The organism is Pseudomonas sp. LF020 (genome assembly GCF_053456425.1).
The window spans coordinates 368,456-596,801 of sequence record NZ_JBRFIX010000003.1 but is presented as its reverse complement, the minus strand read 5'-3'; the positions used below and the strand labels follow the sequence as shown (position 1 = coordinate 596,801).

Annotated in this window: 204 protein-coding genes, 3 tRNA genes, 1 other RNA gene and 5 pseudogenes (2 of these 213 cut by a window edge); 122 read left to right on the top strand and 91 right to left on the bottom strand. The window is 59.1% G+C overall.

What is annotated here, in order from left to right:
• The 7 genes from rimJ to ACU680_RS10415 all read right to left on the bottom strand — a co-directional run.
• Window positions 1–154: the 5' portion of a ribosomal protein S5-alanine N-acetyltransferase gene (gene rimJ / locus ACU680_RS10445; protein WP_448179388.1), read on the bottom strand. Its footprint begins 434 nt before the window's first position; only the first 154 of its 588 coding nucleotides appear in the window; it begins with the start codon at window positions 152–154; the stop codon falls past the left edge of the window.
• A gap of 220 nt (window positions 155–374) precedes the next feature.
• On the bottom strand, window positions 375–1,781 hold the full coding sequence (locus tag ACU680_RS10440) for a DUF2252 domain-containing protein (protein ID WP_448179387.1): 1,407 nt from the start codon (window positions 1,779–1,781) through the stop codon (window positions 375–377).
• A 76-nt stretch (window positions 1,782–1,857) separates the two neighbouring features.
• Window positions 1,858–2,304, bottom strand: a complete 447-nt coding sequence (locus ACU680_RS10435; RefSeq protein WP_448179386.1) for a hypothetical protein — start codon at window positions 2,302–2,304, stop codon at window positions 1,858–1,860.
• 397 nt (window positions 2,305–2,701) lie between these two features.
• Window positions 2,702–3,340, bottom strand: a complete 639-nt coding sequence (locus tag ACU680_RS10430; RefSeq protein ID WP_448179385.1) for a retron system putative HNH endonuclease — start codon at window positions 3,338–3,340, stop codon at window positions 2,702–2,704.
• A gap of 1 nt (window position 3,341) precedes the next feature.
• Complete coding sequence (locus ACU680_RS10425) at window positions 3,342–4,799, bottom strand: AAA family ATPase (protein WP_448179384.1); 1,458 nt, start codon at window positions 4,797–4,799, stop codon at window positions 3,342–3,344.
• 637 nt (window positions 4,800–5,436) lie between these two features.
• Window positions 5,437–6,045 carry a class I SAM-dependent methyltransferase gene (locus tag ACU680_RS10420; RefSeq protein WP_448179383.1) on the bottom strand — a complete coding sequence of 203 codons (609 nt, stop codon included), beginning with the start codon at window positions 6,043–6,045 and terminating at the stop codon, window positions 5,437–5,439.
• A complete protein-coding gene (locus tag ACU680_RS10415) occupies window positions 6,042–6,554 on the bottom strand; it encodes a hypothetical protein (protein ID WP_448179382.1) in 513 nt (170 codons plus the stop codon). Before ACU680_RS10415 ends, ACU680_RS10420 begins: the two co-directional genes overlap by 4 nt.
• Before the next feature lie 277 nt (window positions 6,555–6,831).
• Between ACU680_RS10415 and ACU680_RS10410 the strand changes: the two genes are divergently transcribed.
• The 6 genes from ACU680_RS10410 to ACU680_RS10385 are packed head-to-tail and all read left to right on the top strand — an operon-like array spanning window position 6,832 to window position 16,546.
• Window positions 6,832–7,038 (top strand): hypothetical protein, encoded by a 207-nt coding sequence (locus tag ACU680_RS10410; protein WP_448179381.1) that lies wholly within the window; start codon window positions 6,832–6,834, stop codon window positions 7,036–7,038.
• Window positions 7,038–7,943, top strand: coding sequence for a DUF4007 family protein (locus tag ACU680_RS10405; RefSeq protein ID WP_448179380.1), 906 nt, complete (start codon window positions 7,038–7,040; stop codon window positions 7,941–7,943). The genes ACU680_RS10410 and ACU680_RS10405 overlap by 1 nt, the downstream gene beginning before the upstream one ends.
• Window positions 7,936–11,394, top strand: a complete 3,459-nt coding sequence (locus tag ACU680_RS10400) for a hypothetical protein (protein WP_448179379.1) — start codon at window positions 7,936–7,938, stop codon at window positions 11,392–11,394. Before ACU680_RS10405 ends, ACU680_RS10400 begins: the two co-directional genes overlap by 8 nt.
• Entirely contained in the window at window positions 11,372–12,199 is an 828-nt protein-coding gene (locus ACU680_RS10395; RefSeq protein WP_448179378.1) for a phosphoadenosine phosphosulfate reductase family protein, read from the top strand. The genes ACU680_RS10400 and ACU680_RS10395 overlap by 23 nt, the downstream gene beginning before the upstream one ends.
• A gap of 15 nt (window positions 12,200–12,214) precedes the next feature.
• Entirely contained in the window at window positions 12,215–14,581 is a 2,367-nt protein-coding gene (locus tag ACU680_RS10390; protein WP_448179377.1) for an ATP-binding protein, read from the top strand.
• Complete coding sequence (locus ACU680_RS10385; RefSeq protein WP_448179376.1) at window positions 14,582–16,546, top strand: hypothetical protein; 1,965 nt, start codon at window positions 14,582–14,584, stop codon at window positions 16,544–16,546.
• Window positions 16,547–16,611: 65 nt separating this feature from the next.
• Here ACU680_RS10385 and ACU680_RS10380 read toward each other — a convergent pair.
• The 8 genes and pseudogenes from ACU680_RS10380 to ACU680_RS10345 form a co-directional block, all read right to left on the bottom strand.
• Window positions 16,612–17,855 (bottom strand): annotated as a pseudogene (locus tag ACU680_RS10380) (integrase domain-containing protein); the annotation flags it as partial.
• A gap of 196 nt (window positions 17,856–18,051) precedes the next feature.
• Window positions 18,052–18,441: a transfer-messenger RNA gene (gene ssrA / locus ACU680_RS10375) on the bottom strand.
• Window positions 18,442–18,537: 96 nt separating this feature from the next.
• A complete protein-coding gene (locus ACU680_RS10370; protein ID WP_007961392.1) occupies window positions 18,538–18,816 on the bottom strand; it encodes a PA2433 domain-containing protein in 279 nt (92 codons plus the stop codon).
• Window positions 18,817–18,945: 129 nt separating this feature from the next.
• Window positions 18,946–21,756, bottom strand: coding sequence for an FAD-binding and (Fe-S)-binding domain-containing protein (locus tag ACU680_RS10365; protein ID WP_448179375.1), 2,811 nt, complete (start codon window positions 21,754–21,756; stop codon window positions 18,946–18,948).
• On the bottom strand, window positions 21,753–22,424 hold the full coding sequence (locus ACU680_RS10360; protein ID WP_448179374.1) for a LutC/YkgG family protein: 672 nt from the start codon (window positions 22,422–22,424) through the stop codon (window positions 21,753–21,755). The genes ACU680_RS10365 and ACU680_RS10360 overlap by 4 nt, the downstream gene beginning before the upstream one ends.
• The gene (locus ACU680_RS10355) at window positions 22,424–23,878 is read right to left on the bottom strand and encodes a LutB/LldF family L-lactate oxidation iron-sulfur protein (protein ID WP_448179373.1); all 1,455 of its coding nucleotides are present in this window, start codon (window positions 23,876–23,878) and stop codon (window positions 22,424–22,426) included. The genes ACU680_RS10360 and ACU680_RS10355 overlap by 1 nt, the downstream gene beginning before the upstream one ends.
• On the bottom strand, window positions 23,875–24,699 hold the full coding sequence (locus tag ACU680_RS10350; protein ID WP_448179372.1) for a (Fe-S)-binding protein: 825 nt from the start codon (window positions 24,697–24,699) through the stop codon (window positions 23,875–23,877). The genes ACU680_RS10355 and ACU680_RS10350 overlap by 4 nt, the downstream gene beginning before the upstream one ends.
• Window positions 24,700–24,860: 161 nt before the next feature.
• Window positions 24,861–26,555 (bottom strand): lactate permease LctP family transporter, encoded by a 1,695-nt coding sequence (locus ACU680_RS10345; protein ID WP_027610771.1) that lies wholly within the window; start codon window positions 26,553–26,555, stop codon window positions 24,861–24,863.
• A gap of 261 nt (window positions 26,556–26,816) precedes the next feature.
• On the opposite strand from ACU680_RS10345, the gene ACU680_RS10340 reads away from it, so the two are divergent.
• Complete coding sequence (locus ACU680_RS10340; protein ID WP_400763176.1) at window positions 26,817–27,584, top strand: GntR family transcriptional regulator; 768 nt, start codon at window positions 26,817–26,819, stop codon at window positions 27,582–27,584.
• 102 nt (window positions 27,585–27,686) lie between these two features.
• On the opposite strand, the gene smpB is transcribed toward ACU680_RS10340, so the two are convergent.
• Entirely contained in the window at window positions 27,687–28,169 is a 483-nt protein-coding gene (gene smpB / locus ACU680_RS10335) for an SsrA-binding protein SmpB (protein ID WP_003221505.1), read from the bottom strand.
• A gap of 119 nt (window positions 28,170–28,288) precedes the next feature.
• Here smpB and ACU680_RS10330 point away from each other — a divergent pair, with 119 nt between their 5' ends.
• From ACU680_RS10330 to ACU680_RS10320, 3 genes are read left to right on the top strand one after another with little or no spacing between them, the layout of a single operon-like run.
• Entirely contained in the window at window positions 28,289–29,692 is a 1,404-nt protein-coding gene (locus tag ACU680_RS10330) for a sodium-dependent transporter (protein ID WP_007961408.1), read from the top strand.
• A gap of 7 nt (window positions 29,693–29,699) precedes the next feature.
• Window positions 29,700–30,134, top strand: coding sequence for a type II toxin-antitoxin system RatA family toxin (locus ACU680_RS10325; RefSeq protein WP_448179371.1), 435 nt, complete (start codon window positions 29,700–29,702; stop codon window positions 30,132–30,134).
• Window positions 30,127–30,441, top strand: coding sequence for an RnfH family protein (locus ACU680_RS10320; RefSeq protein ID WP_448179370.1), 315 nt, complete (start codon window positions 30,127–30,129; stop codon window positions 30,439–30,441). The genes ACU680_RS10325 and ACU680_RS10320 overlap by 8 nt, the downstream gene beginning before the upstream one ends.
• 61 nt (window positions 30,442–30,502) lie before the next feature.
• On the opposite strand, the gene ACU680_RS10315 is transcribed toward ACU680_RS10320, so the two are convergent.
• Window positions 30,503–31,030 carry an outer membrane protein assembly factor BamE gene (locus ACU680_RS10315; RefSeq protein ID WP_007961419.1) on the bottom strand — a complete coding sequence of 176 codons (528 nt, stop codon included), beginning with the start codon at window positions 31,028–31,030 and terminating at the stop codon, window positions 30,503–30,505.
• Window positions 31,031–31,127: 97 nt separating this feature from the next.
• On the opposite strand from ACU680_RS10315, the gene fur reads away from it, so the two are divergent.
• A complete protein-coding gene (fur, locus tag ACU680_RS10310; protein WP_003221515.1) occupies window positions 31,128–31,532 on the top strand; it encodes a ferric iron uptake transcriptional regulator in 405 nt (134 codons plus the stop codon).
• 75 nt (window positions 31,533–31,607) lie between these two features.
• Here fur and recN read toward each other — a convergent pair whose 3' ends face one another.
• Window positions 31,608–33,281, bottom strand: a complete 1,674-nt coding sequence (gene recN / locus ACU680_RS10305; protein ID WP_367083051.1) for a DNA repair protein RecN — start codon at window positions 33,279–33,281, stop codon at window positions 31,608–31,610.
• A 240-nt stretch (window positions 33,282–33,521) separates the two neighbouring features.
• On the opposite strand from recN, the gene grpE reads away from it, so the two are divergent.
• The 8 genes from grpE to ACU680_RS10265 all read left to right on the top strand — a co-directional run bounded on the left by grpE (window position 33,522) and on the right by ACU680_RS10265 (window position 43,993).
• A complete protein-coding gene (gene grpE, locus ACU680_RS10300) occupies window positions 33,522–34,088 on the top strand; it encodes a nucleotide exchange factor GrpE (protein WP_007961425.1) in 567 nt (188 codons plus the stop codon).
• Between the two features lie 102 nt (window positions 34,089–34,190).
• Complete coding sequence (gene dnaK / locus ACU680_RS10295; protein ID WP_003221521.1) at window positions 34,191–36,107, top strand: molecular chaperone DnaK; 1,917 nt, start codon at window positions 34,191–34,193, stop codon at window positions 36,105–36,107.
• A 297-nt stretch (window positions 36,108–36,404) separates the two neighbouring features.
• Window positions 36,405–37,529 (top strand): molecular chaperone DnaJ, encoded by a 1,125-nt coding sequence (dnaJ, locus tag ACU680_RS10290; RefSeq protein WP_448179369.1) that lies wholly within the window; start codon window positions 36,405–36,407, stop codon window positions 37,527–37,529.
• Between the two features lie 9 nt (window positions 37,530–37,538).
• A complete protein-coding gene (gene dapB / locus ACU680_RS10285) occupies window positions 37,539–38,345 on the top strand; it encodes a 4-hydroxy-tetrahydrodipicolinate reductase (RefSeq protein WP_108591473.1) in 807 nt (268 codons plus the stop codon).
• 257 nt (window positions 38,346–38,602) lie between these two features.
• Complete coding sequence (carA, locus tag ACU680_RS10280) at window positions 38,603–39,739, top strand: glutamine-hydrolyzing carbamoyl-phosphate synthase small subunit (RefSeq protein ID WP_367083052.1); 1,137 nt, start codon at window positions 38,603–38,605, stop codon at window positions 39,737–39,739.
• Window positions 39,740–39,865: 126 nt separating this feature from the next.
• A complete protein-coding gene (carB, locus tag ACU680_RS10275; RefSeq protein WP_448179368.1) occupies window positions 39,866–43,087 on the top strand; it encodes a carbamoyl-phosphate synthase large subunit in 3,222 nt (1,073 codons plus the stop codon).
• Window positions 43,084–43,560 (top strand): transcription elongation factor GreA, encoded by a 477-nt coding sequence (greA, locus tag ACU680_RS10270; protein ID WP_003221530.1) that lies wholly within the window; start codon window positions 43,084–43,086, stop codon window positions 43,558–43,560. Before carB ends, greA begins: the two co-directional genes overlap by 4 nt.
• A 28-nt stretch (window positions 43,561–43,588) precedes the next feature.
• A complete protein-coding gene (locus ACU680_RS10265) occupies window positions 43,589–43,993 on the top strand; it encodes an MFS transporter (RefSeq protein ID WP_448179367.1) in 405 nt (134 codons plus the stop codon).
• Between the two features lie 9 nt (window positions 43,994–44,002).
• Here ACU680_RS10265 and ACU680_RS10260 read toward each other — a convergent pair whose 3' ends face one another.
• Entirely contained in the window at window positions 44,003–44,311 is a 309-nt protein-coding gene (locus tag ACU680_RS10260) for a YhbY family RNA-binding protein (protein ID WP_003221534.1), read from the bottom strand.
• A 101-nt stretch (window positions 44,312–44,412) separates the two neighbouring features.
• Between ACU680_RS10260 and rlmE the strand changes: the two genes are divergently transcribed.
• The 16 genes from rlmE to ACU680_RS10180 all read left to right on the top strand — a co-directional run bounded on the left by rlmE (window position 44,413) and on the right by ACU680_RS10180 (window position 60,013).
• Window positions 44,413–45,042: a 23S rRNA (uridine(2552)-2'-O)-methyltransferase RlmE gene (gene rlmE, locus ACU680_RS10255; RefSeq protein ID WP_003221536.1), complete on the top strand. Its 630-nt coding sequence runs from the start codon at window positions 44,413–44,415 to the stop codon at window positions 45,040–45,042.
• A gap of 202 nt (window positions 45,043–45,244) precedes the next feature.
• Window positions 45,245–47,152 (top strand): ATP-dependent zinc metalloprotease FtsH, encoded by a 1,908-nt coding sequence (gene ftsH, locus ACU680_RS10250; protein ID WP_045122149.1) that lies wholly within the window; start codon window positions 45,245–45,247, stop codon window positions 47,150–47,152.
• Between the two features lie 8 nt (window positions 47,153–47,160).
• On the top strand, window positions 47,161–48,012 hold the full coding sequence (gene folP / locus ACU680_RS10245) for a dihydropteroate synthase (protein ID WP_448179366.1): 852 nt from the start codon (window positions 47,161–47,163) through the stop codon (window positions 48,010–48,012).
• 16 nt (window positions 48,013–48,028) lie between these two features.
• A complete protein-coding gene (gene glmM, locus ACU680_RS10240; RefSeq protein WP_448179365.1) occupies window positions 48,029–49,366 on the top strand; it encodes a phosphoglucosamine mutase in 1,338 nt (445 codons plus the stop codon).
• Between the two features lie 65 nt (window positions 49,367–49,431).
• Entirely contained in the window at window positions 49,432–50,187 is a 756-nt protein-coding gene (tpiA, locus tag ACU680_RS10235; protein ID WP_008088336.1) for a triose-phosphate isomerase, read from the top strand.
• A 4-nt stretch (window positions 50,188–50,191) separates the two neighbouring features.
• Window positions 50,192–50,578: a preprotein translocase subunit SecG gene (gene secG, locus ACU680_RS10230; RefSeq protein WP_027610782.1), complete on the top strand. Its 387-nt coding sequence runs from the start codon at window positions 50,192–50,194 to the stop codon at window positions 50,576–50,578.
• Window positions 50,579–50,600: 22 nt separating this feature from the next.
• A tRNA-Leu gene (locus ACU680_RS10225) sits at window positions 50,601–50,686 on the top strand.
• A gap of 97 nt (window positions 50,687–50,783) precedes the next feature.
• A tRNA-Met gene (locus tag ACU680_RS10220) sits at window positions 50,784–50,860 on the top strand.
• A gap of 138 nt (window positions 50,861–50,998) precedes the next feature.
• Entirely contained in the window at window positions 50,999–51,457 is a 459-nt protein-coding gene (gene rimP / locus ACU680_RS10215) for a ribosome maturation factor RimP (protein ID WP_007973115.1), read from the top strand.
• A 47-nt stretch (window positions 51,458–51,504) separates the two neighbouring features.
• Entirely contained in the window at window positions 51,505–52,986 is a 1,482-nt protein-coding gene (nusA, locus tag ACU680_RS10210) for a transcription termination factor NusA (protein ID WP_007961436.1), read from the top strand.
• Window positions 52,987–53,013: 27 nt separating this feature from the next.
• Window positions 53,014–55,530, top strand: a complete 2,517-nt coding sequence (gene infB / locus ACU680_RS10205; protein ID WP_047597927.1) for a translation initiation factor IF-2 — start codon at window positions 53,014–53,016, stop codon at window positions 55,528–55,530.
• Window positions 55,531–55,690: 160 nt separating this feature from the next.
• Complete coding sequence (gene rbfA / locus ACU680_RS10200) at window positions 55,691–56,089, top strand: 30S ribosome-binding factor RbfA (RefSeq protein ID WP_007961438.1); 399 nt, start codon at window positions 55,691–55,693, stop codon at window positions 56,087–56,089.
• A gap of 4 nt (window positions 56,090–56,093) precedes the next feature.
• Window positions 56,094–57,011 (top strand): tRNA pseudouridine(55) synthase TruB, encoded by a 918-nt coding sequence (gene truB, locus ACU680_RS10195; RefSeq protein WP_024011571.1) that lies wholly within the window; start codon window positions 56,094–56,096, stop codon window positions 57,009–57,011.
• A 115-nt stretch (window positions 57,012–57,126) separates the two neighbouring features.
• Entirely contained in the window at window positions 57,127–57,396 is a 270-nt protein-coding gene (gene rpsO / locus ACU680_RS10190) for a 30S ribosomal protein S15 (protein ID WP_003221553.1), read from the top strand.
• Window positions 57,397–57,589: 193 nt separating this feature from the next.
• Window positions 57,590–59,695, top strand: a complete 2,106-nt coding sequence (gene pnp, locus ACU680_RS10185; protein ID WP_007961443.1) for a polyribonucleotide nucleotidyltransferase — start codon at window positions 57,590–57,592, stop codon at window positions 59,693–59,695.
• Window positions 59,696–59,937: 242 nt separating this feature from the next.
• Window positions 59,938–60,013, top strand: a tRNA-Thr gene (locus ACU680_RS10180).
• 6 nt (window positions 60,014–60,019) lie between these two features.
• Here ACU680_RS10180 and ACU680_RS10175 read toward each other — a convergent pair.
• Window positions 60,020–60,514: a hypothetical protein gene (locus tag ACU680_RS10175; RefSeq protein ID WP_007961445.1), complete on the bottom strand. Its 495-nt coding sequence runs from the start codon at window positions 60,512–60,514 to the stop codon at window positions 60,020–60,022.
• A gap of 276 nt (window positions 60,515–60,790) precedes the next feature.
• On the opposite strand from ACU680_RS10175, the gene ACU680_RS10170 reads away from it, so the two are divergent.
• Entirely contained in the window at window positions 60,791–61,090 is a 300-nt protein-coding gene (locus ACU680_RS10170) for a DUF6388 family protein (protein ID WP_007961446.1), read from the top strand.
• Between the two features lie 51 nt (window positions 61,091–61,141).
• Here the strand turns inward: ACU680_RS10170 and nadC are convergent, their stop codons facing one another.
• The gene (gene nadC, locus ACU680_RS10165; protein ID WP_448179364.1) at window positions 61,142–61,990 is read right to left on the bottom strand and encodes a carboxylating nicotinate-nucleotide diphosphorylase; all 849 of its coding nucleotides are present in this window, start codon (window positions 61,988–61,990) and stop codon (window positions 61,142–61,144) included.
• 370 nt (window positions 61,991–62,360) lie between these two features.
• On the opposite strand from nadC, the gene ACU680_RS10160 reads away from it, so the two are divergent.
• The 6 genes and pseudogenes from ACU680_RS10160 (at window position 62,361) to ACU680_RS10135 (ending at window position 69,010) form a co-directional block, all read left to right on the top strand.
• Window positions 62,361–64,547, top strand: a complete 2,187-nt coding sequence (locus tag ACU680_RS10160; RefSeq protein ID WP_448179363.1) for a DUF1631 domain-containing protein — start codon at window positions 62,361–62,363, stop codon at window positions 64,545–64,547.
• 64 nt (window positions 64,548–64,611) lie between these two features.
• Entirely contained in the window at window positions 64,612–65,172 is a 561-nt protein-coding gene (ampD, locus tag ACU680_RS10155; RefSeq protein WP_003221563.1) for a 1,6-anhydro-N-acetylmuramyl-L-alanine amidase AmpD, read from the top strand.
• Window positions 65,169–66,008, top strand: a complete 840-nt coding sequence (gene ampE, locus ACU680_RS10150; protein ID WP_448179362.1) for a regulatory signaling modulator protein AmpE — start codon at window positions 65,169–65,171, stop codon at window positions 66,006–66,008. The genes ampD and ampE overlap by 4 nt, the downstream gene beginning before the upstream one ends.
• Before the next feature lie 321 nt (window positions 66,009–66,329).
• Window positions 66,330–67,421 (top strand): annotated as a pseudogene (locus tag ACU680_RS10145) (methyl-accepting chemotaxis protein); the annotation flags it as partial.
• Window positions 67,398–68,327, top strand: coding sequence for a methyl-accepting chemotaxis protein (locus tag ACU680_RS10140; protein WP_448179418.1), 930 nt, complete (start codon window positions 67,398–67,400; stop codon window positions 68,325–68,327). The pseudogene ACU680_RS10145 and the gene ACU680_RS10140, both read left to right, overlap by 24 nt.
• Before the next feature lie 293 nt (window positions 68,328–68,620).
• Window positions 68,621–69,010 carry a hypothetical protein gene (locus ACU680_RS10135; protein ID WP_448179361.1) on the top strand — a complete coding sequence of 130 codons (390 nt, stop codon included), beginning with the start codon at window positions 68,621–68,623 and terminating at the stop codon, window positions 69,008–69,010.
• A 115-nt stretch (window positions 69,011–69,125) separates the two neighbouring features.
• On the opposite strand, the gene ACU680_RS10130 is transcribed toward ACU680_RS10135, so the two are convergent.
• Window positions 69,126–69,902, bottom strand: a complete 777-nt coding sequence (locus tag ACU680_RS10130) for a TatD family hydrolase (RefSeq protein WP_448179360.1) — start codon at window positions 69,900–69,902, stop codon at window positions 69,126–69,128.
• A gap of 3 nt (window positions 69,903–69,905) precedes the next feature.
• The gene (gene cra, locus ACU680_RS10125; RefSeq protein WP_448179359.1) at window positions 69,906–70,901 is read right to left on the bottom strand and encodes a catabolite repressor/activator; all 996 of its coding nucleotides are present in this window, start codon (window positions 70,899–70,901) and stop codon (window positions 69,906–69,908) included.
• A gap of 306 nt (window positions 70,902–71,207) precedes the next feature.
• On the opposite strand from cra, the gene ptsP reads away from it, so the two are divergent.
• From ptsP to ACU680_RS10105, 4 genes are all read left to right on the top strand, one after another.
• Window positions 71,208–74,069 (top strand): phosphoenolpyruvate--protein phosphotransferase, encoded by a 2,862-nt coding sequence (gene ptsP, locus ACU680_RS10120; RefSeq protein WP_448179358.1) that lies wholly within the window; start codon window positions 71,208–71,210, stop codon window positions 74,067–74,069.
• A complete protein-coding gene (pfkB, locus tag ACU680_RS10115; RefSeq protein ID WP_448179357.1) occupies window positions 74,069–75,010 on the top strand; it encodes a 1-phosphofructokinase in 942 nt (313 codons plus the stop codon). Before ptsP ends, pfkB begins: the two co-directional genes overlap by 1 nt.
• An 11-nt stretch (window positions 75,011–75,021) precedes the next feature.
• Window positions 75,022–76,755, top strand: coding sequence for a PTS fructose-like transporter subunit IIB (locus tag ACU680_RS10110; RefSeq protein ID WP_448179356.1), 1,734 nt, complete (start codon window positions 75,022–75,024; stop codon window positions 76,753–76,755).
• A 185-nt stretch (window positions 76,756–76,940) separates the two neighbouring features.
• Window positions 76,941–78,482, top strand: coding sequence for an alkaline phosphatase D family protein (locus ACU680_RS10105; protein ID WP_448179355.1), 1,542 nt, complete (start codon window positions 76,941–76,943; stop codon window positions 78,480–78,482).
• A gap of 16 nt (window positions 78,483–78,498) precedes the next feature.
• Here ACU680_RS10105 and ACU680_RS10100 read toward each other — a convergent pair whose 3' ends face one another.
• The 3 genes from ACU680_RS10100 to ACU680_RS10090 form a co-directional block, all read right to left on the bottom strand.
• The gene (locus tag ACU680_RS10100) at window positions 78,499–78,900 is read right to left on the bottom strand and encodes an endonuclease domain-containing protein (protein ID WP_367083075.1); all 402 of its coding nucleotides are present in this window, start codon (window positions 78,898–78,900) and stop codon (window positions 78,499–78,501) included.
• 366 nt (window positions 78,901–79,266) lie between these two features.
• Window positions 79,267–81,795, bottom strand: coding sequence for a PepSY domain-containing protein (locus ACU680_RS10095; RefSeq protein WP_448179354.1), 2,529 nt, complete (start codon window positions 81,793–81,795; stop codon window positions 79,267–79,269).
• Window positions 81,796–82,009: 214 nt separating this feature from the next.
• On the bottom strand, window positions 82,010–84,337 hold the full coding sequence (locus tag ACU680_RS10090; protein ID WP_448179353.1) for a TonB-dependent receptor: 2,328 nt from the start codon (window positions 84,335–84,337) through the stop codon (window positions 82,010–82,012).
• A 208-nt stretch (window positions 84,338–84,545) separates the two neighbouring features.
• Here ACU680_RS10090 and ACU680_RS10085 point away from each other — a divergent pair, with 208 nt between their 5' ends.
• Both ACU680_RS10085 and ACU680_RS10080 read left to right on the top strand, forming a co-directional pair.
• Window positions 84,546–85,226 (top strand): Fe2+-dependent dioxygenase, encoded by a 681-nt coding sequence (locus tag ACU680_RS10085; protein ID WP_448179352.1) that lies wholly within the window; start codon window positions 84,546–84,548, stop codon window positions 85,224–85,226.
• Window positions 85,223–85,963 (top strand): tetratricopeptide repeat protein, encoded by a 741-nt coding sequence (locus ACU680_RS10080; RefSeq protein ID WP_448179351.1) that lies wholly within the window; start codon window positions 85,223–85,225, stop codon window positions 85,961–85,963. Before ACU680_RS10085 ends, ACU680_RS10080 begins: the two co-directional genes overlap by 4 nt.
• 84 nt (window positions 85,964–86,047) lie before the next feature.
• On the opposite strand, the gene ACU680_RS10075 is transcribed toward ACU680_RS10080, so the two are convergent.
• The 5 genes from ACU680_RS10075 to ACU680_RS10055 form a co-directional block, all read right to left on the bottom strand.
• A complete protein-coding gene (locus tag ACU680_RS10075) occupies window positions 86,048–87,211 on the bottom strand; it encodes a type III PLP-dependent enzyme (RefSeq protein ID WP_047291221.1) in 1,164 nt (387 codons plus the stop codon).
• Window positions 87,212–87,863: 652 nt separating this feature from the next.
• Window positions 87,864–89,021: an osmoprotectant ABC transporter ATP-binding protein OsmV gene (locus tag ACU680_RS10070; protein ID WP_003221591.1), complete on the bottom strand. Its 1,158-nt coding sequence runs from the start codon at window positions 89,019–89,021 to the stop codon at window positions 87,864–87,866.
• Complete coding sequence (locus ACU680_RS10065; RefSeq protein ID WP_448179350.1) at window positions 89,018–89,671, bottom strand: ABC transporter permease; 654 nt, start codon at window positions 89,669–89,671, stop codon at window positions 89,018–89,020. Before ACU680_RS10065 ends, ACU680_RS10070 begins: the two co-directional genes overlap by 4 nt.
• 12 nt (window positions 89,672–89,683) lie before the next feature.
• Window positions 89,684–90,577: a glycine betaine ABC transporter substrate-binding protein gene (locus ACU680_RS10060; protein ID WP_448179349.1), complete on the bottom strand. Its 894-nt coding sequence runs from the start codon at window positions 90,575–90,577 to the stop codon at window positions 89,684–89,686.
• Window positions 90,578–90,598: 21 nt separating this feature from the next.
• Window positions 90,599–91,288: an ABC transporter permease gene (locus ACU680_RS10055; RefSeq protein ID WP_177409065.1), complete on the bottom strand. Its 690-nt coding sequence runs from the start codon at window positions 91,286–91,288 to the stop codon at window positions 90,599–90,601.
• A gap of 712 nt (window positions 91,289–92,000) precedes the next feature.
• Here ACU680_RS10055 and ACU680_RS10050 point away from each other — a divergent pair.
• The 4 genes and pseudogenes from ACU680_RS10050 (at window position 92,001) to ACU680_RS10035 (ending at window position 93,472) form a co-directional block, all read left to right on the top strand.
• The gene (locus ACU680_RS10050) at window positions 92,001–92,660 is read left to right on the top strand and encodes a tyrosine-type recombinase/integrase (protein ID WP_448179348.1); all 660 of its coding nucleotides are present in this window, start codon (window positions 92,001–92,003) and stop codon (window positions 92,658–92,660) included.
• Window positions 92,661–92,670: 10 nt separating this feature from the next.
• Window positions 92,671–92,904, top strand: a complete 234-nt coding sequence (locus ACU680_RS10045; RefSeq protein ID WP_448179347.1) for a site-specific integrase — start codon at window positions 92,671–92,673, stop codon at window positions 92,902–92,904.
• A 1-nt stretch (window position 92,905) separates the two neighbouring features.
• Window positions 92,906–93,145, top strand: a pseudogene (locus ACU680_RS10040) (antirestriction protein ArdA).
• 48 nt (window positions 93,146–93,193) lie between these two features.
• The gene (locus ACU680_RS10035) at window positions 93,194–93,472 is read left to right on the top strand and encodes a hypothetical protein (RefSeq protein WP_448179346.1); all 279 of its coding nucleotides are present in this window, start codon (window positions 93,194–93,196) and stop codon (window positions 93,470–93,472) included.
• 49 nt (window positions 93,473–93,521) lie between these two features.
• Here the strand turns inward: ACU680_RS10035 and ACU680_RS10030 are convergent, their stop codons facing one another.
• Complete coding sequence (locus ACU680_RS10030) at window positions 93,522–94,718, bottom strand: hypothetical protein (protein ID WP_448179345.1); 1,197 nt, start codon at window positions 94,716–94,718, stop codon at window positions 93,522–93,524.
• 574 nt (window positions 94,719–95,292) lie between these two features.
• On the opposite strand from ACU680_RS10030, the gene ACU680_RS10025 reads away from it, so the two are divergent.
• From ACU680_RS10025 to ACU680_RS10015, 3 genes and pseudogenes are all read left to right on the top strand, one after another.
• Window positions 95,293–95,637 carry a hypothetical protein gene (locus tag ACU680_RS10025; RefSeq protein ID WP_448179344.1) on the top strand — a complete coding sequence of 115 codons (345 nt, stop codon included), beginning with the start codon at window positions 95,293–95,295 and terminating at the stop codon, window positions 95,635–95,637.
• Window positions 95,634–95,768 (top strand): hypothetical protein, encoded by a 135-nt coding sequence (locus ACU680_RS10020; protein WP_448179343.1) that lies wholly within the window; start codon window positions 95,634–95,636, stop codon window positions 95,766–95,768. Before ACU680_RS10025 ends, ACU680_RS10020 begins: the two co-directional genes overlap by 4 nt.
• Window positions 95,769–95,786: 18 nt before the next feature.
• Window positions 95,787–97,223, top strand: a pseudogene (locus ACU680_RS10015) (relaxase/mobilization nuclease domain-containing protein); the annotation flags it as partial.
• A gap of 31 nt (window positions 97,224–97,254) precedes the next feature.
• Here ACU680_RS10015 and ACU680_RS10010 read toward each other — a convergent pair.
• Both ACU680_RS10010 and ACU680_RS10005 read right to left on the bottom strand, forming a co-directional pair.
• Entirely contained in the window at window positions 97,255–98,127 is an 873-nt protein-coding gene (locus tag ACU680_RS10010; protein WP_448179342.1) for a bacteriophage abortive infection AbiH family protein, read from the bottom strand.
• 69 nt (window positions 98,128–98,196) lie between these two features.
• A complete protein-coding gene (locus tag ACU680_RS10005) occupies window positions 98,197–98,835 on the bottom strand; it encodes a hypothetical protein (protein ID WP_448179341.1) in 639 nt (212 codons plus the stop codon).
• Window positions 98,836–99,147: 312 nt separating this feature from the next.
• On the opposite strand from ACU680_RS10005, the gene ACU680_RS10000 reads away from it, so the two are divergent.
• The 3 genes from ACU680_RS10000 (at window position 99,148) to ACU680_RS09990 (ending at window position 103,255) form a co-directional block, all read left to right on the top strand.
• Window positions 99,148–100,737 (top strand): peptide chain release factor 3, encoded by a 1,590-nt coding sequence (locus ACU680_RS10000; protein WP_448179340.1) that lies wholly within the window; start codon window positions 99,148–99,150, stop codon window positions 100,735–100,737.
• An 876-nt stretch (window positions 100,738–101,613) separates the two neighbouring features.
• Entirely contained in the window at window positions 101,614–102,843 is a 1,230-nt protein-coding gene (locus ACU680_RS09995) for an MFS transporter (protein WP_448179339.1), read from the top strand.
• Between the two features lie 157 nt (window positions 102,844–103,000).
• On the top strand, window positions 103,001–103,255 hold the full coding sequence (locus ACU680_RS09990) for a hypothetical protein (RefSeq protein WP_045122146.1): 255 nt from the start codon (window positions 103,001–103,003) through the stop codon (window positions 103,253–103,255).
• Window positions 103,256–103,465: 210 nt separating this feature from the next.
• Here ACU680_RS09990 and ACU680_RS09985 read toward each other — a convergent pair whose 3' ends face one another.
• From ACU680_RS09985 to ACU680_RS09945, 9 genes are all read right to left on the bottom strand, one after another.
• Window positions 103,466–104,446 (bottom strand): peptide ABC transporter ATP-binding protein, encoded by a 981-nt coding sequence (locus ACU680_RS09985; RefSeq protein ID WP_007966705.1) that lies wholly within the window; start codon window positions 104,444–104,446, stop codon window positions 103,466–103,468.
• Window positions 104,446–105,414 carry an ABC transporter ATP-binding protein gene (locus tag ACU680_RS09980; RefSeq protein WP_007966704.1) on the bottom strand — a complete coding sequence of 323 codons (969 nt, stop codon included), beginning with the start codon at window positions 105,412–105,414 and terminating at the stop codon, window positions 104,446–104,448. Before ACU680_RS09980 ends, ACU680_RS09985 begins: the two co-directional genes overlap by 1 nt.
• A 10-nt stretch (window positions 105,415–105,424) precedes the next feature.
• Window positions 105,425–106,351: an ABC transporter permease subunit gene (locus ACU680_RS09975; protein WP_003221608.1), complete on the bottom strand. Its 927-nt coding sequence runs from the start codon at window positions 106,349–106,351 to the stop codon at window positions 105,425–105,427.
• A gap of 11 nt (window positions 106,352–106,362) precedes the next feature.
• The gene (locus tag ACU680_RS09970) at window positions 106,363–107,373 is read right to left on the bottom strand and encodes an ABC transporter permease subunit (protein ID WP_007953665.1); all 1,011 of its coding nucleotides are present in this window, start codon (window positions 107,371–107,373) and stop codon (window positions 106,363–106,365) included.
• A 73-nt stretch (window positions 107,374–107,446) separates the two neighbouring features.
• A complete protein-coding gene (locus ACU680_RS09965) occupies window positions 107,447–109,042 on the bottom strand; it encodes an ABC transporter substrate-binding protein (protein WP_448179338.1) in 1,596 nt (531 codons plus the stop codon).
• Window positions 109,043–109,120: 78 nt separating this feature from the next.
• On the bottom strand, window positions 109,121–110,533 hold the full coding sequence (locus tag ACU680_RS09960; RefSeq protein WP_007966699.1) for an OprD family porin: 1,413 nt from the start codon (window positions 110,531–110,533) through the stop codon (window positions 109,121–109,123).
• 174 nt (window positions 110,534–110,707) lie between these two features.
• The gene (locus ACU680_RS09955; RefSeq protein ID WP_007966697.1) at window positions 110,708–112,306 is read right to left on the bottom strand and encodes an ABC transporter substrate-binding protein; all 1,599 of its coding nucleotides are present in this window, start codon (window positions 112,304–112,306) and stop codon (window positions 110,708–110,710) included.
• Between the two features lie 302 nt (window positions 112,307–112,608).
• Complete coding sequence (locus ACU680_RS09950; RefSeq protein ID WP_007966695.1) at window positions 112,609–114,234, bottom strand: ABC transporter substrate-binding protein; 1,626 nt, start codon at window positions 114,232–114,234, stop codon at window positions 112,609–112,611.
• Window positions 114,235–114,494: 260 nt separating this feature from the next.
• Complete coding sequence (locus ACU680_RS09945) at window positions 114,495–116,096, bottom strand: ABC transporter substrate-binding protein (protein ID WP_448179337.1); 1,602 nt, start codon at window positions 116,094–116,096, stop codon at window positions 114,495–114,497.
• 992 nt (window positions 116,097–117,088) lie between these two features.
• On the opposite strand from ACU680_RS09945, the gene ACU680_RS09940 reads away from it, so the two are divergent.
• Window positions 117,089–117,448, top strand: a complete 360-nt coding sequence (locus tag ACU680_RS09940) for a DUF6124 family protein (RefSeq protein ID WP_007968936.1) — start codon at window positions 117,089–117,091, stop codon at window positions 117,446–117,448.
• A gap of 187 nt (window positions 117,449–117,635) precedes the next feature.
• On the opposite strand, the gene ACU680_RS09935 is transcribed toward ACU680_RS09940, so the two are convergent.
• Entirely contained in the window at window positions 117,636–118,355 is a 720-nt protein-coding gene (locus ACU680_RS09935) for an SIMPL domain-containing protein (RefSeq protein WP_027610819.1), read from the bottom strand.
• 413 nt (window positions 118,356–118,768) lie between these two features.
• Here ACU680_RS09935 and ACU680_RS09930 point away from each other — a divergent pair, with 413 nt between their 5' ends.
• The 4 genes from ACU680_RS09930 (at window position 118,769) to ACU680_RS09915 (ending at window position 123,327) form a co-directional block, all read left to right on the top strand.
• Entirely contained in the window at window positions 118,769–120,031 is a 1,263-nt protein-coding gene (locus ACU680_RS09930; RefSeq protein WP_448179336.1) for an ATP-binding protein, read from the top strand.
• Entirely contained in the window at window positions 120,024–120,584 is a 561-nt protein-coding gene (locus ACU680_RS09925) for a response regulator transcription factor (protein WP_003221630.1), read from the top strand. Before ACU680_RS09930 ends, ACU680_RS09925 begins: the two co-directional genes overlap by 8 nt.
• Window positions 120,585–120,680: 96 nt before the next feature.
• On the top strand, window positions 120,681–122,408 hold the full coding sequence (locus ACU680_RS09920) for an ABC transporter ATP-binding protein/permease (RefSeq protein ID WP_448179335.1): 1,728 nt from the start codon (window positions 120,681–120,683) through the stop codon (window positions 122,406–122,408).
• A 169-nt stretch (window positions 122,409–122,577) separates the two neighbouring features.
• Window positions 122,578–123,327, top strand: coding sequence for a FadR/GntR family transcriptional regulator (locus tag ACU680_RS09915; RefSeq protein ID WP_024164483.1), 750 nt, complete (start codon window positions 122,578–122,580; stop codon window positions 123,325–123,327).
• Window positions 123,328–123,465: 138 nt separating this feature from the next.
• Here the strand turns inward: ACU680_RS09915 and ACU680_RS09910 are convergent, their stop codons facing one another.
• Window positions 123,466–123,654, bottom strand: a complete 189-nt coding sequence (locus tag ACU680_RS09910) for a hypothetical protein (RefSeq protein WP_448179334.1) — start codon at window positions 123,652–123,654, stop codon at window positions 123,466–123,468.
• Window positions 123,655–123,656: 2 nt separating this feature from the next.
• Window positions 123,657–124,970, bottom strand: a complete 1,314-nt coding sequence (locus ACU680_RS09905; RefSeq protein WP_448179333.1) for a phospholipase — start codon at window positions 124,968–124,970, stop codon at window positions 123,657–123,659.
• A 238-nt stretch (window positions 124,971–125,208) separates the two neighbouring features.
• Here ACU680_RS09905 and kdgD point away from each other — a divergent pair, with 238 nt between their 5' ends.
• The 5 genes from kdgD (at window position 125,209) to ACU680_RS09880 (ending at window position 132,180) form a co-directional block, all read left to right on the top strand.
• Window positions 125,209–126,120: a 5-dehydro-4-deoxyglucarate dehydratase gene (gene kdgD, locus ACU680_RS09900; RefSeq protein WP_007966086.1), complete on the top strand. Its 912-nt coding sequence runs from the start codon at window positions 125,209–125,211 to the stop codon at window positions 126,118–126,120.
• 60 nt (window positions 126,121–126,180) lie between these two features.
• Window positions 126,181–127,626 (top strand): aldehyde dehydrogenase family protein, encoded by a 1,446-nt coding sequence (locus ACU680_RS09895; protein WP_448179332.1) that lies wholly within the window; start codon window positions 126,181–126,183, stop codon window positions 127,624–127,626.
• 158 nt (window positions 127,627–127,784) lie between these two features.
• A complete protein-coding gene (locus ACU680_RS09890) occupies window positions 127,785–129,149 on the top strand; it encodes an MFS transporter (RefSeq protein ID WP_007966088.1) in 1,365 nt (454 codons plus the stop codon).
• Between the two features lie 11 nt (window positions 129,150–129,160).
• Window positions 129,161–130,714, top strand: a complete 1,554-nt coding sequence (gene garD / locus ACU680_RS09885) for a galactarate dehydratase (RefSeq protein ID WP_448179331.1) — start codon at window positions 129,161–129,163, stop codon at window positions 130,712–130,714.
• Window positions 130,715–131,238: 524 nt separating this feature from the next.
• Entirely contained in the window at window positions 131,239–132,180 is a 942-nt protein-coding gene (locus ACU680_RS09880) for an AEC family transporter (RefSeq protein WP_448179330.1), read from the top strand.
• Window positions 132,181–132,262: 82 nt separating this feature from the next.
• On the opposite strand, the gene ACU680_RS09875 is transcribed toward ACU680_RS09880, so the two are convergent.
• The 6 genes from ACU680_RS09875 to gatC form a co-directional block, all read right to left on the bottom strand.
• Window positions 132,263–132,640, bottom strand: a complete 378-nt coding sequence (locus ACU680_RS09875; protein ID WP_367083103.1) for a carboxymuconolactone decarboxylase family protein — start codon at window positions 132,638–132,640, stop codon at window positions 132,263–132,265.
• On the bottom strand, window positions 132,637–133,698 hold the full coding sequence (locus ACU680_RS09870) for a calcium/sodium antiporter (protein ID WP_448179329.1): 1,062 nt from the start codon (window positions 133,696–133,698) through the stop codon (window positions 132,637–132,639). Before ACU680_RS09870 ends, ACU680_RS09875 begins: the two co-directional genes overlap by 4 nt.
• A 46-nt stretch (window positions 133,699–133,744) precedes the next feature.
• The gene (locus ACU680_RS09865) at window positions 133,745–134,119 is read right to left on the bottom strand and encodes a septal ring lytic transglycosylase RlpA family protein (protein WP_448179328.1); all 375 of its coding nucleotides are present in this window, start codon (window positions 134,117–134,119) and stop codon (window positions 133,745–133,747) included.
• Between the two features lie 191 nt (window positions 134,120–134,310).
• Window positions 134,311–135,756, bottom strand: coding sequence for an Asp-tRNA(Asn)/Glu-tRNA(Gln) amidotransferase subunit GatB (gene gatB / locus ACU680_RS09860; RefSeq protein WP_003221653.1), 1,446 nt, complete (start codon window positions 135,754–135,756; stop codon window positions 134,311–134,313).
• Window positions 135,757–135,902: 146 nt separating this feature from the next.
• Window positions 135,903–137,354: an Asp-tRNA(Asn)/Glu-tRNA(Gln) amidotransferase subunit GatA gene (gene gatA, locus ACU680_RS09855; protein ID WP_448179327.1), complete on the bottom strand. Its 1,452-nt coding sequence runs from the start codon at window positions 137,352–137,354 to the stop codon at window positions 135,903–135,905.
• Window positions 137,355–137,370: 16 nt separating this feature from the next.
• Window positions 137,371–137,658: an Asp-tRNA(Asn)/Glu-tRNA(Gln) amidotransferase subunit GatC gene (gatC, locus tag ACU680_RS09850; RefSeq protein ID WP_003221657.1), complete on the bottom strand. Its 288-nt coding sequence runs from the start codon at window positions 137,656–137,658 to the stop codon at window positions 137,371–137,373.
• Between the two features lie 211 nt (window positions 137,659–137,869).
• Between gatC and mreB the strand changes: the two genes are divergently transcribed.
• The 8 genes from mreB to tldD all read left to right on the top strand — a co-directional run bounded on the left by mreB (window position 137,870) and on the right by tldD (window position 149,130).
• Window positions 137,870–138,907 (top strand): rod shape-determining protein MreB, encoded by a 1,038-nt coding sequence (gene mreB, locus ACU680_RS09845; protein ID WP_002555108.1) that lies wholly within the window; start codon window positions 137,870–137,872, stop codon window positions 138,905–138,907.
• Window positions 138,908–139,048: 141 nt separating this feature from the next.
• Window positions 139,049–140,158 (top strand): rod shape-determining protein MreC, encoded by a 1,110-nt coding sequence (gene mreC / locus ACU680_RS09840; protein WP_400764731.1) that lies wholly within the window; start codon window positions 139,049–139,051, stop codon window positions 140,156–140,158.
• Window positions 140,158–140,649, top strand: coding sequence for a rod shape-determining protein MreD (gene mreD, locus ACU680_RS09835; protein WP_007961576.1), 492 nt, complete (start codon window positions 140,158–140,160; stop codon window positions 140,647–140,649). The genes mreC and mreD overlap by 1 nt, the downstream gene beginning before the upstream one ends.
• A gap of 44 nt (window positions 140,650–140,693) precedes the next feature.
• Window positions 140,694–141,290 carry a Maf family protein gene (locus tag ACU680_RS09830; RefSeq protein WP_448179326.1) on the top strand — a complete coding sequence of 199 codons (597 nt, stop codon included), beginning with the start codon at window positions 140,694–140,696 and terminating at the stop codon, window positions 141,288–141,290.
• A 58-nt stretch (window positions 141,291–141,348) separates the two neighbouring features.
• A complete protein-coding gene (gene rng / locus ACU680_RS09825; RefSeq protein ID WP_007961585.1) occupies window positions 141,349–142,806 on the top strand; it encodes a ribonuclease G in 1,458 nt (485 codons plus the stop codon).
• 75 nt (window positions 142,807–142,881) lie between these two features.
• Entirely contained in the window at window positions 142,882–146,685 is a 3,804-nt protein-coding gene (locus ACU680_RS09820; RefSeq protein WP_448179325.1) for a YhdP family protein, read from the top strand.
• A 137-nt stretch (window positions 146,686–146,822) separates the two neighbouring features.
• The gene (locus tag ACU680_RS09815; protein ID WP_367083112.1) at window positions 146,823–147,683 is read left to right on the top strand and encodes a carbon-nitrogen hydrolase family protein; all 861 of its coding nucleotides are present in this window, start codon (window positions 146,823–146,825) and stop codon (window positions 147,681–147,683) included.
• Between the two features lie 4 nt (window positions 147,684–147,687).
• Window positions 147,688–149,130, top strand: coding sequence for a metalloprotease TldD (gene tldD / locus ACU680_RS09810; protein WP_007961588.1), 1,443 nt, complete (start codon window positions 147,688–147,690; stop codon window positions 149,128–149,130).
• Between the two features lie 99 nt (window positions 149,131–149,229).
• Here tldD and yjgA read toward each other — a convergent pair whose 3' ends face one another.
• Entirely contained in the window at window positions 149,230–149,754 is a 525-nt protein-coding gene (gene yjgA, locus ACU680_RS09805; RefSeq protein ID WP_007961589.1) for a ribosome biogenesis factor YjgA, read from the bottom strand.
• 108 nt (window positions 149,755–149,862) lie between these two features.
• Between yjgA and pmbA the strand changes: the two genes are divergently transcribed.
• From pmbA to ACU680_RS09775, 6 genes are all read left to right on the top strand, one after another.
• Entirely contained in the window at window positions 149,863–151,209 is a 1,347-nt protein-coding gene (pmbA, locus tag ACU680_RS09800; protein ID WP_007961590.1) for a metalloprotease PmbA, read from the top strand.
• Between the two features lie 214 nt (window positions 151,210–151,423).
• A complete protein-coding gene (locus ACU680_RS09795; RefSeq protein WP_123587254.1) occupies window positions 151,424–151,831 on the top strand; it encodes a FagA protein in 408 nt (135 codons plus the stop codon).
• On the top strand, window positions 151,812–153,188 hold the full coding sequence (locus ACU680_RS09790; protein ID WP_448179324.1) for a class II fumarate hydratase: 1,377 nt from the start codon (window positions 151,812–151,814) through the stop codon (window positions 153,186–153,188). The genes ACU680_RS09795 and ACU680_RS09790 overlap by 20 nt, the downstream gene beginning before the upstream one ends.
• Before the next feature lie 27 nt (window positions 153,189–153,215).
• Window positions 153,216–153,656, top strand: a complete 441-nt coding sequence (locus ACU680_RS09785) for a DUF2753 family protein (protein ID WP_007967199.1) — start codon at window positions 153,216–153,218, stop codon at window positions 153,654–153,656.
• Window position 153,657: 1 nt separating this feature from the next.
• The gene (locus ACU680_RS09780) at window positions 153,658–154,269 is read left to right on the top strand and encodes a superoxide dismutase (protein ID WP_400764723.1); all 612 of its coding nucleotides are present in this window, start codon (window positions 153,658–153,660) and stop codon (window positions 154,267–154,269) included.
• Between the two features lie 30 nt (window positions 154,270–154,299).
• A complete protein-coding gene (locus tag ACU680_RS09775) occupies window positions 154,300–155,193 on the top strand; it encodes a ZIP family metal transporter (protein WP_448179323.1) in 894 nt (297 codons plus the stop codon).
• A gap of 101 nt (window positions 155,194–155,294) precedes the next feature.
• Here the strand turns inward: ACU680_RS09775 and ACU680_RS09770 are convergent, their stop codons facing one another.
• From ACU680_RS09770 to ACU680_RS09725, 10 genes are all read right to left on the bottom strand, one after another.
• The gene (locus ACU680_RS09770; protein ID WP_003221684.1) at window positions 155,295–155,570 is read right to left on the bottom strand and encodes an HPr family phosphocarrier protein; all 276 of its coding nucleotides are present in this window, start codon (window positions 155,568–155,570) and stop codon (window positions 155,295–155,297) included.
• Window positions 155,571–155,585: 15 nt separating this feature from the next.
• Entirely contained in the window at window positions 155,586–156,443 is an 858-nt protein-coding gene (rapZ, locus tag ACU680_RS09765; RefSeq protein WP_007967205.1) for an RNase adapter RapZ, read from the bottom strand.
• A gap of 2 nt (window positions 156,444–156,445) precedes the next feature.
• On the bottom strand, window positions 156,446–156,910 hold the full coding sequence (ptsN, locus tag ACU680_RS09760; protein WP_007967207.1) for a PTS IIA-like nitrogen regulatory protein PtsN: 465 nt from the start codon (window positions 156,908–156,910) through the stop codon (window positions 156,446–156,448).
• 11 nt (window positions 156,911–156,921) lie between these two features.
• Entirely contained in the window at window positions 156,922–157,230 is a 309-nt protein-coding gene (gene hpf / locus ACU680_RS09755; RefSeq protein ID WP_007953578.1) for a ribosome hibernation-promoting factor, HPF/YfiA family, read from the bottom strand.
• A 73-nt stretch (window positions 157,231–157,303) separates the two neighbouring features.
• Window positions 157,304–158,797, bottom strand: a complete 1,494-nt coding sequence (locus ACU680_RS09750) for an RNA polymerase factor sigma-54 (RefSeq protein WP_448179322.1) — start codon at window positions 158,795–158,797, stop codon at window positions 157,304–157,306.
• Between the two features lie 187 nt (window positions 158,798–158,984).
• Window positions 158,985–159,710: an LPS export ABC transporter ATP-binding protein gene (gene lptB / locus ACU680_RS09745; RefSeq protein WP_007967211.1), complete on the bottom strand. Its 726-nt coding sequence runs from the start codon at window positions 159,708–159,710 to the stop codon at window positions 158,985–158,987.
• On the bottom strand, window positions 159,710–160,255 hold the full coding sequence (lptA, locus tag ACU680_RS09740) for a lipopolysaccharide transport periplasmic protein LptA (RefSeq protein WP_007967212.1): 546 nt from the start codon (window positions 160,253–160,255) through the stop codon (window positions 159,710–159,712). The genes lptB and lptA overlap by 1 nt, the downstream gene beginning before the upstream one ends.
• Window positions 160,242–160,814: an LPS export ABC transporter periplasmic protein LptC gene (gene lptC, locus ACU680_RS09735; RefSeq protein ID WP_007967214.1), complete on the bottom strand. Its 573-nt coding sequence runs from the start codon at window positions 160,812–160,814 to the stop codon at window positions 160,242–160,244. Before lptC ends, lptA begins: the two co-directional genes overlap by 14 nt.
• Before the next feature lie 8 nt (window positions 160,815–160,822).
• Window positions 160,823–161,347, bottom strand: a complete 525-nt coding sequence (locus tag ACU680_RS09730) for a KdsC family phosphatase (RefSeq protein WP_007967216.1) — start codon at window positions 161,345–161,347, stop codon at window positions 160,823–160,825.
• Window positions 161,347–162,321 (bottom strand): KpsF/GutQ family sugar-phosphate isomerase, encoded by a 975-nt coding sequence (locus ACU680_RS09725; RefSeq protein WP_027610849.1) that lies wholly within the window; start codon window positions 162,319–162,321, stop codon window positions 161,347–161,349. The genes ACU680_RS09730 and ACU680_RS09725 overlap by 1 nt, the downstream gene beginning before the upstream one ends.
• 275 nt (window positions 162,322–162,596) lie before the next feature.
• Between ACU680_RS09725 and ACU680_RS09720 the strand changes: the two genes are divergently transcribed.
• The 10 genes from ACU680_RS09720 to hisC all read left to right on the top strand — a co-directional run bounded on the left by ACU680_RS09720 (window position 162,597) and on the right by hisC (window position 170,562).
• Window positions 162,597–163,406 (top strand): ATP-binding cassette domain-containing protein, encoded by an 810-nt coding sequence (locus ACU680_RS09720; RefSeq protein WP_448179321.1) that lies wholly within the window; start codon window positions 162,597–162,599, stop codon window positions 163,404–163,406.
• Window positions 163,406–164,203, top strand: coding sequence for a lipid asymmetry maintenance ABC transporter permease subunit MlaE (gene mlaE / locus ACU680_RS09715; protein WP_003221704.1), 798 nt, complete (start codon window positions 163,406–163,408; stop codon window positions 164,201–164,203). The genes ACU680_RS09720 and mlaE overlap by 1 nt, the downstream gene beginning before the upstream one ends.
• A complete protein-coding gene (mlaD, locus tag ACU680_RS09710; protein WP_007967220.1) occupies window positions 164,203–164,670 on the top strand; it encodes an outer membrane lipid asymmetry maintenance protein MlaD in 468 nt (155 codons plus the stop codon). Before mlaE ends, mlaD begins: the two co-directional genes overlap by 1 nt.
• Before the next feature lie 11 nt (window positions 164,671–164,681).
• On the top strand, window positions 164,682–165,335 hold the full coding sequence (locus tag ACU680_RS09705; RefSeq protein WP_448179320.1) for an MlaC/ttg2D family ABC transporter substrate-binding protein: 654 nt from the start codon (window positions 164,682–164,684) through the stop codon (window positions 165,333–165,335).
• Window positions 165,332–165,637 carry an STAS domain-containing protein gene (locus ACU680_RS09700; protein WP_025109450.1) on the top strand — a complete coding sequence of 102 codons (306 nt, stop codon included), beginning with the start codon at window positions 165,332–165,334 and terminating at the stop codon, window positions 165,635–165,637. Before ACU680_RS09705 ends, ACU680_RS09700 begins: the two co-directional genes overlap by 4 nt.
• Window positions 165,638–165,753: 116 nt before the next feature.
• Window positions 165,754–165,993, top strand: coding sequence for a BolA family protein (locus ACU680_RS09695; RefSeq protein WP_008085051.1), 240 nt, complete (start codon window positions 165,754–165,756; stop codon window positions 165,991–165,993).
• 22 nt (window positions 165,994–166,015) lie between these two features.
• Window positions 166,016–167,281, top strand: a complete 1,266-nt coding sequence (gene murA, locus ACU680_RS09690) for a UDP-N-acetylglucosamine 1-carboxyvinyltransferase (RefSeq protein WP_047291321.1) — start codon at window positions 166,016–166,018, stop codon at window positions 167,279–167,281.
• A 127-nt stretch (window positions 167,282–167,408) separates the two neighbouring features.
• Complete coding sequence (gene hisG / locus ACU680_RS09685) at window positions 167,409–168,044, top strand: ATP phosphoribosyltransferase (RefSeq protein WP_007967226.1); 636 nt, start codon at window positions 167,409–167,411, stop codon at window positions 168,042–168,044.
• Window positions 168,045–168,169: 125 nt separating this feature from the next.
• Window positions 168,170–169,507, top strand: a complete 1,338-nt coding sequence (hisD, locus tag ACU680_RS09680) for a histidinol dehydrogenase (protein WP_007967227.1) — start codon at window positions 168,170–168,172, stop codon at window positions 169,505–169,507.
• Window positions 169,508–169,509: 2 nt separating this feature from the next.
• Window positions 169,510–170,562: a histidinol-phosphate transaminase gene (hisC, locus tag ACU680_RS09675; RefSeq protein WP_448179319.1), complete on the top strand. Its 1,053-nt coding sequence runs from the start codon at window positions 169,510–169,512 to the stop codon at window positions 170,560–170,562.
• Window positions 170,563–170,683: 121 nt separating this feature from the next.
• Here the strand turns inward: hisC and algW are convergent, their stop codons facing one another.
• Window positions 170,684–171,838: a Do family serine endopeptidase AlgW gene (algW, locus tag ACU680_RS09670; protein ID WP_367083126.1), complete on the bottom strand. Its 1,155-nt coding sequence runs from the start codon at window positions 171,836–171,838 to the stop codon at window positions 170,684–170,686.
• Between the two features lie 103 nt (window positions 171,839–171,941).
• Between algW and ACU680_RS09665 the strand changes: the two genes are divergently transcribed.
• From ACU680_RS09665 to cysN, 3 genes are all read left to right on the top strand, one after another.
• Window positions 171,942–172,700: a Nif3-like dinuclear metal center hexameric protein gene (locus ACU680_RS09665; RefSeq protein WP_448179318.1), complete on the top strand. Its 759-nt coding sequence runs from the start codon at window positions 171,942–171,944 to the stop codon at window positions 172,698–172,700.
• A 262-nt stretch (window positions 172,701–172,962) separates the two neighbouring features.
• Window positions 172,963–173,880, top strand: a complete 918-nt coding sequence (gene cysD, locus ACU680_RS09660; protein ID WP_003221715.1) for a sulfate adenylyltransferase subunit CysD — start codon at window positions 172,963–172,965, stop codon at window positions 173,878–173,880.
• A gap of 9 nt (window positions 173,881–173,889) precedes the next feature.
• Entirely contained in the window at window positions 173,890–175,788 is a 1,899-nt protein-coding gene (gene cysN, locus ACU680_RS09655; protein WP_448179317.1) for a sulfate adenylyltransferase subunit CysN, read from the top strand.
• Between the two features lie 745 nt (window positions 175,789–176,533).
• Here cysN and yihG read toward each other — a convergent pair.
• The 3 genes from yihG to ACU680_RS09640 are packed head-to-tail and all read right to left on the bottom strand — an operon-like array spanning window position 176,534 to window position 179,926.
• Window positions 176,534–177,439 (bottom strand): 1-acylglycerol-3-phosphate O-acyltransferase, YihG family, encoded by a 906-nt coding sequence (gene yihG, locus ACU680_RS09650; RefSeq protein ID WP_448179316.1) that lies wholly within the window; start codon window positions 177,437–177,439, stop codon window positions 176,534–176,536.
• Window positions 177,440–179,539, bottom strand: a complete 2,100-nt coding sequence (gene pta, locus ACU680_RS09645) for a phosphate acetyltransferase (RefSeq protein WP_448179315.1) — start codon at window positions 179,537–179,539, stop codon at window positions 177,440–177,442.
• Between the two features lie 60 nt (window positions 179,540–179,599).
• Window positions 179,600–179,926, bottom strand: a complete 327-nt coding sequence (locus ACU680_RS09640) for a DUF3565 domain-containing protein (protein WP_448179314.1) — start codon at window positions 179,924–179,926, stop codon at window positions 179,600–179,602.
• Here ACU680_RS09640 and ACU680_RS09635 point away from each other — a divergent pair.
• From ACU680_RS09635 to ACU680_RS09625, 3 genes are all read left to right on the top strand, one after another.
• The gene (locus ACU680_RS09635) at window positions 179,895–180,380 is read left to right on the top strand and encodes an FKBP-type peptidyl-prolyl cis-trans isomerase (RefSeq protein WP_007968032.1); all 486 of its coding nucleotides are present in this window, start codon (window positions 179,895–179,897) and stop codon (window positions 180,378–180,380) included. The genes ACU680_RS09640 and ACU680_RS09635 overlap by 32 nt on opposite strands.
• Window positions 180,381–180,502: 122 nt before the next feature.
• Window positions 180,503–180,985 carry a glutathione peroxidase gene (locus ACU680_RS09630; protein WP_448179313.1) on the top strand — a complete coding sequence of 161 codons (483 nt, stop codon included), beginning with the start codon at window positions 180,503–180,505 and terminating at the stop codon, window positions 180,983–180,985.
• Between the two features lie 141 nt (window positions 180,986–181,126).
• Complete coding sequence (locus ACU680_RS09625; protein ID WP_448179312.1) at window positions 181,127–182,230, top strand: NADH:flavin oxidoreductase; 1,104 nt, start codon at window positions 181,127–181,129, stop codon at window positions 182,228–182,230.
• 135 nt (window positions 182,231–182,365) lie between these two features.
• Here ACU680_RS09625 and ACU680_RS09620 read toward each other — a convergent pair whose 3' ends face one another.
• Entirely contained in the window at window positions 182,366–183,565 is a 1,200-nt protein-coding gene (locus ACU680_RS09620; protein ID WP_448179311.1) for a glycosyltransferase family 4 protein, read from the bottom strand.
• Window positions 183,566–183,619: 54 nt separating this feature from the next.
• Window positions 183,620–184,372, bottom strand: a complete 753-nt coding sequence (gene cysZ / locus ACU680_RS09615) for a sulfate transporter CysZ (protein WP_007968036.1) — start codon at window positions 184,370–184,372, stop codon at window positions 183,620–183,622.
• Window positions 184,373–184,683: 311 nt separating this feature from the next.
• Between cysZ and trxB the strand changes: the two genes are divergently transcribed.
• Window positions 184,684–185,646 carry a thioredoxin-disulfide reductase gene (trxB, locus tag ACU680_RS09610; RefSeq protein ID WP_003221727.1) on the top strand — a complete coding sequence of 321 codons (963 nt, stop codon included), beginning with the start codon at window positions 184,684–184,686 and terminating at the stop codon, window positions 185,644–185,646.
• A gap of 124 nt (window positions 185,647–185,770) precedes the next feature.
• On the opposite strand, the gene ACU680_RS09605 is transcribed toward trxB, so the two are convergent.
• The 6 genes from ACU680_RS09605 to ACU680_RS09580 form a co-directional block, all read right to left on the bottom strand.
• A complete protein-coding gene (locus ACU680_RS09605) occupies window positions 185,771–186,109 on the bottom strand; it encodes a HopJ type III effector protein (protein WP_448179310.1) in 339 nt (112 codons plus the stop codon).
• Window positions 186,102–186,398 carry a DUF1244 domain-containing protein gene (locus tag ACU680_RS09600; protein ID WP_115986687.1) on the bottom strand — a complete coding sequence of 99 codons (297 nt, stop codon included), beginning with the start codon at window positions 186,396–186,398 and terminating at the stop codon, window positions 186,102–186,104. The genes ACU680_RS09605 and ACU680_RS09600 overlap by 8 nt, the downstream gene beginning before the upstream one ends.
• 68 nt (window positions 186,399–186,466) lie before the next feature.
• Window positions 186,467–186,838, bottom strand: a complete 372-nt coding sequence (gene folX, locus ACU680_RS09595; protein ID WP_007968040.1) for a dihydroneopterin triphosphate 2'-epimerase — start codon at window positions 186,836–186,838, stop codon at window positions 186,467–186,469.
• Window positions 186,839–187,399 carry a GTP cyclohydrolase I FolE gene (gene folE, locus ACU680_RS09590; RefSeq protein ID WP_007968043.1) on the bottom strand — a complete coding sequence of 187 codons (561 nt, stop codon included), beginning with the start codon at window positions 187,397–187,399 and terminating at the stop codon, window positions 186,839–186,841.
• A gap of 21 nt (window positions 187,400–187,420) precedes the next feature.
• Window positions 187,421–188,131: a dihydromonapterin reductase gene (gene folM, locus ACU680_RS09585; protein WP_448179309.1), complete on the bottom strand. Its 711-nt coding sequence runs from the start codon at window positions 188,129–188,131 to the stop codon at window positions 187,421–187,423.
• Between the two features lie 129 nt (window positions 188,132–188,260).
• Entirely contained in the window at window positions 188,261–188,830 is a 570-nt protein-coding gene (locus ACU680_RS09580; protein WP_367083143.1) for an antibiotic biosynthesis monooxygenase, read from the bottom strand.
• 212 nt (window positions 188,831–189,042) lie between these two features.
• Here ACU680_RS09580 and ACU680_RS09575 point away from each other — a divergent pair, with 212 nt between their 5' ends.
• Window positions 189,043–190,002: a MerR family transcriptional regulator gene (locus ACU680_RS09575; protein ID WP_448179308.1), complete on the top strand. Its 960-nt coding sequence runs from the start codon at window positions 189,043–189,045 to the stop codon at window positions 190,000–190,002.
• 3 nt (window positions 190,003–190,005) lie between these two features.
• On the opposite strand, the gene ACU680_RS09570 is transcribed toward ACU680_RS09575, so the two are convergent.
• Both ACU680_RS09570 and ACU680_RS09565 read right to left on the bottom strand, forming a co-directional pair.
• Window positions 190,006–190,611 (bottom strand): hypothetical protein, encoded by a 606-nt coding sequence (locus ACU680_RS09570; RefSeq protein ID WP_007968048.1) that lies wholly within the window; start codon window positions 190,609–190,611, stop codon window positions 190,006–190,008.
• 55 nt (window positions 190,612–190,666) lie between these two features.
• Window positions 190,667–191,143: a PAS domain-containing protein gene (locus ACU680_RS09565; RefSeq protein ID WP_007968050.1), complete on the bottom strand. Its 477-nt coding sequence runs from the start codon at window positions 191,141–191,143 to the stop codon at window positions 190,667–190,669.
• Window positions 191,144–191,296: 153 nt separating this feature from the next.
• Here ACU680_RS09565 and ACU680_RS09560 point away from each other — a divergent pair, with 153 nt between their 5' ends.
• Window positions 191,297–191,752 carry a flavodoxin gene (locus tag ACU680_RS09560; RefSeq protein WP_448179307.1) on the top strand — a complete coding sequence of 152 codons (456 nt, stop codon included), beginning with the start codon at window positions 191,297–191,299 and terminating at the stop codon, window positions 191,750–191,752.
• Here ACU680_RS09560 and ACU680_RS09555 read toward each other — a convergent pair.
• Window positions 191,742–192,629 (bottom strand): LysR family transcriptional regulator, encoded by an 888-nt coding sequence (locus ACU680_RS09555; RefSeq protein WP_448179306.1) that lies wholly within the window; start codon window positions 192,627–192,629, stop codon window positions 191,742–191,744. The two genes, ACU680_RS09560 and ACU680_RS09555, sit on opposite strands and share 11 nt — an antisense overlap.
• Before the next feature lie 94 nt (window positions 192,630–192,723).
• On the opposite strand from ACU680_RS09555, the gene ACU680_RS09550 reads away from it, so the two are divergent.
• From ACU680_RS09550 to ACU680_RS09525, 6 genes are all read left to right on the top strand, one after another.
• Window positions 192,724–193,110 (top strand): CidA/LrgA family protein, encoded by a 387-nt coding sequence (locus tag ACU680_RS09550; RefSeq protein WP_007968058.1) that lies wholly within the window; start codon window positions 192,724–192,726, stop codon window positions 193,108–193,110.
• Complete coding sequence (locus tag ACU680_RS09545; RefSeq protein ID WP_007968060.1) at window positions 193,100–193,786, top strand: LrgB family protein; 687 nt, start codon at window positions 193,100–193,102, stop codon at window positions 193,784–193,786. Before ACU680_RS09550 ends, ACU680_RS09545 begins: the two co-directional genes overlap by 11 nt.
• Window positions 193,787–193,917: 131 nt before the next feature.
• The gene (locus ACU680_RS09540) at window positions 193,918–194,700 is read left to right on the top strand and encodes a class II aldolase/adducin family protein (RefSeq protein WP_007968062.1); all 783 of its coding nucleotides are present in this window, start codon (window positions 193,918–193,920) and stop codon (window positions 194,698–194,700) included.
• Window positions 194,700–195,602 carry an alpha/beta fold hydrolase gene (locus ACU680_RS09535; RefSeq protein ID WP_448179305.1) on the top strand — a complete coding sequence of 301 codons (903 nt, stop codon included), beginning with the start codon at window positions 194,700–194,702 and terminating at the stop codon, window positions 195,600–195,602. Before ACU680_RS09540 ends, ACU680_RS09535 begins: the two co-directional genes overlap by 1 nt.
• Window positions 195,603–195,811: 209 nt before the next feature.
• On the top strand, window positions 195,812–196,723 hold the full coding sequence (locus tag ACU680_RS09530) for an SDR family oxidoreductase (protein WP_448179304.1): 912 nt from the start codon (window positions 195,812–195,814) through the stop codon (window positions 196,721–196,723).
• A 602-nt stretch (window positions 196,724–197,325) separates the two neighbouring features.
• Window positions 197,326–200,808 (top strand): dermonecrotic toxin domain-containing protein, encoded by a 3,483-nt coding sequence (locus ACU680_RS09525; protein WP_448179303.1) that lies wholly within the window; start codon window positions 197,326–197,328, stop codon window positions 200,806–200,808.
• 30 nt (window positions 200,809–200,838) lie between these two features.
• Here ACU680_RS09525 and ACU680_RS09520 read toward each other — a convergent pair whose 3' ends face one another.
• A complete protein-coding gene (locus ACU680_RS09520) occupies window positions 200,839–201,624 on the bottom strand; it encodes an IclR family transcriptional regulator (RefSeq protein ID WP_448179302.1) in 786 nt (261 codons plus the stop codon).
• A gap of 165 nt (window positions 201,625–201,789) precedes the next feature.
• Between ACU680_RS09520 and hmgA the strand changes: the two genes are divergently transcribed.
• From hmgA to ACU680_RS09500, 4 genes are all read left to right on the top strand, one after another.
• Window positions 201,790–203,094: a homogentisate 1,2-dioxygenase gene (gene hmgA, locus ACU680_RS09515; RefSeq protein ID WP_448179301.1), complete on the top strand. Its 1,305-nt coding sequence runs from the start codon at window positions 201,790–201,792 to the stop codon at window positions 203,092–203,094.
• Between the two features lie 3 nt (window positions 203,095–203,097).
• On the top strand, window positions 203,098–204,402 hold the full coding sequence (gene fahA, locus ACU680_RS09510; protein ID WP_448179300.1) for a fumarylacetoacetase: 1,305 nt from the start codon (window positions 203,098–203,100) through the stop codon (window positions 204,400–204,402).
• A gap of 12 nt (window positions 204,403–204,414) precedes the next feature.
• Window positions 204,415–205,050 carry a maleylacetoacetate isomerase gene (gene maiA / locus ACU680_RS09505; protein WP_448179299.1) on the top strand — a complete coding sequence of 212 codons (636 nt, stop codon included), beginning with the start codon at window positions 204,415–204,417 and terminating at the stop codon, window positions 205,048–205,050.
• Window positions 205,051–205,208: 158 nt separating this feature from the next.
• On the top strand, window positions 205,209–206,579 hold the full coding sequence (locus ACU680_RS09500; RefSeq protein WP_448179298.1) for an MFS transporter: 1,371 nt from the start codon (window positions 205,209–205,211) through the stop codon (window positions 206,577–206,579).
• 54 nt (window positions 206,580–206,633) lie between these two features.
• Here ACU680_RS09500 and ACU680_RS09495 read toward each other — a convergent pair whose 3' ends face one another.
• Window positions 206,634–207,437 carry a SirB1 family protein gene (locus ACU680_RS09495; RefSeq protein ID WP_448179297.1) on the bottom strand — a complete coding sequence of 268 codons (804 nt, stop codon included), beginning with the start codon at window positions 207,435–207,437 and terminating at the stop codon, window positions 206,634–206,636.
• A 171-nt stretch (window positions 207,438–207,608) separates the two neighbouring features.
• On the opposite strand from ACU680_RS09495, the gene ACU680_RS09490 reads away from it, so the two are divergent.
• Entirely contained in the window at window positions 207,609–208,628 is a 1,020-nt protein-coding gene (locus ACU680_RS09490) for a Glu/Leu/Phe/Val dehydrogenase family protein (protein ID WP_007968076.1), read from the top strand.
• Window positions 208,629–208,809: 181 nt separating this feature from the next.
• On the opposite strand, the pseudogene ACU680_RS09485 reads toward ACU680_RS09490, so the two are convergent.
• From ACU680_RS09485 to ACU680_RS09465, 5 genes and pseudogenes are all read right to left on the bottom strand, one after another.
• A pseudogene (locus tag ACU680_RS09485) lies at window positions 208,810–209,064 on the bottom strand (YebG family protein); the annotation flags it as partial.
• 190 nt (window positions 209,065–209,254) lie between these two features.
• A complete protein-coding gene (locus tag ACU680_RS09480) occupies window positions 209,255–210,025 on the bottom strand; it encodes an SDR family NAD(P)-dependent oxidoreductase (protein WP_448179296.1) in 771 nt (256 codons plus the stop codon).
• 13 nt (window positions 210,026–210,038) lie between these two features.
• A complete protein-coding gene (locus tag ACU680_RS09475; protein WP_448179295.1) occupies window positions 210,039–211,187 on the bottom strand; it encodes an oxidoreductase in 1,149 nt (382 codons plus the stop codon).
• Window positions 211,184–212,428 carry an AfsA-related hotdog domain-containing protein gene (locus ACU680_RS09470; RefSeq protein WP_448179294.1) on the bottom strand — a complete coding sequence of 415 codons (1,245 nt, stop codon included), beginning with the start codon at window positions 212,426–212,428 and terminating at the stop codon, window positions 211,184–211,186. Before ACU680_RS09470 ends, ACU680_RS09475 begins: the two co-directional genes overlap by 4 nt.
• Before the next feature lie 178 nt (window positions 212,429–212,606).
• Entirely contained in the window at window positions 212,607–213,161 is a 555-nt protein-coding gene (locus ACU680_RS09465) for an acyl-homoserine-lactone synthase (RefSeq protein ID WP_448179293.1), read from the bottom strand.
• Window positions 213,162–213,316: 155 nt separating this feature from the next.
• Here ACU680_RS09465 and ACU680_RS09460 point away from each other — a divergent pair, with 155 nt between their 5' ends.
• Window positions 213,317–214,036 (top strand): autoinducer binding domain-containing protein, encoded by a 720-nt coding sequence (locus tag ACU680_RS09460; protein WP_007968082.1) that lies wholly within the window; start codon window positions 213,317–213,319, stop codon window positions 214,034–214,036.
• A gap of 325 nt (window positions 214,037–214,361) precedes the next feature.
• On the top strand, window positions 214,362–214,862 hold the full coding sequence (locus tag ACU680_RS09455; protein ID WP_003221775.1) for a phosphate-starvation-inducible protein PsiE: 501 nt from the start codon (window positions 214,362–214,364) through the stop codon (window positions 214,860–214,862).
• Here the strand turns inward: ACU680_RS09455 and ACU680_RS09450 are convergent.
• The 3 genes from ACU680_RS09450 to ACU680_RS09440 form a co-directional block, all read right to left on the bottom strand.
• Entirely contained in the window at window positions 214,859–215,176 is a 318-nt protein-coding gene (locus tag ACU680_RS09450; protein ID WP_202370141.1) for a DUF3509 domain-containing protein, read from the bottom strand. The two genes, ACU680_RS09455 and ACU680_RS09450, sit on opposite strands and share 4 nt — an antisense overlap.
• A 304-nt stretch (window positions 215,177–215,480) precedes the next feature.
• On the bottom strand, window positions 215,481–216,782 hold the full coding sequence (locus ACU680_RS09445) for an HAAAP family serine/threonine permease (RefSeq protein WP_448179292.1): 1,302 nt from the start codon (window positions 216,780–216,782) through the stop codon (window positions 215,481–215,483).
• An 86-nt stretch (window positions 216,783–216,868) separates the two neighbouring features.
• Window positions 216,869–218,245, bottom strand: coding sequence for an L-serine ammonia-lyase (locus ACU680_RS09440; protein WP_448179291.1), 1,377 nt, complete (start codon window positions 218,243–218,245; stop codon window positions 216,869–216,871).
• Window positions 218,246–218,380: 135 nt separating this feature from the next.
• Here ACU680_RS09440 and ACU680_RS09435 point away from each other — a divergent pair, with 135 nt between their 5' ends.
• Together ACU680_RS09435 and ACU680_RS09430 are read left to right on the top strand one after the other, a co-directional pair.
• Window positions 218,381–219,328, top strand: coding sequence for a LysR substrate-binding domain-containing protein (locus ACU680_RS09435; RefSeq protein ID WP_007914183.1), 948 nt, complete (start codon window positions 218,381–218,383; stop codon window positions 219,326–219,328).
• A gap of 200 nt (window positions 219,329–219,528) precedes the next feature.
• Window positions 219,529–219,933, top strand: coding sequence for an HPF/RaiA family ribosome-associated protein (locus tag ACU680_RS09430; RefSeq protein ID WP_007968091.1), 405 nt, complete (start codon window positions 219,529–219,531; stop codon window positions 219,931–219,933).
• A gap of 201 nt (window positions 219,934–220,134) precedes the next feature.
• On the opposite strand, the gene fecA is transcribed toward ACU680_RS09430, so the two are convergent.
• From fecA to ACU680_RS09415, 3 genes are all read right to left on the bottom strand, one after another.
• Window positions 220,135–222,465 carry a TonB-dependent Fe(3+) dicitrate receptor FecA gene (gene fecA / locus ACU680_RS09425; RefSeq protein WP_448179290.1) on the bottom strand — a complete coding sequence of 777 codons (2,331 nt, stop codon included), beginning with the start codon at window positions 222,463–222,465 and terminating at the stop codon, window positions 220,135–220,137.
• A 208-nt stretch (window positions 222,466–222,673) separates the two neighbouring features.
• Entirely contained in the window at window positions 222,674–223,606 is a 933-nt protein-coding gene (locus ACU680_RS09420; RefSeq protein WP_448179289.1) for a DUF4880 domain-containing protein, read from the bottom strand.
• Window positions 223,603–224,091, bottom strand: coding sequence for a sigma-70 family RNA polymerase sigma factor (locus ACU680_RS09415; protein WP_448179288.1), 489 nt, complete (start codon window positions 224,089–224,091; stop codon window positions 223,603–223,605). Before ACU680_RS09415 ends, ACU680_RS09420 begins: the two co-directional genes overlap by 4 nt.
• Window positions 224,092–224,267: 176 nt before the next feature.
• Here ACU680_RS09415 and ACU680_RS09410 point away from each other — a divergent pair, with 176 nt between their 5' ends.
• From ACU680_RS09410 to ACU680_RS09385, 6 genes are all read left to right on the top strand, one after another.
• Window positions 224,268–224,573 carry a DUF3649 domain-containing protein gene (locus tag ACU680_RS09410; protein ID WP_448179287.1) on the top strand — a complete coding sequence of 102 codons (306 nt, stop codon included), beginning with the start codon at window positions 224,268–224,270 and terminating at the stop codon, window positions 224,571–224,573.
• Window positions 224,570–226,153, top strand: coding sequence for a PepSY-associated TM helix domain-containing protein (locus tag ACU680_RS09405; protein WP_448179286.1), 1,584 nt, complete (start codon window positions 224,570–224,572; stop codon window positions 226,151–226,153). The genes ACU680_RS09410 and ACU680_RS09405 overlap by 4 nt, the downstream gene beginning before the upstream one ends.
• Window positions 226,153–226,479: a DUF3325 domain-containing protein gene (locus tag ACU680_RS09400; protein ID WP_448179285.1), complete on the top strand. Its 327-nt coding sequence runs from the start codon at window positions 226,153–226,155 to the stop codon at window positions 226,477–226,479. Before ACU680_RS09405 ends, ACU680_RS09400 begins: the two co-directional genes overlap by 1 nt.
• A gap of 1 nt (window position 226,480) precedes the next feature.
• On the top strand, window positions 226,481–227,047 hold the full coding sequence (locus ACU680_RS09395; protein ID WP_003221797.1) for an RNA polymerase sigma factor: 567 nt from the start codon (window positions 226,481–226,483) through the stop codon (window positions 227,045–227,047).
• A complete protein-coding gene (locus ACU680_RS09390; protein ID WP_448179284.1) occupies window positions 227,044–228,033 on the top strand; it encodes a FecR family protein in 990 nt (329 codons plus the stop codon). Before ACU680_RS09395 ends, ACU680_RS09390 begins: the two co-directional genes overlap by 4 nt.
• A 199-nt stretch (window positions 228,034–228,232) precedes the next feature.
• Window positions 228,233–228,346 carry the start of a TonB-dependent siderophore receptor gene (locus ACU680_RS09385; RefSeq protein ID WP_448179283.1) on the top strand. The gene runs 2,316 nt beyond the window's last position, so only the first 114 of its 2,430 coding nucleotides appear in the window; the start codon lies at window positions 228,233–228,235; the stop codon falls past the right edge of the window.

Here is a 228,346-nt window from a genome sequence, read left to right as displayed (position 1 = left end):
TCTGTTCGCTGGAAAAGTATTCGGTGGTGCGAATCGGCGACCAGGGGGCGAGATGGCGCTGGTTGCGTGCATAGAAGTCACTTTCCAGCTCGGCCTGTTCCGGAGCGAGGATGGCGAGCGTCAGGCGTTGGCAGGGCAGGCTCAGCAGTGACATCGGGCGCTCCGGTTGGCAGGGTCGAGGGACAGGATTGCCCACGAAATGGAAAAAAACAAACCGGGTGTATCGCTTCGGCAGCAAACGCTAGGCAAAAAAAAGCCCGCGGGAGAGCGCGGGCGAACCGTAGTTTCTTGAATGAGCGAGCGGACTGTACCGTGTTGATCGAACGGGGGCAGTGAAGAAAAATTCATCTCGATAGCGAGCGCTCTGCAACGCATCAAGGCAAGTGATCCGCAGCGAAATCGGCTTCCGAACGTGCCCGCAGCCGGCCCTTGCGACAGGCCTGTTGAAAGCGTTCGAAGTCGCGCTCGTTCTGCGCGGTGTAACTGCGTGCGTATTTGAATAGGGCGTCAGCCAAGGCATCGCCCTTGCCAATGTAGCCGCTGATGACCGCCGCATTGCCCGAGGCCTTGGCGTGGGCGCGGGCCAGTGCGCGGCCACAGACCCGGGCATAGGCGGCGAAGGTTTCGGCGTCGAAGTTTTCCAGCTCGGCGGAGATCTTCATGTCGCGCAATTGCCGGACGTAAAAATGCCGACCACTGGGACCAGTGGTCCAGCCGAGGAACAGGTCGCTCGCCGACTGCATCAAGCGCTGCCCTTCGACCACCCGCTGGCCTTCATGGCGCGTGCGGGACTTGGCCTTCACATAGTCGGCGAGCACTGAGCGCCGGGCCTCCTTGAATTGCAGAAACAACGGAAACTCCTGATCGTCGGTCAGCAGCGCCACCAGACACCGCGTGCCCACACTGCCCACGCCGACCACTTTGAACGCCAGATCCTGCACGTGAAACCGCGAGAGCAATTCCCGTCGGTCAGCCTGCAGCGTGGTGCGATAGTCACGCATGAACGTATCGAACAACGGCCGCCAGTCGGCCAGTCGCAGCCAGTCATCATCGGCGTCGAGCAGCGTGGTGTTCTTGTGCAGGTGGAAAATCTCCGGCAAATCGTCACGAATGACCAGCCGCCCATTCGCGTCGCGCTCGCTGATCTTCGGCAGCAACTCGGCGTGGGTGCGCCGTTCGGCTTTATCAACGGCACGCTGCACATGCTCCAGCGCACTCTTGCGCGCCTGATCGAGCAAGTCTTCGTACTTGATCGATTCGTACCAGGTTTCCAGCGCACTCTGTTCGGCGCACTCCAGCATCGTCGCCTGATAGGCGCCGACCATCTGCCGACACACATCTTCCTCAACCGACTCGCCATGGCGCAAATCCCGCGCCGCCACCACAAAACTCGCCGCCAGCCGCTTCACATCCCATTCCCAAGGCCCGGGATGCGCCTCGTCGAAATCATTCACGCTGAACAGCAGATTGCGCTCCGGCGTGGCAAACCCGCCGAAATTCATCAAATGCGCATCCCCACAGATCGGCCCGACCAGCCCCATGTTCTGGGTGCTCGACAGATCATGCGCCTGCAGCAACGCATTGCCACGGAAGAACGTGAAGGGCGACACCAGCATCCGCCCGTAACGCAGTTCCACCAGTGAGGCGACGCGGCCCTGACTGGAGGCCTTGATCAGCGGGATCGGATCGCGGTTCATTTTACCGGTGGTGGCGTGGGCGCTGCGCGAGCATTTTTTGCGGGCGTCTTTGCCTTGCTTCATGCGGGTTTGGAGGGTGGTCATCAGCGCTCGCTCTGGGAAGGGGCGCTGTGAGTGTAGAAGGGGATTTGGGGTTTATCCGTCGAGCCGTCGCTGCCTTTCAGGGACTTTTTGTTGCCGGTTTTTTCGCGTCCGCCGGGGCGTTGTCGGAAAGCCACAACGACAACGAATAACTGGCCACCGCCTGCCGCCGCGCCGCGTTGCGCATCAGATACACCTGAACCGTGTACTCGCCATTAACAGGCACCGCACCGGCAAAGTGATCGCCCATGATCGAACCGTTGAACAGTGCTTCGTCGGCCCCTTGCGCGGTGATATTGAAATAGGCGGACGTGTTGGATGATTTGAGATCGACAGTCAGCGTCTGACCGGCCTTGGCGACGAGTTTGTATTCGGCGGTTTGATGGCCCTTGATCTTCTGTTTGAACTGCACGCTGCCGACTTCGCTTTTGAACGTGACCTGTTGTACACGGGGGGGAGGGGCGTCTGCGGCGATGGCGGGGAGTGACATCAACGAGGCCAGGGCGGCGGCGATCCAGGTGTTCATGGTGGGTAATCTCCGTGATGTTCAAGCCGTAGGTTGGAGTTTGTGCGCGATTATCTTTCAGTCACTGTGACAGTCCAATTCGGCGGGAGTGCAGCCTGCGCTGGAGGGGGGGGCTCCGTTGCGGAACGCCAGATGCGACAAAGCCCGCACTGGGCGGGCTTTGTCGTTGAGAGTTGGTGGGCCGGGGTAATTTGAACTGAATTCTTAAAATATTGATTTTTATAGATTATTTTTTGTTAGCTTTTTCGTTGGAATACCATTTGGAATACCGTGCGCGGATCTACTTAAATTGCCGCCTTTTGTCGGTCAGAGCTGAATTCCATATCTGTATTTCGGATCTCTATTTTGAGCTCAAGCAATGGCTTCTGAAAGCAAATGGCGGCGCTGGTTCTTACCTTCACGCGCTCTGACGAGTCAGCACATGTCTGATGGCTGTCGCGTACGGCAAATGCGAGGTGTCGCGTACCTCCCGCTCCAACTCCTCAACCCAACTATCATCGTCGGGGTAAGCCTCGGCGTAGTCTGCAAAAATCTCCATGGTCTGAATATAGCCGCAGAGCTGCGCGCGACGAATCTGGTTTAAGGCTCCGTCCAACACAAGAATGCGGATGGTTTCTGTGGCACGAAGATGGTTGTTTGCCGTCAGCCCCGCACGTGGCCGCACGGTGCCGCCGGGCGTGAAGAGCAAGAATACGTCAGGATCTTCGATATCAGGCTTGATCAGTGCTTCTGGGGGATAAGCTCCACACTGGTCCTTGGCCATTCCGCAAGTTCCGGCACGGTTGCAGGAGCCAAACAGATTGCTCCAATCAAACGTACCTTGGGGGTATCTCCAGCGCTGGCGGAAATGTTCGATATGACGATTTCCATCACCCATTGGCCCATCGCAGTAAGCACATCGAGGCCCTTGCATTAAGTCCAGCGACAGCCAGATAGCCATGCGCTCTTCGGGTGTCACAGCACTCCAGGCATCCCGGCCATGCCGGTAACGTCTCAGGCCCGCCGGAGGTTCGTCTTGTCTATTCAGACGCCGCACCTCAACGCTCCCTGTTGCCAAATTCGCGGGGCAGGCGCTGCTTGATTCCCTGTAAACGAACCAGCCGATCAAGTTCGTGCACAACTGGATGTTCAGCCCCGAAATGGGCTTCCAGCTTGTCTCTCAATATACGTCCCTCAGGCTGCTCATGAAGGTTCTGTTGAATCAGTGCCTGGTAATCAGAAACCCAGATGGCCTCAGGCACGTGAGGTACCGGATCGACGCCCATGATACGGGCCAACAGGTCGGAGCTGGCGACGCCGCGGGTTTGCCATTGTGGCTCGCTGACGGTGGTGACCCGGCTGGTGGTCTCGGGATCGATTTCGTTGCGCAGGATTCGCACACTGTTTGATGAGACCGTACTCAACACCTGAGGACTGTGGGTTGTCACGATAAGCTGCATGGCCGGGAACGCCTGGGCCAGGTTGAGCAGCACTACTTGTTGCCATTCCGGATGCAGGTGCATGTCGACTTCGTCGATAAGCAGCAGGCCTGGTGTCTTTTGCGCCGCTTGCGCACCAAGATGGCCGTTGAGTTTGGTTGCGCGAAATGCGATATCGGCCACCATGCCTATCATGTTGCGAATACCGTCGCTGAGCCACTCGACTGGTAGTTCGCCTAATTGCTCATGTCGGGCAACCAGCGTGTCGCGGGTGAAGGAGTACTCGATACCGCTCCAGCCTGCTGGTTGAATGCACACGTTCACGGCTCGACTAACTGACTGGATGTAGGTGTCGAATTCGGTTTTGGCAATGCTGACCCCTGCTTCAAGCGCTTTGAGTTGGGCTTCTTTGGCATTCAGGCTCCAGTAGCGAAACCATTGCACGAACGATTTATAGCTGGATGCCGGATCGAGGCAGTCGGTGTAGCCGACGGTTCTTGAGGTGCGTTGGATGTTCTTCGCATCTGTCAGTTTTTTTTGCTGCCACAGACGTCCAGTGCCGTAGTACGCGATCAGTGGCAGAACGACCTCAGTGTCGGGCGTGCGCGAAGCTTCTTGCATGCGCTTGCCATAGACAACCAATTCCTTGGCGTCTTTGATCGAGGTCTTGGTCTTGGTCGCGCTGGAAAGGTGACGGCGCCAAATAGTGGGCAGCAGATCATCGGACAGCCGATCGAGCAGACTGCCGGGAACGAATCCGGTAGCCTCGAGCCTAGCCCCTCGAGGGGCGTATTCCATTTCGTTTGTAGCGGTTTGTCTGGCACGAAACTGGCGAATATCACTTGGCTCAAAATGCTTGCCCACCGCCTCGTCAAATGCCCCTATATAAGGACCAAAGGCGATGGCGATGGCGTCGAGGATGGACGTTTTACCCGTACCATTGGCCGCAACCAATACTGTCAACTGCGGGTGGAAGTCGATATCGATCGATTCAAAGCAGCGGAAATCACGCAGTCGCAACTGGGAAAGCCGCAGCGAATTTCTTCCGGCACTCGTCATGTTTTCCTGGGTGCCCATGCGAAACTCCAGCCGACACTTAAAACGCTAGTCTACCTGTTGACCTGCTTCCAGCGCAGCCTCTGGGAGGAACTGAAAAAGTCGTCCTGATTTTGACGAAGAGCCTCACGTTCTCCCCCTTCAATTTCTTGTCTGGTGAGAGGGAGGGGGGGCGGCATAAGCATGTGAGAGTATGAGTAAACTAAAAGCTGGCAATACTTCTTGCACGGTGGACCTCGTTGGGCATATGTTTAATCACTCGATGCCTTTGCAAGAGCGTGGTCAATCCGTTGGGGATGAGCATTGCCAGTGCATTCAACGCTTTGCAGAAAGCACCTCGCGAAGTCGTTTTGGGTTTAATAAGAGTGTTTTCACATCCCAAGTGCGACCGGCCGCCGCACCAGACAACTTAATCGTTGAGTTTAGGTGCGCTTGAGAGTCAGGTGCGTTATCTGGTGAATCGCCCCGGTTTCGAATACATTGCCTTAAACTGATTCCAATTAAGGGGGGCAAAAGCACCCCGCACTCCTTAGTATAACTCAAAAAAGTTATTAATTAAGTGGTCGAAAAAAATGGCCTGACGATGATGAGGTCGCATGTTCTGACATGCCAGCTAATAGCCTGTGATCGTGAATGGTGCGCGCTATTGTTGTTGATATTATTTTTTTGCGAATACTATTTTTTTCCAAATGATTTCTTTTCGGCTTAAAGAATCTTTTGTTTCTCTGCTAATATAGATTGGTTTAAGTTTGGATTTATCTGATTGCTTTAAGAGTTCCTCTACGGATACCGGGTACATTATTCTAGTTGTGTCGGGTGTTCCGATTCTTAGCGTGATGGCTAAGTGCTTTCCTGCTTTCAAAAGATCGCTAATTCTTTTTAGTGATATTTCTCTCTCGTAAGGAGCTATGTGCATCCATACGGCGCTCATTAATACAAAGTCGTAGGTGTTGTTGTTTAGTGCTAAAAGATTTGGAAGGCAATCATTTATCCAGGTTATATTTTTGTGATGGTTTTTTTTCTGCGCAAGGGCGAGCATTTTATTACTGGGCTCAACAGCAGTTACCTGATAGCCGCGGCGTGCAAGTGATAGCGCATCACGCCCAGAACCACATCCTATATCCAAAACTTTCGCGTCGGTGTTCGTTGGTAGGAACTTTATGAGTTGTCTGTGGACGTTAGAGAAGTACAGCTTGCTGTAGTCGTCAAAGTATTTGGTACTCTCGGAGTCATAGCTCGCCCATGTCGTGCTATTTTTTGAAATCATTGATTAAATACTTCTATTTTTTGAGGGTAGAGGTAGTTGTTTATGGTGTGAGGTTCCGATTTTTTATTTTCGGTACTGATTTTTTCGATGTTGCTAGCGCCAGCGATACTCAAACATGCAGCTGTCAGTAGAAGGAGAGTCCAGCACGTGATTACAGTGTAGTTTCCTTTACTGTCGTTTTGCTGGTTAAAGGCCAGCTGGAGATTTATATGTTTTTTTATTAATTGTCTAAGGCGAACAATTATGGGAATGGTCAGGATGTTGACCGTCGCTGCAAAAGATAGCGCCAATACCTTTGGCAAATCACCACTGATGGAGGCTGCGCCATACCAGATACCACCAGTGATCGCGATAACCATGCTAGGGACCTGCCATAGCTGTTGATTGAGCGATCTTAAATGGTGGCCTGCCTCAAGGTAGCGAAGTTCCTCTTTTTTGAATTGCCATTTTATCCGCTCAAGCTCTTTGGCGTTTTCATGCTTGATAGCTTCGAAATCCGGGTCGTTCATCAATATTACGGTCTGTCTTGTCATTGGGTGTCTCAGTCTAACTGGAATTCGTGCCGGCGCCGCAATGACGATTGGATGGATCGCGGGCAGCAAGACCTGTTGCCGGATCCAGGTGGGTGGGCGCGCGCGACCCTTGCCTTAGGTCGAGATTAGGCTAATTGACTGAAATGTTGAAAAAATGAACGCCTTTGGACGCCCCGATACCCTGCGTTAGGCCTCTCAATAAAGTATTCTACGAGTATTGATGAAGCCTGCCACGAGGCTTGGAGTACGTAGAATGAAGGTTTTGTTTGACACGCGTAGGATCCAAAAGCTAGGGCGAGTTTCGCTCAGCGAGCAATTGTTGAGGAATGCCGGCCTGCACGAAGGCGATCAGGTAGATCTCTACTTCGATGCCGCAACGAAACGCATCATCATCGAGCCAGCAGCTCAGAACAACGATCAAGTCGCTGCGGAGAAATTAGCTTCAGGGAGGAAGGGGTAATGTCGAGCATGCAACGACGAGATGAACGCTTCTCAGGTCATGAGTCCTTCGTTTGCCGTTACGGGTGGCTGCCAAAGCTACACCAAGCGATTGTCAGCAATCCCCTGGCTCTGAAAGATGAAGCCCAGGCGACGATTACGTTGGGTATCGGCCGCAACATGGTCAAGTCGATTCAGTTTTGGGGCGAAGCTTTTGGGATAGTCAACGGTCGTGATGTCGCTGGCCTGCAATCTGGTCCTATTGGACGCTTGCTGCTGTCGAAATCCGGTTGGGATCCTTATCTCGAGCAGCCTGAGTCGCTCTGGCTACTCCATTGGTGGATGTCTTCTCACGCAGAGATTGCAGTTTGGAATCTGGTCTTCGGGAGCGCGACGTATTCACGTTTTGATCGAAAGGAGCTCATCGCAGGCCTCGAACGTCAAGCGTTAGCCAGTAACAAAAAGCTAGCGGTTTCTACCCTTGAACAACACGCGAGCATTTTCCTGCATTCATATAAGCGCGAAGAGTCAGCGGGGGATGATACCTCGTGGTGCCCCTTGCAGGATCTGGGACTTTTTGAAGAGGTCACGGTTGACGACGGCAAAACTGTTTATCTAGTAGGTAGAAATGCGCCCTTAGGTCTGTCTCCAAGAGTCTTCCTTTTTTCCTTGATTGATTACTTCGAGCGTCAGAATGCCAGCTCCCTCAGTCTCAACCAGATTGTGCATGGTGAATTCAGCCCCGGCAGTGTATTTAGGTTGGATAACTTCCAAGTGAGTAGCTTGATAGAAGGTATAGAAAAAGAATTTGGTGGTGTCGTGCGATTTATTGATACAGCTGATACCCAACAAATAATTTTGGATAAAACCCTATCGCCCGCTTGGGCTGATTGCTTGCTGGGTGCGGGAGAAGAATTGAATGTCTGACCGACTAATAAATCACCTTGAGCTGGATTCCAAATTCTTGCGCTCCATTTCGCTGGCCAGGGATTTGAGGTCACAAGACTCGCTCGATAGTTATCTAATTACTCCTGCTGTCTTGGCAGTGCTCCGCCAGATTGGCGGAGCATTGAAGTCAGGCAGCGCGCAACGGGCCTGGAAAGTCATGGGGCCCTATGGAAGTGGTAAATCGGCGTTAGGTTTGCTGCTCGCCCGTTTGTTAGAAGGGCAAAAAAGCTCTCATGCAATTTACGAACAACTCATTGAGGCTTCTACTGAATTCGTTGAGCTGTTCCCTCAAGCGCAAAACCGCTTTGCACTGGCAATAAGCGGTTCGCGCGTATCGTTGGGTGACGCGTTAGCGCAGTCTGTTCTTGAAGCACTTGAGCATCTCCCAAAAAGCAAACTGGCTACTGAGTTGAAGCGCCAGTTGGATACGAAAGCTCAAACCTATCGTGATATTCCCCTTAACGCAGCAACGAGTACGTTGCTAACTGATTTTGTTTTAATCACCAAGGGTGCTGGGTGTTGCGGTGTCCTATTGCTTATTGACGAGCTTGGTAAATTCATTGAACACGCAGCTCTAAATCCGGAAGCCGGTGATTTGATGTCTTTGCAGCAAATCGCTGAAGTCGCATCGCATCCTACGGATGATGGTCTCTTAGTCATATCAATGCTGCACCAGCATTTTGATGCTTATGCTAAAGGTGTCGGTCGCACCCTCTCCGACGAGTGGCACAAGGTCTCTGCACGTTTCGATGAAGTGCCTTTTGATGAGCCAGTCGAGCGGTATGCCCATTTCGCCCTTCATGCCCTAGGCGCCGATGCAACCATTACTGAGTCAGTTGCCCTGAGAAAAGATGCCCGATGCATCTACAAGCAAGCAATTGATTTCAATTTTTTCCGGGGGACTGGTGAGAGTGAGCTGTTCTCTCAAGCCGAGCGCTTGTATCCATTGCACCCAGCAGCGCTGGCTTGCTTAGCGGTCATCTCTAAGCGATTTGGCCAGAGTGAGCGTTCATTCCACGCATTCATGCGTGGATATGAGTCCGGAGCACTTAGAGACTTCGCAGAGCATAATGTCGTCGATCATTCTTCTTGGTATGGAATGACTGAGCTTTTTGATTACCTCACGACTGGGGTAGGACTTCGCTTCCGTGACCTTGAGGCCGAGCGACGCTGGGACTTCGCTCGCTCTGTAGTCGAGCGTAATGACGCGGAGATGACGGCATTACAGCTTGCCTTGCTCAAGTCGATTGCGGTCATCGAGCTTGTTGCTCAAGTCCTCCATGTTACGTTGTCCGCTGAACTCCTAAAATTTGTTATCGGGGGGGACCTTAAAGCTATCTCCAAAGCTTTGAAGGAGCTAACTGCCAAAGCAATCCTGGTACATCGTCATGCGAGTGATGATTATGGTTTTGCTGTTAGTCATGTTATCAACGTCGAGGCTTTGTACGAGCAAACTATGCGGCGCTCGGCTGATGAACTGATGTTCAATGGCGTTTCACAGGCCCTATCTGAAAGAAGCGTTATTGCAAGTCGTCACTACCAGCAGACGGGAACTATCCGCTCAGTAAGAGTGACTGCGGGTACGTCAGATAAAATTAAGCAGTCAATCGGTACTCATGGTCGCCATGATGGCAGTGTGGGGCTGATATTTGTGGACGCCGAGTCTTCTGCTTTGGTCGATGCGGCTAAAGAGGTGGCTCGCTCTACCAAAGACGTTTTATCGCTCACTGCGATCGTCAAAGTCGGTCCAGATGAGCGTAATGCTCTAATTGAATACTCCCGCTGGTTGATGGTTCATGACCAGGTCAAACGTCGCCATTTGGATCCTTGGACTGAACGCTATGTGGAGTTGAGGTTCAGCACTGCACGTGAATGTGTTAGTCGGCTAGTCTTGGCATTGCTCAACCGGCAAGCCAAAGGCTCATCCGGTATGGAGTATTGGCATGGAGGAAAGGTGATTGCCGATAGTGGTGCAATGAACCTTAGCCAAGCAGCTTCTTGGCTGTTCGATAAGGTTTACAAGGCAGCTCCGGTTATCCATAACGAGTTGATCAACAAAGATAAGCCGTCATCCGCTATCAATGCGGCTCGTCAGCGTCTATTTGATCTGCTGGATAAAGCAGTTGATTCAGAACTGCTCGGTATCGTTGATTTCCCACCCGAGCGATTGCTCTACAGCTCTCTGCTTCAATCCACTGGGCTGCATCGTAAAGGGGTCAGTGACCGTTGGTTTTTAAGTGCGCCGGATGGTAGTTCTTCTGCCGGAATACGTAAAGTTTGGGCAGAGCTTGATAAGCAACTGATGATTGATGGCCAGGTCACTTTTGCTGAGGTCATTTCTAGCCTGGCACTACCACCACTAGGGGTTCGAAATGGGCCGGCCAGCGTGTGGTTCATGGTTTACCTGCTTGTTAACAGGGAATCTTGCGCGATTTTTGAACGAGGAAGTCTGATTCTGGAGTTGACCTCGGATCATCAGCAACGGATGTTCAGGAGCCCTCACACCTTTAGCTTCCGTCGCTTCGACATTGCGGCAGAGCGCAAAGACCTGATCAAAGATTATGCAAAGGCATTTGGGGCGGTAGGTGTACAGTTGGGATTGAATGCATCTTACCTAGATGCTGCGCGGGAGCTGATCCGCTGGTACGGACGTCTTCCGCAGTATTCGCAAGAGACACTGCGACTTACAAACCAAACCAAAGCCCTTCGTGACGTAATCAAAAGAGCAACCGACCCGGTTTCGCTACTCGCTATTGATATCCCACGTGTGGTAATGGCGGGGAAGGGTAAGGAAGGTAATAATTTCCCCGATCTGCTGGCGAAAAGCCTTACTGAGCTAGGTATGGCATATCGACGGTTGCAGGACGAGGTTAGTCTTTCCATGGCTCAGGCTTTTGAAATTACAGGTCCTCTTAAGGCCCTTCGATCGCAGCTCCAGGAGGAATGCGCTGATACTGCGCAGTCACTTGCCGAAGTAGATCTTAAAGCCTTCATCATGCGCTGTTCTGACATCACCTTGACTGATGACAAGTGGATGGATTCCATTGCGAGTGTAGTCGTTCACAGGCCATTAGATATCTGGAAAGACAGCGATGCGCCGATGTTTGCGGAGGCTGTCCTTGAGCTATGCGGCCGCTACAAGCGGTGGCTTAGAGTCGCTATGCGTAAAGGAGAGTTTGAGCGTCAGGCGCGACGCTTCGTCGGGGTGACATTGACACTCCCAAGTGGTGAGGAAGCAGCGATGTTGTTGACCTCCGACCCCGAGACGAAGATCATGGCCAATGGCCTGCTAAAAACTCTCACTAAGCAAGCGGGCGGCAATTTGAATTTAGCCGCTTCAGCCCTTGCTCAAGCTTTGCTGCAATTGCAGCAGGGTTCCACTGAACACGATGAGAAAGAGCTGAGCGATGAGCAACGAACCGCAGGTTAGACACATCCTTAGTCTCTCTGGGGGTAAGGACAGCGCAGCGTTAGCGATTTACATGCGAGATCGTGTGCCCGAGATGGAATACATCTTTAGCGATACCGGTAAAGAGCTGCCAGAGACTTACGACTATTTACAACGCCTTGAAAACTACCTCGGGAAACCGCTGCATCGGCTGAACGCAGACCTTGGCTTCGACCACTGGTATGACATGTATGGAGGGATGATTCCTTCCAATCATCGTCGTTGGTGCACGAAAATGCTCAAGCTGAAGCCGTTTGAGGATTTTTGTGGCGATCAGCCGATCATCAATTATGTCGGGCTCCGTGCTGATGAAAATCGTACGGGCTACATCAGCCATAAGACAAATATCGAAGCTGTTTATCCATTTCAAGAGGATGGATTGATCCTGCGGGATATTGAAGAAATTCTTCGAGTATCCGGAGTAGGTATGCCTCCGTATACAAAGTGGGGACGGACTCGATCAGGTTGCTACTTTTGTTTTTATCAGCAGAAGATCGAATGGGTTAAATTGAAGGAGACACATCCTGACTTGTACGAGAAGGCTAAAGAGTACGAAGTTCCTTTTGAGAAAACGGGCAATTTCTTTACTTGGAGTCAGGGTGAAAGCCTATCAGAACTTGAGCAGCCAGAAAGAATGGCCCAGATTAAGCGTGATCATGCCGTACGAGTCGAGAGGCAAGCGCAGCGTAAGGATAACTCCACACTAATCGCTGTGTTTTCGGACCATGAAGGAACTGAGACTTTGGACGATGATGACGATCAAGGCTGCTTGGTCTGTCAGCTTTGAGGAGATGGAATTCAGATGTCATTTAAAATAACTGCGAGAACAATCTTGCAATTAGGGGCTGAACTTATATCCTCTGATGCAGTGGCACTTTATGAGTTGATTAAAAATGCAATCGACGCCAGATCAAATAATGGTGTTGATATAAAATTTTCAATCGTAATGCTGCTGTCAAAGTATGAAGAGTGTTTGTCGTATATAGATGATGTTGACGATATTGAGGTTTCCAGGTCTTTTATCTACGAGAGTCTGCAGCCCGATGCTGAGCGTGAAGATCTTGAAAGTTTCAGAGGGTTAATCCAAGCAGCGAATAATTCCGATGAGCTACGTGAAGCGTTGGTGCATGCCTATCGAAAAATAAACCGAATAGTTGTTACGGATACCGGTCATGGCATGTCCAAATCTGATCTTGAGGACATCTATCTTACAATAGGTACCTCTAGCAGGGCCAAAGATGTCAATGCGCAGTTGAAGAGCGGTAAAAAAGGTCAGGAGTCAATATACCTCGGTGAGAAAGGTGTGGGCCGATTGTCTGTAATGCGTTTGGGGCGTCGGCTCAGTGTTCAAACCGCTACAATAGATGATAAGAATTACAATATTTTAGACATCGACTGGCGAGAGTTTGAAGAGGCCTATGACCAGTCTCATGATTCGGTAGTAATCAAGGTTAAGCGAGGCGCAATTAAGCCTCAGGGTTACTCTGGGACGAAGATTATTATCTCCGATTTAACTAGCGTCTGGACAACCAACGTCTTGGAGGAGAATATACGCGGGCAAATAGCAAGGTTAACTGATCCCTTCGTTGTCGGGAAGAAAAGACGCTTCCCTATTCGTTTTGAGTATAACGGTTCTGATATTTCTTACGCTGCAAAAATCGAGCAGCTGTTGTTGGATAGTGCTCATGCGATCTGTAAAGCATCCTATAAAGTAATTAATGGGAAAGCACAGCTCAAGGTTGATATTGTTGAAAATATTTATAATGGTGCCACTTACTCAGACACTCATGATGAATTAGACCTCAAGATGATGGTTGGTTTAGAGCGACTTGGTTATCCGCTCTCTACTTTACGTAAAGTAGGCGATTTTGAATTTCAACTATATTGGTATAATCGGCAAAAAATTAAAGCCGTACCAGATCTGGGTAATCGGGCAGAAATCCTTAAGCTTATAGAGCAGTGGGTAGGCGTGATGCTTTTCCGCGACGGTTATCGTGTATTACCATATGGTGATGAGGGTGATGATTGGCTTGGGCTTAACCGCAAAGCACTGTCGGCAAGCGGGTATAAGTTGAATACCAAGCAGTTTATTGGGCGAGTTGCAATTGGTAGAATCAATAATCCCCATCTGGTAGATCAAACTAATAGGCAAGGGTTGCAAGATTGTCCGGAAAAAACTCTGCTAGTAAACTGCCTTCAAAGTGTTATTACTAATCAAATGGCATTCGTTCTAGAGGAGGGTAAGTCTAGTGAGAAAACAGAGCGATTAGCTGGATTCGATGTAGGTCGAACGGACAAGGCGGTCAAAGATCTTGAAAAACGGGCGAGTCAAGCCGTTCGGAAAATCTCACAGCACTACAGTGGGCCAGAACACGTTTTACAACAAGTAAAAGATTCCTTCGCTGAGCTTAAAGATGCTTATAGTCGCGCCGTAGATAAATTGGGTGTTGTTGAAAACGAACGTGAGCGAATGACACACTTGGCTGGGATAGGGTTAACGGTAGAGTTGGTTGCTCATGAGTTAGCTAGGGTCACTGAGTTTACGCAAAAGACATTGAGAGATGTTCCTGAAGAGGAAATAAGCCAAGAGTTGAAAGGTGTTTTCGATGTCTTGGAGTCTCAATTGAAAAGTATACAAAAGCGCTTGGCCATACTCGAGCCACTCAGTGTGTCCGCGCGGCAGCGAAGAGCTATGAGGGACCTTGGTGATATTGTCAATTTTGTCGTAAATGCGCACGACTCACAGTTTAGGCGACACAACGTACGCTTAAAATTAGACCTCGGAAGCCGATCAGTAAAAGCATTTGTGATCGAAGGTTTGGTAGTGCAAATACTTGAAAATCTGATTTCCAACTCCGTATATTGGCTCAAGGCCTATTCCGAAGAGCATGAAAGCTTTCAGCCTGAAATTAACATTATCTTGAGTGGTAGTCCGCCAACCATAACTTATTATGATAATGGACCTGGCATTCCGACCTCACGCAGAGAAGTAGTATTCCAACCGTTTTTCTCGACAAAGGGAACTATAGAGCGACACGGACTAGGCCTTTACATTGCACAAGACTGTGCGGAAATGATGGGCGGCACTCTGGCTCTTCTCGATGAGCCAGTGTTGAGAGAGGGACGTTTGAATACGTTTGTGCTGGAGTTGGCAGAGGAAGCCAAGTAAATGCCTTCGTTAAGTGAATTGTTTAAAGTCTCTGAAATTAAGTATGTCGAGGTGATAGATGACGCCTTTGACGTAAAGCCTAATATCTCCCTGAGCGCTGCGCAAGCGACGGCGTTTATAGATTCACTATCGGCTGATGACTATGCGACGCTTTGTGAGATACTCGAAACTGATGACTTCAGTATTATTATGGAAAGCCTTGTGTCAATTGAAGGCACACTGAAGCTTTTCGCGCGTATTGATGAACTTTCAGATAAGGCACATCGGGCAAAGGTTTTCACTGACTTTTATGAAGATGTCGAGCCGCAGAGAGAGATGCTGCAACCGTTGCTGGATATGCTTGAGGAAACGAAGGTAGTCTGGAAGACTTTTGGATCTGATTACGAGGCTCGAGACGAAGCCCCAGATATCGTGTTTATTGATTTGAAAATTTCGCACAGTACCGTCTTGGATGTGAGTAGAGCGGTATCGATTGTCAGAAAAATTCAAGCGAAGCATCCTCAGGCGATACCTATTATTTTTTTAATGTCCTCTCTAACTGTAGCGCTCAAGGAAAAGCGCGATGAGTTTCGCCAATCTTGCGGTCTTTATGCGAGCCAATTCGAGAAGCTCAATAAGGAAATGTTCAAACGAACACGTGAATTGCAGAGAATGATCGCAGATTATGTGTCCGTTTACCCGGCTATAAAGTCTGTTCGTGGGTATCATGAGGGCTGGGCTAGTGCGATTGAGCGCGCGGGATCTAGGTTCCAGAGCCAGCTCCGAGATTTGGATGTTGCTGACTATGTTGCGCTGAAAGATATCTCGCTAGCACATGAGAAGAGCAGTATTGGCGGATACCTTACAGAGGTACTCATGGAGTACTATCTATACGAGTTACAAGGCTCGCCAGAAGTTCATACCCTGGCGACCGAAATTGATAAGTGGGCGAAAGGCAATATTAGATCGAGGTTTAATATTAATAAGGCTGCGGAAACAGTCTACTTATCAAATATTATATTTAACCCAGAGATGCTTAAGTCTGAAGAGAAGTCAGGGCTAGGTTATAAGAGTGGAAAATTTAATTTGGGTGATGTGTTTTTATATGAGGATCCAAAAACACAAGAATATGTAAAGGCAGCCGTCATCATGAGCCCTGCGTGCGATTTAGCTCGATATGATTATAAAGATAAAAAGGCTCCTCATATTTTACTTTGTGAAGGAGAAGTTAGTAAGTTTGATGGTGCTGTGCATGTTCGTAATATTAAATCCGATTCTCCAGTTGGTCCTCTTATTGTTGACTACGCTGGTAAAGACGGAAGTTCTAAGTATTTGATTAACTGGAACGCAAAGCGCCCGCTCTCTTGGTGTGCCGAAGGTGTGGCAAGTGTTGTAGCTCAGAAAACACCGTGGCGTTTCGCCGCAAGAATGAGAATGCTATACGCTATCCAGCTTCAACGCGCTATGACCAACGACTTAAGCCGCGTTGGGGTTCAGGTGGCACCTTCTATTTATCAACCTCATGGAGTGACGGTTTACTGTCGTGATAACGGTAGCTGGAAGATCCTATGTGACGAATGGGCTGACGACAACACCGCTGCGGCGGTAACTGACGATATTCCGGCAAAAAAGATAATGTTCATGCTACGTGGCGGTGTTTGGGCTCAATTGCTGAATAAACTGGATGTATGGGTGAGTGAAAATGTAGATGAGTACGGTATTGATGATTTGAGGAAATTTCTTGCAGACGAGACTGTTTATTCTGGTCTTCAGCATGTGATCATGAACAGAATCGCAGCCCCAGAAAAAGCTTTGACTTATCGTTATCCTTTAAAAAGCCTCGCTTTTAAGGGGGCAGTAAGTAAAGCAATGCGAGAGGTTCTCGCATTTGCACGAGAACACGATAAATTTGATCCGAAAACACCCGTATTGGAGGATGAAAAAGCCGCAGTGGTTGTTTTGTTCAAGCAGCTTAAAACCGAATGAAGTTTCTCAAAGTTTAGTTTTAATGTGCTTGCGTAAAGTTGCAGGGGGAATGTTCGTATAGCTAGTTATCGCATCGATACTGCTTTTACTCCCCTGATTCCCTGAATGGCTGATACTGATAAGCTTCCAGTGGCGGCCTGTTGGATATGGTCGCTCCACCAATTCATCATTGGCGTCTTCTCTCAATGTAATCCGCTCGATTGTAGGCGCTGCGCACCTCGTCTTTGTCAACATGCCCAAGTGCAACCTCGATCAATTCGGGGGCCCATCCCTCTTCGTTCAGGATGGTACTGGCCATGGAACGCATGCCGTGGCTCACCAATCGACCTTCAAAGCCCATGCGTTTCAAGGCCTTATTCACCGTCTGGCTGTTTCAGTGAGTTCTTTGATCTCTATCTGCTGGAAACACAAACTCTCTATGACCGCTGTAGGGTTTTATTGTCTCAAGCAAAGCTAGCGCGTGTTCGGTCAGGGGGACGACGTGTGCTCGTCGCTTCTTCATCCGCTCCGCTGGGATCGTCCAGGTTTTCTTGTCGAGGTCGATGTCCGCCCAGGAAGTTGTGGCAGCTTCTGCAGGACGGGTCATGGTGTGGAGCTGCCATTCGATCAGGCAGCGCGTTGTTCTCTTTATGCTCGCATTGGCGATGGCGACCATTAGCTCTGACAGCTCTTCGGGACGTAGGGCAGCCATGTTCTGCTTTTTCGGCTTTTTGAATACAGCCCAGATGCCGCTGAGCGGATTGGCAAAGATCATTCCCGAGTTCACGCCGTAGGTCATGATCTCGTTAAGCCGTTGGGTCAGTCGCTTCACTGTCTCCAGGCTACCTTTGGTTTCAAGAGGGCGCAGCAGCTCGATGACCGTCGGAGCGCTGATATGCGAGATAGGTGTTGTCCCTAGCGATGGAAAGACATGCAATGTGAGCGAGCGCCAGATGTCCTCGGCATACGCCTGAGTGACCGAATCTTTTTTCAGTTCAAACCAGGCAGATGCCACGTTCTCGAACGTGTGCTCGGTTGCCTGCCTTTTTGTCTGCTCCAACTCGCTACGTTGTTCTTTCGGATCGATGCCCTGGGCGAGAAGCTCTCTGGCTTCGACCGTCTTCTTCCTGGCTTGCGCGAGTGATAGCTCAGGATAGGTGCCGAGGCCCATATTGATGCGGTTCTTGGTGATCGGCTGCCGATAGTTGAAATTCCAGAGCGTCGAACCATTGACCCTCACGCGCAGCTGTAAACCGTCTCCATCGCTGAGGACGTAGTCTTTGTCTTTCGGCTTTACCGCTTTGAGCTGGCGGTCAGAGAGGCGGGTGGCTTAGGCGCACATGAGGTGTTCCATGACATCAATTGGTATTCCAAAAATTACCACTGAAGGGCTTGGATACCACCTGGAATACCCGATGTCGTGGATTGTGCCGGACGTCCATGGACGCCGGTAGACCCTAAAGCCTTGATTTTGCGAGGTTTCAGGCACAAAAAAAGACGTCCGTGGACGTCTTTAGATGTTGAATTGGTGGAGCCGGGGGGATTTGAACCCCCGTCCGCCAGTGCTCCGCTGTCGGTACTACATGCGTAGCCGTGTCTATTAAGTTAACCCTCAGCGACCCGACGGGCAGGGTGCTTTGGGCGAGTTGTGTAAGTTTTAGCCGCTTCGTCCACAACGTACTGCACGGCGATTCTGTTCTATATGACAATCATTTCGGGTTTACAGACATCCCCTGATGATTGCTGGGCCCGAAGGCACCAGGAGTGCATGTCAGCTGCAATTAAGCAGCGAGAGCAGCACCGTATTGGTCGTCATTGGCAACTATAAGAAGTTGCAACAGTGGATTTACGACTTCTGTTACCAAGTCGGCATGCACCTAAAGTTTCGTCACCGGCGTCGAATCCTAATCGGCCCCGAACTCATTGCCTCGTACATCGGGTAAGGCAACAAGCCTGCGCAGTGTACGCCAAACGGCCCACGAGGCCAACCCGAAGGTTGGCCCGGGCGTGAATCAGTTGTTGGTGCCGGTGGATTTACGCAGTTCTATGATGGTTTGCGAGGTTTCCGCTACGCAGTCATCGATCTTGCCCTGGGCTTTCAGCGCCTGTGCCTTGCTGACACTGGCTTCAGCGCGCTGGCTGAGTTCCGGGTTCGCTGACAACTGCCCCTTGGCATTGTTGATGGTCTGGATATTGGCATCGCACAGGTCGGCAGGCTTGTCGGCGGCGAACGAGGTGGAGGCCATCATCGAGGCAGTAACGAACAGACCTAACAGTACAGAACGTTTCATGTGTATCTCCTTGAACTGAGGGATCCAGACTGCGCTGGCCGTCAGGACGGGCAACCGAGTGGAAGAAAAACCCCGATTTTCGGGGTCTGTTCTGTGGACTACGGTCGCACGCAAGGGTTCTATTTTTCTTCAGCCGGCCTTGGCCCGGGTCACCCGATCCACCAGATAGACCAGTCCGTGATAGTCGATGCCGCCGTGTTGCGTCAGGCCGATCTCACAGGTGCGGCTGGTGGAAATGCCTTCGCTGCAATGCTGCACCGCATCCTTGAGGGTGCGCAGCGAATGGCCGTTCAGCTCCGGGGTAGTGAAGCCCTTGTCGCCGGCAAACCCGCAGCAATGAATGCCTTCCGGAATCACCACGGTCTTGCTGCATTTGCGCGCCAGATCGATCAGCGCCTGGCTTTCGCCAAGATGCTGCGTGCTGCAGGTCACGTGCACCGCAATCGGTGATTCTTGCGGGGTGAACTCCAGTCGATCGAGAAGATGCGTACGAATGAAGCGCACCGGGTCGTACAGATCCAGTCGAACATTTCCCACGTCCTGCACCAGGCGCAAGGTGCACGGGCTAGTGTCGCAATAGATCGGATCGAGTCCACCGCGACTGGCGTGCAGCAACGCGCTGATCAGTTCCTGACGCTTGTGCTCGGCTTGCTCGGCATAACCTTTGGAGGCGAAAGGCTGACCGCAGCAGAGGTTGTCCTGATTGTCCGGGAGCACCACTTGGTAGCCAGCCTTTTCCAACAGGCCACGGGTTTTGTCGTACAGCGACATTTGCTCTTTGTCGCCGGCTGCCGGGCCCATCACCCGCGAAACGCAGGCAGCCAGATACACCACCCGCGGGCGCTCATCGGAGACGCTCGGGCTGAAACGAATGGCTTTTTCCGGCTGCGGCATCGCGTTGGTCCACAGCGGCACCTGACCTTTGGACAAGCGTGTCAGGGTCGCCGAAAGCTTGGCCAGACGCGGTGCGCCGAGCAGCATCCGTGCGCCGTTGGCCACGTGCAGGGTGAAGCGTGCGCCTTGCAGGGTCTTGGCGAAATTCCCCTCGATCCAGTCAGCGGTTTTCTGATGCGTCGCGTGTCGGGCGCGGAGCTTTTTCACCAGTTCGCCGGTATTGATGCCCACAGGGCAACGCTGAGCGCACAAACCGGTCGCGGCGCAGGTTTCGATGCCCTGGTACTCGTAGGCTTTTTCCAGCTCGGTGGTGTCAACGCCGGCGCGTTTTTTCGCCTGAATGTCACGCCAGATCACGATGCGCTGACGCGGGCTGAGGGTCAGGCCTTTCGACGGGCAGACAGGTTCGCAGAAGCCGCATTCGATGCATTTGTCGACGATCTCATCAGCTGCCGGCAGCGGCTTGAGGTGCTTGAGATGGATCTGCGGGTCTTCGCTGAGAACCACGTCCGGGTTGAGGATGCCGTTGGGGTCGAGCAGACGTTTGAGCTGCCACATCAACTGGTAGGCGTCGCTGCCCCATTCCAGCTCAACGAACGGCGCCATGTTGCGCCCGGTGCCGTGTTCGGCTTTGAGCGAGCCGCCGAATTCCACCGCCACCAGTTGCGCCACGTCGTCCATGAACGCCTGATAGCGTGCGACTTCTTCCGGACTGTTGAAGCCTTGGGTGAAGACGAAGTGCAGATTGCCTTCCAGTGCGTGTCCGAAAAGGATCGCTTCATCGTAGGAGTGTTTGTCGAACAGCGCGATCAGACGATTGACGCCGATAGCCAGTTGCTCGACCGGGAAGGTCACGTCTTCGATGATCACCGTGGTGCCGGTTTTACGCACGGCGCCGACGGCGGGGAAGGTGTCTTTGCGGATCGCCCAGAGCTTGGCGTTTTCGGTCGGATCCTCTGTGAAATCGACCTGTTTTTCCACCGGGAAACTGGCCAGCGAAGCCATGATCTGCGCCAGTTGCTCCTGCAGCAACGTGGAAGAAGCCGCGCGGGATTCGATCAGCAGCGCGCAGGCATTGTTCGACAGGTGCTGTACGAAATCCGGCATGCCGGGTTTGTCTTGCACCGAGCGCAGGCTGCGTCGATCCAGCAGTTCTACGGCTGACACCGGTTGGCTTTTCAGCACGGTGACTGCGTTGCAGCAGGTTTCCACATCCGGGAACACGATCAACGCCGAGGCCTTATTCGGGTGGTCGATCACCGTGTCGTAGGTCACCGCGCTGATGAAGCCGAGGGTGCCTTCGGAACCGACCAGCAGGTGGCTCAAGATATCCACAGGCTCGTCGAAATCCACCAGCGCATTGAGTGACAGGCCGGTGGTATTTTTCAGACGGTATTTGTGGCGAATTCTCGCCGCCAGTTCGGCATTGGCGCGGGTTTCGCGGCCCAATGTCGCCAGGCGCTCCAGCAGATCACCGTGGCTGGCGCGAAATGCGGCGACACTGGCGGCGTCTTCGGTGTCGAGGCGGGTGCCGTCAGCCAGCACCAGGCGAATCCCGGCCAGCGTGTGATAGGTATTTTGCGCGGTGCCGCAGCACATGCCGCTGGCGTTGTTGGCGACGATGCCGCCGATCTTGCAGGCGTTGATCGACGCCGGGTCCGGGCCGATCTTGCGCCCGAACGGTGCCAGCCACGCGTTGGCCTGCGCGCCGATCACGCCCGGTTGCAGGCGAATCTGCATGCCCTGGCCGCGAATCTCGCGAGCGTTCCAGTTATCCCCCAGCACAATCAGCACCGAATCACTGATCGCCTGCCCGGACAAACTGGTACCGGCGGCGCGGAAGGTCACCGGGACTTGATCGCGCTGGGCCAGTTTCAGCAGCGCGACCACTTCGTCTTCGGATTCGACGCGGATCACCAGTTTGGGAATCAGCCGATAAAAACTGGCGTCGGTGCCGAAGGCCAAGGTCGACAGTGGATCGTCGAAACGGCGTTCCGCTGGTATCAGTTGCTGCGCATCGCGCAGGAAATTCACCGGAAGCGTCATTGGTCCTCCAGGATCAGTACCACCAGATCTTTCGGGCCGTGGGCGCCGTAGGCCAGCACTTGTTCGATGTCGGCGGTTTTCGACGGGCCGGACACCAGCAGCGCATTGGTCGGCATGCCTTGGGCCCACTCGAATTCCTGCTGCACCTGATAGAAGTTGTCGCGGATTTCACTGGCCTTGAGCAGGGCGAAATGCACCGGCGGCACCAGGCTCATCAGTCGCGGTTCTTCACGGGTGGGCCAGAGGATCAGGCTGCCGGTGGCGGCGATGGCACCGAGGGTGCCAGTAAGGCTGGCCGGGGTGTCGTTGAACAGCTCGGCTTTCCACTCTTCCATCGGCCGGTTGTAGGATTTCAGCGTCGGCAGATCAGGATTGTTCGCCCAGTGCTGTGTGATGCGCTGCCCGTGGGGCGTAGTCGGTGCGATCAGCAGGCTTGGCAGTTGGCGATCACCCAGCAATTGCGCGAGCAGCGCCGGCCAGTCTGCGCCGGTCGTCAGATGGATCTCGGTGTGCACCGCTTCCATCAGTTTGCGCAGTTGCGGAATACGTTGCTCGGCGCTGTAGGTGTAAGGCTGCGTCACCAAATCGACATCGAAGTCGTCGGTAATTGGTGTGGCACCAGTCAGACTTTTCCTTAGCTTGGCGAGGATATTTTGCTTGGCGCTCATCAGCGATCTCCCTGTTTGCCCAGATGCTCGCGGGCCATGTCGTGCAGTGAGCGGGCGGCGGGTTTTGGTGCGCTGTGGTTTTGCGTCCACGGGCCGACGTTGCTTGGCGTGAGCGCACGCAGGCGCGTGGCGAAGAACCCGAACAGCCGATACAGCGTCGGCGAGCTGTTGAGTTTCGCCCAGGCGTTCCAGATGAAGCGTTCCTTGCGCGAATACTTGCTGCCTTGGCCGCGCATCACTTGGTGTGGAGCGTCCGGGGCTTTGACGTTTTCTTCGCGCAGGCGCCGCAGAATTGCCGGGATCGGAATTTTCACCGGGCACACTTCACCGCAGGCACCGCACAACGACGAAGCGCTCGGGTGATCCGGGACTTTTGCCAGACCGACCATGTGCGGCGTGATGATTTTGCCGATCGGTCCCGGGTACACCTCGCCATAGGTGTGACCACCGACGCGGGTGTAAACCGGGCAATGGTTCATGCACGCGCCACAGCGGATGCAGTTGAGGGTCTGGCGCAGTTCGCTGTCGGCGAAGGCCTGGCTGCGACCGTTATCGAGCAGCACCAGATGCACTTCCTGCGGGCCGTCGAGTTCATGTTCCTTGCGCGGGCCGGAGATCATGTTGACGTAAGTGGTGATCGGAATGCCCAGCGCCGAGCGGGTCAGCAGCGACAACAGCGGCACCACGTCGCGCAGGTTTTCCACAACCTTTTCGATACCGGTGACGGCGATGTGCACCGGCGGCACGGTGGTGGTCATGCGCCCGTTGCCTTCGTTTTCCACCAGCAGCAGGGTGCCGGTTTCGGCCACGGCGAAGTTGACGCCGGAAACGCCGATGTCCGCTTCGAAGAATTTCTGCCGCAGGACTCTGCGACCGATCTGAATGAGTTGGTCAACGTCCTTGGTGTACTCCACGCCAAGTTTGTCGTGGAACAAGGACGCGACCTGACCGGCATTCTTGTGGATCGCCGGCATGATTATGTGTGAAGGCTTCTCGTGGTCGAGCTGGACGATGTATTCCCCCATGTCGGACTCCAGGCATTCAACACCTTGAGCCTCGAGGAAATGGTTCATCTCCATCTCTTCGCTGACCATCGATTTGCCCTTGATCACTTGCCGCGCCTCGTGAGCGCGGATGATCGACAAGACGATGCCATTGGCTTCGTCCACCGTTTCCGCCCAGTGCACTGTCACACCGTTGCGGGTCAGGTTCTGTTCCAGTTGCTCGAGCAGGTCGGGCAACTTGGAGAGCGCACGCGCCCTGATCGAGTTGCCCAGGGCGCGCAAATGTTCTCTTTCGTGGGCATCGCTGAAAGCCGCTGCCCGCTTGGTCATCAGTGAATCCATCGCAGTGCGGAAGTTGTTCCGTAACTGCGGATCACCCAGGGCGTTGTGCGCCCGGGTGCGGAAATCTTCTTCTACGGCGACCGTAGGAATAATCGTCGAGGTGCTCATTGCGCACCTCCGGTTCGTTGCCAAAGAAAGCTGGCGAGATGTTGCCCGCGCAGCGCTTCTTTTTGTTTCTCCAATGCGCCGTTGATGTTCATCAAACAGCCACAATCGGCGCTCAACACCTGATGCGCGCCGGACTCCTTCAACGCGCGGGTCTTGTCGGCCACCATCGCGCCGGAAATGTCTGGCATACGGACGCTGAATGTCCCACCGAAGCCACAGCATTCGCTTTCGTGGTCGTGGTTGACCCGTTCGACGTTGCTCAACTGCGCCAACAACTCGCGGCCGTGCAGGTGGGTGTTCATTTCGCGCCGTGCCGAACACGAGGTGTGCAGCGCGACTTTGACCGGCTCGCCGCTGTCCTTGAGCTGCACCTTGCAGACGAACAGCAGGAACTCGGCCAGCTCATAGGTGCGGGCCGCGAGGGCCTGCACCTGTTTCAACGTCGCCGGCTCGTCCTTGAACAAGTCGGCGTAATGCTCACGCAGCATGCCCGCGCAGGAACCCGACGGCACCACCACCGGATAATCCCCGGCAAACAGCGCCAGTTGTGCGCGCGCGACCGTCCGCGCCTGCTCGGTGTAACCCGAGGTGTAGGCCGGTTGCCCGCAGCAGCTCTGCCCTTGCGGGTACTCGACCGTTATCCCTTCACGCTCCAGCAAGTGGATCGCGTCCATCCCGGCTTCGGGGTAGAACAGATCGACCACGCAGGTACCGAACAGATAGACCCGCGACGGTTTCTCGCTGGGGTACTGCCGAGGTTCGGGCAGTGGCGGTGCGACGCGGGTGGCGTTGGGCACAGCGTTGTAAAAAAGCTCGCTCATCAGGCGTGTCTCCGGGTGGGCCCGGTTATCCGTCTGTGGCGGCTGCTGAATATAAAGAGCCTTGCTTTCAGCAGCCTTACAGACCGGGGTGTGAATTGCTGACGCCGGAATCACGAACCGGCGTCGGTTATTTCAATGTCGCTTGTAGTCTTCTTCTTGGTTTAGTGCACCAGCATGCCGGTGAACCAGTAGGCCTGGGCCAGAGTGATCAGGCCGACAATCGTGGCAAAGAATAGGCTGTGCTTGAGGGTGAAGCGGAACAGATCCGATTCCTTGCCCACCAGCCCAGTCGCAGCGCAGGCCACGGCAATCGACTGTGGCGAGATCATCTTGCCGGTCACGCCGCCGCTGGTGTTGGCTGCCACCAGCAAGGTGTCGTTGACGCCGATCTGGTGGGCGGTGGTCGCTTGTAGCGAACTGAACAGGGCGTTCGACGAAGTATCGGAGCCGGTGAGGAACACGCCCAGCCAGCCAAGGAACGGCGAGAAGAACGGGAACGCTGCGCCGGTCGCGGCCAAGACCAGCGCCATGGTCGAAGACATGCCGGAGTAGTTGGTGACGAAGGCGAAGGCCAGCACCATGCCGATCGACAGAATCGGCCAGCGCAGTTCGTAGAAGGTCTCTTTCAAAGTGGTCAGACCAGTTTTGAAGTTGATCTTCAGTACCAGCATCGAAATCAGCGCCGAGAAGAAAATCGCCGTGCCGGTCGCCGAGATCGGGTCGAGTTTGAACACTGCCGGAATTGCAGTCGGGGTGGCGACGATCGGGGCAGTCTTGATCACCAGTTGATCAAGGTGCGGGATGGCAAAGTTGAACACCCAGGCGTACATCGAACCGCCGGCGGCGAACATCGCCTTGAACGGCTTGAGGGTCCAGATGGTGACCAGCACGGTGAGGATCAGAAACGGCGACCAGGCAATGAAAATTTCCCAGAGGCTGTAAGGCGACGCCACGGTGCTGCGCTTCTGGCCGAAACCTCCTGCGCTGGCGGTTACCACCGAGGCCGAAACGGCGCCGGCAATGTGTTGGCCTGCGGCGCGTTTTGGCTGCCAGACTTTGAGGAACAGGGTCAGGGAAATCAGGCTGGCCAGGGCCGAGGTGATGTCCGGCAGTTCCGGGCCGATGAAGTTCGAGGTGAAGTATTGGGTCACGGCGAAGCTCAGGCCTGCAACCAGCGCTGCCGGCCAGGTTTCACGCACGCCACGCAGGCCGTCCATCATGAACACCAGCCAGAACGGCACGAACAGCGACAGCAGTGGCAGTTGGCGGCCGGTCATGGCGCCGATCTTGAACGCGTCGATGCCAGTCACCTGACCAGCCACGATGATCGGAATCCCCAGAGCGCCGAACGCCACCGGCGCGGTGTTGGCAATCAGGCACAGGCCAGCAGCATACAGCGGGTTGAAGCCGAGACCGACCAGCAGCGCGGCGGTAATCGCTACCGGCGCGCCGAAGCCGGCGGCACCTTCCAGAAACGCACCGAAGCAGAAACCGATCAGCAGCACCTGCAGACGCTGGTCGTCAGTGATCGACAGCACCGAACTGCGAATGACCTCGAACTGACCACTCTTGACCGTCAGTTTGTAGAGGAACACCGCCGCGACAATGATCCAGGCAATCGGCCACAGACCATAGGCAAAGCCGTATCCGGCCGCGGCGAAGGCCATGTCCACTGGCATGTGGAAGGCGAAAATCGCCACGGCAATCGACAGGGCCAGCGTGATGCTGCCGGCCACATGCCCCTTGAGGCGGAACACCGCCAGAGCAAGGAAGAAGAAAACGATGGGAATGACGGCCGCAAGTGCGGAGACGCCGAGACTGCCGAGCGGGGTATAGAGCTGTTGCCAGGTTTGCATATGGGGTGGCCCCTAATTGTTGTTGGTCAGGCACTGTCAGCGTTCTTGGTTAATTGGTAATACCAATTTACAATCGCTGTTGGCTAGGGTAAAAGCCTTGATGACGGTGTGTCAATTTGTCGCCCTGAAACTTTTGTCGAACAAGCGGTGCAGAGGGCATCTGATCCGGTCGGGCGAATGTGCGTTGACAGGTGTCGGCGGGGCGCCGATAGGCCAGAATAGAGGGCCCGGCGCGCGGTCGGGATCGTGGAGAAATGAGTTATGGGGTTTGATCAGATTCGTCAGCGCCGTTTGTCTGACGATATTGTCGAGCGACTCGAGGGGATGATCCTCGAGGGCACGCTGAAGTCCGGCGAACGGCTTCCGGCCGAGCGCGCCTTGGCCGAGCAGTTCGGTGTGTCGCGTCCATCGTTACGCGAGGCAATTCAGAAACTGGCGGCCAAAGGCTTGCTGGTCAGTCGCCAGGGCGGCGGCAATTATGTGGTGGAAACGCTCGGCTCGACCTTCAGCGATCCGCTGCTAGTGCTGCTGGAGAGCAATCCCGAGGCGCAGCGTGATCTGCTGGAATTTCGGCATACTCTGGAGGCATCGTGTGCCTATTACGCAGCATTGCGCGCCACGGATGTGGATCGCGAGCGACTCACTGTGGCGTTCAACGAGCTGCAGGATTGCTATACGCGGCATGACGAAGTGAGCCGGGCGGAAGAGGGCGCGGCGGATGCGAAGTTTCATCTGGCAATCGCCGAAGCCAGTCATAACGCGGTGCTGCTGCACACCATTCGCGGTCTGTTCGATCTGCTCAAGCGCAACGTCGTGACCAACATTGGCGGCATGTACAAGCAGCGCACGGAAACCCGCGACATGCTGATCTCTCAGCACCGGGAATTGTATCTGGCGATTATCGAAGGTCGGGCGGAGCAGGCGCGCGAGGTTTCCAGTCGACACATCCTCTATGTGCAGGAAGTGCTGGAGGAGGTGCGGCAGGAAGTTCAGCGCATGGCTCGGGCGGAGCGGCGCAAGGGGATGTAGCTTTTAGAAGCAAAAAGATCGCAGCCTTCGGCAGCTCCTACACAGGAATGTGTTTTTCCCTGTAGGAGCTGCCGCAGGCTGCGATCTTTTAAAGCAGGAAAATTACTCTTCCTTGCCCTTGTTGCGCACGGCGCGCTGCAGCTCTCGACCGGCGTCGCGTTCGCGCTCGGTGTCACGCTTGTCGTATTCCTTCTTGCCCTTGCCCAGAGCGATCTCGCACTTGACCATGTGCTTGCTCCAGTAGAAGGACAGGCACACGCAGGCGTAGCCTTTCTGTTGCACGGCAGCGGCGAGTTTTTCCAGCTCGCGCTTGTTGAGCAGCAGTTTGCGGGTGCGGGTCGGGTCGGCGATGACGTGGGTGCTGGCGGTCATCAACGGTGTGATGTGACTGCCGAGGAGCCAGGCTTCGCCATCCTTGAGCAGCACGTAACTGTCGACCAGTTGCAGCTTGCTTGCCCGCAGACTTTTTACTTCCCAGCCGGCCAGGACCAGACCAGCCTCGAAACGATGTTCGATGAAGTAATCGTGTCGCGCCTTTTTGTTCTGCGCGATGGTCCCTGTTGGGTGTTTCTTCTGTTTAGCCATAGGGGCGGCATTATATGGAGATAAACGGTCCTCGGCTACGGTGATGCTGCGTGCTTGAGCACGTTGAGTGAATCCCGGACAATGCGGCCTCTTTTTCTAACGCTTGGGCGTGATATTCAATGTCGACAGACAAGGTTTCTGTCCACGGCAGTTGGGCTAGCCGCTGGGTTTTCATATTCGCCGCGACCGGTTCGGCCGTGGGACTGGGCAGCATCTGGAAATTCCCCTACATGGTCGGGGTCTACGGTGGCGGCGCCTTCGTGCTGATGTTTCTGGCCTGCATCGCCCTGATCGGAATCCCGGTCATGCTGGCCGAAACCCTGATCGGCCGCCGCGCACGGCAGAGTCCGGCGAACGCCCTGAAGGTGCTGGCACTGGAAGCCGGGCATTCGGGCAAGTGGTCGTGGGGCGCATTTGCCGGGATGATCACGGCGCTGCTGATCCTGTCTTTCTATAGTGTGGTTGGCGGCTGGTCGCTGGATTACATCATCGACATGGGGCGCGGCGACTTCCAGGGCGCTACGGCGGAGCAGGTTGGCGCTTATTTCGGCAATGTCATCTCCGATCCCTGGCGCCTGACACTTTGGCACACAGTTTTCATGCTGTTGTCGGCCGTGGTGATCGCCAAAGGCGTGGTTGCCGGGCTTGAGCGCAGTCTGCGGATCATGATGCCGCTGCTGTTCGTGATGGTGCTGGTGTTGCTGGGTTACAGCATGACCACCGGGCATTTCATGGAAGGCGTGCATTTCATGTTCGATTTCCACCCGGAAAAAGTCCTCGACGGCTTGCTGCCCGCCATGGGCCATGCGTTCTTTTCCCTGAGCGTGGGCGTCGGCTCGATCATGATCTACGGCGCTTACATGACCAAGGAAGCCTCGCTGTCCGGCACGGTGGTCGGTGTGGCACTGCTCGACACGTTCGTGTCGCTGGTGGCCGGTCTGGCATTGTTTCCGATTGTGTTCGCCGGCGGTTTGAACCCTAGCGAAGGTCCGGGTCTGATGTTCGTCAGTCTGCCATTTGCCTTCGGTAACGTGGTTTTCGGTCAGTTGATGGGCGTGGTGTTCTTTGTCCTGGTGGCGATTGCTGCCTGGAGTTCGGCGATTTCCCTGCTCGAGCCGATGGTTGCCTATCTGGTTGAACGCACGAAAATCAGCCGCGGCTGGGTGACTTTCTGGTTGGCGTTCATCTGCTGGTTCGTCGGTCTGGGTACGGTTTTCTCCTTCAATATCTGGAAGGAGGCCAAATTTTTCGTGAACGATGGCGGCCTGTTCCACCTCTACCAATGGGGTGCGGCGGGTGGTCTGGACTTCTTCGGCGTGATCGATTTCTTCACCTCGCGGATCATGTTGCCGCTCGGTGGCCTGTGCTTCGTGCTGTTTGCCGGTTGGGTGATGGGGCGTGAGGCGGTGCGTGACGAGTTGTCGATTCGTAACCCGGCGCTGTTTGCCCTGTCCTTGTTCTTGATGCGCTACGTGGCGCCTATCGGCATTCTTGTAGTGTTTGCCGCTCAGCTCTGGAAGTAACGCTTACATGACGACACATATTCAACGTTCGGCGTTGCTGCCATACCCGGCGCAATTCCTCTACGACCTGGTCAACGACGTCGCGCGTTACCCGGAATTCTTGCCATGGTGCTCGTCCGCCGAGGTGCTGGAGAGTTCGCCCGAGCACATGTGTGCCAGCGTTGGCGTGGCCAAGGGCGGTCTGAGTCAGCACTTCGTCACGCGCAATACGCTGGTGCCGGGGCAATCGATCGAGATGAACCTGGAAGAAGGTCCGTTCAATCAGTTGCATGGTGTCTGGGTGTTCAAGGCATTGAACGAGAAGGCCTGCAAGATCAGTCTCGACCTGTCGTTCGACTACGCCGGCCCGCTGGTGCGCGCGACACTCGGTCCGCTGTTCAATCAGGCGGCGAATACGTTGGTGGATGCGTTCTGCCAGCGTGCCAAGCAGATGCATGGTTGAGCCGGTGATCGAGATTGAGGTGGTGTATGCCGCCGTGGATCGTCAGGTTCTGCGCACTTTGCGCGTCCCTCAGGGGACAACAATGCGTGAGGCGGTGCTCAAGTCAGGTATTGGCGATGAATTTCCGGAGCTGGATCTGAGTGATTGTCCGCTGGGGATTTTCGGCAAGGTGGTGGCTGATCCGCAGATTCGCCTGATTCAGGCAGGGGATCGCATCGAGATCTACCGCCCATTGCTGGCGGATCCGAAAGAGGTTCGACGCTTGCGGGCGGCCAAGGCTGCCGAAGCCAAGGCGCGAAATCAGTAGGCTGAGCAAATCGCAGGCAATAAAAAACCCGGAAATTCCGGGTTTTTTATTGCCTCGCACATTACTGCGGCGAGGTGTCCAGCGGCTCAGGCGTCGGAACCGGAACGGTTTCAACACCGTCCACGTCCTTCTGGATCGAATCCAGCAAGGAGCCTGGTTTGGCAGGTTCTTCCGGCTTCGGCTTCTCGGCGTTTTCAGCAGGGGCGGTCACGCTGGTGCCACTGTCCTTGCCGAGAATGGCTTCGTCACGGCTTACGCCCGGCATGAAGTCACCGGACAGGCTGACAAGCTGGTCGTTGGAGTTGAAGTTAACACTCACGCGCTCCTGCTGGCGTTCACCGCCACCAGGTTGCAGGCTGTACAGATAATCCCAGCGATCGGCATGGAACGTGTCGGTCAGCAGAGGGTTACCCATGATAAACCGTACTTGCCGACGGGTCATTCCCGGGCGTAACTGGTCTATCATGTCCTGCGTGACGACATTGCCCTGCTGGATGTCGATTTTGTAAACCCCGGGGAATGAACAACCGGCGAGTGCGAGCAGTCCCACAAAGGTGAAACTGGTTAGCAAGAGCTTGGTGTTTTGCATCGGTGGGCGACTTCCACTATCTTGGCTGGGACAACGTAAACGCCGATCATACCCGCATTAAGAGAAGCTGCGAAGCAGCATCGCGAGAAAGCTGACCATGGTTGAAAATAGCGAACTACGCAAAGCCGGCCTCAAAGTGACCCTGCCACGGGTCAAGATCCTGCAAATGCTCGACTCTACCGAGCAGCGTCACATGAGTGCCGAAGACGTCTACAAGGCGTTGATGGAAGCGGGCGAGGACGTCGGTCTGGCCACGGTTTACCGTGTTCTGACCCAGTTCGAAGCCGCTGGCCTCGTGGTCCGTCACAACTTCGACGGTGGCCACGCGGTATTCGAACTGGCCGACGGTGGCCACCACGACCACATGGTCAACGTGGAAACCGGTGAAGTCGTCGAATTCGTCAGTCCGGAAATCGAAAAGCTCCAGAAGGCAATTGCCGAGGAGCACGGTGTTGATCTGGTAGATCACAATCTGGTGCTGTACGTACGCAAGAAAAAGTAAGCATGTCGCGCGAATTTCAGGTTCGCGAAACGAACGAAGGCGACCCAAGGGTCGCCTTCGTGCTTTCTGCTGCTCTTAAACTTTTGCGGTGACCACCATTTTTTTCGCGTGAGCCAAAGATTCTTTGGTCAGGTCGATGCCACCCAGCATCCGCGCTACTTCCTCTATACGGTCGTTCTTGCTCAGCTTGGACACGGCGGTGTGAGTCGCCTGATCACCACGCACCTTGTGCACGAACAAATGCTGATGACCCTGCGCCGCCACTTGCGGCAAGTGCGTCACGGTCAGCACCTGCCCGCGATCGCCAAGACGCCGCAACAACTGGCCGACGATTTCGGCGGTCGGTCCGCCGATGCCCACGTCTACTTCGTCGAATACCAGGGTCGGCACCCGTGAGGTCTGCGCGGTGATCACCTGAATCGCAAGGCTGATCCGCGACAGCTCGCCACCGGAGGCCACTTTGGCCAACGCTTTCAATGGTTGACCGGGGTTGGCGCTGACCAGCAATTCGACCTGTTCCAGGCCATTGGGCAGTAACTCGTCGCTGCTGTTTGCGCGCAATTCGATGGTGAAGCGACCACCGGGCATGCCAAGGCGCTGGATTTCCTGCTCCACGGCGCTGGCAAGGCTGCCGGCCGCTTGGTGGCGCAAGTCGCTCAGCTCGCGGGCCTTCTCTTGATAATGGCGCGCGTAGGAAGCCAGTTCTTCACCCAGGCGCTCGATGGATTCGTCATTGGCGTTGAGGGTTTCGATTTCATCCAGCAGCTTTTGCTGCATCTCGGCGACTTCGGTTGGCTGGATCCGGTGTTTGCGGGCCAGGGTATAAATCGCGTCGAGGCGTTCTTCCAGATATTGCAGGCGCGCCGGATCGGCATCGAAGTTGTCGAGGAAGCGATTGAGTTCGCCCACGGCTTCTTCGACCTGGATCTGCGCGCTGGTCAGCAGGCTGCTGGCTTCGCCCAGTGCGCCAACCGAGTTGTTCACGCTCGACAGGCGATTGAGGCTGGCGGTCAGTGCATTCAGTACGTTGCCGGAATCGCTTTCGCTGCACTGCTCGACCACTTGTCGGCAAATGCCGAGCAGGGTTTCGGCGTTGGTCAGGTTCTTGTGTTCTTGCTCAAGCTGTTCCAGCTCGTTTTCGCCGAGGCCGAGGTTTTCCAGTTCTTCGAGCTGGTAGCTGAGCAGTTGGTGACGCGCGCGTTGTTCGTCGCCGGAGTTGGAGAGGCGCTCCAGTTCCTGGCGGGTCTGGCGCCAGCGCTGCGCGGCCAGTTGCACCTGACGGGCCAGATCGGTAGCGCCGGCGTATTCGTCGAGCAGGCGGCGATGGGTATCGGTTTTCAGCAGGGACTGGTGTTCGTGCTGACTGTGGATATCGATCAGCAGTTCGCCGAGAGCCTTGAGATCGCCGAGCGGGCAGGGCGTGCCATTGATATAGCCGCGCGAACGGCCTTCGGCGGTGATCACCCGACGCAGAATGCACGGGCCGTCGTTTTCCAGGTCGCGCTCGGCCAGCCAGGCATGGGCTTCAGGGATGTCGACCAGATCGAAGGTGGCGAGAATGTCGGCCTTGTCGGCGCCCGGGCGGACCACACCGCTGTCGGCGCGATCGCCGAGGGTCAGGCCCAGCGCGTCGAGCATGATCGACTTGCCGGCGCCGGTTTCCCCTGTGATCACGCTCATCCCGCGATCGAGTTCGAGATCGAGATGTTCAACGATGGCGTAGTTGTGTACGGACAGGTGCACCAGCATAAAGGCCGCTCCCAGGCTTTAGGTCTGGTTATTTATACAGTGTTTTGTTTCGGCCTGACAATGCCCTCGCTTAGCTCGATTTGCTTGATCCGATCAAATGCTTAGTCCGAGCGGGAATGACAATGCAGCACTTTTTTGTAGGGTTAATCATTGCAGGCCCTTGAAGCCTGATTTTGCGACCCCATATATCGGGGCAGAAGCGCGAGTACAGCTCGCGGACGTAATTGAAAGGAGAATTCTATGGCTGACGAACAGACAGTAGATACGCAAAATCCAGAAGCCAATCAGGCGCCCGAGACTTCGGGTGACGACCTGGCGACCCGTGTACAAGTGCTCGAAGAGCAGTTGGCCGCCGCGCAGGATCAGTCGCTGCGCGTAGCTGCCGATCTGCAGAACGTCCGCCGCCGTGCCGAGCAGGATGTCGAGAAGGCGCACAAGTTTGCGCTGGAAAAATTCGCCGGTGACCTGCTGCCGATCGTTGACAGCCTGGAGCGCGGCCTCGAGCTGTCGAGCCCGGACGACGAAAGCATCCGCCCGATGCGCGAAGGCATCGAGCTGACCCTGAAAATGTTCCACGACACCCTCAAGCGTTATCAGCTTGAAGCGATCGATCCGCATGGCGAACCGTTCAACGCCGTTCACCATCAGGCGATGGCCATGCAGGAAAGCGCCGACGTCGAACCGAACAGCGTTCTGAAGGTGTTCCAGAAGGGCTATCAGCTCAACGGTCGCCTGTTGCGTCCGGCCATGGTTGTGGTCAGCAAGGCGCCGGCGCCAATTTCGCCTTCGATTGACGAGAAGGCTTGAAATTAGCCGCAAGGCCCCCATTTAGAAGTCAAGCGTTTAAGTATTACCGCAGTTAGCCACCACTGCTGCGGCAACAAAATCCAAAGTTTCGGGAGAGTGAACATGGGCAAAATTATCGGTATCGACCTGGGGACTACCAACTCCTGCGTCTCCGTGCTGGAAAACGGCGTAGCCAAAGTTATCGAAAACGCCGAAGGCGCGCGTACCACGCCGTCGATCATTGCTTACGCCAACGATGGTGAAATCCTCGTTGGTCAGTCGGCCAAGCGTCAGGCAGTGACCAACCCGCACAACACCCTGTACGCGGTGAAGCGTCTGATCGGTCGCAAGTTCGACGAAGAAGTCGTACAGAAAGACATCAAGATGGTCCCGTACAAAATCGCCAAGGCTGACAACGGCGACGCCTGGGTTGAAGTGAACGGCCAGAAAATGGCGCCGCCACAAATCTCGGCTGAAATCCTGAAGAAGATGAAGAAGACCGCCGAAGACTACCTCGGCGAGCCTGTGACCGAAGCGGTAATCACCGTGCCGGCCTACTTCAACGACAGCCAGCGTCAGGCGACCAAAGACGCCGGCCGCATCGCCGGTCTGGACGTTAAACGTATCATCAACGAACCAACCGCAGCGGCTCTGGCTTACGGTATGGACAAGGCCAAGGGCGATCACACCGTGATCGTTTACGACCTGGGTGGCGGTACTTTCGACGTTTCCGTGATCGAGATCGCTGAAGTTGACGGCGAGCACCAGTTCGAAGTGTTGGCCACCAACGGTGACACCTTCCTCGGCGGTGAAGACTTCGACATTCGTCTGATCGACTACCTCGTTGACGAATTCAAGAAAGAAAGCGGCATGAACCTCAAAGGTGACCCGCTGGCCATGCAGCGCCTGAAAGAAGCCGCTGAGAAAGCCAAGATCGAGCTGTCGTCCGCTCAGTCGACCGACGTCAACCTGCCGTACATCACTGCAGACGCTACCGGTCCTAAGCACCTGAACGTGAAAATCTCGCGTGCCAAGCTCGAAGCACTGGTTGAAGACCTGGTTCAGCGCACTATCGAACCTTGCCGCATCGCCATGAAAGACGCCGGTATCGACGTTGGCGCGATCAACGACGTGATCCTGGTCGGCGGTCAGACCCGTATGCCGCTGGTACAGAAGCTGGTTACTGATTTCTTCGGTAAAGAAGCACGTAAAGACGTGAACCCGGACGAAGCGGTTGCCATGGGTGCTGCGATTCAGGGCGCCGTTCTGGCCGGTGACGTGAAAGACGTTCTGCTGCTCGACGTCAGCCCGCTGACCCTGGGTATCGAAACCATGGGTGGCGTGATGACCGCGCTGATCGAGAAAAACACCACGATTCCTACCAAGAAATCGCAAGTGTTCTCGACTGCCGACGACAACCAGGGCGCTGTGACCATTCACGTCCTGCAAGGCGAGCGTAAGCAAGCTGCACAGAACAAATCGCTGGGCAAGTTCGACCTGGCCGACATTCCACCCGCTCCACGTGGCGTGCCGCAGATCGAAGTGACCTTCGACATCGACGCCAACGGCATCCTGCACGTCGGCGCGAAAGACAAGGCGACCGGTAAAGAGCAGAAGATCACCATCAAGGCCAACTCCGGTCTGTCGGATGAAGAAATTCAGAAGATGGTTCGCGATGCCGAGCTGAACGCCGAGGAAGACCGCAAGTTTGCTGAGCTGGCTGAATCCCGTAACAAGGGTGATGCACTGGTTCACTCGACTCGCAAAATGGTTACCGAAGCGGGCGACAAGGTCAGCGCTGAAGAGAAGACCGCGATCGAAGCTGCCGTGGTTGCACTGGAAGCCGCTGTGAAAGGCGACGACAAGGCTGCCATCGAAGCGAAGATCGAAGAGCTGTCGAAAGTCTCGGCTCCGGTTGCTCAGAAGATGTACGCCGAACAGGCTCAGCCTGCTGAAGGCGCGGCACCGCACGACGAGAAAGCTGAAAAGGCTGACGATGTTGTCGATGCCGAGTTCGAAGAAGTCAAAGACCACAAGTAAGTTGTTGGTCGGCCGGTTGACTGCCTTGCGGCGGTGACTGGTAGGATGTCGCCGCGCGGGAGCTTGCTCCCGCGTTGGCGTATCTGGAATACACGAATTTTTACAGCATGCGACAAGGTTCGCCTGCTGCTGGTATGGCCGGGAATGCTCCTGCTTTTCGCGCCGCAAGTACCAAATGAAACAAAGACCAGGATCGTTGAATTGACGTGAGTTGGGTCCGGGCCTGTATTGGGGCTCAACGAGTTTGGCCATCCTCAGGAGGGGTTTGCCGAACGTCCTCAAGAGTGCAAAAGACTTATGGCAAAGCGTGACTATTACGAAGTATTGGGTGTAGAGCGTGGTTCAAGCGATGCAGACCTGAAGAAGGCCTATCGTCGTCTGGCGATGAAGCATCACCCGGACCGTAATCCCGATGACAAAGCGTCGGAAGAACTGTTCAAAGAGGCCAATGAGGCCTACGAGGTATTGTCCGATTCTAGCAAGCGCGCGGCGTACGATCAGTACGGTCATGCTGGCGTCGACCCAAGCATGGGTGGCGGTGGCGCCGGTTTCGGCGGGCAGAATTTCTCGGACATCTTTGGCGATGTCTTCAGTGACTTCTTCGGTGGCGGTCGCGGCGGTTCCCGTGGCGGCGCCCAGCGTGGCAGCGATCTGCGCTACACCCTCGAACTGAATCTGGAAGAAGCGGTGCGCGGTACCACCGTGAATATTCGCGTTCCGACACTGGTCAATTGCAAGCCATGCGATGGTTCCGGCGCGAAGAAAGGCTCGTCGCCATCGACGTGCCCGACCTGCGGCGGCATCGGTCAGGTGCGCATGCAGCAAGGCTTCTTCTCGGTGCAGCAGACCTGCCCGCGCTGCCATGGCCAGGGCAAGATCATTTCCGATCCGTGCGATTCCTGCCACGGCGACGGTCGTGTCGAAGAGTACAAGACCCTGTCGGTGAAAGTGCCGGCTGGCGTTGATACCGGCGACCGCATTCGTCTGTCCGGCGAAGGCGAGGCGGGGACTCAGGGCGGTCCGACGGGCGACCTGTATGTTGTGATCAACGTGCGCGAGCACGACATCTTCCAGCGCGACGGCAAACACCTGTTCTGCGAAGTGCCGATCAGCTTCGTTGATGCGGCGCTCGGCGGCGAACTGGAAATCCCGACACTCGACGGTCGCGTCAAACTGAAAATCCCTGAAGGCACCCAGACCGGCAAGCAGTTCCGCGTACGCGGCAAAGGCGTGGCACCAGTGCGTGGCGGTGGCGCGGGCGACTTGATGTGCCGTGTAGCGGTCGAGACGCCAGTCAATCTGAACCGTCGTCAGCGCGAATTGCTCGAAGAATTCCGCAACTCGCTGGCGGACGACAACAGTCACTCGCCGAAAACCACCGGTTGGTTCGATGGTGTGAAGCGCTTCTTCGGCGATCTGTAAGGAGTCGGCATGCGACGTATAGCTGTGATGGGCGCCGCCGGGCGCATGGGCAAGATTCTGGTCGAGGCCGTGCAGCAGCGCGCGCCGCTGACCGGCCTGACCGCGGCGATCGTTCGTCCCGGCAGTACGCTGATCGGGGTGGATGCCGGTGAGCTGGCTTCGCTGGGTCGCATCGGCGTGCCGTTGTCCGGCAATCTTGAGTCGGTGGCTGAAGAGTTCGATGTGCTGATCGATTTCACCCTGCCGGAAGTGATGCTGAAAAACCTCGCGTTCTGTCGCAAGGCCGGCAAGGCCATGGTCATCGGCACCACCGGGCTCGACGCTGCGCAGAAGCAACTGCTGGCCGAGGCGGGCAAGGATATTCCGATCGTGTTCGCGGCCAACTTCAGTGTCGGGGTCAACCTGTCGTTGAAGCTGCTCGAGATGACCGCCCGGGTGCTGGGCGATGATGCCGACATCGAGATCATCGAAGCGCATCACCGGCACAAGATCGATGCGCCTTCGGGTACTGCGCTGCGCATGGGCGAGGTGATTGCCGATGCGCTGGATCGTGATCTGCAGAAAGTCGCGGTCTATGGTCGTGAAGGCCACACTGGTGCGCGCGAGCGGGAAACCATCGGTTTCGCCACCGTTCGCGGTGGTGATGTGGTCGGCGATCACACCGTGCTGTTCGCCTGCGAAGGCGAGCGTCTGGAGATCACGCATAAGGCTTCCAGTCGCATGACATTCGCCAAGGGTGCGGTGCGTGCGGCGTTGTGGCTGGATGCTCGCGAGCCGGGTCTGTATGACATGCAGGATGTGCTCGACCTGCATTGATTGACTGTTTCACACAGCGCAAACGCCCGGTTTGCGCTGGTTTTTCTACACCGCGCGACGGCCTGTCGCATTCTCCGGCCTTTAAGGCTCTTTAGCGGTGGACCAAAAAAGCCTTTTTCTGTAAGCTACAGCTTTAGTGTGTCCACTAAAAGCGCGCAGAATAATTCAGTGAAGAAGCGGGGTGACGTGTCCATACGTCACTCCGCTTTTTTACAACCTGCGATTGCCCTTTCATGCGTTATTTACGGGAGGTCTTCTTGACTAAGCCAGCCATACTCGCCCTTGCTGATGGCAGCATTTTTCGCGGCGAAGCCATTGGAGCCGACGGTCAAACCGTTGGTGAGGTGGTGTTCAACACCGCAATGACCGGCTATCAGGAAATCCTTACCGATCCTTCCTACGCCCAACAGATCGTTACCCTGACTTATCCGCACATCGGCAACACCGGCACCACGCCGGAAGATGCCGAGTCCGACCGCGTATGGTCCGCTGGTCTGGTTATCCGTGACCTGCCGCTGGTAGCGAGCAACTGGCGTAACACGATGTCCCTGTCCGACTACCTGAAAGCCAACAACGTTGTGGCAATCGCCGGTATCGACACCCGTCGCCTGACCCGCATCCTGCGTGAAAAAGGCGCTCAGAACGGCTGCATCATGGCCGGCGACAACATCTCCGAAGAGGCGGCCATCGCCGCGGCGCAAGGCTTCCCGGGCCTGAAGGGCATGGATCTGGCGAAAGTCGTCAGCACCAAGGAAAAGTACGAGTGGCGCTCCACTGTCTGGGATTTGAAGACCGACAGCCACGCGACCATCGAAGCGTCCGAGCTGCCATATCACGTGGTTGCCTACGACTACGGCGTCAAACTGAACATCCTGCGCATGCTGGTCGAGCGCGGTTGCCGCGTCACCGTGGTGCCGGCGCAAACCCCGGCGGCCGTCGTACTGGCGCTCAAGCCGGACGGCGTGTTCCTGTCCAACGGCCCTGGTGATCCGGAGCCTTGCGACTACGCGATCAAGGCGATCAAGGAAGTGCTGGAAACCGAAATTCCGGTCTTCGGCATCTGCCTCGGTCACCAGCTGCTGGCTCTGGCCTCTGGCGCCAAGACCCTGAAAATGGGCCATGGCCACCACGGTGCCAACCACCCGGTACAGGATCTGGACACTGGCGTCGTGATGATCACCAGCCAGAACCACGGTTTCGCGGTTGACGAAGCGACCCTGCCGGCCAACGTGCGTGCGATCCACAAATCGCTGTTCGACGGCACCCTGCAAGGCATCGAGCGCACTGACAAGAGCGCGTTCAGCTTCCAGGGCCACCCTGAAGCGAGCCCGGGCCCGAACGATGTGGCGCCCCTGTTCGACCGCTTCATCAACGAGATGGCCAAGCGACGCTAAGCGTTCGCCTTGAGACTGTAGCGAGAAGCCCTCGAGGGCGGCCCCGACATCGGTGGCGCCCCTCAGGGCTTCAGAAATCGATCAAGACGGCTTGCCGACTGACCTGCGGATTTGAGTGACAAACCCATGCCAAAACGTACAGACATTAAAAGCATCCTGATTCTCGGCGCTGGCCCGATCGTTATCGGCCAGGCCTGCGAATTCGACTACTCCGGCGCCCAGGCCTGCAAAGCCCTGCGCGAAGAGGGTTACCGCGTCATCCTGGTGAACTCCAACCCGGCCACCATCATGACCGACCCGGACATGGCTGACGCCACGTACATCGAGCCGATCAAGTGGCAGACCGTGGCCAAGATCATCGAAAAAGAGCGTCCGGATGCGGTGCTGCCAACCATGGGCGGCCAGACTGCACTGAACTGCGCCCTGGACCTGGAGCGCGAAGGCGTTCTGGAAAAATTCGGCGTGGAAATGATCGGCGCCAATGCCGACACCATCGACAAGGCTGAAGACCGTTCGCGTTTCGACAAGGCCATGAAGTCCATCGGCCTGGAATGCCCGCGTTCCGGTATCGCCCACAGCATGGAAGAAGCCAATGCCGTCCTCGAGCGTCTGGGCTTCCCGTGCATCATCCGTCCGTCCTTCACCATGGGCGGCACCGGTGGCGGTATCGCGTATAACCGTGAAGAGTTCGAAGAAATCTGCGCCCGCGGTCTGGACCTGTCGCCGACCAAAGAGCTGCTGATCGACGAATCGCTGATTGGCTGGAAAGAATATGAGATGGAAGTTGTCCGCGACAAAAAGGACAACTGCATCATCGTCTGCTCGATCGAAAACTTTGACCCGATGGGCGTGCACACCGGTGACTCGATCACCGTTGCTCCGGCACAGACCCTGACCGACAAGGAATACCAGATCCTGCGTAACGCCTCGCTGGCGGTACTGCGCGAGATCGGCGTCGAGACCGGCGGTTCCAACGTGCAGTTCGGCATCTGCCCGGACACCGGCCGCATGGTCGTGATCGAGATGAACCCGCGTGTATCGCGCTCCTCGGCACTGGCCTCGAAAGCCACCGGTTTCCCGATCGCCAAAGTCGCGGCCAAGCTGGCTGTGGGCTACACCCTCGACGAACTGTCGAACGACATCACCGGCGGCAAGACCCCGGCGTCCTTCGAACCGTCGATCGACTACGTCGTCACCAAGCTGCCACGTTTCGCTTTCGAGAAATTCGCCAACGCTGACGCACGCCTGACCACTCAAATGAAGTCGGTCGGCGAAGTCATGGCCATCGGCCGCACCTTCCAGGAATCCCTGCAGAAAGCCCTGCGCGGTCTGGAAGTCGGTGTTTGCGGTCTGGACGAGAAGCTCGACCTGAGCAATCCGGAAAGCATGAGCATCCTCAAGCGCGAGCTGACCGTGCCGGGCGCCGAGCGTATCTGGTACGTGGCGGACGCATTCCGCGCCGGCATGACCGTCGAAGACATCTTCGGCATGAACATGATCGACCCGTGGTTCCTGGTGCAGATCGAAGATCTGATCAAGGACGAAGAGAAGGTCAAGACCCTCGGTCTGTCCGCCATCGACCGCGACCTGATGTTCAAGCTCAAGCGCAAAGGCTTCTCCGATCAGCGTCTGGCCAAACTGCTGGGTGTGACCGAGAAGAACCTGCGTACTCACCGTCAAAAACTGGAAGTGTTCCCGGTCTACAAGCGCGTTGACACTTGCGCGGCCGAGTTCGCCACCGACACCGCGTACCTCTACTCGACGTACGAGGAAGAGTGCGAAGCCGCGCCGTCCGGTCGCGACAAGATCATGATTCTGGGTGGCGGTCCGAACCGTATCGGCCAGGGCATCGAGTTCGACTACTGCTGTGTACACGCTGCCCTCGCTCTGCGCGAAGATGGCTACGAAACCATCATGGTCAACTGCAACCCGGAAACCGTTTCCACCGACTACGACACTTCCGACCGTCTGTACTTCGAGCCGGTAACCCTGGAAGACGTGCTGGAAATCTGCCGCGTCGAGAAGCCGAAAGGCGTGATCGTCCAGTACGGCGGCCAGACTCCGTTGAAACTGGCGCGCGCCCTGGAAGCCGCTGGCGTGCCGATCATCGGTACCAGCCCTGACGCCATCGACCGCGCCGAAGACCGTGAGCGTTTCCAGCAAATGGTTGAGCGCCTGAACCTGCGTCAGCCGCCAAACGCCACCGTGCGCAGCGAAGACGAAGCCGTTCGCGCTGCCGCGAAAATCGGTTATCCGCTGGTGGTGCGCCCGTCCTACGTATTGGGCGGCCGCGCGATGGAAATCGTTTACAAGGAAGACGAACTCAAGCGCTACCTGCGTGATGCGGTGCAAGTGTCCAGCGACAGCCCGGTGCTGCTCGACCACTTCCTCAACTGCGCCATCGAAATGGACGTGGATGCGGTCTGCGACGGTAAAGACGTGGTGATCGGCGCGATCATGCAGCACATCGAACAAGCGGGCGTTCACTCCGGTGACTCCGCGTGCTCGCTGCCGCCGTACTCGCTGCCGGCACACATCCAGGACGAGATGCGCGAACAGGTCAAGAAAATGGCCCTGGAACTGGGCGTTGTCGGCCTGATGAACGTGCAACTGGCGCTGCAGGGCGAAGACATCTACGTCATCGAAGTCAACCCGCGCGCTTCGCGTACCGTACCGTTCGTGTCCAAGTGCATCGGTGTCTCTCTGGCGATGATCGCTGCTCGCGTGATGGCCGGTAAGACTCTGAAGGAAATTGGCTTCACCAAGGAAATCATCCCGAACTTCTACAGCGTGAAGGAGGCGGTGTTCCCGTTCGCCAAATTCCCTGGTGTTGACCCGATCCTCGGCCCGGAGATGAAGTCCACCGGTGAAGTGATGGGCGTGGGCGACACCTTCGGTGAAGCGTTCGCCAAGGCCCAGATGGGCGCGAGCGAAGTGCTGCCGACCGGCGGCACCGCGTTCATCAGCGTGCGTGACGACGACAAGCCGCTGGTTGCAGGCGTGGCCCGTGATCTGATCAACTTGGGCTTCGAAGTGGTCGCGACTGCCGGCACTGCCAAGCTGATCGAAGCCGCAGGCCTGAAAGTGCGTCGTGTGAACAAGGTGACCGAGGGTCGTCCGCACGTGGTCGACATGATCAAGAATGACGAAGTCACCCTGATCATCAACACCACCGAAGGCCGTCAGTCGATCGCTGATTCCTACTCCATTCGTCGTAATGCCCTGCAGCACAAGATCTACTGCACCACCACCATTGCTGCGGGCGAGGCTATCTGTGAAGCGCTGAAGTTCGGTCCCGAGAAGACCGTACGCCGCTTGCAGGATCTACACGCAGGATTGAAGGCATGATCAAATACCCAATGACCGTCCAGGGCGCGAAAGCCCTGGAAGAAGAACACGCTCACCTGACCAAGGTCGTTCGTCCGAAGCTCAGCCAGGATATCGGTACGGCTCGCGAGTTGGGTGACCTGAAGGAAAACGCTGAATACCATGCCGCCCGCGAACAGCAAGGCATGGTCGAGGCGCGGATTCGTGACATCGAAGGCCGGATCCAGAATCAGGTCATCATCGATGTCACGACTATCCCGCACACCGGCAAAGTGATCTTCGGTACCACCGTCGAAATCGCCAACGTCGAGACGGATGAAAGCGTCACTTACCACATCGTGGGTGAGGATGAGGCTGACTTCAAACTCGGCAAGATTTCGGTTGGCTCGCCTTTGGCCCGTGCCTTGATCGGCAAGGAAGAGGGTGATGTGGTCGCCGTGAAAACGCCGAGTGGCGTTATCGAGTACGAGATTGTCGAAGTCCGTCACATCTGAAGGCAGGCGCCCGCTACGTGCGGGCGCCATGCTTTGGCAACTGACCCAGATGCTGTGGGTCGGCGGCTTCTGGTTGATTCATCTCGGTTTGCGAGCGGTGTTGGGCAAGATTGGCCTGGCCCCGTTGCTGATCGATGAGATTGCCGATGCGTTCGAAATGCCGGTGGTGGGTTTTGCCGCCGCATGCGTGATTTTTCAGGCTTTGGTGCTGGTACAGGCCGATGGCCTTGCCAGTCTATGGCGGGATTTTCGCGGGCAGGTGTTGCTGATGGCGTTGTTTGCGTGTGCGATGTTTGTCGCCGTGCATGTCGGCTGGCCGCAAGCGCAGCGCTGGCAGGAGTTCAGTTTTCTGCTGTTGGGCTTCTCCGGGCTGGTGCTGGTGTTGCAACCGCTGCCGGGATGGAGTGGCAGGGTGCGCGAAGCACACCCTTGACCCCTTTCATCACTTGAAGCGATGAACGTTCGACAGCTGCTTGTTGACGCTGAAGTTCTTGCGATAAACCAGTGCCATCTTGCCGATGACCTGTACCAGGTCAGCCTTGCCGACCTTGCACAGTTCTGCAATGTGCGCCAGGCGCGACTCGCGATCGAGGATATTGAGCTTGATCTTGATCAGCTCGTGATCCGCCAGTGCGCGTTCGAGTTCGGCTAATACACCTTCAGTCAGACCGTTGTCCGCCACCGTCAAAACCGGCTTCAGGTGGTGGCCAATGGATTTGTACTGTTTCTTCTGCTCTGGAGTGAGCGGCATAATCTGACCCTTTCGTCTGGATTCTGTAAAATGGCGGCCATTTTACCCGAGGGTTCGTGGATCCGCCCAATTAATCACGACCCTAATCATCGAGGTGCCCAATGGCGCGTTCCAAGACAAGCCTTGGTTGGCTGAAACGACATGTCAACGATCCTTATGTGAAGCAGGCGCAGAAGGATGGCTACCGTTCGCGTGCGAGTTACAAGCTTCTGGAGATCCAGGAGAAATACAAGCTGATCCGTTCCGGCATGAGCGTTGTCGACCTGGGCGCAGCGCCCGGCGGCTGGTCGCAGGTCACCAGCCGGCTGATCGGAGGCCAGGGGCGTCTGATCGCTTCGGATATCCTGGAAATGGACAGCATTCCGGACGTGACCTTCATTCAAGGAGACTTCACCGAGGACGAAGTGCTCGCGCGGATCCTTGAAGCGGTGGGTAATTCGCAGGTTGACCTTGTGATTTCCGATATGGCCCCCAATATGAGTGGTACGCCTGAAGTGGACATGCCCAAAGCCATGTTCCTTTGTGAGCTGGCGCTTGATCTGGCGGAGCGGATACTCAAACCGGGTGGCAATTTCGTGATCAAGATTTTTCAGGGTGAAGGGTTTGATGTCTACCTGAAGGATGCTCGCAAGAAATTCGACAAGATCCAGATGATCAAGCCGGATTCTTCCCGTGGCAGCTCCCGCGAGCAATATATGCTGGCTTGGGGTTACCGCGGTGGTAACGAGTAAAACGAGGTTTTTTGCCGGGGCGATAGGTTTTTCGTATTTTGCCCCGCGTGCATAAGCGAATATTGTGTAGAAAGTGTTTCACAAAGGGTTACAGACGGCGCCTGCCAGAGTTGTAGGTAATGTAGTAAGTTAGGCCGGTGAATATCATGCGAAGCGCGCGCCAGTAGCGGAGCTTGCTTCAGAGGGTAGTTAATTGAACGATATGGCAAAGAATCTGATCCTGTGGTTGATCATCGCGGCAGTCCTCGTGACGGTGATGAACAACTTCTCCAGCCCTAACGAGCCGCAGACCCTCAACTATTCCGACTTCATCCAGCAGGTCAAGGATGGCAAGGTCGAGCGCGTAGCCGTTGACGGCTATGTAATTACCGGCAAGCGCAATGATGGCGACAGCTTCAAGACCATTCGTCCGGCGATCCAGGACAATGGCCTGATCGGCGATCTGGTCGACAACCATGTTGTGGTCGAAGGCAAGCAACCTGAGCAGCAAAGCATCTGGACCCAGCTCCTGGTGGCCAGCTTTCCGATCCTGGTGATCATCGCGGTGTTCATGTTCTTCATGCGCCAGATGCAGGGCGGTGCCGGCGGCAAGGGCGGGCCGATGAGCTTCGGCAAGAGCAAGGCACGTCTGCTGTCCGAAGATCAGGTGAAAACCACTCTGGCTGACGTCGCCGGTTGTGACGAAGCCAAGGAAGAGGTCGGCGAGCTGGTTGAGTTCCTGCGTGATCCGGGCAAGTTCCAGCGCCTGGGTGGTCGTATTCCTCGCGGCGTATTGATGGTCGGTCCTCCGGGTACCGGTAAAACCTTGCTGGCCAAGGCGATTGCCGGCGAAGCGAAAGTGCCGTTCTTCACTATCTCTGGTTCCGACTTCGTTGAAATGTTCGTGGGTGTTGGTGCAAGCCGCGTTCGCGACATGTTCGAGCAGGCCAAGAAGCACGCGCCGTGCATCATCTTCATCGACGAAATCGACGCCGTCGGTCGCCATCGTGGCGCCGGCATGGGCGGCGGTCACGACGAGCGTGAACAGACTCTCAACCAGTTGCTGGTGGAGATGGATGGCTTTGAAATGAATGACGGCATCATCGTGATCGCTGCCACCAACCGTCCTGACGTACTCGACCCTGCGCTGCTGCGTCCGGGCCGTTTCGACCGCCAGGTTGTTGTAGGTTTGCCGGATATCCGTGGTCGCGAGCAGATCCTCAAGGTCCACATGCGCAAAGTGCCAATGGGTGATGACGTGGCTCCTGCCGTTATCGCGCGTGGTACTCCTGGCTTCTCCGGTGCTGATCTGGCCAACCTGGTCAACGAAGCGTCGCTGTTCGCTGCACGCAGCGGCAAGCGCATCGTCGAAATGAAAGAATTCGAGCTGGCAAAAGACAAGATCATGATGGGCGCCGAGCGCAAATCCATGGTCATGTCCGAGAAAGAGAAGCAGAACACCGCTTATCACGAAGCCGGTCACGCTATTGTCGGTCGCGTCGTACCTGAGCATGATCCGGTGTACAAGGTCTCGATCATTCCTCGTGGACGTGCGCTGGGTGTGACCATGTTCCTGCCGGAAGAGGATCGCTACAGTCTGTCCAAGCGTGCGTTGATCAGTCAGATCTGCTCGCTGTACGGGGGCCGTATTGCTGAAGAAATGACTCTTGGTTTCGACGGTGTGACCACCGGTGCTTCCAACGACATCATGCGTGCCAGTCAGATTGCGCGGAACATGGTGACCAAGTGGGGTCTGTCGGAAAAACTCGGTCCGCTGATGTACGCCGAAGAAGAGGGTGAAGTGTTCCTCGGTCGCGGCGGCGGTGGTCAGGCTGCAAGCTTCTCCGGTGAGACGGCCAAACTGATCGACTCCGAGGTGCGCAGCATCATCGATCAGTGCTACGGCACCGCCAAGCAGATCCTCACGGACAACCGTGACAAGCTGGATGCGATGGCCGATGCGCTGATGAAGTACGAAACCATTGATGCCGAGCAGATCGACGACATCATGGCGGGTCGTACGCCTCGCGAACCGCGTGACTGGACAGGTGGCACGGGTACGCCTCCGCCTCCAGTGATTCAGGATGAGCGTCCGGAAACACCGATCGGCGGTCCGGCTGCTGACGTTTAAGGTTTGAAATGACTTCTGCACAGTCCCTGACCCGGTTGCCTTGCGGCAACCGGGTTCTTGATTTGGCCCGGACGCATGTCATGGGCATTCTCAATGTCACTCCCGATTCCTTTTCCGACGGCGGCCGGTACAACCAGCTCGACGTGGCCTTGCGTCACGCCGAAGCCATGGTGGTTGCAGGCGCGACGTTGATCGACGTCGGTGGCGAATCGACCCGGCCTGGCGCGCGGGCGGTCTCACCGCTGGAGGAGTTGGAGCGCGTAGCTCCGATCGTGGAGCTCATCAATCGCGAGCTGGATGTGGTCATCTCGGTTGATACTTCGACACCTGCGGTGATGCGTGAAACGGCGCGCCTGGGTGCCGGGTTGATCAATGATGTGCGTTCGCTGCGCCGCGATGGCGCCTTGGATGCCGCAGCCGCGACCGGATTGCCGGTCTGTCTGATGCACATGCTCGGCGAGCCGGGTGACATGCAGGACAATCCGCATTATCAGGACGTTACCCGGGAAGTGGGTGAGTTTCTGGTGGAGCGAATGGCTCAATGTGCGGCGGCGGGCATTCCTGCCGAGCGGATCATTCTTGATCCCGGTTTCGGCTTCGCCAAAACCCTGCAGCACAATCTAAGCTTGTTCAAGCATATGGAAGCCCTGCACGCGCTGGGGCGTCCGCTATTGGTCGGTGTCTCACGCAAAAGCATGATTGGCCAGGCGCTGAATCGCCCAGTGGGCGAGCGTCTGCACGGCGGTCTCGCACTGGCGGCATTGGCATCGGTTAAAGGCGCACGTATCTTGCGTGTCCATGATGTGGCGGAAACGGTAGACGTGGTGCGCATGCTCGCAGCCGTGGAATCAGCCGAATAAGAATGATGGAGCACTTATGAGCAAGAAATACTTTGGTACTGACGGTATTCGTGGTCGTGTCGGTGAATATCCGATCACTCCTGACTTCATGCTCAAGCTCGGCTGGGCGGCGGGTATGGCCTTTCGCAAGATGGGCGCCTGCAAGGTGCTGGTCGGCAAGGACACGCGCATCTCTGGCTACATGTTCGAATCGGCGCTTGAAGCAGGCCTGACATCGGCGGGCGCCGATGTGATGTTGCTCGGTCCGATGCCGACGCCGGCGATTGCCTATCTGGCGCGTACGTTCCAGGCCGAAGCCGGGATTGTGATCAGTGCTTCGCACAACCCGCATGACGATAACGGCATCAAGTTTTTCTCCGGCAAGGGCACCAAGCTGCCTGATGAGCTGGAGCTCATGATCGAAGAGCTGCTCGATACTCCGATGACTGTTGTCGAGTCGAGCAAGATCGGCAAGGTGTCGCGCATCAACGACGCCTCCGGCCGCTACATCGAATTCTGTAAAAGCAGCGTGCCGACCGGTACCAGTTTTTCCGGTTTGAAGATCGTTATCGACTGTGCGCACGGTGCTACCTACAAGGTTGCTCCGAGTGTCTTTCGCGAGTTGGGTGCGGAAGTGGTCGTGCTCTCGGCTCAACCCAATGGTCTGAACATCAATGATAATTGCGGTTCGACCCATATGGGTCAGCTGCAAGCTGCCGTTCTCGCTGAGCATGCTGATCTGGGTATCGCCTTTGACGGTGACGGTGATCGGGTGCTGATGGTTGATCATACGGGGGCCATCGTTGATGGCGACGAGTTGCTGTTCATCATTGCCCGGGATCTGCACGGGCGCGGTAAATTGCAGGGCGGCGTAGTCGGCACGCTGATGAGTAACCTCGGTCTGGAGCTCGCTCTGGCAGAACTCTCGATTCCGTTCATTCGCGCCAACGTAGGCGACCGTTACGTGATTGCCGAGCTGCTCGAGCGTAACTGGCTGGTCGGTGGTGAGAACTCGGGGCATATCGTCTGCTTCAATCACACCACCACGGGTGATGCGATCATTGCAGCGCTGCAGGTGCTGATGGCGCTTAAAACCCGAAACGAAGGGTTGGCGCAAACGCGTCAGGCCTTGCGCAAGTGCCCTCAGGTGCTGATCAATGTGCGTTTTGGGGGCGGTGAAAGTCCGCTTGAGCATCCGGCTGTCAAGGAAGCCAGTGCGCGTGTCACCCAGGCAATGGCCGGGCGTGGCCGGGTACTTTTGCGCAAGTCCGGTACAGAGCCTTTGGTGCGCGTGATGGTCGAAGGTGAGGATGAAACTCAGGTTCGCAGCTACGCCGAAGAACTGGCAAAACTGGTAAGTGAAGTTTCTGCCTGATTCGGCTTGCCAGCCATGATTGTGTTGGGTAACATCTGCGCCCACTTTGACCGACGAGGTACAGCATGCGTCGCCCTATGGTAGCTGGTAACTGGAAGATGCACGGTACCCGCGCCAGCGTCGCTGAGCTGATCAACGGCCTTCGTCATCTGGCCTTGCCAAGCGGTGTTGATGTCGCGGTATTCCCGCCTTGCTTGCATATCAATCAAGTGATTGATGGCTTGAAAGGCAAATCGATTTCGGTCGGTGCGCAGAATTCTGCGGTGGAATCCATGCAAGGTGCATTGACCGGTGAGATTGCACCGAGTCAGTTGGTGGATGCAGGTTGTTCCCTGGTGCTTGTCGGGCACTCCGAGCGCCGCCAGATAATGGGCGAGCGAGACGGGATGCTGAATCGCAAGTTCGCAGCGGCACAGGCATGTGGCTTGATTCCGGTGTTGTGTGTAGGGGAGACCCTCGAGCAGCGCGAAGCCGGAAAAACTCTTGAGGTTGTCGGGCGTCAGCTGGGCAGCATCATCGAGGAGCTGGGTGTTGGTGCCTTTGCCAAGGCAGTCATTGCTTACGAGCCTGTCTGGGCCATTGGTACCGGACTGACTGCAACGCCGCAACAGGCTCAGGATGTGCATAAAGCCATTCGCGAGCAGTTGGCGGCAGAGAATTCTGAAGTCGCACGAGGTGTGCGGCTTCTATACGGCGGCAGCGTGAAGGCGGCCAATGCGGTCGAACTGTTCGGCATGCCGGATATCGATGGGGGGCTCATTGGTGGAGCTTCCCTGAATGCAGATGAGTTCGGTGCGATTTGTCGCGCCGCGGGAAACTGAAAAAATGCTGGAAACAGTCGTAGTCGTTTTTCATCTGCTGGGTGCATTGGGCGTAGTTGCTCTGGTTTTGCTGCAGCAGGGTAAAGGTGCGGACGCTGGCGCGTCTTTCGGAGCAGGTGCTTCAAATACTGTGTTCGGAAGCCAAGGTTCCTCTACCTTTCTTAGTAAGTTTACTGCTATACTTGCCGCCGGTTTCTTCATAACCAGCTTGGGGTTAGGTTACTTTGCTAAAGAGAAGGCTCATCAGCTGACTCAAGCAGGTTTGCCAGATCCAGCAGTGTTGGAAGTACCTAAGCAACAACAACCGGCTTCTGATGATGTCCCGGTGCTTCAAGAGCAAAAGTCGGCTACTCCAGCGACTGACGTACCTCCAGCTCAAGAGCAGAAGTAAGAAGGGTTTCAAACGTAGTTTTGCCGAGGTGGTGGAATTGGTAGACACGCAACCTTGAGGTGGTTGTGCCCATAGGGTGTAGGGGTTCGAGTCCCCTTCTCGGTACCAATTAGTCAGGAGAGCCCGCTGTTGCGGGCTTTCTTGCAGGTGGAAGGTTACATTGACCCTATAAGGGATCGGTCGTATACTTCCGCCCCAGCTTTGTCGCGGGGTGGAGCAGTCTGGTAGCTCGTCGGGCTCATAACCCGAAGGTCGTCGGTTCAAATCCGGCCCCCGCAACCAGTTTAAGGAGCCCCTTTTCAGGGGCTTTTTGTTAGCTGGACACTTTCTACGCCGATGTTCGACGGCGTTTCAAGGATGGGCGTTTCGCCCATTTTTTTATTTTGCAGCGCATGCATTTACATGCACGAGGGGGTTCAGGTGTCGAGCAAGCTAGAAGAGTTGCAGGCCTTGTTGGCCCCGGTGGTCGTGGCCCTAGGCTATGAATGCTGGGGTATCGAGTTTTCGGCTCAGGGTCGTCACTCGATGTTGCGCGTTTATATCGATAAAGAGGGTGGCGTGCTGGTGGACGATTGCGCCATTGTCAGCCGTCAGATCAGCGGTGTTCTGGATGTTGAAGATCCGATCTCCGTTGAATACACCCTCGAAGTTTCCTCGCCTGGCATGGAACGCCCACTGTTCACTCTTGAGCAGTTTGCAAAATTTGCCGGTGAACAAGTGAAGATCAAGCTGCGCTCGCCTTTTGAAGGTCGACGCAACTTTCAGGGCCTTCTGCGCGGTGTAGAAGAACAGGATGTCGTGGTGCAGGTAGAAGACCATGAATTCCTGTTGCCGATCGATATGATCGACAAGGCCAACATTATTCCCAGTTTTGACTGAGACGCGGATCCCGCGGATCCAATGGCTTGCGAAAGGCGAGGCGTACGATGAGCAAAGAAGTACTGCTGGTTGTTGAGTCGGTATCCAATGAAAAGGGCGTACCGGCAAGCGTGATTTTTGAAGCGCTGGAGCTGGCTCTGGCCACTGCTACCAAAAAGCGTTTTGAAGACGAAGTTGACCTGCGTGTGGAAATCAACCGCCACACCGGTTCCTACGAGACTTTCCGTCGCTGGACAGTCGTCGAAGAGAATGATCTCGACGATCCTGCGATCGAAACCTGGCCAAGCAAGGTTGCCGAAACGCATCCGGGCGCCAAGGTCGGCGACGTCGTCGAAGAAAAGATCGAATCCATCGAGTTCGGCCGCATTGCTGCACAGACCGCCAAACAGGTCATCGTGCAGAAAGTGCGTGAAGCCGAGCGCGCTCAAGTGGTCGACGCCTATCGCGAGCGCCTGGGAGAAATCATCTCCGGCACCGTGAAGAAAGTCACTCGCGACAACGTGATCGTCGATCTGGGCAATAACGCGGAAGCGTTGCTGGCCCGTGAAGACATCATTCCTCGCGAAACCTTCCGTGTCGGTGTGCGCCTGCGTGCACTGCTCAAGGAAATCCGCACCGAGAACCGCGGTCCGCAGCTGATCCTGTCGCGTACCGCGCCGGAAATGCTGATCGAGCTGTTCCGTATCGAAGTGCCGGAAATCGCTGAAGGCCTGATCGAAGTCATGGCGGCGTCCCGTGATCCGGGTTCGCGTGCCAAGATCGCTGTCCGTTCCAAGGACAAACGCATCGACCCGCAGGGCGCGTGCATCGGTATGCGCGGTTCGCGCGTCCAGGCCGTGTCGGGCGAGTTGGGTGGCGAGCGTGTCGACATCGTCCTGTGGGACGATAACCCGGCGCAGTTCGTGATCAATGCCATGTCGCCGGCAGAAGTGGCGGCCATTATCGTTGACGAAGATGCCCATGCAATGGACATCGCCGTTGGCGCAGACAATCTGGCTCAGGCCATCGGTCGGGGTGGTCAGAACGTGCGTCTGGCGAGCCAGTTGACTGGCTGGACCCTGAACGTGATGACCGAATCGGACATCCAGGCTAAGCAGCAAGCAGAAACCGGCGACATCCTGCGCAACTTCATCGACGAGCTGGAAGTCGACGAAGAACTGGCTCAGGTGCTGGTAGATGAAGGCTTTACCAGCCTGGAAGAGATTGCCTACGTACCGTTGGAAGAAATGCTCAACATCGACGGCTTTGACGAAGATATCGTCAACGAGCTTCGCGCTCGTGCCAAGGATCGTTTGTTGACCAAAGCCATCGCTACTGAGGAAAAGCTGGCAGACGCCCATCCGGCCGAAGACCTGCTCTCGCTTGAGGGTATGGACAAGGATTTGGCGATGGAACTGGCGGTGCGCGGCGTAATTACCCGCGAAGACCTGGCCGAGCAGTCTATTGACGACCTGCTCGACATCGACGGCATTGACGATGATCGTGCCGGCAAGTTGATCATGGCCGCCCGAGCCCACTGGTTCGAGTAATTAGGCGCGGCCTGAGGAGAGAAGTGCATGACGCAAGTCACGGTGAAACAACTGGCCGATGAGGTCAAAACACCGGTAGAGCGCCTGTTGCAGCAGATGCGTGAGGCAGGTCTGCCGCACACCGCCGCCGAAGAAAATGTGACTGACAGTGAGAAGCAATCCCTGCTGACTCACTTGAAGAGCAGCCACAAGGCGAAAGTGGAAGAACCACGCAAGATCACGCTGCAGCGTAAAACCACCAGCACCCTGCGTGTGGCTGGTAGCAAGAGCATCAGCGTTGAAGTTCGCAAAAAGAAAGTTTTCGTACAGCGCAGCCCGGAAGAAATCGAAGCCGAGCGCAAGCGTGAACTGGAAGAGCGTCGCGCAGTAGAAAATGCTGCTCGTCAGAAGGCTGAAGAAGAAGCCAAGCAGCGCGCTGAAGAAGAAGCGCGTCGCCAGCCTGCTGCTGCGCCGTCCGCTCCTGCCGAAGCTGTTGCAGCACCTGCGCCAGTTGCGGAACCTGTGCGCGACGCCGCGCCGGTTGCTGCTGCGCCAGCTGCCGACACTCGCAAGCGTGACGAACAGCGCCGCCCGGACAAGCCACGTGCCGACGATAACAATCGTCGCGGTGGTGGCGATGGCGAGCGCAAAAACGCTCCGCATCGCGCATCGGTCAAAGAAAAAGCGCCGGCTCCACGTGTGGCGCCACGCACTACCGACGAAGAAAGCGATGGCTTCCGTCGTGGTGGTCGCGGCAAGGCCAAGCTGAAGAAACGCAACGCTCACGGTTTCCAGAACCCTACCGGTCCTGTCGTGCGTGAAGTGAAGATCGGCGAGACCATCACTGTTGGCGATCTCGCCCAGCAGATGTCGGTCAAGGCTGCTGAAATCATCAAGTTCATGTTCAAACTGGGCACTCCAGCGACCATCAACCAGGTACTCGATCAGGAAACTGCTCAACTGGTAGCTGAAGAGCTGGGCCACAAAGTGACCCTGGTCAGTGACACCGCCCTGGAAGATTCCCTGGCCGAGTCCCTGAAGTTTGAAGGTGAGGCAGTTTCCCGTGCACCCGTCGTGACCGTCATGGGCCACGTTGACCACGGTAAGACTTCCCTGCTCGACTACATCCGTCGTGCCAAGGTAGCCGCGGGCGAAGCCGGCGGTATCACTCAGCACATCGGTGCGTACCACGTTGAAACCGACCGCGGCATGGTGACGTTCCTCGACACCCCGGGTCACGCTGCGTTTACCGCAATGCGTGCCCGTGGTGCCAAGGCGACCGACATCGTGATCCTGGTGGTTGCGGCGGACGACGGCGTGATGCCGCAAACCATCGAAGCTGTTCAGCACGCTCAGGCGGCTGGCGTTCCTCTGGTGGTTGCGGTGAACAAGATCGACAAGCCAGGTGCTGACCTCGATCGCATCCGTAGCGAACTGTCGGTTCACGGCGTGACTTCCGAAGAGTGGGGTGGCGACACTCCATTCGTACCGGTCTCGGCGAAAATGGGTACCGGCGTTGACGAGCTGCTCGAAGCGGTTCTGCTGCAGGCCGAAGTACTCGAACTGACCGCCACGCCATCGGCTCCTGGCCGTGGCGTAGTCGTCGAATCGCGTCTGGACAAGGGCCGTGGCCCGGTGGCCACTGTTCTGGTTCAGGACGGTACGCTGCGTCAAGGCGACATGGTGCTGGTCGGCTCGAACTATGGCCGCGTGCGCGCCATGCTCGACGAGAACGGCAAGCCGATCAAGGAAGCAGGTCCGGCCATTCCGGTCGAGATCCTGGGTCTTGACGGTACGCCGGACGCTGGCGACGAGATGAGCGTGGTTGCCGACGAGAAGAAAGCCCGTGAAGTGGCTCTGTTCCGTCAAGGCAAGTTCCGCGAAGTCAAACTGGCTCGCGCTCACGCCGGCAAGCTGGAAAACATCTTCGAAAACATGGGCCAGGAAGAGAAGAAGACGCTCAACATCGTCCTCAAATCCGACGTCCGTGGTTCGCTGGAAGCTTTGCAGGGCGCTCTGAACGGCCTGGGCAACGACGAAGTGCAAGTGCGCGTAGTCGGTGGCGGTGTCGGTGGTATCACCGAATCCGACGCCAACCTGGCACTGGCTTCCAACGCTGTACTGTTCGGCTTCAACGTGCGTGCCGATGCCGGTGCACGGAAGATCGTCGAGCAGGAAGGTCTGGACATGCGTTACTACAACGTGATCTACGACATCATCGAAGACGTCAAGAAAGCCCTGACCGGCATGCTCGGCAGCGATGTTCGCGAGAACATCCTGGGCGTGGCCGAAGTGCGCGACGTGTTCCGTTCGCCGAAGTTTGGCGCGATCGCCGGTTGCATGGTGATCGAAGGTGTTGTGCACCGTAACCGTCCGATCCGTGTACTGCGTGAAGACATCGTTATCTTCGAAGGCGAGCTGGAATCCCTGCGCCGCTTCAAGGATGACGCTTCCGAAGTACGTGCCGGCATGGAATGCGGTATCGGCGTGAAGAGCTACAACGACGTCAAAGTCGGTGACAAGATCGAAGTCTTCGAGAAGGTTCAGGTTGCTCGCAGCCTCTGACTCGCGCACTTCAAGGGCCACGCCGAGCCGCCGCATGCAGATGCGCGTCACGGCGTCAGGACTCTAAACGCAACGCCCGGTCTGGCATTTGTCAGGCCGGGCGTTTGCCGCTTTCAGACCTTGCGGGTTTCACCGTGGGGCAGTAACAGGTAACAAAATCATGGCAAAAGAATACAGCCGTACCCAACGTATCGGCGATCAGATGCAGCGTGAGCTGGCCCAACTGATCCGTCGTGAAGTCAAAGACCCGCGTGTTGGTCTGGTCACCATTACCGCAGTGGAAGTCAGCCGTGACGTCGGTCACGCGAAGATCTTCATCACCGTGATGGGGCAGGACAACGCAGAAGACATCGCGCAAAGCATCAAGGTGCTCAACGCTGCCGCAGGTTTCCTGCGCATGCAGCTGGCCCGTGAAATGAAGCTGCGCAGCGTGCCGCAATTGCACTTCCACTACGACGAAAGCGTCGTGCGTGGCGCGCATTTGTCGGCCCTGATCGAGCGCGCCGTGGCTGAGGACAATCAGCACGTGGCCGCTGCACCTGAAGACACCAAGGAGTAACTCGGTGGCTCAGGTCAAACGTATCCGTCGTAACGTCAGCGGTATCATCCTGCTCGACAAACCGCTGGGGTTCACCTCCAACGCCGCGTTGCAGAAGGTTCGCTGGTTGCTCAACGCCGAAAAGGCCGGTCACACCGGCAGTCTCGACCCGCTGGCCACCGGTGTCTTGCCGTTGTGCTTTGGCGAGGCAACGAAGTTTTCGCAATACCTGCTCGATTCCGACAAGGGTTACGAAACCCTGGCGCAACTGGGCAAGACCACCACCACGGCGGACGCCGAGGGTGAGGTTTTGCAGGAGCGCCCGGTGACCGTTGGTCGCGCCGATGTCGAAGCGGTTCTGCCGAAATTTCGTGGGCAAATCAGTCAGATACCGCCGATGTACTCGGCACTCAAGCGTGACGGGCAGCCGCTGTACAAGCTGGCCCGTGCAGGCGAAGTAGTGGAGCGCGAACCGCGTTCTGTTACTATTGCGCGCTTGGAATTGCTGGCCTTCGAAGGCGATACTGCGCGTCTTGCGGTGGATTGCAGCAAGGGCACCTATATTCGCACCCTGGTGGAGGATATCGGTGAGCAACTCGGTTGTGGTGCGTACGTCGCAGAACTGCGTCGTACCCAGGCCGGGCCTTTCACCCTGGCGCAGACAGTGACCCTCGAAGAGCTGGAAGCGGTACATGCCGAAGGCGGCAACGAAGCGGTCGACCGCTTCCTGATGCCATCGGACAGCGGCCTGCAGGATTGGCCGCTGCTGCACTTCTCCGAAGCGAGTGCGTTCTACTGGCTCAACGGCCAGCCGGTACGTGCCCCGGATGCTCCGAAGTTCGGCATGGTACGGGTACAGGATCACAATGGTCGCTTCATCGGTATTGGTGAAGTGAGCGAAGACGGGCGCATCGCGCCGCGTCGACTGATTCGGTCAGAATGACCGAACGAGTGTGGCTGTTAACAGGCACGGTCACTACTCATTTATAGATACAGGGATTTGTCCCTGGCCTGTTGAAACTGTTTTTGAAACAGTTTCCTGATAAAAGGATTGCCTCATGGCTCTCGACGTTCAAGAAAAAGCTCAAATCGTTGCCGACTACCAGCAAGCTGTTGGTGATACTGGTTCGCCAGAAGTGCAAGTTGCACTGCTGACCGCCAACATCAACAAACTGCAAGGTCACTTCAAGGCCAACGGTAAAGACCACCACTCCCGTCGTGGTCTGATCCGCATGGTAAACCAGCGTCGCAAGCTGCTGGACTACCTGAAAGGCAAAGATCTGAGCCGTTACAGCGCTCTGATCGGCCGCCTGGGTCTGCGTCGCTAATCAGCGATTGCGCTATGAGGTTGGTTGTCTGTCAGGCATCAGCGGTTTTCCGCTGGTGGCTGGCAGGCTCCCAGCCTCAAGTTTTATCTGCACTACCGTTTTACCCGGACAGTCAGCGGGCCGATTCCCGACATTGCCCAAGAATTTCGCAAGAAACCAGTTCCCCCAAGAGCCACAAAGAAGGTAGGACACCGTGAACCCGGTAATCAAAAAATTCCAGTTCGGTCAGTCGACCGTTACCCTCGAGACCGGCCGTATCGCCCGTCAGGCCTCCGGCGCAGTATTGGTCACCGTTGACGACGACGTCAGCGTATTGGTGACCGTAGTCGGTGCCAAGCAAGCCGATCCAGGCAAGGGCTTCTTCCCTCTGTCCGTTCACTACCAGGAAAAGACTTACGCTGCCGGTAAGATCCCTGGCGGTTTCTTCAAGCGTGAAGGCCGTCCTTCCGAGAAAGAAACCCTGACTTCCCGACTGATCGACCGTCCGATCCGTCCGCTGTTCCCGGAAGGCTTCATGAACGAAGTGCAGGTTGTCTGCACCGTCGTTTCCACCAGCAAGAAGACCGATCCGGACATCGCTGCGATGATCGGTACCTCGGCTGCCCTGGCCATTTCGGGCATTCCGTTCGACGGCCCGATCGGCGCCGCTCGCGTCGCTTTCCACGAAAGCACCGGCTACCTGCTGAACCCGACCTACGAGCAGCAAGCTGCCTCGAGCCTGGACATGGTGGTTGCCGGTACTTCCGACGCCGTACTGATGGTTGAATCGGAAGCCAAAGAGCTGACCGAAGACCAGATGCTGGGCGCGGTACTGTTCGCTCACGACGAGTTCCAGGTGGTGATCAACGCCGTCAAAGAACTGGCCGCTGAAGCTGCCAAGCCAACCTGGACCTGGGCGCCTGCTCCAGAAGCCACCGAACTGCTGGGCGCGATCCGTGCCGAGTTCGGCGAAGCGATCTCCCAGGCTTACACCATCACCGTCAAGGCTGACCGCTACGCACGTCTGGGCGAGCTGAAAGACCAGGTCGTTGCCAAGCTGTCCGGCGAAGAAGGCCAACCTTCGGCTGCCGACGTCAAAGCCGCTTTCGGCGAAATCGAATACCGCACCGTTCGCGAAAACATCGTTAACGGCAAGCCACGTATCGACGGCCGAGACACCCGCACCGTACGTCCGCTGAACATCGAAGTCGGCGTTCTGCCGAAGACTCACGGTTCGGCGCTGTTCACCCGTGGTGAAACCCAGGCTCTGGTAGTCGCGACGCTGGGTACTGCCCGTGACGCACAGCTGCTGGACACCCTGGAAGGCGAGAAAAAAGACCCGTTCATGCTGCACTACAACTTCCCTCCGTTCTCGGTGGGCGAGTGTGGTCGCATGGGTGGCGCTGGTCGTCGTGAAATCGGTCACGGCCGTCTGGCCCGTCGTTCGGTTTCGGCCATGCTGCCGGCCGCTGACGTGTTCCCGTACACCATCCGTGTGGTTTCGGAAATCACCGAGTCCAACGGTTCGAGCTCGATGGCTTCCGTTTGCGGCGCTTCCCTGGCCCTGATGGACGCTGGTGTTCCAATGAAGGCGCCGGTTGCCGGTATCGCCATGGGTCTGGTTAAAGAAGGCGAGAAATTCGCCGTCCTGACCGACATCCTGGGTGACGAAGACCACCTGGGCGACATGGACTTCAAGGTAGCCGGTACCGCCAAAGGCGTTACTGCGCTGCAGATGGACATCAAGATCAAGGGCATCACCGAAGAAATCATGGAAATCGCTCTGGGCCAAGCCCTGGAAGCGCGCCTGAACATCCTCGGCCAGATGAACCAGATCATCGGCCAGTCGCGTACCGAACTGTCGGCCAACGCTCCGACCATGATCGCGATGAAGATCGACACCGACAAGATCCGTGACGTTATCGGTAAAGGTGGCGCGACCATCCGTGCGATCTGCGAAGAAACCAAGGCTTCGATCGACATCGAAGACGACGGTTCGATCAAGATCTTCGGCGAAACCAAGGATGCCGCAGAAGCTGCTCGTCAGCGCGTTCTGAGCATCACTGCAGAAGCTGAGATCGGCAAGATCTACGTCGGCAAGGTTGAACGCATCGTCGACTTCGGCGCATTCGTCAACATCCTGCCGGGCAAGGACGGTCTGGTACACATCTCGATGCTGAGCGACGCTCGCGTAGAGAAAGTGACCGACATCCTGAAAGAAGGCCAGGAAGTGGAAGTGCTGGTACTGGACGTGGACAACCGCGGCCGTATCAAGCTGTCCATCAAAGACGTGGCAGCAGCCAAGGCTTCGGGCGTTTAATCACCCCACAGCTTTAGCGCAATGAAAATGCCCCGCCGTGAAAACGGCGGGGCATTTTTTTGTCTGCCATAAACGCATTTGTGGCGAGGGAGCTTGCTCCCGCTCGGCTGCGCAGCAGCCGTAAAAAACATCAGCCTCAGATAGCTTGGGGTCGCTGCGCAACCCAGCGGGAGCAAGTGATAATCAGCAGAAACACGCTCAAATTTGCCGCAGCCCGAGACCGGTGCTAGGTTTAGCCCACCGCCCGTGTAGCTCAGCCGGTAGAGCAGCGCACTCGTAACGCGAAGGTCGCAGGTTCGATTCCTGTCTCGGGCACCACTTCCCTTATTTCACCTTGCGGCTCAGATCCTCGACGGTACGTTTGAGCTGATCCATTGCGCGATCCTGATCATTGATTTTCTGCTTCAGGCTGGAAATCTCGCTGCTGGCGGAATTCGAGCTCGAGCCGCTGTTGCGCTTGAGGTCTTCGACCTGGCGTCCGAGGGTGTCCAGTTGCCGTTCCTGATCCTTGACCTTGCTCTTCAGGTCATCGATTTCCTTGCTGCTGGAGTTCGAACTCGAACCGCTGCTGCGTTTGAGTTCTTCAATCTGGCGTGACTGATCGCGGACGGTATCGCGGATCTTTTGCAGTTCGTCGATGCTGATATCGCTTTCGATCACAACATTCTTGCCGTAGTCATTGTGAATCAGCGAAACCTTGTCGCCATAGGATGAGCTGCTGTTGCTCAATTCAAGCGCCATGGCGCTGGCCGGCAACAGCATGGCGGCGAGCAGGGTACTGGCAGACGCAACGGTACAAATCTTCGAAAAGCTGCGCATCACGGTTTTTCCTTGTGGACAGCGAGGGTGAGTGCCGTTATGGCACATCGCTATGACTCGAAAACCGTATTTATGTTCCGCAGGTCAACTTTTTGTGCGAGAGATGTAAAGAGCCGTGTAATTCGTCATGCAAACGTCCTATATTCGGTGCCTGCATGAGCATCGCTTAGCAGTTTTCAGATGATCCCGAATGGTTCCGAAGGCCGGACAATCCGCGTCAGAGAGATCCTTGATGATCCAGATCCATCCTCCATTCTTACGATCAGCGAGAACGCCATGACCGAATTAACTCAAGAGCAACGACACGAACAAGCGCTGGCAAAGTACATTCTGGACGTACCGGACTTGAAAGAAGAGATCAAGGACCTGAGCCCTGATGATCAGAAAGACCAGATCCAGTGGGCGTTCGAGGACGAAGCCGAAGCCCAGGGCTTGCAGCCGTGGGAGCTGACGCTCAAGTACACCAGCACCCCGGAGGAGTTCGAGGCCAAGCGTCTGGAGCTGCACAAAGAGGCGGCCGAAGTATTGGGTGTCGACTGGGAAGAGTACTGCGAGATGAACAATCTGGTGGTCTGAAACAAAAACGCCAGCCTCAACCGGGCTGGCGTTTTTTATTGTGTGACGGTCTCAGAGGCTGAGACGCATCGACAGATCCACTGCCTTCACATCCTTGGTCATCGCACCGATCGAGATGTAATCCACCCCGGTCTCGGCGATCGGCAGCAGCGTGCTTTCGTTGATGCCGCCGCTGGCTTCCAGCTTCGCCTTGCCGCCGTTCAGACGCACGGCTTCGCGCATGTCGTCCAGGCTCAGTTCATCAAGCATGATGATGTCGGCGCCGGCTGCCAGCGCCTCCTTCAGCTCCTCCAGGCTCTCCACTTCGATTTCCACCGGTTTGCCCGGCGCGATCTTGTGCGCGGCGGCAATGGCCTGCGCGATGCCACCGCTGGCGGCGATGTGGTTTTCCTTGATCAGGAACGCGTCGTAGAGGCCGATGCGGTGGTTGTGGCAGCCGCCGCAGGTCACCGCATATTTCTGCGCCAGACGCAGGCCCGGCAGAGTCTTGCGGGTATCCAGCAGCTTGACATGCGTCTGCGCCACGAAGTCCGCCAGGTACTGCGCGCGCGTTGCCACGCCAGACAGCAGTTGCAGGAAGTTCAAAGCACTGCGCTCACCGGTCAGCAGCGAACGGGCCGGGCCTTCCAGATGAAACAGCGGCTGATTGGGTTTGACCCGTTCGCCGTCCCGCACCTGCCAATGCACCGCGACCCGCGGATCGAGCTGGCGAAACACCGTGTCAACCCATGCCGTGCCGCAGATAACTGCCTCGTCGCGGGTGATGATGGTGGCTTTGGCCAGACGTTCGGCCGGGATCAGTTGTGCGGTGATGTCGCCGCTGCCGACATCTTCGAGCAACGCACGGCGCACGTTGGCTTCGATTTCGGCGGTCAAATCGGCGAGACGTAAATTCGGCATAACGGGCTCCACAAACTAAGTGCGCCGATTATAGGGGCATGGCAGGAGCCAACCCAAGGCGAGAACGCGCGTGCCAGACTGCAACTGGTCGATTTTCTGTGAGCAAAGCGCGGTTTTTCGTGGTCACTGGAAGGTGTCGCGTGCATAGGGGAAACCCTGACGGCTATAGCGCCCGGGACAAGTTTTGCAAGATAATCCGCCTTGCATTTGACGTCATGGCTTTGACGCCGATGTGGGATCGGGCTTGCTCGCGAAAGCGGTTTGTCAGTGACAGTTTTGGCGAACGACACACCGCTTTCGCGAGCAAGATCGCTCCCACAGGGAATTGCGCGGTAAATGCCCAGTGAAATCACCGTTTCAGGAGGCTTGGATGCACAACGACGGGAATGTAGTGCCTTTGCACAAGGCTGCTACCGATCAGGCGAATCACTCGCCGCTCGCCCGCCTGCCTGTGATTCTGCTTCAGGTCCGCGACAAGGCCGCCCAGCAACTGCGTCACGGGTTGCAGGAGCTGTTTGATAACGCCGACGACACCCTGTTCGAAATGGCCGACCGGGCGCGCAATGACGTCGAACAGAACATCTTTTTCGAAGCCATGCGCGACCTGCGCCTCAAGCGCAAAAACATCGAACGGGGTTTTCTCGAACAATTCTTCGAAGCCTTCGTCGCGCTGATTCAATACGAAGTCGCACAACCTACATTGCCCGGCACGCTGATATTCGAGGATTCGGCACCGCGTACCGATGACATGGAGCGCAGCGTGGCGGTCGAAACCATGGTCGGCCGGGTGCTCAAGCGTGACGGCTTTGCCCTCGATCAACTGACCGCGCGGCTCAACGTGTTGCTGGGCAAGGATTTCGACAACCAACACAACCCGCTCGGCCCGGCGATGCTCTGCGAGTTTTTTCTGCAGGCCGGACGTAACCTGGGCGTGGAGATCAAGGTCAAGCTGATCCTGCTCAAGCTGTTCGAACGCTACGTGCTGGCCGATACCGAGCAGTTGTATGCCGAAGCCAATCAATTGCTGGTCGCCACTGGCGTGTTGCCTGAGTTGAAACCGGCCCCCGCACGCCGCGCAATCGAGCGTGCGGCAGCAAGCATCAGCAGTGAAGAACGTGACGAACCCGCGCCCGCCGACGAAAGCGTGCAGGAAGTCTTCGCCGCGTTGCAGGAATTGCTGCTGCACGTGCGCGGCAGCGTCGCGCCGACCCTGGAACCGAGTGCGGCGGCGCAACCGATCAGCACCCGCGATCTGCTGCGCCTGCTCTCGCACTTGCAGCAATACGTCCCGGCGCTGGCGGCGCAGGACGATTTCGATCTGCGCAATCAGCTTGAGCAACTGCTGACGCGGGTCAGCGTCAGGAGCGGCAAATCGCGCATTGTCGACGGCGCGGATGAAGACGTGATCAACCTGATCGCCATGGTCTTCGATTGCATCCTCGAAGACCGTAATCTGCCGGATTCGCTCAAGGCGCTGATTGCCCGTTTGCAGATCCCGATGCTCAAGGTGGCCGTGCTCGACAAGAGCTTCTTCAGCCGCAGCAGTCACCCGGCGCGGCGCCTGCTCAATGAAATCGCCGATGCCGCCATGGGCTGGGGCGATTGCAATGGCGAGGCGCGTGACAGCCTGTATCTGCGCATTGAACAAGTGGTGCAGCGCCTGTTGAGTGATTTCGTCGACGACCCGGCAATTTTCTCCGAGTTGCTCGCCGATTTCCTGGCCTTCACCAGCGATGAGCGGCGGCGCAGCGAATTGCTCGAGCAGCGTCTGCGCGATGCCGAAGAGGGGCGGGCGAAAACCGAACTGGCCCGCCAGCGCGTCGAGCAAGCCTTGAATCAGGCGCTGTTGGGCAAAGTCCTGCCGCCGTCGGTAGTGACCTTTGTACGTGATGCGTGGAGCAAAGTGCTGCTGCTGACGTGCCTCAAACATGGCGACCACTGCGCTGAGTGGCAGGCCGATGTGCAGACCATGGAACAATTGATCTGGAGCGTGCAGCGTCACGACGAGGCGGACGCCGGCCTGCGTTTGCTGGCACTGGTGCCAGGCCTGCTCAAGTCACTGCGTGACGGCCTGAGCAGTGCAGCTTTCGATCCGTTTGCCACCAGCGAGTTTTTCAGTGAGCTGGAAGCGCTGCATGTGCGGGCACTCGACCCTGCTGCCGGGCAGGAACCGGCCGACCCAGCGACGCTGGTCGAGGTGTCGCAGCACATTACCCTGCGATCCGCCGACGAGAACTCAGGCAGCCTGAATCCGACTGGCCTTGCCCATGACGACGCCGGGTTGCGACAGGTGGAGCAATTGCGCCTGGGCAGTTGGGTCGCATTCCAGGAGGACGACGAGCACGTTCTGCGCTGCAAGCTGGCGGCCATCATTGAAACCACCGGCAAGTACGTTTTTGTCGACCGCACCGGGATGAAAGTGCTGGAGCGCAGCCGCGTCGATCTGGCCCTTGAGTTCCGCCGTGGCGCGGTGCGGGCACTGGATGACACCTTGCTGTTCGACCGGGCGCTGGAGTCGGTGCTGGGCAATCTGCGGCGACTCAATCGCGGCAAGTGATCGCGCGTCGGGGGCCGATCACGGCATACTGGGCGCCAACACAGTCGGCGTTGAAGGAATCGGTATGCAGTTGGATCCCGCTAGCGGGTGGTGTCACGGGGTGCAGGTCTGCCCATCGCCCAACTTCAATGAACGCCCCGCGGGCGAAATCTCCCTGTTGGTGATCCACAACATCAGCCTGCCGCCGGCGCAGTTCGCCACCGGCAAGGTGCAGGAATTTTTCCAGAACCGTCTGGATGTCACCGAGCATCCCTATTTTGCAGGGATTGCCGACCTGCGCGTCTCGGCGCATTTTCTGATCGAACGTGACGGCAGCGTCACCCAGTTTGTCTCCTGTCTTGAGCGGGCGTGGCATGCTGGCGTGTCGATGTTCGAGGGGCGCGAAACCTGTAACGATTTTTCCGTGGGCATCGAGCTCGAAGGCACCGATGATCTGCCCTTTACCGATGCGCAGTATCAGGCGCTGATCACGTTGACGCGTCAGCTGCAAACAGCATTTCCGGCCATCACCGGCGCCCGTATCTGCGGGCACAGCGACATCGCACCCGGGCGCAAGACCGATCCTGGCCCGGCATTCGACTGGGCGCGTTACCGCGCAGCCCTGGCACAAGAGGAAGGACAATGAGTTTTCTGGTGTTACTGCTGGCGGTCTGGATCGAGAAATTCTCGGCCCTGCGCCATCGGGTTCAACGCGATGACGGATGGATCCGCGAACTGCACAAACTCGAAAGCAGCGCGCGCCTGGCCCAGCGACCATGGCTGGTGCTGACGATTCTGGTGTTGCTGCCGGTGGCACTGCTCGGCTTGTTGCTGGTGGTACTGGAACCCGTCGCGTACGGCTTGCTGGCTTTGCCGGTGCACTTGCTGGTGGTGATTTACGCCTTGGGCCGCGGTGATTTGCTTGGCGGCCTCGGGCCGTTTCGTGACGCCTGGCGTCGCGAAGACCTGCAAGCGGCCGCGCATGTGGCCAAACGTGATCTGGACATCTGCGCCGACAGTGGTGAGCAATTGCTGGATCGGGTTCAGGGGCATCTGTTGTGGCAGGCCTATCAGAGCTTCTTCGCGGTGATCTTCTGGTACTTCGTGCTCGGTCCGGTCGCGGCGCTGGCTTATCGTTTGCTGGCATTGGCCGAAGAAAACAGCCAGAACCCGGCGCTCGCCGAACGCGCCGGCCAGTTGCGTCACGCCTTTGACTGGTTGCCGGTGCGCCTGCTCGCTGCCAGCCTTGCACTGGTCGGCAACTTCGTTGCGGTCAGCCGGGTGATGTTGCATGAGCTGCTGAACTGGAACATCAGCGCCGCGCAGCTGATCAACAAGGTCGGGCTGGCAGCGGGTGAGATCCCGCCGCCGGTAGTCGGCCCTGAAGGCATCAACACTCTCGACTGCCTCTGGGAACTGCTGCTGCGCGCGGCGGTGTTGTGGTATGCCGGGTTTGCCTTGTGGACAGTCTTGATTCACTGAACCCTCGGTGAAATTCATTGTGGCGAGGGAGCTTGCTCCCGCTGGGTGGCGAAGCCGCCCTCGCTGTTCATCATAAACAACGCGTCCAAGCGATTTGCGTCTGCTGCGCAGCCGAGCGGGAGCAAGCTCCCTCGCCACAGGGTGAGCGATCTGCCCCAGACAGTCGTTAACCTTAAGTTACAAAACCTCTCCCCGATTTGAGCTATACAGAGACAGCGCCCGATAGTGGCTATCTGCTGTCGCCCCGCGCCTGCCAATAAAAACAAGAAAAACCAAGGGAGACTTCCAGTGAAGAGCTTGCTCTATCCCGCCGTCTCGCTGATGAACCGTCTGAGCTTCGGCATGAAGTTCAGCCTGATCAGCGTGCTGTTCCTGGTGCCGATGCTGGTGACCAATTTCTATCTGGTGCGCGATTCCTATCGCGAATTCCAGGGCACCCGGGTCGAGTTGCAGAGCCTCGACCTTCTGGGCAGCAGCCTGACCCTGCGCCGGGATCTGGAAACCCTGAACAATCGGGTGCAGATCAACGTCGTCCTCGGGCAGTCCGGCAAGGCCGACAACCTCGAAGCGCAGATCAGCACCCTGGAACAAGCCGTATTGGCCCGTCTGCAAGGTCTGCAGGCAATGACCGACGATCCCGAGCAGATCAAGTTGTTCGACGGCAAGCGCGATGAAATGATCAGCGCGTTCAAGGCCCAGCAAGCGGAAAGCTCCCTGCAAAGCAAAAGCGGGATGATCGGCAAACTGCTCGGCAACGCGCAGATTTTCAGCCAGATTATCGCCAGTCAGGCCGGCCTGAGCCGCGACAACCAGAGCGACATCCGCCAGCTCAGCGAACTGCTCACCAACATCACCCCCGCGGTGACCCAGACCCTCGGCGAGGGCCGGGCCATCGGTGCTTATTCACTGGGCCAAGGTTTTCTGAACAGCTCGTCGAGTACCCGGTTTGACGAGTTGCTGGCGCAGATCGAAAAACTCCAGGCCGAATACGCGCTGAAACTGACCGACGCCCTCGACTCCAGCCAGGCCGCGCGCGCCGGCCTCAGTGCCCAGGCCGACACCAGCAAAACCTCGCTCAAACAGGCCAGCGAGCTGTTCGAAGAGCAAGTCGTGGTGGCCGAGACTCTCGATACGCCGTGGCAAGCGTTCTACGACCAGGTCACCGGGCTGATGGACAAGACTTACCAGCTCAACGACGCGACGCTGAAATTCCTCGATACCCAATTGCAACAGCGGCTGACACAGAACCGCACGCACATGGTGTTGCAGGCTGTGGCGCTGTCGGTGGTGTTCGTGCTGATTTTCTATCTCTACGGTGGTTTCTACGCCTCGACCCGCACCACGCTCAAGCGTCTGGGCGCGATGATGGACAAGGTCGCAGCCGGTGACATGACGGTCAATTTCAAGGCCAACAGCCGCGATGAGCTGGGCGAGTTGGGCGAAGTGTTCAACGGCACCGTGAGGAAAATCCACGACCTGATCGAACGAGTCGGGCAGACCGTGGCTGAGGTCGAGCGCCAGGCCGGTCAGGTGGAAAACGTCTCCGCGCAAAGCAATCAGGCAGTGGCCGGGCAGCGTACGCAGATCGAGCAAGTGGCGACCGCGATGAACCAGATGTCGGCGACCTCGCTGGAAGTTGCACGCAGCGCGGCGGCAGCGGTGAGCAGCGCGCACAGCGTCAATGACGAAACCGTCAGCGGTCGTACACTGGTGGAGTCGCAGCAGGGCAGCATTGCCGCGCTGGCCAGCGAGATCGATCAATCGGTGCTGGTGATCAACCAGTTGGCCAGCGACAGCCAGTCGATCAGCCGCGTGCTGGAAGTGATCAAAAGCATCGCCGAGCAGACCAACCTGCTGGCGCTCAACGCCGCCATCGAAGCGGCCCGGGCCGGTGAGCAGGGCCGGGGATTTGCGGTTGTGGCGGACGAAGTGCGAACGTTGGCCAAACGCACCCAGCAATCGACCGAAGAAATCGAGCAGATGATCGCCAAGCTGCATGGCGGCGTCGGCGCGGCGGTGAAAGCCATGGGCATCAGCCATCAGATGGCCAACGGCACGGTCGGGCAGTCGGAAAAGGTCCAGCAGGCGCTGGAAAACATCCTCGGCGCGGTCGGCATGATCGTCGACCAGAACCAGCAGATCGCCGCCGCCGTGGAGCAACAGACCGCCGTGGCCCACGACATCGACCAGAACATCGTCGAGATCAACCGCGCCGGTGAGCGCACGGCCCAAGGTGCACATCAGACCGAAGACGCCAGCCGGGCACTGTCGGCGCAGGTGGTGGAACTCAAGCAACTGATCAGCGCGTTCCGCGTCTGAATCCTGCTGCGCCACCCCTTGTCAGAAACCTGTGGCGAGGGGATTTATCCCCGATGGGACGCGAAGCGTCCCCAATACCCAGTCAGTGATGAGGGACTGCTGCGCAGCCCATCGGGGATAAATCCCCTCACCACAGGCTTCGATCCTACAGAGGGGCGTGGAAATGTCAGAACATTTTGTAATGCATTGATACTTACGCTTGTAAGCCAAATCCTGTTTTCTTTCGACGGCTGGCTTTTCGTCATTAATGAGCCAGTATCCGAGTTCCGCTGATTGCGTCGAGGAGGCCGCTCATGTCCGTTGCAACCCTGGGAATCCAGGGCCGTTGTGCTCATTGCCAGACCACGCAGTTGCTAAAACCGTGGCAACTCAACGCCATTGCGATCAACGAACCGTTCACCTGCGCACACTGCCAGAAAGCGCTGGAGTTGCGCTGCCCCAGACAGATCAAACGCTTAAAATCCGTCGATTCACTGGGATTGCTGCGCTTCAGCGCATCGGTCACCGTGTGCACTGCGTTGCTGGTGGCGCTGGTCATGGAATGGATCGGCCTGCTCAGCGTGACTGAGCAACTGAACGCGTCACTGATCGTGCTTTTCGCGTACTTCGCGCTGCTGCGCTTTGTTCACCACCGCCAGCACATGACCCTGATCCTCGACGCAGCCAAGGCCCACGCGAACTGACGGTAGGAGCTGCCTGTAGGCGCTGCCGAGTGAAACGAGGCTGCGATCTTTTGATCCTGTTTTAAGGGCCAGGAGCAAAAGATCGCAGCGTGCCGCAGCTCCTACAGAGGTTGTGTTACCAGCCGAATACTTCGCAGCTGTTGGCAGTGCTGGCGGCGGCCAGTTGTTCCGGGCTGATGTTCATCCGTTCGGCGAGCGCCGAGCAGATTGCCGGTAAGTGCGCCGGTGTATTGCGTACGCCGGGGAACATCGCCGGTGCCATGTCCGGTGAGTCGGTTTCCAGCACGATCGAATCCAGCGGCAACTCCGCCAATACCCGATGCATGCGCAACGCCTGCGGCCAGGTTGGTGCGCCGCCCAGCCCCAGTTTGAAACCGAGCTTGATGTATTCGCGGGCCTCTTCGCGGCTGCCGGCGAAGGCGTGGATGATCCCCGCGCGTTTGAGCTTGAAGCGTTTGAGCGTGGCAATTACCGCCGCGTGACTGCGGCGCACGTGGATCAGCGCCGGTAGTTCAAAATCTGCCGCCAGTTGCAGTTGCGCGTCGAACAGCGCCTGCTGGCGTTCGCGGTCGAGGGTTTCGATGAAGTAATCCAGACCGATCTCGCCCACCGCACACAGTTGCCGATGGCCGCGTAGCCGCGTCAGCCAGTCGCCGAGTGCGCGTAGATCTTCGGGTTGATGCTGATCGAGGTACACCGGATGCAGGCCGAATGCCGCGTACAGGTCGGCATCGCTCTGCACCAGCTCCCACACCCGTTGCCAATTGCCCTGATAAACCCCCAGCACCACCATCCGCCGCACCCCGAGGGCGCGGCTTTCGGCGAGCAACGCCGAGCGATCGGCGTCGAAGTCGGGGAAGTCGAGGTGGGTGTGGCTGTCGATCAACTCCACGGCTCAGTCCCGGTGAATACGCTGCTTGAAGGTCCGCGCGATGGCCTGCACGCCAGGCTTGTATTCGGATTGCTCAACCGCAGCCAGTGCCAGCTCCAAGGCTTTGTCGGCAATCAACTGGTGCTGCTGGGCCATGGCGTTGACCGGCAGCGGCAGGAAGTCCAGCAACTGCGTGTCGCCAAAGGTGCCCAGGCGCAGCGGACGGGATTTGAGCGGGAAGTCATGCAACGCATCGAACACCCCCTGCAACAGCACGTAGGAGGTGGTCACCAGCGCATCCGGCAAATGCCCAAGACGCTGCAGGAGTTCTTCCATCAATTGCTTGCCGCATTCACGGCTGAAGGACTCGGCGTGCTCGATCAGCACTTCGCCTCTGAAGTCGGCCAGTGCCTGCTTGAAGCCGGCCGCACGTTCCTGACTGATGCTCAGCTCCGGACGCGCGCCGAGCAGCACGATCTGTTTCGGCTGCGGATCGAGCAGGCTCTGGGTCAGGTGCAGGCTGGCCTCGCGGTCGTCACTGATCACCGAGCAGAAGTGCTCGGGTTCCATGACCCGGTCGATGGCGATGATCGGCAAGCCTTTGGCCTGCAACTGGCGGTAGCTGTCGTCAGCGGCCGGCAGGCAACTGGCGACGATCAGCGCATCGCAGCGGCGCGCCTTGAACAGTTGCAGCAGCTGGCGCTCGCTGTCCGGCGCATCGTCGGAGCTGGCAATCAGCAACTGATAGCCACGCGCCCGCGCGCCTTGCTCCAGCAGTTTGGCGATCCGCGCGTAACTGGGGTTTTCCAGATCCGGCAGAATAAAGCCCAACGTGCGCGTGTGCCGACTGCGCAACCCGGCCGCTTGTGGATTGGGGGTGAAGCCGTGCTGTTCGACGACCGCACGCACCCGCTCGACCGTGGCGTTGCTGATGCGTTGCTGTTCGGCCTTGCCGTTGATGACGTAGCTGGCGGTGGTCACGGACACTCCGGCCAACCGCGCGATATCACTGAGTTTCAACCCGGGATTTCCTTGTTTTTTCGAGCTTGCCGCCACATTTTCGCCAATCCTACCCGATTCGGGCAGACGACTATTGTCGCAGCGCATCCGACAAGTTGGACTTCAAGGATGAGACATTATCGAGTAACGTGCCGATCCATCTAGATTAAACGTTTCAGCAAGCGTATTTTCTACGTTTTAGACGCCTTTGGCCGGTTCTGCCGTGAAACCGCCAAAACTGCCGCTGAAAAGCAGGCTGACCAGCGCCTAAGCTGTGACCATTCAAAACAATATCCTGGCGCATCCATGTGCCAAAAAGGAGATCGCATGCTCGAGCTCACTATAGAGCAGATATCCATGGGCCAATCGGCTGTGGATAAACCCGCCGCCCTGCAATTGCTCGCCAATCATCTGGTGGCCGACGGTCTGGTTGCCGATGGCTACCTCGCCGGTTTGCAGGCCCGGGAAGCCCAGGGCTCGACCTTTCTCGGCCAGGGTATCGCCATCCCTCACGGCACCCCGGAAACCCGTGATCAGGTGTTCGCCACTGGCGTGCGGCTGATGCAGTTTCCTGAGGGCGTGGATTGGGGCGACGGCCAGATCGTTTATCTGGCGATCGGCATCGCCGCCAAATCCGACGAACACCTGCGTCTGCTGCAACTGCTGACCCGCGCCCTCGGCGAGACCGATCTGGGTCAGGCCCTGCGCCGCGCCAGCTCGCCGGAAGCGCTGCTGAAACTGCTGCAAGGCGCGCCACAGGAACTGGCGCTGGATGCGCAGATGATCGGCCTCGGCGTGTCGGCTGACGATTTCGAAGAACTGGTCTGGCGTGGCGCGCGTCTGTTGCGTCAGGCCGATTGCGTGAGCAACGGTTTTGCCGGTGTGTTGCAACAAGTCGAAGCGCTGCCGCTGGGCGATGGCCTGTGGTGGCTGCACAGCGAGCAAACCGTGAAGCGTCCGGGCCTGGCCTTCGTCACCCCGGACAAACCGATGCGATACCTCGGCCAGCCGCTCAGCGGTCTGTTCTGTCTGGCCAGTCTCGGCGAGGCGCATCAGGCGTTGCTCGAACGTCTGTGTGCGTTACTCATCGAAGGCCGCGGCCATGAATTGGGCCGCGCCACCAGCAGCCGCAAAGTCCTCGAAGTGCTCGGTGGCGAACTGCCCGCCGACTGGCCGAGCGCGCGTATTGCCTTGGCCAATGCCCACGGTCTGCATGCACGCCCGGCGAAGATCCTTGCGCAACTGGCGAAGAGTTTTGACGGCGAAATCCGCGTGCGCATTGTCGATAGCACGGACAGCGCCGTGTCGGTAAAAAGCCTGAGCAAACTGCTGAGCCTCGGCGCCCGTCGTGGTCAGGTGCTCGAGTTGATCGCTGAACCGAGCATCGCCGCCGACGCCTTGCCCGCATTGCTGGCCGCTATCGAAGAAGGCCTTGGCGAAGAAGTCGAACCGCTGCCGGCCGTGAGCCAGCAGCGCGAAGTCATCACCGATATCGCCGAGGTGCTGATCGCCCCGGCGTCCGGCGCGCAGTTGCAGGCGATTCCTGCCGCGCCGGGTATTGCAATCGGCCCGGCGCACATTCAGGTGCAGCAGGCCATTGATTACCCGTTGCGCGGTGAGTCCGCCGCCATCGAGCGCGATCGTCTCAAACAAGCGCTGAGCGATGTGCGCAGTGACATTCAGGGCCTGATCGAACGCAGCAAGGCCAAGGCGATTCGCGAGATTTTCATTACCCACCAGGAAATGCTCGACGACCCGGAACTCACCGACGAAGTCGACACCCGTCTCAAGCAAGGCGAGAGCGCCGAAGCGGCGTGGATGGCGGTGATCGAAGCTGCGGCCAAGCAACAGGAATCGCTGCAGGACGCGTTGCTCGCCGAGCGGGCCGCAGATCTGCGGGACATCGGTCGTCGGGTGCTGGCGCAACTCTGTGGTGTGCAGACGCCGAACGAGCCGGAGCAGCCGTACATTCTGGTGATGGACGAAGTCGGTCCGTCGGACGTGGCGCGGCTGGATCCGGCGCGGGTAGCGGGGATTCTCACCGCTCGCGGCGGCGCCACGGCGCACAGTGCAATCGTCGCCCGTGCTCTCGGAATTCCGGCGCTGGTCGGTGCGGGTGCAGCGGTGTTGCTGCTGGAACCGGGCACGCCGTTGCTGCTCGACGGCCAGCGCGGTCGCCTGCACGTCGACGCCGATGCCGCGACCCTGCAACGCGCCGCCGAAGAACGCGACACCCGCGAGCAGCGCCTCAAGGCTGCCGCCGAGCAACGCCATCAACCGGCACACACCACGGACGGTCACGCCGTGGAAGTGTTCGCCAACATCGGTGAAAGCGCCGGAGTTACCGCTGCGGTCGAGCAGGGCGCCGAAGGCATCGGCCTGCTGCGCACCGAACTGATTTTCATGGCCCACCCGCAGGCCCCGGACGAAGCCACTCAGGAAGCCGAATACCGTCGCGTTCTCGATGGCCTCGCCGGGCGACCGTTGGTGGTGCGCACCCTTGATGTCGGCGGCGACAAACCGCTGCCGTATTGGCCGATCGCCAAGGAAGAAAACCCGTTCCTCGGCGTGCGCGGCATTCGCCTGACCTTGCAGCGTCCGCAGATCATGGAAGCGCAATTGCGCGCCTTGCTGCGTTCGGCGGACAACCGTCCGCTGCGGATCATGTTTCCGATGGTCGGCAGCGTTGAAGAGTGGCGTCAGGCCCGCGACATGACCGAGCGCTTGCGCCTGGAAATCCCGGTCGCCGATCTGCAACTGGGGATCATGATCGAGGTACCGTCCGCTGCCTTGCTGGCGCCGGTGCTGGCGAAAGAAGTCGATTTCTTCAGCGTCGGCACCAACGACCTGACGCAATACACCCTGGCCATCGACCGCGGTCACCCGACGCTGTCGGCCCAGGCCGATGGCCTGCACCCAGCGGTGCTGCAACTGATCGACATCACCGTGCGTGCCGCGCATGCCCATGGCAAGTGGGTCGGTGTGTGCGGCGAACTGGCGGCGGATCCGCTGGCGGTGCCGGTGCTGGTCGGCCTCGGCGTCGATGAGCTGAGCGTGTCCGGGCGCAGCATCGCCGAGGTCAAGGCGCGCATCCGCGAACTCAGCCTGACCCAGGCGCAAACCCTTGCTCAACAAGCCCTCACCGTGGGCAGCGCGAACGAAGTGCGTGCATTAGTGGAGGCCCTGTAATGGCCAAGATTCTCACCCTGACCCTCAACCCGGCGCTGGACCTCACGGTCGAGCTGCCACGCCTGGAGGCCGGTCAGGTCAACCGCAGCGACGAGATGCACACCCACGCCGCCGGCAAAGGTGTGAACGTCGCGCAAGTGCTGGCGGATCTCGGGCATCAACTGACGGTCAGCGGCTTTCTCGGCGAAGACAATCTGCAAGCCTTCGAGACTTTGTTCACCAAGCGTGGTTTTGTCGACGCGTTCATCCGCGTGCCGGGGGAGACGCGCAGCAACATCAAGGTCGCCGAGCATGACGGGCGCATCACCGACATCAACGGTCCGGGACCGGTGGTTGACGCGGCGGCGCAGCAGGCGTTGCTTGAGCGTCTGCTGCAGATCGCTCCGGGGCATGACGCGGTGGTGGTGGCCGGCAGTCTGCCGCGCGGTGTCAGCGCGCAGTGGTTGCGCGAGCTGATCGAACGCCTGAACGGTCTCGGCCTGAAAGTCGCCCTCGACAGCAGTGGCGAAGCCTTGCGCGCGGCCATTGAAGCGCGCCCGTGGCTGATCAAGCCGAACACCGAAGAGCTCGCCGATGCGCTCGATTGCGATGTGGTTTCGCACGCGGCCGAAGCGCAGGCGGCGGCGTGCCTGCAAGCCAAGGGTATCGAGCACGTGGTGATCTCTCACGGCGCCGATGGGGTGAACTGGTTCAGTGTCGGCTCGGCGCTGCATGCCGCGCCGCCGAAGGTCACGGTCGCCAGTACGGTGGGTGCTGGCGATTCGCTGCTGGCCGGCATGCTCCACGGTCTGCTCAGTGCCGATACGCCCGAGCAGACCCTGCGCACGGCCACGGCGATTGCCGCGATGGCGGTGACGCAGATTGGTTTCGGCATCAACGATGCGGCGCAACTGGCGCAGCTCGAACAGGGCGTACGCGTGCGTCCCCTGACAGAACAATAAGAGGGTTTGTCATGAAATTAGCCATTGTCACGGCCTGCCCGAACGGCATGGTCACCAGTGTGCTGTGCGCCCGCCTGCTCGATGCGGCGGCTCAGCGCCAGGGCTGGAGCACCAGCGTTGAAGTGGTCGATGCGGCGCACCCGGAACGTGAATTGTCCGCCGCCACCATTGAGGCGGCGGAGTGGGTGTTGCTGGTCGCCACCGGTGACGTCGACATGCGCCGTTTCGTCGGCAAGCGCGTGTTCCGCATCGCCCCGGCGCAAGCCTTGCAAGATGTGGAAGCGGTGCTGCGCCGTGGTGCGCAAGAGGCCGAAGTTTACCTCGCCAGCGAAGCCGTTCCGGTTGCCGCTGCGCCACGTGCGCCACACATCGTCGCCATCACTGCGTGCCCGACCGGTGTTGCCCACACCTTCATGGCCGCCGAAGCATTGCAACAAACGGCCAAGCGTCTGGGCTATGAACTGCACGTCGAAACCCAAGGTTCGGTCGGCGCGAAAACCCCGCTCAGCGCAACGGCGATTGCCGAGGCTGACGTGGTGTTGCTGGCGGCGGACATCGAAGTCGCCACCGAGCGTTTCGCCGGCAAGAAAATCTACCGCTGCGGCACCCGCATTGCGCTCAAGCAATCCGAAGCGACACTGAAAAAAGCCCTCGCCGAAGCTCAGGTGGAAAGCGCTGCGAGCGACGGCAAGGCACCGGCCAAGCAAGAGAAAACCGGGGTCTACAAACACCTGCTGACCGGCGTGTCGTTCATGCTGCCGATGGTGGTGGCCGGTGGTTTGATGATCGCGCTGTCGTTCGTCTTCGGCATCACCGCGTTCAAGGAAGAAGGCACGCTGGCGGCGGCGCTGATGCAGATCGGTGGTGAGACCGCGTTCAAATTGATGGTGCCGTTGCTCGCCGGTTACATCGCCTATTCGATCGCCGACCGTCCGGGTCTGGCGCCGGGGATGATTGGTGGCTTGCTCGCCAGCACGCTGGGGGCCGGGTTTATCGGCGGCATCGTCGCCGGATTTATCGCCGGTTATGCGGCCAAGTTGATCAGTCGTTATGTGGCCTTGCCGCAGAGTCTCGAAGCGCTGAAACCGATCCTGATCATCCCGTTGTTCGCCAGCCTGTTCACCGGGCTGGTGATGATCTACGTGGTCGGCAAACCGGTAGCCGGGATGCTCGCGGCGCTGACGCATTTTCTCGACAGCATGGGTACCACCAACGCGATTCTGCTCGGCGTGTTGCTCGGCGGCATGATGTGCGTCGACCTCGGCGGGCCGATCAACAAAGCCGCGTATGCGTTCTCGGTGGGGCTGTTGGCTTCGCAGAGTTATGCACCGATGGCCGCGACCATGGCCGCCGGCATGGTGCCGCCAATCGGCCTGGGCATCGCCACCTTCATCGCCCGGCGCAAGTTCGCCCAGACCGAGCGCGAGGCCGGTAAAGCGGCGCTGGTGCTGGGGCTGTGCTTTATCTCCGAAGGGGCGATTCCATTTGCCGCGAAAGACCCGCTGCGGGTGATTCCGGCGAGCATCGCCGGTGGTGCGTTGACTGGCGCGTTGTCGATGTACTTCGGCTGCAAACTGATGGCGCCGCACGGTGGTTTGTTTGTGCTGGCGATTCCGAATGCGATCAATCATGCGCTGTTGTATCTGCTGGCGATTGTCGCGGGAAGTTTGTTGACGGCGGTGGTTTACGCGGCGGTCAAACGGCCGGAAGCGGTAGAGCTGGCGCTGGAACCGGCGAAGGCTTAACTGGCTCCACAAAATCCTGTGGGAGCGAGCTTGCTCGCGAAAGCGGTGTGTCAGCGAATAAGATTTCGACTGATAGTACGCATTCGCGAGCAAGCTCGCTCCCACATGGGTTGTGTGGTGTGTCTGGTGTCATTTCCGGGTCATGTGCGCATGCTTAAGTTTTCCTTTTTTCAGGGAGAACACGCATGAGCGATTTCAACATCGGTCGCCGACGGGTCATGCAAGTGGTCGGTGCCGGCCTGCTGATGCCGGGGCTGGCGCCGGCGGTGATTGCGTCGGTCAAGGATCGGCCGCAACTCACCGACGGCGTGCAGTCCGGCGACCTGCAAGGCGACCGCGCGATGATCTGGAGCCGCAGCGACCGTCCGGCGCGGATGGTGGTCGAGTGGGACACCCGCAGTCAGTTTCGTCACCCGCGCCGTGTGGTCTCGCCACTGGCCGATGCGCGCAGCGACTTTACTGCCCGTGTCGAACTCACCGGGCTGCCCGCCGATCAGGCGATTTTCTATCGGGTGTATTTCAAAGACGCGCAATCCGGCGTCCCCAGCGAGCCGTGGCTCGGCCATTTGCGCAGCGCTCCGAAGGCGCGGCGCAATATCCGTTTCGTCTGGAGTGGCGACACCGTCGGCCAGGGCTTCGGCATCAACCCGGACATCGGCGGCATGCGTATCTACGAATCCATGCGCCTGCGCCTGCCGGACTTCTTTATCCACAGCGGCGACACCATCTACGCCGATGGCCCGGTGCCGGCGCAACTCACCACCGAAGGCGGGCGGATCTGGCGCAACCTCACCACCGAAGCCAAGAGCAAAGTCGCCCAGACCCTCGACGACTATCGCGGCAACTACCGCTACAACCTGATGGACGAAAACATCCGCCGCTTCAACGCCGAAGTGCCGCAGATCTGGCAGTGGGACGACCACGAAGTGGTCAACAACTGGTCGCCGGGCAAGCAGCTCGACGAGCGTTATCAGGAAAAAGATATCCACACCCTGGTCGGCCGTGCACGCAAGGCCTGGCTGGAATATTCGCCGATGCGCCTGCAAGCGGCAGACGGCGGCGGGCGGATTTATCGCAAGCTCAGCTACGGGCCGATGCTCGATGTGTTCGTGCTCGACATGCGCAGCTATCGCGGCGCCAATGACGACAACCTCGGCGCGGCCAAAGCGTTTTTGGGGCGCGAACAACTGGACTGGCTCAAGCGTGGCTTGAAGCACTCCAGGGCGCAGTGGAAGGTGATCGCCGCCGACATGCCGATCGGCCTCGGCGTACCCGACGGTGAAGTCAGCCCGGGCGTGGCGCGCTGGGAAGCGGTGGCCAACGGCGATCCCGGCCCGGCGCAGGGACGCGAGCTGGAAGTCGCTGAACTGCTCGGTTTTCTGCGGGCGCAAAACGTGCGCAATTTCGTGTTTCTCACGGCGGACGTGCATTACTGCGCGGCGCATCACTACCACCCGGATCGCGCGGCGTTTCAGGACTTCGAACCGTTCTGGGAGTTTGTCGCCGGGCCGTTGAATGCCGGGAGTTTCGGTCCTAATCCGCTGGACAAGACCTTCGGCCCGGAAGTGGTGTTCCAGAAGGCACCCCCGACCCAGAATGCTTCACCGTTTGCCGGGTTTCAGTTCTTTGGCGAGGTGAACATCGAAGGGCAGAGCGGGGAGATGAGTGTGGTGTTGCGGGATTTGAATGGGGTGGCGGTTTTCGAGCAGAAATTGCAGCCAGTTTGAAGTTCAAAAACAACCCTCACCCCGGCCCTCCCGAAATGTCGGACCGCTTGGAGGGTGAGGGTGTTTTTCGATTCGCGGCAATTCTTGTGATTTGCTCCAGTACATCATCGATCTGCTGCATTACTTCGAGATTACTGAATCGCACAACTTCAATGCCCTGACGTTCCAGGAAAAGCGTCCGACGTTGATCGTGGATCAAGCCCGCTATTTCATAGTGTTGACCCCCATCCAGCTCAATCGCCAGTTTCAGCTCTACGCAGTAAAAATCCAGGACATAGGGCGGACATGGAAACTGCCTGCGGAATTTCAGATTGGCGACTTGGCGTGAACGAAGTTTTTGCCAGAGTAATTGTTCGCAATCGGTTTGGCTGCTGCGTAACTGGCGGGCGAACTGAGCGAGAGTGAGGCGATTTTGCATGCTTCACGATCCTTGTGAAGTGGCTGGAAATCTCACTGTAGACGAGGACCCTCACCCCAGCCCTCTCCCGGAGGGAGAGGGAGCCTACGGAGTTGTATCGAGTTGTACATCGACCTGAAAGACCTAGTCGATTATGGATTCGGTGAATCACCTTCATAGCGGCGTAATTCGGCATCCCCAATCAGCCCTCCTCTTTTTCGGGGAGAGGGAGCCTACGGAGTTGTATCGAGTTGTACATCGACCTGAAAGACCGAGTCGATTACGGATTCGGTACATCACCTTCAGGTCGGCGTATTTATCCGGCATCCCCCAATCAGTTCCCTCTCCCTGCGGGAGAGGGTTAGGGTGAGGGGCTCTTTGGCTGAGTCAGTACACGTCGCGGCGGTAGCGGCCCTGTTCGATCAGGTGCTCGACTTCAGCGGCGCCGAGGATGTCGTTGAGTGCCTGATCGACGCCAGCGGCCATGCCCTGCAGGCTGCCGCAGATGTAGATCACCGCACCGTCAGCCAGCCATTTCTTCAGCTCGTCAGCGGATTCGCGCAGGCGATCCTGGACGTAGATTTTCTGCGCCTGATCCCGCGAAAACGCCAGGTCCAGTCGCGCCAGGTCGCCATTGATCAACCACTCTTCCAGCTCCGCCCGGCAGAGGAAATCGTGCTCGCGATTGCGTTCGCCGAACAGCAGCCAGTGACGCTGCTGACCGTCGGCGATGCGCGCCTTGAGCAGACTGCGCAGCCCGGCGAGGCCGGTGCCGTTGCCCAGCAGAATCATCGGCACCGGTTGGTTCGGCAAGTGGAAGCCACTGTTGCGCCGCACGCGCAGACTGATGCTGCCGCCCACGGGCGCATGCTCGGTCAGCCAGCCGGAGCCGATGCCCAGGCTGCCATCGGCGTGTTGTTCCTGACGCACGATCAGTTCCAGCACACCGTCGGCGGCAATCGAGGCGATCGAGTATTCGCGCATGGCCAGCGGCACCATCGCATCCACCAGCGCTTGCGCATGCAGGCCGACCAGATGCGCGCGATGCTCGGGCAACTGGCGGCTGGCGAGGGCGATTTCCAGTGGCTCTTCGAGGCCGTTGATCTTCACCGTGGTTTCGCCACGAATGCCGAGGCCGTCGAGGAAGTGTTCGATGGCCCACGGGCAGTTGCGCGGCAGCACTTCCACCAGGTCGCCGGCCAGCCAGCTGCTGGTGCTCGGCGCTTTCAGGCCCAGCAGGTACACCGGCGCGCCGCTGCTGTCGGGGTTCATCAGTTCGCGGCTGACCAGCGTCCAGTTGTCGTAGCTCGGCGCTTGCCAGGTATCGACCGGCGCCTGCCCGGTCAACTGTCCGAGCTGGGTTTGCCAATGACGCAGGGCGTAGGGGTCGCCGCTGTCGACTTCGACCGGGGCGAACAGGATCTTGCCACCGTGTTCGCCCAACCATTGATGCAGGCGCCGGGCGAAACCGCAGAAATGCTGATACTGGCGGTCACCGAGTCCGAGTACCGCATAGTTCAGACCGTCGAGGCTCGCAGCGCTGCTCAGCACCTTGCGGTCGAAACCGCGCGCGCTGTCCGGGGCTTCGCCGTCGCCGAAGGTGCTGACCACGAACAGTGCGTTGTTCGAGGCGCGCAGATCCTCGGCACTGACATTCGCCAGCGGCTGCACCTTCACCGGCAACCCGGCGGCTTGCAACTGGCCCGCCGTCTGCCACGCCAGTTGTTCGGCAAACCCGCTCTGGCTGGCGAAACCCACCAGCCATGCCGGTGCATCACCGGTCGGTTGCTCAAGACCCTTGCGTGCGTCCTGAATCTGCCTTTTCTTGCGTCGACGATCCAGATACAACAGCCACCCAGTGATGAAAAACAGCGGCATGCACACGGCGGCGAGGGTGATGATGATCCGTCCGACCAGGCCGAAATAGCTGCCGACGTGCAGCGCGTAAATGCTGGTCAGCAACTGTGCCTTGAAGCTCTTGTCGGCATAGCGGTCGACGCGTTTGACGACGCCGGTGGCCGGGTCGAGGGTGATCTGGTTCAGCGCGCGATCATGCGGCGAGCTGTCGAGCAGGTAGAACACGGTCGCCGGTTGCCCGGCCACTGGCGGCATGCGGATGTTGTAGGCCGACAGGCCCGGGCCGGCAGCGCTGTAGATGCTGCTCCACATCGCCGCATAGTCGGCGGTCGGTGCCGGACCTTCCGGTGCCGGGCCGCGACCGCCGCGCACGCGCTCGTTTTGCGGCGCATCGGAAAGCAGTCTGGTCAGACCCTTGTTGTACCACTCGTACGACCACGACAACCCGGTCAACGCCAGCAGCAGGTACACCAGCAGGCACCAGGTCCCGGCCACCGAGTGCAGATCCCAGTTGAAGCTGCGGCCCTTTTTCTTCCAGTCCAGGGTCAGCCATACGCGCCAGCTGTTCCACTGGCGCGGCCAGCGCAGGTACAGCCCGGAGAGACAGAAGAACAGCAGAATCAGGGTGCAGGCGCCGGTGATGTTGCGCCCGGTATCGCCCATGGCGAGGAAGCGGTGCAGTTGCAGCATCAGGCCGAAGAAGTCCTGGCCCACGGCGTCGCCCATGAATTCGCCGGTGTACGGATCGAAGTAGCGCATCTCGCCACGACGCTCGCCTTTGGGCGGGGTGAAGTAGACGCGCGCGGCGTTGCCGCTGTCGGTTTCGACCCAGAGCATCCCGACTTTCTTGCCGGAGTTCGCTTCGATGTGTTCCACCAGCTCGACGGGAGGCAGGACGCCAGCGACCTGTTTTTCCACCTGCAACACCGACGGGTTCAGCGCCCGCAGGATTTCGTCCTGGAACGAATAGGCGGCACCGGTAATGCCCATCAGGGCCAGCACCAGCCCGGCAGTGATGCCGAAAAGCCAGTGCAACTGGAACAGGGTTTTCTTCAACACGTCGCTCGCCTTGTTCGTTCGAAAATTTGTCATCACGGCGCGCATTATGCCGTGGGTTATCGAGAAGCGTTCTTTATTACGCACAAAACCCCGTTCACATGAATGAACGGGGCTTTGTTCTTTGTAGGAGCTGCCGAAGGCTGCGATCTTTTGATGTTGGTTTTTAACAATCAAGATCAAAAGATCGCAGCGTGCCGCAGCTCCTACAGGTTCCTTAGAAGTGGAAGTTGGTGCTCAATAGCGCCGTACGGCCCGCCGCCTGGTTGGCGAAGTGGGTCGAGAAGGCCTTGTCGTAGTAGGTTTCGTTGGTCAGGTTCTGCACGTTGAGTTGCAGGTCGACGTTCTTGCTCAGCTTGTAGGCGGCCATCGCGTCGTAACGTACGTAGGAATCGACCATGGTGGTGTTGGCCACGCTGCCGTACACGTCATCCACGTAGAACGCACCGCCACCAATGGTCAGCTTCGGCGTGACCTGGTAAGTGGTCCACAGGCTGGCGCTGTTTTTCGGGGTGTTAGGCAGTTCGTTGCCGTTGTTGGCCTTGTTGGCCGGCAGGTCACCACCGTCCACTTGCTCGCTGTCCATGTAGGCGTAGCCGGCGAACACTTGCCACTTGTCAGTGATCTTGCCGCTGGCCGACAGCTCGATACCCTGCACGCGGGTCTTGCCGGCGTTCTCGTAGGAGGTGGTGTCGACTTGTACGCGAGCGTTTTCTTTCTCGGTGCGGAACACGTCAGCGGTCAGCGACAGGCGATCGTTCAACAGATCCCACTTGGTGCCGATTTCGTAGTTCTTGGTGGTTTCCGGCTCCATGTCGCTGCTCAGCAGGTTGCCATTGCGATCCGGGGTGCCACCCAGCGGGTTGCCGTCCATGCCTTCACCCAGGGTGCTGCCCGGTGGGGTGGCGGAGGTGGCGTACGAAGCATAGATGCTGCCGTTTGGCGCAGGTTTGTAGACCACGCCGAACTGGCCAGTGACGAATTCGCTGGTGTCCTTGCCCTTGGCAGTGGTGGCGCCGGCGGCGGTGTAGGTCTTGTAGTCGGTGTCGAAGTGGTCGTAACGCAGGCCCATGTTCACCAGCCATTGCTCGGACAGTTCCAGCGTATCGAACGCATACAGCGCGTAGGTGTCGGCTTTGGTGTCGGTGCCGGCGTAGTTGCGCGAGATCGCGCCGTTCCACGGATCGTTCGGATTCGGGTTCGACAGCGAGGTGCAGTTGTAACCGCTCGACGCGCCGATCATCGACGGGGTGCAGTTGGTGCTGGAGTTGCCCGGAGTCCGCGGTGTGGTGTCGGTGTTGACGTTGTACGAGGACTTCTGGCTTTCCTCACGGGTGTATTCGACACCTGTGGAGAAGCTGTTCTTGAAGCCGGCGACGTAGAAATTGCCGAACAGGTCGGTCTGGTTGGTGGTGGTCTCGGTGTTGCTCACCCGAGTGTTGGCACGACGCCAGACGCTGCCGTTGTTGACGTTGCCCTTGCTGTCGTCCGGCTGGGTCAGGATGTAGTCCTGCATGCTGGTGCCGTGACGCAGGGTGTTCTTGATGGTCAGCGAATCGCTCAGGTCGTGCTCGATGGCGAAGGTCGCGGTGTCGGTGCGGCCCTTGCGGAAGTCGCGACCGTCCAGCCCGTAGAAGTTGCTGTGATCGCCACCGGCGTACGGTTTGTCCGGGTTGGATTTGGTGCGTGCCGCCGAACCGCCGGCCGGAATGGTGTACGGGATGCCCGAGTCCGGGGTGTCGTTGCTTTCCAGATGGTAGTAATCGAGGTTGACGCGGGTGTCGGTGCCCAGGCCAAACGCCAGCGACGGGGCGATACCCCAGCGGTCGTAATCGACGCTGTCGCGACCGGCGACGTTGCTTTCGTGGCTCATCAGGTTCAGACGGCCGGCAGCGGTGTCGCTGAACTGGTAGTTGCCGTCCAGGGTGTAGCGCTGGGTCTGGTCGGATCCCCAGGTGAAACCACCATCGAACGAGTTGCCCAGGTGCGCTTTCTTGCTCACCAGGTTGATGCTGCCGCCAGCCGCGCCGCGACCGCCGATGGCCGAGTTCGGGCCTTTGCTGACTTCAATGTTTTCCACGGCGAAGATTTCGCGGCTTTGCGAACCGGTGTCGCGCACGCCGTCGAGGTAGGTGTCGCCCTGGGCGTCAAAACCACGAATGAACGGGCGATCGCCCTGCGGGTTGCCGCCTTCACCGGCACCGAAGGTAATGCCGGGCACGGTGCGCAGCGCGTCCTGCATGTTCAGGGCGCCGGTGTCCTTCAGCACTTGTTGCGGGATCACGGTGACCGAGCGTGGCGTGTCGACCAGTGGCGCGGTGTACTTGGGCGAGGAGGCTTTTTCGACCTGGTAGGACGTCGAGTCCTGCGCTTCGCCAGTGATGGCGGTAGCGTCCAGTGCGATAGCATTGCCGGAGGCTTTGCTGTCGGTCTTCTCGGCGGCGAATACCATGTGGCCGGCGGAACCGGCGGTGATGGCGACACCAATGGCCGAAGCGAGCAGGCGTGGTGTACTGACCGGCAATTGTGCGTGTTGACGTGACATTTTTATTTCCCCTCCCCAAGGATTTGAGGCGGCGGAATATAGGGTAAACAGGTATTCGTATCAATTGCGAAACATTGTTATTCGCGACGAATTTACATTCTTTACAATTTAACCTTACGGTTTTTACCGATTCATTCGTCATGCGGGTTTTACACAGCCAATAAGAATCAATACCATTGGCGCCCCTTTGCCATCAGGTACGTTTGCCATGCTGCTGCACATTCCCGGCTTGTTCGCGAAAGAAGAAGTGCAGCGCATCCGCCAGGCGCTGGAGCAGGCGGATTGGGCCGATGGCAAGATCACCGCCGGCTATCAGTCGGCCAAGGCCAAACACAATCTGCAATTGCCTGAAGGTCATCCACTGGCCAAGGAAATCGGCGCAGCGATGCTCGAACGGCTGTGGAAAAATCCGCTGTTCATGTCCGCCGCGCTGCCGCACAAAGTATTCCCGCCGTTACTCAACTGCTACACGGCGGGCGGCAGTTTCGATTTTCACATCGACAACGCGGTGCGCCAGCCCAAGGGCAGCATCGAGCGGGTGCGCACCGATCTGTCGGCCACACTGTTTTTCAGCGAACCCGAGGATTACGACGGCGGCGAGCTGGAGATCCAGGACACTTTCGGCACGCAACGGGTGAAACTGCCCGCCGGTGACATGGTTTTGTACCCCGGCACCAGCCTGCACAAGGTCAATGCCGTCACCCGCGGTGCACGCTATGCGTCGTTCTTCTGGACACAAAGCCTGGTGCGCGAAGACAGCCAGCGCGCCTTGTTGTTCGAGATGGACGGCGCAATTCAGCAACTCACTCAAGACATGCCCGATCACCCGTCACTGATCCGCCTCACCGGCACCTATCACAATCTGCTGCGGCGCTGGGTCGAGATATGAGTTTTCAACTGCGGCGCGAAGAAGTGCTCGACGGCGCCCAGCTCAGTGCCATGCTCGAAGAAAGCCCGGCCCGTGCCGCGCAGGCGATTCTGCTGGCGGCGGGGCAGGGCATTGTTGAAGCGCAGGCGCTGCTCGGACAGATTCTGCTCGATGGTCGTGGCATCGCTCAGGATCAACCGCTGGCGCTGCGCTGGTTCGGCATCGCTGCCGGGCAGGGTCATCTGATGGCGCGCAACATGCTCGGTCGCTGCCATGAGCAGGGTTGGGGCTGTGTGGCGGATGCTGCGGTTGCCGCGCGGCATTATCGGATCGCTGCGCAAAACGGGTTGGACTGGGCGATGTACAACTTGGCCAATCTGCTCGCCACCGGGCGCGGGATACCTGAGGATCAACTTCAGGCACTGGACCTGTATCGACGCGCCGCCGAAGCCGGCCATGCCAAATCAATGAACCTGTTGGGACGTTATCTGGAAGAAGGGCGGGTGTGCCCGAGGGATCTGACGGCGGCGCATGACTGGTATCGGCGTTCGGCCGAGGGTGGGGATTTTCGGGGGCAGTTCAGTTATGCGGCGGTGTTGGCGGATGAGGGCAGGGTCGATGAGGCGGTTGTGTGGTTGGAGAAAGCGTTGGCGGGTGGTAATCAGAACTTCCTGCGGGTAGCAAGTCAGATGCTGGCCGCCGCAGCCGAACCCAGGTTTCGAGCCTTGGCAACGGAATACGCTCGCCGTTGCGCATGAGCCCTGCGGCAGCTCCTACAGGGATCAACAGATACAAAAAAGCCCATGACACGTCATGGGCTTTTTGCGTTTCGGCGGCGGTGCTTACACGTAGAACGATTTCAGCGGCGGGAAGCCATTGAACTCGACTGCGCTGTAACTGGTGGTGTACGCACCGGTCGACAACCAGTACAGGCGATCACCGATGGCCAGGTTCAGCGGCAGACCGTACTTGTAGTTCTCATACATGATGTCGGCGCTGTCGCAGGTCGGGCCGGCGATGACGACTTCTTCCATCTCGCCTTTCTTCTCGGTCCAGATCGGGAACTTGATCGCCTCGTCCATGGTTTCGATCAGGCCGGAGAACTTGCCCACATCGGTATACACCCAACGCTCAACGGCGGTACGGGATTTACGCGCGACCAGCACCACTTCACTGACCAGAATGCCGGCGTTGGCAATCAGCGAACGGCCCGGCTCGAGAATGATTTCCGGCAGGTCATCACCGAAGTCTTCTTTGAGGAAGCGGATGATTTCTTCAGCGTAGGTTTCCAGGCTGTTGGTACGGGTGATGTAGTTGGCCGGGAAGCCGCCGCCCATGTTGATCAGTTTCAGGTGAATGCCGTCTTCTTCTTTCAGGCGCTCGAAGATCACTTTGACCTTGGCGATCGCCGCGTCCCAGACGCTGATGTCGCGCTGCTGCGAACCGACGTGGAAGGAGATGCCGTACGGCACCAGACCGAGGTCACGGGCGAGGATCAGCAGGTCCATGGCCATGTCGGTCTGGCAGCCGAACTTGCGCGACAGCGGCCAGTCGGCGGTGGTCGAGCCTTCGGTGAGGATGCGCACATAGACTTTCGAACCCGGTGCAGCCTTGGCGATGTTGCGCAGGTCGGCTTCGGAGTCGGTGGCGTACAGACGCACGCCCTTCTCGAAGAAGTAGCGGATGTCCTTGGACTTCTTGATGGTGTTGCCGTAGCTGATCTGATCCGGGCTGACGCCACGGCTCAGCACTTTGTCCAGCTCATAGATGGAGGCGATGTCGAAGCTCGAACCTTTCTCTTTGAGCAGGTCGATGATCTCGACGGCCGGGTTGGCCTTGACCGCGTAGTAGACCTTGGCGAATTCGAAACCGGCGCGCAGGTCATCGTAGGCCTGGGCGATCATCGCGGTGTCGATCACCACGAACGGGGTTTCCTGTTTGTCGGCGAACGCCTTCATTTTCTGAAAGGTTTCGCGCGCGAAATAGTCTTCGACCTGGATCGACATGCTGGAGTGCTCCTATGGGCAAACGGGTAAAAACATGGGTGTAAATGAACGTCCTCCGTATCCCCACTTTGGTTCGCCTACTTCCCAAGGCATGTCGCCGAAAGCAAAAAGGTCACGGGCGTAACTGCCCTTGGCCTTGCTGTCTCGTCGTCAGTACTTGAGCCGGATGGATCGTTTCCAGCATGGACGTTCGGCGCGAACTTTAGGGCGTGAGGGGCCTGAGATCAACTAAAAATGTCGCGTTTCTGCACGCTTCTGACGTACGTCGCGGATATCACTCTTTATAGCCGACCGAGATGACGGACAGATGTTCCCTGCGATTTTTGAAGTGTTAAAAATACCTGCACGTTCGCAGCTTTTGTCGGCGAAGTCGTGGCTAAGTGTGATCGGCGCAACATCGGCGACGTTGGCGGCGAGAGGTGGATGTGAGGAGGATTTTGATAAATGTGGCAGGTGGTCCAGCAGTGCCAGAGCCCACCTCGGTGTTGATATTCTTTTCCAGTCTTTGAAAACACAAAAAACCTGTGGCGAGGGAGCTTGCTCCCGCTGGACTGCGCAGCAGTCCCCGCTTTTTTTTAAAAGCAGGGCCGCTTTGCAACCCAGCGGGAGCGAGCTCCCTCGCCACAGGTTCGGTGTACGAACTTTTTATCGATCAGGCGACCACGGCCTCAGCCGGCGAGACGATATTGGTCTTCATCCCGCGCGAACGCCCCGAGCTCAAGTAAGCCGCAATCGACTCCTGCGTCACCTCACCGAGGAACACCCGCTCGGCATCCATCACCGGCAGCCACGAACGATTGAACTCGTACATGCGCGACAACAGGATGCGCAGGTGCTCGTCGTACGCCGCCGTGGCGTTGAACTCACGCAGGTACTGCGCGCAGGTGCCGGTCTGGCGGTGCAGGTCGCGACGACGCACATAGCCCAGCGCCTTGTTCTCGGCACAGGTGACCACCACGTAGCGGCGGTCGTGCTCGTCCATCAATTCCAGCGCATCGGCCACCGGGGTTTCCGGGCTGACCGACGGCGCGTTGTCGGCGGCGTCTTCGGCTTTCACCAGCAGCAGGCGTTTGAGGGTGCTGTCCTGGCCAACGAAGTTGCTGACGAAATCGTCTGCCGGGTGCGCGAGCAGGGTGTCCGGGTGATCGATCTGCAGCAGTTTGCCAGCGCGGAAGATCGCGATCTTGTCGCCGAGTTTGATCGCCTCGTCGATGTCGTGGCTGACCATGATCACGGTCTTGTTCAGCGCTCGCTGCATCTCGAAGAACTCGTTCTGGATCATCTCGCGGTTGATCGGGTCGACCGCACCGAACGGCTCGTCCATCAGCAACAGCGGCGCATCCGCCGCCAGCGCGCGGATCACACCGATGCGCTGTTGCTGGCCGCCGGACAGTTCACGCGGATAGCGATGCAGATACTGCTTGGGCTCGAGCTTGATCATGCTCATCAGTTCGCGAGCGCGGTCGTGGCATTTCTGTTTGTCCCAGCCGAGCAGTTTCGGCACCACGACGATGTTCTCTTCGATGGTCATGTTCGGGAACAGGCCGATCTGCTGGATCACGTAGCCGATGTTGCGACGCAGGGTCACTTCGTCGAGGTCGGTGGTGTCTTCACCGTTGATCAGGATCTTGCCCGAGGTCGGCTTGATCAGGCGGTTGATCATTTTCAGCGTGGTGCTTTTGCCGCAACCCGATGGCCCGAGGAACACACAGATTTCGCCTTCATTGACGGTCAGGCTCACCGAGTCCACGGCTTTGACATCTTTGCCGTTGCTCTGGAAGGTCTTGCTGAGGTTTTGAAGTTCGATCATTTGAGGAGTCCTTTTGGAGTCAGCGTACGTTGCAGCCACTGCAGGAGAAGGTCGGCGAAGATCGCCAGAAGACTGACCAGCAGCGCGCCGACGATCAGCATCGACATGTCGCTGCGGCTGATGGAGGCGAGGATCAGCACGCCGAGGCCACCGGCGCCGATGGTGGCGGCGATGGTCATCACACCGATGTTCATCACCACGGCGGTGCGCACCCCGGCGAGGATCACCGGCACTGCAATCGGCAGCTCGACCATGCGCAGGCGCTGGACGAAGGTCATGCCGATACCGCGTGCGGCTTCACGAATACCCGGTTCGACGCCGGTCAGGGCGAGGTAGGTGTTGCGCATGATCGGCAGCAGCGAATAAAGGAACACCGCGGTGATCGCCGGCATCGGCCCAAGGCCCTGGCCGAACTTGGAGTAGAACGGCAGCAGCAGACCGAACAGCGCAATCGACGGCACGGTCAGCAGCACTGTAGCGCTGGCCTGCAAGGGACCGGCGAGGCTCGGGAAGCGCGTCATCAGAATGCCCAGCGGCACGCCGATAAGAATCGCCAGGGTCACGGCGATGCCGACCAGGGTGATGTGCTGCCAGGTCAGGTGCATCACCTGCTGCCAGTCGAGGTGGGAAAAGGCGTTGAGAAATTCCATGACTTTTCCTCCTTAGTTGAGTGGATGCTGGCGCAGGAAATCCGCGGCCACTTTCGATGGGCTTTCGTGATCGACGTCGACCCGCGCGTTGAGCTGGCGCATGGTTTCGTCGTCGAACAGTTGCGCCAGCGGCTTGAGCTGCTCGGCCAGTTGCGGGTGCGCATCCAGATAGGCCTGACGCACCACCGGCGCGGCGGTGTAGTCGGGGAAGTAGTGCTTGTCGTCTTCCAGCAGTTTCAAGCCGAAGGCGTTGAGGCGGCCGTCGGTGGTGTAGACCAGACCGGCGAACACCTGGCCGTTGCGCAGCGCGGTGTAGACCAGCCCCGCGTCCATCTGCCGGATGTTCTTGCGGGTCAGGTTCATGTCGTAGAGCTTGACCATGCCGTCCAGACCGTCGGAGCGGTTGGCGAACTCGGTGTCCAGTGCCACCAAGTGGTTGGTCTTGGCTTCAGCGCGCAGGACCTCGTTCAACTGGCTGATGTTGTTGATCTGCGGATAGGCCTCGGCGACTTTTTTCGGCAAGGCGAGGGCGTAGGTGTTGCTGAATTTCGACGGGGTCAGCCAGATCAGGCCTTTTTTCGCGTCGAGTTCTTTGACCCGGGCGTAGGACTGTTCGCTGTCGAGTTTTTCGGTGACATGGTTGTAGGCCACCAGCGACACGCCGGTGTATTCCCAGAGCATGTCCAGTTGTCCGCTTTCGTGGGCGCTGCGGGCGAGGTTGCTGCCCAGACCGCCGGTGATCTGCGCGTCGTAGCCTTTGCTGCGCAGGTATTGCGCGGTGATTTCCGCGAGCAGGGTCTGCTCGGTGAACACCCGGGCGCCGAGGCGGATCACCGGCTTCTCGGCGGCTTGCGCGATTCCTGCGAACAGCAGCACGCAACCCAAGATCAAGCTAAGTCGTTTCATAAGTATTCCTTCGCAAAAGCCTTAAGACGGGCGCAAACCGCGTTCCAGCCAGAGACGGCTGGCGAGGGTGACCACGCCATCGAGCAGCAGGGCCAGCAGCGCGGTACACGCGGCGCCGAGCAGCAGTTGCGGCTGATTGTTCAGGGCGATGCCAGGGAAGATCAGGCTGCCGAGGCTGTTGGCGCCGATCAGGAAGGCCAGCGGCGCGGTGCCGACGTTGATCGCCAGTGCCACGCGCACGCCACCGATGATGATCGGCACGGCATTGGGCAACTCGACTTTCCACAACACCTGGCGCGGGGTCATGCCGATGCCGACGGCGGCTTCTTTCAGCGAACCCTGGACGTTTTTCAGACCTTCGTAGGTGTTGCGCACAATCGGCAACAGGGACGCGAGGAACAGAGCGAAGATCGCCGGACCACTGCCGATGCCGAGAATCCCCAGGGCAATCGCCAGTACGGCCAGCGGTGGCACGGTGTTGCCGATATTGAAGATCTGCATGAAGCGTTCAGCGCGGCCGACCATGGTCGGGCGACTGAGGAAGATACCGGCGGGGATGCCCACGACCAGGGCGGCCAGCATTGAAGCGAGGACGAGAATCAGATGAGCTTGCAGGTAAAACAACAAATCGTCGCGGTAGTGTTCGATCGTGTTGATGCCGATCCAGTGGATCAGCAGGGCCAGGAGCGCGATAACCACCGCACCTCCCATCAGCCCTTTGCCATAGCGGATAGCCACAGGCGGACTCCTTTTTTTGTAGTCGGCGAGCGCAGTCCCGTGTGGCATGCCATTCCTGGCCGCCGGGAGCGTCGTTCGCGAAAAGTAGCCGTTTTTCAGGGCCGGCAAAGCGGTCTGAAAGCGAGCCATGAGCGCAGCCTCGTCAGGCTAACTTGCTGATTTTTCAGCCCCTGACGAAATGTCGTAACAGGGGATGGACGTCTCCGTGCTTTAAAAGGTTCCCACATCGGATGCCATCTGGCCACCTGTAGGAGCTGCCGCAGGCTGCGATCTTTTGATTTTGTTGTGAAGAGCAAGGTCCAAAGATCGCAGCCTTCGGCAGCTCCTGCAGGGTTTTGCGCGCCCGAGGGACGGTGGTCTGGCGATCACTTTTTAAGCTATACTCGCCGCCCTTTTTTGAATCACCGCCAGGCGATTTCCCATGACCAACCAGGCCGCCGAAGTCGCGAAACGCCGCACTTTCGCCATTATTTCCCACCCCAATATTACCCATTAAGTCAGGCTGCGACAGGCCCTGCCATATACTCAAATAATCTACTGATTTTATTGAGTAATCTCCGTCCCCCCGCGACAATCAAAGACATCCGAAGACAAGCTGAGCCACTCAGGTTATGTACACAGCCGCGTACATAAATTAGAGCTTCGGAGGCTTTGAAAAATTGTGTACGCAGATCTGGAGGGCCCTATGGCAGTTTCGGATACCTGGCTCAAAGCCAATAGCGGAAAACCGCGTGCGATCCGGGAGGAAAAGGCTGACCGCGACGGTTTGAGTGTGCGCATAACACCGAAGGGAAAAATTACCTTCCAGCTACGCTTCCGCTATGACGCGCGTCCCTGCCGTCTTGACCTTGGTACTTATCCTCTGATGTCACTCAAAGACGCACGCGTCGAATCGCAGCGTCTGCGTGCGCAGCTGGAGCAGGGACATGACCCCAGGGTGGTACGGCAGCTGGAAAAGCAGACCATCCTGCAGGCTGACTCAATTGAGTCCCTGTTCCGCCAGTGGTACGTGGCCTACTGCAAAGGCAACAAGAAGGGCCATCACGAAATCCTGCGCTTCTTCGAGATCCATGTGTTCCCCAAGATTGGCCACCTCCCGGCAGGCAAAGTTTCCCTGCACGAATGGCTGGCTCTCCTTGAAGGGCAAGCGAAGGTGAGGCCCTGCATCGCCGATCGCATCCTGGTCAATGCCAAGCAAATGCTCAAATGGGGGGTGAAACGCCAGCTCATTCCCCACCCATCCGCTCTCCGACATCAACGCGAAGGAAGACCTGCAGATCAAAAAAGTTACAGGCTCGCGCTCCCTGTCCGAGGAAGAAATCAGGCTCGTGTGGAAAGCCATTGAGCAATCGCGCATGGCGACCAAAAACAAGATTTTCCTGAAGCTCTGCCTGATTTATGGCTGTCGCTACAGCGAGAAGGCCCATTTTGATTTCAGGGCAATGATCTGGACTGTGCCCCCTGCCAATCACAAGATGGGTAAGAGTTCCGGCAAGCCATTGCTTCGCCCCATTACCCCGGAGACTGAAAATCACGACCGCCCACGACATCGCCTGTTTCATCGAGGAGTTCCCGGAGTTCGGCGGTGAATTGCTCGGACGCGTCTCCAGTGTCGAGGAAGCCCGTAAGACAGCCGAGGAGGATTATTGCGGCAGTTATGAATCGCTCGCCGACTATGCGCAGGAGCTCACCGAGGAAACCACGCAGATCCCGGAGTAACTGGCCTATTACATCAACTACGAAGCCATGGCCCGTGACATGGAGTTAAACGGGGACGTGTTCACCCTTGAGACCGGTTACCGCGAAGTCCATGTGTTCTGGAACCGTTGATCCGTCAGGAAAGGGACTTCCCATGGACACCACCCGCGAATCTTCCTCTTGCAGGGCCTTGCTATCGAGGTCCTGTTCACCCCGAGCTACTCGGAAAGCTACCACCGCATTTACGGCTACGCGCTCGCCCATCTGCAGATCAGCGCGGAGGGCCGCGCGCCGCTCCCCATCAGCGAAACCGGCTACCGCTCCCGCTTTGAACGCGCCGACAACATCGACGCCGCAGGCGGAGCCGCCGCTTATGCGCGCGCATGGCTCGATCACGCGGCCCGGTCCCCTGCATGGATCGAGGCCCAGGAGCAGGCACGGCAGTTGTCGCTGTTCTGAAAAAACGCGGCCCTACCGGGCCGACGTTCTTAGAAGTTAACGATGTCGCTTAACGCTGCCGTTTATAGCCGTCATGGGCTCTTGTGAAGAGCTTTATTGAAAACCATAGATTAAAAAATGTCGTCGACGCAATTCTCCTAATCCAAGAGCGCGACCTCATGTTACTTTCACCAATAAATGAAATTGAGGAGGTCGCTGCTTTGCCCCCGGAAATAAAGCAGAGCAGGCAAAATAAGAAGTATTTTAAATGCGTATACTCTTTATAGCGCGTGACTTTATCCACAGCAGTATTTAACTTGCCATATAGGGCTTTTAGCCTGTCAGCGTGACCGGACTCCGGCACAAGCACCTTTTCCCCAAGCTCCTGGGTACTAATCAGAAGGTCGATTGGGGTTTCTTGGCAGTTCGCTACACCCTTGTTATTTGAGCAAAAATACGAATTCAAACGTTCAATATTTGCACTGCTAAGGAGATCCTCCATCCACGAGTCACCATACCTTCTAAACTCTGGCTCAGAGCGCTCTATCTCGGATGGCAGTGAAGAGGAAATAATTTTTGCTGTATCGCATATGAGTTTTTCATTGGCAAAGATCGATGGATCTGTGTGACACAAGGTGTTCAGCGCCGAGTAACGAGCCCTGTAGAACTCAAGGTATTTGCCAATGATGGCATTTGTCTCAGCTTTATGTTCTTCGTGTGACTTTGCCTGCGAATCCACAACAAGGTACATGCAACCGACTATCGTTAACAGACACCACAGATGATCGTAGGCATGTTTGAATTTTTGACTTTTAAAGATATTGGCCACCATCATGATGGTGGCCCAGCCCCACATAAATGCAATAATGTAGTTAGCGCCGTTGCTCCAGAAGCCTCCGATGTATCCTGTGCCAAAGTGAAATTCATCTGGAACAAAAAAGTCGAGTGGTGCTGATCCCCCCAGCAATGACAGTACACCGGGAAAAAGCACAGCTGCGAGCATAGCTATTCCCGATGATCTTCCAAGTATGAAACCACCCCTTACAAGAACAAATGCGAGAGGGGCAAGCGATAGATAAATTGCTCCCGCGATAATTTTCACCCCGGTGATGGGGTCATAGTTCAGTAGGGGCAACGGAAAGCGTGGGTCGTATATATTATTGAGCCACCCGAAATGGCCAATTCCCTCAAGGTTCTGAGATATGCCATAGGCCGCTATGTATGCAAACCAAAAGTACGGTTTTAGAAACATGAAGATTAATTGCACTTTGTGCCACCGGCAGAGCCAAAATGTTAGTCATGGCATTATAAATGCTCCCCCACCCGGCGCACACGTAACTTTACCAACCTGAAATCAAGAAGCTTTCAGCTATAGGTATGCATAAACGAATCGCTCAACTATCAGAACGTATCGCTCTCGTCACTGGACTCATGGGCCAGATGCGAACGAAGTGAGCGCAAGGTGTGCGTGGTAGTACCACGCCCACCTTGCGTGGGGACTTCCAGTCCCCGCGATCCCCCTGGGAATCCCTAGGCTCCCAAAGTTCCTGTCGAACTTTGTCACCAAGGGATTGAGGCGCAACGTGTCGTCGTTGCATCGCGACCAGAGGAGACTTCGGCTCTCCTCTGAACTCCATCGAGCAAAGGGCACTTCGTAGCCCCTTGCGACCCTCGATTAAGGACTTTCGTGTCCTTAAAACCACGACCGGGAATTCGGCCCGGCCCCGACCAAAAGGAGATGTCAGCTCTCCCTTTGGAATCCCATCGACCCGCTGCGCGAGGCTGACCGCGCGAGGAACGTAAGAGGAAACAAGAGCTCCCCGAGAGCATAAGTTGATGGCATGACCAGACGAACGAAAAAACGCACCGCACCAATCTCCTACCGCCCGCCCGAGCGGCTGCGTGAGGAGTTCCAATTGCGCGTGACGAACTCTGGTCAGTCGATCAACGCCTTCATCACCGAAGCCGTGTTCGGGAAGGCTATGCCACGTGCCCGGCCCATCTCACCACTGGAAACTAAGCTCGCCGCCATGCTGCTCTCGCAAGCTTCCCGGATCAACGACCGGCTGGCGCAGACCTGCGGGGAAAACAGCGATGGTCACCTGGAGCAGCTGCTGCAGGAGTGCCGCGATGAGTTCTCGGAAATCCGCAGCTATCTCATGCTCGTGCTGGGGAGGGATCCATGATCCCTTTTGCCTCCCAGCGCGGCAGTGGCCAGGATCTCGCCACGCACCTGCTGAATGCCTACGACGAGCTGGCCGAGGTCGCGGATTTGCGTGGTGCTGTAGCCCACGATCTGCACGGTGCATTCAAGTAATGGCAGGTACAGGCGGAAACCCTGACACGCTGCGAGAAATACCTATATAGCCTCTCGATCAACCCCGACCCTGCACAGGGGTCACTCACCCGCGACCAGTACATGGACTACGTCCGCCGCGCCGAAGAAACGCTGGGGCTCGGCGATCAGCCACGGGCCATCGTGTTCCACATCAAAGATGGTCGTGAGCATTGCCATGTGGTTTGGTCGCGGATCGACGCCGACCATGAGAAAGCCGTCCACCTGGCCTTCGACCGCGACAAGCTGATGCGGGTGACTAGAGGCTTTGCCCGCGATCACGGGCTCACACTGCCTCCAGGCTATGAGAAATCCCGCAATATCGGACAGCTCTCGCTCTATGAGCGAGCTCAGTTGCAGCGCACAGGTCTTTCTCTGGACGACCACAAGCGGCAAGTCACCGAGGCATGGCAGCAGAGCGACAATGCACGCTCGTTCGTCCACGCATTAAGCGAGCGAGGTTACATACTCGCAACGGGCAATCGACCCTATGTCGTGATCGACCTCTACGGCAATCTGAATGCGCTGGCACGGCTGATTGACGATAAGTCCGTCCGAACCAAAGACGTCCGGGCTTTTCTGGAGAAGGAGTTCCCTCCCGAAGCGCTACCATCGGTGGAAGAGGCGCAGAAGCTGGTCGCCGATCACCGCCGGCAGGTTGAGCAATCCGTACGGGAGGAGGATTACGCCGCCAAGCTTGCCGAGCTCAAACATGCCCAGCAGGAGCGACGGCGTGTGCTGGAGCGGCAGCGCGAAACCCTGAAATACCGGCAACATACCTTGCGCCTTGTGCAGCAAAAAAAGCATCTGGCGGAGCGGACCAGTCTTCGCCACGACCATCTCGTTCACATGAGAGCGGTTCGACAGAAGCGATATCAGCAGTGGCCCACCGGCCTGGCCGAGTTTTTGGGACGGGTCAGTGGCGTGAACTTTCTGCGCCACAAGCTGGAGCGCTATCAGGATGCCAAGCGCCTGCGTATACATCTTGATGACCGTGCCCAGCTCAAGGCACGTCAGTCCCTGGAGGCTCGCGTGCTGGCATTGCGGCTCAAGCTTCAGAGCGCCGCTATTGATCGCCAGTACAGGTCGCTTGAAAAAGTAGATGAGCGGGAGATCGCGTCTCTCATGCGCGATCAGCAATGTGCACAGCGCGTCCGGGTGCGTGGACAAGACGGGGTGATGCCGTTAACCAATCTCTCTCCGGAGCGTCGGCATACCCCCGTCAGGGGAACGGGTTCCGATGTCATGACCGCTTTCGAGAATGCACGTCATCCGTCGCGTTGCTCACCCCCCGATGTGATGGCGGCATTTGAGCGGGCTGCCGCTGCATATCGCAATGAGAGCCAGGGGCAGAGCGGAGGGGGCGGGCTGGAGAATGGCAAACCGATCACGCCACCGAATCCTCGCAAGAACAATGAGCCGGATCGGGAACGTTAGAGCATCGAATCTAGCCGACCTGGCAGCGATTCTAGGCGATTGGCAACCTTCCATAGATCGCGATGGAAATGCTTCCACTATTCACGCCGCACTTGATTAGCTGCTTTGGGTAACGGTCGCATTCTTCAAATTTGTAGCAATAGACGTTCCATTTCGCATACTTGACGATTTTTACGATTTCTTCAAAATAAGGCAGGTCGATTTCGTTTAGTGAATGGCCAATAACGTTGATGGTCGAAATGCCCTCCAGGGATCTGAAGAAGTCTCTGTGTTTGTTGATCACTTCGCTGACAGGTTTCTGAAGCGCATAGAAAGGATACCTGGCTGCGCCTTCCGCGTCGGAAAACATTGTGCGGTTGCTGTCCCCGTTTTCATCCTGTTCAGGTTCTTCCTCCATCGTTTCGCCATGGCCGAATATCAAGTCATCGTATGCATCCGATCTGCCATGGATGTGCAATATGTTTGCCGGGTCTACTCCATATACTACCTGGATGGTGGAGGTGTAGTTGAACGTGAGGAAAGAGTCACCCTCGGAAAAGAAAGTTTTCTTCTGTACCTGCGAAATATCAATACTTTCTATCCAGTCGTGGAATTTTTCTTTGATAACCTCGACAAGGGAGTCGGCTTGCTCAGTGATGTCGTCTTCAAGGCCATACACCTCACTACGTCTGAAGTTTTCAGCGGTGAGGTCAGTATTGTCATGGGCATCGTAGAAGAGTTGCCAATCGAACTTTCCTAGCGCATTTTCGAAATCTGACCACGGGCCGCTTGAGCCTGGATCGATGAGATAAAATGATTCCATCTCGTGGAGCACTTCTTTGGCAAAGTCATAGAAAGAGTCGTAGCTGGTTGGCAGCCCATGCCAAAGATCGAACCCGTTACCGATGATATTCAGCGTACTCATTAGCCACCTGCATCACCCAAAGGTGCATAGCGATTGAATTAGCTCCATGAAGCTCTCATGTGCAACCTGTCACGGCTTTTCTTGCAGAGACGCAGCGCCGGCAAATTTTTTCCAGTTCTCGTTCTCGACCAGCGTGGACTTGTAAATTTTCAGGCCGCTACAGCCTTTAATACTTTTTAGGGTCACTTTGACATGGTCGACAACAGATTTTGTCAGCCATGAGCTCAAGGTGATCCGTTTTATGCTGCTCAGCGGAACAGGGATGCGCATGACAGGTGGCCCTTTTTTTAAGGAGCCATAGAAGAGCCTGAACTCGCTCTCGGCGGCAAACGCATGGCGTTTTAGAAACGGTAAGTCATCACGCGATGGGGCACATAAGCGGAGTGAATCAATCGTTTTGTACTTCACTTCCTCTGCGCGTAAACCGGGTATAGCGCGCACTGCTGTGAGCAGTTTGTCTCTGTCGAACTCGATGCAGACGCCACTTCCGCCGTGAGAAAACACTCTCCAGTGGTGATAGGTTTCGGAGGCGTCAGCAAGGCAGAGCGCATAAGTGCTCTGGTAACCATTTGAGAGAGCAAACTGCTCAATGTAGTAGGAGTCGTTCCTGTCATCCCAGGTCGCAGGGTTGAGCAGAACGAGCTCTTTCGTTTGAAGGTAGTCAATCAGGTAGGGGAGCTCGGTGTATCTGCGAAGCGATTGTTCCATGATCCAGAGACGTCCTTTCAATATCAAATAACCATCACCGCTATGCCTTTCCTACAGTCTTCCCCTGTGACCTGCAAGCCCTGAGCGACGCCTTGTCAGCGATTGATTCGACGCCAGGCCCAATGCCGGATGATAAGCCCAGGCGGGTAGGCGAGATTTCCAGTTGCATACGTCGACTGGTGGCGCATCCCGTGGGCGGCCGGGGCTCCTTTTTGTTACACTGCGCGATTTCCTGCGCTGGCCTCACGCAAACGGCCGAGGGCGCTCTTTCAGCTGTGTACATAACAGCGTACACAATCGAGATCCAGAACGATGTCCGACAGCAAAATTGTCAATGAAGTCAACGCCAGGCGCACGTTTGCCATTATTTCCCACCCCGATGCCGGTAAAACCACGATCACCGAAAAGCTCCTGTTGATGGGCAAGGCGATTGCGGTGGCCGGTACGGTGAAATCCCGTAAATCCGATCGCCATGCGACATCCGACTGGATGGAGATGGAGAAGCAGCGGGGTATTTCCATTACCACGTCGGTCATGCAGTTCCCGTATCGCGAACACATGATCAACCTGCTCGACACCCCGGGCCACGAAGACTTCTCCGAAGACACCTACCGCACCCTGACCGCGGTCGACTCGGCATTGATGGTCCTCGACGGCGGTAAAGGCGTTGAGCCACGGACCATCGCCCTGATGGACGTCTGCCGTCTGCGTGACACGCCGATCGTCAGCTTCATCAACAAACTCGACCGTGACATCCGCGACCCGATCGAACTGCTCGACGAAATCGAAGCCGTTCTGAAGATCAAGGCGGCGCCGATCACCTGGCCGATCGGTTGCTACCGCGACTTCAAGGGCGTGTACCACCTGGCCGACGACTACATCATTGTCTACACCGCCGGTCACGGTCACGAACGCACCGAAACCAAGATCATCGAGAAACTCGACTCCGACGAGGCGCGCGCGCACCTGGGCGACGAGTACGATCGCTTCCTCGAGCAACTGGAGTTGGTGCAGGGCGCCTGCCATGAGTTCAACCAGCAGGAATTCCTCGACGGTCAACTGACCCCGGTGTTCTTCGGTACCGCACTGGGCAACTTCGGTGTCGATCACGTGCTTGATGCTGTGGTTGATTGGGCTCCGCGTCCGCTGGCCCGTGTCGCCAACGAACGTACCGTCGAGCCGGTTGAAGAGAAGTTTTCGGGCTTCATCTTCAAGATCCAGGCGAACATGGACCCGAAACACCGCGACCGCATCGCTTTCATGCGTATCTGCTCCGGCAAGTACGAGAAAGGCATGAAGATGCGCCACGTGCGTACCGGCAAGGACGTGCGCATCGGCGACGCCCTGACGTTCTTCTCCTCCGAGCGTGAACAGCTGGAAGAGGCGTACGCCGGCGACATCATCGGTCTGCACAACCACGGCACGATCCAGATCGGCGACACCTTCAGCGAAGGCGAAGTCCTCGGTTTCACCGGTATTCCGCACTTCGCCCCGGAGCTGTTCCGTCGTGTGCGTCTGCGTGATCCGCTGAAGTCCAAGCAATTGCGTCAGGGTCTGCAGCAGTTGGCTGAAGAGGGCGCGACTCAGGTGTTCTTCCCGGAGCGCAGCAACGACATCATTCTTGGCGCCGTGGGTGTGCTGCAGTTCGATGTGGTCGCCAGCCGTTTGAAGGAGGAATACAAGGTCGAGTGCTCGTATGAGCCGATCACTGTGTATTCCGCGCGCTGGATTGAATGCAGCGACAAGAAGAAGCTTGAGGAGTTTTCCAACAAGGCTGTGGAGAACCTGGCATTGGATGGCGGTGGGCACCTGACCTACCTCGCGCCGACGCGGGTTAACCTGGCGTTGATGGAAGAGCGGTGGCCGGATGTGAAATTCCGGGCGACGCGTGAGCATCATTAAGCGCTGAGCTGGTTTGTTCGAAAGCCCCTGAGGTGTAGGCCTTGGGGGGTTTTTTTGCTTTGGTCTTGGCGGCCTTTGGGCCGACCAGGTTCTTGGTTTTTGTGTGTACATATCCGTTTTTTCGGTAACGGCTACTTAGGGTTTCGCCCTTACGGCGAGTCACCTTTTCCAAACGCCGAAAAGGTAACCCAAAAGGCTTGCTCCTGCGTTCGGCCCACTCGCTGGGGCTCGGGGTCCCTTCGCTGCGGGATTGATCCGGGCGCAGCGCCTACGGTTTGCTTCGCTGCACCTCCTCTCGCTGTGTTTGGCTTCGCCAAACGGTCGCTGCGCTCCCACCCCCGGATCAATCCCTCCACTCAGCCTTCCGACGTCGCCCGTGGATCAAGATCAAAAGCTTTCGGCGAGCTGATACTCGGCCATGAGTGGGGCGGCTTCGCCGCGTGCGGTGCACACAGTTCAAAATTGTGGGCGCCAGCCTGCTGGCGATGGCGGCCTGACAGCCGACCAATCTCCAACTGACCACCCCCAATCCCACTGTAGGAGTGAGCCTGCTGGCGATGGCGGCCTGACAGCCGACCAATCTCCAACTGACCGCCCCCAATCCCACTGTAGGAGTGAGCCTGCTCGCGATGGCTGCCTGACAGCCGACCAATCTCCAACTGACCGCTCCCAATCCCACTGTAGGAGCCAGCCTGCTGGCGAGGCTGCAATCTTTGGACTTAAAAAGCGAAGTCACAGATCGCAGCCTACGGCAGCTCCTACAGGGGTTGTAGGTCGACTCTTTATTTTGAGATATCGAGGTTCTTGAGCGCGACAACCGGTGTGCCGGGCGTTAGTGTTTCGGGTCCACGCCAGTCGCTTTGAGAGGTCAATGGAATGACGCGCAACCTCGTCCATCTGCTGCGCCCCAACGGCTATTTCAGCCTGATGGCCTGGGTACTGGCGGCGTTGCTGTTCATCAATCGTCTGAGCAGCATGGTCAAGTTGTTCATGGCGCTGTATCTGCGTCAGGAGCTGGGGCTGGCGATCGAGACGGTGGGCTGGCTGTTGTCGGCTTACGGTGCCGGGTTGTTGGTCGGTTCGATGCTGGGTGGTTTGCTCAGTGACCATGTGCGGACGGCGCGGCTGACGGCGGCGTTGTTCTTTGTTTCTGTGTTTGTGTTGATCCTGTTGGGGCTGGTGACGCAGGTGCCGCTGCTGGCCGGTTTGCTGTTGCTCAGCGGCACCCTCGACGGGGCGATTCGAACGCTGCATCAGCGGCTGATCATGGAGTATTGCGAGCCTGCGCAGCGCTCGCGCGCGCAAGCCTTGAGCCGGGTTGCAAGAAACCTCGGCATGGCGGCTGCCGGTGTTGCCGGCGGGGTGTTGGCGCAGACGGATTTCCGTTGGGTGTTTTTTGTCAGCGCTGCGATGACGTTGCTCGCGTTGCTGTGGTTTGTGCGCACCACCTGGCGCCGTGCAGTGCTCGAGCCCGATGAGGTGACCGAGGCTGGCACTGGCACACCGTTGCGCGACACGGCGTTCCTCTGGCTGCTTGGTGCGGCGGTGTTACTGGGGATGGCGTTCGATACGGTCTACAGCACGCTGGGCAACTATCTGCGTGACTACTACCACTTGAGCACCGAAGCCATCGGCTGGCAGTTCGGCCTTAACGCGATGCTGGTGGTGGCGCTGCAGATACCACTGACGCATTGGGGCGAGCGCTGGGGCTTGCGTCGGCAATTGCTGGCGGGCTGTGTGTTGCTGGCGGTCGGGTTGGGAATGTTACCGTTTGGCTCCGGGCTGTTTTACGTGTGTCTGTCGACGGTGATCTGGACGTTGGGTGAAGCTTTTTTCATGCCGCCGATGAATGTGCTGGTCATGCGGCATGCGCAGGGCGGCAACAGCGGCCAGTATTTCGGCCTGTTTTTCATGAGCTGGAGCGCCAGTGCATTGCTGTCGCCGGTGCTGAGTGGTCAGCTGTATGGGCACTTCGGAGGGCATAGCGTATGGCTTGCAAGCGCGACGCTGGCGTTGTTGACCTTGCCCCTGATCTATCTCGCGACGCGCTCATCGACCCAGGCCAATGCGCCGAGCGCCAGCAAAGAAGCCAGCTCGCTTAGCTGATTCGGTTATAGGGATTATTCACAAGTGATCTTCCCTGCCGGGGCATTTCCGCGGGCTCGTTAGCGTCCTATCTGGTGAACCCGGCTGATCGGAACTAGATTTCATTCAGCGCCGGATCGGCACCCCAGGCTTCAACCACGAAAGGATGGAAATGGCTATGAGCATTTTTCAACGCGTTGTGCTGTTGCTTAAGGTTTTGGTGATGTTGACGCTTGGCACCACGGCGGCGTGGGCGAGTTCTGCCACGCCACCACAGGGTTTTAATGCCGCCCACGGACAATCCGGTGTGGTCATGCTGGCCAAGTCGGAATCCGAACCGGGCGATCAGGATCAGGGCGGCAGCAAGGATGATGACGACTCGACCACCGACGAGCCGGACACCGACGATGACGACGGCGACAGCCAGTCGTAAAGCGCAGGCAAAAGAAAACCCCTTCTTCCCCGATTGATGCGCAATCGGGGGAGAAGGGGTTTGGGTTAACACGTTACCTCCGGATAAACACGATCCCTGCAGGCGCTGCGGCACGCTGCGATCTTTTGATCCTGATGCTGAAAATCAACAGATCGCAGCCTCGTTCCACTCGACAGCTCCTACAGGTTTTGTGTCGGTCTCCGGTTTTGCTTACGCGGCGCCGTCGAGGAACTGCTCGGCGTAGTGGCAAGCCACCTGCCGGTTGTCGAGCTGGCGCAGGGCCGGCTCTTCGCTGCTGCAACGCTCGGTCGCATACGGGCAACGCTTGTGGAACGCGCAGCCCGGTGGCGGGTTCAGCGGGTTGGGCAGCTCGCCGACGATCTTGATTTTCGGCTTGTCCGGATCCGGGTGGATCGTTGGCGTTGCCGACAACAAGGCCTGGGTGTACGGGTGCAGGGGACGGGTGTAGATGTCCTCTTTAGGGCCCATTTCCACTGGCCGGCCGAGGTACATCACCAGCACCGAATCAGCAACGTGACGCACCACCGCCAGGTTGTGCGAAATGAACACGTAGGCGGTGTTGAATTCCTGCTGCAGGTCCATGAACAGGTTCAGCACCTGTGCCTGAATCGACACGTCCAGCGCCGAGGTCGGTTCGTCCGCCACCAGCACTTTCGGTTGCAGCATCATCGCCCGGGCGAGGGCAATACGCTGACGCTGACCGCCGGAGAACATGTGCGGATAACGCTGGTAGTGCTCGGGACGCAAGCCGACCTGCTTCATCATCGCCTGGACTTTCTCGCGACGCTCGGCGGCACTCAGGTTGGTGTTGATCAGCAGCGGTTCGGCCAGTTGATCACCGATTTTCTGCCGTGGGTTCAACGACGCATACGGGCTCTGGAACACCATCTGCACGTCTTTGCGCAGTTGCTTGCGCTGGGCCTTGTCGGCGCCGGCGACTTCTTGCCCGGCGATTTTCAGCGAGCCGGACGACGGCTCTTCAATCAGCGTCAGGGCGCGGGCGAGGGTGGATTTGCCGCAACCCGATTCGCCTACCACGGCGAGGGTCTTGCCGGCTTCCAGCTCGAACGACACGCCGTTGAGGGCGCGCACGGTCGCGTGGCCCTTGAACAGGCCACGGGAGACTTCGTAGTGACGGGTCAGGTCGCGGGCGGTAAGTACGACGGCCATTACGCCACCTCCTGGTTCAGCGGGAAGAAGCAGCGCGCGAGGCTGTTGCTTTTCGGATCAAGGGCCGGACGCTGCGCGCGGCAGGTGTCCTGCACGTATGGGCAGCGCGGCGACAGCAGGCAACCCTGCGGACGGTCGTAGCGGCCCGGAACGATGCCCGGCAGGGTCGACAGGCGCGCGGCGCCCAGGCTGTGCTCGGGAATCGCCTTGAGCAGCGCTTCGCTGTACGGATGCGCCGGGATGTCGAACAGTTGCGGCACCTGACCGACTTCCACCGCCTGGCCGGCGTACATCACGCACACGCGCTGGGCGGTTTCGGCCACGACGGCGAGGTCGTGGGTGATCAGCACCAGGCCCATGTTCTGTTCTTTCTGCAACGCCAGCAGCAGATCCATGATCTGTGCCTGAATCGTTACGTCGAGTGCCGTGGTCGGCTCGTCGGCGATCAGCAGTTTCGGCTCGCCGGCAATCGCCATGGCGATCGCGACACGCTGGCTCATGCCACCGGACAGTTGGTGCGGGTAAGCGTCCATACGGCTGGCGGCGCCAGGGATTTCCACTTTTTCCAGCAGTTCGATGGCGCGTTTGCGCGCTTGCTTGCCGGACATTTTCAGGTGCAGGCGCAGCACTTCTTCGATCTGGAAGCCGACGGTGTAGCTCGGGTTGAGCGCGGTCATCGGGTCCTGGAACACCATCGCCAGGTCTTTGCCGACGATCTGCCGACGCTGGCGGTTGCTCAGTTTGAGCATGTTCTTGCCGTCGAAGCTCAGGGCGTCGGCAGTGACGATCCCCGGGTGCTCGATCAGGCCCATCAGCGCCATCATGGTAACGGACTTGCCCGAGCCGGACTCGCCGACGATCGCCAGGACTTCGCCCTTGTCGACCTTCAGGTCGAGGCCATCGACCACCGGCACGGCGTTCTTGTCGCCGAAGCGAACGTTGAGATTCTTGATTTCTAGCAGTGACATGGGAATCTCCTCAGGCGGCGTTCTTGAGTTTCGGGTCCAGCGCATCGCGCAGGCCGTCGCCCATCAAGTTGATTGCCAGCACGCTGAGCAAAATGGTCAAACCAGGCAGACTGACGACCCACCAGGCGCGTTCGATGTAGTCGCGGGCCGAGGCCAGCATGGTGCCCCACTCAGGGGTTGGCGGTTGTACGCCAAGGCCGAGAAAGCCCAGTGCCGCAGCATCGAGAATCGCCGAGGAGAAGCTCAAGGTCGCTTGAACGATCAGCGGTGCCATGCAGTTGGGCAGCACGGTGATGAACATCAGGCGTGGCAGACCGGCACCGGCCAGGCGCGCGGCGGTCACGTAGTCGCGGTTCAGTTCGCCCATCACCGCTGCACGGGTCAGACGCACGTAGGACGGCAAGGACACCACAGCAATGGCGATCACGGTGTTGATCAGGCCAGGGCCGAGGATGGCGACGATCGCCACAGCCAGCAGCAGGGACGGCAGGGCCAGCATGATGTCCATCAGACGCATGATGGTCGGGCCGATCATTTTCGGGAAGAAACCGGCGAACAGACCCAGCAGGATCCCCGGGATCAACGACATCACAACGGACGACAGACCGATCAGCAGCGACAGGCGCGAACCCTGGATCAGCCGTGACAGCAGGTCACGGCCCAGTTCATCGGTGCCGAGCAGGAACTGCATCTGCCCGCCTTCGAGCCACGCCGGTGGCGTCAGCAGGAAGTCCCGATATTGCTCGCTCGGGTTATGCGGGGCGACCCACGGCGCGAAGATCGCGCAGAAAATCACCAGCAGCATGAACAGCAGACCGGCAACCGCGCCCTTGTTCTTGGAGAAGGCTTGCCAGAATTCTTTGTACGGTGACGGGTACAGCAGGCTTTGATCCGCGCTTGGAGCGGAAGTGGCTACTGAGGATGTTGGAGTGCTCATGGGTATTGACCTCAGCGCTGATGACGGATGCGTGGGTTGGCAAAGCCGTAGAGGATGTCCACCACGAAGTTGACCAGAATCACCAGGCAGGCGATTAACAGGATGCCGTTTTGCACAACCGGGTAGTCCCGGGCGCCGATGGCTTCGATCAGCCATTTACCGATGCCGGGCCAGGAGAAGATGGTTTCGGTCAGGACTGCACCGGCCAGCAGGGTGCCGACTTGCAGGCCGACCACGGTCAGGACCGGGATCAGCGCGTTGCGCAGGCCGTGCACGAACACCACGCGCGACGGCGACAGGCCTTTGGCCTTGGCGGTGCGGATGTAGTCTTCACGCAGCACTTCGAGCATCGACGAACGGGTCATCCGCGCGATCACCGCCAGCGGAATGGTGCCGAGCACGATGGCCGGCAGGATCAGGTGATGCAGGGCATCGAGGAACGCGCCCATGTCATCGGCCAGCAGCGTGTCGATCAACATGAAACCGGTGCGCGGCTCGATGTCGTAGAGCAGGTCGATCCGCCCGGACACCGGGGTCCAGCCCAGGCTCACCGAGAAGAACATGATCAGGATCAGGCCCCACCAGAAGATCGGCATCGAATACCCCGCCAGGGAGATGCCCATCACCCCGTGGTCGAACAGGGATCCTCGCTTGAGTGCCGCAATCACCCCGGCCAGAAGACCGAGAATGCCGGCGAACAGCAGAGCGGCCATGGACAGTTCCAGGGTCGCCGGGAAGAGGGAGGTGAACTCGGTCCATACGCTTTCACGGGTACGCAGGGATTCGCCGAGATCGCCGTGGGCCAGTTTGCCGATGTAGTCCAGATACTGGGCATACAGCGGTTTGTTCAGACCTAGGCGTTCCATTGCCTGAGCGTGCATTTCGGGGTCGACCCGACGTTCGCCCATCATCACTTCCACGGGGTCGCCCGGAATCATGCGAATCAACGCGAAAGTCAGCAAGGTGATGCCGAAAAACGTGGGGATCAACAACCCCAGTCGGCGGGCAATAAAACTAAACATCTTGTGTGGTACCTCATCAGCCGGTTAGGCGTGCCCGGCGACCCTGGGGTCAGGGAGGCCGGGAGTTTCTTATCTACTTCACCTGGGTGGTGGCGAAGTTATTGGTTGTGAGAGGGCTGATGTGATAACCCTCTACGTTGTTGCGCATTGCGGTAAACATCCGGGTGTGGGCCATGCTGATCCACGGTTGGTCCTGATTAAACAACACCTGGGCCTGTTCGTAGAGCTTCGCGCGTTCGGCCGGATCTACTTTAGCCCGTGCTTCGTCGAGCAGTGCCTGGAATTTCTCGTTGCACCAGCGAGCGTAGTTTTCGCCGTTCTTGGCCGCTTCGCAACTGAGCATAGGCGTCAGGAAGTTATCCGGGTCGCCGTTGTCGCCCGCCCATCCGGCCGACACCATGTCGTGCTCGCCGGCCTTGGCGCGTTTGAGCATTTCGCCCCATTCCATGACGCGGATATCGATCTTGATCCCGACTTTCGCCAGGTCAGCCTGCATCATCTGCGCGCCGAGCATCGGATTCGGGTTGGTCGGGCCGCCGCCGTTACGGGTAAACAGGGTAAACACGGTGCCTTCCGGAACCCCGGCTTCCTTGAGCAAGGCACGGGCCTTGTCCAGATCGCGTGGCGGGTTCTTCAGGTCGTGGTTATAGCCCAGCAGCGTCGGCGGGTACGGGTTGACCGCCACGCTGGCGTTGCCCTTGCCGAACAGCGCGTTGACGTAGGCTTCCTTGTCGAAGGCGATGTCGATCGCTTTACGCACGCGTACGTCACTCATGTATTTGTGCTGGGTGTTCATGGCGATGTACGAGACGGTCATCGCGTCCATCTCGTCGACTTTCAGGTTGCTGTCTTTCTTGATGCTCGGGATGTCATCCGGCTTCGGATACAACGCGATCTGGCACTCATTGGCCTTGAGCTTCTGCAGACGCACGTTGTTGTCGGTGGCGATCGCCAGAATCAGCGCGTCAGCCGGGGCCTTGCCACGGAAGTAGTCCGGGTTGGCCTTGAAGCGCACCTGCGCATCCTTGGCGTAGCGCTGGAAGATGAACGGGCCGGTGCCCACAGGCTTGTTGTTGAGGTCGCCGGTCTTGCCGGACTTGAGCAACTGGTCGGCGTATTCGGCCGGGTAGATCGAGGAGAACGCCATGGCGATGTCGGCCAGGAACGGCGCTTCGCGGCGGGTCAGGGTGAACTTGACCGTGTTGTCGTCGACTTTCTCTACGCTTTTGAGCAGTTCCTTGAAGCCCATGCTTTCAAAGTACGGGAAGCCCACGCTCGACAGTTTGTGCCACGGGTGATTCGGGTCCAGCTGACGCTGGAAGCTCCAGACCACGTCGTCGGCGTTCATGTCGCGGGTCGGCTTGAAGTATTCGGTGGTATGAAACTTGACGCCTTTGCGCAGGTGGAACGTGTACGTCAGGCCGTCTTCACTGATGTCCCAGGATTCGGCCAGTGCCGGAATCACTTCGGTGGTACCGGGCTTGAAGTCCGCCAGACGGTTGAAGATGGTTTCGGCCACCGCATCGGCAGTGACTGCAGTTGTGTACTGGACCATATCGAAGCCTTCCGGGCTGGCTTCGGTGCAGACCACCAAGGGTTTGGCCGAGACGCCGATGGCGGCGCTCAACAACGCGGCAGCAATGGCCGCACGTAGGGGAAGCATTTTCATCGATAACCCTCTGCAATCGGTTGAAGACAAAAAACCGGACGGCCGACTCATCATGAGTCAGCCGCCGGTTGGCGTTTTTTACAGGATGTTGAATGGAACGGTGGTCACGAGACGGAACTCGTTGATGCTGCCGTCAGCCTGGTTTTCGCTGGCGCGGTGAGCGGTGTAGGTGCCACGGATGGTGGTCGCCTTGAGTGGGCCGCTCTGTACCGCGTAGGTTGCACCGATGCCGTATTCATAGTGGTGCTCGCCGTCCATGCTGCGTACGTCGTACGCAGTGCCGGTGTAATGAGTACCGTCGATGCCCCAGCCGCGCGCCTGGTAAATGTTGAACTTCAGGCCTGGCACGCCGTATTCGGCCATGTTCAGACCGTAGGCGACCTGGAAGGACTTCTCGTTCGGGCCGTTGAAGTCCGACAGCAGGGAGTTGGCCAGGTAGATACCGTTGGTTTCGTGCAGGTAGTCGAAGTACTCGTTACCGTTGATGGCCTGGTACGAGAAGGTCAGGCTGTGGGCCTGATGCGTCAGGCCGAACGACAGGGAGTAGGTATCGTTGTCGATTTCACCCATCTCTTTCTTGCCGGTATCGACGGTCTTGTAGTAGTTCAGGCCGGTGGTCAGGCTCAGGACATTACTGTCACCCAGTTCGTGGGTGGCGCCGAAGTAGTACTGGTTCCAGAAGTCTTCAGCCTTGGAGGCGTACAGGCTGGTCTTCAGGCTTTTCAGCGGCTGGTAGTTCAGGCCGACGATGCTGACGCGATCGGTCTCGGCGCCGTTGGCGCTGTACTCGGTGCGAAACTTCGACAGGCTTTCTTCGGTACGCGGCGATACGCGGTCGAAGCTGCCGGCGTCGAACGACAGGTTGTTCAGTTCTTCGCTGTGCAGGCTGACACCTTCAAAGCTCGAAGGCAGCGCACGGTTGCCGATGGTGTCGACGATCGGCGTGCTGAAGTTCTGACGACCAGCGGTCAGCGTGGTGTTCGAAACGCGGAACTTGACGTTGGCCAGGCCCAGTTTGCTCCACTGGCCTTCAGCGTCACCGCCTTCCTTGGTCAGCGTACGGTTGTTGCCCGCGCCTGGACGTGAACCCGGTGCGCCACCATTGTTGGAGGCCAGATCCTTGCGATTACGCTCCAGCGCTACAGCGTTGTAAGCGGCAATTTCAGTGCTGACACCGACGGTGCCCTCAGTGAAACCGGAGCTGAAGTTGACGATGGTGCCCTGCACCCAGTTGATACGACGGTCAGTCGGGGTGGCGACGCCGTCCTTGCGGTAAGTGAACTTGCCGCCGCGTTTGAGTTGCTCGTTCGCGTACCAGTTACGGGTAGTGCCGCTGATGGTCGAACCTTCGAGGAAACCTTTGGCGTCAGCCTGGGCACTCTTCTCGTTGACGGTCACCGGGGTAAACGCCTGGCTTTGCTCTTCCGCGTAAGCGGTAGCGGTGATGCTGCTTATGGCCAAGGCCAGGATCGCGGTGCTGCTCAGTTTCATGGGTGAAGCTCCTTTACTTTCTTTTTATGCCGGCTTTTTTGGGTTGGCCGGTTATTGGTTTAGAACTCATTCACACATCGCAAACGTTTGCAAAAGGCCCGATTGGCGAATTTCGGCAAAGCGCTTGCGTGAGGGGATAGACAGTCCCCTCAGCGTTGCGGCTAATCGGTTGGGTTAATCGATACTGACGCCCGAGAACACATTGCGACCGAAGGGGCTGACCTTGAAGCCTTCAACCCGGGCGCTTAACGGCTGGTTGACCGTCGAGTGGGCGACAGGCGTGATCGGCACTTGCTGCTTGAGCAACTGCTGCGCCTGTTTGTAGAGCGTGGTGCGCTGGTCGCGGTCGGTGACGACCTTGGCCTCTTTGATCAGCTTGTCGTAAGCCGGATCGCACCACATGGAATAGTTGTTGCCGCCAATCGCGTCGCAGCTGTACAGGGTGCCCAGCCAGTTGTCCGGGTCACCGTTGTCGCCGGTCCAGCCGATCAGGCTGATGTCGTGCTCGCCATTCTTGGTGCGCTTGATGTACTCGCCCCATTCGTAGCTGACGATCTTCACTTTCAGACCGATCTTGGCCCAGTCAGCCTGAAGCATTTCGGCCATCAATTTGGCATTCGGGTTGTATGGACGCTGTACCGGCATCGCCCACAGGGTGATTTCGGTGCCTTCCTTGACGCCGGCAGCCTTGAGCAGCTCGCGGGCTTTTTCCGGGTTATAGGCGGCGTCCTTGATGCTGTCGTCGTAGGACCACTGGGTCGGTGGCATGGCGTTGACGGCCAGTTGCCCGGCGCCTTGATAAACGGCGTTGAGAATCCCTTGTTTATTCACCGCCATGTCCAGCGCCTGACGCACTTCGAGCTGATCGAAGGGCTTGTGGCGCACGTTGTAGGCGATGTACCCGAGGTTGAAGCCGGGCTTGGAAATCAGCTGCAGTTTCGAGTCGGCTTTCAGCGCTTCGACGTCGGCAGGGCGCGGATGCAGGGTGATCTGGCATTCGCCGGCCTTGAGCTTCTGCACGCGCACCGAAGCGTCGGTGTTGATCGCGAAGATCAGGTTCTTCAGCTTGACCCGGCTCGGGTCCCAGTAATGCGGGTTGCCGGTGTAGCGGATGTTCGAGTCTTTCTGATAGCTCTTGAACACGAACGGCCCGGTACCGACCGGCTTCTGGTTGATATCGCTCGGCTTGCCTTCGGCCAGCAGCTTGTCGGCGTATTCGGCGGACAGGATGGCAGCGAAGCTCATGGCGATGTTCTGGATGAACGCGGCATCGACGCTGTTGAGCGTGAACTCCACGGTCAGCGGCCCGGTCTTTTCGACCTTGGCGATGTTCTTGTTCAGACTCATCCCGTTGAAATACGGGAATTCGGTCGGATAAGCCTTACGGAATGGCTGTTGCGGATCGAGCATGCGGTTAAACGTGAACAGCACGTCGTCGGCGTTGAAATCGCGCGTCGGTTTGAAGTACGGCGTGGTATGAAACTTCACACCTTCACGCAGGTGAAAGGTGTACTTGAGACCATCCTCGGAAATATCCCACTTGGTTGCCAGTCCGGGTACGACGTTGGTCGCGCCTTTTTCGAACTCGACCAGACGGTTGTACAGCGGTTCGGCAGCGTCGTTATCGGTCGCGGTCGTGTACTGCGCGGTATCGAAACCCGCCGGGCTGCCTTCGGAGCAGAACACCAGGCTGTCGCTGGCGGCGTAACTGGCGGACGTGGCGGCCATCAGGCCGGCGCCCAGCAATGCGGAAAAAACCAAGGTATGGCGCATGACGCTCCCTCTTTTTGTTGTGGTGTTCAATGCATCGCGATCCCGTCCAGGGACGTTGAGGTTGCATTGAGCTCAATCCAGTACGTACAGCAAGCCGATGGCCCACGCAGACACTGGTCAGAACCCGACGGTAGGGGCCGTGGGTCTGGCAGTAAATGCGCTGAGTCCTAAAGACTCGTAGGAAAAGGCAACACGTCATGTACCTCCCTGTTAAAGCAGGGTGGAAATGGCTGTAGGCAAATTCCTGGCTAGTCGGCAGAAAAAAACAGCGGCGCCGCCTGAAACGTCGCCGCTGTCTCTTCTTAATTGCTGACGCTGACGCCGTAGAAGGAGTTCAGGCCGAATGGGCTGATCTTGAAGTCCTGCACGTTGGCGCGCATGGGTTGATACACCGTCGAGTGAGCGATAGGTGTCATTGGGACTGCATCTTTGAGGACGTGTTGCGCCTGTTTGTACAGTTCGGTGCGCTTGGCCTGGTCGGTAGTGCGCTTGGCTTCTTTAACGAGACCGTCGAACTTCTTGTCGCACCACTTGGAGAAGTTGTTGCCGCTGAGCGAGTCGCAGCCGAACAGCACGTTCAGCCAGTTGTCCGGGTCACCATTGTCACCGCTCCAGCCAATGATCATGGCCTGGTTCTCGCCACCTTTGGAACGCTTGATGTACTCGCCCCACTCGTAGCTGGTGATCTTCACGTTCAGGCCGATCTTCTTCCAGTCGGACTGGAGCATTTCAGCCATCAGCTTGGCGTTCGGGTTGTACGGACGCTGCACCGGCATCGCCCACAGCACGATCTCGGTACCTTCCTTGACGCCGGCTTCCTTGAGCAGCTGTTTGGCTTTCTCAGGATCGTACTTGGCGTCCTTGATGGTGGTGTCGTAGGACCATTGGGTCGGCGGCATGGCGTTGACGGCCAGCTGGCCGGCGCCCTGGTAAACCGAATCGATGATCTGCGGCTTGTTCACCGCCATGTCCAGTGCCTGACGTACGCGCAGGTCAGCCAGCGGGTTAGCCTCGTTGCTGCCCTTGACCTTGTCCATCACGTTGTAGGCGATGTAGCCGAGGTTGAAACCGGCCTGGTCAGGCATCTTCAGGGTCTTGTCGGCTTTCAGTGCCGCGAGATCCGCCGGACGCGGGAACAGGGTGACCTGGCACTCGTTCTTCTTCAGCTTCTGGATACGCACCGACGGGTCGGTGGTGATGGCGAAGATCAGGTTGTCGATCTTCACGTCGTCCGGCTTCCAGTAATCCTTGTTGCCGGTGTAACGGATGTTCGAGTCTTTCTGGTAGCTCTTGAACACGAACGGGCCAGTGCCGATCGGCTTCTGGTTGATGTCAGCAGCCTTGCCTTCCTTGAGCAACTGGGCAGCGTACTCGGCGGACTGGATCGAGGCGAAGCTCATGGCCATGTTCTGGATGAACGCGGCGTCGACTTCTTTCAGAGTGAATTTAACGGTGTGGTCGTCGACTTTATCGATCTTGGTGATGTTGGTGTCCATCCCCATGTCGGTGAAGTACGGGAATTCGGTCGGGTACGCCTTACGGAACGGGTCATCCTTGTTAATCATGCGATTGAAGGTGAACAGCACGTCGTCGGCGTTGAACTCACGAGTCGGCTTGAAATACGGGGTGGTGTGGAACTTGACGCCTTCGCGCAGGTGGAAGGTGTAAGTCAGGCCGTCCGGGGAAATGTCCCAACTGGTGGCCAGGCCCGGGATAACGGCGGTGCCGCCACGCTCGAACTGGCTCAGGCGGTTGAACATGGTTTCGGCTGAGGCGTCGAAGTCGGTTCCGGTGGTGTACTGGCCTGGATCAAAACCGGCCGGGCTCCCTTCGGAGCAGAACACCAGGTTAGTCGCAGCGGATGCGAAAGGTGCGGAGGCTAACAAGCCTGCGCCGACTAAAAACGGAATGACCGCGTGTTTAAGCATGTTGGCCTCATGATTTGTTGTCATTTTTTAATAGTGAGGTACGACCTCGTGAGTCGTGCCTGCGGATACTTATGCAGGGGCCATACCCAATGCAAGATCCAGAGTGTGAGCGGGCGTTAAACGGTGGCACGAACGTACCTTAATGTCGCATTTGTATAAGAGTTGACGCATTTGACCGTTTGCGGCCGTTTTTTACGGTGCAAACCAAGCCCCAAAACGGTGCGCTGGTCATGTTGTGCGCGCCGCCTTGGGGCTTGGTGTTACTTATTTATACCCACGCCGTAGAAGGGCGTCAGGCCAAACGGACTGATCTTGAAGTCGGTCACTTCCTTGCGCAGCGGCTGGAACACCGTTGAGTTGGCGATCGGGGTGATCGGCACCTGCTGTTTAAGGATCAGTTGCGCCTGTTGATACAGTTTTACCCGTTGCGCCTTGTCGGTGGTCACCTTGGCCTGCTGCACCAATTTGTCGTAGGCCGGGTCGCACCACTTGGCGTAGTTGCTGCCCTTGACCGCCGCGCAGCTGTAGAGCACGCCGAGCCAGTTGTCCGGGTCACCGTTGTCACCTGTCCAACCATAGATCATCGCGTCGTGTTCGCCATTTTTTGCGCGCTTGATGTATTCGCCCCACTCGTAGCTGACGATGTTGGCCTTGATCCCGATCTTGTCCCAATCCTGCTGGATCATCTGCGCCGACATCCGCGCGTTCGGGTTGGACGCACGCTGCACGGTCATTGCCCACAGATTGATGGTGGTACCCGGTGCCACCCCGGCTTCCTTGAGTAGCGCCTTGGCTTTCACCGGGTCGTACGGAGCGTCCTTGATGTTCGGGTCATACGACCATTGCGCCGGCGGCAAGGCGTTCTGCGCCAGTTGGCCGGCACTCTGGTAGACGGCTTTGATGATCGCCGGTTTGTCGATGGCCATGTCCAGTGCCTGACGGACCTTGAGCTGATCCAGTGGCGGGTGAGTGGTGTTGTAGGCGAGGAAGCCGAGGTTGAATCCGGCCTGTTTGAGCACGCGCAGGTTCGGGTCTTGTTCCATCACTTCGATGTCGGCCGGGCGCGGGTAGCCGCTGACCTGGCATTCACCGGCCTTGAGTTTCTGCAGGCGTACGGCGGCGTCCGGGGTAATCGAGAAGATCAGGTTGTCGATCTTCACGTCTTCGGGTTTCCAGTAGGCCGGGTTGGCGGCGTAGCGGATCTGCGAGTCTTTCTGGTAGCGCTTGAACACGAACGGGCCGGTGCCCACCGGTTTCTGGTTGAGGTCGGCGGCTTTGCCTTCCTTTAATAGCCGGGCGGCGTATTCGGCCGATTGCACCGAGGCGAAGCTCATGGCGAGGTTTTGCACGAACGCGGCGTCGACGTTGTTCAGGTTGAAGCGCACGGTGTTGGCGTCGATTTTTTCTACCGATTTGATGGTGGTGTTCAAGCCCATGTCGGTGAAGTACGGGGACTCGGCGGGGTAGGCCTTGCGGAAGGCGTTGTCCGGGTCGAGCAGGCGCTGGAAGGTGAACAGGACGTCGTCGGCGTTGAAGTCGCGGGTTGGGGTGAAGTATTCCGTGGTGTGGAATTTTACGTTTTGGCGCAGGTGGAGGGTGTATTGGAGGCCGTCGTTGGAGACGTCCCATTTTGTCGCCAGGCCGGGTTCGATGTCGGTGCCGCCGCGCTGGAATTGGGTGAGGCGGTTGAAGACGGTTTCGGCGGAGGCGTCGAAGTCGGTGCCGCTGGTGTATTGGCTGGGGTCGAAGCCTGCGGGGCTGGCTTCGGAGCAGTAGACCAGGGTTGTGGCGGCGTTGGCGATTGGGGTTATGGCGGTCAGTGCGAGGGTGATCAGTAGTGGTTTCAGGGTGAATCTTTCCATGGAGTCCCCGGGATTTTTGAGGTGGTTGTTTTTTCAGGTTAGCGGGGATTTGGGTGTGTTCGGAAATATCGTTTTTCCTGTTGGGGTGTCTATCTCGGTATATGTGGCGGCTTTTGTCGGGTACATATCCGTTGCTGCGGTAACGGCTGCTTAAGGTTTCGCCCTTACGGCGACTCACTTTTTTTACAAACGCCTAAAAAAAGTAAGCAAAAAAACGCTTGCTCCTGCGTTCGGCCCGCTCGCTAAAGCTCGGGGTCCCTTCGCTGCGGGATCGATCCGGGGGCAGCGCCTACGGTTTGCTTCGCTGCACCTCCTCTCGCTGTGTTTGGCTGCGCCAAACGGTCGCTGCGCTCCCACCCCCGGATCAATCCCTCCACTCAGCCTTCCGACGTCGCCCGTGGATCAAGATCAAAAGCTTTCGGCGAGCTGACACTCGGCCATTGAGTGGTGAGAAGCGGACGCGGTTCGCTTTTGCTCTTCTGTGGGAGCTGGCTTGCCAGCGATGGCGGCCTGACAGCCGACCGGTCTCCAACTGAATAAACCCGATCTTCCTGTAGGAGCTGCCGAAAGCTGCGATCTTTTGATCTTGCTTTTGAGTTGTGAGAGCCAAAGTCAAAAGATCGTCCGAACGCGGCCCGAGCCTTCGGCAGCTCCTACAGGGACTGGGGTTGTGTTTAAAGGTGTGTGGGATAACCAGAACCTTCCCACAAGGTTTTCAGGTTGTCCCTCGGACGTCAGCTCTCTAGCCTTGAGCTGTCGCTGAAAACTCAGCGATCGGGTGTGAGAACCCGTGGGAACTGTTAATCCACAATCAGTACCACCATAATTGCCGCCGGCATTTCTGCTGCTGCAATGTTCTATGGCGGCTGTGTGCGGGCGGGCTTCGGTCCGGCCGGGCTTGTTCCTACCGGTTTCTCACCCCGCACATTGCTGCCACCACTCCGCCGCGTGAGAAACGGCGAGTGAATGGCTATTGATTAGGAACGCTATCAATGTCCAAGCCTGTCCCCGATCCACCTCCAGAAACAACCCCACTCACCGAAGCCCTCCACGCCGAAGACCTCGCAAAAAACCGCGAAGCCATAAAACGCGCCCTCGATTTCTACCTCAGCCCCGAAGCCACAAAACCGCGTCCACCCAGTTCGATGTTCCTCGTCCATCCGGGCATCGACACGGAAAGTCTGCTGGCCCACGCTTGTGAATCCCTGGCGTCGGCCAACACCATGGCCAGTGATTTCGCCGATCAGCTCAGTCGTCCGCAGCGCAACACGGCGCTGGCGATTCAGCAGATCATCATGCTGGCTGAACTGGCGGTGAATCGGGCGCTGGATCGGGTTGATCCGCAGGCTTGAGACCGCGTCATCGTTCATCGCTGGCAAGCCAGCTCCCACAGGTTTTTGCCGACTTTGAAATTGGCGCATGACTTTGTGGGAGCTTGGCTTGCCAGCGATGACGGCAGATCAAACAACACAAAATCGGGGCACAAAAAAACCGGCGATCATTCACTGATCGCCGGCTTTTCATTCAGCCCACATCAACTCACTGCATCAGCACTTCAATCGAGCCATCCGCCGTCAGGCTGACCTGGCTGGTGCCGGCTTCAACTTCTGGCGTGACCGGTGCCGAATCCGCCATGCCGGCGGCTTTCATCATCATCGGGGCGCGCATGTACGGTTGTGGGTAGCCGTTGCTGTTGAGGTTCAGGTTGACGATTTTGTAGCCCTTACCTCCCAGGGCATCGGTAGCCAATTGGGCGCGGGCCTTGAAGGCGCTGACGGCTTCTTTCAACAGTTTGTCTTCGCTGGCCTTGCGGGTCGGCTCGGCGATGGCGAAGTCCATGCCGCCCATTTTCAGGTCGGTCAGCAGTTCGCCGGTGAGTTTGGACAGGGCGGCGAAGTCGGCGCTTTCCAGGCGCAGTTCGGCGCGTTCACGCCAGCCGGTGATTTTCTGGCCCTTGGTGTCGTAGATCGGGTAGCTGTTGCGGCTGCCCTGGCGCAGGGTGATGTCCTTGACTTGCTTGGCCTGGGCCAGTGCCTTGTTCATGGTGGTGCTGACGTCGGCGGCGAGTTTGGCCGGGTCGGTGTTTTGCGCTTCGGTGTAGAGCGTCACGATCATCAGGTCGCGGGCCACTTCCTGGCTGACTTCGGCGCGCAGGGAAATCTGGTTGTAGTGCAGCTCATCGGCGGCCAGCGCCGGAAGGCTGGCGATGCTGCCGACGGTCAGGGCGAGAAGGGCGGCGCTGCGGCGAAAGGTGTGCATGAAGGCTCCTTGAATAATGCGCAGGTGTTGGTTCGTCCCTGCGTGAAACCATCAGACTCTAGCTTCTGCGATCCGGTTCGCCCAGTTACAACTTCTATACAGATGCGTCCGGCTCACCGCCGATCCTGAGTCGAGTGCGCTCTTGTGGCGAGGGAGCTTGCTCCCGCTGGACTGCGAAGCAGTCCCAAACCCGGCAACCGTGATCTGCCAGGAATACCGGAGATACCGGATTTACGACTGCTTCGCAGCCGAGCGGGAGCAAGCTCCCTCGCCACAGTTGATCTGTGGCAGCCGTGCGGGGTAGACCAATTTTCCGGCAACGCCATGTGGTCATTTGCCGCACTTTCGCCTCTCAAAGGCGCGGCTTGGTTATACTCCGTGCGATCCGCCTGGAGCGCTCATCAGGAGAGCTCATGCTCGCCCCCGTACAACTGACTTCCGCCACTCGCCAGAACCTCTGGCGGCTGACTTTCATCCGCACCCTGGTGCTCGCCGCGCAGGCCGGTTCTGTCGGCCTGGCCTACTGGCTGCAACTGCTGCCGTTGCCGTGGGTGCAACTGGCGATGACCCTCGGCTGCTCGATTCTGCTGTGCGTGTTCACCGCCGTGCGTCTGCGCACTTCATGGCCGGTGACCGAACTCGAATACGCGCTGCAACTGGCCTGCGATCTGGTGATCCACAGTGCGCTGCTGTATTTCTCCGGCGGTTCGACCAACCCGTTCGTTTCCTACTATCTGGTGCCGCTGACCATCGCGGCGGTGACGCTGCCGTGGCGTTATTCGGTGATTCTGTCGGGTATCGCGCTGGCGCTGTACACCGTGATGCTCACGCGTTTCTATCCGCTGGAAACCCTGCCGGTGGCCCGCGAGAACCTGCAGATTTACGGCATGTGGTTAAGCTTCGCCCTCGCTGCTGCGGTCATCACGTTCTTCGCTGCGCGCATGGCCGAAGAGCTGCGTCGTCAGGAGGAATTGCGCGCGATTCGTCGTGAAGAAGGCCTGCGCGATCAGCAATTGCTCGCCGTCGCCACCCAGGCAGCCGGCGCCGCCCATGAACTCGGCACACCGCTGGCGACCATGAGTGTGTTGCTCAAGGAGATGCAGCAGGATCATCCCGACCCGATGCTGCAGGACGATCTGAAGGTGCTGCAGGATCAGGTCAAACTCTGCAAGGAAACCTTGCAGCAGTTGGTGCGCGCCGCCGAAGCCAACCGGCGTCTGGCCGTAGAAATGCAAGACGTCACTCAGTGGCTCGACGAGGCACTGAACCGCTGGCACCTGATGCGCCCCGAGGCCAGTTATCGCTTCCAGCGTCTCGGCCAGGGCACCATGCCGCGCATGGCGCCGCCACCGGATCTGACCCAGGCGCTGCTCAATCTGTTGAACAATGCCGCCGACGCCTGCCCGGAAAATCTCCAGGTGACACTGGACTGGGATGCGGAAACCGTGACCATCAGCATTCGTGACCACGGCGCCGGTGTGCCGCTGGCCATCGCCGAGCAGATCGGCAAACCGTTTTTTACCACCAAGGGCAAAGGTTTCGGCCTGGGCCTGTTTTTGAGCAAGGCCAGCGTGACACGCGCCGGCGGCTCAGTGAAACTCTATAGTCATGAGGAAGGCGGCACGCTCACCGAGCTGCGCCTGCCCCACGGCGCCCGAGGAGACCAACATGAGTGACGAAATCCAAGTCGAAGGCGAAGAACTGCCGCATTTGCTGCTGGTCGACGACGACGCGACCTTCACCCGAGTGATGGCCCGTGCCATGGCCCGCCGTGGCTTTCGCGTCAGCACCGCCGGTTCCGCCGAAGAAGGCCTGACCATCGCCCAGGCCGACCTGCCGGACTATGCCGCGCTGGACCTGAAAATGGACGGCGACTCCGGCCTGGTGCTGCTGCCCAAGCTGCTGGAGCTGGACCCGGAAATGCGCGTGGTGATCCTCACCGGTTATTCGAGCATTGCCACCGCGGTCGAAGCGATCAAGCGCGGCGCCTGCAACTACCTGTGCAAACCGGCCGACGCCGACGACGTACTGGCCGCGCTGCTCTCCGAGCACGCCGACCTCGACAGCCTGGTGCCGGAAAACCCGATGTCGGTTGACCGCTTGCAGTGGGAGCACATCCAGCGCGTGCTGACCGAGCACGAAGGCAACATTTCCGCCACTGCCCGCGCCCTGGGCATGCACCGCCGCACCCTGCAGCGCAAACTGCAGAAGCGCCCGGTTCGTCGTTGAACTTGCGCTGAACGGCCATCGCCAGCTCTCGCGATAACGCGCACCGATCATCTATGATCGGTGCGTGTCTGTTCTTTTCTTTATCGAGCCTTTTCCATGAATCAGAACGCTGAATATTCCGCGGTCAACGATGCTGTGCGCGGGCAGTTTTTTCGCAAGGTGTGGGCGATCATCACGCCTTACTGGCGCAGTGAAGAGAAGGGCAAGGCCTGGACGCTGCTGATTGCGGTGATCGCACTCTCGCTGCTGAGCGTGGGTATCTCGGTGTGGTTCAACACCTGGTACAAGGACTTCTACAACGCGCTGCAGAAGAAAGATGAAGCGGCATTCTGGCAGCTGATTCTGTATTTTTGCGGCATTGCGGCGGTGGCGATTATCGGTGCCGTGTATCGGCTGTATCTGACCCAGATGCTGACGATTCGCTGGCGGGCCTGGCTCACCGAAAAGCATTTCTCCCGTTGGCTCGCCGACAAGAATTACTACCAGCTGGAGCAGGGCGGTTATACCGATAACCCGGACCAGCGGATTTCCGAAGACCTCAACAACTTCACCTCCAATACCCTTGAGCTGGGGATCGGCCTGCTGCGCAATATCGTCAGTCTGGTGTCGTTCTCGATCATTCTGTGGGGCGTGTCGGGCAGCATCGAAGTCTATGGCATCACCATTCCCGGCTACATGTTCTGGTGCGTGCTGGTCTACGCCGTGGTGGGCAGCTGGCTGACACATTTGATCGGTCGTCGCCTGATCGGCCTGAACAACCAACAACAACGCTTCGAAGCCGACCTGCGTTTTTCCATGGTGCGGATTCGTGAAAATGCCGAAAGCATTGCGTTGTACAACGGCGAGCCGAACGAGAACCGCCGTTTGAGCGGGCGCTTCGGCAATGTCTGGCACAACTTCTGGGACATCATGAAAGTGTCCAAGCGCCTGACGTTCTTCACTGCCGGTTACAGCCAGGCGGCCATCATCTTCCCGTTTATCGTGGCCTCGCCGCGTTACCTCGCCGGCAAGATCGAACTGGGCGAACTGATGCAAATCAGCTCGGCATTCGGCAACGTCCAGGAGAGTTTCAGCTGGTTTATCAGTGCGTATCAGAGCCTCGCGTCCTGGCGCGCCACTTGTGATCGTCTGCTGAGTTTCCGGCAGGCCATGACCGATAACGAAGAGCGCGTTCCGGCCATCGATGTGCAGAATCAGGGCAGCGAACTCAAAGTGCACAACCTTGGCCTGGACTTGGCTGATGGTCGTCATCTGCTGACCAATGCCGACATGACTGTGGAACCGGGCGAGCGGGTGATGCTCAGCGGTCGTTCCGGCAGCGGCAAGTCCACGTTGCTGCGGGCGATGGGGCATTTGTGGCCGGCAGGCCACGGTAACATCCGCTTGCCGGCGGCGCGTTATCTGTTCCTGCCGCAGAAACCCTATTTGCCAATTGGCACCCTGCGCGAAGCCTTGAGTTATCCACAACCGGGCGACACTTACGCGCCGGAGCGTTACGCGCAGGTGCTGGAGATTTGCCGTCTGCCGCATCTGGTTGCGCGTCTGGACGAAGCCAATCACTGGCAGCGTATGCTCTCGCCGGGTGAGCAGCAACGCTTGGCCTTCGCCCGCGCCATGCTTTACGCGCCGCAATGGCTGTACATGGACGAAGCGACGTCGGCGATGGATGAAGAGGATGAGGCGACGCTGTATCAGGCGCTGATCGATCAGTTGCCGGGGCTGAGCATCGTCAGCGTCGGTCACCGCAGCAGCCTGAAACGCTTCCATCCACGGCATGTGCGGATCGACAGCGGGCATCTGGTGGAACAGGCCGTGACCGCCTGACCCCCTCTGTAGGAGCTGCCGCAGGCTGCGATCTTTTGATGTTGTTTTTGAAGATCAAAAGATCGCAGCCTGCGGCAGCTCCTACAGGGGAGGTTTGTGACGAGTGATCGTACAACCCGCCTGCGCTATGATGCGAACCATGCCGAATTTTCGAGACCAGACGTTGACCATGGAAAACCCGATCGACACCCCACGCCTCCCGCGCAAGCGCCGCAGCCTGGCCCAGGAGCTGGTGACGGTGCTGACCGAGCAGATCCGCGACGGTCTGCTCAAGCGCGGCGATAAGTTGCCCACCGAGTCGGCGATCATGCAGGAGCACGGCGTCAGTCGCACGGTGGTGCGCGAGGCGATTTCCCGGTTGCAGGCCGCCGGCCAGGTGGAAACCCGCCACGGCATCGGCACGTTTGTGCTGGATACGCCGAGCCCCAGTGGCTTTCGCATCGACCCGGCGACCGTCGTCACTTTGCGTGACGTGCTGGCGATTCTCGAATTGCGCATCAGCCTGGAAGTGGAGTCCGCCGGCCTTGCCGCGCAGCGCCGCAGCCCCGAACAACTGGCGACCATGCGCGCCGCCCTCGATGCACTGAACGACAGCGTGGCCCACGCCAGCGATGCGGTGGCCTCGGACTTCGCCTTCCACCTGGAAATCGCCCTGTCCACCGGCAACCGCTATTTCACCGACATCATGACCCACCTGGGCACCAGCATCATTCCGCGTACGCGGCTGAATTCGGCGCGCCTGGCCCATGATGATCAGCAGCATTACATGAACCGCCTGAGCCGTGAGCACGAGGAAATCTACGAGGCGATTGCCCGCCAGGATTCCGATGCGGCGCGGGCGGCAATGCGTCTGCATTTGACCAACAGCCGCGAGCGGTTGCGTCAGGCGCATGAAGAGGCGCAGGCGCAGCGCGGGTGAGTGTCTGGCAGTCTGTTCGCGCCTGACACACCGCCATCGCTGGCAAGCCAGCTCCCACAGGTTCCTATGTTGAAGCGGATTTCGTGTACGGCATCAATCACTGTGGGAGCTGGCTTGCCAGCGATGAGGGCGGTGAATTCAGCGCGGCAATATCGAGCGATCCACCCGCACCGCCAGTTGCGCTTTCCCCGGTTTGGCAACAAACGCCACCTCGCCTGATTGATCCATAACCCCCCGCGCAATTGGCTTGCCATCCGCCAGCAACTCCAATGGCGCACCTTGCAGCGACTGCCCCGATGCCAGTTCCAGTTTCAATGTGATCGTCATGCTCATTCTCCTTGATTGACGTTGCCCGTCGGGTGGTAGTCCTTGAGCAGCAGGTAGGTGCTCCAGCCCCACCAGTCATCGATGGTGGCGGTGTCGTTGAGGTTGTTCACATCTTTGCGCCGCAACACCTTGCCGCCCTCGACGCGGAACAGCGGCGAGAAATTGCTGGAAAGATTCAGCACTGCCGTCAGGTCGGGCAGCCGTTGCAGGGCAGCGAAGGCCGACGGGGCGGGCACGTCGCCGCTGAGGTAAGCGGCAAAGATTTCATCCGCCGAGGCCTGCACCGCCAGATTGACCTGGGCGCGGTTGTCCGCGTCGCTGGCGTCGAAATAGCGCTTGTCGCCGTAGGCGCGCCATTGATCGCCGTGGGCGTTGCGCACCTTGAGGCCGAATTTGCTGTCCTCGTCGTGCATGAAGCGGGTGACCAGCGAGCCGAGGTCGCTCGGGGTGACCACTGCCGCCATTTCCTTGCGCGGCACCCGCAGGTGGCCGGCAGAGAACAGGTCGGTGAGGAAGTGGTCGGCAAATGCGTTCATCGCGTAGGCCCGTTCCAGTTGCTGCACATCGTGATGGGTACGAGCGGCGACGGCGGTTTGCAGGGCGGCGGTGTGCCCGGCGATGTAGGCCAGTCTGGCCCATTCGCCGAAGTGATCGGCGTTGTTCGCCGCCAGTTTCAGGTAACGCCCGAGGGGAAACAGCGCGGAGACAAAACTGCCGCCGCCGGTTGCCTTGTTCCACTCTTCAGACAACGTATCTCCTAACGCATCGTAGGCTTCGTGGGGTTGTTTACCGTCCTTGATCGCCTGTTTAACCGCGTCGACCTCTTTTTGCATGATCGCGAGAATCTGCGTCGCTTCGGCGCGGGAGGCCGGGAGCACGGCGAGGGAGTCGAATGCGGCGCTGAAGCGGTTCAGGCGATCGGCCGGGGTAGCGCCTTCGTTGATCGGTCGATCGACCACGCCGTAGAAATCTCCAGCCAGCGCCACCACCTGGCCGTAGGTCAGCGCAAGGCCGTTGGGCAAGTGCAAGGGTAGGTTTTGCGCACGAATCGGTTCGGCGTTTTCGCTGAAGCGCAGCAAGGTGTTATCGCCGATGGCCGTGTGTTCAGCGCCTTCGAAGCGCAGTGGCGGTCGAATGCTCAAGGCTTTGCCGGGGAGGGCGGTGGCCGGTTCGACATCGCTGTGGGCGTCGGCAATATGCAGCAGCAGATGCGGATTGTCAGCGTTGAAGTGGATGCCATTTACGTTGAAAAGATCATCGAATCGGGCGACGACCGGTTGGGGCCTTTCTTGTGGTTTCGGGTGCAGTCCGGACATTTCTTTCTCCTTGATATGTCGTCGGTGGATTTATTTTTAGCTGTATGTATATACAGTCTAATCGAGCCTAGACCAGATATTTCCTACGTCAAGAAACAATCCTGTCCGACAAAACGCTCCGGGCGACGATGAAATGCAGTTGACGGTTGTCTTTTAAGTTGTACGATGACTTACAACTTCAGCGCTGGCTGAACCATAAAACTCACAAGAAACGTTGTTACCCAGGGTGTTCGAAAAAATGAATCCACAAGAACTGAAGTCCATTCTCTCCGCCGGTCTGCTGTCGTTCCCGGTGACCGATTTCAACGCCCAGGGCGACTTCCATCGCGCCGGCTACATCAAGCGTCTTGAATGGCTGGCCCCGTACGGCGCGTCGGCACTGTTCGCAGCGGGCGGCACCGGTGAATTCTTCTCCCTGGCCGCCAGCGAATACTCGGAAATCATCAAGACGGCGGTCGATACCTGCGCCAGCAGCGTGCCGATCCTGGCCGGTGTCGGCGGCTCGACCCGTCAGGCCATCGAATACGCACAGGAAGCCGAGCGTCTGGGCGCCAAAGGCCTGCTGCTGCTGCCGCACTACCTGACCGAAGCCAGCCAGGACGGCGTTGCCGCCCACGTTGAAGCGGTGTGCAAATCGGTGAACATCGGCGTGGTGGTCTACAACCGCAACGTCTGCCGCTTGAACGCAGCACTGCTGGAACGTCTGGCCGAACGCTGCCCGAATCTGATCGGCTACAAGGACGGTCTGGGTGATATCGAGCTGATGGTGTCGATCCGTCGTCGCCTCGGCGATCGCTTCAGCTACCTCGGCGGCCTGCCGACCGCCGAAGTCTACGCCGCTGCCTACAAGGCCCTCGGCGTGCCGGTCTACTCGTCGGCGGTGTTCAACTTCATCCCGAAAACCGCGATGGACTTCTACCACGCGATCGCCCGCGACGATCACGCCACCGTCGCCAAGATCATCGACGACTTTTTCCTGCCGTACCTCGACATCCGCAACCGCAAGGCCGGTTACGCCGTGAGCATCGTCAAAGCCGGGGCCAAAATTGCCGGCTATGACGCAGGCCCGGTGCGGGCGCCGCTGACCGACCTGACCGGCGAAGAATTCGAAATGCTCGCCGCGCTGATCGACAAGCAAGGCGCGCAATAAACACCGACCCACAAGGCCGCTGAGCAATCAGCGGCTTTTGCGTAGAGAGGAGAATTTTCTGTGGCTGATTCCAAGCGTTACGACAACTACATCAACGGTGAATGGGTCGCCGGTGCCGATTACTCGGCCAACATCAACCCGTCCGAGTTGAGCGACACCATCGGCGACTACGCCAAGGCTGACCTGGCTCAGGTTAACGCCGCCATCGATGCGGCCCGCGCGGCGTTCCCGGCCTGGTCGGTGTCGGGCATTCAGGCCCGTCACGATGCGTTGGATAAAGTCGGCACGGAAATCCTCGCCCGTCGCGAAGAACTCGGCACCCTGCTGGCCCGGGAAGAGGGCAAGACCCTGCCCGAAGCCATTGGCGAAGTGACCCGCGCCGGCAACATCTTCAAGTTTTTCGCCGGTGAATGCCTGCGTCTGTCCGGCGACTACGTGCCGTCGGTGCGCCCGGGCGTCAACGTCGAAGTGACCCGCGAAGCCCTCGGTGTGGTCGGCCTGATCACACCGTGGAATTTCCCGATTGCGATTCCGGCCTGGAAGATCGCTCCGGCGCTGGCCTACGGCAACTGCGTGGTGCTCAAGCCTGCCGATCTGGTGCCGGGCTGTGCCTGGGCGCTGGCGGAAATCATTTCCCGCGCAGGCTTCCCGGCCGGCGTGTTCAATCTGGTGATGGGCAGCGGTCGGGTGGTCGGCGAAGCGCTGGTCAACAGCCCAAAAGTCGAAGGCATCAGCTTCACCGGTTCGGTCGGCGTAGGTCGGCAGATCGCCGTTAATTGCGTGTCGCGCCAGGCCAAGGTGCAACTGGAAATGGGCGGCAAGAACCCGCAGATCATTCTCGACGACGCCGACCTCAAGCAAGCGGTCGAGCTGTCGGTGCAGAGCGCGTTCTACTCCACCGGCCAGCGTTGCACGGCGTCGAGCCGCTTGATCGTCACCGCCGGGATTCACGACAAATTCGTCGAAGCGATGGCCGAGCGCATGCAGTCGATCAAGGTTGGCCACGCGCTGAAGTCCGGCACCGACGTCGGCCCGGTGGTTTCCCAGGCGCAACTGGAACAGGACATGAAGTACATCGACATCGGCCAGTCCGAAGGTGCACGTCTGGTCAGCGGCGGTGGTCTGGTGACCTGCGACACCGAAGGCTACTTCCTCGCGCCAACGCTGTTTGCCGACAGCGAGGCGTCGATGCGCATCAGCCGTGAAGAGATCTTCGGCCCGGTGGCCAACGTCGTTCGCGTGGCCGATTACGAGGCGGCGCTGGCGATGGCCAACGACACCGAGTTCGGTTTGTCCGCCGGTATTGCCACCACGTCGCTGAAGTACGCCAACCACTTCAAGCGCCATTCGCAGGCCGGGATGGTGATGGTCAACCTGCCGACCGCCGGTGTCGATTACCACGTTCCGTTCGGTGGCCGTAAGGGTTCATCCTATGGCTCACGTGAGCAAGGCCGCTATGCACAAGAGTTCTACACCGTGGTGAAGACCGCCTACATCGGTTCCTGATACACGCAATACCTGTGGGAGCTGGCTTGCCAGCGATGCGGACGACGCGATATGCCCTCGTGCCGCGGTGATGCCATCGCTGGCAAGCCAGCTCCCACAAAAGCAACACCAAAGAAGATTCACCCGCGCATAAAAATAATCAGTGGGAGTACATCTACATGCAATCGTCCAAGCCGACTCACGTCCGCTATTTGATCCTGCTCATGCTGTTTCTGGTGACCACGATCAACTACGCCGACCGCGCGACCATCGCCATCGCCGGTTCCAGCCTGCAAAAAGACCTCGGCATCGACGCGGTCACCCTCGGTTATATCTTCTCCGCTTTCGGTTGGGCCTACGTCGCCGGGCAGATTCCCGGTGGCTGGCTGCTCGATCGCTTCGGCTCGAAAAAAGTCTACGCCCTGAGCATTTTCTGCTGGTCGCTGTTCACCGTGCTGCAAGGCTTTGTCGGTGAATTCGGCATGTCCACGGCGATCGTTGCGCTGTTCATGCTGCGCTTTCTGGTGGGGCTGGCCGAGGCGCCGTCGTTCCCCGGTAACGCACGGATTGTCGCTGCCTGGTTCCCGACCGCTGAGCGCGGTACCGCCTCGGCGATCTTCAACTCGGCGCAATACTTCGCCACCGTGCTGTTCGCACCGCTGATGGGCTGGATCGTCTACACCTTCGGCTGGGAACACGTATTCATCGTCATGGGCGTGTTCGGCATCGTCTTCTCGGGGATCTGGCTCAAGGTTATCCATAGCCCGCGTCAACATCCGCTGGCCAACGAAGCCGAAGTGCAGTTCATCGCCGACAACGGTGGCATGGTCGACATGGACGTCAAGCAAGGCAAAAAAGCCGACGGCCCGAAATGGGATTACATCCGCCAGTTGCTGACCAACCGCATGATGCTCGGCGTGTATCTGGGCCAGTACTGCATCAACGGCATCACCTATTTCTTCCTGACCTGGTTCCCGGTGTACCTGGTGCAGGAGCGCGGCATGACCATTCTCAAGGCCGGTTTCATCGCCTCGTTGCCGGCGATCTGCGGCTTCATCGGTGGCGTGCTGGGCGGGGTGATTTCCGATTACTTGCTGCGCAAGGGCCATTCGCTGACCTTCGCCCGCAAGGCGCCGATCATCGCCGGTCTGCTGGTGTCCAGCAGTATCGTTGCCTGCAACTATGTTGACGTTGAATGGATGGTGGTCGGCTTCATGGCCCTGGCATTCTTCGGCAAAGGCGTGGGCGCGTTGGGTTGGGCAGTCGTCTCCGACACCTCGCCGAAACAGATCGCCGGTTTGAGTGGTGGCCTGTTCAACACCTTCGGCAACATCGCTTCGATCACCACGCCGATCGTGATTGGCTACATCATCAGTTCCACCGGTTCGTTCAAGTGGGCGCTGGTGTTCGTCGGTGCCAACGCACTGGTCGCGGTGTTCAGCTACCTGGTGATCGTCGGCCCGATCAAACGTGTGGTGCTCAAAGAGCCGCCAACCAACGGTGGTTCTGAAATCACCGGCAAATTGTCTCAAGCGCATTCCTGAGGAGCGGCGTCATGCAGTTGATTGAACATTCCGACTCGCCGCGCTACATCCGCCTGCACGAGCGGGACAACGTAGTGATTGTGGTCAACGACCAGGGCGTACCGGCCGGCACCGAGTTTCCGGACGGTCTGGTGACTGTGGATTTTGTGCCGCAGAGCCACAAGGTCACCCTCGAGGATATTCCCGAGGGCGGCCAGGTGATTCGCTACGGCCAGACCATCGGCTACGCGTTGCAGCCGATCCCGCGTGGCAGCTGGGTCAAGGAAGATCAACTGCGCATGCCGACTGCGCCGCCGCTGGACAGCCTGCCGCTGTCCACCGAAGTGCCGGCCGCGCAGGCTCCGCTGGAAGGCTTCACCTTCGAGGGTTACCGCAACGCCGACGGCACCGTCGGTACGCGCAATATCCTCGGGATCACCACCACCGTGCAGTGCGTCACCGGCGTGCTCGATCACGCGGTGAAACGCATCAAGGACGAGTTGCTGCCGAAGTATCCGCACGTCGATGACGTGGTGGCGTTGACCCACAGTTACGGCTGCGGCGTGGCGATCACCGCCACCGATGCCTACATCCCGATCCGCACCGTGCGCAACCTGGCGCGCAACCCGAACCTGGGTGGCGAAGCGCTGGTGATCAGCTTGGGCTGCGAGAAATTGCAGGCCGGGCAGGTGATGCACGAGGACGATGCCTCGGTCGACTTGAGCGAGCCCTGGCTGTATCGCCTGCAGGATTCCAGTCACGGCTTCACCGAGATGATCGAGCAGATCATGGCGCTGGCCGAGACCCGTTTGAAGAAGCTCGATCAGCGCCGCCGCGAAACCGTGCCGGCCTCCGAGCTGATCCTCGGCATGCAGTGCGGCGGTAGCGATGCGTTCTCCGGAATCACCGCCAACCCGGCGCTGGGTTACGCCTCGGACCTGCTGCTGCGCGCCGGAGCGACGGTGATGTTTTCCGAAGTCACCGAAGTGCGCGATGCAATTTACCTGCTGACCTCTCGTGCCGAGACCAAGACCGTGGCGCAGGAACTGGTGCGCGAGATGGACTGGTACGACCGTTATCTGGCCAAGGGTGAGGCGGATCGCAGCGCCAACACCACGCCGGGCAACAAGAAGGGCGGGTTGTCGAACATTGTCGAGAAGTCGCTGGGTTCGATCGTCAAATCCGGCAGCAGCGCGATCAATGGCGTGCTCGGCCCGGGCGAGCGTTTCAAGCAGAAGGGTTTGATTTTCTGCGCGACCCCGGCCAGTGATTTTGTCTGCGGCACCTTGCAGTTGGCAGCGGGGATGAACCTGCATGTGTTCACCACCGGGCGGGGTACGCCGTATGGTTTGGCGATGGCGCCGGTGGTGAAGGTCTCAACGCGTACGGAATTGGCGCAGCGCTGGCCGGACCTGATCGACATCGATGCCGGACGGATCGCCACCGGGCGCGCGACCATCGAGGAGTTGGGCTGGGAGTTGTTCCACTACTACCTGGATGTGGCGAGCGGCAAGCAACAGACCTGGGCGGAGAAGCACAAGCTGCATAACGACATCACGTTGTTCAATCCGGCGCCGATTACCTGATGGTTTGTGGGGCAAAAGCTACCCTCACCCCAACCCTCTCCCGGAGGGAGAGGGGGCCGATCCGGGAATATTTTAGTAATACACCGACCTGAAAATGCTTTGCCGAATCCATAGTCGACTCGGTATTGCAGGTCGATGTATGACGCACCACACCTCAGTCAGCCCCCTCTCCCGGAGGGAGAGAGGGGCCGATCCGGGAATATTTTAGTAATACACCGACCTGAAAATGCTTTGCCGAATCCATAGTCGACTCGGTATTGCAGGTCGATGTATGACGCACCACACCTCAGTCAGCCCCCTCTCCCGGAGGGAGAGAGGGGCCGATCCGGGAATATTTTAGTAATACACCGACCTGAAAATGCTTTGCCGAATCCATAGTCGACTCGGTATTGCAGGTCGATGTATGACGCACCACACCTCAGTCAGTCCCCTCTCCCTCCGGGAGAGGGTTAGGGTGAGGGGCTTTTCAAGCTTTTGGCTTATCATTAAGCCCTGACGACGCTCACTCAAAGGCTCCTCCCGGCATGCTGGCAATCTTCCTCGAAACCCTGAACATCACCGCGCCGGTGTTTGCCATGCTGTTCCTCGGGGTGTTGCTCAAGCGCATCGACTGGATCAACGACAACTTCATCCACACCGCCTCGGCGCTGGTGTTCAACGTCAGCATGCCGGCGCTGCTGTTTCTAGGGATCCTGCATGCGGACCTGCATGCCGCGTTGCAACCGGCGCTGCTGATCTATTTTGCGGTTGCGACGCTGGTGAGTTTTGCTCTGGCCTGGGGCTGGGCGATCATCAAGTGTACGCGCGAGGATCGCGGCATCTACACCCAGGGCGCGTTTCGCGGCAACAACGGGGTGATCGGTCTGGCGCTGGCGGCGAGCATGTACGGCGATTACGGGATTTCCCTCGGGGCGATTCTCGCGGCGCTGGTGATCCTGTTCTACAACACCCTGTCGACCATCGTGCTGGCGGTGTACAGCCCGGTGATCAAGTCCGATCCGTGGAGCATCTGCAAAAGCGTGTTCAGCAATCCGTTGATCGTCAGCGTGATTGCGGCGGCGCCGTTTGCCTGGTTCAAGATCAGCCTGCCGGGCTGGCTGGAAACCTCCGGCCAGTATCTGGCGCAAACCACGTTGCCGCTGGCGCTGATCTGCATTGGTGGCACGCTGTCACTGGCGGCGCTGCGTCAGAGCGGCAGCATGGCACTCAGCTCCAGCCTGCTGAAGATGGTCGGTCTGCCGGTGCTGGCAACCCTCGGTGCGTGGCTGTGGGGTTTTCGCGGGGCGGAGCTGGGAATTCTGTTTCTGTACTTCGGCAGCCCGACGGCGGCGGCCAGTTTCGTCATGGCCCGGGCGGCGCAGGGCAATCATGAGCTGGCAGCGGCGATCATTGTGCTGACCACGCTGATGGCGGCGGTGACCACCAATATCGGGATCTTTCTGTTGCAGTGGGGTGGGTGGATTTAAAGCAGATCAAAAGATCGCAGCCTGCGGCAGCTCCTACATTGGGATGCGTTCTCCTGTAGGAGCTGCCGCAGGCCGCGATCTTTCAGCTTTTCTGGTAACTGTCGATCACTTCCTGCGCCGCACGAAACGCATCAATCGCCGCCGGCACCCCGGCATACACCGCGCAATGCAGCAACGCCTCGCGGATTTCTTCTACGGTGCAGCCATTGTTCAGCGCACCCCGCACGTGGCCTTTCAATTCCTGCGGGCACTTCAACGCGGTCAGCGCAGCCAGGGTGATCAGGCTGCGGGTTTTCAGCGGCAGACCTTCGCGATTCCACACGCCGCCCCAGGCGTGTTCATTGACGAAGTCCTGCAACGGCTGAGTGAATTCGGTGGCGTTGCCCAGCGCGCGATCAACGAACGCATCGCCCATTACCTGACGGCGGATTTCAACCCCGGTTTTCTGCGAATCGGTCATGGCACATCCCTCTTGTGGTGTTGGCGGTGCCAGGCGCGTACGGACGTGAACAACAGAAACGCCAGCAGCGTCGGCAGCACGTAGAACAGCATCAGTTTTTCCAGTTTGCCGGCCAGCGGCATGCCGGTGGTGAACGACACCACGTGCAGCCCGTAAGCCGCGTACAAACCGAGCAGCAACAAACCTTCGGCGCGGGTCACACGGTAGCCGGAATAGAACACCGGCAGGCACAGCGCGGCGACGCCGAGCATTACCGGCAAGTCGAAATCCAGTGCGTTGGGCGAGACCGACAACGGCGTCGGTGCGATCAATGCAGTGACCCCGAGTACCCCGAGCAGGTTGAACAGGTTGGCACCAATCACGTTGCCCACGGCAATATCGCGTTGTCCGCGCAATGCGGCGATCAGCGAGGTGGCGAGTTCCGGCAGCGAGGTGCCGACCGCAACCACCGTCAGGCCGATCACCCGTTCGGAGAAGCCCAGATCGGTCGCCACCGCCACCGCAGCACCGAGCAGTAAATGTCCGGCGAACACCAACAGCGCCAGGCCGACAACGATCATCAGCAGACTGCTGAACCACGGTGCCTGCGGGGTTTGCGGCCATTCCGAATGCGGGCGCGCCGAGTGCCGCGACTGGCGCAGCAGCAGGCCCAGATACAACGCCAGTGCCGCGAGTAGCAGGACACCGTCGAAGCGACCGATCTGTTCATTCCAAGCGAGGACGAACACCAGCAGGCTGGCGCCGATCATCAGCGGAATGTCCAGGCGCACCAGTTGCCGCGACACCCGCAGCGGAATGATCAGCGCCGACAGGCCGAGGGTCATGAGGATGTTGAAGATGCTGCTGCCGATCACACTGCCGACGGCGATGTCGGGGTTGTGCGCCAGGGTCGCTTGCAGGCTGACCGCCATCTGTGGGGCGCTGCTGCCGAGGGCGACGATGGTCAGGCCGATGATCAGCGGTCGCACATGCAGGCGCGCGGCGAGACGTACGGCGGCGCGCACCATCAGTTCGGCGCCGAGGATCAGCAGGATCAGGCCGCTGAGCAACTCGATCACGTTGATCAGTGGTAAGTCGGCTAGAGCAAAAATGGTCAGCGCTCCATCAGTCGTCGAGGGCCTGTATGCGCACCCGCGCCGTGCCGCTGCCGAGCATGCCGAGGCGTTCGGCAGCCTCGTGCGAGACATCGATCAAGCGGCCACGGGTGTGCGGGCCGCGATCATTGATGCGCACAACGCAGGATTTGTCGTTTTTCAGGTTGGTGACCTTCACCCGTGTGCCGAATGGCAATTGGCGGTGGGCGGCGGTCAGGGAATGCTGGTTGAACGGCTCGCCACTGGCGGTGCGTTTACCGTGGTGTTTGGCACCGTAATAGGAGGCGACGCCGGTCTGGTCGTAACCGTGCGGGTCGATGATGTCGTTGCTGGCGCAACCGGCGAGCAAGGAGAGCAGGGCGCAGGCGCCGAGCAGGCGTTTCATTCGAAAGCTCCCAGAATAATTGTGGCGAGGGAGCTTGCTCCCGCTCGGCCGCGAAGCGGTCGCAAAACCAGCAACCGCATTCTTTCTGAAAAAGTGCGGATGCCGACTTGGGTCTGCTGCGCAGACCAGCGGGAGCAAGCTCCCTCGCCACAGGGGATCAGAGCCAGTAACAAATGCTGGCTCCATTTGCATCAGCCTTCGAGCTTGCTTTTCAGCAGTTCGTTCACTTGCTGCGGGTTGGCTTTGCCTTTCGAGGCCTTCATGGCCTGACCGACAAAGAAGCCGAACATCTTGCCGCGTTTGGCTTCGTCTGCCGCACGGTATTGCTCGACCTGCTCGGCGTTGGCCGCGAGCATTTCGTCCAGTACCGCGGAGATCGCGCCGGTGTCGGTCACTTGCTTGAGACCGCGCTTGTCGATGATCTCGTCCGCCGTGCCTTCGCCGTTGGCCATCGCTTCGAACACCACTTTGGCGATCTTGCCGGAGATGGTGTTGTCCTTGATGCGCTGCAACATGCCGCCCAACAGTTCAGCGGAAACCGGCGATTCGTCGATGTCCAGGCCTTGCTTGTTGAGCAGGCTGCCCAACTCGACCATCACCCAGTTCGCCGCCAGTTTGGCGTCGCCGCCGATGGCTGCGACTTTCTCGAAGTAATCCGCTTGCTCACGGCTGGTGGCCAGCACGTTGGCGTCGTACGCCGACAGACCGAACTGGCTCTGGAAGCGCTCGCGTTTTTGCGGGGGCAGTTCCGGCAGGGTGGCGCGCACCTCGCCGAGGAACGACTCTTCGATGACCACCGGCAGCAGGTCCGGATCGGGGAAGTAACGGTAGTCGTTGGCTTCCTCTTTGGAGCGCATCGGACGGGTCTCGTCCTTGTTCGGATCGTACAGACGGGTCTGCTGGATCACTTTGCCGCCGTCTTCGATCAGCTCGATCTGCCGCTGGATCTCCGAGTTGATCGCCTTCTCGATGAAACGGAACGAGTTGACGTTCTTGATCTCGCAGCGGGTGCCGAACTCGACCTGGCCTTTCGGCCGTACCGAGACGTTGCAGTCGCAACGCAGCGAGCCTTCGGCCATATTGCCGTCACAGATGCCCAGGTAACGCACCAGCGCGTGGATCGCCTTGACGTAAGCCACGGCTTCCTTGGCGCTGCGCATGTCCGGCTCGGAAACGATTTCCAGCAGCGGCGTGCCGGCACGGTTCAGGTCGATGCCGGTGGCACCGTTGAACTCTTCGTGCAGGCTCTTGCCGGCGTCTTCTTCCAGGTGCGCGCGGGTGATGCCGACACGTTTGACGGTGCCGTCTTCCAGGGCGATGTCCAGGTGGCCCTTGCCGACAATCGGCAACTCCATCTGGCTGATCTGGTAGCCCTTCGGCAGGTCCGGGTAGAAGTAGTTTTTACGGGCGAACACGTTGTGCTGACCGATCTCGGCGTCAATCGCCAGACCGAACATCACCGCCATGCGCACCGCTTCCTGGTTCAGCACCGGCAATACGCCGGGCATGCCCAGGTCGATCAGGCTGGCCTGGGTGTTCGGCTCGGAGCCGAACTGGGTGGAACTACCGGAAAAGATTTTCGACCGGGTAGTGAGCTGAGTGTGAATCTCCAGCCCGATCACGACTTCCCATTGCATGTGTGTCTCCTAGCCTTTTGCTGGGGATTTTGAAACGTCGCGAGCGAAGGTAAGGCAAGGCGAAAACTGGCGAGTAAGCGGAGTTGACTTTAGTCAATGAGCATTACGAGCCAGTTTTCAACGCAGCATTACCGAGCGCAGCAGTTTCAAAACCCCTGCGGGGTGCGGGTGTGCCAGTCAGTGTGTAACTGATACTGGTGGGCAACGTTGAGCAAACGGCCTTCCTGGAAATACGGCGCGAGCAACTGCACGCCCACCGGCAGACCGTCGACAAAGCCGGCCGGCATTGACAGGCCCGGCAGGCCCGCGAGGTTGGCGGTGATGGTGTAGACGTCTTCCAGATAGGCAGCGACCGGGTCGCTATTCTTCGCGCCGAGCTTCCAGGCCGGGTTCGGCGTAGTTGGGCCGAGGATGATGTCGACTTCATTAAAGGCCGCCATGAAGTCGTTCTTCACCAGACGGCGGATCTTCTGCGCTTTCAGGTAGTAGGCGTCGTAGTAACCGGCGGACAGCGCGTAGGCGCCGACCATGATCCGGCGCTGCACTTCCGGCCCGAAACCTTCGCCGCGGGAACGCTTGTACAGATCGATCAGGTTTTCCGGGTTCTCGCAGCGATGGCCGAAGCGCACGCCGTCGAAACGCGACAGGTTCGAGGAAGCTTCGGCCGGGGCGATCACGTAGTACGCAGGAATCGCGTGCTGCATGTTCGGCAGGCTGATTTCCTTGATCACCGCACCGAGCTTCTGCAGCTCCTGGATGCTGTTCTGGATCAGTTCGGCGATGCGCGGGTCGAGACCGGGGCTGAAGTATTCCTTCGGCACGCCGATGCGCAGGCCCTGCAGCGAGGTGTTGAGGCTGGCGGAGTAATCCGGAACCGGCTCATCGATGCTGGTGGAGTCGTTCTGGTCGAACCCGGCCATACCTTGCAACAAAATTGCGCAGTCTTCGGCAGTGCGCGCCAGAGGGCCGCCCTGATCGAGGCTGGAGGCGTAAGCGATCATGCCCCAGCGCGAAACACGACCGTAGGTCGGTTTCAGGCCGGTGAGGTTGGTGAACGCGGCGGGCTGACGGATGGAACCACCGGTATCGGTGGCCGTGGCCGCCGGCAATAGACGAGCGGCAACCGCGGCGGCCGAACCCCCGGACGAACCGCCCGGCACGTGTTCCAGGTTCCACGGGTTTTTCACCGCGCCGTACCAGCTCGACTCGTTGGCCGAACCCATGGCGAATTCGTCCATGTTGGTCTTGCCCAGGGTCACGGCGCCGGCAGCGGCCAGTTTCGCAACCACGGTGGCATCGTACGGCGCTTTGAAGTTGTCGAGCATCTTCGAGCCGCAGCTGGTGCGGATGCCCTGGGTGCAGAACAGGTCCTTGTGGGCGATCGGCGCGCCGAGCAGGGCGCCGCTCTCACCGTTGGCCCGGCGCGCGTCGGCGGCTTTCGCCTGCTCGAGTGCCAGCTCTTCGGTGAGGCTGATGAAACTGTTGAGCTGCGGATCGAGCTGGGTAATACGCGCCAGCAGGACTTTGGTCAGCTCTTCGGAGGAAAACTTTTTATCGGCGAGACCGCGGGCGATCTCGGCCAGAGTCATTTGATGCATTGCAGGCTCTTTCCCTTTAGTCGATGACTTTCGGAACCAGATACAGGCCGTTTTCGACCGCTGGTGCGATGGACTGATAGGCCTCGCGGTGATTGGTCTCGGTCACGACGTCGGCGCGCAGGCGCTGACTGGCTTCCAGCGGGTGGGCCAAAGGCTCGATACCGTCGGTATCGACGGCCTGCATTTCGTCGACCAGCCCGAGAATGCTGTTGAGGGCGGAAGTAATGTGCGGAAGATCGGCATCATTGAGGCCAAGGCAGGCCAGATGTGCGATTTTTTCCACGTCGGAGCGTTCTAGCGCCATCGGGATTCTCCAGTGGAAAACAGAACGGACGGCGTCCGTGTGTTAGATTGTCGGAACACTACCGCACTTCTACGGTCATAAGGCCGCGATTGTGGGGCTTGGTGCACAGAAAAGCGGCCAATTTAACATATTGGCGCCTTGCCCAAAATCCCTGTCGTTGTTAGAGTTTGCCGCACTTTTTTACCCACGCGTTGCCTAGGGTCCCTTTCCCATGTTCAAGAAACTGCGTGGCATGTTTTCCAGCGATCTTTCCATTGACCTGGGCACTGCCAACACCCTTATTTACGTGCGCGAGCGCGGTATCGTCCTGAATGAGCCATCGGTTGTGGCCATTCGGACACACGGTAACCAGAAAAGTGTCGTTGCTGTCGGCACCGAAGCCAAGCGCATGCTCGGCCGTACGCCGGGCAACATTGCTGCCATTCGTCCGATGAAGGACGGCGTGATCGCCGACTTCAGCGTCTGCGAAAAGATGCTGCAATACTTTATCAACAAGGTTCACGAAAACAGCTTTCTGCAGCCCAGCCCTCGTGTGCTGATCTGCGTTCCATGCAAGTCCACCCAGGTTGAGCGTCGTGCCATCCGTGAATCGGCCCTCGGTGCCGGTGCCCGTGAAGTGTTCCTGATCGAAGAGCCAATGGCTGCTGCGATCGGTGCCGGCCTGCCGGTTGAAGAAGCGCGCGGTTCGATGGTCGTCGATATCGGTGGTGGTACCACTGAAATCGCACTGATCTCCCTGAACGGTGTGGTCTATGCCGAATCCGTCCGCGTGGGCGGCGACCGCTTCGACGAAGCGATCATCACCTACGTGCGCCGCAACTACGGCAGCCTGATCGGTGAATCGACTGCCGAGCGCATCAAGCAGGAAATCGGTACGGCCTACCCGGGCGGCGAAGTTCGCGAAGTCGACGTTCGCGGTCGCAACCTGGCCGAAGGCGTTCCACGTGCATTCACCCTGAACTCCAACGAAGTGCTGGAAGCTCTGCAAGAGTCCCTGGCCACTATCGTTCAGGCGGTGAAAAGCGCGCTGGAGCAATCGCCGCCGGAACTGGCTTCCGACATCGCCGAGCGTGGCCTGGTGCTGACCGGTGGTGGCGCGCTGCTGCGTGACCTCGACAAGTTGCTGGCCCAGGAAACCGGTCTGCCGGTGATCGTTGCCGAAGATCCGCTGACCTGCGTTGCTCGCGGCGGTGGCCGTGCATTGGAAATGATGGACAAGCACACCATGGACCTGCTCTCCAGCGAATAAGCGCCGGTTTGCAATACGTGGGTGAGCGCGCAGGCAGCACTTTGCAGTGCTGCCTGTTGGCGTTTATCTTCTGTCAGTCTTCATCCAGGCCGGTTTGATGCCGTATGAATAAACAGAACATTTGCCTGGGAGGAGCGGCTTATTAAACCGCTTTTCGCCAAAGGCCCTTCGTTGGGTGTGCGCCTGTTGGTGCTGGCCGTGCTGTCGGTCGCGCTGATGGTGGTCGATGCCCGCTTCGACCTGCTCAAACCCGCGCGCAAACAAGCGTCGCTGGTGTTGATGGACGCCTACTGGATCACCGACCTGCCCGGACGGCTGTGGGAAGGGATCGCCAGTCAGTTCGGCAGCCGCACCGAGCTTGTCGCCGAAAACGAAAAACTCAAGACCGAGAACCTGCTGTTGCAGGGGCGCATGCAGAAGCTTGCCGCCCTTACCGAGCAGAACGTGCGGCTGCGCGAGTTGCTCAATTCCTCCGCACTGGTCAACGAAAAGGTCGAAGTGGCCGAGTTGATCGGTATGGACCCCAATCCCTTCACCCATCGCATCATCATCAATAAAGGTGAGCGCGATGGCGTGGTGCTCGGTCAGCCGGTGCTCGATGCGCGCGGTCTGATGGGCCAGGTGGTCGAGTTGATGCCGTACACCTCCCGGGTGCTGCTGCTGACCGACACCACTCACAGCATTCCTGTCCAGGTGAACCGTAACGGTCTGCGGGCGATTGCCAGCGGCACCGGCAACCCGGAACGTCTGGAGCTGCGGCATGTTGCTGATACCGCCGACATCAAGGAAGGCGATCTGCTGGTCAGCTCCGGCCTCGGTCAGCGCTTCCCGGCCGGTTATCCGGTGGCGACGGTCAAGGAAGTCATTCACGACTCCGGCCAGCCGTTCGCGATTGTCCGTGCGGTGCCGACCGCGGCGCTGAATCGCAGCCGTTACCTGCTGCTGGTATTCAGCGACAACCGCACCGCCGAAGAGCGTGCCAACGATGCGGCGCAGGCCCAGGAAAATCTTGATGCGCAGGGCGGTGGCCCGATGCTTCCGGCCACGGTGCCGAAAGTCGTCAACCCACCGGCGGCGGCAACGCCAGCTGCAGCCGCCGCTCCAGCTCCAGCTGCTGCGGCCAGCACTACGCCGGCCAAACCTGCGGCCAAGCCAGCGGCGGCGAGCAAGCCGCCAGCATCCCATCCGGCTGCGCGACCGGCGGCGAAACCGCCCGCCACTGCGCCGGCCAATACCGGGAGGCAAGAATAATGGTCGGGGCTACTGCTTCGCGTAACGGCTGGATTGTCTGGCTGACGTTTGTCGTCGGCATCCTGCTGAGTGTTTCACCTCTGCCGATGTTCATGGAAATCCTGCGCCCGCTGTGGCTGGCCTTGCTGCTGACCTTCTGGGCGTTGTACATGCCGCATACGGTCGGCATGGTCACCGCGTTCTGCCTGGGGCTGGCCGAAGACGTGCTGCAGGGCGATCTGCTTGGTCAGAATGCCTTGATCCTGACGCTGATCACCTTCCTCGTGCTGTCGTTGCAGCAGCGTCTGCGGATGTTCCCGATGTGGCAGCAATGCCTGGTGATCCTGGTGATCTTCGGCCTCGCTCAACTCGTTCAATTGTGGCTCAGCGCCTTGACCGGCAATCGACAGCCGACTCTGGCGCTGGTATTGCCGGCATTGGTCAGTGCCTTGCTCTGGCCTTGGGTCAGCTTCGCTTTGCGTGGATTGCGCCGGCGCTACAAAATCAACTGATTCGGTCAGGCATGTGCCCGCACCTCGACAAGGGAGATGTCTTGATGAAGCCGCTTTACCTCGCCTCTGGTTCGCCGCGTCGGCGTGAGTTGCTCGCGCAGATCGGCGTGCCGTTCTCCGCCATCAGTGCGGGCATCGATGAAACCCCGCTTCCCGAAGAATCGCCCTCGGCCTATGTCGAACGCCTGGCGCGCGGCAAGGCCGAGGCCGGTCGACGCACGCTGGTGTCCGACGCGGCGTTTTGCGTTCTGGGCGCGGACACCGCCGTGGTGCTCGATGGCAAAATTCTTGGCAAACCGGTGGACGAAGCCGATGCATGCGCCATGCTGATGATGTTGTCCGGCAAGGAGCATGAAGTGCTGACCGCCATCGCCGTGCTCGAAGGCGAGCGCTGTGAGTCGCGTGTGGTGCGCAGTCTGGTGCGGTTCCGCCCGATCAGCCGCGAAGAGGCTGCGGCCTACTGGGCCAGTGGTGAACCCCGGGACAAGGCCGGCGGTTATGGTATTCAGGGCCTCGGCGCGGTGTTTGTCGCCGGGCTCAATGGCAGCTATTCGGCAGTGGTCGGGCTGCCGGTTTGCGAAACCGCAGAACTGTTGGGCCATTTCGGCATACCCTGTTGGCAAAACCTGAACGCGCAATGAGCGTCGTACGAATCAAGATGCGGCCATTATCGTGAACATGCCTGAACGAGACCCTGCCATGAGTGAAGAGATTCTGATCAACATCACGCCGATGGAATCGCGCGTGGCGGTGGTCGAAAACGGTGTGCTGCAAGAAGTCCACGTCGAGCGCACGCAAAAACGCGGGATCGTCGGCAACATCTATAAGGGCAAGATTGTCCGGGTGCTGCCGGGCATGCAGGCGGCATTCGTCGACATTGGTCTGGATCGCGCCGCGTTCATTCATGCCTCGGAAATTTCTTTGCGCGAAGGCCCAGCGGTGGAAAGCATCAGCGCGCTGGTGCACGAAGGTCAGAGCCTGGTGGTGCAGGTGACCAAGGACCCGATCGGCTCGAAAGGTGCGCGGCTGACCACGCAGTTGTCGATTCCGTCGCGCTATCTGGTGTACATGCCGCGCACCGCCCACGTCGGCATTTCCCTGAAAATCGAAGACGAAGCCGAGCGCGAGCGCCTCAAGCAGGTGGTCAGCGATTGTGTGGCCAAGGAAGGGATCAAGGAGGCCGGAGGCTTCATCCTGCGTACCGCCGCCGAAGGTGCCGGGGCCGATGAGATCCTCATGGACATCCGCTACCTGCGCCGTCTGTGGGATCAGATCAATGCGCAGATCCAGACCATCGGCGCGCCGAGCGTGATCTACGAAGACCTCGGTCTGGCCCTGCGCACCTTGCGCGATCTGGTCAGCCCGAAGATCGAGAAAATCCGCATCGATTCCCGGGAAACTTTCCAGAAAACCACGCAGTTCGTCGCCGAACTGATGCCGGAAATCGCCGATCGGCTGGAACACTATCCGGGCGAGCGACCGATTTTCGACCTGTATGGCGTCGAAGATGAAATCCAGAAAGCCCTCGAGCGCAAAGTGCCGCTCAAGTCCGGCGGTTATCTGGTGGTCGATCCGGCCGAAGCCATGACCACCATCGACGTCAACACCGGCGCGTTTGTAGGCCATCGCAATCTCGAAGAAACCATCTTCAAGACCAACCTCGAAGCCGCCACCGCGATTGCCCGGCAGATGCGCCTGCGCAATCTGGGCGGGATCATCATCATCGACTTCATCGACATGGAAGATGAAGAGCATCAGCGTCAGGTGCTGCGTACGCTGGAAAAACAGCTCGAACGTGATCACGCCAAGACCAACATCATCGGCATCACCGAGTTGGGCCTGGTGCAGATGACCCGCAAGCGCACTCGCGAAAGTCTTGAGCAAGTACTGTGCGAGCCGTGCAGCAGTTGTCAGGGCCGTGGCAAGCTGAAGACCCCGGAAACCATCTGTTACGAGATTTTCCGCGAGATTCTGCGCGAAGCCCGGGCCTATCAGGCCGAAGGTTACCGGGTGCTGGCGAACCAGAAAGTGGTGGACCGTTTGCTCGACGAAGAATCCGGTAACGTCGCCGAGCTTGAAGGGTTCATTGGCCGCACCATACGCTTTCAGGTCGAAACCATGTATTCCCAGGAACAATATGACGTGGTGCTGCTCTGAGATCCTGCGGCACATTCAATCCAAAACGGCTGGCCTCAGCTTTTCGCAGTTTTATCGCCATGGGAGCCAACTGACATGGAGCGTCTGACACGCATTCTGGCCGCACTGACCCGCTGGGGGCTGGGCCTGTGCGCGTTGGTTCTGGTGTTGATGGCGTTGTACGTCAGCCTCGGTCGGGAACTGGCGCCGCTGGTGGCGGAATACCGCACCGATATCGAAGACAAGGCCACGGCTGCGCTCGGCATGCCGTTGCAGATCGGCGAGCTGGAAGGCAACTGGAGCGGTTTCGCGCCGATTCTGCTGGCCCATGATGTGATGGTCGGCGACGGCGCGAATGCCTTGCGTCTGGATCGGGTGCGCGTGGTGCCTGACCTCTGGGCCAGTCTGCTGGCGCGCGAAGTCCGCATCGCCCACCTGGAATTGAACGGCCTGAAGATCAGCGTCAAGGAAGCGCAGGACGGTACCTGGGCGCTGGAAGGCCTGCCGGTGCAGAACGACCAGCCGCTGGATCCCGAACAATTGTTCCAACGCTCGCAGATGGTTCAGCAACTCTCGGTGCTCGACAGTCAGGTGACCGTGCAGCCGCTGGATCAGGCGCCGATGACCTTCACCTACGTCGGTCTCAATCTGAAAACCGGCAGCAGCCGTCAGCGTCTCGATGCTCGTCTGACCTTGCCCGACGGGCAACCGGTGGCGATGAGCCTGCGTACGCGGATTCGCCCCTCTCGATTGCCGGACAGTTCGGTGGAGGGTTATGTCAGTCTGCCGCAAAGCGACTGGTCAAAGTGGCTGCCGGAACGTTTGACCCAACAGTGGAATTTCTCCGAGATCAAGGCGGGCGGCGAACTGTGGGTGAGCTGGAACGACGGCGCCCTGCAAAGCGCCGCCATCCGTTTGAACGCACCACAGGTGACCGGCGCTTATGCCGAGCGCAAGCCAATCAAGATCAGCAATCTGGCGCTCAACGGCTATTACCAGCGGGATGACGAAGGCGCGATTGTTACCCTCGATTCACTGGCGATGAACTTCGGCGAGACCCGCTGGGAATCCCGTGTGCAGCTCAAGCAGACGGTGGCCACCGATAAAGCCGATGAGCTGTGGCACTTGCAGGCCGACCGCCTCGATCTGACGCCGATCACGCCGCTGCTCAATGCGCTGGGGCCATTGCCCGAAAGCGTCGCCACGGTGGTCGACCACCTGAAGGTGACGGGTGGACTGCGCAACGTGCTGCTGGATTTTCGGCCCAACGCCACCGACGGCTCGAAATTCGGCTTCGCTGCCAACCTCGATAATGTCGGTTTCGATGCCTATCACGGTGCCCCGGCGGCGCGAAACGTCAGTGGCAGCCTCAGCGGCAACCTCGACGGCGGCGAGTTGCGCCTGGACAGCAAGGATTTCGTCCTGCACCTCGACCCGATCTTCGCCAAGCCATGGCAATACATCCAGGCCAACGCCCGCCTGACCTGGAAACTCGACAAAGAAGGTTTCACCCTGATCGCGCCGTACCTGAAAGTGCTGGGCGAAGAGGGCAAGATTGCCGGCGACTTCCTGATCCGCCTGCACTTCGACCATAGCCAGGAAGACTACATGGACCTGCGCGTCGGGCTGGTCGATGGCGACGGTCGCTACACCGCCAAATACCTGCCCGAAGTCTTGAGCCCGGCCCTCGACGAGTGGCTGCGCACGGCGATTCTTAAAGGCGCCGTGGACCAGGGCTTCTTCCAGTACCAGGGTTCGCTGAGCAAAAACGCCAAGGACGTGGATCGCAGCATCAGCCTGTTCTTCAAGGTGCATGACGCCGAACTGGCGTTCCAGCCGGGCTGGCCGCATGTCAGCAAGGTCAGCGGCGATGTGTTCATCGAGGACAGCGGCGTGCGCATCGTGGCCGACAAGGGCCAATTGCTCGATACCCAGGTCAGCGATGTCTTCGTCAACATTCCCCATGTGCCGGCCGGGCAACCTACGCATCTGTTGCTCGACGGCGGGTTTGCCGGTGGGTTAGGTGATGGCTTGAAGATTCTGCAGACCGCGCCGATCGGCACTGGCGAAACCTTTGCCGGCTGGGAAGGCGAGGGCGATCTGCAGGGCAAGGTCAAACTCGACATTCCGCTGGAAAAGGGCGATCAGCCGAAGATCCTCGTCGACTTCAAGACCGCCAATGCACGCCTGAAACTGGCTGAGCCGAAGCTGGAACTGAGTCAGCTCAAGGGCGATTTCCGCTTCGACAGCGCCAAGGGGCTGAGCGGGCAGAACATTGCCGCCAGGGCTTTCGACAAACCCGTCACCGCACAGATTTTTGCTGATGGCAGCCCTAACAAGCTCAAGACTCGGGTCGCGGCTTCCGGGCAGGTCGAAGTCAAAAAACTCACTGACTGGCTGGGCGTGACTCAGCCGTTGCCGGTGTCCGGGACCCTTCCGTATCAGTTGCAGGTCAACCTCGACGGTACCGACAGCCAGCTGACCGTCAGTTCCAGCATGAAAGGCGTCGCGGTGGATCTGCCGGCACCGTTCGGCATGTCGGCCGAGCAGGGTCGTGACACGGTGTTCCGCATGACGCTGCAAGGTGCGGAGCGGCGTTACTGGGTCAGCTACGATCAACTGGCAAGCTTCACCTTCGCCGCGCCGCCGAGCAATATCGCCGATGGTCGCGGTGAGCTGTTCCTCGGTACGGGCGACGCGGTTCTGCCGGATGCCAAGGGCTTGCGCATTCGCGGTGTGCTGTCGGAGCTGGACGTCGCGCCATGGCAGGATCTGGTCAGCAAATACGCCGGCAACGACCCGGGTGGCAGCGCCAAGCAATTGCTCAACAGTGCCGACTTCAAAGTGGGCAAGCTCACCGCTTTCGGCACCACGCTGGATCAGGCCGCAGTGCAGGTCAATCGCAAACCCTGGGCGTGGAATCTGGCGCTCGACAGTCAGCAGGCCAAGGGTTCGGCCAGCCTGCCCGATGCCAAGGGCGCGCCGATTGCGGTCAATCTGCAATACGTACGCCTGCCGGCGCCGGATCCGACGGTGCAGGCTGACGAGAATTCGCCTGATCCGCTGGTTTCGGTCGACCCGACGAAAATTCCCGCGCTGGATATCACCATCAATCAGTTGTTCCTCGGCCCGGATCTGGTGGGCGGCTGGTCGCTGAAAGTGCGCCCGACCGCCAAAGGCATCGCCCTGAACAATCTCGACATGGGCCTCAAGGGCATCCTGTTGCAGGGCAATGGCGGCTGGGAAGGGGCGCCGGGTTCGACCAACAGCTGGTTCAAGGGCCGGATCAGCGGCAAGAATCTCGCCGATGTGCTCAAGGGCTGGGGCTTTGCGCCGAGCGTGACCAGTGAAGAATTCCACATGGACGTCGATGGCCGCTGGCCAGGCTCGCCGGCATGGCTGGCGACCAAACGCTTCTCCGGCACACTGGATGCCTCGCTCAATAAAGGTCAGTTCGTTGAAGTGGAGGGCGGTGCGCAGGCGTTGCGGGTGTTCGGTCTGCTCAACTTCAACTCCATCGGCCGCCGCCTGCGTCTGGACTTCTCCGACTTGTTCGGCAAAGGCTTGAGCTACGATCGGGTCAAGGGCCTGTTGGTGGCAAATAACGGCGTATACGTCACTCGCGAGCCAATTCGTCTGACCGGTCCTTCGAGCAATCTTGAGCTGGACGGTACGCTGGATCTGGTCGGCGATAAGGTCGATGCGAAATTGCTGGTGACCTTGCCGGTGACCAACAACTTGCCGATTGCCGCGCTGATCGTCGGCGCACCGGCGGTCGGCGGGGCATTGTTCCTGATCGACAAGTTGATCGGCGACCGCGTGGCGCGCTTCGCCAGCGTCAAGTACACGGTCAAAGGTCCGTGGAAAGAGCCGAAAATCACCTTCGACAAGCCTTTTTGAGTAGCATGAGGCTTTCCCCCGTGTAGGAGCTGGCGCAGGCTGCGATCTTTTGATCTGGTTTTTAAAAGCAAAATCAAAAGATCGCAGCCTGCGGCAGCTCCTACAGTGATAAGTGGACTCCCTGTCAGGAAGCTGCCATGTCTTTAGCGGTGATTCAAATGGTCAGCCAGAGTGATGTGCTGGCCAATCTGGCGCAGGCTCGACGCCTGCTCGAACAGGCCGCGGCCGGCGGCGCGAAGCTGGCGGTGCTGCCGGAAAACTTCGCTGCCATGGGCCGTCGCGACATCGCCGACATCGGCCGCGCCGAAGCGCTCGGCGAAGGGCCGATCCTGCCATGGTTGAAACAGACCGCCCGCGACCTCAAGTTATGGATAGTGGCCGGCACGTTGCCGTTGCCTCCGCTCGGGCAGCCGGACGCCAAGTCCCACGCGTGTTCGCTGCTGGTCAACGATCAGGGCGAAACCGTTGCGCGGTATGACAAGTTGCACCTGTTCGATGTCGATGTGGCGGACAATCGCGGGCGGTATCGCGAATCCGATGACTATGCTTATGGCAGTGGCGTGGTGGTGGCGGACACGCCAGTTGGTCGGGTTGGTCTGACCGTGTGTTACGACCTGCGCTTCCCGGAGCTGTACAGCGAATTGCGCGCTGCCGGTGCCGAGTTGATCACCGCGCCGTCGGCCTTTACCGCGGTGACCGGTGCGGCGCACTGGGACGTGCTGATTCGCGCCCGGGCCATCGAGACGCAGTGTTACGTGTTGGCGGCAGCACAGGGCGGGACCCATCCGGGACCGCGTGAGACCTTCGGTCATGCGGCGATCATCGACCCGTGGGGCCGGGTGCTGGCGCATCAGGATCAAGGCGAGGCGGTATTGTTGGCCGCACGCGACAGTGATGAACAAGCGTCTATCAGGGCGCGAATGCCGGTGACCAATCACCGGCGGTTTTTCTCGCAGGGCGCACAGCGTCCTGCCTCAGAACACGAATTTAAGGCGTAAACCTATGAGCGAGTTGTTGTCCTCAGTCAGTGATCACCTGTTGGCGCCCGGCGGCGTGACCATCGAGAGCCTGCAAGGCGTGCTCGGTGACCTGGCCGGCCCGGGTATCGATGCTGCCGACCTGTATTTCCAGGGCCAGATTTCCGAGTCGTGGTCGCTGGAAGACGGCATCGTCAAGGAAGGCAGCTTCAACCTCGACCAAGGGGTCGGCGTGCGTGCGCAGTCCGGCGAGAAAACCGGTTTTGCCTACAGCAACGCGATCACCCTCGAAGCCCTCGGTGCTGCGGCTCGCGCTGCGCGCTCGATCTCCCGCGCCGGGCAGAACGGCACGGTGCAGGCGTTCAGCACTCAGGATGTCGCGCAGTTGTACGCGCCGGACAATCCGCTGGAAGTGCTCAGCCGTGCTGAAAAAGTCGAGTTGCTCAAGCGCATCGACGTCGCTACCCGCGCCCTCGATCCACGGATTCAGCAAGTCAGCGTGAGCATGGCCGGGGTCTGGGAACGGATTCTGGTGGCGTCCACCGATGGTGGCCTGGCCGCCGATGTGCGTCCGCTGGTGCGTTTCAACGTCAGCGTGATCGTCGAGCAGAATGGCCGTCGCGAGCGTGGCGGACATGGCGGCGGCGGGCGAACCGACTACCGTTATTTCCTCGCCGAAGACCGTGCCATGGGTTATGCCCGTGAGGCGCTGCGTCAGGCGCTGGTCAATCTGGAAGCGATTCCGGCACCGGCCGGTACCTTGCCTGTCGTCCTCGGTTCGGGCTGGTCCGGCGTGCTGCTGCACGAAGCGGTCGGTCATGGTCTGGAAGGCGATTTCAACCGCAAGGGCAGTTCGGCCTACAGCGGGCGGATGGGCGAAATGGTTGCCTCCAAGCTCTGCACCATTGTCGATGACGGCACGTTGAGCGGCCGTCGCGGTTCGCTGAGCGTCGACGACGAAGGCACCCCGACCGAGTGCACCACGCTGATCGAAAACGGCGTGCTCAAGGGCTACATGCAGGACAAGCTCAATGCGCGCCTGATGGGCGTGGCCCGTACCGGCAACGGTCGTCGCGAGTCCTACGCGCATCTGCCGATGCCGCGCATGACCAACACCTACATGCTCGGTGGCGAGAGCGATCCGGCGGAAATCATCGCGTCGGTGAAGAAGGGCATCTACTGCGCCAACCTCGGCGGCGGTCAGGTCGATATCACCAGCGGCAAGTTCGTGTTCTCCACCAGCGAGGCGTACCTGATCGAGGACGGCAAGATCACTGCGCCGGTCAAGGGCGCGACGTTGATCGGCAACGGCCCCGAGGCGATGAGCCGGGTGTCGATGGTCGGTAACGATCTGGCGCTGGACAGCGGTGTGGGCACGTGCGGCAAGGACGGGCAGTCGGTGCCGGTGGGTGTCGGTCAGCCGACGCTGAAAATCGATGCGATTACCGTGGGTGGCACGGGCGCATAAGGATGGAAACATCCTCTGTAGGAGCTGCCGCAGGCTGCGATCTTTGCTTTTTCAGATCAAAAGATCGCAGCCTGCGGCAGCTCCTACAGGAGCGAGATATCAACGCAGGCCGCGTTGGGTATCGTCCAGCTCACGGATGTACTTGAAGATCTTGCGGCTGGAGGCAGGAGGTTTGTTATGTGCAACCTCGTGCTGAGCCTGACGGATCAGGGAACGCAGTTGTTGGCGATCGGCGTCCGGGTACTCGACGACGAATTTCTCCAGCACGGCATCGTCACCGGCGATCAGGCGGTCACGCCAGCGTTCGAGGTTGTGGAAACGCTCGTTGTACTGACGGGTGGAGGCATCGAGTTGATCGAGCAGGACCAGAATCGCGTCAGTGTCCTGATCGCGCATCAGTTTGCCGATGAACTGCAGGTGCCGTTTACGCGCGATGTTCGCGGTGTGCTTCGGCGCATCAGCCAGGGCCCGGCGCAAGGCGTCGGTCAATGGCAGTTTTGCCTGCAAGTCGGGCTTGAGTGTTGTAAGGCGCTCGCCAAGGTCAACCAGAGCATGCAGCTCGCGTTTGACCTGAGATTTGCTTTTTTCTCCCGTATCGAGGGAGTCGTCGTAAGAATCAACCATGGTGGCAGTCCGCAAAGAAACGCCGCCATGATAACCAGTCGGGGGCCGCTTGTCCGGCCCGGTCGCTCGATGACCCCAGCCGAAAGCAGAATTTGAGTGGAGATGAGCATGAGTGCAGTTCAAAGCGTCGGCCCGCAAGCATTGCCGGCACTGCAGGAACAGGTCGAGCAGATCATCGCCGAAGCCAGGCGTCAGGGCGCCAGTGCCTGTGAAGTCGCGGTGTCGCTGGAGCAGGGTTTGTCGACGTCGGTGCGTCAGCGTGAGGTCGAGACGGTCGAGTTCAACCGCGACCAGGGCTTTGGCATCACCCTGTACGTCGGCCAGCGCAAAGGCTCGGCCAGCACCTCCGCCACCGGGCCGGACGCGATTCGTGAAACCGTTGCTGCCGCACTGGCGATCGCCAAACACACCTCTGAAGACGAAGCCTCGGGTCTCGCCGATGCCGCGCTGATGGCCAGGGATGTGCAGGATTTCGATCTGTTCCACGAATGGGACATCACCCCGGAGCAGGCCATCGAGAAGGCGTTGCTCTGTGAAGCCGCCGCGTTCGACGCCGATGCGCGCATCAAGAACGCTGACGGCACCACCCTCAGCACGCATCAGGGCTGCCGAGTGTACGGCAACAGCCACGGTTTCATCGGTGGTTACGCGTCGACCCGGCACAGCCTGAGCTGCGTGATGATCGCCGAAGCCGATGGCCAGATGCAGCGCGATTACTGGTATGACGTCAATCGCCAGGGCAGCCTGCTGGCGGATCCGGTGAGCATCGGCCAGCGTGCCGCGCAAAGGGCGGCGAGCCGACTGGGCGCGCGTCCGGTGCCGACCTGCGAAGTGCCGGTGCTGTTTTCCGCCGAGCTGGCGGGCGGCTTGTTCGGCAGCTTCCTGTCGGCGGTGTCTGGCGGCAGTCTGTATCGCAAATCGTCGTTCCTCGAAGGCACCCTGGGGCAGAAGCTGTTTCCGGAATGGCTGACCATCGATGAGCGTCCACACCTGATGCGCGCCATGGGCAGTGCGTCCTACGACGGTGATGGTCTAGCCACCTATGCCAAACCGTTCGTCGAGAAGGGCGAGTTGGTGTCGTACATCCTCGGCACCTACTCCGGGCGCAAACTCGGCATGCCGAGCACCGCCAATGCCGGTGGTGTGCACAACCTGTTCGTCACTCACGGTGATGAAGACCAGGCGGCGCTGTTGAAACGCATGGGCCGTGGCTTGTTGGTTACCGAGTTGATGGGCCATGGTTTGAACATGGTGACCGGCGATTACTCGCGTGGTGCGGCGGGTTTCTGGGTCGAGAACGGCGAAATCCAGTTCGCGGTGCAGGAAGTGACCATCGCCGGCAACATGCGCGACATGTTCAAGCAGATCGTTGCGGTCGGTAATGATCTGGAACTGCGCAGCAATATTCGCACGGGGTCGGTGTTGATCGAGCGGATGACTGTCGCGGGTAGCTAAGCTCCCATCTGCACAAAAAGGCGCGCCATCCACCCGGATGGCGCGCCTTTTTCATGTCCGCCCTGTAGGAGCTGCCGCAGGCAGCGATCTCTTGATCTTGTGTGTAAAAGCAAAATCAAAAGATCGCAGCCTGCGGCAGCTCCTACACAGCGGTCTTGTTTTGGTTCTCATTATCATCTAATAATGAATCTCATCTCCGAATGAGTCCCGGATCATGAGTTCTGCCTTGCACGAGCAGCCGTACCTCGAAAGCTGGCGCTGGATGAGTCGCCAGATCCGTTGCGCAATGGATCCTGACGAGCCGCGCCTGATCGAACATTACCTGGCCGAAGGCCGTTATCTGGCCTGCTGCACCGCGACTTCCCCGTGGACCATCGCTGAAACCTCCTTCCGTTTGCTGCTCGACACGGCCACCGACATCGCCTTGCCGTGGCACTGGCGCAGCCTGTGTCTCGATCAAGCCTGGCGGCCGCTGCGTGAAATGGAGCGCCTGTCGCTGTGCAACTGCCGGCTCCAGCGCTGGCAGCGTTACACCTGGCAGCTGGCTACCTGCGAGTTGCTTCCCTCGATTCCTCTCATTGAATTAGTCCAAGGATTTACCGATGACCAAGACACGTATTGAGCGCGACAGCATGGGCGAATTGCAGGTGCCGGTGGACGCTCTCTACGGCGCGCAGACCCAGCGTGCAGTGGATAACTTCCCGATCAGCGGCAAGCCGATGCCGACGCAATTCATCCGTGCGCTGATCCTCGCCAAAGCCGCCGCCGCGCGGGCCAACGTCGAGCTCAACCAGCTCAGCGCCGGCCAAGGCAAAGCCATCAGCGATGCCGCGCAAGGCCTGCTCGAAGGCGACTTCATGCAGCATTTCCCGGTGGATATCTTCCAGACCGGCTCCGGCACCAGCTCCAACATGAACGCCAACGAAGTGATCGCGACCCTCGCCAGCCGCCTGCTCGGCGAGCCGGTCAACGCCAACGATCACGTCAATTGCGGCCAGAGCAGCAACGACATCATCCCGACCACCATCCACGTCAGTGCTGCCCTGGCGCTGCACGAACAGCTGCTGCCGGCGCTGTTGCACCTGGTGCAGGTCATCGAAAACAAAGCCGAACAGGTTCACCGCCACGTCAAAACCGGTCGCACCCATTTGATGGACGCTATGCCGGTGCGTATGAGTCAGGTGCTCAATGGCTGGGCGCAGCAGCTCAAGGCCAATATCGCTCATCTGCAGGACTTGCTGCCGAGCCTGCAGTCGCTGGCGCAGGGCGGCACGGCGGTCGGCACCGGGATCAATGCGCATCCGGAATTCGCCGCGCGTTTCAGCCGCCAGCTCAGTCAGCTGACGAATGTGCAATTCACTCCGGGCAAGGATCTGTTCGCGCTGATCGGCTCGCAGGACACCGCAGTCGCCGTCTCCGGGCAGCTCAAGGCCACGGCCGTGTCGCTGATGAAAATCGCCAATGACCTGCGCTGGATGAACTCCGGCCCGCTCGCCGGTCTCGGCGAAATCGAGCTGGAGGGCCTGCAGCCGGGCTCGTCGATCATGCCGGGCAAGGTCAATCCGGTCATCCCGGAAGCCACCGCCATGGTCGCCGCACAAGTGATCGGCAACGACTCGGTGATCACTATCGCCGGCCAGTCGGGCAACTTCGAACTGAACGTGATGCTGCCGATCATCGCGCAGAACCTGCTGAGCAGCATTGAGCTGCTGGCCAATTCCAGCCGCTTGCTCGGTGACAAGGCCATCGCCAGCTTCAAGGTCAACGAGTCGCGGCTCAAGGAAGCGCTGTCGCGTAATCCGATTCTGGTCACCGCGCTCAACCCGATCATCGGCTACCAGAAAGCCGCCGAAATCGCCAAGCAGGCCTACAAACAGGGGCGCCCGGTGATCGATGTCGCGCTGGAACATACCGACTTGTCGCGCAGCCAACTGGAAGAGTTGCTCAATCCCGAGAAACTCACCGCCGGCGGCGTATAAATCCCGCAACCGCTTTGGAGGCTCACCATGGAGCACTGGAAACGCACGATCGAACGGGCCAATCGCTGCTTCATGCTGGGCGAGCTGATCGATGCCCGCGAGGCTTACTTGCAGGCCCTGGCCCTGGCGCAAGTGCTGTTCGAACGCTGGGCCGATGCCGACGAAGCGGTGGCGGCCTGCGTCATCTCCCATCACAACCTGGCGGACCTGCACCTGCGCCTGAATCAGCCGGAGGAGAGCGCCGAGTACCTTTGCGCGATTCATCAACGGCTGTTGCAGACCATGCAGGACGAGCGCCTGCGTCCGGCGCTGCGTGAAGCGGCGCTGCGCCAGAGCAGCAAGACTTACGTCGAACTGCTGAATTTCATCAGCGAACACGGCGAATATCCGCGTACCCAGCGCCTGCTGCACCCGGACACCGGCAATGCACGCCGCGCGTCAGCCTCACATCACCATGGAGTCCACTGAAATGGCTTTTACCTTGCCTGCCTTGCCGTACGCCTACGACGCCCTGGAACCGCACATCGATGCGCAAACCATGGAGATTCACTACACCAAGCACCACCAGACCTACATCAACAACCTCAATGCCGCCGTCGAAGGCACCGAGTACGCCGAGTGGCCGGTGGAAAAACTGGTCGCCAGCGTTCAGCAGTTGCCGGAAAAACTCCGCGCGGCGGTGATCAACCAGGGTGGCGGCCACGCCAACCATTCGTTGTTCTGGGAAGTCATGGTGCCCAACGGTGGTGGCAAGCCGAACGGCGCGCTGGCCAAGGCGATCGAGGAGCAACTGGGCGGTCTCGACAGTTTCAAGGAAGCCTTCACCAAAGCCGCGTTGACCCGTTTCGGCAGTGGCTGGGCCTGGCTCAGCGTGACTCCGGAGAAAAAACTTATCGTGGAAAGCAGCGGTAATCAGGACAGCCCGTTGATGAACGGCAACACGCCGATTCTGGGTCTGGACGTCTGGGAACACGCCTACTACTTGCGTTACCAGAACCGTCGTCCGGAATACATCAACGCGTTCTACAACGTGATCAATTGGCCTGAAGTTGCCGCGCGCTATCAGGCGGCACTGGTTTAAGTCATCTATAAAAACAATCCAAGGCTGACTATGGGCACTGAAACACTGGCGATTGGCGGTGGGCGCATGTTTCGTTACGCGGTCGGGTCGCTGTTGCTGCTGGCGGGCATCACCTTGCTCGCGGCGCATGGGCTGGAATGGCTGGATCTGCAGCCGAAACTGTCGCGGGCCTTGCAGGGCGGCGCGATCTGCGCCCTCGGCACGGCCCTCGGTGCGGTGCCGGTGCTGGTGATCCGGCGCATGCCGCAGAGGCTCAGCGATACGCTGCTGGGTTTCGGCGCCGGCGTGATGCTGGCGGCGACCGCTTTTTCGCTGATCGTGCCGGGCATTGCCGCGGCCGAAAGTCTGGGCCTGACACCCTGGGCCGCCAGCGGTCTGATCTGCTTCGGCATCATGCTCGGTGCATTCGCTCTGTATCTGGTGGATCTGAAACTGTCCGGCGCCTCACCGGAAATGCTCGTCGGTACCCCCGAGCACCCGGTGATTCCGCCGCGGATCTGGCTGTTCGTCTTCGCCATCATTGCCCACAACATTCCGGAAGGCATGGCGGTGGGGGTGTCTGCTGGCGGCGGCATGCCGGATGCCGACAGTCTGGCGATGGGCATCGCCTTGCAGGATGTGCCGGAGGGATTGGTGATTGCGCTGGTACTGGCGGGGGCAGGAATGTCGCGGGTCAAGGCATTCTTGATCGGTGCGGCGTCAGGACTGGTCGAACCGGTGTTTGCGCTGCTCTGTGCTTGGCTGGTCAGTCTGGCGGAGCTGTTATTGCCGTTGGGGCTGGCGCTGGCGGCGGGGGCGATGTTGCTGGTGGTGACTCATGAGGTCATTCCCGAGTCGCGGCGCAATGGTCATGACAAGCTGGCCAGCCTAGGCTTGCTGATCGGGTTTTGTCTGATGATGGTGATGGATACGGCGTTGGGTTGAATATCAAAAGATCGCAGCCTGCGGCAGCTCCTACAGTGAACGCATTCCAATGTAGGAGCTGCCGCAGGCTGCGATCTTTTGATCTTTTGATCTTTTAACGATCAACCACCCTCATCGAAGTAGTTGTTGATCAACGCCACCAGCGCATCCAGCGCTTCCTGTTCCTGATGTCCTTCAGTACTCAAATATATTTTGGTGCCTTTACCGGCGGCCAGCATCATCATCGCCATGATGCTTTTGCCATCCACCGTGGTTTCCGGTGTGCGACCCACTCTGATCGTGCAATCCGGGAACTGCCCCGCCACCCCGACGAACTTGGCCGACGCTCGGGCATGCAGGCCCAGTTTATTGATGATTTCGATTTCCAGAGCAGGCATCGCGGTGTGAATCCTTTAAGTGAGGTCGCGGTGGCGAACCTGGACGTTCTTCAGGGTTTTCTGCAGGGCCTGACCCAGGCGTTCGGTCAGGTAAACGGAGCGGTGATGTCCGCCAGTGCAGCCAATGGCAATGGTGACATAGGCGCGATTGCTCGCCGCAAAGCGCGGCAACCATTTATTCAGGTAGCCGTAGATGTCCTGGAACATCTCTTCGACCTCCGGCTGCGTCGCCAGATACTCGGCGACCGGTGCGTCGAGTCCGGATTGTGCGCGCAATTCAGGCTTCCAGTACGGATTGGGCAGGCAGCGCACGTCGAACACCAGATCCGCGTCCACCGGCATGCCGCGCTTGAAACCGAACGATTCAACCAGAAATGCCGTCCCCGGCTCCGGCTGGTTCAGCAGGCGCAGTTTGATGGTATCGCGCAACTGGTACAGATTCAGATTGGTGGTGTTGACCTTGAGATCGGCCAGGTCGGCAATCGGGCCGAGCAGGGCGGTTTCATCTTCGATCGCTTCGGCCAGTGAGCGGTTGGCGGTGCTCAGCGGGTGGCGACGGCGGGTTTCCGAGAAGCGTTTGAGCAAGGTTTCTTCGTCGGCATCCAGATACAGCACATCACACTGGATGTGTCGGGCGCGGACTTCTTCGAGCAACTCGGGGAAGCGTGACAAATGACTCGGCAGGTTTCGCGCATCGATCGACACAGCCACCAACGGCTGAGCCAGCTCGGTATGAATCAGGGCGCGTTCGGCGAGTTCCGGCAGCAGACCGGCCGGCAGGTTGTCGATGCAGTAGTAGCCGTTGTCCTCAAGAACATTCAGGGCGGTACTTTTACCCGAGCCGGAGCGGCCGCTGACGATGATCAAACGCATGATTAGTGACCGTTCTGCTCGCTCAGGACGACCTGATACAAGGCTTCATTGCTCGGTGCGCTACGCAGTTTTTCGCGCACTTCCTTGCGGTCGAGCATGCTGGCGATCTGGCGCAGTAATTCCAGATGAGCATCGGTGGCCGCTTCCGGGACCAGCAAGACAAACAGCAGGTCAACCGGTGCGCCGTCGATTGCATCGAAATCGATGGGCGCTTCAAGGTGCATCAACGCGCTGATAGGCGCTTCGCAGCCTTTGAGACGACAGTGGGGGATGGCGATGCCGTTGCCGAAACCGGTGGAACCGAGTTTCTCACGGGCGATCAGCGCTTCGAAGACATCTTGCATCTCCAGATCCGGCACTTCGCGGGCGATCAGGTTGGCAATCTGTTCGAGGGCTTTCTTTTTACTGCCGCCCGGCACGTTCACCAGGGAACGGCCGGGGGTCAGGATACTTTCAAGTCGGATCATGGGGGTGGGGGTTATCGACCGGTAGCGCCCTGAAGCAGGCTCTGGGTCTTTTCCTTATGCTTTTTGAGTTGTTTATCAAGCTTGTCGGTCAGCGCGTCGATCGCTGCGTACATGTCGGTATGTTCCGCGTTTGCGACGACCTCATTGCCGGGAATATGCAGCGTGGCTTCGATTTTCTGCTTCAGCTTTTCGACGCACATCGTGACTTGCACGTTGGTGATCTTGTCGAAATGTCCCTCAAGCCTCTTGAGCTTCTGCTCAACGTATTCACGGAGAGGTTGGGTAACTTCCAGTTGGTGTCCACTGATGTTGACTTGCATACAGCTTCTCCTTCGTTGCCAGTGCATAAAGCGGCAGGCCGAACAGCCTGCCACTGGAACGCTGTAACGTGGCTTACATCAACCGCTTGCGTTCGCTCGAAGGCGCGATCCCTAGGGATTCACGGTACTTGGCGACGGTGCGGCGAGCCACCTGAATGCCTTGTGCCTCCAGTAAACCAGCGATCTTGCTGTCACTCAACGGCTTTTTCTGATTTTCCGCTGCAACCAGTTTTTTGATGATCGCGCGGATCGCCGTGGACGAGCATTCACCGCCTTCGGAGGTGCTTACATGGCTGGAGAAAAAGTATTTCAGTTCATAAATGCCCCGTGGGGTATGCATGAATTTCTGTGTGGTGACCCGGGAAATCGTCGATTCGTGCATGCCTACCGCTTCGGCGATGTCGTGCAGGACCAACGGCTTCATGGCTTCGTCGCCGTACTCCAGGAAACCGCGCTGATGCTCGACGATCTGGGTGGCCACTTTCATCAGGGTTTCGTTGCGGCTCTGCAGGCTCTTGATGAACCAGCGTGCTTCTTGCAACTGGTTGCGCATGAAGGTGTTGTCGGCGCTGGTGTCGGCGCGACGGACGAAACCGGCGTACTGCGCGTTGACCCGCAAACGGGGCACCGACTCCTGATTCAATTCGACCAGCCAGCGCTCGTTGTCCTTGCGCACAATGACGTCGGGCACCACGTACTCGGCTTCGGTCGATTCGATCTGTGAGCCCGGGCGTGGATTGAGGCTTTGCACCAGTTCGATGACCTGACGCAGCTCGTCTTCCTTGAGCTTCATGCGCCGCATCAACTGGCTGTAGTCACGACTGCCGAGCAGATCGATGTAATCGCTGACCAGACGTTTGGCTTCGTTGAGCCACGGGGTCTTGGCCGGGAGCTGACGCAGTTGCAGCAACAGGCATTCGCCGAGGTTGCGCGCGCCGATGCCGGCGGGTTCGAACTGTTGAATGCGGTGCAGAACGGCCTCGATCTCGTCCAGCTCGATGTCGAGCTCCGGATCAAAGGCGTCGAGGATTTCTTCGAGGGTTTCGTCGAGGTAGCCCTGATTGTTGATGCAATCGATCAGGGTCACGGCGATCAGGCGGTCGGTGTCGGACATCGGCGCCAGGTTCAATTGCCACAGCAAATGGCTTTGCAGGCTTTCGCCGGCGGAGGTGCGGGTGGTGAAGTCCCACTCGTCGTCATCGCTGCTGGGCAGACTGCTGGCGCTGGTCTGGTAGACGTCTTCCCAGGCGGTATCAACGGGCAGTTCGTTAGGAATGCGCTCGTTCCATTCGCCATCTTCCAGGTTGTCCACCGTCGGGGCGGTTTCCTGATAGGAGGGTTCCTGAATGTCGGTGTTGGTTTTTTGTTCGACGTTGTCGGCCAAAGGATCGGTATTGTCGAAGTCGTCGCCTTCTTCCTGGCGTTCGAGCATCGGATTGGATTCCAGGGCCTCCTGGATTTCCTGTTGCAGGTCCAGGGTCGACAATTGGAGCAGGCGGATGGCCTGTTGCAGCTGCGGTGTCATCGTCAGCTGCTGGCCCATTCTCAAGACTAGCGATGGTTTCATGGCAGGGGCTTAACACCTTATTCGCCGGCGCGCATGCGCCATCCACTACAGGGCGCCGGAGCGCCAAACTTAAGCAAATTATATGCCTGAAACTGTCGTGTTTGCCTAGAGCGCTGTAACAATTAAAGCGTATTAAATCCTGCTTGAATCGATACAGCGCCCGGGCGGCTCACCGGGCACTATTCGCTTAGAGGCGGAACTCGTGGCCCAGGTACACTTCCTTCACCAGATCGTTGGCAAGGATGGTCGCCGCATCGCCTTCGGCGATCAGTTGACCGTCGTTGACGATGTAGGCGGTTTCGCAGATATCCAGGGTCTCACGCACGTTGTGGTCGGTGATCAGTACACCGATGCCCTTGGCCTTGAGGTGGTGGATGATCTGCTTGATGTCGCCAACCGAAATCGGGTCGACACCGGCGAACGGTTCGTCGAGCAGGATGAATTTCGGTGCGGTCGCCAGGGCGCGGGCGATTTCCACCCGGCGGCGTTCACCACCGGACAGGCTCATGCCGAGGTTGTCGCGGATGTGGCTGATGTGGAACTCCTGCAGCAGGCTTTCCAGTTCCTTGCGACGACCGGCCTTGTCGAGTTCCGTGCGGGTTTCGAGGATGGCCATGATGTTATCGGCCACCGACAGTTTGCGGAAGATCGATGCTTCTTGCGGCAGATAGCCGATACCGGCCTTGGCACGACCGTGCATCGGCTGATGGCTGACGTCCAGATCATCGATCAGCACGCGACCCTGATCGGCCTGCACCAGGCCGACGATCATGTAGAAGCAGGTGGTCTTGCCGGCGCCGTTCGGGCCGAGCAGGCCAACGATCTGGCCACTGTCGATCGACAGGCTGACGTCGCGCACAACCTGGCGGCTTTTATAGGCCTTGGCCAGGTGTTGGGCTTTCAGAGTTGCCATTACTGGGTCTTCTCGTCGGTTTTCTTCTTCGGCTGGATCACCATGTCGATGCGCGGACGCGCTTCGGTGACTTTGCTACCGGTAGCGCGACCGGCACTGGCCAGCTTCTTCACTGTGTCATAGACGATTTTCTCGCCCTGAGTGGTGTTGTTGTCCTTGTCGACAACCTTGGCCTTGTCGATCAGCACGACGCGGTTTTGCGCGGCGTGGTACTGGATCGTCACGCCCCAGCCTTGTACCGGCTTTTTGTCGCCCTGAGTCTGCAACTGCTCGAAGTAGGCAAGGTTGCCCACCGAGGTCACCACGTCGATATCACCGGTCGGGGTACGGGTGATGGTCACCGTATTGCCCTTAACGATCATCGAACCCTGGGTGATGATCACGTCACCTTTATAGGTGGCGATGCCATTCTTGTCGTCCAGTTGGGCGTCGTCGGCCTGAATGCGGATAGGTTGCTGCTGATCGTTCGGCAGAGCCCAGGCGCTCACGCTTCCCAGTGCTGCGCCCAGACTGAGCAAAATAGGGAGGGTTTTAACGAGCCTCATACTGTCCTCTTACGTTCGATTGCAGGTGTATCCTGCTGTCCTTCAAATACGCCTTCATTCCCACGCCAGTCGATACACCGCCAGCGCCGTCGATTCTAACGGGTTGCTCGGTCTGCGCATATTGCTGCTGAGGGAACACCGTCATGCGTGTGCTGGTGATCAGGGTGTCGCGGTTCTTTTCATCGGTGCGCTTGATGCGTACCGAGTCGATCAATTCTACCTGCGTTCCGTCCGGATTCACTTCGCCGCGCTCGCTGGTCACGTGCCATGGAAACTCGGTGCCGCGATACATGTTGAGGTCAGGTTTGGTGACCAGTGTCACGTCCGTGGCCTTCAGGTGTTCGGCCTTGTCCGAAGTCATTTCATACTGCACTTTGCCGTCCGGCAGGTATTGCAGGGTATGCGTATTGGTGGCGTACCAGTCGATTGCAGTGTCTTCGACCTTGACCGCAGGTTTGTCGAGGAACCGTTCCGGACTGATGTTCCAGTAGCCGACCGCCGCAAACATGGCAGCGATACAGCCGAACAGCAGGAAGTTGCGAAATTTTTTGCTAAACATGGTCTGGCTCACAGGTACGCGGCGTTGGCCGCATCGAGGCGGCCCTGGGCGCGCAGGATCAATTCGCAGAATTCACGGGCGGCACCTTCGCCACCGCGGGCCCGAGTGACGCCATGGGCGTGTTCGCGCACGAAATCGGCGGCATTGGCGACGGCCATGCCCAGACCTACGCGGCGGATCACCGGCAGGTCAGGCAAGTCGTCACCGAGGTAGGCGACCTGTTCATAGCTTAGGCCCAGTTGCGCCAGTAGACCGTCCAGAACCACCAATTTGTCTTCGCGGCCCTGAAACAGGTGCGGGATGCCGAGGTTCTTCGCCCGGCGTTCAACCACCGGCGTCTTGCGGCCGCTGATGATGGCGGTTTCGACACCGGCATTCATCAGCATCTTGATGCCCTGGCCGTCGAGGGTGTTGAAGGTCTTGAATTCGCTGCCGTCTTCGAGGAAGTACAGGCGCCCGTCGGTGAGAACGCCGTCGACGTCGAACACCGCCAGTTTGATCGCTTTGCCGCGTTGCAGCAGATCGGTGGTCATTACATCACTCCTGCACGCAGCAGATCGGAGAGGTTGAAGGCGCCGATCGGGCGATCTTCTTCGTCCACGACCACCAGTGCGTTGATTCGGTGGTCTTCCATGATTTTCAGCGCTTCGGCGGCGAGCATCTCGGGCCGTGCGGTCTTGCCGTGTGCGGTCATGACCTGGTCAATGGTGGCGCTGCGGATGTCGATGCTGCGATCCAGGGTGCGGCGCAAATCGCCGTCGGTGAAGATCCCGGCCAGCTTGCCATCGGCTTCAACGATCGCGGTCATGCCCAGACCCTTGCGGGTCATTTCCATCAGCGCGTCTTTGAGCAGGGTGCCGCGCTGCACTTGCGGCAGCTCTTGCCCGGCATGCATGACGTTTTCCACTTTCAGCAGCAGGCGTCGACCCAGAGCGCCGCCCGGGTGCGAAAAAGCAAAATCTTCGGCAGTGAAACCGCGCGCTTCCAGCAGCGCCACCGCCAGGGCATCACCCATGACCAGCGCCGCAGTGGTCGAGGAGGTCGGTGCCAGGTTCAGCGGGCAGGCTTCGTGCTCGACGTGAACGTTGAGATTGACTTCGGCGGCCTTGGCGAGCGGCGACTGCGGATTGCCGGTGAGGCTGATCAACTGGATGCCGAGGCGCTTGATCAATGGCAGCAGGGTGACGATTTCGTTGGTCGAGCCGGAGTTGGAGAGGGCGAGGATCACGTCGTCGCGGGTGATCATGCCCATGTCGCCATGGCTGGCTTCGGCCGGGTGGACGAAAAATGCCGGGGTGCCGGTGCTGGCCAGGGTTGCGGCAATCTTGTTGCCGACGTGCCCGGATTTGCCCATGCCGACCACCACCACACGGCCTTTGCTGGCCAGAATCATCTCGCAAGCGCGTACGAAATCGGCGTCGATATGGGGCAACAAGCCTTGTACGGCTTCCACTTCGAGGCGGATGGTGCGTTGTGCCGATTGAATCAGGTCGCTGGATTGGCTCATGTCAGAAATCGTATAGCCCGATGAAAAGGCGGCGATTATAGCGGTTATGTTGAAAAGCCTCACGCAAGTTCGTCGTGCTTTGTCATTCCTTGTCACCAAAACCCTGAAAAAGCGCGGGCGGGCCTGTCATGTCGCTGAACACAGAGGGGCATGGGCCTTGGGCGCTTGGCCTTTGCAGTGATATAGTTCGCCGCCAGTTCGGCCTGCCCGGGAGGTATGTGCTTTCCAAGGAAAGCCAGGCGTCCGAGTGAGAGGCTGCATCGCAAGGAGTTTAGATGAGTGCCGATAACGCCTACGCGGTCGAGCTGAAGGGAGTCTCCTTCAAGCGCGGTGCGCGCAGCATTTTCAATAACGTCGATATTCGCATCCCGCGTGGCAAGGTTACCGGCATCATGGGACCTTCCGGGTGCGGCAAGACCACTTTGTTGCGCTTGATGGGTGCGCAGTTGCGTCCTTCCAGCGGCGAAGTCTGGGTCAACGGCCAGAACCTGCCGACACTGTCGCGCAGTGATCTGTTCGATGCGCGCAAGCACATGGGTGTGCTGTTTCAGAGCGGCGCGCTGTTCACCGATCTCGATGTCTTCGAGAACGTCGCGTTCCCCCTGCGCGTTCATACCCAATTGCCGGATGAAATGATCCGCGACATCGTCCTGCTCAAATTGCAGGCGGTCGGCTTGCGCGGTGCCATCGAGTTGATGCCCGACGAGCTGTCCGGCGGCATGAAGCGCCGGGTGGCGCTGGCCCGGGCGATTGCGCTCGATCCGCAGATTCTCATGTATGACGAGCCTTTCGTCGGCCAGGATCCGATCGCCATGGGCGTGCTGGTACGCCTGATCCGTCTGCTCAACGACGCGTTGGGAATCACCAGTATCGTGGTCTCTCACGATCTGGCCGAAACCGCGAGCATTGCTGACTACATCTATGTAGTAGGTGATGGTCAGGTGCTGGGGCAGGGCACGCCGGACGAATTGATGAATTCGGGTGAGCCGCGTATTCGCCAGTTCATGACCGGCAACCCCGATGGCCCGGTGCCGTATCATTTTCCAGCGACGGATTACCGCGCAGATCTTCTGGGGAAGCGCTGATGCGCAGAATTTCACTAATAGAACGCGTACGCCGTTTCGGCGAGGCGGCGATCGACGCCGTCGCGGTGTTCGGTCGCGCGACCCTGTTCCTGTTTCACGCCCTGCTCGGTCGTGGCGGCATCAGCGGCGGATTTGGCCTGCTGGTCAAGCAACTGCATTCGGTTGGCGTGATGTCGCTGGTGATCATCGTCGTGTCGGGGATTTTCATCGGCATGGTGCTGGCGCTGCAGGGCTTCAGTATTCTGTCGAGCTACGGTTCGGAGCAGGCCGTGGGGCAGATGGTCGCCCTGACGTTGCTGCGTGAACTGGGACCGGTGGTGACGGCGTTGCTGTTTGCCGGGCGTGCCGGTTCGGCGCTGACCGCGGAAATCGGCAACATGAAGTCCACCGAACAGCTTTCCAGCCTGGAAATGATCGGTGTCGATCCGCTCAAATACATTATTGCCCCGCGTCTGTGGGCCGGTTTCATTTCCCTGCCGGTGCTGGCGATGATTTTCAGCGTGGTGGGGATCTGGGGCGGTTCGTGGGTGGCTGTCGACTGGCTTGGCGTGTATGAAGGCTCCTACTGGGCGAACATGCAGAACAGCGTGAACTTCACCAGCGATGTGCTCAACGGCGTCATCAAAAGTATCGTTTTCGCCTTCGTCGTGACCTGGATTGCCGTTTTCCAAGGCTATGACTGTGAGCCCACTTCCGAGGGCATCAGTCGCGCCACTACCAAGACCGTGGTATTCGCCTCGCTGGCAGTACTGGGCCTGGACTTTATTCTGACCGCTTTGATGTTTGGAGATTTCTGATGCAAAACCGCACCCTGGAAATCGGTGTCGGCCTGTTCCTGCTGGCAGGGATCCTGGCCTTGTTACTGCTTGCTCTGCGGGTCAGTGGGCTGTCTCCGACTTCGACCACCGACACCTATAAACTGTATGCCTACTTCGACAATATCGCCGGTTTGACGGTCAGAGCCAAGGTGACCATGGCCGGTGTGACCATCGGCAAGGTCACGGCCATCGATCTGGATCGCGACAGCTTCACCGGTCGGGTCACCCTGCAAGTGGATAAAAAGGTCGACAACCTGCCGACCGACTCCACAGCGTCTATCCTGACCGCTGGCCTGTTGGGAGAGAAGTACATCGGTATCAGCGTGGGCGGGGAAGACACCCGTCTGAAGGATGGTGGAACCATCCACGACACGCAGTCGTCTCTGGTACTGGAAGACCTGATCGGTAAATTCCTGCTCAATACCGTTAGCAAAGACGCCAAATGAGGAGCTTTTGAATGATCTCTACCTTGCGACGTGGCCTGTTGGTGTTGCTCGCGGCCCTGCCGATGCTGGCTAACGCTGCGCCTGGACAGTCGGCGCACGACCTGATTCAGGACACCACGAACCGGATGCTGGCCGATCTCTCGGCCAATAAAGAGAAGTACAAGCAGGATCCACAGGATTTCTACACGGCGCTGAACACCATCGTCGGTCCCGTGGTGGATGCCGAAGGCATTTCCAAGAGCATCATGACGGTCAAGTACTCGCGCAAGGCCACGCCGGCGCAGATGCAGACCTTCCAGGAAAACTTCAAGCGCGGCCTGTTCCAGTTCTATGGCAATGCCTTGCTCGAATACAACAACCAGGGCATTACCGTTGATCCGCCCAAGGATGAGTCCGGCGATCGCACCAGCGTCGGCATGACCGTCAAGGGCAACAACGGCGCGATCTACCCTGTGCAGTACACGCTGGAGAAGATCAATGGCGAGTGGAAACTGCGCAATGTGATCATCAATGGCATCAACATCGGCAAGCTGTTCCGTGATCAGTTCGCCGACGCAATGCAGCGCAATGGCAACGATCTGGACAAGACCATCAATGGTTGGGCCGGCGAAGTCGCCAAAGCCAAGGAAGAAACCGACAAAGCTGCCGCGAAGCCAGCGCAATGAATGAGGCGGCAGTTCGTATGAGTGACGTCGACGAGCTATTGCTCAGCGGAGTGCTGGATTACCGCACAGGTCCCGACCTGCGCAAGGAAGGCCAGGCGCTGATCAAGTCCAGCAAGGCGGCAGCGCTGGTCATCGATTGTTCGGCAGTTAAGAAGTCCAGCAGCGTCGGTTTGTCCTTGCTGCTGTGCTTCATGCGCGATGCCCAGGCGGCCGGCAAGGCCGTCAGCATCCGCGCGATGCCGGAAGACATGCGCGAAATCGCTCAGGTCAGTGAACTGACCGAGTTGCTGGCGCACCCCTGAACCCGCATCGATAAAGAAGCCCCCCGTCAGAGTCCTGCCAATGCGGGGTTCGCAGGCGCGGGGCTTTTTTGTATGATGTCCGACCCGTGCGCACAGGGCGCCGATTGAGGTTGAGCATGCAGGCCGTAGAAGTGAAGAGCTTCCTTGAAGGAAAGCTGCCCGGAACGTTGGTAGAAGTTGAGGGCGAAGGCTGCAATTTCCAGCTGAACGTGATTAGCGATGAACTGGCGGCGTTGAGCCCGGTGAAGCGTCAGCAGCAGGTCTATGCCCATTTGAACCCATGGATCACCGATGGCAGCATCCATGCGGTCACTATGAAATTTTTCAGCAGCGCGGCCTGGGCCGAGCGCACCTGAGCCCAAGGGCGTCGAGATTCTTATGGATAAATTGATTATTACCGGTGGCGTTCGTCTTGATGGCGAAATCCGTATCTCCGGGGCGAAGAACTCCGCCCTGCCGATTCTGGCTGCCACCCTGCTGTGCGATGGCCCGGTGACCGTCGGCAACCTGCCGCACCTGCACGACATCACCACCATGATCGAGCTGTTCGGTCGCATGGGCATCGAGCCGGTGATCGACGAGAAACTCAGCGTCGAAATCGATCCACGCACCATCAAGACCCTGATCGCGCCGTACGAACTGGTGAAAACCATGCGTGCGTCGATCCTGGTACTGGGCCCGATGGTTGCGCGTTTCGGCGAAGCCGAAGTCGCCCTGCCTGGCGGTTGCGCCATCGGTTCGCGTCCGGTCGACCTGCACATTCGTGGCCTCGAAGCCATGGGCGCGGTGATCGACGTCGAAGGCGGCTACATCAAGGCCAAGGCACCTGAAGGCGGCCTGCGCGGCGCAAGCTTCTTCTTCGATACCGTCAGTGTGACCGGTACCGAAAACATCATGATGGCAGCGGCCCTGGCCAAGGGCCGCAGCGTGCTGCAGAACGCTGCGCGTGAGCCTGAAGTGGTTGACCTGGCGAACTTCCTCAACGCCATGGGCGCCAAGGTTTCCGGCGCCGGTACCGACACCATCACCATCGATGGCGTCGAGCGTCTGGGTTCGTGCTTCTACAAAGTCATGCCTGACCGTATCGAAACCGGCACCTACCTGGTGGCCGCAGCGGTCACCGGTGGCCGTGTGAAGGTCAAGGACACCGATCCGACCATCCTCGAAGCCGTTCTGGAAAAGCTCCGTGAAGCCGGCGCTGAAGTCACCAGCGGTGACGACTGGATCGAGTTGAACATGCACGGCAAGCGCCCGAAAGCGGTCAACGTGCGTACAGCGCCGTACCCGGCGTTCCCGACCGACATGCAGGCGCAGTTCATCTCGCTCAACGCCATTGCCGAAGGCACTGGTGCGGTGATCGAGACGATCTTCGAAAACCGTTTCATGCACGTGTACGAACTGCACCGCATGGGCGCCAAGATCCAGGTCGAAGGCAACACCGCGATCGTCACCGGTACTGAAGTCCTGAAGGGCGCGCCAGTGATGGCCACCGACCTGCGTGCTTCGGCCAGCCTGGTGATCTCGGCACTGGTGGCCGAAGGCGACACCCTGATCGATCGCATCTACCACATCGACCGTGGTTACGAGTGCATCGAAGAAAAACTGCAGATGCTGGGCGCCAAGATCCGTCGCGTTCCGGGCTGATTGCTGCATGCGGACACAGGGACGTGTCCACTGAATTTGTTTCGAGTCGAGCCGGTATCCGGCTCGATGTGTGTCCGGCGCCGATTGCGACCGGACATGAGTACCTTGATAAGGACTGACGTTTCCCATGTTGACCATCGCACTGTCCAAGGGCCGCATCCTTGACGACACCCTGCCGCTTCTCGCTGAAGCGGGCATCGTGCCGACCGAGAATCCGGACAAGAGCCGCAAGCTGATCATCCCCACCACTCAGGATGACGTACGTCTGTTGATCGTGCGTGCCACCGACGTGCCGACCTATGTCGAGCATGGCGCGGCCGATCTCGGCGTCGCCGGTAAAGACGTGTTGATGGAATACACCGGTCAAGGCCTGTACGAACCGCTGGACCTGCAGATTGCCCAGTGCAAGCTGATGACCGCCGGCAAGATCGGCGCGGCCGAGCCCAAGGGCCGTCTGCGCGTGGCGACCAAATTCGTCAACGTTGCCAAGCGTTACTACGCCGAGCAGGGCCGTCAGGTCGACATCATCAAGCTCTACGGCTCGATGGAACTGGCGCCGCTGATCGGTCTGGCCGACAAGATCATCGACGTGGTCGACACCGGCAACACCCTGCGCGCCAACGGCCTGGAACCTCAGGAACTGATCGCCACGATCAGCTCGCGCCTGGTGGTCAACAAGGCTTCGATGAAGATGCAACACGCCCGAATCCAGGCGTTGATCGATACCCTGCGCAACGCAGTGGAATCGCGACACCGCGGCTGATGTACCTGCGCGACCCCTGGTCGCGCCGTCTATCCGCCTCATAGCCAGAATTCTCAGGTGCCCAAGCGGATCGAATGATAGTTTCGGGCGCCTGAGTTTTTCGCCATTCCTATGAGGCTCTCGCTATGACCGCACCGACTGCAATTCGCCGACTCAACGCTGCTGACCCGGATTTCGCGCATCATCTGGATCATCTGCTGAGCTGGGAAAGTGTGTCTGACGACTCGGTCAATCAGCGCGTGCTGGACATCATCAAGGCGGTGCGCGAGCGCGGTGACGCGGCGCTGGTCGAGTTCACCCAGAAGTTCGACGGCCTCGAAGTCGCCTCGATGGCTGACTTGATCCTGCCGCGCGAGCGCCTAGAACTGGCCCTGACCCGCATCACCGTGGCACAGCGCGAAGCGCTGGAAAAAGCCGCGGCGCGGGTGCGCAGCTACCACGAAAAACAGAAGCAGGACTCCTGGAGCTACACCGAGGCTGACGGCACCGTGCTCGGGCAGAAGGTCACGCCGCTGGATCGCGCTGGCCTCTACGTGCCGGGCGGCAAGGCGTCGTACCCGTCGTCGGTGCTGATGAACGCGATTCCGGCCAAGGTCGCCGGCGTGACCGAAGTGGTCATGGTGGTGCCGACCCCGCGCGGCGAAATCAACGAGCTGGTGCTGGCGGCGGCGTGCATTGCCGGCGTCGACCGGGTGTTCACCATCGGCGGCGCACAAGCGGTTGCTGCACTGGCCTATGGCACTGAAAGCGTGCCGCAGGTGGACAAGGTCGTCGGCCCGGGCAACATCTATGTGGCCACCGCCAAGCGTCACGTGTTCGGTCAGGTCGGCATCGACATGATCGCCGGCCCGTCGGAAATCCTCGTAGTGTGCGACGGTCAGACCGATCCGGACTGGATCGCCATGGACCTGTTCTCCCAGGCCGAACACGACGAAGACGCCCAGGCAATTCTGGTCAGCCCGGATGCCGAATTCCTCGACAAGGTCGCCGCGAGCATCGACAAACTGCTGCCGACCATGGACCGCGCAACCATCATCGAAACCTCGATCAATGGTCGCGGTGCGCTGATCCACGTGCGCGACATGGCGCAAGCCATCGAAGTGGCCAACCGCATTGCCCCGGAACACCTTGAACTGTCGGTCGCCGACCCGCAGGCCTGGTTGCCGCAGATCCGTCACGCCGGCGCGATCTTCATGGGCCGCCACACTTCCGAAGCGCTGGGCGACTACTGCGCCGGCCCGAACCACGTGTTGCCGACGTCCGGCACCGCGCGTTTCTCCTCACCGCTGGGCGTGTACGACTTCCAGAAACGTTCGTCGATCATCTTCTGCTCCGAGGCCGGTGCTTCCGAGCTGGGCAAGACCGCTTCGGTGCTGGCCCGTGGCGAATCCCTCAGCGCGCACGCACGCAGCGCCGAATACCGCATCAAAGACGCAGACTTTCTGCCAGGGCAGGGGGAGTGAACATGAGTAAATTCTGGAGCCCGTTCGTCAAGGATCTGGTGCCGTATGTGCCGGGCGAACAGCCGAAGCTGACCAGACTGGTCAAGCTCAACACCAACGAAAACCCCTACGGCCCGTCGCCAAAAGCCCTGGCGGCGATGCAGACCGAACTCAACGACAATCTGCGCCTGTACCCGGACCCGAACAGCGATCTGCTGAAAACCGCCGTCGCCCACTACTACGGCGTACAGAGCAATCAAGTATTCCTCGGCAACGGCTCGGACGAAGTGCTCGCGCACATCTTCCACGGTCTGTTGCAACACGAGCAGCCGCTGCTGTTTCCGGACATCAGCTATAGCTTCTATCCGGTGTATTGCGGTCTGTACGGTATCCAGTTCGATGCGGTGCCGCTGGACGCGCAGTTCCAGATCAACCCGGCGGATTACGCCAAACCCAACGGCGGGATCATTTTCCCCAACCCGAACGCACCGACCGGTTGCCTGTTGGCACTGGAAGCGGTCGAGCAGATCCTTAAGGCCAGCCCGGATTCGGTGGTTGTGGTGGACGAGGCCTACATCGACTTCGGCGGCGAAACCGCGATCAGTCTGGTGGACCGTTATCCGAATCTGCTGGTGACCCAGACCCTGTCCAAGTCGCGCTCGCTGGCAGGCCTGCGGGTGGGGCTGGCGGTGGGGCACCCGGATCTGATCGAGGCACTGGAGCGAATCAAGAACAGCTTCAACTCTTATCCGCTGGATCGTTTGGCGATTGTCGGCGCGGCTGCAGCGTTCGAGGATCGTGAGTATTTCGACAAGACCTGCCGTCTGGTTATCGAAAGTCGCGAGTGGGTCGTTGCGCAGTTGCAGGCCAAGGGCTTTGAGGTGCTGCCGTCGGCGGCAAACTTCATCTTCGCCCGTCACCCGCAACACGATGCAGCAGGGCTGGCAGCCAAGTTGCGCGAGCAGGGCGTGATTGTGCGTCACTTCAAGCAGGAGCGGATTGCCCAGTTCCTGCGGATTTCGATTGGCACGCCGGAGCAGAACCAGGCGCTGATCGACGGCCTCGGCAACCTGTAGAACACCGCTAAACCTGTGGGAGCGAGCTTGCTCGCGAAAGCGGTTGGTCATTCAACATCGATGTTGAATGTGACGGCCTCTTCGCGAGCAAGCTCGCTCCCACAGTGTTTTTGGCAGGTGCTTACTCTTCTTCTTTGACCGGCGCCGGCGGTGGACGCAGACCGATTTCAGCGGTCAGCTTCAGTTCTTTGCCGTTGCGCATGACCTGAATGGTGACCTTGTCGGTCGGTTTGATCCGCGCCACCTGGTTCATTGATTTGCGGCCATCACCGGCCGGTTCGCCGTCGATACTCAGAATCACGTCACCCAACTGCAGGCCGGCCTTCTGTGCCGGGCCATCGCGGAAGATCCCTGCAACGACAATTCCCGGACGTCCGGACAGGCCAAACGACTCGGCCAGTTCCTGGGTCAGCGGCTGTACTTCAATACCCAGCCAGCCACGAATCACCTGACCGTGCTCGATGATCGACTTCATTACTTCCATCGCCAGTTTCACCGGGATCGCAAAACCGATGCCCTGTGAGCCGCCGGACTTGGAGAAGATCGCCGTGTTGATCCCGGTGAGGTTGCCATTGGCATCGACCAGCGCGCCGCCGGAGTTGCCCGGGTTGATCGCCGCGTCGGTCTGGATGAAGTCTTCGTAGTTGTTCAGGCCCAACTGGTTACGCCCGGTGGCGCTGATGATGCCCATGGTCACGGTCTGGCCGACGCCGAACGGGTTGCCGATGGCCAGTGCGACGTCGCCGATGCGGATGCTGTCGGAGCGGCCGACGGTGATCGCCGGGAGACTTTTCAGATCGATCTTCAGCACCGCGAGGTCGGTTTCCGGGTCGCTGCCGATGACGCGGGCGAGGGTTTCGCGACCGTCCTTGAGTGCCACCACGATCTGGTCGGCGCCGGTGGTCACGTGGTTATTGGTCAGAATGTAGCCTTCCGGGCTCATGATCACCCCGGAACCGAGGCTCGATTCCATGCGTTTCTGCTTCGGCGAGTTGTCACCGAAGAAGCGCCGGAACTGCGGGTCTTCAAACAGCGGGTGCGCCGGTTTGTTGATGACCTTGGTGGTGTAAAGGTTGACCACCGACGGTGCGGCGATGGTCACCGCGTCGGCATAGGACACCGGCCCCTGCTGCACGCTGGTGGTTTGCGGGGCCTGTTGCAGGTTGACGTCGAGGCTCGGCAGCCCGACCCACTGCGGGTAACGCTGAATAATCAACAGAGCGATAAGCACACCGGCCAACAGCGGCCAGCCAAAAAAACGCAGCGCCTTGAGCATTAAGCACGTCCTGGAAAAGTTGCAGGCGGGGGCAGACCGCCGATAATGTCGCGCATTATACGAGGCCGCGCGCGCCTCTGAACGGGATATTTAGGAGTCTTTCATGGCCGTCGCCCTCAGCACCCTCGTCGAAGAAGCCGACCGTTACCTCGGCAGTGCAAAAATCGCCGATTATTGCCCCAACGGCCTGCAGGTCGAAGGCCGTCCACAAGTGATGCGCATCGTCAGTGGCGTCACCGCCAGTCAGGCCTTGCTCGATGCCGCAGTCGAAGCCGAGGCCGATCTGGTGCTGGTGCATCACGGCTATTTCTGGAAGGGCGAGAACCCGTGTATCACCGGCATGAAGCAGCGTCGCTTGAAGACTTTGCTCAAGCACGACATCAGTCTGCTCGCCTATCACTTGCCGCTGGATCTGCACCCGGAAGTCGGCAATAACGTGCAGCTGGCGCGTCAGCTGGACATTACCGTTGAAGGGCCACTGGATCCGGACAACCTGAAAATTGTCGGACTGGTTGGCTCGTTGAATGAGCCGATGACCCCGCGTGATTTCGCGCGCAAGGTCCAAGAGGTCATGGGCCGCGAGCCGCTGCTGGTCGAGGGCAGTGCGATGATTCGTCGGGTCGGCTGGTGCACTGGCGGCGGGCAGGGTTATATCGATCAGGGCGTGGCGGCGGGTGTTGATCTGTTCCTCAGCGGTGAAGCCTCCGAGCAGACCTTCCACAGCGCGCGGGAAAACGACATCAGCTTCGTCGCCGCCGGTCACCACGCCACCGAGCGCTACGGCGTGCAGGCGCTGGGCGACTACCTGGCAAAACGTTTCGCCCTTGAACACATCTTCATCGATTGCCCGAACCCGATCTGACGACTTCCGGCGAGCCTGATCTGAAATGCTGCCCTGTAGGAGCTGCCGAAGGCTGCGATCTTTTGACTTTGTCTTTTAAAAGCAAGATCAAAAGATCGCAGCCTGCGGCAGCTCCTACAGGGGAGAATGGGGCAAACCGGTGGGCATATTCATATGCCCTTTCGATCTAGTAGGCGTCCTGATTAGAAGAGGTCGCTGTGCTAGGATTCCCCGCTCGAACACGGCCCGCTGGCCGTTCATAAGAAAGCTTTCGTGAGTAGCCATGGTCGACAAACTGACGCATCTGAAACAGCTGGAGGCGGAAAGCATCCACATCATCCGCGAGGTGGCCGCCGAGTTCGACAACCCGGTGATGCTGTACTCCATCGGTAAAGACTCCGCCGTGATGCTGCATCTGGCACGCAAGGCGTTCTTCCCGGGCAAACTGCCGTTTCCGGTGATGCACGTCGACACTCGCTGGAAATTCCAGGAGATGTACAAGTTCCGCGACAAGATGGTCGAAGAGCTGGGCCTGGACCTGATCACCCACATCAACCCCGATGGCGTGGCGCAGAACATCAACCCGTTCACCCACGGCAGCGCCAAACACACAGACATCATGAAGACCGAGGGCCTCAAGCAGGCGCTCGACAAGCATGGTTTCGACGCCGCGTTCGGCGGCGCCCGTCGCGATGAAGAGAAATCCCGCGCCAAGGAGCGCGTGTACTCGTTCCGCGACAGCAAGCACCGCTGGGATCCGAAAAACCAGCGTCCGGAGCTGTGGAACGTCTACAACGGCAAGGTCAACAAGGGCGAATCCATCCGTGTGTTCCCGTTGTCGAACTGGACCGAACTGGACATCTGGCAGTACATCTACCTCGAAGGCATCCCGATCGTGCCGCTGTACTTCGCCGCCGAGCGTGAAGTGATCGAGAAGAACGGCACGCTGATCATGATCGACGACGACCGTATCCTTGAACACCTGTCCGACGAGGACAAGGCACGCATCGTCAAAAAGAAAGTGCGTTTCCGTACCCTTGGCTGCTACCCGTTGACGGGCGCGGTGGAGTCCGAGGCTGAAACCCTCACGGACATCATTCAGGAAATGCTCCTGACGCGAACTTCCGAGCGCCAGGGCCGGGTCATCGACCACGATGGCGCAGGCTCGATGGAAGACAAGAAACGTCAGGGTTATTTCTAAGGGGTTGTCATGTCGCACGCATCTGATTTGATCAGCGAGGACATCCTCGCCTACCTGGGCCAGCACGAACGTAAAGAGCTGCTGCGCTTTTTGACCTGCGGTAACGTCGATGACGGCAAGAGCACCCTGATCGGGCGCCTGCTGCACGACTCCAAGATGATCTACGAAGATCATCTGGAAGCCATTACCCGCGATTCGAAGAAAGTCGGCACCACCGGTGACGACATCGACCTGGCGTTGCTGGTCGACGGCCTGCAGGCCGAGCGTGAGCAGGGCATCACCATCGATGTCGCCTACCGCTATTTCTCCACCGCCAAACGCAAATTCATCATCGCCGACACCCCAGGCCATGAGCAGTACACCCGCAACATGGCCACCGGTGCCTCCACCTGTGACCTGGCGATCATCCTGGTCGACGCCCGTTACGGCGTGCAGACCCAGACCCGCCGCCACAGCTTCATTGCCTCGTTGCTCGGCATCAAGCACATCGTCGTCGCCATCAACAAGATGGACCTGAAAGACTTCGACGAAGGCGTGTTCGAGTCGATCAAGGCTGACTACCTGAAGTTCGCCGAAGGCTTGAAGATGAAGCCGACCAGCATGCACTTCGTGCCGATGTCTGCCCTCAAGGGCGACAACGTGGTGAACAAGTCCGAGCGCTCGCCTTGGTACAAAGGGCAGTCGCTGATGGAAATCCTCGAGACCGTGGAAGTGGCGGGCGACCGCAACTTCACCGATTTGCGTTTCCCGGTGCAGTACGTCAACCGTCCGAACCTGAACTTCCGCGGTTTCGCTGGCACGCTGGCCAGCGGCATCGTGCACAAGGGCGACGAAGTGGTGGTTCTGCCGTCGGGCAAGAGCAGCCGCGTCAAATCCATTGTCACCTTCGAAGGTGAGCTGGAGCAGGCCGGCCCGGGTCAAGCGGTGACGCTGACCATGGAAGACGAAATCGACATCTCCCGTGGCGACCTGCTGGTGCATGCCGACAACGTCCCACCGGTCACCGACAGCTTCGAAGCGATGCTGGTGTGGATGGCTGAAGAGCCGATGCTGCCGGGCAAGAAATACGACATCAAGCGCGCCACCAGTTACGTGCCGGGCTCGATTGCCAGCATCGTCAACAAGGTCGACGTGAACACCCTCGAAGAAGGCCCGGCGAGCGCGTTGCAGCTCAACGAAATCGGCAAGGTGAAGATCGCGCTCGACGCGCCGATCGCCCTCGACGGTTACGACAGCAACCGCACCACTGGCGCGTTCATCGTTATCGATCGTTTGACCAACGGCACCGTCGGCGCCGGCATGATCGTTGCGCAGCCGCTGTCTCACGGTACCGCGACGCATCACGGCAAACTGGCCCACGTTGCCACTCAGGAACGTGCCCAGCGCTTCGGCCAGCAGCCAGCAACCGTGTTGTTCAGCGGTCTGTCGGGCGCGGGCAAGAGCACGCTGGCCTATGCGGTCGAGCGCAAGCTGTTCGACATGGGCCGTGCGGTGTTTGTGCTCGATGGTCAGAATCTGCGTCACGACCTGAACAAGGGGCTGCCGCAGGATCGTGCCGGGCGTACCGAGAACTGGCGGCGTGCGGCGCATGTGGCGCGTCAGTTCAACGAGGCTGGTCTGTTGACCCTGGCGGCGTTTGTGGCGCCGAGTGCCGAAGGTCGTGAACAGGCCAAGGATCTGATCGGCAAGGAGCGTCTGCTGACGGTTTATGTGCAGGCTTCGCCGGCGGTGTGTGCCGAGCGTGATCCGCAGGGTCTGTATGCTGCCGGTGGCGATAATATTCCGGGTGAGTCGTTCCCGTATGACGTGCCGCTGAATGCTGATCTGGTGATCGACACGCAGTCGCTGTCGTTGGAAGAGAGCGTGAAGCAAGTGCTGGATCTGCTGCGCAAGCGTGGCGCGATTTAAGCGTTAGCCGGAAATGAAAGGCCCGCGGATGAGTGATCATCGGCGGGTTTTTTGTTGGCTGCGATTTTTGCGCGAGCTCATTCCACTGTGGGAGCTGGCTTGCCAGCGATGGCGCCTTTATAGGCGACCATGCTCTGTCTGGCTGAGTGAATATCCGTTTCTTCGGGTGCTGCGGCTGGCGGTTTCGCCCTTACGGCGACTCACTTTTTTTACAAACGCCTAAAAAAAGTAAGCAAAAAAACGCTTGCTCCTGCGTTCGGCCCGCTCGCTAAAGCTCGGGGTCCCTTCGCTGCGGGATCGATCCGGGGGCAGCGCCTACGGTTTGCTTCGCTGCACCTCCTCTCGCTGTGTTTGGCTTCGCCAAACGGTCGCTGCGCTCCCACCCCCGGATCAATCCCTCCGCTCAGCCTTCCGACGTCGCCCGTGGATCAAGATCAAGAGCTTTCGGCGAGCTGACACTCGGCCATTTGAGTGGTGAAAAGCGTGCGCCTGGCTGTAGTTTTTCCTGTGGGAGCTGGCTTGCCAGCGATGGCGGCCTGACAGCCGACCAATTTCTACCTGGATACACCGGTTTCAAACTGTGGGAGCGAGCTTGCCAGCGATGGTGGCCTGCGAACCGACCAATCTCCAACTGAACGCACCCAACCCAACTGTAGGAGCGAGCCTGCTCGCGATAGCGGTATGTCATTCAACATTGGAGTGGCTGCTCCACCGCTATCGCGAGCAGGCTCACTCCTACAGGGGATTAGCGTTTGTCTGCGAATTCGCGGTGCATCTGTTCCAGCAGCGCATCCTTGTCCTGCCACAGCTGGTTGATCCAGCCCTGGAATTGCAGGCGATATTCGCCGTCCTGGTCGTAGTTCTTGCCAATGAACGCTGGCGGGATCTGCAGCTCTTCAAAGTGCACCACCACGTCGCGCACGTTGCCGCACAGCAGATCCCAGAAACCCGGACGCCCGCCCGGATAGTGGATGGTCACGTTGACGATCGACTCGAGTTGCTCACCCATCGCATCGAGCACGAAGGCGATACCACCCGCCTTGGGTTTGAGCAGGTATTTGAACGGCGACTGCTGCTGCGCGTGCTTGCCTTCGGTGAAGCGTGTGCCTTCGACGAAGTTGAAAATCCCCACCGGATTGTTGCGGAATTTCGCGCAGGTCTTGCGCGTGGTTTCGAGGTCTTTGCCTTTCTTCTCCGGGTGCTTTTCCAGGTACGCCTTGGAGTAGCGCTTCATGAACGGGAAGCCCAGCGCCCACCAGGCCAGACCGATCACCGGAACCCAGATCAGTTCCTGCTTGAGGAAGAACTTCAGCGGCTGGATGCGGCGGTTGAGCACGTATTGCAGCACCAGAATGTCGACCCAGCTCTGGTGGTTGCTGGTGATCAGGTACGAGTGTTGGTAGTCCAGGCCTTGCAGGCCGCTGATGTGCCAGCGGGTGCGGCGCACCAGGTTCATCCAGGCTTTGTTGTTGCTGATCCAGGCTTCGTGGGTGTGGCTCATCAGCCACAGTGAGGCGCGGCGGGCGAGGTCGAACGGCAGCACTTTGATCAGCGCCACGCAGAACAGGAACGAGCACAGCAGAATCGTATTGAGCGCCAACAGTAGCGCGGCGATCACGCCGCGAATCGGGGCGGGCAGGAAGTCCAGCATTTACACATCCATAGGTCGGTTGGCGGCTTGAATCGCGGTCAGGGCGATGGTGTAGACGATGTCGTCGACCTGCGCGCCGCGCGGCAGATCGTTCACCGGTTTGCGCAGGCCTTGCAGCATCGGGCCGAGGCTGACGCAGTCGGCGCTGCGTTGCACGGCTTTGTGAGTGGTGTTGCCGGTGTTGAGGTCAGGGAATACGAACACCGTGGCGCGACCGGCTACCTGGCTGTTCGGCGCCAGTTGCCGGGCGACGTCTGCGTTGGCGGCGGCGTCGTATTGCAGCGGGCCGTCGATCAGCAGCGAGTGCTGTTGCTCGTGGGCGAGCAGGGTGGCTTCGCGGACTTTCTCGACCTCTTCACCGCTGGCCGATTCGCCGCTGGAGTAACTGATCATCGCCACGCGCGGGGTGATGCCGAATGCCGCTGCGGAATCGGCGCTCTGCAGGGCGATCTCCGCCAGTTCGACGGCGCTCGGGTGCGGGTTCATCACGCAGTCGCCGTAGACCAGCACTTCTTCGGGGAACAGCATGAAGAAGACCGACGACACCAGCGTGCAACCCGGTGCGGTCTTGATCAGTTGCAGCGCCGGACGGATGGTGTTGGCGGTGGTGTTGATCACGCCCGAGACCAGGCCGTCGACTTCATCCAGCGCGAGCATCATGGTGCCGATCACCACGGTGTCTTCCAGTTGCTGTTCGGCCATCGGCGCGTTGAGGCTCTTGCTCTTGCGCAGGGCGACCATCGGCTCGATATAGCGTTCGCGGATCAGGTCCGGGTCGAGAATCTCCAGCCCCGGCGGCAACTCGATGCCCTGAGCGCGGGCCACCGCTTCGACGTCCTCGGGTTTGGCCAGCAGCACGCAACGGGCGATGCCGCGTTCCTGGCAGATCGCCGCCGCTTGCACGGTGAGCGGCTCGCTGCCCTCGGGCAGGACGATGCGTTTGTTCGCCGACTGCGCGCGCTGGATCAGTTGATAACGGAATACCGCTGGCGACAGGCGCATTTCCCGCGGTGTGCCGCAGCGCTGGTGCAGCCACTTGGCGTCGAGATGGCTGGCGACGAAGTCAGTGATGATCTCCGCACGCTCGCGGTCATCGATGGGGATTTCCTTGTTCAGGCCATTGAGCAGATTAGCGGTGTCGTAGGAACCGGTGCTCACCGACAGCACCGGCAGACCGGCCTGCAACGCGCCACGGCACAGGTCCATGATGCGCGGATCGGGTAGGGTGTCGCTGGTCAGCAACAGACCGGCCAGCGGCACGCCGTTCAACGCCGCGAGGCTGACCGCGAGAATGATGTCGTCGCGGTCGCCCGGGGTCACCACCAGCACGCCGGGCTTGAGCAGCTCCACAGTGTTGCGCATGGTGCGCGCGCAGATGATGATTTTGGTCATGCGCCGGGTTTCGTAATCGCCGGCGTTGAGCACCTGCGCGCCCATCAGGTCGGCGACGTCGCGGGTACGCGGTGCATTGAGTTCGGGCTGGAACGGAATGCAGCCGAGCAGGCGGAAATCACCGCTGCGCAACAACGGCGAATGTTCCTTGAGCCGTGTGGCGAAGGCCTCCATGCTCTCGTCGGTCTTGACCTTGTTGAGGATCACGCCGAGGACTTTCGGGTCTTTCGGGCCGCCGAACAATTGCGCCTGCAATTCCACGCGACCGGAAAGTTCGGCGAGCACTTCATTCTCCGGCGCCGAGACCAGAATCACCTCGGCATCCAGGCTCTTGGCCAGGTGCAGGTTGACCCGCGCGGCGTAACTGGCGCTGCGGGTCGGCACCATGCCTTCGACCACCAGCACGTCTTTGCCGATGGCAGCTTGCTGATACAGGGCGATGATTTCTTCAAGCAACTCATCGAGCTGACCGTCGCCGAGCATCCGCTCGACGTGGGCCAGACCCAGTGGTTGCGGCGGTTTCAGACCGTGGGTGCGCGCCACCAGTTCGGTGGAGCGCTCAGGCCCGGTGTCACCCGGATGCGGCTGGGCAATCGGTTTGAAGAAGCCGACTTTCAGTCCGGCCCGCTCCAGGGTACGCACCAGCCCGAGGCTGATGGAGGTCAGGCCCACGCCAAAATCGGTGGGCGCGATAAAAAAAGTTTGCATGCGAATTCTCTAAAGTTGCATGGCAATGGTGGCGATCCATACGTGATCGCCTACCGAAATTCAGTCGCCAAGGTTATCGCTAACCGAGCCTTGTGCGCACCAACCGCAGGTAAAGGGTTGGCCTATTTTTTCAATACGTTGCGCCGGGTCCAGGACCCAGGCGCGCGATTGCCATGGCGGCTGATGGCGCAGGTGCTGGGTGTGGCCACAGGAAAGCTCGGCCACCCAGTGACCGTCTTCATCCTGATGGAAGCCGGTGATCGTCGAATCCCGTTTGTCCGGGTTGTGTTCGCTTTCGCGCGATTGCTTCGCTAAACTTGGCCTTTCTATATTCTTCTGCAAAAGGTCTCGCCCCATGCTGATCGCCGCCAATAAGGCTGTCTCCATCGACTATACCCTGACCAACGACGCTGGTGAGGTCATCGACAGCTCCGCCGGCGGCGCTCCGCTGGTCTACCTGCAAGGCGCAGGCAACATCATCCCGGGCCTGGAAAAAGCTCTGGAAGGCAAAGCTGTTGGTGACGAGCTGGAAGTGTCCGTAGAACCGGAAGACGCTTACGGCGAATACGCCGCTGAACTGGTCAGCACCCTGAGCCGCAGCATGTTCGAAGGCGTTGACGAGCTGGAAGTCGGCATGCAGTTCCACGCTTCGGCGCCGGACGGCCAGATGCAGATCGTGACCATCCGTGACCTGGACGGCGACGACGTCACCGTCGACGGCAACCACCCACTGGCCGGTCAGCGCCTGAACTTCAAAGTGAAGGTCGTTGCTATCCGTGACGCCAGCCAGGAAGAAGTCGCTCATGGCCACGTCCATGGCGAAGGTGGCCATCACCACTGATTTTCTGCGCTAAGCTTCGAGTACTGGAGAGGCGCCTGCGGGCGCCTTTTTAGTCCGCGGCTGTCCTTGGCGCTCTCGCCAAGTGGCTGTTTCGAGTAGAACACGGGAATCTGGAGTCCGTCATGAGTGCTTTTCACGACCTTAAGTTGACAGCCCTGGATGGTCAGGAGCTACCGCTGGCGCCTTTCAAGGGCCAAGTCGTGCTGGTGGTCAACGTCGCCTCCAAATGCGGCTTGACCCCACAGTACGCGGCACTGGAAAACCTCTATCAGCAGTTCAAAGACAAAGGTTTCAGTGTGCTGGGCCTGCCGTGCAATCAGTTTGCTGGCCAGGAACCAGGCTCCGAGAAGGAAATTCAAGAGTTCTGCAGCCTCAACTACGGCGTGACGTTTCCGTTGTCGAGCAAGCTTGAAGTCAACGGCCATGAGCGCCATCAGCTGTACCGCTTGCTGGCGGGAGAGGGCGCGGAATTTCCCGGTGACATCACCTGGAATTTCGAGAAGTTTCTGCTCGGCAAGGACGGCCGGGTGCTCGCGCGATTCTCGCCACGCACGCCGCCGGATGATCCGACCATTGTCCACGCGATTGAAAAAGCGCTGGGCTGAAACACAAAAATCGCAGCCATCGAGCTGCGATTTTTTTTGCCTGACTTTTGACCCTTAATCATTCAGATCAATAGTGCTGTTCAAGGGCGCTGACTGTTCATATTATCGCCGTCATAAAGTCATTCCCTGTGGAGCCTTCCCATGCCGGTGCAAGCCCTGTTCAAACCGTTCCACCTCGGTGCCCTCGAACTGCCGACCCGCGTGGTCATGGCGCCGATGACCCGCTCGTTTTCCCCGGGTGGCGTACCCAATTCCAAAGTGATCGAGTACTACCGTCGCCGTGCTGCGGCCGGTGTCGGCCTGATCATCACCGAAGGCACCACGGTCGGTCACAAGGCTTCCAACGGTTACCCGAACGTGCCGCAGTTCTTCGGTGAAGCGCCACTGGCCGGCTGGAAAAAAGTCGTCGACGCGGTGCATGCCGAGGGCGGCAAGATTGTTCCGCAACTGTGGCATGTCGGCAGTGTGCGCCGCATCGGCACTGAACCGGACGCCAGCGTGCCGGCTTACGGTCCGACGGAAAAACTCAAGGACGGCCAGCTCGTGGTGCACGGCATGAGCAAACAGGACATTCAGGACGTGATCGCCGCGTTCGCCCAGGCGGCCAAAGATGCGCAAAGCATCGGCATGGACGGCGTGGAAATCCACGGCGCCCACGGATACCTGATCGACCAGTTCTTCTGGGAAGGCAGCAACCAGCGCAGCGACGAATACGGCGGTAGCCTGGCCAACCGCTCGCGTTTCGCCATTGAATTGATTCAAGCGGTGCGCGCGGCAGTCGGTGAAGGCTTCCCGATCATCTTCCGTTTTTCGCAATGGAAGCAGCAGGATTACACCGCGCGTCTGGTGCAGACCCCGGAGGCGCTGGGCGAATTTCTCAAGCCGCTGTCCGACGCCGGAGTGGATATTTTCCACTGCTCGACGCGGCGTTTCTGGGAGCCTGAGTTCGACGGTTCCGAACTGAACCTGGCCGGCTGGACGCGCAAGCTGACCGGCAAACCGACCATCACCGTGGGCAGCGTCGGTCTGGACGGCGAGTTCCTGCAGTTCATGGTCAACACCGACAAGGTCGCGCAACCGGCGAGCCTGGAGAAACTGCTGGAGCGTCTGAACAACGACGAGTTCGATCTGGTGGCAGTGGGTCGTGCGCTGCTGGTGGATCCGGACTGGGCGCTGAAAGTGCGTGAAGGGCGTGAGCAGGACATTCTGCCGTTCAGCCGTGAGGCGTTGATGACGCTGGTTTAAGCGGCGCTCTCACTGACGCTACCGCTGGCAAGCCAGCTCCCACAGGTTTTGCGGGTGTTCACAAAAAATGTGTTCACCGCAGCCCCTTGTGGGAGCTGGCTTGCCAGCGATAGCGGCTTCAAAGTCAGCCAGGATTCAGGGCAATGTCTGCGCATTCGGCACCACCTGCTCCCGCACACACGCCCCACGCAAATGCTTTTCAAATTGCTCGATGATCACCGCCCACCCCTGACGACTGGCATGCTGGCGCGCATTCAGACGCACACAGCGCAAGCGTTCATCTTCTTCCAGCAACCAGGCCGCCGCATCGCAGAACGCTTCCTCATCCCCCGGCATCGCCAACACGCCGTTGTAGCCATGGCGAATGTGCTGCGCCGCCGCAGCCTGATCGTAAGCCACCACCCCCAGCCCTGAAGCCAGTGCTTCAAGCACTACGTTGCCAAAGGTTTCGGTCATACTCGGGAACAGAAAAATATCGCCGGACGCATAATGCGCCGCCAGCGCTTCACCGCGTTGTGAGCCACAGAAGATCGCTTGCGGGAGATCCTTTTCCAGCGCAAGCCGTTGCGGTCCGTCGCCCACCACGATCAACTTCAGGTTGCGCTGTGGATAAGTCCGGCAGAGGGTGTCGAAGCAGCGCTTGAGCAGACCGAGGTTCTTTTCCGGGGCCAGACGTCCTACATGAATCACCGCGATGTCCTGCTCGCTCAGGCCCCATTGCTCACGTAGTCCGTTCAACCGCTTGGCCGGATGAAACAACTGGCTGTCCACGCCTCGGGAGAGCAGGGCGAGACGGTCGAAATGCCGACGCTCCAGTTCCAGGCGCTGACTGACGCTCGGTACCAGGGTCATCGCCGAGCGGTTGTGAAACCAGCGCAGATAATGGGTCAGCAAGCGCGTCAGCAAACTCAGCCCATATTGATTGGTGTATTGCTGGAAATTGGTGTGAAAACCGCTGACCACCGAAATCCCCAGGCGTCGCGCCGCACGCAACGCCGACAAACCGAGCGGGCCTTCGGTGGCGATGTACAAGACGTCCGGGCGATGACGCTTCCAGCGCCGCAGCAGTTTGTGCATCGACGATTGGCCCCATTGCAGACCGGGATAGCCCGGCAACGGCCAGCCCCGGCACAACAGCAAGGCATCGTCCTCGACACGCTGCGGATCCCCCGCCTGGCGCGGTCGCACCAGTTCCACCTGATGCCCACGCGCGCGCAAGCCATCGCACAAGCGACCAAGGGTATTGGCCACCCCGTTGATTTCCGGTGGGAAGGTTTCGCTGATCAGGGTGATATGCAGAGCTGTCGTCATGACCTCAGTGTCGGCTGAGGCCATGTCGCGCTTGTGACGTTCGGATGATGGATTTGTGACTGGCTGTTTGGGAGCGGCCTAGCGCTGCGTGACGAGGTTCTCCGCCCCGCGCTCACGTACCCAGAACAAGGTCGCGCCCGCTACGGCGGCCGGCATCATCAGAATGTTCACCACCGGAATCAGCAGCGCCAGATAGACGATGCCGCCAAAACTCATGCTCTGCCAGCGCTTCTGGCGCAGCCAGGCGAGCATCTCGTTCCAGCCCAGTTTGTGGTTGTCCGCCGGGTAGTCGATGTACTGGATCGCCATCATCCACACGCCGAACAGCAGCCACAGCGGCGCGGCGACGATGTTCACCACGGGGATGAACGAGAGGATGAACAGGCCGATCGCCCGCGGCAGGAAATAGCCGAGTTTGCGCATTTCCCGGGCGAGGGTGCGCGGGATCATCGCGATCAGTTCGCCCCAACTGAAGGCCGGGAAATCATCGGTGCCGCGTACCACCACTTCGACTTTTTCCGCTAGGAAGCCGTTGAACGGTGCGGCGATGACGTTGGCGAGCATGGTGAAGGTGAAAAACACCATCAACGCCACCAGCACAACGAACAGTGGCCACAAGATGTAGCTGAGAAAACTCAGCCAGTCGGGCAGCGACGGCATCAGGCTGTCGACCCACAGGCTGAACTGATGGCCGGCCAGATAGATCAATCCGACGAACAGCACCAGGTTGATCGCCAGCGGCAGCAGCACGAACAGGCGCAGGCCCGGGCTGAGAACCAGTTTGAGGCCTTCGCGCAGGTATTGCGGGCCGGACAGAACAGGGGCGGGCATAAGGTGCTCCGAGCAAGGGAAAACGCGCCGACCTTACCGACTTTGCAACCGGTGCGAAAGCGCGGCAGAGCCATCGACATTCACTGTAACAAAGACGTCGATCTGGTCGGAGTCTGCGTATAGAGACCACCTATGAGCTGGATTGTTATTCCGTATTTCCTTAATCTTGCCCCCCTCGATACGCTGCACCCAACTTTTTACAGGACTGTCGAGCTCATGCCTTCCCCAAGGTTATCCACAGTCCTTTTTTATTCCCGCCGGCAGTCCGGCGTTCCGCGCCAGTCTTTCGGCCCGGTCAACAGGAGCAGGTCATGTCTGAAGTCCGTCATTCGCGAGTGATTATTCTCGGTTCCGGCCCTGCCGGTTACAGCGCTGCGGTCTACGCCGCCCGTGCCAACCTCAAGCCACTGCTGATCACCGGCATGCAGGCCGGCGGTCAACTGACCACCACCACCGAAGTCGACAACTGGCCAGGCGACGTACACGGCCTGACCGGCCCGGCGCTGATGGAGCGGATGCGCGAGCACGCCGAGCGTTTTGAAACCGAGATCGTTTTCGATCACATCAACGCTGTGGACTTCGCCGCCAAGCCGTACACCCTGACCGGCGACAGTGCGACTTACACCTGCGACGCGCTGATCATCGCCACCGGTGCCAGCGCTCGCTACCTGGGCCTGCCGTCGGAAGAAGCGTTCATGGGCAAAGGCGTTTCCGCCTGCGCGACCTGCGACGGTTTCTTCTACCGCAACAAGCCAGTGGCTGTGGTCGGTGGCGGCAACACCGCGGTTGAAGAAGCACTGTACCTGGCCAACATCGCCAGTACCGTGACCTTGATCCACCGTCGCGAAACCTTCCGCGCCGAGAAGATCCTGATCGACAAGCTCAACGCCCGCGTGGCCGAAGGCAAGATCATCCTCAAGTTGAACGCCAACCTCGATGAGGTGCTGGGCGACAACATGGGCGTGACCGGCGCGCGCCTGAAGAACAACGATGGCAGCTTCGACGAAATCAAGGTCGACGGCGTGTTCATCGCCATCGGCCACACCCCGAACACCTCGCTGTTCGAAGGCCAGTTGACCCTTAAAGACGGTTACCTGGTGGTGCAGGGCGGTCGTGACGGCAACGCCACTGCTACCAGCGTCGAAGGTATCTTCGCTGCCGGTGACGTGGCCGACCACGTTTACCGTCAGGCCATCACCTCGGCCGGCGCCGGCTGCATGGCGGCACTGGACACCGAGCGTTATCTGGACGGTCTGCAGAACGCTTCGTTCTAAATCGCAGACACAAAAAAACCGGCTTCGGCCGGTTTTTTTATGAGAGTCAAAAGATCGCAGCCTGCGGCAGCTCCTACGGGAATCAGTGTAGGAGCTGCCGCCGGCTGCGATCTTTGCTCTTGAATCAGCGGCGGGTCAGCGGCTGTGCTTCGAACCTCACACCGGCCAGCCCGTGCTTGATCAGCGCGCGGATATTGCCGTGGTCGCTGCCTTCAGGCGTCGCCAGCACCGAGCGGTAATGCTCGCCGAATGCCAGCAGCGCTTCCTCATCACTCAAGCCTTCCAACAGCGCCAGACCCAAGGTCTTGCACGAACCTTCATTCTGCCCGGCGGCGTTTTCCACACCACCGTTGTTGAACGCCTGAGGCTGGTAGTCGTAACCGGCGGCGATGAAAGCCAAGGTGTCGGCAAAAACGTGTTCGCCGCTCTTGAGGCTGGCGCGCAGAGTGTTCAGATCACTCATTGGGTTTTCCTTTGGCGAACGCCGCCTGTTGTTCGGCGCTGGCTTCTTGCTGGTATTGGGCTTTCCATTCGGCATAAGGCATGCCGTAAACCACTTCACGGGCGTCGTCGAGGCTGACCTCGATCTGCTTCTCGTCGGCGGCAGCCTTGTACCACTTGGACAGGCAGTTGCGGCAGAACCCGGCGAGGTTCATCAGGTCGATGTTCTGCACGTCCTTGCGGCTGTCCAGATGGGCAACCAGTCGGCGGAAGGCGGCGGCTTCGAGTTCGAGGCGTTGTTGCTCGGTCATGATGGGCTCTGTGCAGTCTATTCGTGGCGCGGATGATAAAAGTCTGGCGCGCGATGCGCCAGACATGCTCAGCGGCTGGCGGCGAGGGTGATCGACACCGATTCGGCAAACCGCAGCGCATGCGGCTTGTCGACTTCGACTTCGGCGTACAGCACCGCGGCATGGGTCATCACCAGATCCAGCAGCTCCTGGGTCAGGCGTTCGAGCAGCGCAAAACGATTGCCCTCGACGTGGGCGATGATCGCCTTGGTGATGGTGCGGTAGTTCAGCGCGTGATCGATGTCGTTGTCACGCACCGCTTCCTGCGCTGCGTACAGGATGGTCAGGTTGATCAGCACATCCTGCTTGTTGAGGATCTCGTCCTCGTTGATCCCGATAAAGGTGCGCAGGCGCAGATCCTTGACCCGGATGCGCGCCATTCCCGGTTGAAGTTGTGACATTTACTTGCTCCGTCCAATCAATTGCAGGAACTCCTGACGGGTGTTGCTCGAGTCGCGAAAGGCGCCGAGCATGACCGAGGTGTTCATGGTCGAATTCTGTTTCTCGACACCGCGCATCATCATGCACATGTGCCGGGCCTCGATGACCACCGCGACGCCGGCGGCATCGGTGACCTGTTGCACCGCATCGGCAATCTGCCGGGTGAGGTTTTCCTGAATCTGCAGGCGCCGGGCGAACATGTCCACCAACCGCGCGATCTTCGACAGCCCCAGCACCTTGCCTGTCGGAATATAAGCCACATGGGCCTTGCCGATGAAGGGCAGCAGGTGATGTTCGCACAACGAGTACAACTCGATATCGGCGACGATGATCATCTCGTCGCTGTCAGAGGCAAACAGCGCGCCATTGACGATCTGATCCACACTCTGTTCATAGCCGTGACACAGGTATTGCATGGCCTTGGCCGCGCGCACCGGGGTGTCGAGCAGGCCTTCGCGGTCGGGGTCTTCGCCGAGGCCGATGAGGATCTCGCGGTAATTCTCGGGCAGGGTACGGCTCATGGGAGATCCTCGCGCAGCAGCTTATTTGACGTGCCGTCCGCCATTGACGGTCAGGGTCGTGCCGGTGACATAGGGGTTGTCGAGCAGATAGCGCAGGCTCTGGTAGATCACTTCGCTGCCGGGCTCGATGCCCAGCGCGGATTTGGCCAGCGCCTTGGCACGGTACGCCGCGTCGTCGTCGGGATTGAACAATAGCAGGGCCGGCGCGATGCCGTTGACCTTGATCGCCGGTGCATAACGCGCGGCGAACGACAGGGTCAGGCTGTCGAGCCCGGCCTTGCTGGCGCAATAACCGATGTGCTTGCTGCTGCCCTTGCGGGTGACGTCGTCGCTGATGTGGATGATGTCCGCCGGCGTCGAGCGCCTGAGCAGGTCGGCGCAGTGCAGGTTGATCAGGTACGGCGCGAGCATGTGCACGTTGAGCATGCGCGAGAAGGCTTCGGCTTCGTTGCCCGAGGTTTCCGCCAGCCATTCGGAGGCGTTGTGGATGATGGCGCGCAGGCAGTCGGTGTGGCTTTTCAGTTCTTCGATGAAGACGAGGATGGCGGCTTCGCTGGAGAAGTCCGCGAACACCCCGATCGCGCCCAGATCCCGCAGGGCTTGCACGCCGGGACGTTCGCTGCGGTAGGTGAAGATGACCTGATGGCCGTCCTCAAGCAAACGCTGCGCGCAGTGCAGACCGACACGCTGGCCGGCACCGGTGATGAGGATCGGGGCGGAGGAATTGGTCATGTACGGCTCGGGTCGCGGTCAGAGTAAAAACTATAACAGCGACGCTGCCGAAAAGATCGCAGCCTTCGGCAGCTCCTGCAGGGGCGCATTCATCTGTAGGAGCTGACGAGTGCAACGAGGCTGCGATCTTTAGCGATTTTGCGTAGAGGGTGTTGCAGGCAAAGGTCGCGCCGGCACAGCGTTCAACCAGTTGGCCAGCAACCGCGTCGACAGCGGAATGAAGAAGTACACCATCAGCGGCGTCAGGCATGCGGTGCTGATCAACACCCGCGGCAGCAGGCTCATCTCGCCGAGCAGCGGGCCGAGGACAAAGTTGAACAGCAGCGATACCGGGAAGAACGCCAGCCAGATCGCCACAGCCTGTTTCCAGCGCGGAGGCCGCTGACCAGCCGCGGCGAACCAGCCTTCGATGCCGCTGACTCGATGCTCTTTGGGGTGCGCAAACAGATCGCTGCCCCGGGCCAACCAAGCGGTACGCGAGGCCGAGTGTTCCCAAGCGTGTAGGGTCTGCTCGTCAACGAAGCGGAAAATGATCTGGAATTCGTTGTCACCGGGTGGCGGAGCGAGCACGCCGGAACCCAGGTAACCGGGAAAGTCTGTGGCCAGTTGTTCGCCTTCGCGCAGCCAGGCAATCAGGTCATGATAGCGGCCGTCGGCGACGCGACGAGCAACCATCAGCGTGACGGGGGAAGTAGACATTGTGTATCTCCATATTTCGATTGCGTCGCTCCGGGTAGGAGATTTCGCATGGCGCAGGCCGGGGTAGGGGCCTGCACTTTTCAGCAAGCAAGGATTATTCCCGATTTTGATGACAGTTTCAGAGACTTTCGTCTCTGTTCATTGGGTTGAACCGATAGAGGGCATCGGATGTAGAATGGGATCCAAATTTACCGCGCGGACACACCAGCACCATGGCTGTTATCACGGACGCTAACCCTGCCCCGCAGGCCTCTGTCGCGCTAGAGCGCGAGGAGTTGTTCCCTATTCGGGAGGTGTCGCGGCTGACCGGCGTCAACCCGGTTACGCTGCGTGCATGGGAGCGCCGCTACGGTTTGATCCAGCCGACGCGCACCGAAAGCGGGCACCGGTTGTATTCGATGACCGAAATCGAGCGTGTGCGCAGCATCGTCGACTGGATCGATCGCGGCGTGGCCGTGAGCAAGGTCGGCAAGATCCTCGCCAAGACCGAGCCATTGAAGGCCCTGGCGCATATCATCCCCGATGATCTGGTTCAGACCGATTACGCGCAGTGGCAGCAGCAGGTGCAAGTTGCAGTCAGTGCGTTCGATGACCGCGCGCTGGATCAGGTCTACAACCAGATTTTCTCTTCCTACTCGCTGCCGGTGGTGTTTCAGGACATCCTCATGCCGTTGTGGCTGCAGATGTTGCAGCGCCAGGACGCCTTCGGTCAGACCAGCGAGTGGCTGTTTTTCGACGGGTTCCTGCGGGCTCGGGTGCTGCAGCGCATTGTTGCGCTGCGCGGCACGCAACCGCGCAAGGTGATTGTCAGTGCGCTCGCCGGTCAGTGTCGTGAACTCGAGCTACTGGTTGCCGCGTTGTTTCTCAGTGGCAATGACGCCGGGGTGCGGGTGCTGACCACCGGTCAGCCATTCGATGAGTTGGCGCTGGTGTGCGAGCGGATCAAGCCGCAGGCGCTGGTGCTGTTTTCCAACCACGCCCCGACAGCCGATTTGCCGCGACGGTTGAACCGTCTGGCGTTAAGTCTGGATTGTCAGGTCATGCTCGCCGGTGATACTGCTGATCTGGCACAGGACAACCTGGCCGGATCGTCGATCGGTTGTCTGGGCAATGAAGGGGCGACGATGCGTCAGCGCATGACGCAGTTTCTCGCGGGGACACTGGATACCTGACGATCAGGTGTGCAGGGCGGGGTGGGTCAGACGGTGTTGCTGCAGAATGAACTGGCGCAGGCGTTCGGTTTCATCGGCATCGGTCTGGCTCAGCTCGTAGGCGTAGAAGCCGTGCTCGGTTTCGCGCTCGAAATTGCCGCGCAGGGAAATCCGCTCATAGCCTGACGGGCTGAACCACAGGGCGAAATGCTTGGGTGGTTTGGTCTTGTTGCGCATTTCCAGCAGCACGCCTTTGTGCGACACCTCGTGCACCCACATCATGCCCGGCTGGCCCTTGGCATTTTCCAGCGCTACCGGCTCTTCGAGGGTCAGGCGCCATGGGCGAACCATCGGCCCGTCTTCGTAAATGCTCGGTACGCCCAGACGCAGGTGCAAGGCGTGGAATTCGTCTTCCACCAGGTGCAGCGGAAAGGTCATCTGCTGATTTTCGAAGTTGGCCTGGATGGTCACTTGCTCTTGAGCCGCGAGGCGCGTGAGCAAGTCGCGGATCTGCGAACCACCATTGACCAGCAGGCTCGACGTCGCATCCCGCACATTGAGCTGCGGGTTGTGCTGCATGGTCTGGATGAAATCCAGCTCATCCTGGGTCAGGAGGGCGTCGCGTTGCATGGCCTGGCTCGAAAGAAATAGTTACAAAGTCATTGGTGATTGTAGTTAATGACACTTAGTTCGCTGTTTTGTTTGCGCCGTTCGTCGCTTTCAACGCTGCAAGCTCCGCTTGTAATGCCGCAACCTCGGCCTCCAGCTGAATGACGCGCTGCTGTGCCTTGACCTGAACGGTGACATCCTTCTGCACACCGACGAAGTAGGTCTGACCGTCATCGGCATTTTTTACCGTCGAAAGCGACAGTTCGTTCCAGAACGGTGTGCCGTCCTTGCGGTAGTTGCGCAGGATCTCCCGGCACGAACCACCCTCGCGCAACACTCCGCGAATCCGCTCCAGACTTGCCTGATCACGGTCTCCGGCCTGCAGAAAGCGGCAGTCCTGATAGAGAATCTCTTCGCTGCTGTAACCGGTCAGGCGTTCGAAGGCCGGGTTCACATAGATCAGGATGTTGTCCTGCTCACCTTCTTTCTCAGCCACCACGATTCCGTCGTTCGACGCGTTGATCACCATTTGCAACAGACTGGCATTGATCATCTGTGAATCCTTTCAGCATTGTCGATGGCTCGCATTCTAGAAGATCAGCCGGCGCTGTCTATAGGCCATCAGCGTCTGTTGAGAGCCAGTCGCAACATCTCTGTCGGGACTGCTACTATCGCCGCTCTTTTTTTCAGCTTCAGGATCAGATTGATGAAAGTCGCCATCCTCTCCGGCTCGGTTTACGGCACGGCCGAAGAAGTCGCCCGTCACGCGCAGAACCTGCTGAAAGACGCCGGTTTTGAAACCTTCTACAACCCGCGCGCCAGCCTGGCGGACCTTCAGGCGTTCGGCCCTGAAGCGTTTCTTGCGGTGACCTCGACCACCGGCATGGGTGAGTTGCCGGATAATCTGGTGCCGCTGTATTCGAGCATTCGCGATCAACTGCCAATGGCCTGGCGCGGTTTGCCGGGCGCGGTGATCGGTTTGGGCGATGCCAGTTACGGCGATACGTTCTGTGGCGGCGGCGAACTGATGCGTGAGTTGTTCGCCGAGCTGGGCGTGCGCGAAGTGCATCAGATGCTGCGTCTGGACGCCAGCGAAAGCGTGACCCCGGAAACCGACGCCGAGCCATGGCTGGCGCAACTGATCGCCACGCTCAAGGGCTGATCGCGCGCTCGCGCAGCAAGGCCAGCCAGGCCTGCGCAGCTTTCGACAGATAGGCACCCCGGCGCCAGATGAACGCGATGTCCCAACGCAAGTAATCCGGTGCGCGCAAGGTCAGGCGCACCACGCCCGGACGCTGCAGTGCCCGGGCGACCACACTGGGCAGCAGCACCACGCCTTGCCCGGCGGCCACCAGTGCCACGAGAAAATCCGCCTGGCCACTGCGCCCGCCTTCTTTCGGGGTAAAGCCCAGTTGCTGGCAGGCCTGCAGTAGACGGTCATTGAGCACAAAGCTGCGCTGATACAGCAGGAACGGCGTGTCGGCCAATTCCTCAAGACCAATCTCGCCGCGTGCTGCCAACGGATGATCCACCGGCAGCAGCGCATCGAGCTTTTCATCGCAGAAAGGCTGGAAGTCGAACTGCGGATCTTTCGGCAGCAGGCTCCCGCCCAACTCCAGTTCGCCGCTGAGCACCGCCTGCTCGACATTGCGGCTGCCGCCCTCAAGCAATTGAATGCTGATGTTCGGATAGCGCCGCCGATACTCGGCAAACAGCCCGGCGAACAGTGCATCGCTGCCCAGCAGCGGCAGGCCGAGGCGCAGTTCACCGCGAGCCAGTTGGCTCAAATCATCCAGTTCGCTGAGCAACTCATTGCGCAAACGCAACATGCCTTCGGCGCGCTGCAGCACCACGCTGCCCGCGGCGGTCAGGCGCAGTTGCGAGCCGAGGCGTTCAAGCAATGGCGTGCCGAGGCTCTGCTCCAGTTGCGCGACTTGCTTGCTCACGGCCGACTGGCTGATGTGCAGGGTTTTCGCCGCCTGGGTGAAGCCGCCCTGATGCATGACTTCGACAAAACTGCGCAGCTGTTTGAATTCCATGTTCCGATTCCATTGTGGAATAGGACTGAGTCTAACAATTCGCTTCTGGGATGGCAGGCCGCTTCGTAAAATAAGCCCCTGTAAGGAGCCCAACATGAACGCCGCATCCCTCAAATATCTTTCCCGTCTATTCGCAGAACTGGCCGTGCTGCTCGGTCTCTACCTGCTCGGCTGCCAGATCGCCGCGTGGCTGGCCTGGCCGATTCCCGGCGGCGTCATCGGCATGGCTTTGTTGCTGCTGGCGTTCGCGTTTGGCTGGGTCAAACCGGCGGCGCTGCAACTGGGTGCCGGGTTGCTGATGGCCGAGATGCTGTTGTTCTTTATTCCGGCACTGATGAGTCTGCTCGACTACGGCGCACTGCTGCGCAATGACGGCTGGCGGATTCTGCTGGTGATCGGCGCCAGTACCCTGATGGTGATGCTCGTGACCGCATTCACCGTCGAGCTGGCCGTGCGCCTGAGGCGGTCCCATGAAGCTTGAATGGATGCCGATGTTCTGGCTCGCTTTCACCCTGCTGGCGTATCTGTTCAGTCGCTGGATTTATCGGCGTACCGGACGTTATCTGCTGTCGCCGCTGATTCTGGTGCCGGCGCTGCTGCTGGCCCTCGCCGTGCCGCTGCACACCGCCTACGCCGAATATTCCAGCAACACCCACTGGTTGATGCTGGTACTCGGGCCGGTGACGGTCGCTTTCGCGGTGCCGATCTGGCAGCAGCGGCGATTGCTCATGCAGCATTGGTCCGCGTTGCTGCTGGGTATGTTTGCCGGTAGTGCCGCGTCGATCGCCACCTCGTTCGGTCTGGCCAGGGCACTGGCGCTCGACAGCTCGGTGACCATGTCACTGGTGCCACGTTCGATCACCACGCCGTTCGCCATGCCACTGGCGCAGGATCTCGGTGGTGTGCCGGAACTGACCGCGGTGTTCGTGATGTTCACCGGCGTGTTCGGCGCGATGCTCGGTGGCGTGTTGCTCAAGTGGCTGCCGTTGCGCAGTGCCCTGGCGCGCGGTGCGTTGTTCGGGGTTGGCGCGCACGGCGCAGGCGTCAGTCGGGCGCATGAAGTGGGCGGTGAAGAAGGCTCGGTGGCGGGGCTGGTGATGGTGCTGACCGGGTTGCTCAATCTGTTCGCCGCGCCTTTGTTGGCGTCGTTGCTTTGACATGGATCCAAGGTGTTTGCATGGCTGACCCGCTCAGTCATCAAGCTGGCTGGCAATGCAACTCCGCGATCCTCTGCGCCTGACTAGACTGCTGACACGTGCAGAACAATAAGAACGCAGAGGTGCATACAGTGAGCGTAGCCCCCGTCCAGTCGTCCCTTGATGTCAAAGACCAGGTCAGTGCGGCGGAATGGCAGACTCGGGTCGATCTTGCCGCCTGCTATCGACTGGTGGCGTTGCATGGCTGGGACGACCTGATCTTCACCCACATCTCGGCCAAGGTCCCCGGCACCGAAGACTTCCTGATCAACCCGTTCGGGTTGATGTTCCATGAGATCACCGCGTCGAGCCTGGTCAAAGTCGATCAGGCCGGCAACAAGCTGATGGACAGTCCCTACGAAATCAATCCCGCCGGCTACACCATTCACAGCGCCGTGCATGAAGTGCGGCACGATGTGGTCTGCGTGCTGCACACTCACACCGCATCCGGTGTCGCGGTGTCGGCGCAAAAGCAGGGCGTGTTGCCGATCAGTCAGCAGTCGCTGTTCGTGCTGTCGAGCCTGGCTTATCACGCCTATGAAGGCGTGGCGCTGAATCATGAAGAGAAGGCCCGTTTGCAGGCCGACCTTGGCGAGAACAATTTCCTCATGCTGCACAACCACGGTTTGCTGACCTGTGGCAGCACCATCGCCGACACCTTTCTGATGATGTTCACCTTCCAGCGCGCCTGCGATATTCAGGTCATGGCGCAAACCGGCGGTGCTGAACTGATCGCCATCGAACCGCAGATACTCGCGGGCGCCAAAGCGATGATCGCCGGCGTGACCAAAAGTGCTCAAGGCATGGGCGGCGCGCTAGCCTGGCCGGCGCTGCTGCGCAAACTCGATAAACAAGACCCCGGATATAAACTCTGATGCCTCTTGCCGAGATTCCTCTGTGTGTCTGGCGCAAACGCAGCCGGACGTTTGTCTTCCGCGGCCAGTCGATCCGCTACTGGACGGCGGGGCAGGGTGAGCCGCTGCTGCTGATCCACGGTTTTCCGACGGCCAGTTGGGATTGGCACTATCTATGGCAACCACTGGCCCAGCGTTATCGAGTGATTGCCTGCGACATGCTCGGTTTCGGGGATTCGGCCAAACCGTTGCATCACCGCTACAGCCTGCTGGAACAGGCCGACCTGCAACAGGCGCTGCTGGCGCATCTTCAGATCGAACAACCGGTGCATGTGCTGGCTCACGATTACGGTGACAGCGTTGCCCAGGAACTGCTCGCCCGGCATTACGAAAACCGGATCGAGGTGGCCAGTTGTGTCTTTCTCAATGGCGGACTGTTCCCGGAAACCCATCGCCCGGTGCTGATGCAAAAGCTGTTGCTCAGCCCGCTGGGCTGGATGATCGGGCGGGCGTTCAGCCGTGACGCGTTGGTGAAAAGTTTCCGGCAGATCTTTGGTCCGCAGACCGGCCCCAGCGAAAGTGAGCTGGATGATTTCTGGAGTCTGATCGAGACCCATCGCGGCCCACGCATCCTGCACAAACTGATCAGCTACATCCCCGAGCGCCGTGTGCAGCGCGACCGTTGGGTGGCGGCCATGCAGCGTGATGAAATCCCGCTGCGAGTGATCGATGGCGAAGTCGACCCGATCTCCGGTGCGCACATGGTCGAGCGTTATCGTGAGCTGATTGCTGATGCCGACACCGTGTTGTTGCCGGGCATCGGTCATTACCCACAAATCGAAGCGCCGGTGCAGGTGCTCAAGCATTACCTGGCGTTTCGTCAGCGTCTGGAGTTGCCGCCGCGCAAGGTGGCGTGCTCCTGAAAGATCAAAAGATCGCAGCCTGCGGCAGCTCCTGCACAAATTAATGTAGGAGCTGCCGAAGGCTGCGATCTTTTGATCTTTTGATTTTGCTGTTCATCATCCCCCAGCCTTATCGCCCACCATTCAGCCCCAGCCCTGTTCGTTGTGAGCGAAAGCCCCGTGCCTGACACTCGGGATTACTGTCCCTCAGGCCTGCTGGAGTTCCTGCGATGAATGAGTCCGTACGTTTCGAAGACAAAGTCGTGATCGTCACCGGCGCCGGTGGTGGCCTGGGCCGGGCGCACGCGTTGCTGTTTGCCCGGCACGGCGCCAGGGTGCTGGTCAACGACCTCGGCGGCTCGACTCAGGGCGAAGGCGCCAACGCCTCCGCCGCCGACCGTGTGGTGGCGGAAATTCGCGAAGCCGGCGGCATCGCCGAGGCCAACCATGACTCGGTCACCGACGGCGACAAACTGGTACAGAACGCCCTCGACGCCTTTGGCCGTGTCGACGTGGTGGTGAACAACGCGGGGATTCTGCGCGACAAGACCTTTCACAAGATGGACGACGCTGACTGGGATCTGGTCTATCGCGTCCACGTCGAGGGCGCCTACAAAGTGACCCGCGCCGCGTGGCCGCACCTGCGTGAGCAAAACTACGGCCGGGTGATCTTCACGGCATCGACCTCGGGCATCTACGGCAACTTCGGCCAGTCCAACTACGGCATGGCCAAACTCGGCCTCTACGGCCTGACCCGTACCCTGGCCATCGAAGGTCGCAAGAACAACATTCTGGTCAATGCCATCGCGCCTACCGGCGGCACGCGCATGACCGAAGGCCTGATCCCGCCGCAAGTGTTCGAACAGCTCAAACCGGAGCTGGTCAGCCCGCTGGTGGTGTACCTGGCCAGTGAACAGTGCCAGGAAACCTCCGGCCTGTTTGAAGTCGGTGGTGGCTGGATGGGCAAGGTGCGCTGGGAACGCAGCCTCGGCGCCGGGTTCGATCCGCGCAGTGGTTTCTCGCCGGAAGATGTCGCGGCGCACTGGCAGCAGATATGCGATTTCGAAGGCGCGGTGCATCCGAAGGACAACATTGAAGCGCTGAAGGAAATGATGGCAAACTTGCAGAAGTATTCGCTGTGACGTGTGTCATGCCCGGCTAATGAGCAACCCGATCGGCAAAACTTTCGCCCATAAAAAAGGCCGCTGCAAACGCAGCGGCCAAGGTAAGACGTTGGATCAAGGAGCTACAAATCAACGTCAGTGAACACCTGGGCGATCAATCGAAGCATCGACTCATCTGAAATCGGTCAGCGCTGGCGCGGGTTACTCAGCAGCCAAAGCTGGGTGCTTTGCGGCGTGTGCCGTGAAAGCCCGCTCAGAATAAGCACTTGAGCCCAATGGAAAAATAGCGATTCCGGACATGCACTGTTACGGGGCGTGCAACAGTCTTGTTCGTGCCAGCGCACCCTGCTTGGACTTTGCAGAGCATTCGCAGTCTCAAATGTATCGCTTCTGTCTATTCTGGATGGCTGCGTTAGTTGCTTTGTATGGATCTTGTTGCGCAGTGTTTGTTTTGTGATCTTGTCACTTTTCATAAGTGGCTTCTTTGTTTTGATTAATGTTTTGTAATCTATATTTGTTGAAATGAACTGGCGCTTCTTGTTTTTCAAAAATGAAACTATCTTTCGCTGTCGCAGTGATACGGGGTTCCGTTCATTGAACTTAAAAGATAGGACTTGAATATGGAAAAGTTATACAAAAGCCTGATGCGAGGTTCTGAAGGTGCGGAAGTAACCTGGAGGGCCGAGTGGGTAAAGGCTGCCGCCGCGCAGGATGATTTGTTCGCTATTGTTGAGGCGATCCCGACAGTTCGGCAGATTGCTCGGCAGGCATTGCAGCAAGAGCTGCAGCAACGGCGGAAGAATATCGATATCGATAATGTGTACATAAATGTCACCGATCAGTCATATGAGATAGAACGCCGTCCTTCGGGGAAACTGTCTGACGTATTGTTTCATTGTCTTGATAATAATGTGCTGCCGAACTATCTGGATGGCGGCGGGGACGGTGTTTTTCATCTGCCGGAAACCGTTGGCGAACAGATGAGAGTCAAGGGCTTCAGTATTTTCGAGGCTGAGGAAGCTATTACTTATACGCTGCGAAATCTGGAAAGCAGTCTGCGTTCGGAGATGGGCAAGTATTGGGCAGCACCCGTAAAAGTCGCAGCGACTGAAAACACCGGTCTGACAAATAAACAGGCTTTTCAGCAGGCATATAACGTTGTGCTGACAGCCGAGCTTTCTTTAAAAGCCATGGCGGGATTCCTGGATCATGGCATGGCGAAGCGCTATTGCTACTTGTTGAACCTGGAAAACGGCGCCGGTGCTTATAACGTTGTGGTAAGTCCTGAACCCGACTATCGCACTTCGCTCGGGCCCGGGTTTGTGCTCGATAATGCGATGCGGGCGGATCCGGAAATGAAATTGCTCAATGAGCCCACCGGTTATGTCCTTCACACGCCAGGCAATGGTTTTGAATACCTCGCCATGAACCTCGACTTACCCGCGACGTTGCTGGCGCGTGTATCGGCGTCCGGGAGCAAAATCGCTTTCCCCAAAGCCAGGCAGAGTGTGTCTGCGTATTGTGTCGATGTTTACTTGAAGGGGCAGCTCGATACGCTTGCAAGTCTGATGCGCGATCGCAAGGGCCAGACTCAAGCGTTCAGCCGGGTATTGCAGGACAATCAGGTGTTGTCGAAGATGCGTGCTGACATCGGTCGTCGATTCGATCAAGTGCAGGCAGAACTCAAGCGTACCGAATGGCCACTCTGGCTGAAGAACGGTGGAAATGCTCTTCAGCAGCGGTACGTCGAACTTGAGCACTCAATGGAGAAATATCACTCTGCCTACCAGATGGTGTACGACAGGAATTTCTCGTTTAAAGAATATGTCTTGCGTTGTTTTTCCGAGTGGGCGATGAGCGCGTTGGGTGAGCATCTGGATGCCGAGACGATAAAGGTGCGCAGCGTCCACAAGATGCAAGTGGGCGGCCGCACCCTCGAGCAGGTCGATAGTCGGACCCTGACGGAATTCATCATCTTCGGTCTGCATGACGAGGGATATAAAGCCGAAATCAGCATCACCGGGCTGCCGTCCGGCAGCAGGCTATCCTCGGCAGCGCTTGAGCGATGGTTGAGCAATATCAACGTGCGCTCGCAGTTCGTATCCAGGCTTCCCGTTGATCCATCGCCTGAGTTTGCACAGGCGTATCGTGACCACTTGCACAGCAACATGGAATTCGCGCTTTTCGTTGCGCGTCATTCGGAGGTCTTCAGTGAAACTGAAGCGAAGGTCATTGAAAGGGCGTTGGCAGGTGACCCGTCGGTGTCCATCCGCGGATTGCAACTGAGCCTGCAGATTCCAGGGCCAACCTTGAAAGGTGTGATGATTTTTCAGGCACGGGAGACTCGGAACCATCTTGTTTATCTGAAAACACCTGCAGGCAAGTCTGTTTTCATGACGTTTGCGGATGCATTCGCTCTGAACAAATGGTTTGAATCGGCCATGACCGCTGATCGCCAATACGCGGCGTCATTGATTCATCCGGACTATTTGCACGATGCCGGATCGTTGCGCGGTGCCAGCCGTCACTCAACCCATTATCTGTACAAGCTGGATACCCGATACCCGGACCTTTTCCCCAATGGCACAGCGCCGTTGCTCAATAACGTCACTGTCGCTTATCAGTCTGAACTGGCGTTACACAAGACCATTGCGCCTGTGCCTTACCGCTACCTCGAGATTGAGCCGCGCAAACGTTACGCTCGATTGAATACCGAACTGAAAGCACTCTCCACCGTAGAGACAAGGGACAATGCGTTCCCTTCTTTTGAACGCTTTACCCGCGATGCGGTGAAGCAGAACCTTGAAAACCTGCTGCGTTCGCGAGGACGAAGTGTCGAGATCGATCCGGATGAGATTATTGTCCAGACTGACGATTTTCAGAAAAGCGTAACGGATCTGCTCATCGAAGGACTGTCGTTTGAAGCTGCCAATCCGGCGTATCCGAGCAAGAATGACCCAAGGTATTTTTTGACAGGTGGCCATTCGGCGATCGATCAGCTGGATATTCGCGATCTTTCCTCGTTATCGAAAACATTCCGTCCTGGCGACAAGTATACGGAACTGCTGAATACCGACTATCTGGACGGGAAGCATCCTGGCTACGCATTCAAGCGCGCCGTTCACGCGAAAAAAGTTCGCTGTCAGATGCATTACGATCTGCTCTCCAACTACGTTGATGGCAGGTTTGGCTCTGATATATTTTTAGCGCTACAACGGGTTGTCGGCAGTTTGAAAGAGGATGTCTATCACTACCCGATCGCAGATAGTTCTGCAGAAGGTGATGAAGGTCTTTACGAATTCAATATCGGGAAAATAGGCTTGACCAAGGCGGGGGATCGTACGGTTGCGGGTGTCTATATCCTGCGGATGAACATTCTCGGCCAGTTCGACGACTGGTTATATACGCCCGATGCGCCGGATGGCGTTGCCTATCGACCTATCAACGATTTCATTCCCTCCATTCGGTTCCGCTATGGACCGATGCGCGATTATTATTTTGACCGGGTTGCGATCGTCGATCAAAAAGTAATCAATGACTATTTTGACGATCTTGTCGCAACCGTGAATACCCGGCCTCCGGTCAAGACGCAAGAACGCGCCAAATTGAACAACCTCTTCACGTTCCATGATCGGAGAGTGCGTCGCGCATTGAGCGATATCGACGAGCGAACCACCAGCTTGAAGGAGGTTATCGCCGGACTGATTTACGATGGCCTGATCAAGGCGACGAGTGTCATCAGTCTCGCCGTGCCGCCAATCGGCACTCTGCTCGTCGCGGTGCAGATGATGAAAAGTGTTTACGACGGATCTCAGGCGCAACATCGAGGTGACTACTCCGCGGCTCTGGGACACGGCGCAGACGCGCTGATCGGACTGTTTACGCTCGGCCAGGCGGCCACAGCCGGTGCGAGCGCAGAGGTGATCAAGCAGGTGACCAACGTACAAAGATCGTTTCTGGATCTGGTCGATGACGCACGGTCGGCAGCACAATTCGTCGCCGAGGCGGCGGGTCATAAAACTGTTGACCAACAGTTGATCGATTTCATCACTGAGTTGATGAAGGATCGGGTAACGGGCATCAGCCAGACCATCGTGCGCTGATCCCAGGTTGGCGCATGGGGATCGCTTGACTCAATCGGCTTGCTCATACCCCATGCGCCAGCTCACGGCCCGCGACGCAGCCAGTAACCGCTGCGCCGCCGGGCCGCTTTCGTCGGCGTGGAACAGCGAGGTCGGACCGACGATGGTCAGCACCGCGGCGATCTGCCCGACAGCGTTGAACACCGGCGCCGACAAGGCATCGACCCCAGGCATCAACAAACCGTGCACATGATGCAGACCGCGCTCGCGGATCTGCTCGCACAAGTCCGAGTAAGTGTTTTCTTCTGCCAGCGGATGGTCGCCACTGGCAATTTCGTGGGCGCGCAGATCAGCCGTCTCCCGATGCGGCAGAAAGGCACTGAACACCAGCCCGGTGGACGAACTGAGCAGCGGCAACACTGAACCCAATTGGGTCACCACCGTCACCGCGCGCACCGCCGGCTCGATGTGCACCACGGTCGCGCCCTGATTGCCCCAGACCGCCAGAAAACAGGTTTCATTCAGTTCGTCGCGCAACTCGGACAGGGGCAGGGCGGCGACTTTCAGCACGTCCATACTGTTCAGGGCTGCGAGGCCCACGCGCAGGGCTTCACGACCGAGGCCGTAGTGGTTGGTGACGGCGTTCTGCTCGGCAAAACCACTGGCGATCAGCGCCTGAAGATAACGGTGCACCTTGCTCGCCGGCATCTGCACGTGTTCGGCCAGACGCGACAGTGAGGTGGAGGGCGACAACTCGGCCAATGCCTTGAGGATGTCGGTGCCGACCTCGGCGGAGCGGACTTTCTGTTTGCCGTTGCTGTCGCTGGTTTTTTCCATGGTGCGGCCGGGATCCGAAAACGAATGGGCGTCTTTATAGCTTGACGCTGGATAGCGAGCAAATTACGTTATGCGTAATCGAATTACGATAATAACAACCCCGGCGTGCGCAAACCTCTGAGCCAGAGCGATGGGCCACTGCCGACTCCCTGTTCAGGAGGCTCCATGAACCTCGATTCAAACGCATCGGAGCTGGCGTACCAGTCCGGATTCGGCAACGAATTCAGCAGTGAAGCGTTGCCCGGCGCCTTGCCCATCGGCCAGAACTCCCCGCAGAAAGCCCCCTACGGCCTCTACACCGAATTGCTCTCCGGCACTGCGTTCACCATGACCCGCAGTGAAGCCCGGCGCACCTGGATGTACCGGATTCAGCCGTCGGCCAATCACCCGGCGTTCGTCAAACTCGAGCGGCAACTGGCCGGCGGTCCACTGGGTGAAGTAACCCCCAATCGCCTGCGCTGGAATCCTCTGGATATCCCGGCCGAGCCAACCGACTTCATCGATGGGCTGGTCGGCATGGTGGCCAACTCGGCAGCGGAAAAACCGTCTGGCATCAGCATCTATAACTATGCCGCCAATCGTTCGATGGAGCGGGTGTTCTACAACGCCGACGGTGAACTGCTGCTGGTGCCGCAACTGGGGCGGCTGCGCATTGCCACCGAACTCGGTGTGCTGGACGTTGCGCCGCTGGAAATTGTCGTGCTGCCGCGTGGCTTGAAATTCCGCGTCGAGCTGCTTGATCCGCAGGCGCGCGGTTACGTCGCTGAGAACCACGGCGCGCCGCTGCGCCTGCCGGACCTGGGGCCGATCGGCAGCAACGGTCTGGCCAATCCACGGGACTTCCTCGCGCCGGTCGCCGCTTATGAAAACCTGCAGCAGCCGACGACGCTGGTGCAGAAGTTCCTCGGCCAGTTGTGGGGCACCGAGCTCGATCATTCGCCGCTGAACGTGGTCGCCTGGCACGGCAACAACGTGCCGTACAAATATGATCTGCGCCGTTTCAACACCATCGGCACCGTGAGTTTCGATCACCCGGATCCGTCGATCTTCACCGTGCTGACGTCGCCGACCAGCGTGCACGGTCTGGCCAACCTCGACTTCGTGATCTTCCCGCCACGCTGGATGGTCGCCGAGAACACCTTCCGTCCACCGTGGTTCCACCGCAACCTGATGAACGAATTCATGGGCCTGATCCACGGTGAGTACGACGCCAAGGCTGAAGGCTTCGTGCCCGGCGGTGCCTCGCTGCACAGCTGCATGAGCGCCCACGGCCCGGATGGTGAAACCTGCACCAGAGCGATCAACGCCGACCTCAAGCCGGCGAAGATCGACAACACCATGGCCTTCATGTTCGAGACCAGTCAGGTGCTGCGCCCAAGCCGCTTCGCCCTCGACTGCCCGCAACTGCAATCCACTTACGATGCCTGCTGGGCCACGCTGCCTGCCACGTTCGACCCGACCCGGAGATAACCCATGACTCAGACTTCCATCACCCGCAGTTGGGTTGCTTCGGCCAACGGCCACGCGGATTTCCCGTTGCAGAACCTGCCGCTGGGCGTGTTCAGCACTGGCGGCTCGGCGCCGCGCGCGGGCGTGGCGATCGGCGAGCACATTTTCGATCTGCAAGTGGCGCTTGAAGCCGGTCTGTTCGACGGCGCAGCCCGCAGCGCGGTCGAAGCCATGCACGGCGGCCTGCTGAATGCGTTCTTCGACCTCGGTCGTGAAGCTCGAGTAGCCTTGCGCATCCGCTTGCTGGAATTGTTCAGCGAGGGCAGCAGCCATCGCGGCGCCATCGAAGCCCAAGGCGCAAAACTGTTGCCACTGGCTGCCGATTGCCAGATGCATTTGCCGGCGCGCATCAGCGATTACACCGACTTCTACGTCGGCATCGAGCACGCGCAGAACGTCGGCAAACTGTTCCGCCCGGACAACCCGCTGCTGCCGAACTACAAATACGTGCCGATCGGTTATCACGGTCGTGCCTCCACGGTGCGCGCCTCCGGCACCGACGTGCGTCGTCCAAAGGGGCAGACGTTGCCGGCCGGTGCCAGCGAGCCGACCTTCGGCCCGTGCGCACGTCTGGACTACGAACTGGAACTGGGCATCTGGATCGGTCAGGGCAACGACATGGGCGAGCCGATTGCCATCGGTGACGCCGCCGAACACATCGCCGGTTTCTGCCTGCTCAACGACTGGTCGGCCCGCGATATCCAGGCCTGGGAATACCAGCCGCTGGGGCCGTTCCTGTCCAAGAGTTTCATCACCAGTGTCTCGCCATGGGTGGTGACCGCCGAAGCGCTGGAGCCATTCCGCACGGCGCAACCTGCGCGCCCGCAAGGTGATCCGCAGCCGCTGCCATACCTGTTCGACAAACGTGATCAAGATGGCGGCGCCTTCGACATCGAACTGGAAGTGCTGCTGCTCACCGAAGCCATGCGCGAGCAGAGTCTGCCGGCCCATCGCCTGACCCTGAGCAACACTCGCTACATGTACTGGACCGTCGCACAAATGGTCGCGCACCACAGCGTCAACGGCTGCCAGTTGCAGGCCGGTGACCTGTTCGGTTCGGGCACCTTGTCCGGTCCGGAAAACGGTCAGTTCGGCAGCCTGCTGGAAATCACCGAGGGCGGTAAAAAGCCGATCGAACTGGCGTCCGGCGAAGTGCGCAAATTCCTCGAAGACGGCGACGAAATCATCCTGCGCGCGCGTTGCGCCCGTGACGGTTTTGCCTCGATCGGCTTCGGCGAATGCCGCGGCAAAGTGCTGGCGGCGCGCTGACAGGAGCGGATCATGGATCTCTACACCTATTACCGCTCGACCTCGTCTTATCGGGTGCGCATCGCGTTGGCGTTGAAGGGCCTCGACTACACCGCGCTGCCGGTTAACCTGATCGCGCCGTCCGGGGGCGAGCACCGCCAGGCGGCGTATCTGGCGATCAACCCGCAGGGTCGAGTGCCGGCCTTGCGCACGGATGAAGGCGAGTTGCTGATTCAGTCGCCAGCGATCATCGAATACCTGGAAGAACGTTATCCACAACGGCCGTTGTTGCCCGAAGACCTCGCCGCCCGCGCCCACGTGCGCGGTGTGGCGGCGGTGATCGGTTGCGACGTGCATCCGCTGCACAACGTCAGCGTACTCAATCGCCTGCGTCAGTGGGGCCACGAAGAGCCGCAGGTGGTGGAGTGGATCGCGCACTGGATCAGTCAGGGGTTGGCGACTGTCGAGCAATTGATCGGTGACAGCGGTTTCTGTTTCGGTGAGTGGCCGTGTGTGGCGGATGTTTACCTGATTCCGCAGTTGTATGCGGCGGAGCGCTTTGGTGTGTCGCTGGAGGCTTACCCACGGATTCGGCGGGTGGCGGCATTGGCGGCAGAGCATCCGGCGTTCATCAAGGCGCATCCGGCAAACCAGCCTGATACCCCTTAACGCTTCACAATGCCCCAATGTAGGAGTGAGCCTGCTCGCGATAGCGGAGTGTCAGATACGGGGATGTTGACTGACACACCGCTATCGCGAGCAGGCTCACTCCTACAAGGGATCAGCTCCGTACACAAAAATCATAAAAACAAAACAGGTACCTTGCGATGCACAACCAGATTGCCAGCTTCCGCGCGGCACTCGACGCCCGTCCTGTGTCCCGCTATCAGTGGTTACTGCTGATCCTGCTCGCCTTGTTGCTGGTCACCGACGGTTATGACGCCCAGGTGCTCGGTTACGTGGTGCCGGCCCTGGCCCAGGACTGGGGCCTGGAGAAAGCCGCGTTCGGGCCGGTTTTCAGCGCCAACCTGTTGGGCCTCACGCTCGGCTCGCTCGCGGTGACGCCGCTGGCCGATCGCTTCGGCGTGCGGCGAATCCTGCTCGCCTGCGTACTGATCTACGCCAGCCTCACGGTGCTGATGGTGTTCGCCGACTCGCTGAATACCCTGATGATCGCGCGCTTCATCTGCGGCATCGGCATGGGCGGCGCGATGCCCAGTGCTATGGCGTTGATGTCGGAGTACTCGCCACCGCGCCTGCGCACGTTGATGGTGACGCTGGCCGCTTGTGGGTTTTCATTTGGTGGTGCGGCGGGTGGTTTTGTTGCTGCGGGCTTCATCGATCGTTTTGGCTGGCAAGCGGTGTTTCTTGCCGGTGGTGTCACGCCATTGCTGCTGTTCCCGTTCCTGTGGTGGATGCTGCCGGAATCGCTGCCGCGTCTGCTGCGCGACGCACCACCCTATGCGCGCTTGCGCAAAGTCACCGCACGAATGCTCCCGGACTGGCAACCGCCGGCCGCGTCCGTCGAACAGAACGCGCGCGAGCAGGGCAGCAACCTGACCGTGGTCGAGCTGTTCCGCCACGGTTATGCACGACCGACCCTGCTGATCTGGGCGACGTTTTTTGTCAGCCTGATTCTGTTGTATTTCATGATCAGCTGGCTGCCGACGCTGTTGCTGGAAAGCGGCCTGAAACTCAATGAAGCCAATCTGGTGACCTCGATGTTCCTGTTCGCCGGCACCTTGGGCGCGGTGTGCATGGCGTGGTTCGCCGACCGTTTGCAACGCAAGGTACGGCTGCTTTGCGCAGTGCTGGCCGGGGCTGCGCTGTGCACCATTCTGCTGGGCCTGAACCACGATAATCCACGTTATCTGGTGGCCTGCGTGTTTGCCGCCGGGTTCTGCATCATCGGTGGGCAACTGACGCTGAACGCTTTCGCCAGTAACTTCTACCCGGCGCATGTGCGGGCCACGGGCACGGGTTGGGCGTTGGGGGTAGGGCGCTTCGGTTCGATCCTCGGGCCGCTGTTCGGCAGCATGCTGCTGGCGATGCACATTCCGGTGACGCAGATTTTCTTCTTCTGCGCGATTCCGGCGGTCATTGCGGCGCTGTTGATCATTCAGGTGCGCTCGCCTTCCGAGTCCACTCTGTCCAATGTAGGAGCCAGCCTGCTGGCGAAGAACGATAACGCGGTCTGACAGAAAAAACGGCGGCGCCTGCATCGCGAGCAGGCTCACTCCTACAAAAAGCGTTTAGTGCACTACGGAATTCGGCGGCAGATGCCCGAGCCGTTCAGTCAGGCGCAGGCGCTGGATCGGGTCATCACTGAGCAGCAGCGCATGCTCCAGATCGAAGCGCTCCGCGTTCGGGCAATCGAGCCGTTGATAAAGGCTGGCGCGGGCCAGATAATCGGCTGCGCTGGCACCGCCCAGTTCCAGCACGCGCTCGGCATCGATCAGCGCGGCGATGTAATCCTCATGGGCCAGATGCAACTGGCGCAGGTTGCGTGACAGGCGCTGAAGCATCTGCTGAGGGCTGGCGGTGGCCAGATGGTCGGCATTGAGTTTGAGGTGCGCGCCGTACTGACGCTGCAACAATTCGCGACAATCATTCGGATACAGGCGCCGACCGCCGCAGGGATCCAGCAGGTGATCAGCACCGGGTACCCGCAGCAGGAAATGCCCGGGGAAGTTCACCCCGACCAGCGGAATCTCCAGACCACGCGCCAGTTCCAGAGCAATCAAGGACAGGCTCAGCGGTTGGCCGCGACGGGTCTGCAGCACTTTGTCCAACAACGCAACCTGCGGGCGCAGCGGCAGAAAATCGTCCTGAGCGACCCCCAGATCATTCATCCGCCGCAACAACGGCTGCGCCAGTTCGCTGACCGGCAGCATCGGCAAGCCGTAGCTGACGCGCTGCTGCAGCTCCTTGAAGTCTTGCAGCAGCGCTTCGACATCGAGACCTTTTTCGTGTTCAGCGGCCATCCACAACGCCGCTTCGAACAGCGCGGGCGTTGAACGGTGCAGACACTCGAAAAAACGTTGGCGCGGGCTCATCGCAATCTCCGGGGAATGCCTCGTTTTAGCCCCGTCCGCGCCATTCGTCCAGTACCACCAGGTTATGCCGCAAAGTCATCGTCGAAGCGGGCGCTTATTCCGGTGCGCTTTAGCAATTTTTGGGCGCAAGCCTATACTGGCGTCTACCAGAAGTGATTCGGGAGCCTGCCGATGTTCGCTCTCATGCAAAGCACTCGCCTGGAATCGCTGCACCTCAGCGTTGACCCGGTCACCGGGTTGAAGGCGGTCATTGCCATTCATAACAGTCGCCTTGGCCCAGCCCTGGGCGGTTGCCGTTATCTCGCCTATCCCAACGACGAATCCGCAGTCGAGGACGCCATTCGCCTCGCGCAGGGCATGAGCTACAAGGCTGCCTTGGCCGGGCTCGATCAGGGTGGCGGGGTGGCGGTGATTGTGCGCCCGGCGCATGTGGAAAACCGCGCTTCTTTGTTCGAAGCGTTTGGCCGCTGCATTGAGCAGCTCGACGGTCGCTACATCACCGCCATCGACAGCGGCACTTCGGTGGCGGACATGGATTGCATCGCCCAGCAGACCCAGCATGTCACCAGTACCACCTCGGCCGGCGACCCGGCACCGCATGCGGCGATGGGCGTGTTCACCGGGATTCGCGCTACCGCCATGGCGCGGCTGGGCAGCGACAATCTTGAAGGCTTGCGCGTGGCGATTCAGGGCTTGGGCAACGTCGGTTATGCACTGGCCGAGCAGTTGCACGCGGCGGGCGCGGAGTTGCTGGTCAGCGACATCGATCACGGCAAAGTGCAACTGGCGATGGAACAGCTCAATGCGCATCCGATCGCCAACGATGCCTTGCTCAGCACACCCTGTGACATCCTCGCGCCATGCGGCCTCGGCGGAGTGCTCAACAGCCACACGGTGACGCAACTGCGCTGCTCGGCGGTGGCGGGATCGGCGAACAATCAGCTGACGCATCTGGATGTGGCTGATCAGCTGGAGCGGCGCGGCATTCTGTATGCGCCGGACTATGTGATCAACGCCGGTGGGCTGATCTACGTTTCGCTCAAGCATCGCGGTGAAGAGTTGGGGACGATTACCGCGCACCTGTCGAAAATCAGTTCGCGACTGACCGAAGTGTTTGCCCATGCGCAGGCCGAGAAGCGTTCGCCGGCGCGGGTGGCGGATGAGTTGGCGGAGAAAGTCTTGTATCGCTGAAAAGCAAAAGACCGCAGCCTGCGGCAGCTCCTACATATGGAATGCGTATTCCCTGTAGGAGCTGCCGCAGGCTGCGATCTTTTCGATTCAAACGTGGTTACTTGGCAGCTTTCGCCGCTTTTGTCGGTTTAGCCGGTGCTTCAGCAGGCTCTTCTGCATCAGCCACTTCCGCCACTGGTTCGGCTGGTGCATTGATCAGCTCCGACAGCGCATCAGGCTGGCTCTTGAACGCCTTGGCGAACACATCGCGGTTCTTCGCCATGTAGATCCCGACTTCTTCAACCTGTTGCTCGTTCAGCGACGGCACGGCTTTCTGCAACACTTCGGACAGCATCTCGGCCAGTTCGAGCATTTTGTCATGACGGTCAGCTTCGGCTTTATCCATGAACAAGCGCTCCAGATCTCGGCTGCTGCGGTATACCACTTCGACGGCCATTCACCACCTCACATGCCTTCACATTTAGTTGTCTTAGCGACTACTGTATTTATATACAGCGAAAGGATAAGCGAATCCCTGCGCTTTGGGTAGTGGCTTTTCAATGTAGACCGGATTCGGCGTTTTTCCTGATTCACGCCCCTCAAACAAAACGACCCGCACACGGCGGGTCGTTGGTTTTATTTTGATTTCAGAACTTGCCGCTGGCGTAACCCCCATCGATGGGCATGATCACACCCGTGACGTAAGCGGATTGATCGCTGAGCAGCCAGAGCACCGCGTTGGCCACTTCGTCCGCGGTGCCGAAACGCTTCATCGACGTCACGTTGATTTTGCGCTGGGTGTTTTCCGGTGCGGCTTTCAGGCGTGCCTCGCTGTTCATGCCGCCGAGGATCGGCCCCGGGGCGACCGCATTGACGCGAATGCAGCCGCCGTCTTCCAGTCGCGCATTTTCGATCGACGCCACCTGGGTCATGCCGTTGATCGCCTGCTTGCTGGCGACATAGGCGACCTGGCCGCCAATCGGTACCACGCCGGCACAGGATGAGGTGTTGACGATGGCCCCGGTGCCGCGGGTGAGCATCAGTTGCAGTTCATGACGCATGCAGTGATAGGTGCCGTTGACGTTGATGTTCATCACCCTCATCCAGTCTTCCGGGCACGATTGCGCGAGCGCTCCGTACTTGGCGGTTACGCCGGCGTTATTGAACGCGCAATCGAGACGGCCGTAGACCGAACGAATACTCGCGAACGCCTGCTCGACCTGCACCGGATCCCCGACATCACAGGCGATGAAGCGGCAGTGTTCACCCAGCCGATCGGCCAGCGCCGCGCCTTTTTCTTGGTCCCGGCCGAACACGATCACATCGGCGCCGGCCTTGATCAGGCGTTCGCTGACGGTCTCGCCGATGCCACTGGTGCCGCCGGTGACCAGGCACACTTTTCCCAGAAAATCGTACATATGTCGCATCTCCTTATGCCAACGCGGGGCGTAAATATTTCGGGTTCACGCAGCAATACACCCGATCCAGTCGCGGATTGCTCTTGTCGCTGAAGCACTGACTGTCCCACCGGCATTTGTGGATGTCGGCGGAACGGCCCTGCAGGGTTTTGTTGATCAGGTCATTGTCGGCGAACAGCGCTCGCGACATTCCTACCCAATCGCATACGCCATCGGCGAGCAACTGCTCGGCCTTGTCCAGCCCATCGATGAAACCGGCGTAACCCACCGGCACTGTCGACACCGACTTGATCGCCCGCACGCCGGCTTGCAGGTAGTGGTCCATGGTCTCGGAATGCACGATCAACTGGCCGAACGTCGCGCCCATGCACATCGAACATTCCAGCGCGGCAACGCCGGCCTGACAGAGCGCCTGCACGGTTTCCTTGAGGTCCGGATATTGCAGCCCTTCAACGCCCAGACGGTCGTCGATGCCCAGGCGAATGGTGACGATCAGTTGGCCCTGGGTGCGCTCGCGGATGGCCCTGACCACTTCGAGCAACAGCCGCGCACGGTTCTCTTCGCTGCCGCCATACCGGTCGGTGCGCTTGTTGGTGTGCGGCGAGAGAAAACTGCTCAGCAGGTAGCCGTTGGACGCCTGCAACTGCACCAGACGCGCGCCGTTGGTCCAGGCCAGCCAGGCGGAATGGGCGAACTGCTCGATCACCAGAGCGATGTCGGTTTCGTCCATGATCCGCACGCGGTAATCCGGATCGAGTTTCGACACGCGCGGGCAGGGCACGCCACTCGGGGTCAGCACGGCAACGCCGGTGTGCGTGGTGGTGCCCTGACCACCGTAATGCTGCAGTTGCACACCCACCGGCGTATTGACCTGCTCGGCCATCGCGAACATCGCCTTGAGCGATTCGCCCTGATGTTCCTCGAACAGGCCGAGCCCGGTGCTCTGCAGGCGCGACTGCGGCGAGACCGTGGCGTTGCACAGAAACGCCATGGAGCAACCGCCCTCCATGATGCCCTGATAGAACTCGATCATGGCGGGCGTCACGCACCCACTGTGATCGGCCAGGTCCACGCCCATCGACGCGAAGAACAGCCGATTGCGCAACTCCAGCCCACCGGCCAGCCGCAGGGGCTCCAGCACGTGGGGATAGCGCGGCATCATGCTTCCTTCCTTTGTTCGGGCATCGCCGAAGCTTGGTCGAAGGTCATCCACAACGGTTGTCCGAGGGCGGGCGCCGGAGCCGGGGCGGGTTCTTCGTGGGAGAAGTAAGCGAACTGTTTGAGCATTTCACGCCACTTGAAGCGCAGCGGCGAATCCAGCTCTGCCAGGTGCAGTTTTAGAGTACCGGCCTTTGTCGCGTCGCTGGCGTGCAGCGATTGCAGCGGCAGGCTGAGCATGCCTTCGTTTTCCAGGTACAGGTAGACGTGGCCGCGCTCGGAAGCCTCAAGCGGACTGTCGCATTGCACTTGCAGGCCGGCCATCGACAGCAGCTCCAGACGGGCGGAGAGGTGACGTCCGGAATCAAGGCGCACCAGCACTTCATGGCGTATGCCCTTGAGCGGACGGAACCAGCAGGCGGGGTCGATGTTGATATTCCGCATGCGCTTGAACACCGGCATCTTGATCACTTCACCGTGCAGGCGAATGTCGGCCACCAGCTCGCCACGCTGGAAGAAACGCGCACGCTTGTCGACCTTGCGCGCCCGCGGCGGCGCCATGCCTTCGTAGTCGCCGACCAGCACATCTACCTGAAACGAAGACTCGGTGTAACGGGGAAAACTCGACAGCAGATCAACGATGGAAATCGACACCTCGCCGCGGGCGTAACCGCTGTGCTGGTAGAACTGCGCGTACATCGCCTGGCGTGCCGCTTCGATCAGCATCAGGCCCGGCACGTGTTCGTGGTGTTTGCGGTAAAAGAAGTAATTGGCGGTGTCGTTGAACAGGGTGAAATAGAGCAGGCCCTGTTGCGGGCAGCCGTCCAGAGCCTTCAGAACATCATGCACCTGTCGACGCTGATCAAGGCTCAGGCCGTTGTTGCAACCGGGCAGTCGAGCCAGTTTGGCCTCGGTGCTTTCCAGCACCCAGACGCCGCTGAGGATCAGGTGGTCGGTGGTTTTCTCGTAGTTCGTCAGCAGCTCCGGCAGACAGTCGGCCAGGCCCGCCAGTTCGAGCTCCTCCAGGTCGATGATGGTTGGCAGCGAGCGCAGCACCAGACGCTCGCTGTCCAGCCGATAGGCCTGATTGACGATCTCCAGATCCATTGGATCAAGGTTCGCCCGTTGCACGATGGCGGCCGGCAGCCAGGCTGGCAGCAAGTGGTGAGCGTCGTAAATCAGCACATCGTCATCGTGGCCCTTGTGGACGATGTCTTTGGCAACTTTCCTGTGCATGTCGATCATGATCATCCCTCTGTATTGAACGTTGGTTGTAAGGCAGTTGCTATCCATGGCGTGAAATCGACCCACACCGAAAGGTGCTGCTCGACGCGTGTCGGCAGCTTCAGTTGATGTGTTTTTGTTTTCTTGTTTTCTTGTTTTCTTGTTTTCTTGTTTTCTTGTTATCGCGTGTCGGGCAGGGTTACTGCACCGTGATGTAGCAGGCGCCGAGGGTTCGGTTGTCCAGTACCTGCGGCGGTGCCAGCCATTTGTAGTCGATGCCGCCACGTTTGAGCAGGCGGCCGATCGCGACCGGTGACACCGACACCAGATGTGAAACGCCGCAGGTCCTGGCGTACTCCAGCGTGGCCATGAACAGGCCAACGGTGTTTTCGTCGGACATCACCTGTTCGTTTTTGCCGCCCTCGGCATCAAGGTCCAGTGAGGTGAAACGTGACAGCTCCCAGATGTCATCGCCGCACGGTGCAGGCTTGTCGCCGAGCAACGAGGTGAACACCTCACTCAGCAGATACGGCTGGGTGGTCGGCAGCAGGCGGGCGCATCCCTTGATGTTGCCGTCGTGTTCTTCGGCGACGATGTAGTGGGTGCCGCTGTGATCGAATTGATCGAACTCGAAATCGTCCGGCGTGGATAACTGCCAGCCGAGGCGTTCGACGAACACCTGATAGCGATATTGAGCCAAGCGTTGACGCTTTAGTGTCGTCAACTCGTCATAACGTCCTGACAAGTAATCCATCACAGATTCCGTTTAGTGATTGGTTGGGTGGCGATTAAAGTGCACACTGCGCTCGCATACTACCTGTCACCCTTGACAGCTAGCGGAAACATTTGGAAATATGCTAGGCATGTTGGCAAGAGGCCGACAGCAATAACTGCGGGAAAGGAATCTCTATGTCATATTGGCAGGCTGAACTGTTGGAAAACGCCATGTCTGCAACGGATGTCGAGTTGTTGTTCGACAATATCAAGACCGTTGCCCGGCAGTTGGAGTTTGATTATGTGGCTTACGGGTCACGCAGGCTTTTTCCCATCACCAAACCCTGTCTTTTTCTCGCCAATAATTATTCGCCCGCTTGGCAAGCTGCCTATTCCGCCAATCGCTACCTGGACATCGACCCCTACGTCATGCGTGCAATGCGCAGCGTAAAACCGGTCCTATGGGACGCTGAACTCAAGGCTCAGACGCCCGAATTCTGGCAGGAAGCGCAGGCTCACGGGCTCGCGGAGGGCTGGGGGCAGACGCTGCTCAACAGCGAAACTCAAGGGCTGGTGACCTTCGCCCGGGGCAGCGAGCCGATCACCGCGCTGGAACTCGAAACCAAACAGGCGCAGCTGTCCTGGCTGGCCCAGATCACTCACCTGGGCCTGACGCGCCTGCAAATGCGCGGCGTGGATTCGGCGCTCCCGGTGCCAATAGAACTGTCGCAAAGGGAAAAGGAAATCCTGCAATGGACCGCTGACGGAAAGTCATCGGACGATGTTTCGGTGATCCTCGGCATCAGCAAAAGGACGGTTAACTTCCATATAAACCATTGCCTGAAGAAGCTCGGTTGCCAAAACAAGATCGCTGCTGCAGTTAAAGCTTCGCTGATGGGGCTGCTCTGGAAATAATTACACCAGTCATATATTGGATAACTAACTGGTGAATAACCGAGGTGAGTGTGCGCGAGTTCACAGATTGACCCGATTAATAATATTTCACTTATAAGCTAATGCCATTTCAAGCGTAACGAACTTATCAAGAAACTTCAGTTATACCGTCACAATCATTCTTGTCGACGGTGCCTGTTCAACGGTGCGACCAAACGCCACGGCGCAGGTTTGATGCCGGCTCGCCATGATGCGTGGCCTCGTTTCTGCATGGCGCACAGCGCATACGGAAAACCGTCACGTCCAACCGGCATCATCCGCTCGCATCGGGCTAAGGAACATCATCGTGAAAATAAACTGGGCCGAGAAACTGCGGCAAAACGTGCATCAACTGGCCGAGTCCCTGGGCAACCTGTTCGTCGAGACCTTCCACTATCTGGCGCTGTTCGCCATTGGTGCGGTGACCGCGTGGGCGGCGGTCATGGAATTTCTCGGCATGCTCGAAGAGGGCCACATCAAGATCGATGACATTCTGTTGCTGTTCATCTATCTGGAACTGGGGGCGATGGTCGGGATTTACTTCAAGACCAACCACATGCCGGTGCGCTTCCTGATCTACGTGGCGATCACTGCGCTGACCCGCCTGCTGATCTCCAACGTCTCGCACCACAACCCGCCGGACATGGGCATCATCTACCTGTGCGGCGGCATTCTGCTGCTGGCGTTCTCGATCCTGGTGGTGCGTTACGCCTCGTCACAGTTTCCGTCGGTGAAGATCGAAAAACCGCAACGCAAACTTGGCGCCGGCTCCGGTGAGCACCCCGAGATCGAGAAGGGCGAACTCTAAATCCCGGCTGATGGTCGAGAGCGGCCGTCAATTGGCTGCGGTGGCGGGGGCAGGCCGTCGCCGCCGGTCATCGCTTCAAGGATCGCCATGGCGCTGTGGCCCTGTTCGATGGCAATACCGAACTGGATGCTTTGCACCAGCCGTTTGAGCCGTACCGGGTCGTTGCGCTGTTCTGCGCTGATCATCCGTTTGGCGACGATTCGGCCGCTGTTGGACAAGGTCAGCATGATGCTGCCGTCCAGTCCCTGAATGCTCAGGTTGATCTGATAGTCCGGCGCGAAGGCATCGGTAATGATCTGAAAAGGGTTGTCCATGATGCGTCACCGCCTGATTGAACGTGCAGTTGTTGACCGGCCGTGATCGGGTTGGTTCGCAATACCTGATCATCGGCGATTCCGTGGCCTGTGTTGTTGCTTTATGCAGGAGCTGCCGCAGGCTGCGATCTTTTGATCTTCAGCGTCTTGATGTGCGTCATGCAGATCAAAAGATCGCAGCCTCGTTGCATTCGACAGCTCCTACACAGGGCTTAGCAAGGGCTGTGCCGGGAAAATTGCTGGACAATGTATACGGCATAAAAAAGGCGAGCCCATGGCTCGCCTTTGTCATTTGTGGCCCGTTTCAGGGCAGAACCGAGTAGATGATCGCCGACAGTGCAATCAGGCCGATCAGCACCACGAACACGTTGGACGCCTGTCCCGAGTACTGGCGCAAGGCTGGCACACGGCGGATGGCGTACATCGGCATCAGGAACAACAGGCAGGCAATCACCGGCCCGCCGAGGGTTTCGATCATGCCGAGGATGCTCGGGTTGAAGGTGGCCACGGCCCAGCAACTGAGGATCATGAACAGCGCGGTCGCACGGTTCAGCCAGCTCGCCGAAATCACCTTGCCACGACCGCGCAGGCTCTTGACGATCATGCCCTGAAAGCCTTCGCTGGCGCCGATGTAGTGGCCGAGGAAGGATTTGGTGATCGCCACCAGCGCAATCAGCGGCGCAGCGTAAGCGATGACCGGGGTCTGGAAGTGGTTGGCCAGGTACGACAGGATCGAAATGTTCTGCGCCTTCGCTGCTGCCAGATCGGCCGGCGACAGCGCCAGCACGCAGCTGAAGCAGAAGAACATCACCGTCACCACCATCATCCCGTGGGCCATGGCGAGGATGCCGCTGCTCTTGCGTTCGGCCTCGGCGCCGTAGCGCTGCTTCTGGTCAACCGCGAAGGCCGAGATGATCGGCGAATGGTTGAACGAGAACACCATCACCGGGATCGCCAGCCACAGGGTTTTGAGGAACGCCGACAGCGGCATCGACTCTTGAGCGCTGGCGAAGAACGCGCCGTTCCAGTTGGGGATCAGGCTCAAGCCGAGCAACAGCAGGGCAGCGACGAACGGATAGACCAGCACGCTCATGGCTTTGACGATCACGTTCTGTCCGCAGCGCACGATAGCCATCAGGCCGAGGATCAGCACCAGCGACAGAATCGCCCGGGGTGGCGGGGCGATGTGCAACTGGTGTTCGAGAAAGCTGCTCAAGGTGTTGGTCAGCGCGACGCTGTAAACCAACAGGATCGGGAAGATCGCGAAGAAATACAGCAGGGTGATCAGCTTGCCGGCACCGATGCCGAAGTGTTCTTCGACGACTTCGGTGATGTCGCCCGAACGCCCGGACAGCACGAAACGAGTCAGGCCACGGTGGGCGAAGAAGGTCATGGGGAACGCCAGCAGCGCCAGGATCAGCAACGGCCAGAAACCGCCGACACCGGCATTGATCGGCAGGAACAAGGTGCCGGCACCGATGGCGGTGCCGTACAGACCGAGCATCCAGGTGGTGTCGGATTTGCTCCAGCCTTTGTGGGCAATTTCGGTGTTGCGTGTGCGATCTACAGCGGGGTTTTCGGCAGCAGGTGTACGTACATCGGTCATCGTTTTGGCCTCGTTATTATTTTTGCTCGGGCTCACGGATGGCGGGCCGCAGGTTGCGGCCCGCCGGGGCGGTCAGGGAATGCGCGTCAGCATTCCACCCAGTTCACGGCCAGGCCGCCCCGTGAAGTCTCTTTGTATTTGTCGTGCATGTCGGCGCCGGTATCGCGCATGGTGCGGATCACCCGGTCGAGGGAAATGAAGTGTTTGCCATCGCCGCGCAGGGCCATTTGCGTGGCGTTGATCGCCTTCACCGCAGCGATGGCGTTGCGCTCGATGCACGGCACCTGCACCAGGCCGCCGACCGGGTCGCAGGTCAGGCCGAGGTTGTGTTCCAGGCCGATTTCAGCGGCGTTTTCCAGTTGCTCTGGGGTTGCGCCGAGCACTTCAGCGAGGCCCGCCGCGGCCATGGCGCAGGCCGAACCGACTTCGCCCTGGCAGCCGACTTCGGCGCCGGAGATTGAGGCATTTTTCTTACACAGAATGCCGACGGCGGCGGCGCCCATGAAGAACGCGACGACGTCATCGTCAGACGCGTCCGGATTGAATTTCATGTAGTAGTGCAGAACGGCCGGAATGATCCCGGCCGCGCCGTTGGTCGGCGCGGTGACCATGCGCCCGCCAGCAGCGTTCTCTTCGTTGACGGCGAGGGCGAACAGGTTGACCCATTCCATCGCCGACAGCGTCGAACTGATGACGTTCGGCTTGCCGATTTCCAGCAAGCTGCGGTGCAATTTCGCCGCGCGGCGCGGCACGTTCAGCCCACCGGGCAGGATGCCTTCGTGACGCAGGCCCTGTTCGACACACTCGCGCATCACCGACCAGATGTGCAGCAAGCCGTTACGGATTTCAGCGTCGCTGCGCCAGGCCCGTTCGTTGGCCATCATCAGTTCCGACACGCGCAAGTTGTGCTGCTTGCACAGGCTCAGCAATTCGGCAGCGCTGGAAAAGTCGTATGGCAGCACCACATCGCCGGCCGGCGCCACACCGGACTCGGCTTCCGCCGCTTCGATGATGAAACCACCACCAATCGAGTAGTACGTCTGTGTGAACAGCTCGGCGCTTTCGCCGAAGGCTGTCAGCGACATGGCGTTGGGGTGGTAGGGCAGGCTTTCGTCCAGCAGCAGGAGATCATGCTGCCAGTTGAAGGAAATTTCTCTGTGCCCGGCCAGCAGCAACAGGCCACTTTCGCGCAGTTGCTGGATGCGTGGGTCGATAGTCGCCGGATCAATGCTATCCGGCCATTCGCCCATCAGGCCCATGACCGTGGCGCGGTCGGTAGCGTGGCCGACACCGGTGGCCGACAGCGAACCGTACAAACGGATTTCCACGCGGCGCACATCATTGAGCAGGCATTGCTCGATCAGCGCCTGGGTGAAGGTCGCGGCGGCACGCATCGGACCGACGGTATGTGAACTGGACGGACCGATGCCGACTTTGAATAGATCGAAAACACTGATAGCCATGCTAAACCCTTACAAGCAATGGAGTAGGAATCGCTGCCATTTTTTGTAGGACAAGCGCAATGTCGGCGATACTGCCTACCTCGGTCCTACGTGACTAACGAAATTTCCTAAGTAAGCCTTTAGCAGGACTAAACGATGAGTCGTCAATTGCACGCCCAGACCTACGTCTGGCTGCAGGTGTTTTCCTGTGCCGCGCGGCACCTGTCGTTCACCCGTTGCGCGGAAGAGCTGCACATCACCCCGGGGGCGGTCAGCCAGCAGATTCGCCAATTGGAAGAGCGCCTCGGTTTTCGCCTGTTCCACCGACGAGCGCGGGGTGTCGAGTTGAGTGCGGAAGGCCAGCGACTGGCCATCACGGTCAACGAGGCCTACGGCAGCATTGATGCGGAATTGCGTCGACTGGATGCGGGGATGATCAGCGGGATTCTGCGGGTGCGTTCGATTCCGTCGTTCCTCAGCAAATGGCTGACCCCGCGTTTGCCGCGTCTGCAACAGCGCTATCCGGACATCCAGTTGCGTCTGGTCGCCGAGGACAGCAGCGTGCCATTGCACGAGGGCGACTTTGATCTGGCGATCGATCTGAACGACGGCAGCTACCCGGGGCTGTTATCAACAGCCTTGCTCGACGAGCAGATTTTCCCGGTGTGCGCGCCGAGTTTGCTGCGCGGACGCCCGCCGCTGCATGGGCCGGCGGATCTGGTGCATTTCCCGTTGTTGCACGACATCACCGCCTGGCGTGGCAGTTACGAATACGCGGAATGGGAGTTCTATCTGAACGCGATCGGCTTCGAAGGCGCCGACGTACGGCGTGGGCACACGTTCAACCGGAACCACCTGACCATCGAGGCCGCGATTGCCGGCATGGGCGTGGCGATTGCCCGGCGCACGTTGCTCAACGATGAGCTGGAGCGCGGGACGTTGATCGTGCCGTTCGGTCTGTCGGTGCCCAACCACAAACGCTACGTGCTGCTGTATGCGCCGGGGGCCTTGAGCCATCCAGGCGTGCGTGCGGTGCATGACTGGCTGGTGGAGGAGGCGGGGATTTTCCGCAGTTTGCACCCGTTGAACGACGGGCAATTGTGAGCAGATTTTACAGGGTTGCCAGGCGACCCAACTCCCGACCTTACCAGTGACTTGCTCGGTTGTCCGGCTTTTTTTGCGAATGAATATTTATCTTTTTTCAGGGGTTGAAATGTTCGTCAGTCGGGCCGATTGTTGTAACCAAGGGGTCAGGAAATTCAATTCAAGGCCTCTCGCGAGCTAGCTGAAATAAGGGATGAACTATGCAAATCCAAGTCAACAGCGATAACCATATTCAAAGCAGTAAACGACTGGAGGAGTGGGTACGTACAACCATTGAGAGCACGCTCGACCGTTATGAAGAAGACCTGACCCGTGTCGAAGTCCACCTGAGCGACGAGAACGGCGACAAACCAGGTCCCCATGACTTGCGCTGCCAACTGGAAGCGCGGCCAAAAGGCCACCAACCGATTTCCGTCACCCATAAAGCCGATTCGCTGGAACAGGCGATCGACGGTGCAGCCGAAAAACTGGAGCACGCGCTGGAGCACCTGTTTGGCAAACTGCGAGGCAAACCCCGCGCCGCCATCGTGCCATTCAGCAAGGCGAACGACGCACTGCTGGAAGAAGAGTTTCTGGAGAACGAACAGGCAGCGATCAACAGTTGATACGCTGATTTTCAAGCCACCCAATGAGAACGGGCCTGCGCAAGCAGGCCCGTTTTTGTTTGTGTTGCTGAGCAGTGTGGCGAGGGAGCTTGCTCCCGCCGGGCTGCGAAGCGGCCCCAAAAATCTGCAACAAGACTGCATCCGCGGGAGTTACGGCTGCTTCGCAGCCGAGCGGGAGCAAGCTCCCTCGCCACAGTTTTCTTAGAACGCTACAGACGTTTGCACATACACCGTGCGCGGCTCACCCACGTACTTGCCCTTGTTGTTGTCATCGAACGAGCGAGTGAAGTACTGGGTGTTGAAGATGTTCTTCACCCCCACCGCCACGTTCAGATCCGACAATTGCGGGCCGAAGTCGTAACCGGCGCGGCTGCTGAACAGCATGTAGCCGGGGATCTTGCCGGTGCTGCCGTCGGCGCTTTCCCTGGAAGTGTTGGCGTTGTCGGCGAACTGGTCGCTCTGGAAGCTGCTGTCGACGTTGAGTTTCCACGGGCCTTCGGTGTAACCGACGCCAATTGTGCCTTTGTGTTTCGACGAGAACGGCACGCGATTGCCCTTGTTCGGCCCATCTTCGCGGATGGTCGCGTCGACATAGGCATAAGTGGCGTACACATCGAAACCGGCCAGTGCCGGGCTCAAGTCATCCAGCGCGTAATTGACGCTGGTCTCGATCCCCTGATGGCGGGTCTCGCCACGGGCGATCACCGAATCGTTGGTCTGGTTGCTTTCGTACTGATTGTCGAAGTTGATCAGGAACGCACCGATCTCCGCGCGCAGTGCGCCGTTGTCGTAACGGGTGCCGAGTTCCCAGGTGCGGGCCTTCTCCGGTTTCACTTCGCCGCTGCTCACGCGGTTGGGCATCTGGCTGTACTGCACGCTGCCGAACGAGCCTTCGGTGTTGGCGTACAGGTTCCAGCTGTCAGTCAGGTGGTAAAGCACGTTCAATGCCGGCAGCGCGGTGTTGTAGTCGCCCTTGTATTTGACGTCGGTCAGGTTGTTGGTCTGCTGCGATTCGATCATCTCGTAGCGCACGCCCGGAGTGATGGTCCACTTACCGATGTCGATGCGATCGTCGACGAACAACGCATTGGCTTCGGTGCCACCGCGGGTGTCGCGGTCGTTGCGGCTGTCGGTGGTCGGGTATTGGTTGCTGCTGATCGGCGTGCGATAGCGCAATTCGTGGCCGGCCTCGTTGATGTAGCGGTAGCCGACGCCGACTTCGTGGCTGGTCGGGCCGAGGTCGAAGCCCTGGGCGAAGCGCGTTTCGAAACCGCGCACCCAATACTCGCGTGGCGACAGTGAGAGAAACGTGCCCTGATCCAGATAGCCGCTGCGCAAGGTCTTGGTGAAGAAGGTGTTGGCGGTGAATTCGCGGCGATCTTCCTGATAGCGATAGCCGAAGTTGAACATCGTACGGCGGCCCCAGAACTGGTCTTTCGGGCGCGTCGACTGGTACGGATCGGCATCGTAATCGGCAACGTTGAGGCCGCCGGGCATGTCGGCCTTGCCCTCGTAATACTGGGCCATGGCGTTGAAACTGTTGGCCTCGTCGAGCTGGTATTTGCCCTTGAGGATCAGGTCGTCGATCTCGCTGTCGCTGTGTTCGCGCCAGTCGCCGCCACGGGTGCCGGAATACAGTAGCGCGCCGCCCAGACCATTTTCATTGGTGCCGCCGGCCAGCAGGTTGGCGCTGGTCTTGAAGCCGTCATGGCTCGACGACGGGCTGGTTTCGGTCTGGAAACCACCCTTGACCGTCGGCGCGTCGGGAATGGCACGGGTCACGAAGTTGACCACACCGCCGACGTTCTGCGGGCCGTAACGCACGGCGCCGCCGCCACGCACCACATCCACGGCATCCATGTTGCCCATGCTGATCGGCGCGAACGACAACTGCGGCTGACCGTACGGTGCGAAGGGTACGGGAATGCCGTCCATCAGTACGGTGGAGCGCGCCGCCAGTCGTGGATTGAGGCCACGGATGCCAAAGTTCAGCGCCATGTCGTGGCTGCCGGTGCCGTTGTTTTCCGGAGCATTGACCCCGGGGATGCGGTTGAGTACGTCGCGCGCCTGAGTCGCGCCCTGACGTTCGAAGTCTTCGCGGCGGATTACATCGCGGGCACCCGGGTGTTCGAATACGTTGACCTGCGCCGCGTCACCGAGCCAGTCGCCGACAACCTTCGAGGTGTCCAGCTCCAGCGCCGTGTCGCCGACCGGTTGCAGGCTGAACGCATTGTTGCCTTCGGCGCGGGCTTGCAGGCCGGTGCCTTCGAGCAGCGCATCGAGACCTTGTGCGGCGCTGTAGCTGCCTTCCAGGCCACGGCTTTGCACGCCGCTGGTGACTTGCGAACCGAAGGAAATCAGCACGCCGGCTTCACGACCAAACTGGTTGAGGGCGTTTTCCAGCGACGCCGGGGCAATGTGGTAAACCCTGGTTTCGGCGGCCATGGCTGGCAGAGCGCTGAAGCTCAGGCTGGCGCCCAGTACGAGGTTGCGCAGGCGGCGGGCCAGTGGCGAGAGGCGGGTGGGGTGCATGGACGATGATCCTGAGAAGGTTGAATCAAGGGGGCTTTCCTTCTCTGTCACGCCAGATCTGAAAAACGGCTCACGGTTTAGGAATATTTTTTTGAATGACTGATTTTGTGGCGAGGGAGCTTGCTCCCGTTGGGGCGCGAAGCGGCCCCCGTATTGAGGGTCTGCTGCGCAGGCCAGCGGGAGCAAGCTCCCTCGCCACAGTTTTGTTTTAAACCCGGGCCTCTACGCTGATCCAATAACGGGTAAACCGCCGCACTTTCACCGGCAGACTGATTTGCAGCAGATCAAGAATCCGCTCGCTGTCGTCCAGTGGATATGTCCCTGAGATCAGCAAGTCCGCAACTTTCGCATCGCAATGCAGCTGCCCCCGGCGATAACGGCCGAGTTCATCGAGGAAGTCGCCCAGACGCATGTGCGCGGCAACCAGCATGCCCTCGGCCCAGGCGCCGCTGTTGGCATCCAAGGGTCTGGCTTCGCTGATCGCTGTCGAGCTGAAGCTCAGCTGACGGGCGACGGGCAATGACATTGTTGCGCGGCCATGGGCGATGAGTTCGACCTCACCTTCAAACAACGCCACCTGCGTGCGATCGGCAAATTGCCGGACGTTGAGTCGGGCAGCGTTTGTTTTCAATACACCTTGGGCCGTGCGCACTTCGAACGCGTGTACGGTGCTGAGCAGAATCTCGCCTTCCAGCAAACGGATCAGCCGTTGTCCGACATCCACATCTGCCGCGCTCGCGGTATTGAGCTGCAACTGGCTGCCCGCGCCCAGCGCAACCTTGCGTCGCTCCCCCAGCGGACTGCGGTAATCGGCGAGCAGCGTCGGCAGCGGATTGTGCTCGCGCATGCTCCAGGTGACGGCGGAACCGGCACCGAGAAGCAGCAGCATTTTGAGTGCCTGACGGCGACTGGAAGACTTCGGCCCGTTCAACGTGGCATGGGCCAATGGCGAAGCCACACCGCGCAAGCGCTGGTTGACCCGCTGCATGTGCTCCCACGCCCGACGATGTTCGCTGTGGGCGTCCAGCCATTGTTGCCAGGCCTGTTGCTGGCGTGGGGAGAACGTGCCTTGCTGCATTTCCAACAGCCAGTGCACGGCCTGTTCGGCCACTTGCGCAGAGAAATCCGGAGCGCGATTCATAGGGCGAAGTAGCAGCGCAGGGCGGCTTTTTGCAGGTGACGTTTGACTGTGGCCACCGAGATGCCCAGCTCGGCAGCAATCTGCGGATAAGTCAGGCCATCGACCTGTGCCAGCAAAAACGCGCGTTTGACCGGTCGCGGCAAGCCATCGAGCAACTGATCCAGTTCGATCAGGGTCTGCAGGATGATCGCTTTGTCTTCTTCCGATGGCGCAACCATTTCCGGCATCTGCGCCAGGGTATCGAGGTAGGCGCGTTCCAGGTCCTGGCGGCGGTAATGATTGAACAGCACGCGTTTGGCGAGGGTGGTCAGGAACGCGCGTGGCTCGATAATCGTCACGGGTTCGCGGGCGCTGAGCACGCGGATGAACGTGTCTTGCGCCAGATCCGCCGCGCTGTCCGGGCAGCCGAGTCTGCGCCGCAACCAGCCGGTGAGCCAGCTGTGGTGGTCGTGGTAGAGCGATTCGACGGGATGGGCGGACGACAAGGGTATTACTCCGGGCGCACGCTGGATGCGTTAGAGAACAAGAACTGTTCGCATTGTAGGGGCGCGCGAGGTGTCCGGCAATCAGATGCTTTTGCGTATGAGAATATTTATCATTAATATTGCTCGCCTGTTGGTTCGGCTTGTCGGCCGGACGTTTTTCGTTTCAGGGTCGAAACATGAAAGGCAAACTCGCCTCACTTCCCATCTCCTATCGTCTGGCGGTCACCTCGCGGATACTGGCGGCGGTATTCGGCGGCTATCTGGTTGCGGCGCTGGCCAGTGTCGCGCTGACGATGTGGCTGCCGTTGAGCCGCGCCGAAGCGGTGGTGACCGGCATGACCATTTCCTTTCTGGTCTATCTGGTGGCGGTGCTGTGGTGTTTCGCTTGCCGCACGGCGTGGTCGGCGTGGGTCGGTTTGCTGGTGCCGAGCGTGATTCTGGCGACGCTGTCGGGTGCCGCACGGGGCTTGGGCTACGCATGAAAGAGGGCTTTCGTCAGTCGATGGCCTGGCTGCACACCTGGACGGGGCTGCTGTTCGGCTGGCTGCTGTTTGCGATTTTCCTGACCGGGACGCTGGCCTATTTCAAGGCTGAAATCAGCCACTGGATGCAGCCGGAAATTCCCGCGCGGTCCATCAATACCGAAGCGAGCCTGACCCTGGCGCAACGTTATCTGCAACAACACGCCGCCGGCGCCTCGCGCTGGCTGATCGACTTGCCCGACGCCCGCGATCCCGGCCTGACGGTGCGCTGGCAGCAGGCGCCGAACAAGCCGGGTGAGCGCGGCAAGTTCGAATCCAGAACACTCGACGCGCAGACCGGCAGCGAAGTCCAGGCCCGCGAAAGCCTGGGCGGCGAGTTCTTCTACCGCTTCCATTTTCAGCTGCAAATGCCCTATCCGTGGGGCCGTTGGCTGGCGACGATGGCGGCGATGGTGATGTTCATCGGGCTGATCACCGGCATCATTACCCACAAGAAAATCTTCAAGGACTTCTTCACCTTTCGCCCGCGCAAAGGCCAGCGTTCATGGCTCGACGGGCATAACGCGGTCGGTGTGCTGGTGCTGCCGTTTCACCTGATGATCACCTACAGCAGCCTGGTGATCTTCATGGCGATGGTCATGCCGGCGAGCATTCTGGCGTCCTATAACGGCGACGTGCGCGCCTTTTACGACGAAGTTTTTCCGGCATCGAAGACCCCTGAGCGGGCCAACCGGGCGACGCCGCTGAGCCCGATGGCGCCACTGCTGGCCAAGGCCAGCGAGCAATGGGCGGGAGGCAGCACCGCGCGGCTGACGGTGAACAACCCGGGGGATGCGAATGCCTCAGTGGTGCTGTCGCGCCGTGGCGACCGCGTCGTCCACGATTTCGGGCGCGCGGTGACGTTCAATGGCGTCACCGGCGAGCGCCTGGGCAACACCCCGGAGCAGCCAGTGGCGATGGCGGTCGGCGGCACGTTCTACGGTTTACACATGGGCCACTTTGCCGGGGCGACATTGCGCTGGCTGTATTTCATCTGCGGTCTGGTGAGTACCGCGATGATCGGCACCGGGCTGGTGATCTGGCTTGGCAAGCGTCAGCTCAAACACGCCAAGAGCGGCGTGATGCCGTTCGAATTGCGTCTGGTGGAAGTGCTGAACATCGCCAGCATGGCCGGGCTGACAGCGGCGGTGGCAGTGTTCTTTTTGGCCAATCGCCTGTTGCCGGCAGATCTGCTCGGGCGCGCCGATCAGGAAGTAAATGCGTTTTTTATTGCCTGGGCGTTGAGCGTGGTGCATGCGTTGCTGCGCAAAGGACGCAAGGCCTGGGTCGAACAGCTCGCGCTGGCTGCCGTGCTGTTTGTCGCGGTGCCACTGATCAATCTGATCACGCCATGGAATCTCGGCGTAACGCTGGTGCAAGGTGACTGGACGCTGGCGGGTTTTGATCTGACGTGCCTGGGCGCAGGCCTGTTCCTCGGCTGGGCCGCATGGAAAATGCAGCGTGCCGGCAGCGCCGTCAGCGTGAAAAAAACACCCCGGGAAAAGCCGCGACCGATCGCGCTTGAGCAGGAGGTCAGCTGATGTTGCTGGCGTTGTTGCTGTGCTACGCCGGGTTCTGCGCGTTGTGTCTGTCGATGCCCCGGCACCACGATGAACTGCTCGGCAACAAACCCTCGGCCCGACGCGCAAGGGTTTTGAAACTCGCCGGTTGGCTATTGCTCGGGTTGTCGCTATGGGCGGCAGTCGCTGCACACGGTTGGAGTTTCGGTCTGGTCGACTGGTTCGCGGTACTCATGCTCAGCGCCTTGGCGTTGGTGCTGTTGCTGCCGTATCGCCCACGTCTGGCCCTCGCGTTGGCCGGGTTGAGCCTGCTGGCCAGCCCGGTCGCTGCCTGGGCGCAGGTCTGACATGCTGATCGGTCATCCCCCGGAATCCCGCGACGATGAACCGCACGGTGCGCGTGCGCATTTTCTTCAGGTGTTCCTGTCGCAGCGCTCGCAGATGGAAGCGCTGGTCAACCGGCGCGTCGGCTGCCGGGCCACGGCGGCGGATCTGGTGCAGGATCTGTTTCTGCGTTTCTGGCGGCGGCCGCTGGTGCAAGTCGAAGAACTCAGCACCTACCTTTTGCGCTGCGCCGGCAACATCGCCATCGATCATTTGCGCAGCGAAGGCACGCGCGTGCGGGTCAACGAGGGCTGGCAACCGGACGCGCCGGACAGCCACGGCAGCGAGCCGCAAGCCGCGCTCGAAGCGGGCAATGATCTGCGCCACGTCGAAGCGGCATTGCGCGCCTTGCCCGAGCGCACCCGGCAGATCTTTTTGCTCAATCGCATCCACGGCCGCAAGTACGCGGACATCGCCAAAGCCATGGGCCTGTCCCAAAGCGCCGTGGAAAAACATATGATGCGCGCCCTCGAGGCCTGCAAGGCCAGCCTGCGCGAGCCCGCGCCACGCCTGCCAGGGAAAGCACCGTGAATCACACCGACCGCGTCACTCCGACGCCCGCTCAGGAGCAGGCCGCGCTCGCCTGGCTGAGTCTGCTGCACGACCGCCCGAGCACCGGCGATCAACTGACCTTCAGCCAATGGCTGCGCGCTGACCCGGCCCATGCCGAGGCTTATGCCCAGGCGCAAGTGCTCTGGGAGTTGAGCGAAAGCCCGGCGCGTACCTTGGCCGCTGAAGACGCATTGGCGTTGCAGGGTTACCTGAATGCGATGGATCGTCCGCGTCGCCCGGCATTTGTGCGCTGGTCGGGCGCGTTGGCGATGGCCGCGTGTCTGATGCTGATGATCAGCCTTGGCACGGGCTGGCAGCCGCAGCGCTGGATCAATGATCTGGGTGCCGATTACGTTTCGGCTCCGGGCGAGATCCGCACCGTAACACTGGCCGATCAATCACAAGTCACGCTGGACGCCGACAGCGCCATCGCCGTGGATTTCAGCCACGGCGAGCGGCGGGTGCAGTTACGGCGCGGCGCCGGTTTTTTCAGTGTGACGCACACCGGCGAACCGTTCGTGGTCGAAGCCGAGAAAGGCCAGGCGCGAGTGCTCGGCACGCAATTCGAAGTACGCCTGCAACCCCATGGCGCGCAGGTCACGGTGCTGTCGGGGCGCGTTGGCGTGACGGCGGATCGCGACGCACAGCAGCAGATTCTGACGGCTGGCCAGCAAGTGGCCTACGGGCAGGGCACAGCGGAGAAACTGCACGCGGTGGACAGCGAGGCGCAACTGGCCTGGCGTCAGGGCTGGCTGACTTACTACAAGGCGTCGCTGGCCGATGTGGTGGAGGATTTGCGGCGCTATTATCCGGGGCGGATTGTTGTGCTCAATGATGAATTGGCGGCACGCAAGGTGAGCGGCAGTTTTCCGAGCAAGGATCCGCAGGCGGTGTTGAGTTCGTTGCAGGGTGTGCTGGGGTTTGAGCAGCATCAGGTGTTGGGGCATCTGATCATTCTGCGGTGAATCGACGTCAAAAGCTCGCAGCCTGCGGCAGCTCCTACAGGGGATCGCGTATACCTGTAGGAGCTGCCGCAGGCTGCGATCTTTTGCTTCTGAAAAATATTTTCAAATGAGTGGTGAGGTAAACCACAGCCCCATCCGTGTAGTGACTGAAACTGCGAGTCATTCGCATCCGTTGCGGTTCTACACAGGTCATTGAGCAATGAAGTCCAGGGCAAAATCGGGTTCGGTCAAACAGTGGTTGGGCGTTTCGGCATTGAGTTTTTCGGCATTGGCGCTATTGCCGATGAGCGTGGCGCTCGCCGCTGAAACCGTC

Excerpts from the sequence above, each read along its gene's own strand:
- ACU680_RS10440 (WP_448179387.1), bottom strand. The coding sequence starts at position 1,781 with ATGACCACCCTCCAAACCCGCATGAAGCAAGGCAAAGACGCCCGCAAA.
- ACU680_RS10435 (WP_448179386.1), bottom strand. The coding sequence starts at position 2,304 with ATGAACACCTGGATCGCCGCCGCCCTGGCCTCGTTGATGTCACTCCCC.
- ACU680_RS10425 (WP_448179384.1), bottom strand. The coding sequence starts at position 4,799 with ATGGGCACCCAGGAAAACATGACGAGTGCCGGAAGAAATTCGCTGCGG.
- ACU680_RS10420 (WP_448179383.1), bottom strand. The coding sequence starts at position 6,045 with ATGATTTCAAAAAATAGCACGACATGGGCGAGCTATGACTCCGAGAGT.
- ACU680_RS10415 (WP_448179382.1), bottom strand. The coding sequence starts at position 6,554 with ATGAACGACCCGGATTTCGAAGCTATCAAGCATGAAAACGCCAAAGAG.
- ACU680_RS10410 (WP_448179381.1), top strand. The coding sequence starts at position 6,832 with ATGAAGGTTTTGTTTGACACGCGTAGGATCCAAAAGCTAGGGCGAGTT.
- ACU680_RS10405 (WP_448179380.1), top strand. The coding sequence starts at position 7,038 with ATGTCGAGCATGCAACGACGAGATGAACGCTTCTCAGGTCATGAGTCC.
- ACU680_RS10400 (WP_448179379.1), top strand. The coding sequence starts at position 7,936 with ATGTCTGACCGACTAATAAATCACCTTGAGCTGGATTCCAAATTCTTG.
- ACU680_RS10395 (WP_448179378.1), top strand. The coding sequence starts at position 11,372 with ATGAGCAACGAACCGCAGGTTAGACACATCCTTAGTCTCTCTGGGGGT.
- ACU680_RS10390 (WP_448179377.1), top strand. The coding sequence starts at position 12,215 with ATGTCATTTAAAATAACTGCGAGAACAATCTTGCAATTAGGGGCTGAA.
- ACU680_RS10385 (WP_448179376.1), top strand. The coding sequence starts at position 14,582 with ATGCCTTCGTTAAGTGAATTGTTTAAAGTCTCTGAAATTAAGTATGTC.
- ACU680_RS10370 (WP_007961392.1), bottom strand. The coding sequence starts at position 18,816 with ATGAAACGTTCTGTACTGTTAGGTCTGTTCGTTACTGCCTCGATGATG.
- ACU680_RS10365 (WP_448179375.1), bottom strand. The coding sequence starts at position 21,756 with ATGACGCTTCCGGTGAATTTCCTGCGCGATGCGCAGCAACTGATACCA.
- ACU680_RS10360 (WP_448179374.1), bottom strand. The coding sequence starts at position 22,424 with ATGAGCGCCAAGCAAAATATCCTCGCCAAGCTAAGGAAAAGTCTGACT.
- ACU680_RS10355 (WP_448179373.1), bottom strand. The coding sequence starts at position 23,878 with ATGAGCACCTCGACGATTATTCCTACGGTCGCCGTAGAAGAAGATTTC.
- ACU680_RS10350 (WP_448179372.1), bottom strand. The coding sequence starts at position 24,699 with ATGAGCGAGCTTTTTTACAACGCTGTGCCCAACGCCACCCGCGTCGCA.
- ACU680_RS10345 (WP_027610771.1), bottom strand. The coding sequence starts at position 26,555 with ATGCAAACCTGGCAACAGCTCTATACCCCGCTCGGCAGTCTCGGCGTC.
- ACU680_RS10340 (WP_400763176.1), top strand. The coding sequence starts at position 26,817 with ATGGGGTTTGATCAGATTCGTCAGCGCCGTTTGTCTGACGATATTGTC.
- smpB (WP_003221505.1), bottom strand. The coding sequence starts at position 28,169 with ATGGCTAAACAGAAGAAACACCCAACAGGGACCATCGCGCAGAACAAA.
- ACU680_RS10330 (WP_007961408.1), top strand. The coding sequence starts at position 28,289 with ATGTCGACAGACAAGGTTTCTGTCCACGGCAGTTGGGCTAGCCGCTGG.
- ACU680_RS10325 (WP_448179371.1), top strand. The coding sequence starts at position 29,700 with ATGACGACACATATTCAACGTTCGGCGTTGCTGCCATACCCGGCGCAA.
- ACU680_RS10320 (WP_448179370.1), top strand. The coding sequence starts at position 30,127 with ATGGTTGAGCCGGTGATCGAGATTGAGGTGGTGTATGCCGCCGTGGAT.
- ACU680_RS10315 (WP_007961419.1), bottom strand. The coding sequence starts at position 31,030 with ATGCAAAACACCAAGCTCTTGCTAACCAGTTTCACCTTTGTGGGACTG.
- fur (WP_003221515.1), top strand. The coding sequence starts at position 31,128 with ATGGTTGAAAATAGCGAACTACGCAAAGCCGGCCTCAAAGTGACCCTG.
- recN (WP_367083051.1), bottom strand. The coding sequence starts at position 33,281 with ATGCTGGTGCACCTGTCCGTACACAACTACGCCATCGTTGAACATCTC.
- grpE (WP_007961425.1), top strand. The coding sequence starts at position 33,522 with ATGGCTGACGAACAGACAGTAGATACGCAAAATCCAGAAGCCAATCAG.
- dnaK (WP_003221521.1), top strand. The coding sequence starts at position 34,191 with ATGGGCAAAATTATCGGTATCGACCTGGGGACTACCAACTCCTGCGTC.
- dnaJ (WP_448179369.1), top strand. The coding sequence starts at position 36,405 with ATGGCAAAGCGTGACTATTACGAAGTATTGGGTGTAGAGCGTGGTTCA.
- dapB (WP_108591473.1), top strand. The coding sequence starts at position 37,539 with ATGCGACGTATAGCTGTGATGGGCGCCGCCGGGCGCATGGGCAAGATT.
- carB (WP_448179368.1), top strand. The coding sequence starts at position 39,866 with ATGCCAAAACGTACAGACATTAAAAGCATCCTGATTCTCGGCGCTGGC.
- greA (WP_003221530.1), top strand. The coding sequence starts at position 43,084 with ATGATCAAATACCCAATGACCGTCCAGGGCGCGAAAGCCCTGGAAGAA.
- ACU680_RS10265 (WP_448179367.1), top strand. The coding sequence starts at position 43,589 with ATGCTTTGGCAACTGACCCAGATGCTGTGGGTCGGCGGCTTCTGGTTG.
- ACU680_RS10260 (WP_003221534.1), bottom strand. The coding sequence starts at position 44,311 with ATGCCGCTCACTCCAGAGCAGAAGAAACAGTACAAATCCATTGGCCAC.
- rlmE (WP_003221536.1), top strand. The coding sequence starts at position 44,413 with ATGGCGCGTTCCAAGACAAGCCTTGGTTGGCTGAAACGACATGTCAAC.
- ftsH (WP_045122149.1), top strand. The coding sequence starts at position 45,245 with ATGGCAAAGAATCTGATCCTGTGGTTGATCATCGCGGCAGTCCTCGTG.
- folP (WP_448179366.1), top strand. The coding sequence starts at position 47,161 with ATGACTTCTGCACAGTCCCTGACCCGGTTGCCTTGCGGCAACCGGGTT.
- glmM (WP_448179365.1), top strand. The coding sequence starts at position 48,029 with ATGAGCAAGAAATACTTTGGTACTGACGGTATTCGTGGTCGTGTCGGT.
- tpiA (WP_008088336.1), top strand. The coding sequence starts at position 49,432 with ATGCGTCGCCCTATGGTAGCTGGTAACTGGAAGATGCACGGTACCCGC.
- secG (WP_027610782.1), top strand. The coding sequence starts at position 50,192 with ATGCTGGAAACAGTCGTAGTCGTTTTTCATCTGCTGGGTGCATTGGGC.
- nusA (WP_007961436.1), top strand. The coding sequence starts at position 51,505 with ATGAGCAAAGAAGTACTGCTGGTTGTTGAGTCGGTATCCAATGAAAAG.
- infB (WP_047597927.1), top strand. The coding sequence starts at position 53,014 with ATGACGCAAGTCACGGTGAAACAACTGGCCGATGAGGTCAAAACACCG.
- rbfA (WP_007961438.1), top strand. The coding sequence starts at position 55,691 with ATGGCAAAAGAATACAGCCGTACCCAACGTATCGGCGATCAGATGCAG.
- rpsO (WP_003221553.1), top strand. The coding sequence starts at position 57,127 with ATGGCTCTCGACGTTCAAGAAAAAGCTCAAATCGTTGCCGACTACCAG.
- ACU680_RS10175 (WP_007961445.1), bottom strand. The coding sequence starts at position 60,514 with ATGCGCAGCTTTTCGAAGATTTGTACCGTTGCGTCTGCCAGTACCCTG.
- ACU680_RS10170 (WP_007961446.1), top strand. The coding sequence starts at position 60,791 with ATGACCGAATTAACTCAAGAGCAACGACACGAACAAGCGCTGGCAAAG.
- nadC (WP_448179364.1), bottom strand. The coding sequence starts at position 61,990 with ATGCCGAATTTACGTCTCGCCGATTTGACCGCCGAAATCGAAGCCAAC.
- ACU680_RS10160 (WP_448179363.1), top strand. The coding sequence starts at position 62,361 with ATGCACAACGACGGGAATGTAGTGCCTTTGCACAAGGCTGCTACCGAT.
- ampD (WP_003221563.1), top strand. The coding sequence starts at position 64,612 with ATGCAGTTGGATCCCGCTAGCGGGTGGTGTCACGGGGTGCAGGTCTGC.
- ampE (WP_448179362.1), top strand. The coding sequence starts at position 65,169 with ATGAGTTTTCTGGTGTTACTGCTGGCGGTCTGGATCGAGAAATTCTCG.
- ACU680_RS10140 (WP_448179418.1), top strand. The coding sequence starts at position 67,398 with ATGACGGTCAATTTCAAGGCCAACAGCCGCGATGAGCTGGGCGAGTTG.
- ACU680_RS10135 (WP_448179361.1), top strand. The coding sequence starts at position 68,621 with ATGTCCGTTGCAACCCTGGGAATCCAGGGCCGTTGTGCTCATTGCCAG.
- ptsP (WP_448179358.1), top strand. The coding sequence starts at position 71,208 with ATGCTCGAGCTCACTATAGAGCAGATATCCATGGGCCAATCGGCTGTG.
- pfkB (WP_448179357.1), top strand. The coding sequence starts at position 74,069 with ATGGCCAAGATTCTCACCCTGACCCTCAACCCGGCGCTGGACCTCACG.
- ACU680_RS10110 (WP_448179356.1), top strand. The coding sequence starts at position 75,022 with ATGAAATTAGCCATTGTCACGGCCTGCCCGAACGGCATGGTCACCAGT.
- ACU680_RS10105 (WP_448179355.1), top strand. The coding sequence starts at position 76,941 with ATGAGCGATTTCAACATCGGTCGCCGACGGGTCATGCAAGTGGTCGGT.
- ACU680_RS10100 (WP_367083075.1), bottom strand. The coding sequence starts at position 78,900 with ATGCAAAATCGCCTCACTCTCGCTCAGTTCGCCCGCCAGTTACGCAGC.
- ACU680_RS10090 (WP_448179353.1), bottom strand. The coding sequence starts at position 84,337 with ATGTCACGTCAACACGCACAATTGCCGGTCAGTACACCACGCCTGCTC.
- ACU680_RS10085 (WP_448179352.1), top strand. The coding sequence starts at position 84,546 with ATGCTGCTGCACATTCCCGGCTTGTTCGCGAAAGAAGAAGTGCAGCGC.
- ACU680_RS10080 (WP_448179351.1), top strand. The coding sequence starts at position 85,223 with ATGAGTTTTCAACTGCGGCGCGAAGAAGTGCTCGACGGCGCCCAGCTC.
- ACU680_RS10075 (WP_047291221.1), bottom strand. The coding sequence starts at position 87,211 with ATGTCGATCCAGGTCGAAGACTATTTCGCGCGCGAAACCTTTCAGAAA.
- ACU680_RS10070 (WP_003221591.1), bottom strand. The coding sequence starts at position 89,021 with ATGATCGAACTTCAAAACCTCAGCAAGACCTTCCAGAGCAACGGCAAA.
- ACU680_RS10065 (WP_448179350.1), bottom strand. The coding sequence starts at position 89,671 with ATGGAATTTCTCAACGCCTTTTCCCACCTCGACTGGCAGCAGGTGATG.
- ACU680_RS10060 (WP_448179349.1), bottom strand. The coding sequence starts at position 90,577 with ATGAAACGACTTAGCTTGATCTTGGGTTGCGTGCTGCTGTTCGCAGGA.
- ACU680_RS10055 (WP_177409065.1), bottom strand. The coding sequence starts at position 91,288 with ATGGGAGGTGCGGTGGTTATCGCGCTCCTGGCCCTGCTGATCCACTGG.
- ACU680_RS10050 (WP_448179348.1), top strand. The coding sequence starts at position 92,001 with ATGGCAGTTTCGGATACCTGGCTCAAAGCCAATAGCGGAAAACCGCGT.
- ACU680_RS10045 (WP_448179347.1), top strand. The coding sequence starts at position 92,671 with ATGGCGACCAAAAACAAGATTTTCCTGAAGCTCTGCCTGATTTATGGC.
- ACU680_RS10025 (WP_448179344.1), top strand. The coding sequence starts at position 95,293 with ATGACCAGACGAACGAAAAAACGCACCGCACCAATCTCCTACCGCCCG.
- ACU680_RS10020 (WP_448179343.1), top strand. The coding sequence starts at position 95,634 with ATGATCCCTTTTGCCTCCCAGCGCGGCAGTGGCCAGGATCTCGCCACG.
- ACU680_RS10010 (WP_448179342.1), bottom strand. The coding sequence starts at position 98,127 with ATGAGTACGCTGAATATCATCGGTAACGGGTTCGATCTTTGGCATGGG.
- ACU680_RS10005 (WP_448179341.1), bottom strand. The coding sequence starts at position 98,835 with ATGGAACAATCGCTTCGCAGATACACCGAGCTCCCCTACCTGATTGAC.
- ACU680_RS10000 (WP_448179340.1), top strand. The coding sequence starts at position 99,148 with ATGTCCGACAGCAAAATTGTCAATGAAGTCAACGCCAGGCGCACGTTT.
- ACU680_RS09995 (WP_448179339.1), top strand. The coding sequence starts at position 101,614 with ATGACGCGCAACCTCGTCCATCTGCTGCGCCCCAACGGCTATTTCAGC.
- ACU680_RS09990 (WP_045122146.1), top strand. The coding sequence starts at position 103,001 with ATGAGCATTTTTCAACGCGTTGTGCTGTTGCTTAAGGTTTTGGTGATG.
- ACU680_RS09985 (WP_007966705.1), bottom strand. The coding sequence starts at position 104,446 with ATGGCCGTCGTACTTACCGCCCGCGACCTGACCCGTCACTACGAAGTC.
- ACU680_RS09980 (WP_007966704.1), bottom strand. The coding sequence starts at position 105,414 with ATGTCACTGCTAGAAATCAAGAATCTCAACGTTCGCTTCGGCGACAAG.
- ACU680_RS09975 (WP_003221608.1), bottom strand. The coding sequence starts at position 106,351 with ATGAGCACTCCAACATCCTCAGTAGCCACTTCCGCTCCAAGCGCGGAT.
- ACU680_RS09970 (WP_007953665.1), bottom strand. The coding sequence starts at position 107,373 with ATGTTTAGTTTTATTGCCCGCCGACTGGGGTTGTTGATCCCCACGTTT.
- ACU680_RS09965 (WP_448179338.1), bottom strand. The coding sequence starts at position 109,042 with ATGAAAATGCTTCCCCTACGTGCGGCCATTGCTGCCGCGTTGTTGAGC.
- ACU680_RS09960 (WP_007966699.1), bottom strand. The coding sequence starts at position 110,533 with ATGAAACTGAGCAGCACCGCGATCCTGGCCTTGGCCATAAGCAGCATC.
- ACU680_RS09955 (WP_007966697.1), bottom strand. The coding sequence starts at position 112,306 with ATGCGCCATACCTTGGTTTTTTCCGCATTGCTGGGCGCCGGCCTGATG.
- ACU680_RS09950 (WP_007966695.1), bottom strand. The coding sequence starts at position 114,234 with ATGCTTAAACACGCGGTCATTCCGTTTTTAGTCGGCGCAGGCTTGTTA.
- ACU680_RS09945 (WP_448179337.1), bottom strand. The coding sequence starts at position 116,096 with ATGGAAAGATTCACCCTGAAACCACTACTGATCACCCTCGCACTGACC.
- ACU680_RS09940 (WP_007968936.1), top strand. The coding sequence starts at position 117,089 with ATGTCCAAGCCTGTCCCCGATCCACCTCCAGAAACAACCCCACTCACC.
- ACU680_RS09935 (WP_027610819.1), bottom strand. The coding sequence starts at position 118,355 with ATGCACACCTTTCGCCGCAGCGCCGCCCTTCTCGCCCTGACCGTCGGC.
- ACU680_RS09930 (WP_448179336.1), top strand. The coding sequence starts at position 118,769 with ATGCTCGCCCCCGTACAACTGACTTCCGCCACTCGCCAGAACCTCTGG.
- ACU680_RS09925 (WP_003221630.1), top strand. The coding sequence starts at position 120,024 with ATGAGTGACGAAATCCAAGTCGAAGGCGAAGAACTGCCGCATTTGCTG.
- ACU680_RS09920 (WP_448179335.1), top strand. The coding sequence starts at position 120,681 with ATGAATCAGAACGCTGAATATTCCGCGGTCAACGATGCTGTGCGCGGG.
- ACU680_RS09915 (WP_024164483.1), top strand. The coding sequence starts at position 122,578 with ATGGAAAACCCGATCGACACCCCACGCCTCCCGCGCAAGCGCCGCAGC.
- ACU680_RS09910 (WP_448179334.1), bottom strand. The coding sequence starts at position 123,654 with ATGACGATCACATTGAAACTGGAACTGGCATCGGGGCAGTCGCTGCAA.
- ACU680_RS09905 (WP_448179333.1), bottom strand. The coding sequence starts at position 124,970 with ATGTCCGGACTGCACCCGAAACCACAAGAAAGGCCCCAACCGGTCGTC.
- kdgD (WP_007966086.1), top strand. The coding sequence starts at position 125,209 with ATGAATCCACAAGAACTGAAGTCCATTCTCTCCGCCGGTCTGCTGTCG.
- ACU680_RS09890 (WP_007966088.1), top strand. The coding sequence starts at position 127,785 with ATGCAATCGTCCAAGCCGACTCACGTCCGCTATTTGATCCTGCTCATG.
- garD (WP_448179331.1), top strand. The coding sequence starts at position 129,161 with ATGCAGTTGATTGAACATTCCGACTCGCCGCGCTACATCCGCCTGCAC.
- ACU680_RS09880 (WP_448179330.1), top strand. The coding sequence starts at position 131,239 with ATGCTGGCAATCTTCCTCGAAACCCTGAACATCACCGCGCCGGTGTTT.
- ACU680_RS09875 (WP_367083103.1), bottom strand. The coding sequence starts at position 132,640 with ATGACCGATTCGCAGAAAACCGGGGTTGAAATCCGCCGTCAGGTAATG.
- ACU680_RS09865 (WP_448179328.1), bottom strand. The coding sequence starts at position 134,119 with ATGAAACGCCTGCTCGGCGCCTGCGCCCTGCTCTCCTTGCTCGCCGGT.
- gatB (WP_003221653.1), bottom strand. The coding sequence starts at position 135,756 with ATGCAATGGGAAGTCGTGATCGGGCTGGAGATTCACACTCAGCTCACT.
- gatA (WP_448179327.1), bottom strand. The coding sequence starts at position 137,354 with ATGCATCAAATGACTCTGGCCGAGATCGCCCGCGGTCTCGCCGATAAA.
- gatC (WP_003221657.1), bottom strand. The coding sequence starts at position 137,658 with ATGGCGCTAGAACGCTCCGACGTGGAAAAAATCGCACATCTGGCCTGC.
- mreB (WP_002555108.1), top strand. The coding sequence starts at position 137,870 with ATGTTCAAGAAACTGCGTGGCATGTTTTCCAGCGATCTTTCCATTGAC.
- mreD (WP_007961576.1), top strand. The coding sequence starts at position 140,158 with ATGGTCGGGGCTACTGCTTCGCGTAACGGCTGGATTGTCTGGCTGACG.
- ACU680_RS09830 (WP_448179326.1), top strand. The coding sequence starts at position 140,694 with ATGAAGCCGCTTTACCTCGCCTCTGGTTCGCCGCGTCGGCGTGAGTTG.
- rng (WP_007961585.1), top strand. The coding sequence starts at position 141,349 with ATGAGTGAAGAGATTCTGATCAACATCACGCCGATGGAATCGCGCGTG.
- ACU680_RS09820 (WP_448179325.1), top strand. The coding sequence starts at position 142,882 with ATGGAGCGTCTGACACGCATTCTGGCCGCACTGACCCGCTGGGGGCTG.
- ACU680_RS09815 (WP_367083112.1), top strand. The coding sequence starts at position 146,823 with ATGTCTTTAGCGGTGATTCAAATGGTCAGCCAGAGTGATGTGCTGGCC.
- tldD (WP_007961588.1), top strand. The coding sequence starts at position 147,688 with ATGAGCGAGTTGTTGTCCTCAGTCAGTGATCACCTGTTGGCGCCCGGC.
- yjgA (WP_007961589.1), bottom strand. The coding sequence starts at position 149,754 with ATGGTTGATTCTTACGACGACTCCCTCGATACGGGAGAAAAAAGCAAA.
- pmbA (WP_007961590.1), top strand. The coding sequence starts at position 149,863 with ATGAGTGCAGTTCAAAGCGTCGGCCCGCAAGCATTGCCGGCACTGCAG.
- ACU680_RS09795 (WP_123587254.1), top strand. The coding sequence starts at position 151,424 with ATGAGTTCTGCCTTGCACGAGCAGCCGTACCTCGAAAGCTGGCGCTGG.
- ACU680_RS09790 (WP_448179324.1), top strand. The coding sequence starts at position 151,812 with ATGACCAAGACACGTATTGAGCGCGACAGCATGGGCGAATTGCAGGTG.
- ACU680_RS09785 (WP_007967199.1), top strand. The coding sequence starts at position 153,216 with ATGGAGCACTGGAAACGCACGATCGAACGGGCCAATCGCTGCTTCATG.
- ACU680_RS09780 (WP_400764723.1), top strand. The coding sequence starts at position 153,658 with ATGGCTTTTACCTTGCCTGCCTTGCCGTACGCCTACGACGCCCTGGAA.
- ACU680_RS09775 (WP_448179323.1), top strand. The coding sequence starts at position 154,300 with ATGGGCACTGAAACACTGGCGATTGGCGGTGGGCGCATGTTTCGTTAC.
- ACU680_RS09770 (WP_003221684.1), bottom strand. The coding sequence starts at position 155,570 with ATGCCTGCTCTGGAAATCGAAATCATCAATAAACTGGGCCTGCATGCC.
- rapZ (WP_007967205.1), bottom strand. The coding sequence starts at position 156,443 with ATGCGTTTGATCATCGTCAGCGGCCGCTCCGGCTCGGGTAAAAGTACC.
- ptsN (WP_007967207.1), bottom strand. The coding sequence starts at position 156,910 with ATGATCCGACTTGAAAGTATCCTGACCCCCGGCCGTTCCCTGGTGAAC.
- hpf (WP_007953578.1), bottom strand. The coding sequence starts at position 157,230 with ATGCAAGTCAACATCAGTGGACACCAACTGGAAGTTACCCAACCTCTC.
- ACU680_RS09750 (WP_448179322.1), bottom strand. The coding sequence starts at position 158,797 with ATGAAACCATCGCTAGTCTTGAGAATGGGCCAGCAGCTGACGATGACA.
- lptB (WP_007967211.1), bottom strand. The coding sequence starts at position 159,710 with ATGGCAACTCTGAAAGCCCAACACCTGGCCAAGGCCTATAAAAGCCGC.
- lptA (WP_007967212.1), bottom strand. The coding sequence starts at position 160,255 with ATGAGGCTCGTTAAAACCCTCCCTATTTTGCTCAGTCTGGGCGCAGCA.
- lptC (WP_007967214.1), bottom strand. The coding sequence starts at position 160,814 with ATGTTTAGCAAAAAATTTCGCAACTTCCTGCTGTTCGGCTGTATCGCT.
- ACU680_RS09730 (WP_007967216.1), bottom strand. The coding sequence starts at position 161,347 with ATGACCACCGATCTGCTGCAACGCGGCAAAGCGATCAAACTGGCGGTG.
- ACU680_RS09725 (WP_027610849.1), bottom strand. The coding sequence starts at position 162,321 with ATGAGCCAATCCAGCGACCTGATTCAATCGGCACAACGCACCATCCGC.
- ACU680_RS09720 (WP_448179321.1), top strand. The coding sequence starts at position 162,597 with ATGAGTGCCGATAACGCCTACGCGGTCGAGCTGAAGGGAGTCTCCTTC.
- mlaE (WP_003221704.1), top strand. The coding sequence starts at position 163,406 with ATGCGCAGAATTTCACTAATAGAACGCGTACGCCGTTTCGGCGAGGCG.
- mlaD (WP_007967220.1), top strand. The coding sequence starts at position 164,203 with ATGCAAAACCGCACCCTGGAAATCGGTGTCGGCCTGTTCCTGCTGGCA.
- ACU680_RS09705 (WP_448179320.1), top strand. The coding sequence starts at position 164,682 with ATGATCTCTACCTTGCGACGTGGCCTGTTGGTGTTGCTCGCGGCCCTG.
- ACU680_RS09700 (WP_025109450.1), top strand. The coding sequence starts at position 165,332 with ATGAATGAGGCGGCAGTTCGTATGAGTGACGTCGACGAGCTATTGCTC.
- ACU680_RS09695 (WP_008085051.1), top strand. The coding sequence starts at position 165,754 with ATGCAGGCCGTAGAAGTGAAGAGCTTCCTTGAAGGAAAGCTGCCCGGA.
- murA (WP_047291321.1), top strand. The coding sequence starts at position 166,016 with ATGGATAAATTGATTATTACCGGTGGCGTTCGTCTTGATGGCGAAATC.
- hisG (WP_007967226.1), top strand. The coding sequence starts at position 167,409 with ATGTTGACCATCGCACTGTCCAAGGGCCGCATCCTTGACGACACCCTG.
- hisD (WP_007967227.1), top strand. The coding sequence starts at position 168,170 with ATGACCGCACCGACTGCAATTCGCCGACTCAACGCTGCTGACCCGGAT.
- hisC (WP_448179319.1), top strand. The coding sequence starts at position 169,510 with ATGAGTAAATTCTGGAGCCCGTTCGTCAAGGATCTGGTGCCGTATGTG.
- algW (WP_367083126.1), bottom strand. The coding sequence starts at position 171,838 with ATGCTCAAGGCGCTGCGTTTTTTTGGCTGGCCGCTGTTGGCCGGTGTG.
- ACU680_RS09665 (WP_448179318.1), top strand. The coding sequence starts at position 171,942 with ATGGCCGTCGCCCTCAGCACCCTCGTCGAAGAAGCCGACCGTTACCTC.
- cysD (WP_003221715.1), top strand. The coding sequence starts at position 172,963 with ATGGTCGACAAACTGACGCATCTGAAACAGCTGGAGGCGGAAAGCATC.
- cysN (WP_448179317.1), top strand. The coding sequence starts at position 173,890 with ATGTCGCACGCATCTGATTTGATCAGCGAGGACATCCTCGCCTACCTG.
- yihG (WP_448179316.1), bottom strand. The coding sequence starts at position 177,439 with ATGCTGGACTTCCTGCCCGCCCCGATTCGCGGCGTGATCGCCGCGCTA.
- pta (WP_448179315.1), bottom strand. The coding sequence starts at position 179,539 with ATGCAAACTTTTTTTATCGCGCCCACCGATTTTGGCGTGGGCCTGACC.
- ACU680_RS09635 (WP_007968032.1), top strand. The coding sequence starts at position 179,895 with ATGCTGATCGCCGCCAATAAGGCTGTCTCCATCGACTATACCCTGACC.
- ACU680_RS09640 (WP_448179314.1), bottom strand. The coding sequence starts at position 179,926 with ATGGAGACAGCCTTATTGGCGGCGATCAGCATGGGGCGAGACCTTTTG.
- ACU680_RS09630 (WP_448179313.1), top strand. The coding sequence starts at position 180,503 with ATGAGTGCTTTTCACGACCTTAAGTTGACAGCCCTGGATGGTCAGGAG.
- ACU680_RS09625 (WP_448179312.1), top strand. The coding sequence starts at position 181,127 with ATGCCGGTGCAAGCCCTGTTCAAACCGTTCCACCTCGGTGCCCTCGAA.
- ACU680_RS09620 (WP_448179311.1), bottom strand. The coding sequence starts at position 183,565 with ATGGCCTCAGCCGACACTGAGGTCATGACGACAGCTCTGCATATCACC.
- cysZ (WP_007968036.1), bottom strand. The coding sequence starts at position 184,372 with ATGCCCGCCCCTGTTCTGTCCGGCCCGCAATACCTGCGCGAAGGCCTC.
- trxB (WP_003221727.1), top strand. The coding sequence starts at position 184,684 with ATGTCTGAAGTCCGTCATTCGCGAGTGATTATTCTCGGTTCCGGCCCT.
- ACU680_RS09605 (WP_448179310.1), bottom strand. The coding sequence starts at position 186,109 with ATGAGTGATCTGAACACTCTGCGCGCCAGCCTCAAGAGCGGCGAACAC.
- ACU680_RS09600 (WP_115986687.1), bottom strand. The coding sequence starts at position 186,398 with ATGACCGAGCAACAACGCCTCGAACTCGAAGCCGCCGCCTTCCGCCGA.
- folX (WP_007968040.1), bottom strand. The coding sequence starts at position 186,838 with ATGTCACAACTTCAACCGGGAATGGCGCGCATCCGGGTCAAGGATCTG.
- folE (WP_007968043.1), bottom strand. The coding sequence starts at position 187,399 with ATGAGCCGTACCCTGCCCGAGAATTACCGCGAGATCCTCATCGGCCTC.
- folM (WP_448179309.1), bottom strand. The coding sequence starts at position 188,131 with ATGACCAATTCCTCCGCCCCGATCCTCATCACCGGTGCCGGCCAGCGT.
- ACU680_RS09580 (WP_367083143.1), bottom strand. The coding sequence starts at position 188,830 with ATGTCTACTTCCCCCGTCACGCTGATGGTTGCTCGTCGCGTCGCCGAC.
- ACU680_RS09575 (WP_448179308.1), top strand. The coding sequence starts at position 189,043 with ATGGCTGTTATCACGGACGCTAACCCTGCCCCGCAGGCCTCTGTCGCG.
- ACU680_RS09570 (WP_007968048.1), bottom strand. The coding sequence starts at position 190,611 with ATGCAACGCGACGCCCTCCTGACCCAGGATGAGCTGGATTTCATCCAG.
- ACU680_RS09565 (WP_007968050.1), bottom strand. The coding sequence starts at position 191,143 with ATGATCAATGCCAGTCTGTTGCAAATGGTGATCAACGCGTCGAACGAC.
- ACU680_RS09560 (WP_448179307.1), top strand. The coding sequence starts at position 191,297 with ATGAAAGTCGCCATCCTCTCCGGCTCGGTTTACGGCACGGCCGAAGAA.
- ACU680_RS09555 (WP_448179306.1), bottom strand. The coding sequence starts at position 192,629 with ATGGAATTCAAACAGCTGCGCAGTTTTGTCGAAGTCATGCATCAGGGC.
- ACU680_RS09550 (WP_007968058.1), top strand. The coding sequence starts at position 192,724 with ATGAACGCCGCATCCCTCAAATATCTTTCCCGTCTATTCGCAGAACTG.
- ACU680_RS09545 (WP_007968060.1), top strand. The coding sequence starts at position 193,100 with ATGAAGCTTGAATGGATGCCGATGTTCTGGCTCGCTTTCACCCTGCTG.
- ACU680_RS09535 (WP_448179305.1), top strand. The coding sequence starts at position 194,700 with ATGCCTCTTGCCGAGATTCCTCTGTGTGTCTGGCGCAAACGCAGCCGG.
- ACU680_RS09530 (WP_448179304.1), top strand. The coding sequence starts at position 195,812 with ATGAATGAGTCCGTACGTTTCGAAGACAAAGTCGTGATCGTCACCGGC.
- ACU680_RS09525 (WP_448179303.1), top strand. The coding sequence starts at position 197,326 with ATGGAAAAGTTATACAAAAGCCTGATGCGAGGTTCTGAAGGTGCGGAA.
- ACU680_RS09520 (WP_448179302.1), bottom strand. The coding sequence starts at position 201,624 with ATGGAAAAAACCAGCGACAGCAACGGCAAACAGAAAGTCCGCTCCGCC.
- hmgA (WP_448179301.1), top strand. The coding sequence starts at position 201,790 with ATGAACCTCGATTCAAACGCATCGGAGCTGGCGTACCAGTCCGGATTC.
- fahA (WP_448179300.1), top strand. The coding sequence starts at position 203,098 with ATGACTCAGACTTCCATCACCCGCAGTTGGGTTGCTTCGGCCAACGGC.
- maiA (WP_448179299.1), top strand. The coding sequence starts at position 204,415 with ATGGATCTCTACACCTATTACCGCTCGACCTCGTCTTATCGGGTGCGC.
- ACU680_RS09500 (WP_448179298.1), top strand. The coding sequence starts at position 205,209 with ATGCACAACCAGATTGCCAGCTTCCGCGCGGCACTCGACGCCCGTCCT.
- ACU680_RS09495 (WP_448179297.1), bottom strand. The coding sequence starts at position 207,437 with ATGAGCCCGCGCCAACGTTTTTTCGAGTGTCTGCACCGTTCAACGCCC.
- ACU680_RS09490 (WP_007968076.1), top strand. The coding sequence starts at position 207,609 with ATGTTCGCTCTCATGCAAAGCACTCGCCTGGAATCGCTGCACCTCAGC.
- ACU680_RS09480 (WP_448179296.1), bottom strand. The coding sequence starts at position 210,025 with ATGTACGATTTTCTGGGAAAAGTGTGCCTGGTCACCGGCGGCACCAGT.
- ACU680_RS09475 (WP_448179295.1), bottom strand. The coding sequence starts at position 211,187 with ATGATGCCGCGCTATCCCCACGTGCTGGAGCCCCTGCGGCTGGCCGGT.
- ACU680_RS09470 (WP_448179294.1), bottom strand. The coding sequence starts at position 212,428 with ATGATCGACATGCACAGGAAAGTTGCCAAAGACATCGTCCACAAGGGC.
- ACU680_RS09465 (WP_448179293.1), bottom strand. The coding sequence starts at position 213,161 with ATGGATTACTTGTCAGGACGTTATGACGAGTTGACGACACTAAAGCGT.
- ACU680_RS09460 (WP_007968082.1), top strand. The coding sequence starts at position 213,317 with ATGTCATATTGGCAGGCTGAACTGTTGGAAAACGCCATGTCTGCAACG.
- ACU680_RS09450 (WP_202370141.1), bottom strand. The coding sequence starts at position 215,176 with ATGGACAACCCTTTTCAGATCATTACCGATGCCTTCGCGCCGGACTAT.
- ACU680_RS09445 (WP_448179292.1), bottom strand. The coding sequence starts at position 216,782 with ATGACCGATGTACGTACACCTGCTGCCGAAAACCCCGCTGTAGATCGC.
- ACU680_RS09440 (WP_448179291.1), bottom strand. The coding sequence starts at position 218,245 with ATGGCTATCAGTGTTTTCGATCTATTCAAAGTCGGCATCGGTCCGTCC.
- ACU680_RS09435 (WP_007914183.1), top strand. The coding sequence starts at position 218,381 with ATGAGTCGTCAATTGCACGCCCAGACCTACGTCTGGCTGCAGGTGTTT.
- ACU680_RS09430 (WP_007968091.1), top strand. The coding sequence starts at position 219,529 with ATGCAAATCCAAGTCAACAGCGATAACCATATTCAAAGCAGTAAACGA.
- fecA (WP_448179290.1), bottom strand. The coding sequence starts at position 222,465 with ATGCACCCCACCCGCCTCTCGCCACTGGCCCGCCGCCTGCGCAACCTC.
- ACU680_RS09420 (WP_448179289.1), bottom strand. The coding sequence starts at position 223,606 with ATGAATCGCGCTCCGGATTTCTCTGCGCAAGTGGCCGAACAGGCCGTG.
- ACU680_RS09410 (WP_448179287.1), top strand. The coding sequence starts at position 224,268 with ATGAAAGGCAAACTCGCCTCACTTCCCATCTCCTATCGTCTGGCGGTC.
- ACU680_RS09405 (WP_448179286.1), top strand. The coding sequence starts at position 224,570 with ATGAAAGAGGGCTTTCGTCAGTCGATGGCCTGGCTGCACACCTGGACG.
- ACU680_RS09400 (WP_448179285.1), top strand. The coding sequence starts at position 226,153 with ATGTTGCTGGCGTTGTTGCTGTGCTACGCCGGGTTCTGCGCGTTGTGT.
- ACU680_RS09395 (WP_003221797.1), top strand. The coding sequence starts at position 226,481 with ATGCTGATCGGTCATCCCCCGGAATCCCGCGACGATGAACCGCACGGT.